Genomic DNA, 162,984 nt, shown 5'->3' with positions numbered 1-162,984 from the left:
GTATCGCTCGACGGACTGCCTCAGTCGTGCGGGCGCTCCCGTGTAGAACCTGACCCATAGCTCCTCCCGCCATGCGTGATGGTCAAACGTACCACCACACTGCGGGATCAAACACCTAGTCCCGCAGCACGAACGCGCCCTTCGCGCGGTCCTTCACGGTTTCCAGCGCCGGGAACACCGTGCCGTTCATCGTGATGTACACGCCCGGCGGCGCGACCTGGGCGCAGGCGAAGGCCATGCCGAGGTTGAACGGCGCGTCGCTCTCGGCAAAGCGCGCGGGGGCGAGCGCGCCGACCAGCACGATCGTCTTGCCGGGGATGGCGGCGAGCGCCCTGGCGGTCTCGGTCATCGTGTCGGTGCCGTGGGTGATGACGATCCGGCTCGGCTCCGCCGCCGCGACCCGTGCCGCGATCGTCGTGCGATCCGCGTCGTCGAGCTGGAGGCTGTCCTTGCGCAGCACCTCCGCGATCTCGAACGGCTGGGTGACGCGCGCGACTTCGAGCAGCCGCGCGATCACCGTGTCGCCGATCTGATACTCGCTCAGCGCGTCGAAATATTGCTTGTCGATCGTGCCCCCGGTGGTGAGCACGAGAATGGGGTCCTGGGCCATGCGCGCCGCTTTAGGCGCGTCGCGGCGCGGCGGGAACCCCGGTTCAGCCCGGCTCGGCCGGCATCTCGATGCAGAAGCTCGTGCCCGACGGAACCTCCTCGAGGATCAGCGTGCCGCCCGTCGTCGCGAGCAGCGAGCGCGCGATCGGCAGGCCCAGGCCGGTGCCTCCCTTCTCGCGGTTGCCGGTGAAGAAGGGCTCGAAGATCCGCTCGCGGTCGGCCCCGGCGATGCCGCTGCCGTCGTCGGCGACGCGCACCCAGACGGTCTCGACGTCGCTCGAGATCGAGATGCGCACCTGCTTCGCGCCGGCCTGGCGGCTGTTGCCGATCAGCGTGACGAGCACGGTCTCGATCGCCTCGGGCAGCACATGCGCCTCGCGCAGCCCCTCGGGCGCCTCGACATGGATGCTCATCGAGGCATCGGCGAGCTCGAGCGCCAGCGTCCGCGCGATCGCCTCGGGATCGGCATGGGCGTGCGCCTCGGCCTCGGCCATGTCGGCGCGCGCGAGGTCGAGCAGCCGCTGGACGAGGCGCGAGAGCCGGTCGGCATCGGCGGCGGCGTTGGCGAGGAAGCGGTGGCGCTCCTCGGGCGCCATCTCGGCGCCATGCTCGTCGAGCAGCTCGATCGCGCCGCGGATGCCGGTCAGCGGGGTCTTGAACTCGTGGCTGACCGCGGCGGCGAAGTCGCGGAGGTACCTCGCGCGCGCCTCGATCCGTTCGGCCATCCGGGCGAAGTTGACGAAGAGCTCGCGGATCTCGACCGCGGCGGTGACGGGCGGCTCGGGGATCTCGATGCGCCCGCGCGCGACGTTTTCGCTCGCGGCAGCGAGCGCGCGGATCGGGCGGGCGATGCCGCGCGAGAGGATCGCGGCGAGCAGCAGCAGCGTCATGAAGATCGCCGCGACGCCGAGCGCGATCTTGTAGCGATCCTGCCAGATGCCGAGGAACAGCCCGCGCGGGGATCGTGCGACCATCACCATGCCCACCACCTTGCCGTCGACGATCACCGGTCGGACGTGATGGACGCGGATGCCCGCGGCGCCGCTGAGCGCGTGGATGAGGCCGTAGGGATTGTCGACCTCGCGGCGGCGCAGCACCGTGGCGCTATGGCCCTGGAGCGCGCGGCGCACCTCGGGCAAGTCGCGATAGCTGAACCCCAGGTCGTAATGCCCCGCCACCACGATCCCCTGGCGATCGAGCAGCTTGGTGTCCGAAAGCGTGACCGCCACCGCATCGTCGACGATCGGGGAGATCGCGCGCGCCACCTTCGCGGCCTGCGGGTCGCTCGGCCCGGCGCCTTCGGGCAGCGGTACCGGCGGAAGCACCGGATTGCTCTGCAGGTCGATGCTCGGCGGCTCGGGCGCGGGCTCGCGCACCGCGGGCGGCGCCCCCCATGCCATGCGATAGGCCGAGGCGAGCACCGCGCTCTGCGCGATCAGCTCGGCTTCGGTCTGCTGGACGAGCGTGTTCTCGTAGACGCGCAGCCCCAGCGCGGCGACGCCGGGCAGCGCGGCGACGAACAGCAGCGTGCCGAACAGGATGGTGCGCAGGCTGATCGCCGGCCAGTAGCGCTTGAGCCACGCCTTGAGGGCGCGGATCAGTCGCACGCGCCGATGCGATAGCCGACACCGGCGCGCGTCTCGACGAGATCGGTGCAGCCCGCCGCGGCGAACTTGGCGCGCAGGTTGCGGACATGGCTGTCGATCGTCCGGTCGGTCACCGCGAAGCCGGGGCCGCGGAGGCGATCGATGATCTGGTCGCGAGTGAACACCTTGGTCGGGCTCGCCGCGAGGATCGCCAGCAGCTGGAACTCGGTCGCGGTGGTCGCGACGGTGGCGCCGCCGAAGCGCGCTTCCCAGGCATCGCGATCGAGGCTGAGCCGGCCATGGACCACCGGCGCGCCATTGTCCGCCGGCGCCGCGCCGCCGCCGCGCTTGAGGATCGCGCCGACCCGCGCGACCACCTCGCGCGGCGAGAAGGGCTTCACGACATAATCGTCCGCGCCGATCTCGATCCCCACGATCCGGTCGATCTCGTCGTCGCGCGAGGAGAGGAAGAGGATCGGCAGGTTCGCCTCGGGCCCGCCGCCGGCGCGCAGCCGCTTGCAGAGCTCGAGCCCGTCGAGCGTGGGCATGTTGATGTCGAGCACCATCAAATCGGGCGGGCTCGCCTGGATCGCGGCGAGCGCAGCCTCGCCGTCGCCGGCCTGCTCGGCGGTCATGCCCGCCTTGCCCAGCGCGAAGGCGAGCAGGTCGCGGATGTGCGGGTCGTCGTCGACCACGAGGATGCGGCGGCTCATCGGCTGCATGGGTTTCACTGGTTTCGCTCCGAGGTCAACCGACGGGTTCGACAGTGGTGGCGGCGAGCCAGGGCCCCCGGCTGCTTCCGAGCAACGCGGGCCAATACCACGCCGAGGCGTCGGCGAAGCTCCGCCCATCGGCGCCGCGGATGCGCTCGCAGACGAGCAGCGTCCCGCCGTCGCGCCGGGCGGTGAAGCAGGAGGCGGGCCCCTCGGCGGTCACCCGCATCGGCGCCGGCTCGATCGCATAGCCGAGCGCGCGGAAACAGTCGCCGGGCGGATGGAGCTGGCGCGTGGCGTGGCTCACCTGGCGCAGCACGACCTGGCGCTTGCCGTCGCTGAACCGCGCGATCGCGCCGGGGAAGCCGGCGGCGAGCCGGGCATCCTCGGGCGCAGGCGCGATCGGGCGGAGCGCGCGCCCCTCATACTCCGCCGGCCAGCCCGGAATCGCGGCCGGCGGAGCCTCGTGCCGCGGAAGCAGCGGCACGAGCGCCGCGGCGAGCGCGGCGATGAGGAGGGCGGGGGGGAGGGCGAAGCGGATCATGCGAAGGCCTTTCGCGGCAGGCGGATCGCAGCGAGCGTCGCGGCGGCGAGCAGCGCGAAGGCGACGAGGCCGATCGCCTCATGCGCCCAGGGCTGAGCGAGCTGCGGCACGAAGCCGTTCTCGAGGTAGAAGAGGCTGGCGGCACGGAGCGCATTGCCCGCCACGGCGATGGCGGTCGCGAGGCTGAGCGCGCGAAGGTAGCGCCACGGACCGAAGCCGCCCGCCAGCGCGAGGATGCTCGCGAGCAGCAGCGCCGCCCACAGCATCCGCACCCCGCTGCACGGCGCATCGAACAGCAGCAGCTTGCCGTGCCAGTCCAGCGCGACGCCCTCGAGCCCGAGCTCGACGCCGTTCATGCGGAGCAATCCGACGCTCAGCATCGCCGAGACGCGGCGCAGCGGCCAGGTGAGCAGGAAGTCGAGCGTCGGCAGCACCGGCAGCGCGAGCAGCGCGAGGCCGGTGAGCGGCGCCAGCGGCACGCGTCGTCCGCTCGCGCGCCGGCTCGCCCAGACCATCGCCGCCACCGCCACGCCGATCTGGAGCAAAGCCGGGCCGGTATAGCCCGCGAGCGCCGAAGCGAGCAGCGCGACGAGCAGGACGGGGGCAGGCAGCTCCGCCTCGCGCGGCGTGCGGTGCCAGGCCCAGGCGAAGGCGCCGAGCAGCACCGCGGCGAGCAGCTGCGCGATCAGGTCCTCGGCGCGCCCGACGAGCAGCCACCACGCATCCCAGTTCGCTGCGGCGAGCAGCGGTAGCGCGATCCGCCCGCGCATCAGCCGAGCCTCGCGAGGCGGAGCTTAGGCAGGCGCCCCCGGAAGACCCAGCCGAGCATCGCCGCCAGTACGACGAGCAGCGCCCATTCGTGCGGCTCGGGCACGGTGGGGACATTCTCCGCCGAGGGCACCGGCAAGTCGTTGGCCTGCGTGTCCTTGTCGCTCTCGAGCACCACCGCGCCCGAGAGCGGGGTGATCAGGTTGAGCCGTCCCGCCAGCGCCACCGCCGCCTTCCGCTTGTCGCCGCGCTCGCTCTCGGCAGCGGCGACCTGGTCCGCGCCCCAGAGGCGGACGATGTGCGCGGACCTGGGCTCGGCTGCCTCCGCCACCTCATGCCGCTCGGTCGTCCAGCGCGGGCCGTTGCCCAGCTCGGCGAAGATCATGCGCAGGTCGCGGACGGTGTCGCCGCTCGGGGTCGCTTCGCGCGCGGTGTCGAACCAGCGCGCACCTTCGATCGTGAAGGCGCGGCCCGCCTCGGGCTGGTAGCGGACCAGCCGCGGCAGTGCGCTCGATCGTTCGAGCATCTGCTCGACGCGCGCGCCGGTCCGTTCGAACGCCACCGGCTGGGGCCCGTGGATCCACAGGATCGTGCCGCGCCCGTCGAGCATCCCGCCCAGCGCATCGCCGAGCGCCGGGATATTGTCCTGACCGCCGACGAAGCGCGTGCCGGCGATCGCCCGGTCGAACCGCGCCTTCTGCGCCGGCGACCAGGGTGCCACGGCCACGCTCGCCGGCGTCTCGGCCGCGATCCGCAGGCTCACCGGCATGCCGTTCGGCAGCGATCCCAGAGCCTCGCGCAGCGCCGCGCCGGCCTTGGCGCCGCTCAGCGAACCGTCGAGCACGATCGTCAGCGGCTGGGCCGCGCTGGCCGGCACGGGGGCGACGGTCTGCTCCACTGCGATTCCCGGCGCCTTGTCGAGCGCCGCCACGCTGCCCGTCGCGACCAGCGGCGCGCTGAGCTTCGAGGCAAGGATGCGCGGGCGGTGCGCGAGGAGATAATCGTCGCTTGGCTCGCCATGGAGCCCATTGCCCGCGCCGCCGGGCTGGAGTGACGAATCGCCCGAGGCGAGCATCGCATCGCCTTCGATCCACACCGAATGGCGCAGGTCGCCGCCGACATCGAAGTTGCGCTCGACGATCGCGGGGAGCGCAAGGCTGCGCGTCCCGTCCGCGGCGACCTGGAAGGGCGCGCTATAGCCGATCCGCAGCTTGAGCGTGCCGCGCGATTCGACCGGGAAGGCCTGGACGAGCAGCCGCTGCGCGCCGTCGGTGGTGACGAGCAACGGGTCGCGCTGCGCCCGCACCACTCGCTGATAGGCCGCGCGCGTCTCGCCGCGCCCGGCGACGCTCGCTTCGCGCGGCTCGCCGTTGACCCAGAGCGTCGCCCGGCTCGCCACGGCGCCTTCGGGCAGCGCGATCGTCATCCGCGCTTCGTGCTGGAGCTCGTCGTCGTTCGAGACCTCGAGCGTCCATTCGAAATAGCCCAGGTTGTCGGCACTCGCGACCGAGCCGTCGATCCGCGAGGTCGCGAGCATCAGCCCGGCGACGCGGCGTCCGATCTCGCTGCCGCCCTGGTCCTGGTCCCAGGCCATGAACCAGCGGCGGCGGTCGTCGAGCCCGTGCGTCGGCGCCGCCACGGCGTTGAAGGGCGTGCCGGTGACGCGGTAATAGAGCTCGCGCGCGTCGCCGCTATAGTCCTCGCGCAGCCGGCCATCGAGCCCGCGGCCCCAGCTGGTGATCAGGAAGCTCACCAGCCCCGTCGCCCGGCCGGTATCGCCATAGGCGAGGCGGAGCAGCACGTCGCGGTCGCCGAGGTTGCGCATCAGCCACACGCTGTTGGTCTGCGCCTTGGGATCGCCGCGATAGCCGTCGATCGCAAGGAAGGTCGCGGTGGCGGGCAGGTCGGCGAGCGCGAGCAGCAGCAGGCCGAGCGCTGCGCCGCCAAGCAGGCGGGCCGCCAGCCGCGTCCCCTGCCCGACGAACTGGGCCAGGAAGTGGACCGTTGCGATCGTCGCGACCAGCGGCGCATAGGGCAGCAGCCCGATCCCGAAGAAGACGATCGCGATCACGGCGATCGGCAGCACCGGGAGCAGCAGCAGCGTGTAGGACGTGCCGATCGCCACCGCGCCGCCCGCCGCGACGATCAGCCAGCCCGGCGGATCGAGCTCGCGCTGGACCCGCCGCCAGAGCAGCAGGTTGACCAGCGGCACCGAGGCGACGAGCAGCAGGTGCCAGGGCGTCGGCATCGGGTCGAACAGCGCGTTGGCGCACATGCCCGTCGCGAGCTCGAAGGCGATGACGCCCGCGGGGAAGATCACCCCGAAGAACAGCGCCAGGCCACCGCTGGGCAGGATCGAGGCACGATAGGGCATGGGCTGGCTCCCTGTTTTGCAGCGGGAGCGGGATGGCGGGCCGAGATCGAGCGCTGATCCGGGCAGCGAGGAGCCTGTGCGGCTTTGTTAAGCAGAAACGGTGCAGACCGCCCCTCAAGGCATTGAACGCCGGGCCGATCCGGCTAGGGTCGAGCGTGCCTAGCCTTGGGGGACGGGCCATCATCTTCTCGACTCGCTTGCTCCGGATGATCGAACGGCTCGGCGGGATCGCCTCGGCCGATCGCGTGCGCGCCCGGCTCGCGCCTCGTACCGAGGACGTGCCCAACCGATTCCGGGTGGCGCGCGAGGCGAGCGGCGAGGGGATCGCCGGCTGGTGGGCCGCGCGGGGTAAGGACGGCGGGGCGCTCGCGCGGGTCGCGGAGCCCGAGGCCTATGGCGCCAACATCGAGAACATGATCGGCGCGGTGACGTTGCCGGTCGGCGTGGCGGGGCCGCTCAGGGTCAACGGGCTCAACGCCCAGGGCGATTACTGGGTGCCGCTCGCCACCAGCGAAGCGGCGCTGGTCGCTTCCTATGCGCGCGGGGCCGACGTGATCACCCGTTCGGGCGGCGCCGCGGCGGCGATGACCGCGGAGGGTGTGCTGCGCTCGCCGGCGTTCGTGTTCGTCGACATGGTCGAGGCCGGCGTGTTCATCGGCTGGGCGGCGGCGCATGTCGAAGCGCTCAGGGCCGCGGCCGAGAGCACCACGCGCCACGGCAAGCTCGAGGCGATCGATCCCTTCCTCGACAACGACACCGTCTTCCTCGTCTGCCGCTACTCGACGGGCGACGCGGCGGGGCAGAATATGGTAACGATCGCCACCGAGGCGCTGTGCCGCGCCGTGCTCGAAGCCTGCCCCGTCCAGCCGCGCTGCTGGTTCGTCGAAGGCAATTTCTCGGGCGACAAGAAGGCGAGCTACCTCGGGCTGATCACCGGGCGCGGGCGCAAGGTCTCCGCCAGCGTGCTCATCCCCGACGCGCTGGTGAAGCGCTGCCTCCACGTCACGCCCGAACGGATGCTCGACTATGCGCGGGTGGCGCAATTGGGGGCGCTGCTCTCGGGCCAGGTCGGCGCGCAGGGGCATTATGCCAACGGCTTGGCCGCCTTCTACATCGCCACCGGCCAGGATGCGGCGTGCGTGGCGGAATCGGCCGTCGGCTTCACGAGGATGGAGCGGCGCGAGGGCGGGCTGTGGATGTCGGTCACCTTGCCGAACCTGCTCGTCGGCTCGGTGGGCGGCGGGACGGGGTTGCCGGCGCAGCGGGCGGCGCTCGAGCTCATGGGGCTGGCGGGAAGCGGCAAGGCGCCCGCGCTCGCCGAGGTCGCCGCGAGCATCTGCCTGGCGGGCGAGATCTCGATCATGGCGGCGATCGCGGCGGGCGACTTCACGCGCGCGCACCACCGCCTCGCGCGGACGCGGGCATGACGCTGCTCGAGCGGCTATGGATCTATCAGCGCGAGCGCTTCCCGCTCGGCCGCACCGCCACGCTGGTGCTGATCTTCTCCGCCGCGAGCGTGAGCGTCTCGGCGCATCTGGCGGGGAGGGCGCCTCCCGGCTGGCACGCCTATGCCGCGGCGTTCCTGGTGACCTTGCTCTTCTTCTTCCAGCTCCGCGTGCTCGACGAGATCAAGGACGGCGAGGACGACGCCCGCTACCGCCCCGAACGCCCCATCCCGCGCGGGCTCGTCTCGCTGCGGCTGATCGTCGGGCTCGGGATCGCGACGGTGCCGGTGCAGACGCTGGCCTGTGCGCTGGTCGACCTTAGGCTGCTGGTGCTGCTCGCGCTGGTCTGGGGATGGATGGCGCTGATGGGGGTCGAGTTCTTCGTGCCCGAGTGGCTCAAGGCGCGGCCCTTCGCCTATCTCGTCTCGCACATGCTGGTGATGCCGGGGATCGATCTGATCCTCACCGGCTTCGAATGGGTGCCGCACGGCCGCGCGCCGCATGCGCTGCTGCTGTTCCTGGCGCTCAGCTTCACCAACGGCTGCGTGTTGGAGATCGGCCGCAAGCTCTGGGCGCCCGCCAACGAGCGCGAGGGAGTGGAGACCTATTCGGCGCTGCTCGGCCCGGCGCAGGCGGGGGCGCTGTGGATGATGTTCGTCACGATCGCGCTGGCGCTGCTGATCGGCGTGGGGCTTGCGACCGGCGCGCCGCTCGCCACCGGCGCAATCGGCGTGGCTGCGGCCGGTTTCGCGATGCGGAAGGGCGCGCGCTACCGCCGCGACCCGACGCCCGAGGCGCAGAAGGCGATGGACACGACCGCCGGCCTCTGGGTCTTCGCCTGCTACGCCGGCGCGGGATTCGCGCCGTTCGTGCGGATGCTCGCGCCATGATCGTCCCCGCCAGCGAAGTGGCGAGCGCGCCGCGCGTCGGCGGCAAGGCGGCGGCGCTCGGGCGGCTGGTCGCGGCCGGATTCGACGTGCCCGACTTCTTCGCCATCCCAGCCGGCGAGAAGCCGGCCAAGGCGGCGCTCGCAAAGGCCCTCAAGGTGCTGGGCGAGGGGCCGTTCGCGGTGCGCTCCTCCGGCCTGCAGGAGGATGGCGCGGCCGACAGCCATGCGGGACAGTTCGAATCGATCCTCAATGTCGCGCCTGACGCCGTCGCCGAAGCGGTCGCCCGCGTCGCCGCGTCGGGCGAGGCCGAGGGGATCGTCGCCTATCGCGCCGAGCGCGGGCTCGACGGCTCCGATCGCCCCGCCGTAATCGTCCAGCGCATGGTGGCCGCGACCCACGCCGGCGTCGCCTTCTCCGCCGATCCCGTCGCCGGGCGCCGCGACCGGATCGTGATCTCCGCTACCGAGGGGCTGGGCGACCGTCTCGTCGCCGGCGAGGTCGACGGCACGAGCTGGTGGCTCGACCGTGAGGGCCGCACGGTCGAAACCCATGGCGATCCGATCCTGACGGCCGAGCAACTCGCCCGGGTCGCCGACCTCGTCCGTCGCGTCGAAGCCGCGTTCGGCGCCCCTCAGGACATCGAATGGGCCTTCGAGGGGACGCGCCTCCACCTGCTCCAGGCCCGCCCCATCACGTCGCCGCTCCGCGACGCGCCCGTGCCCGACCCCGGCATCGCAGTGTTCGACAATTCGAACATCGTCGAGAGCTATCCGGGCGTCGTTTCGCCGCTCACCTTCTCCTTCGCCAGCTATGCCTATGCGCGCGTCTACATGGCGTTCGTGGCACTTCTCGGCGTGCGGTCGGAAGCGATCCGCACGCATCGCACCGTCTTCGAGAACATGCTCGTCCGCGTGAACGGCCGCGTCTATTACAACCTCGGCAACTGGTACCGCGCGCTCGCGCTGCTCCCCGGCTACCGGCTCAACCGCCGCTACATGGAAACGATGATGGGGGTCGGCGCGCCGCTCCCCGACCAGATTCTCGCCGGGATCGAGAGCGTGCCGGCGAAGGGTCTGGCCAGGCTCGGCGAATATTGGCGCATCGCGTCGGTCGCGCTCGGCCTTGTCCGCGAAGGCTTCCGCCTGAAGCGCACCGCGTGCGACTTCCGCCGCCGGCTCGACCGGGCGCTCGCCGCCACGGCGCCCGACAAGCTCCAGGCGATGCCGCTCACCGAGCTCGCCGCCGAATACCGCCGGATCGAGAGCGACCTGCTCGACCGCTGGGATGCGCCGATCGTCAACGACTTCCTCTGCATGATCGCCTTCGGTGCCTCGCGGCGGCTGCTCGAGACGTGGATCGGGCCCAAGGGACTCGAGATCCAGAACGACGTGCTGATCGGCCAGGGCGACATCATCTCGGCGCGCCCTGCGCAGCTGATCCGCGCGATGGGTACCGAGGCCGCGAAGGCGCCCGCGCTCGTCGCCGCGCTCGAGGCCGACAATCGCGCGGTGATCGGGGTGAGCCCGCTCCAGCCCGCGATCGCCGCGTACATCGCCGAGTTCGGCGACCGCTGCACCGAGGAATTGAAGCTCGAAAGCGTCACGCTCGACGAGGATCCGCGCACGCTCCACGCCGCGATCGCCGCCGCCGCGCGTACGGGGGCAACCCCGCCGCTGCGCGCGCACGATCCGTTCGCGCGACTTGCCCAGGCGATGCGCGGCAAGCCGCTCAAGCACTTCGCGGCCAAGGCGATGCTCCGCTGGGCGAAGGCGCGTGTCCGCGACCGCGAGAACCTTCGCTACGAGCGCACGCGCATCTTCGGCCGCGCGCGCCGGCTGTTCCTCGCCGCCGGCCGCCAGCTTCATGCGCACGGTCGAATCGAGGACCCGCGCGACGTCTTCCTGCTGACGGTCCACGACCTGCTCGGATCGATCGAAGGCTTCGCGACCAGCGGCGACCTCGCCGGCCTCGTCGCAGTCCGTCGTGCCGAGATGGAAGCGGCGCATGCGAGCGCCGACCCGCCCGAGCGCCTCATCGTCCACGGTCCCGCCTTCACCGCGAGCACTGCCGCCGTCGCCCCGCCTCGCCAGGACGGTACCGAGCGCAAGGGCACCGGCTGCTCGGCCGGCCGCGTCACCGCCATCGCGCGCGTCGTCCGCGATCCGCGCGGGGAACGCATCGCCGCGGGCGAGATCCTCGTCGCCCGCCACACCGATCCGGGCTGGATCGCGCTCTTCGCCAGCGCCTCGGCGATCGTGGTCGAGCGCGGCAGCCTGCTCTCGCACTCCGCCATCGTCGCGCGCGAGCTCGGCATCCCCTGCGTCGTCGGCCTCGCCGGCGCGACCGACTGGATCGCGGACGGCGAGACGATCGAAGTCGACGGCGCCACCGGCATCGTGAGAAGGCTGGGCGAATGAGCACCGAAATTGCCGCCAAGGCCGGGTTCGAAGCGATCCGCTATGCCCAGCTCTGGGAGGATGCCGACGTCCTCGTCGAGGCGCTGGGCCCGCGGCCCGGCGGCACGCTCGTCTCGATCGGCTCGGCGGGGGACAATGCGCTGGCGATGCTGCTGTGCGATCCGGCCGAAGTGGTGACGGTCGACCTCTCCGCCGCGCAGGTCGCCTGCATCCGGCTGCGCGTCGCGGCCTGGCCGGTGCTGAGCCACGGCGAGCTGCTCGAACTGCTCGGCTTCGCGCCGTCGCAGCGCCGCGGCGAATTGCTCGACCGTGCGCTCGCGGATGTCGATGCCGATACAGCGGCTTTCTGGCAGACGCTCCGCACGCAGGTGATCGCCGAGGGTGCGGGCGCGCTCGGCAAGTTCGAGCGCTATTTCGGCGTCTTCCGCCGCTGGCTGCTCCCGCTCACCCATTCGCGCCGCACCGTCGAGGCGATCTTCGAGCCGCGCAGCCAGGCCGAGCGCGCGGCGTTCCTGAAGCGCTGGAACAACCTGCGCTGGCGGAGCCTCCTGAAGCTGTTCTTCTCGCGCGCCGCGATGGGCGCCTTCGGCCGCGATCCGGCCTTCTTCGACCATGTCGAGGGCAGCGTCTCCGATCATGTCGCACGGCGGATCGAGCACGCCTTCGTCGCCAACGACCCGGTCGAGAACCCCTATCTCCGCTGGATCATGACCGGCACCCATGGCCCCACGCTGCCGCTCCCCTTCCGCCCCGAGCATCACGCGACGATCGCGGCGCGGCTCGATCGGCTGCGCATCGTCCACGGCACGATCGAGGATGCCGCGGCCGGCGGGCTCAAGGCCGACGGCTGGAACCTCTCGGACATCTTCGAATATATGTCCCCGCCCGCCTTCGCCGCGGCATACGAAGGCATCTTGAACGCCTCCAACCCCGGCGCTCGGCTTGTCTACTGGAACATGATGGTCCCGCGCTCGGTGCCCGAGACACTGTCGGACCGCGTGCAGCCGCGCCCGGACGTCGCCGGCCCGCTGGCGGCGCGCGACAAGGCCTTCTTCTATCGCGCGCTGCTGGTCGAGGACGCGCGTTGAGCATCGCGGTCCCGCTCGCGATCCTCGCGATCTCGGTCGTGCTGCTGCTCGGCGCGATCGCGCTCGTCCGCCACCTCGGCCAGCGCTTCGGCTGGACGGCCGAGGTGCAGCGCAAGAGCGTCCATATCTCGATCGGCCTCTATGCGCTGCTGCTGCCCTTGCTCTTCCAGCAGCGATGGCCGGTCGTCCTCCTCATCCTGCTCGCGCTCGCGCTGATGCTGCTGCTCCGCACCCCCGCCTCGCGCACCGCAGGCCTGGGCGCCGCGATCCATTCGGTCGAGCGCAAGTCCTGGGGCGATGTGCTCCTCGCAGTGGCGATCGGCTTCGTCTTCCTGCGCGCGAACGGCAACTACATCCTCTACGCGCTGCCGATCGCCGTCATCGCGATCTCGGACGCCGCCGCGGCGCTCGCGGGCAGCAGCTATGGCCGCCGCCGCTTCCACGTCGAGGAGGGGATGAAGAGCTACGAGGGGGTGGCGGTGTTCTTCTTCGTCACCTGGATCGTGGCGATGGTGATGCTGCTCCTGCTCACCGACATCCCGCGGCCCAATGTCGTGGTGCTGGCGATGACGATCGCGGTGTTCGGCGCGCTGGTCGAAGCGGTGTCGTGGCGCGGGCTCGACAATCTGTTCGTGCCGGTCACCATCCACTTCTTCCTCGCCGGCTATCTGAACGCCCCGCCGGTGACGCTGGCGCTGCTCGGCATCGGCTTCACCGTCGCGGTGCTCGCAGTGGCGCTGCTCACCCCCCGGCTGGGCCTCAGCGTCCACGCCAGCCGCGCGCTGGTGATCGCGATCTTCTTCTTCCTCGGCGTCGGCGGGGCGCACGGCAGCGTCTTGCCCGTGCTCGCGATCGCCGCGCATCTCGTCGCGCGCGTGCGGATGCCCGCGGAGGACGCGCACCCCGACCTCGACTTCATCGCGACGCTCTGTGCGGTCGGGCTCATCTGGTATTTCGTCGGCGAGACCACCGGCCCGAACGCGATCAACCTCTACAATATGAGCCTCGCCGGCATGCTGCTCGCGCTGGTCATGCTCGCGGTCCGGATGGACTGGCGGCTGCTGGTGCCCGTCTATATCGCTGTGCTGGCGCTCTATCTCTGGCTGGTCGACCTCTCGCCCGGCTATTCGCGCTGGGCGCACGGACTGACCTGGCTCGCGGGCGGGTCGCTGGGCGCGGTCGCGGCGATGTGCTTGGGCTGGCCCGGCTGGTACCAGCACCATCGTGCGTTCCGGATCGCGGGGATTTCGAGCTTCGTGCCAGCGTTGGCCTATTTCACGCAGGCGGTGATCGCATGAGCGACTATGAGTTCAGCATCGACGGGGCAAGCTGCCGGATCTGGCCCGACGGCCCCGCCTGGGAGGGCGCGCCTGCTGCGGCGATCGGGCAGCTTCGGATCGAGAACCCGCAAGCCGGCGCCGACTTGCTCCGCCGTGCCGTCGTCGAGCTGGAAGGGCGGGGAAGGGCCCGCATCCTCGCGCCGATGGACGGCGACACCTGGCATGCCTATCGCGCCGTCACTCAGAGCGACGGTTCGCCGCCCTATCTGCTCGAGCCGGTGTCGGGCCCGCATGATGTCGCCGCGCTCAAGGCCGCAGGGTTCCCGCCGGTCACCGGCTATGTCTCCAGCCGCGCCCCGGTGCCGCCCCCGGGCAGCCCCGCGCCTGACGTCCCCGGCATCACCGTGCAGGCCTGGGACGGCCAGGGCGCCGAGACGCTGCTCGACCGCCTCTTCGCGCTCGCCGGGGCGAGCTTCGCCGACAAGCTGTTCTTCAAGCCGATCGACCGCGCCGGCTTCCTCGCGCTCTACCAGCCGCTGCTCGCGCGGATCGACCCGCGGCTCGTGCTCTTCGCTTTCGACGCGAGCGGTGACCTCGCCGGCTTCCTCTTCGGTTTGCCCAACTGGCGCGAAGGGCCAAGTCCCGAGACGGCGATCCTAAAGACCTATGCCAGCCGCCGCGCCGGCGTCGGCCACCTGCTCGCGCACGAATTCCACGAACGCGCGCGCGAACAGGGCTATGCGCAGGTGATCCACGCGCTGATGCACGTCGACAATGTATCGCTCGCCCGCAGCGCGCTCCACGGCGGCGAAGTGTTCCGCCGCTACACGCTGTTCGGGCGCCGGTGAACATCCTCCAGGCCTTCGCCGACCGGGTCGCCGCGCACCCCGAGCGCATCGCGATCGTCGATGGCAAGGGTCGCGCCACCACCTACGCCCAGCTCGACGCCCGCGGCGCGGCGCTCGCCGCGCGCTGGCACGCGCAGGGCTTGCGCGAAGGAGACCGCGTCCTCCTCGCGCTGCCGCTGAACGCGGGCCTCTACGCCGCGCTCGCCGCGCTGTGGCGGATCGGCGCAGCGGCGGTGCTGCCCGAGCCCGCGCTCGGCCTGTTCGGGCTGCGCCATGCTGTCGCCGCGACGCGTCCCAAGGCGCTGCTCGCCTCGGGTCTCTACCGCCTGCTCCCGCTGCTCGGCGACATCCGCGCGATCCCGCTGCGCCTGTCGATGCACGAAGGCGAGGGCAGCCATCCGGTCGGCGACTTCGCGCTCGACACGCCCGCGCTGATCTCCTTCACCAGCGGCTCCTCGGGCGCGCCCAAGGCGATCGTGCGCAGCCACGCCTTCCTCGCTGCGCAGGACCGCGCGGTGGCGCCGCTGATCGCCACCCACGGCAAGCCCGAGACCGACCTCGTCGCCTTCCCGGTCTTCGTCGTTGCGAACCTGGGGCAGGGGATCACCTCGGTGCTGCCCAACTGGCCCGTCCGCCGTCCGGCCAGGGCAAAGGGTGCCGCGATCCGCGCGCATGCCGAGCGCCACGGCGTCACTCGGCTGCTGCTCAGTCCCGCCATCGCCGAGACGCTCGCCGATCACTTGCCGCGCGACGCCCACAGCCTGTTCACCGGTGGCGGCCCGGTGTTCCCCGACCTGATCGCCACGCTGCTCGCGGCCAAGCCGGGCCTGCGCGTGGTCGCGGTCTATGGCTCGACCGAGGCCGAGCCGATCGCCGAGATCGACGCCGACGCCATCGCCGACGCCGACTGGCAGGCGATGCGCGAAGGCGCCGGGCTGCTCGCCGGTCATCCCGCGGGGGTGCGCGTGCGGATCGAGGCGGACGAGATCCAGGTCGCCGGCGACCATGTCGTCCAGGGCTATCTCGACTCCGCGCACGACGCCTCGACCAAGGTGCGCGACGGCGACGGCACGGTGTGGCACCGCACCGGCGACGGCGGTTGCTTCGACGAACAGGGCCGGCTCTGGCTGCGCGGCCGGGTGAGCGCGCGGATCGGCGCGCATTGGCCATTCGAAGTCGAGGCGCCCGCGCGCTTCTGGCCGGGTGTCCGCCGCGCGGCGCTGGGGCGGGGGCGCGACGGTCCGGTGCTCGCGATCGAGGGCGATGCCCGGCATCTGGCCGAGTGGCGGGCCGCGGCGAGACTGCCGGTCGTCCACCTGCCGCGCATTCCCGTCGACCGGCGCCATGGTTCCAAGGTCGACCAGGCGGCGTTGGAGGCGATGCTAGGCAAACGATAACCGTCATCCCCGCCAAAGCCGGGACACAGGGTCAAGTAGGATGTCGCTCGTGGCCCTGGGTCCCGGCTTCCGCCGGGATGACGACCGTGACGCTAGACCACCTCGACCCGCTGGCGGATCTCCCCCGCCAGCTTCTGCGCCACTTCGGCCAGGTGATCGAACCGCGCCTCGAACCGCGCCATGCCCTGGCTCAGCGACCGGAGCTCTGCCTCGAGCCCCTGCAGCTCGCTCTCGGGCAGCAGCAGCTCGATCGTGTCCCAGCGCGACCAGCCCGGCGTCGGCGCGAAACCGAGCAGCTGCCCGCGCCGGCTGGCGACGGCAGAGGTGATCCGCGACGTCGCGCTCCCCGGCGACTGGATCGTCACATGCGCGATCGGCTCGAGCATATAGGGCGCCGCATTGGCCATCGCCTCGGCCATCGCGATCCGCCCCGCGGTGCGGAACGCCAGCTCGGACGAGTCGACGCTGTGGAACGAGCCGTCGGTCAGCGTCACCGCGACGTCGACCACCGGGAAGCCCAGCGGCCCCTTCTCCATCGCGTCGCGCACCCCGGCCTCGACTGCGGGGATATATTGCCTGGGGATCGCCCCGCCGGTGATCTTCTCCTCGAAGACGAACCCCGATCCGCGCTCGATCGGCCTGATCTCGATCACGCAGTCGCCGTACTGGCCGTGCCCGCCGGACTGTTTCTTGTGCCGCCCGCGCTGGCTCGCCGGCTTGCGCACCGACTCCTTGTAGGCGACGCGCGGTGGCTGGACGTTGACGCCCACGCCGTAGCGCCGCTTGAGCCGGTCGATCGCGACGGTCAGATGCTCGTCGTTCACCCCATGGAGCAGCGTCGAGCCCGAGGCCTCGTCGGCGCCCCAATGGAGCCCGGGGTCCTCCTCGGTCATCTTGCCGAGCGCCGTCGAAAGCCGGACGTCGTCCTTATGGTCCATCGCCGAGATCGCGACGGCGCAATTGCTCACCGGCACCTGGCGCTTGAGCCCTTCGCCGCACGCCGCGGCGCCTAGCGCGACGAGCTCGCCCGCGCGCACCGTATCGGCCTTGGCGATGCCGACGATCTCGCCCGGCTCGGCCCGCGCGACCTTCACCGTGTTCGCGCCCTGGATGGTGAACAGCGCGCCCGACCGCGCCTTGCCGCCGATCCCCGAGAGCTCCGCGCCTTCGCTCAGCGCCCCGCCGTACACGCGCGCGAGCGCCAGCCGGCCCACGGTGGAGCCGTGGAGCACCTTGAAGGTCTGCGCGGCCGGGGCCTTGATTCCCAGCCGCTCCGCCGTGGCCGCCGCGCTCGGGGTGTCGTGGCGCAGCATCTTGAGCAGCCGCCGGATGCCGAAGCCGTTGACGGCCGAGCCGAACAGCACGGGCACCACCAGCCCCGCGCGCGTCTCGCTCGCAAGGTCGCCGAACACCGTGTCGAGGCTCGGCGTCTCGTCCGAGATCAGTTGCTCAAGCAGCGCATCGTCATGGTCGGCGAGCTGCTCGAGCATGTGGAAGCGCGCCGCCTTCTCCTCGTCGCGCATCGCGTCGGCGATCGAGATTTGCTCGCTGGGCTTGCCGGGCTGGTAGAGATAGGCGCGCTCGAGCGCGAGATCGACATAGCCGGTGACCTGCTCGCCCTTGCGGATCGGGATCTGGCGGGCGACCAAAGGCGCTGCGCTCATCGGCTGAAGCGCTTCCAATAGCTCCTCGATCGTGCCGCGCGCCTGGTCGATCTTGTTGACGAACAGCGCGTGAGGCATGCCGCGGGCCTCGAGCCATCGCAGCACGGGTTCGGCGAGGGGCGCGCGCGCGGGATCGGCGTCGATCACCACGAGCGCGAGGTCGGCGGCGAGCACTGCCAGGTTCGCATCGGCGGCGAAGCCGGGCGATCCGGGCGAGTCGATCAGCGTGAAGCCGTCGCCGAGCCATTCGAAGCGCATCAGATTGAGTTCGGTCGAGCCGCCGCGGGCGCGGCTTTCCGGGCTGGCATCGCCCACGCTGGTGCCCGCCGCGACCGCGCCGAGGCGCTGGATCGCGCCGCTGGCGAAGAGGATCGCTTCGGCCAGACTCGTCTTGCCGGCGCCCGCGGGTCCCACGAGCGCAACGGCCCTGGGGCCGTTCTGATTTCCTTTCATCGTCTCTCTCCTCCTGTGCTCGCCTGCCTGGGGCGTGCCAGAGGCAGACTCGCTTCCGGAACCTCGGAGGGTCTGCCTCTTCGTGCAGGAAGGCAAGGGGGTCGGCGCGGAGGGACAGGACAGTTCATCGCATTCCAACCGTCATCCCGGCGAAAGCCGGGACCCAGGGCAGCGAGCGACGTCCTGCTTGACGCTGGGGGGGCCGGCTTTTGCCGGGATGACGGCGTTGGGTTAGGGTCAAACCGTCAGCACGATCCGTCCAGCGCGATCATCGGCCGCCCAGGCCTCGGCGACGTCGGCGAGCGGCATCGCCTGGACGGGCAGCGCGAGCCCCGGCACGTCGAACACCCGCGCGATCGCGCCGATCAGCCCTTCGAGCGACACGCTGCCCAGCCCGCTGCCCATCATCTCGATCGAGGAGGAGCGCAGCACCGCCGCGGGCAGCCCGATCTCGCCGCCCGACGCCGAGCCGATCTGGACGAAGCGCATCGGCACGCCGTCCTCGCCCGCGCGCGCGGCCGCGATCAGCGCCGCCCGCGCGCTCGGACCCCAGAGATAGTCGAGCACGACATCCACCCCGCCTTCGAACTGCGCCTCCAGCGCCGCGTCGAGCACGCGCTCGTCGCCGCCGAGCTGGACCGTCGCATCGGCGCCCAGCGCTTCGAGCGCGGTCGCGTCACGCCCGGTCGCGATCACCCTGGCCGCGCCGAGGTGCCGCGCGATCTTCACCGCGAGCGACCCCGAGGCGCCCGTCGCGCCGTTGATGAGCACCGTCTCGCCGTGCTTCAGCCGCGCGCGCTCGACCAGCGCCGCCATCGAGGACATGCCGGGGTTGGCGATCGCCGCGGCGGTCACCAGGTCGAGTCCGTCGGGAAGCGGCAGGATCCGGGCGATGTCGACCACGGTCTCCTCCGCCATCCCGCCGAACGGTGCGCGGGGCAGCACGAAATAGACGCGGCGCCCGTCGTCGAGAACGCCCGTGCCGTCCACCCCCGCGACGAAGGGAAAGCCGCCGCTCGAGCTGTAGTGCGTCCCTGAGGCGCGGCCGCGCGTGAGATGGCTGAGCGCCGAGGCAGCGACGCGCACGCGTGCTTCGCCGGGGGCAGCGAGGGGCTCGGCGAAATCGGCATGGACGGGGGTTTCCCCCGTCGCGCGAACGACAGCGGCTTTCATCGGCTTTTCCTTTCGACTCGCGTTATTGTGTGTATAATGCACATATATCGAGGAGCCGCGGATGCCGTCAAACGAAAATGTGCAAAATACACATATAAGCGCGGAGTTGCGCGAACTGCACGGTGCGGTGCTCGACATCGTCGCGGCGATGATCGGCTCGCAACGCGACGAGATGCTGATCGCGGCGGCGGGAATCCGGCTCGACCGCGCGTTGTTCCCGCTGCTGGTGCTGATCGAGCGGCTGGGTCCGATCGGCGTGGTGAGCCTCGCCGACCGGGTGGGGCGCGACTATACCACGGTGAGCCGTCAGGTCGCGAAGCTCGAGGAACTCGGCCTGGTCGAGCGCCGCGCGAGCGAAGTCGACCGCCGCGTCCGCGAAGCGGTGGTCGCGCCCGCGGGCAAGGCGATGACCGACGCGATCGATGTCGCGCGAGAACGGTTGATGCGCGCCGCCTTCGCCGATTGGGAGGCGCAGGACGTCCGCGATCTCGTCCGCCTGGTCCGGCGCTTCGCCGAGACGATGCGGGGCGGGGCAGGGGAGACGGTGACGTGACGATGCGCAGGGTCTTCGCGGCGGGCCTCCGGAGTCAGCGCATCTTGGCCGAGATCGCCGTGGCCCATCTGGTCGGCGCCGGTGAGGCCGAAGCATATTTCGGGCGGACTCCCTGCAATTTCCGCCGGAGGGGCGGCGCGCCGGTGAAGGCCGTGGCCTGAGGCGCGCCGTCGACCATGCCCGGATTTGCAATGTGGGAATTGAGCTGCGAGCGTTGGCCGCGCTCTTTCTCATCGTGACGCGTGCCGGGCGACGCTTTGGTCGATCGCGGCGGCCGAGGCTTTTTGCGATGACTGGTGTCAACCGTGTCAACCTACAACACAGTCGTCATCCCGGCGAAAGCCGGGACCCAGGGTAACGGAGTACATCGCTTTGCTGCCCTGGGTCCCGGCTTTCGCCGGGATGACGACTGAATTTAGGCTTGATCCGCCTTGGGCTTCGACCGGGGCTTCTTTGCAGGCGCCGGAGCGGGAGCGTCCGCCACGGCCTTCGCCGGTGCCTTGGCGCGGGCCGGCTTGGCGGTGGGGGCGGGGGTTTCGCCCGCAGGCTTCTTCGCCGGAGCCTTGCGCGCAGGCGCGGGCTTGGCGGCAGGCGCTTCGGCGACCGTCTCGACCGGAGCATCCGCCTTCTTCGCGGCGGGCTTGCGCGCCGGCTTTGGCGCGGGGGCTTCGGCCGCCGCCTCCACCGGCGCGGCCTTCTTCGCTGCCGGCTTGCGCGCGGGCTTGGGTGCCGAGGCCTCGGCTACCGGCGCGGCGGGCTCGGGCTTCACCGCCTTGGGCGCCGCGATCTTCTTCACCGGCGTCTTCACCGGGGCCGAGGGCGGAGCGAGCTTGGCAGTCTTCTTCGCGGGCCTGGCAGGCGCGGGCTCGGGGGCCGGTGCGACGACTTCCGCCTTTGGCGCAGCGGCTTTCTTGGCGGCCGGCGCGGGCTTGGCCGGCTTAGGGGCGGCTGCCTCAGCCTTCGGGGCTGCGACTTTCTTCGGCTCGGCCGCCTTGGCAGCGACCACTTCGGGTTCGGCCTTGGGCTCGATCGGCTTCTTCGCCGCCTTGGGTTTGGGCTTAGGCTTAGGTGCAGCGGCCACCGCGGCGACGGGCGCCGACGCCGGTCCGGGCTTCTTCACTTCGGTCCCCTCGCGCTCGGCGACGATCCGGTTCGCCAGCTCCCAGTCGACCATCCGATCGACGTCGATCGGCCCTTCCGCGAAGGGCATCACCACCGGCGCGGTCTTCACCTTGAGCACGCCCGAGAGGAAGCGCAGGAAGGTGTTCAGCTTGGTCAGCCGGCTCTTGTAGACGAGGAAGGCGACCAGCCCGAAGGCGCCGATCAGCCGCTTGGGCTTCTTGCCGAACTGCCCGCCTGAATTGAACACCTTCGCCGCCTCGAACCCGTGCGGGGTGAGCAGCGCATAGAGGTTGCAGCTCGAGAACTGCCCATCGGCGAAGCGGTGGAAGGCGCGGTTCCCCTCGGGATATTTCTCGAGCACGTAGCGCGCCGGCGTGAGCCCCAGCCCGGCGTCGACCTTGAGGTCGTCGAGGTGGTCGCAGAAATATTTGAACATCTCAGCCGTATGCAGCGCATTGTCGCCCGTGGTGATCACCAAAGGCAGCGCGTCGGGGAAGGTTTCCGCTACCGCGCCCACGCTCGTGCCGATGCTGCTGCCTGAGGGCGTGTAGACGGTGATCGCCTCGAGCCCCAGCGGCGCGAGGATCGCCTTGGCTTCCTCGGTGCTCTCGGGCTCGATCTGGACGATGATCCGCTTCACTCGGCCGCTGTCGGCCACTGCCTTCACCACGCGGCGCAGCATCGGCTCGCCGGCGATGTCGATGAAGCATTTGTGGCTCACCCCGCCGGCCTGGGCGAGCGGATCCTGGTTGCCGCGGCTCGCGGCGAGGACGAGGGCAGTGTAGCGCTTGTCGGTCATTGGCGATCCTGTTGTTGGGCGAAGGGTCCCCGCAGCGCGGCCGTGAGGGTGGAAACACTGGCGAGCCCGGGCAGTGCCTTCAGCGCCTGGCGGAGCTCTGCCGCTTGCGCCGTCGACACCATGCTCGTCACGCAGGCGTCATATTTGCCCCACATCTGCGCGGGCGTGAAGGGGGCGGCGAGGCTGCCGGCGGGCATGCTGACCGCGGTCATTATTTTGCGGCCGTCGTCCAGCAGCACTTCGACCTCGGTCGGGAACTCGCCTTCGGACTTGTCCACGGGCACGCGGTGGATGAGGGGGTAGAGCGCGCGGATCGCGGGGTCTTCCCAGCCGCGGTTCTCGAAATCGGCGAGCCCGCAATTGCCCGTGCGCAGGATCACCGCGAGCGCATATTCGATCGAGAACTTGGCCTGCGCCGCGTCCTGCGGATCGGTGTACATCAGGTTGTTGAGGTGCGTGACCGGCGCGCGGACCTGGATATCCACGACATCATCCACACCAAAGCCGTGCTCGGCGATCAGGGTGAGCAGCGCGTCCATCGCGCGGTGTGCGCTCGCGCAATTGGGGAAGCGCTTCACCTTGAGCCCGCTCGACAGGATCAGCAGCGGGTCGCCGACATGGCTTGTCTCGAAGCGCATGGTCTGGCCATGCTCGGGATCGATGATCGCGTCGCGCAGCGCTTCATAGTCGGGGCCGACCATCAGCCGGTTCAAGCCGGTTCGCCCGTCGAAGGTGCCGACGCCCGCAGTCACGCCTGCCTGCGCGAGGCTGGCGGCCATCACGCCGGCCTTGGCGGCGAGGCCCGCATGGAGCGGCTTGGTCATGGTACCGAACTGCGACATGAAGCCGCTCGCCATGCTCGTCGAGATCGACAGCGCATAGGCCGATTGCTGCGCGTCGAGCCGCAGCAATCGCGCACAAGCTGCCGCCGCGCCGATCGCGCCCATCGTCGCGGTGGCGTGCCAGCCGCGGTTGCGGTGCGCGGGGTTCACGCCCTGGCCGGCGCGGCCGAGGATCTGGAGCCCGGCGATGTACGCATCGATGCACGCCGCGCCGCTCGCGCCCTGCTGCTCGGCAAGCGCGAGGATCGCGGGGACAAGCACTGCGGTGGCATGCGCCTTGGCGGGGTCGAAATTGTCGTCGAAGTCGAGCGCGTGCGCCGCGGTGCCGTTGACCAGCGCCGCCCAGGGCGCCGCCATCCTGGTGTCCAGCCCGAAGACGGTCGCCGGCCCGTCGCCCCAGGCCTTCACTGCGGCGAAGACGTTGCGCGTGGCGGGGTCGAGCGTACCGGGGACGATCACCGAGATCACGTCGACGAAGGCATTGTGCGCGGCCGCGCGTGCCGCGTCGGGCCATTGATCGGGCGTGTCGGCCAGCCACGCGCCGAAGGCCAGGACGGGATTGGACTCCATCGCCAACCGATAAGCCTTTGGCCGGCGGAAGCAAACTCAGATCAGCTTGAGCCGCCGCGCGAATCCGCCGAGGCCTTCGCGGTCGGCGCGAGTGAGGCCGTTGCGCATCGCCAGCCAGCTCGTGCCCCACCAGATCGCGACCAGCACTACGAAGCGCAGCGGCCCGCCGAGCGCCTGCACCGCGAGCCCCATCGCGGCGACGCCGATCAGCGCGATGCCGAGCCCGACCACCAGCCGCGAATCGAACGGCGAGGCGCCGTCGCTGATCCAAAGCTCGATCGTCGCCACCCAGGCGGGCGCGACGACCCCCGCCGCGACGGCGATCGCCATCCCCAGCGCGCCCATTGACGGCACGAGCAGCGCCGCGAGCACGATCCACAGCGCCACCGAGATCAGGCTGTTGAGCAGGGGCAGCCCGCGGTGCCCGATCATCTCGACGATCGCGCTCGCCGGACCGACGATTGCCTCGAACGCGCGCGCGGCGGAGAGGATCGTCAGGATCGCAAGCGCGGGCAGCGCCTCGCGCCGGTAGACGCTCAGCAGGTCGCGCCCGGCGAAGACCATGAAGCCCGCGAGCGGCACCACCAGCACAGTCGAGACGCGGCTGGCGAAATGATAGAGCGCCGCGATTGCCTGCCGGTCGACGCGCGCCTGCGCCGAGGAGAGCGGCGCGAGGACGTACTGGAAGGCCTGGCGGACGATATAGGGGACGGTCGAGAGCTTGCGCCCGACTTCGAACAGCCCCGCCGCTGCGGCGCCGGCGCCGCCGGGGATGGCGAGGTTGAGCACCACCGGCGGCGCGTCGATCAGCGCGCGGGTCGATAGCGCCGAGGGGAGGAGGGCGAGGCCGGTGACGGCGACGTTGCGGGCGAGCGCGCGGTCGATCGGCGCTCGCCAGAGCAGGCCGAGATCGTAGTAGCGCCCGAGCAATCGGAGCGAGAGCGCGGCGGTCAGCGCGAGGCTGGCGAGGTGCGCAACGACAAGGCCGATGTGATGGAGCCCGATCGCGAAGGTGAGCCCGGCGAAGACGATCCGGACGATCTGCTCCCAGAACAGCCGGAGGCGAATCTCGGGCCCGAAGGCGCGCCTCGCCCGCGCCGCGGACGTCGCGACTTCGACGAAGGTCCACAGCGGCAGCGCCCAGGCGAAGATCGCAATCGCCAGCGGCAGCTGCGCTGCATCTTCGGGCGCGGCCGAGATCGTCGAAGCGATCGGTCCGGCGAAGAGCGTGATCGCCAGCGCCGCGAGCGCGGTCATCCCCAGCGAGAGCGCGAGCGCGAACTTGACCGCGCCATGCGCTCTTGTGTCGTCGCCCTGCTGGGGCACGACGCGCTGGAGCGCGCTGGTCATCGACAGGTCGAGCAGGTTGGAGAGGAAATTCACCCCGCCCCACAGCACGACGTAGACGCCGTATCCGCCCAGCCCGAACAGCCAGATGTACCAGGGCTGCGCGAGCGCCTCGATCGCCACGCTGATCCGCGCCAGCCCGGCAAGGCCTGCCCCGCGCGCGACGTCGCTTCGGGTTACCTGGTTCACGCGGGCAAGCTCAACGCACCGCCCCCTGGCGGAGCAGGCGGGGCAGCAGCACCAGCGCGCCGACCAGCGGCCAGCGGCGCTGCCAGGGCTTTACTTCGATCTTGGTGCCAGCGTGGCGGTTGATCTTCCACGCGAGGTAGTCGACGCCGCCCGAGAAGGTGGTCAGTGCCTTGGTGAGCCGCAGCACGCTCAGCCGCTTGCCGCGGCGGCGGAAGCGATCCCAGCCTGCCGCGGCATCGACGGGCAGGGCGGGGAGCACTGCCACCTTGGCGAAGGCGCGGTAGCGTTCGGGGTCCTGCGCGACGATCTTCGCCGCGCGGTCGCCGCGCTCCGCGCGCAGCTCGCACGAATAGGTAAGCTCGAACCCGCGCCGCCACACGCCCAGTGCATCTTCGCCCGCAGCCATCGGCATCGCCCAGGCAAGCAACGTCGGCGCCGCGCCGCTCACGCTCGCGACCATGCTCTCGCGCGCCGCCTCGTCCACCGCCCAGGCAATCCGGCTCGGCTGGGCGAAGCGCGCCCAGACCGACACGTCGCCCGCGCCGATCCCGCAGCGCTCACGGAAGTCGGCTTCGCTCAGCACGGCGTATTTCGCGCTGAGCCCGTCGTGGACGAAGGGAAAGACGTTCGGCGGCAGCACGCGGTTCGCGAACGCCAGCCAGCCACCGCCATAAGCGGCGCGATAGTCCGAGACGATCAGGTAGAAATCGAGCATCAGCCCGTCGAGCTGGCTCTCGCGCAAGCACGATCCGTAGAAGAGCACTGCGCGCGCCGCATCGCCCACCGTCGCCGCGATCGCCGCCGCCATCGCCGCCGCGCGCGGGTCGACCGGCGCGGCCAGCTCGCCGCGGACGAGATCAGAAAGAGCGGCAGGATCGCGCATCGTTCGGCCGTAGAGCATGATGGGGTTTGATTGAACCTCAACCGTCATCTCGGCGAAGGCCGGGAGCCAGGGTCACGAGCGAAGCCGTGTGCTGCCCTGCGTCCCGGCTTTCGCCGGGATGACGAAGGAAGGAAAGGTCAGCGCGGTTCGGGGATCAGCAGCGCGCTCGCCGCCTGCGAGCCCGCGCCGGCGCCCTGCGGCATCAGCGAGACATCGCCCGGCAACGCTGCGCCCTGCGCATGCGAATGGCCGAGGTTGACGAAGCGCACCTGGCGCGACGGGCGCAGGATCAGCGGCTTGCCCTGGGTGGCGCGGAAATGCTCGCCGTCCATGATCACGTCGGTCGGACCTTCCTCGAAGCGGATATCCTCGCCGCTGACGAGGTGGACGCCCGGCACCGGCGTGAGACCCAGCCGGCCGGTGAGTCCCGCGATCACCGCGCGCAGCACGGTCGAGCCGCGCCGCTCGATCGCGAGCAGCTGCAGCGTGCCTTCGCGCTCGGCGGGGATGGTGCCGGTCAGCACCAGCGCGCGCAGCGTCGAGACCATCAGCACCTGGTAGCGGCCCTTGAGCCGCTCGCGGCGGCCGATGCCGATCGCCATCTCCGAAGCGCGCGGGGGCAGGAAGCGCGACGACCAGTCGGTCGCCGCCGAGATCATCCCCGCCACCACGGTGATCGCATGTGCGAGCCAGTTCGGGATGCCGAGCGGGTAGAGCTTGTGCCGGCAATAGAGCAGCACGTCCGCCAGCGCGCCTGCGGCGAGGAACATGCCCAACGCGGGGCGACGCTCGTCGCCGGTGTCCACACTGATCAGCTGGCGCCCGACGACATGCGGTTCCACGCCCTGCTGCGCGATCGCGACGATGCGCTCGAGCGCTTCGATCGGGTCGCCGGTGGCGCCGAGGTCCTTGGCGATGAGGTTGGTCTTGCCGTTGGGCAGCACCGCGATCGGCGGCAGCGGGCGATCGGGCGCCCCTTCGCCATAGAGCTCGGTGAGCGCCGCCTGCACTGTCCCGTCGCCGCCGTTGAGCACGAGCACCTGCGGCTTGGCGAAGGCGATCTTGGTGAGCACGTCGGCGATGTCGTTCGACCGGCTCTCGATGTGGAGGATGTCCGGGCGCGCGGCGCAGAACGCCCGCACGCGGTCCAGTCGCGTCTTGTTTCCGTCCGAAGACGGATTGGAAAGGACCGCAACCAAGGCCATCGACGAACCGGAACCCCTTTCTGCAACAACCCCCCTTCGGGGCTCACACCGGGTACGCAACAGTGACGCCAACCCTGGCCACGACGCGCTAATCGCCGCGGAACGAGGCATTATTACGACCGCATCAGTACCGAAGTCGTGCCCGCCGCCCGACGTTTGCCGCCGTCACGCCCCGCCCTTCCACCATACCTATCGGTACAGATAGCCTTTGTTCAAGCTGAAACAAGGAGGTGAAAGGCGCAAGATCGCCTTTTGTTGGGTCGTGCCATACCCGAACGGGTATCCCGACTAGACGAAGGGATGGTCCGAGGCCTTTCAGACCTCCGGAAGCCGTCATCCCCGTGAAAGCCGGGACGACGACGCGAGCGCTGGGAATCCGACTTAGTGCTGCGCCGGCTGCGTCCCATTGTCCTCGGGCAGCTTCGAGGTCATGCCGGTCGCCGCCGCATCGTCATAGGTCTGCGATTCCGAACTGAACTCGGACGTGGTGGTGTTGCCCGTCGTGGCCGCCGTCGGAGTCGCGCTCGGCGTCGCCACCGGCTCGACCAGGTTCATGTCCATCGCGTTCGACGTTTCGACGAACTCGCCGGCATTGGCCGCCTCGTTGACCGGCGCGTCCTTGGGGCCGCCGCAGCCCGCGAGCAGCGCGGCGCTGCCCAGCGCCGCCGCGATCGCCACCTGGCGAAGGTTGATCCGCATCATCGTCAATCTCCCTGAGTTATTCGCCGGCTGGGTTACTTGCCGGCCGCTGCGGCCTTCGACGCCGACCGCGCCTCGATCTTCGCCGCCAGCGTCTTGTCCCAGCCATAGGGATCGCCGCGGAAGTTCATGATGCCGTCCTGGCCCTGGAACGCGGTCCAGTAGAGCAGGAATACCGCCACCTGGTTCTCGGGCGAGAGCGGCACGCGCACCGTATCGCCCTTGTCGACCGCGGCCTGCAGTGTCTCGGGCGGCCAGGCCGCTTCGTTGCGGAGCAGCAGCCGCGCGAGCGGCGCGGGCTTCTCGAGCCGCACGCAGCCATGGCTCGCGAGCCGGTCGAAGCTGTTGAACGTCGCCTGACTCGGCGTGTCGTGGAGGTAGACGGCGTAGGGGTTCGCGAAGTCGAACTTGTAGCGGCCGAGCGCGCTCTTGCCCGGCACCTGCTGCAGCCGCTTGTTCGGGCCCTCGCCGATCACCTTGAAGCCGTGCGATGCCAGATAGGCCGGCCCCTTGGGGAACAGTTCCTTGGCGGCGATGCCCGGGGGCACGTTCCAAGGTGGGTTGAGCACGATCGAATGGATCTTCGACTGGAGCATCGGCGTCTCGCGCCCGCCCGGTGCGCCGGTGACGGCTTTCATCGAGGCGATCGGCGCATCGCCGTCGAACACGGTGAGCACCGCCGCGGCGATGTTCACCTGGATGCGGTTCTTGGGCAGGTCACCCGGAAGCCAGCGCCAGCGCTCCATGTTAGCCATGATCTGGCGGACGCGGTCGGCGGCGGGCACGTTGAGCGCCGCGCGAGTCTGCGCCGCGACCGCGCCGGTGGGGTTGAGGCCATAGCGCCGCTGCGCGCGCTTCACGGCCTCGGCGAGGTCGGCGTCGTAGGTGTCGCTCGTCGTCGCGACCTGGGCATCCTCGATCGCCAGCCGCTTGCGCAGCGCGATCACCCGCGCGCCGGTGGTGCCGATCGTCAGGTCGGGCCCGGCGGCGAGTGCGGACCAGCCGCCCGCGGCGTCGATGCGACGATAGGTGTCGAGGCCCTTCCGCAGCCCGTCGTAGCCCGCGTAGCGCGGCCAGAGCGACTCGATCCAGCGCGCCAGGTCGTTGCGCTTCACCGCGTCGGCGAAGGCGGGGAGGGGGTCATAAGGCGCGGGGCGCAGGCCCCAGTTCGGGTCGAAGTCGCCCGTGTCGAGCCGGCCCGAATGCACCGCATGCGCATAGTCGAGCGCGGCGCGGACCAGCGCGTCATTGTCGGTCCCCGCGAGTTCGTCCGCGGGCGCCGTGCGCACCAGCCCGTGCGAGAAACGGCCTTCGCTCAGCAGCGTCGCTAGCTGAAACGCCTGGGTGGAGGTGAGCACCGGCAGCGGCGCGGGGGCGGCCTGCTGCACCGGCACCATCGGCGCGGTCTGGGGCGTCGGCGGCGTGCCCGTCTGCTGGGCAAGGCCTGTCCCGGCCAGAAGACCCAGTACCGCCAGCAAGGACCCTGCCTTCGCCATCGTCTTGCCCCGCCCAAGAATAGTCACTCGCTTCGTCGCTCCTGATACACGTTTCGTCGACACTTATCCATAGCAGAGCGATGTTTCGTCAGTGCGTCAACACGACTTCGGAAACCCGCCGCTTGCCGCCCGTGCGGCTCAGCTGCACGAACACGTCGACCGTGGACCGCACATAGTGGCGCACGTCGTCGCGGCCAAGCTGCGTTCCTCCCTGAAGCACCAGTAGAACGATCTGCTCGATCGCGCGCTCGGCCGAGTCGGCATGGACCGTGGTCATCGAGCCCGGATGCCCGGTGTTGATCGCGCGGAGGAAGGCATAGGCCTCGGGTCCGCGCAGCTCGCCGAGGATGATCCGGTCGGGACGCAAGCGCAGCGAGGCGGCGAGCAGGTCGTTCGCGGTCACGCGCGCCTCGCCGAGTTCGCTGCGCGCCGCGAGCAGCCCCAGCGCATTGGCGTGGTGCTGGTGGATCTCGGGGGTGTCCTCGATGAAGATGAGCCGTTCCTCGGGTGCGATCTCGCGGATCAGGGCATTGAGGAACGTGGTCTTCCCCGTCGAGGTTCCACCCGAGACGAGGATGTTCTTGCGCGCGCGCACCGCGGCCGAGAGCATGCCGGCAATGTCGCCGTCCTCGAGCAGCGCGGCAAGCGCGGTGTCGACGTCCGAGCGCTCGGTGCGCTTGCGCCGGATCGTCGCGTCGAACGCGCCCGAGGCGGCATAGTCGTCGAGCGTGAGGTCGGAGGCGAGGTGCTTGCGGATCGCCAGCGCCATGCCGTCGCGCGTCGCGGGCGGGGCGACCATCTGGACGCGCGCGCCGTCGGGCAAGGTCGCTGAGAGCAGGGGATGCTCGCGGCTGATCCCCTGGTGGGTCAGCGCCGCGATCTGCCGCGCGAGCCGGCCGAGCGTCGCTTCGTCGAGCCGCGGCACGTCGTGGCGCTCGATCGCGCCGCCCAGCGTCTCGACCCAGACTTCGCCGGCGCGGTTGACGTAGATGTCGGTCACGTCGTCGCGCGCGAGCATCGGCTCGAGTGGGGCCAAGTAGCTGCGCAGATAGACGCGGCCGTCGTCCGTGCCTTCTGCCGGCTTGGTCGTCATGGCTTGTTGTCGGCCCCGGAGAAATCGAGATCGCGGGCGACGAACACGGTGATGCTCGTCCCCGGGCTCACCTTGAGCGTGGGGGTGACCTGCTGGGTCTGCTGGGTGAGCGGCTGCGTCGTCTGTTGCACGGTGCCGGGCAGCGCGACGATCACCGGCGAATTGGCCGAGCGCGAGGCGAGGTTCACGCCGATGTCGAGCGCCGACTGGAGGATCGCGCCGGTGAAGCGCGCGAAGAAGTGATTGTCGACCTTGGCCTTCATGCCGCCACGGCCGACGGGATCGCTCACCGGCGAGCCGATCGCGATCGTCGCGCCGTCGGGGCGGATCAGGCGGATCCAGTTGACCAGCGCGCGCTTCTGCCCGGGCGAGGCTTCGGCCTGATACTCGCCGATCAGCCGGCTGCCGCGCGGGATCAGGATGCGCGTGCCGTCGAACCCGCGGACGTCCTTGGTCACCATCGCGCGGGCGAGGCCGGGGCGAGTCGAATCGAGCCCGGTCTCGAGCACCGCGGGGATCAGCGTGCCTTGCGGCACCGTGCTCGAGCGATTGGCGAACTGCGCGACCCGGACGCGACCCCCGGCGATGCCGGGGCTGCGCGTGCTGCTGTCGGGCCCCCCGGCGGCGGCGTTGGGCGGCACGGCGCCGGTCGCGCCGGGGCCGCCGGCGGGCGCCTCGCCGCTCGTCGTGTCGATCACCAGCGCGGGATCGCCGGCCACGCGGGGCGGCTGCTGGGGCGCGGCCTGCTGCTGCGGGGGCGCGGGCTGGGGGACGTAGATGATCTGCGGCTGCGGTGGGGGCAGCGCGGGGGCCGGTGCGGGCTGGACCTGCTGCACCGGCGGCTCGACGGGCGCGGACGGCGGGGGCGGCGGCACGTAGAGCGGCGGCGCCTCGGCCCCGGGCGAAGTGCGATCGAGCGCGCCGGGCTTCACCGCGGGCGCGTTGAGCGACTGGCGCCGCGCGTCGAGCACCGTGAACAGCAGCACGCCGAGCACGGCCATGAAAATGGCGATCATCGCCCACGAAAGGCCTTGCCGCGGCAGCGCGACGATGGGGGCGACGCCCTGCGGCGGGGTTGTTGGATTCGGCGGCTGAGGCTCGAGCCGGGGATCGCCGGGCGGGACGGTCGCCATCAGTCGGTCCCTCCGCCGGACGCCTTGGCGGACCCGGCGTCGGCGACCACGCCGACCCTGGTCGCGCGCGCGACCTGCTTGTCGAGCCGGAACACCAGTCGCGCCATCACGCTGTCGATCACATAGATGCCGTCGCGCATGTTGCCGTTGACCAGCGCCTCGCGCCCGGCGTCGTCGATCGAATAGACCGCGGGCAGCGGCTTGTCGGCGGGCCATTCGATATAGGTCCTGGCGCCGTCGTCATCGATGCCCGCCGGGCGGATCGCCCGCGCGCCGCTCACCTTGTAGCGGCCGCGCGAGCCGGCCGGGATCGCCGTCGTCGTCGCGTTCGCGCCGCCGGCCGGCTGCGCACCGGGCGCGGGCGGCGGCGCCGGATAACGGAAACGAACCGTATAGGCCATGTCAGGCTGCGGGCCGAACAGCGGTTGCAGGTCGAAGGCGTAGGTGCGCACGTCGGTGATGACGGTCATGTTGGTCGCCACGCCCGCCTGGATCGGCTTGATGAACAGCCGGTCGCCGCTCTTGCTGGCGGTGACCTGCCAGGCACCGCTGTCGCCCACCGCGACATTCTCGATATGCTCGTCGCCGCCGAGCTCGACCGTGAGCTGATAGCCCGGCGCGCCGCGCAGCTGCACGACCTGCTCCGCGCTATAGTCGACCGACTGGACGCGCGGATCGCCGTTGCCCGGCATCGGGCGCACCTGCGCCGCGGCGGGAAGCGGCAGCAGTGCCGCGACGAGGAGCAGCGCCAGCCTCAAAGCGTCACCTCGACGCCGCCCTTGCGGGCGGGCGGGGTGGGGGCGGGCGTCGGCCGGTTGAGTGCCGGCGCGAGCGGGTTGGGCGCCTCGGTCCCCGCCGCGCCGCGCGTCGCCTGGACCTGCGGCGCGACGTCGCCCGGCTGCGCCGGCTGGAGCGCCTCGGCGCTGCGCTGGTAGCGCGTCACCTGGAAGCCGAGCGGGTTCACGAACCGGTCCTCGGCGCTCATCGGCTCGTTCGAATAGCGATACTGGATCATCGCCACCCAGGCCTGGGGCGGCGAGACGTTGCCGCCGCCGTCGCGCCGGATCGTGTCGAAGCGCACCATCGCATTATTGCCCGCCATCGGCGTCACGCTCTTCACGCGCGTCTCGAGGATCGAGCTGCGCGGCATGCGCGCGAGCAGGCTGTCGGGGTTCGAGGCCTGCGAGCCTGCGACATAGTCCTGCCGCGCCTGGCCGAACGACCAGAGTGCCACCTTGCGGTAATTGGCCTGGATCGCATTGATGTCGAAGCTCTCACGCCCGATGACATATTGGACGAGGAAGCTCTGCGTCAGCGCGGTGTTGCCTGCGATCTGCGAGGCCTCGAGCGGCTTGAGCGCCTGGACATAGCCGGTCTGCTTGTCGACGAGCAGCGTGTAGGGCTCGACCGTCTTGAGCGGCGCGAGCTGCCACAGCGCGAACGCTTCGATCAGCGCGATCAGCCCGAATACCGCCGCGACGATCCACGCCACGCGCCGCGAACCGGCGAGCGCCGCCTGCTGGTCCTTCCCCCAGCTTTCGGCCTGCTCGTAATAGGCGTCGAGCTGCTCGCGAGCCTTCATCTTCATCATCGTCGATCCCGTCGGCCGGCGCTGCCGGTGGCGCGGTTGCGCGCGCGGCGGCCCTGGCTCTGCCCCAGGGGCACATTAGTGTGTGTCGGCACGTCGCGCGAGAGCCCGGTCGCGGCAGGCAGGCGCGATGGCGATCCGCTGCCGCCGGCCGCCGCGACGCGCACCTCGCGCCGCTGCGCCGCTGCGACGGCCTCGGCGACCGCGACGGCGCGCGACCGTTCCGCGGCGGGCGTCTCGCGGCCGCCTCCGCCGGTGCGCGCTTGCGCCGTCTCACCACGCAGCGCCGACGCGACCTGCTCCGAGGCGGTTCGCCAGAGCTTCGGCAGCCGGAACCCGGCGGCAACCTTCGCCGTCGCGAAGATCGCGCCCGCGAGCACCAGCGCGAACACCAGCATCACCACGAAGATCTCGACCGGCGCGCCGGTGATCCCCAGGTCGGCCTGGCGCATCGCGAGCAGATAGGCGAGCCAGGGCTCGACCAGCGCAAGCTCGGCGCCGAGCACCAGCGTCACCGCCAGCGCGCCCAGCGAGGCGCCCGCCAGCGCGCGCACCCAGCCTTCGAACAGCCCCCGCGTCCCCTCGAACAGCAGGAAGGCGATGAACAAGGGCCCGAGCGCGAGCAGCAGCCCGCTCACCAGCCGCACCGCTGCGAGCGCGCCGATCGTGCCGACCAGGAAGAAGATGCGGGACCAGCCGAGCGCCGAGACTTCGAACAGATCGGGCGGCGCCCCCACCGGCTCGACGACGAGCTGGGGCTTGCCGTTCACGACTTTCTCGCGCGTGACCGTCTGGCCCTTGTTGGCCTTGCCGACTCCATATTCGTTGAGCAGGATCAGCGCCGCGTCGACGCCCTGGAGCCTGCCGACCAGCCCGCCCTGGCTCCCGGGCAGGCCCGTGCTGCCGCCGATCTCGCCGGCGACCTGGGCAGGCCCGCGCAGCGCCACGTCGTAGGCGAGCGTGCGATAGGCCGACCAGCTCGTCGCCAGCGCGAGCACCACGCCGATCTTGACCAAAGTGATCACCCCGTCGCGCGCGCTGGGCGTATGGCCGAGCAGCATGCGATAGCCGTAGAGCGCGATCACGATCGTCAGCATCGCGGTCAGCGCGATCGATACGCCCGATCCCGGCGCCGCGAGCGCGTGATAGCCGCCTTCGCCGATGTTCTGCGCCTGGCAGTCGACGAAATCGAGCATCCCGCGCACGAAGCCGTCGCCATAGGAGAGCGGACGGCAGATCATGCGACTTCCAGCAGGCGCGGGATCCACAGCGCGGGATCGTCGCCCTCGACCGCGCGAATCTCGTCGAGCAGCCGCACGGTGCGCTCGCGGCCCGAGAGGATCGTCAGCAGGTCGCGCTCGCCGGTGAGGTTGAGCCGCGCCACCACGCTCTCCGCGCCGTGCTTGATCAGGAAGCAATGCGCATTGTCGGGCAGCGACTTGACCAGCTCATATTCGTGGCTGGTGAGCCCGAAGCCCTCGATGTAATCCGCGGCGCGCGCCTTGGGGTTGGCCATGAAGATCTGCGTCGCGGCCTGCTCGATGATCGCGCTCGCGATGCGGCTCTCGAGCGCGTCCTGCGCGCTTTGCGTCGCGAAGCCGACGATGCCGTTCCTCTTGCGGATCGTCTTTTCCCAATCCTTGATCCGCCGGACGAAGATGTCGTCGTCGAGCGCCTTCCAGCCTTCGTCGACGACGATGATCGACGGGCTGCCGTCCAGCCGCTCCTCGACGCGGTGGAAGAGGTACATCATCGCGGGCGTGCGCATCGCCGGATCGTCGAGGATCTGGGTCATGTCGAAGCCCACCGCGCTGACGGTGAGGTCGGTGCGATCGACCGGATTGTCGAACAGCCAGGCGCGTTCGCCGTCGCCCCACCAGGGGCGGAGCCGCGCCCAGAGGTCGGCGCCGTGCGGGCGGTGGCTGCCGCGGAACAGCTCGGCGAGGTGGCGCAGGCGCCGATGCTCGAACGGCTGCTCGAAGTTGGCGTCGATCGCGTCCTTGATCCGCGCGGTCTCGTCGAAGTCGGCGCCGCCCGCGAGCAGCGCGATCCAGTCGATCAGGAACTGGCGGTTCGCCGGCGTGTCGGGGAGCTGGAGCGGGTTGAGCCCCGATTCGACGCCGGGACGAAGCTGGTCGTAGCGCCCGCCGATCGCGCGGATGAACAGTTCGGCGCCGCGGTCCTTGTCGAAGAAGACGATGTTGGGCGCGAACTTGCGCGCCTGGGCGAGCAGGAAGTTGAGCACCACCGTCTTGCCCGAGCCCGAGGGCCCGATCACGGTGAAGTTGCCGAGGTCGCCCTGGTGGAAGTTGAAATAATAGGGGCCCGCCGCGGTCGTCTCGAGCAGCGTGACCGCGTCGCCCCAATGGTTGCCGCTCGCTTCGCCCTGCGGGAAGTTGTGCCCGCTCGCCAGCCCCGCGAAATTGCCGGTCGAGACCAGCCCGCGCCTTGCGATATATTTGAAGTTGCCCGGGAACTGCGCCCAGAACGCGGGCTCGAGCGCAATCTCCTCCCGCACCGCGAGGATGCCGAGGTCGGCGAGCGCGGCCTGGACTTCGGCCACGCCCTCGTCGACCTCCGCCGGGCTCGCGCCCTTCACGGCGATCGACATGTGATGCTCGCCGAACCCCGCGCGGCCCGCGGCGACTTCGTCCTTGGCATTGGCGAGGTCGGCGCGCAGGCTCACCGCTTCGTCCTCGGCCGACTTCATCCGGCGGAGCGCGAGGTTCATCCGCCCCAGCGCGGCCTGGCGCTCGACGAAGCCGAAGCTCTGCGAGACGCTGAGCTCGAAGGGGAGGCGGAGCAGCTCGTCGAACATGCCCGGCGCGGTCTGGCCGGGGTAATCCTTGATCGAGACGATCGCCTGGAAACTCCGCGGCGTCGCGCCCGTCGGCCCGAGCTCGATCGTCTCCTGACCGAAGCTCACCCGGCGATAGGGGAGGTAGAGCCCGAGGTCCTGCATCGGCAGCAGCACCGGGCGCATCTCGCCGTGATAGAGGCCCGAGAGGAATTCGAGCGGCTCGGAGCAGGGGCCCTGCTGGGTCTGGTAGACGCCGAGCAGCCGCGGGCCATAGGCGGCGAGGGCCGCCATCAGCGCGTCGCGCGCGACGTCGAGCTGGCGCAGCTCATAGGCGCTGCCCGCCTCGTCGCCCCCGACCACCGGCTTGCCCAGCCACTCGCGGACCCGGTCGATCATGCCGACGCGGCCCTGCATCGGGCGACGGATCAAGGTCAGGAACAGGTCGTTGACGTAGAGCTGCTTGGTCGAGAGCCGCGCCTGCCAGGCGGCATCGAGCTGCGCCGAGAAGGCATCGGGGAACTCCGCCGCCAGCTCGGGACCGACGCGGCGGCGCAGGATGTGGTGGTAGACCGCGAAGCGCGACGAGCCGATCGCCTGCAGCATCGCGTCGCGCAGCCGCTTGCGGTAGTTGAGCTCCTCGGTGTCCGCGGTCTCGAAGAGCAGCCCGCGCAGGTGGATCACCTGCATCAGCATGCCGTCGCGCGTCTCGATGGTGAAGTCGTCGACATGCCGCGCGTACGGCAGGTGCCGCCCGGCCGGGGCCTCGCGTTCGGCGGCGCGGCTGTCGCGCGTCAGGGGCGGTAGGAGTTGCATCGCCAGATCGCGTAGTTCTTCACGCGCGGGCAGCGGCTCTGCCTGGTGAGCCACAGGTCGAGGAAACGCGGCTCGCGCACGCACAGCACCACGCCGATGCCGTGGATCACCAGCGCGGCGAGCAGCACCCAGACCGACTTGAAGATCAGGAACAGCTCGGTCGCGATCACGGCGTTCAGGATGAAATAGCTGTAGGTCACGCCCGCGAACATCTGCGGCCGCGTGAGCGCCACGAACAGCGTGTCGCGCTCGAGCCCGTTCACGTCACTGCCCCATCTGCGCGGTGGACTGGATGCCGGCGACGATGCTGGCCGCGCCGAACAGGATGAAGCAGCCGAGGATCACCGTCGCGCCGTAGCGCCAGTTGATTCGGCCGGTGAGCATCAAGAGGCCGACGGTCGCCACCGCGATCACCGCTACCACCGTCGCCACCGTGCCGAGCAGCGTGCCTTCGAGCCAGCGCACCGCCGAGACGATCACGCCCGAGCCCTGCGGGTCCTCGAGCGACTGCGCCTGTGCCACGCCGGCACCTGCCGCCGCCCACAGTCCGGCCACCCAGGCCGCCGCCTTCTTCGCCCGGTCGAAAGCCACGCCTACCCTCACCATGATTCGTCCCCCAAAACCGCGCGATACTGCGCCGCCCCGCGTCCAAAGCCAAGTGAATAGCCAATTGTTCGCGATATCCGGGGATCGGGTTGAATAGTGCGGCCCGCTGTGCTGCATGCGAAGCATGCGGGGTAAAGAAGCCGAGCAGATGATCGTGCGGCGCGGCGCCGGGCTGATCGAGGCCGAGGTCGACGGTGAGATGGTCGCGCTCCACGTCGACAACGGTACCTGCTATTCGTTCAACGGAACCGCGACGCGCATCTGGCAGCTGATCGCCGAGCCGCGCTCGCTCGCGACGATCTGCGCGGCGCTGGTCGAGGAATATGAAGTCGACCCCGCCGAGTGCGAGGCGGACGTGCGCGTGATGCTCGACGACCTCGCGACCGACGGCATCGTCGAGTTCGGCTAGCCTTCGATCGCGTCGAGCCGGCCAAGCACATGGTCGACGATCGCTTCGATCCCGGCTGGATCCCAGGGGCGGCGGAGCTCGAATACCGGGACCTCGCGCGCGATCGCCACGCAGCTCCCGAAGTGCCGCTCCGAATCCCCGACCAGCGGGACGTAGACCCCGCGATAGGTGTTGGCGACCAGCGCCTGGATCGCTTCGCCCGCGGGAAGCCGACGGAGCGAGATGCCCGCTTCGCCGGCGTCCGCGAGCACGAAGATCGCGCGCAGCGGCAGCGCCTCGGGTGACCGACCCGCGCCGACGGGAACGACATATTTGTCCATGCCCTCGAACGCCGCGTCGAGATCCCCGGTGTCGCGACCGCTGCGCTCGACGGCGTCGCGCCACAGCCGGATGCGCGGCACCCCGGGCTGGACCTGGTGGCCCCGGGGAGTGCGGGTGATCGCCGAGACGTCGTCGGCGAGCAGCCGGTGCCCGCGATCGAGGAAGGCCGCGGCGAGGGTGGATTTGCCTGCGCCCGACTTGCCCGAGAAGAGGATCGCGCCGCGATCCGTCTCGATGGCATTGGCATGGAGCGGCAGCGTTCCGCGCTGGTGGAGCAACGCCGCCATCGCCGAACCGAGCAGGAACAGGCGGATGTTCTGCGCCGGCGTGCCGGCTTCCGCGTCGACGGTGATTCGGCTGCCGTTCTCGACCCGGTAGCGCACCCCCGGCGCCTCGAGAAAGCCGATCCCGGCGGCGGCGCGCAGCCCGAGCATGCGCTCCGCCCCGGGCGGGTCGAGGACCTCGCCGAGCGCGATCCGCACCTCGGCCGTGGCCCCCTCGGGTGCGGCGGGCAGTTCCGGAAGCGCGATCGACGAAGCGAGGGTGAGGCCGAATAACCGATAATGGTGCAACGCTGCCCCTTTCGCTGGCCCCGGGGGTGCCGGCTGGACCAAGTCAAATGCCTCCGAATGCGATGCCTTCGCGCGATCCAGCAAATTGTGCCCAATTGACAACAATCTACATTAGGAATCTGCGACGGCGTCGGCTTCGACGGAACCAACACGGAATGTTAGTGCTTGAAGCGAGTATAGTGAATGCGATATGCGAAGTAAGAACAAAGGGGACAGGGTGCATGACCAACACGCAGGAAAAGTCCAACGCCGTCGTCAAGCTCGCCGTGCGCTCGAATTGGCAGCGTCCTCAGGTTCGCCGCGTGCGCGCGGGTGAAGCGGAGATCACGAGCGCCGACGTCAACGCGGACGACATTTTCTCCTGAGTTGCGGCGTCCGCTGCCCGCGGGCTGCTGATAAGGACTCCAAGTGTCGGCCGTCGCGGGGTTTTGGCGGATTGCAGGTGATTTCGATTCCGGCGCCGAGTGCCGGCGGATGCTTGCATCTCAACGAATTTACGGGCCTCATGCTTCCGATTTGCGGGAGGATGGGGCCCTTGCCATTGGCCGTTGTCTTCATCGGCTTCTTCCTGAGGACCTCCACGATCGCCAGCCACTGACCGGTGGCGACGGGCGTTTTCTGCTGGTCGCCGATGTGCGGCTCGACGATCGCGACGACCTTGCCCGTGCCTTGGGGCTGGAATCGCATGCCCGGATGAGCGACGCCGCGCTGCTGCTCGCCGCCTGGGAACGCTGGCAGTATCGCGCCTTCGATCATCTGTACGGCGACTATGCCTTCGCGATCTGGGATGCTGGCGAGCAGCAATTGATCCTGGCGCGCGATGCGCTGGGCGCGCGGCCGCTTCACTATCACATCGCCGGCGATTTCGTGGCCTTCGCGTCCATGCCCAAGGGCCTGCATGCGCTCGCCGAAATCCCCTACGCCGCCGATGAGCAGCGCTCGCTCGAGTTCCTGGCGCTGCTGCCGGAGACCGGACCGCGGAGCTTCTTCGAAGGCGTCAACCGCGTCGAGCTCGGCCAGGTCGTGACGATCGATCGCGGCGGGATCACGATGCGCCAGCATTGGCAGCCGAGCGACCGGCGGCTTCGCTTCGCCTCGCCGGACGATTATATCGAGGCGGCTCGCGAGCAGCTGGATCGAGCGGTGGCAACGCGGCTGCGTGGCGCCGGCGACAATGTGGGAGCACAGCTGAGCGGCGGGCTCGACAGTTCGGGCGTGGCGGCGACGGCAGCTCGGCTGATGGCTGGGCGCGGCGGACGCGTCACGGCCTTCACTGCAATACCGCGGCCGGGCTACGACCATCCGATGCCGGTCAACGCCTATGGCGACGAGAGCGATCTCGCTGCCGCGACTGCCGCGCTGTATCCCAATATCGAGCATGTCCTGGTCCAGCCCGACGGAAATACCGTGCTGGACCAGCTCGACCGCGACTTTCACTTGTTCGAGCGCCCGCTGGTCAACGCGCACGTCTGGCATTTCAAGCGCGGGATCAACGCGGAGGCCGCGCGTCGCGACATCCATGTGATGCTCAGCGGCACCATGGGCAACATCACGCTCAGCTATTTCGGCAGCGAGCTGTTCGCCGAGCTTGCCGCGCAGTGGCGGCTATGGCGGCTGTATCGAGAGGGCCGCGCGATGGTGCGCGATCGGCGCGCGCGCTGGGTGGGGGTGCTCGGCTCGGCCTATGGGCGGCATCTGCCCGGCACGCTCTGGAGCGGCCTGCATCGCTGGCGCCGCGACGTGGGCCGCAGCCTGGAGGAGATCACGGCGGTTCATCCCGATCGGCTGGCCGAGCTCGAAGCGGCAGCGCCGGCGATGGATGCCGATTTCCATTATCGCCCGCGCGCGCGCGCGTTCGACGTGCGGCTGTGGGGAATGCGCCGCGTCGACATGGGCAATTACCGCAAGGGTATCCTTGCCGGCTGGGGGGTGGATCTGCGCGACCCGACGGCCGACCGGCGGCTCGTCGAATTCTGCCTGTCGGTGCCGACCGAACATTATCTCTCGAATGGACTGCCGCGCGCGCTGGCGCGGAAGGCGCTTGCCGACCGGCTTCCGGCCCGTGTGCTGGCCGAGCGCCGCCGCGGTGCGCAGGCCGTCGACTGGCACGAGGGAATGACTGCGGATCGCGAGCGGCTGCGCGAGGAGATCGAGCGGCTCGAGCAGGTGCCCGCGGCGGCCGCGTCGCTCGATCTCGAGCGGATGCGCGCGCTGATCGATGCCTGGCCCGATCAGGGTTGGCATACCAAGCCGGTCGAGGTCGCCTATTGCTTCACGCTGCTGCGTGGCGTGGTGAGCGGCCATTTCCTGCGCAAGGCTTCGCGCAGCAACGCCTGACCGGCGGAGCCTCGACCCCGGAGTTTGATCCATTCGGGCGGGTTGGTGCCGCCTCGATTCAGCGCGGCTGAATCCGACTCTGGAACGAGATGACGCCAAGTTGGCTGTGGCTCGACGCAATTCGTCGCGCTCCAAAGGGTCGCGAGTCCGCAAGAGGGGCGCCCAAAAGCAAAGGGCGCGGCAATCGCTTGCCGCGCCCCTTTTCGATCGGCTTTCGCCGGCTTATTGGTACGGGTCGGTGCCGGTGAAGGTGCCGTCGGCCGTGTTGCCCGAGAGCGCATTGCTCGCCGGCGAGAAGCTGCGGACACCCAGGCTGGCGCCAGGCGCGTTCGCGAACACGCCCGAGGTCGAATTGCCCGCGATCACGCTGCGGCCGATGCGGATCACCGCCGTGCCGCCGTTGGTCGAGGCGCCGCGCGCGTTGTTCGACATCGATGAATCGAGCACCGTCACCGTGGCGCCCGTCGTGCTCGCCGGCGTGACGACCGCAACACCCGAGGCCGAATTGCCGTCGAAATTGCTGCCGGTCACCGTGACGAGGTTGCCCGGGCCGGTGTTGCCCGTCGTGTTCACGAGCAGACCGTTGTTGGTGTTGCTGATCGAGCGCGTGTTGACGATCGATGCCTTGGCCGAGCCGGTGCCGGTCGGCTGGATCACGATGCCGCCGCCGACGCCGGTATTGCCGTTGCCGGACAGCGTGACGTTGTCGACCACCAGCTTGGCGGCCCCGCTCGGCGAGAAGGTGATGCCCGAGCCGTTGGACGTGTCACGGAAGTTGCGGATGATCGAGTTGCGGACGGTCAGCGCCGCACCCGAGATGAACCACACCCCACGGATGCCCGAGCCACCGGTCGAATAGCCGATACCCTCGATATCGATGCCGCTGATCGTCACCACCGCGGTGCCGGCGCCGCCGTCGTTGATGATGAAGCCGTTGGTGCCCGAAACGAGCACGCCCGCGCCGACCTCATCGCAGATGATCGTCATCGACTTGGTGATCGTCACGGCGCCGAAGCCGCCCGGATCGATGCAGTTGATCTCGCCGCCCGCGGCGGTCTTCGAAATTGCGCCCGCGAACGTCTTGCACGGCGCGGTGCGGCTGCACGGATTGACATCGTCGCCGACGCCCGAAACCCAGGTCCGCGTCGCCTGGGCCGAAGCCTCGGACGTGAGGAAGGTGGTTCCGCCGAGGATGAACGCCCCCGCCAGAAGAAGTCGTGCACTCTCCCTAATCATGATGCCCTCCGATTTATGGTTTTCCCCAAAGGCTCCGTGATTCTACAGTAGCGCCGCGCGAGTACAAGCAGGGTCGGGAAATAAATCGGCAACCATGTTTTTTGATCCAAATCAGTCATTTGGATCAACTATTGAAGAAAGCCGAAAGAGCCGCGTCAGTCGATCGACTTGAGCGCGGCGATCAGCCGGTCGACCTCCTCTGCCGTGTTGTAATGGCAGAGTCCGACGCGGACGAGCCCGCCATCTTTCGCGAGTCCAAGTCTTTCAATGACTTCGACCGCATAGAAATGGCCCGACCAGGCATAGATGTCGGCCGCGCCGAGGTGCTCGGCGATCGCATCGGGATGATGGCCCCCGATCGTGAAGGCGAAGGTGGGCACGCGCCCGTCCATCGTCGGCGGGCCCCAGAGCTTGAGCCGCGGCACGCTCGTCAGGCCCGCGAGCAGCCGCTCGCCGAGCGCCCGCTCGTAATCGCCGGCGGCATCCATCGCGGCGACCAGCGCGGCACGCCGGCTGTTCGCGCTCGGATCGATCTCGCGGCCGAGCCATTCGAGATAGTCGATCGTGCCGAGCACGCCGCCCTGGCCTTCGAACGACGGCGTGCCGCTCTCGAAGCGATGCGCGCCTTCGTCGCCCGCGGGGCGGACCTTGTAGGCCGGCACGGTCCCGACCACTTCACCGCGCGCCCAGAGCACGCCCTGGTGCGGGCCGAAGAACTTGTAGGGCGAGCAGGCGAGGAAATCGGCGCCGAGCGTCGCGACGTCGACCGCGAGATGCGGCACGGCCTGGACTGCATCGACGTAGACCAGCGCGGGCGAGCGCGCGCGGACGTGCGCGATCGCTTCGGCGACGGGGTTGATCGTGCCGAGCGCGTTGCTCGCGAAGCCGAGCGCGACGAGCCGGGTGCGCGGGCCGAGCAGGGGGAGGATCGCATCGGCCTCCCAGCGGCCGGTCTCGGGGTCGAAGTCGATCCAGCGCACCGTCGCGCCGCGGTCGCGCGCGGCGAGCAGCCAGGGGGCGACATTGGCGTCATGGTCGAGCCGGGTGAGGATGATCTCGTCGCCCGCTTCCCAACTCGCCGAGAGTGCGCGCGAGACGGCGAGGGTGAGCGAGGTCATGTTCGGGCCGAAGGCGATCTCGTGCGGCTGGCCGCCGAGCAGGTCGGCCATTGCGGCGTGCGCCGAATCGCTCAGCGCATCGGTCTCGACCGAGGTCTGGAAGGCGCCGCCCGAATTGGCGGTGCCGCTCTCGAGGTGGGCGACCATGCGGGCGATCGCCGGCGCGCAGGCCTGGGTGCCGCCGGGCGCGTCGAAATAGACGCGAGGCCCCAAGCGGCCGGGTTGATGGAGCGCCTTGAATTGCGCGCGGACCGCGTCGATGGGGAAGGTCATGGCCCCGCATAGGGGCGAGGCAAGGGACAAGGCAATGATCCGCACCGGAGTGATCGGCTATGGGCTGGGCGGGATGGCGTTCCATGCGCCGCTGGTGGCGGCGGTGCCGGCGCTCGAGCTCGCTGCGGTGGCGACTTCGCGCGCCGGACAGGTGCACGAGCGCTATCCGGAGGTAGCGGTCACCGATGCGGACTCGCTGATCGCCGATCCGTCGATCGAACTCGTGGTGATCTCGACGCCCAACGACAGCCATTTCCCGCTCGGCAAGGCAGCGCTCGAGGCGGGGAAGCATGTCGTGATCGACAAGCCCTTCACCAACACGGCTGCAGAGACCGAGGCGCTGATCGCGCTGGCCAGGGCCAAGGGTCTGGTGCTCAGCGCCTTCCACAACCGTCGCTGGGACGGCGATTTCCTGACGGTGCGCGACCTGATCGCCTCGGGGCGGCTGGGCGACGTGATGCTGTTCGAGGGGCGCTGGGATCGCTACCGCCCCGAAGTCACCAGCGGCTGGCGCGACGTGCCCGACGTCGGCTCGGGAATGCTCGCCGACCTTGGGCCGCACCTGATCGACCAGGCGCTGATGCTGTTCGGCGCGCCGGAAGCGCTGAGCGCCGACATCGCGCTCCAGCGGGACGGGGCGCGGACCAACGACTATTTCGAGCTGACGTTCTTCTACGGCGCGCGGCGCGTGATCCTCTCGGCCTCGCGGCTGGTGGCGAACCCGCGGCCGCGCTTCGCGGTGCACGGCAAGCTGGGCAATTTCGTGAAGTACGGGCTCGATCCGCAGGAACCCTGGATGAAGGCGGGCGGCAGCGCAACGGCGGAGGCGTTCGGAGTCGAGGATGCGGCGAACCACGGCCTGCTGACGCTGGGCGACGGGACGCGCGAGACGGTCGCGACCGAGCGGGGGGATTACAAGCGCTTCTACGCCGGCGTGGCGCGGGCGATCGCCGACGGCGGCGAAGCGCCGGTCACCGCGGACGACGCGCTCACCGGGCAACGGATCATGGAGCTGGCGTGGCAGAGCTCGAACGAGGGGCGGCGGGTGGCGTTCGGCTGAGGCTATTTCTGGAACCGGTCGGACCTTCACCTGGATCGTCATCCCGGCGAAAGCCGGGATCCAGGGCAGCGAGCGACGTCCTCTGTAACCCTGGGTCCCGGCTTTCGCCGGGATGACGATTTAAGTTGCTCAGATTCCAGGCTGGTAATTAAGGCCGCCACCCCGCCTTCAGGCTCCGCGCCGGCAGCGTCACCGGCACCGTCGCCCTGATATCGCGCGAGGAAGCGCCGAGCATCACCTGGTAGGTGCCCGCGGCGATCTTCCAGCCGTGGCTCTTCTGGTCCCAGACGGCGAGCAGCCGCGGGTCGATGTCCAGCGTCACGCTCTGCGCTTCGCCCGGCTTCAGCTCGAGCTTGCGATAGCCGCCCAGCCGCTTGGGCGCTTCCCAGCCGTGCCCCGCGACATAGACCTGCGCGACGTCCATCCCCGCGACGCCGCCCGTGTTGGCGACGGTGAACGACACCCGGATGGTCCCCGCAGCGGCCTTCGCCGCCAGCCCCGAATAGGCGAAGCTCGTGTAGCTCAGCCCGTGGCCGAACGGGAACGCCGGCTCGAGGCCCTTCGCGTCGTACCATTTGTACCCGACCGTCGCGCCTTCGCTGTAGACGGTGTCGCCCTTGTTGGGCGCCGAGGGCTTGGGCAGCTGCTCCAGCGACGCGGGGAAGGTTGCGGGCAGATGGCCCGAGGGATTCACCTTGCCGAACAGCACGTTCGCAATGGCCTTCCCGCCCTGCGTCCCCGGGTACCAGGCCGCTAGGATGCCCTGCACCTTGTCGCGCCACGGCGTCAGCACCGGCCCGCCGGTCTCTAGCACCACCACCGTCCTGGGATTGGCGGCGACCGCGGTGGCGATCATCTCGTCCTGCTTGTCGGCGAGCGTCAGCGACACGTCGAACGCCTCGCCGGCCCATTGGGTGGCGAAGACGATCACGACATCGGCCTGTTTCGCGGCGATCTCGGTCGCCTTGGGATCGACGCCGTCGGCATAGACGACCGTCGCATTGGGGGCGAGCGCGTGGATCGCCTCGAGCGGCGAGTCGGGATAATACATCACCGGCCCCGGCCAGCTCGTCGGCGCGACGCCGGGCGCGGCATTGCCGCCGACCGGATAGACCAAGGACGAGCCGCTCCCCGCGAGCACGCCCGCATCGGCATGGCCGCCGATGACTGCGATCGTCTTCACCGAGGGCGAGAGCGGCAGCACGCCGCCCGCGTTCTTCAGCAGCACGATGCCTTCCTCGGCATCGGCGCGGGTCACCCGGGCGTGCTCGGCGAGCATCGCGGGGGCGAGGTCCATCGGCGCATCGGCGATCGGATTGTCGACCACGCCGTGGCGGAACAGCGCGTAGAGGATGCGCTTCGCCATCAGGTCGAGCTGCGCCTTGCTGACCTCGCCCTCCGCCACCGCTTCCTTGAGCGGCGCGCCGAAATAGCCCTGCGAGCTCAGCCCAAAGCCCGAATCCTGGTCGAGCCCGGCGTTGGCGGCGGGCGCGGTCGAATGCGTCGCGCCCCAATCGGCCATCACATAGCCCTTGAACCCCCAGTCGCCGCGCAGCACCTTGGTGAGCAGCCAGGGATGCTCGCAGGCGTGCGTGCCGTTGACCTTGTTGTACGAGCACATGATCGAGCCCGGCTCGCCCGCCTCGATCGCGAACTGGAAGGCGAGCAGGTCGGACATTCGTGCGGCCTTCTCGTCGATCACCGAATTGCCCGCGCCGCGGTCGGTCTCCTGGTCGTTCACGGCATAGTGCTTGATCGTCGAGACGATGTCGTTCGACTGGATGCCCTTCACCTGCGCGCCGACCATCGTGCCCGCGAGCCAGGGGTCCTCGCCGCCGTATTCGAAGTTCCGCCCGTTGCGCGGCTCGCGCATCAGGTCGACGCCGCCGGCGAGCATCACGTTGAAGCCCGAGGCGCGCGCCTCCGCGCCGATCATCGCGCCGCCCTTCCAGGCGAGCTCGGGGTTCCAGGTCGCCGCGGTGGCGAGGCCCGAGGGGAGGGCGGTGCGCAGCCGCTTCTGCGCTGCCGCGCCCTGAGTCGCGACGCCGATCCCTGCGTCGGTCTCCCATTGCGGCGGGATGCCGAGCCGGGGGATGCCGGGAATATAGCCCGCGCTGCCCGGTCGCGCCTCGGCCGGCGCCTTGAACGCCGCGCCGTGATCGGTGCCGAAATAGCCGAAGACGAGGCTGAGCTTCTCATCCTCGGTCATCGCCGCGACCGCGAGCTCGGCGCGCTTCTCGGGCGGCAGCGCGGGGTTGAGCCAGGGATGCGCAGGCGCCGCGGCGGCGGGCGGCGCGCCGGGATCCGATTGCGAGCAGGCCGGTCCGGCAGCGAGCACCAGCACGAGTGCGCCCAGCGGCGCGGCCAGCGTGTGGCGGCGGAAATTCGTCATGGTCCCCTCCGGTGTGACTTGTCAGCGTTGTCACTCAGTCATTTATGCGCCAAGGATAGGATCGGCGCCAGTCCATCGGCTGGCGAAGAAGCTAGGCGCGGGAAGCGGCTTTTGCCAAGCTGTTCCGAAAAGGCGCCGGCACGCAGGAGAGGGAGAGGGGTTTTGGCAACACGACAAGCATCCGGGAGCACGGGCGCGGCCTTCGCCGCGGTGACGGTGCTGTTCTTCGCCTGGGGGTTCATCACCTCGCTGGTCGACCCGCTGGTCGCCTCGGTGAAAGGCATCTTCACACTCAGCACCTTCCAGGCGCAGGCGGCCGCCTTCGCCTTCTTCATCGCCTATGGCGTCGCGTCCTTCCCCGCGGCGGTGATGCTGTCGCGGCTCAAGTCCATCCCGACGATCCTCGTCGCGCTGTGCACGATGATCGCGGGCTGCCTGGTGATGCTGGCCGCGGCGAATCTCTCGAACTTCTGGCTGGTGCTCGTCGGCCTGTTCATCCTCGCCAGCGGCATCACCGTGCTCCAAGTGGCGGCGAACCCGCTCGCCGCCGCGCTCGGCGATCCCAAGGGAAGCCATTTGCGGCTCACGCTCAGCCAGACCTTCAACTCGCTTGGCACCTTCATCGGGCCGCTGCTCGGCGCGCACCTGTTCCTCAAGGGCGTTGAAGTGAAGGAAGGCATGGTGGTGACCGAAGCGGTGCGCGCGAACGCGCTCGCCGGCATCGACATGGCCTATCTCTGGATCTCGGGGCTGATCGCCGCGCTCGCGGTGTTCTTCTGGCTCAGCCGCCGGGTGGTGACCGCCGCCGCGCCGCCGCCCTCGGCCAGCGCCAACGTGCTCGAGGCGTTCCGCTCGCCCTGGGCGCTGTTCGGCGGTCTCGCGATCTTCCTCTACGTCGGCGCCGAAGTCTCGATCGGCACGCAGATGGCGCTGTTCCTCAACAGTGACGGCATCTGGGGCCAGTCGGACGCGCCGTTCGGCGTGCCGTTGCTCGGGCTCGCGATGGGCAGCGACGGCGTCCATGGCGTCTCGCTGCAGGAGGCCGGCAAGGCCGTCGCCTTCTATTGGGGCGGCGCGATGGTGGGCCGTGCGATCGGCTCGGTGCTGCTCGGCATGGTCCGCGCGCACCGGCTGCTCGCGCTGTTCACGGCGATCGCCGCGGCGATGTGCGTCTATGTCTTCGCGGTCGGCGGGGTTACCGCGGGCTTCGTCGCGCTGTGCATCGGGCTGTTCAACTCGATCATGTTCCCGGTGATCTTCACGCTCACCCTCGAGCGCTCGAGCGCGAGCGAGGAAGCGACCTCAGGGCTGCTGTGCTTCTCGATCATCGGCGGCGCGTTCATCCCGCTCGCGGTGGGCAAGCTCTCGGACGTGATGCACAGCTTCACCACACCGCTGATCATTCCCGCCGCCTGCTATGCGGTGCTCTGCCTGTTCGCGATCGCTGCGGGCGGAGCGAGGGTGGTGCGCGGCGAGGACGAGCCGTCGATCGCGTCGATCCACTGAGCGCCATCGAATGACGGCACCGGCCGCCCAGGGACCGGGCGGCCGGCGCCGATACGACCGGGGAGGAACGATGCGCAACGCTGCCCTTGGGCTGCTGGCCCTGCTTGCCTGTGCGACGTCGCCCGCCGCCGCGCAGGTGCCGGAGAACGGCGGGCGGTACAACGCGCGTTTCCTCCAGGGCGGCGTCGGCATCGAGCGTGACCTCAGGGATGCCGATGCGCTGGTCCGCGCAGGGGCGGCCTGTTCGATCTCCAGCTGGGTCTGGCCTGATTCGGTGCGGGACGGACATGCGATGCTCATCGCGATCGACGATCCGACCACGCCCAATTGCTGCGCGTGATGAGCCTCGACAATCGCCAGCTCCATGCGAAATCGACCGGGCTCGATGCGCTCGCCAACCGCGCGACGGCGCTCGCCGCGGTGCCGCTCGAGACGATCTTCGCCAAGGATCCGATGGTGCGGGTGTCGCGGCGCCTCACCGACGGCACGGGCGCGCTCGTCTCGGACAATTTCTACTGGCGCGGCGGGACGCTCGCCGACTACCGTGCGCTGGATGGCCTGCCCAAGGTCGCGATAACCCTGGCCGCCAGCGAAGTGGCGGTCGCCGGCGGCCAGGAAAGGGTGGTGCGCGTGGAATTGGCGAACCGGAGTCCGACGCCCGCGCTCAACGTCAAGCTCATGCTGGTGAACGGCAGCGGCGTGCGAATCTTGCCGGCTTTTTATTCGGACAATGATGTCACGCTGCTCCCCGGCGAGACGCGGACGATCGAGGTCCGCTATCCGGCTTCGGCGAGGGAAGCGCATTTCGAGCTCGATGGCTGGAACGTCGCACCATGAGCTTGGTCGCCGGCCTCGCGCTGCTCGCCGCCATGCCGCAGGTGGCGGTGACCGGCGGCACCGTCGCGGGGAGCGAAGCGGCCGGCGGCGGCGCGGTGATCTTCCGCGGCATCCCCTATGCCGGATCGCCGGCGGGAGCGAACCGCTGGCGCGCGCCGCGGCCGGTGGCGGCGTGGAAGGGTGTTCGCAAGGACGATCCCAATGCGCCCGCCTGCCCGCAGAACGACGCCGGCTGGAACCATGATTCCGCCGCCACCGCGAGCGAGGACTGCCTGACGCTCGACGTGCGCACGCCGGGGCTCGCGGGCAAGCGGCCGGTGATGGTGTGGATCCATGGCGGCAGCAACTTCGCCGGATCGGCGCGCGGCACGGTGCAGTCGCGAATCACCGATCAGGGCGTGGTGCTCGTCGCGGTCCAGTATCGGCTCGGCATGCTCGGCTGGCTGGCGCCGCGCGGCGCCGCGGCCGAGGCGGATGGGCACGCCGGCAACTACGGCCTGATGGACCAGATCGCGGCGCTGCGCTGGATCAGGGCAAACATCGCGAGGTTCGGGGGCGATCCCGCGGCGGTGACGGTCTTCGGCGAATCCGCAGGGAGCCAGGACGTGTCGCTGTTGCTCGCCGCACCCGCCGCGCGCGGGCTGTTCGCGCGGGCGATCATGGAGAGCGGCACGCCGGGCTTCGGCATGCCGCCGCGATCGCTCGCCTCGGCGTTCGCGCTCGGCGACCAGGCGGCGGCGCTGCTCGGCGGGTCGCTCGCCGAGATGCGGCGGCGGCCGGTTGCCGAGCTGCTCGCCGCAGACAGGAAGCTGCGCGATCCGAGCTCGATCGGCGACGATTTCCGCTGGCTGCGCAGCCTGGTCGACGGCGCAGCGCTCCCGAAGGCGCCCCGCGACCTGCTCGCGTCCGCGCCGCGCCGGCCGGTGATCATCGGCTCGAACCGGGCCGAGTTCGGGCCCAAGGCGGGTGAGGTGGATTGGGAGAAGGACCTGCCGCGGGCCTTCGGTGCGCAAGCGGCGGTCGCGCGCGACTTCTACCGGACGAGCGACGAGCGGCTCGGCATCCCCGAGATGCAATATTGGACCGACTGGATCTTCCGCTGCCCCAGCGGCCGGCTCGCCGATCTGCTGTCGTCGCGCGGCGCGCCGGTGTGGCGCTACGAGTTCGACCTCGCGCGGGGCGGGGGCATGACCTCGCACAATGCCGAGCTCGCCTATGTCTTCGATCGCCTGCGCTTCGGCGATCCGGCGGTATCGCTGCAGGACTATTGGATCAACTTCGTGCGCACCGGCGATCCCAACGGCGCGGGCCTGCCCGGCTGGCCGCGCTACGATGCCGCGGCGAAGCGACACATCTTGTTCGACAAGCGCGGCGTGACGCAGGACGCCAGGCTGCGCACCACCATCTGCACCTATCTGGAGGCGCTATGACTCGTTTCGCTCGCCGTTCGCTGCTGATCGCGGGGCTCGCCGCCCCGCTCGCCGCCGCCGCCCAGACGGTACCCGCGCCCAAGGAGGAGACGTGGGAGGAGAAATGGAACCGGATGCTCCGCGAGGACTGGCCGGGGCTGGGCCGCTATGCCGAGGCGAACGAGGCGCTGATCGCGAGCGGGCAGAAGGTCGACGTCGTCTTCATGGGCGATTCGATCACCGAGGGCTGGCCGCAGAAGCGCCCGGGCTTCTTCACCCCGGGCCGGATCGGCCGCGGGATCGGCGGCGAGACGACGCCGCAGATGGTGTTGCGGATGATGGCCGACGTCGTCCATCTCAAGCCGCGCCTCGTCCACATCATGGCGGCGACCAACGACATCGCGGGCAACACCGGCAAGATCACGCTCGACCAGAGCTTCGACAATTTCCGGATGATGGTCACGCTGGCGAAGGCGAACGGCATCCATGTGCTGCTCGCCTCGACCCCGCCGGCGGACCATTTCCCCTGGCGCCCCGGGCTCGAGACGGTCGCGCCGATCCGCGCGATCAACGCCTGGCTGAAGGGCCATGCAAAGGAGGCTGGCTGCACCTGGGTGGACTATACGCCGGTGCTCGCCACGCCCGAGGGCGCGATGAAGCCGGGCCTGGCGTCGGATGGCGTCCATCCCACCGAAGCGGGCTATGACGCGATGGCGAGCGTGCTCGGCCCGATCCTCGCGGCGCATAAGGCGTGAAGTCGGCATGAGGCTGCTCCTCGGCGCGCTCGCGCTGCTGCTGCTTTCCTTCCCTGCCGCGGCGGACCCGCTCAAGGTCGTCTCGCCCGACGGGACCAACAGCGTGACGATCGGCGCCAACGCCTCGGGCAACCCGCTCTACAGCGTCGCGCGGAACGGCACGACGGTGATCGCGCCGTCGCCGATCCTCCTCGACCTCGACGACTACACGCTCGGCTGGAACATGGCCGTCACCGGATCGGAGACCGCGAGCGCCGACACGCACTATGCGATCGTCGCCGGCAAGGCCGCCGAGGGGCGCGACCAGTACAACCAGCTCACCGTCCACTATCAGGAGAAGGCCGGCGCGAAGCGGCGGATGGACGTGCTCGTGCGCGCCTATGACAGCGGGGTCGCCTTCCGCACGGTGATCCCGATCCAGCCGACGACGGCCGCGGCGGTGGTCCGCTACGACCGCACGGGCTTCTATTTCCCGAGCGACTTCGCCCAGTCGTGGAAATGCTGGGGGTTCAACGTCGGCAAGTTCGGCTCGAGCCACGAGGGCGAGTTCGATCCCGTCGACATCACGCGGCTACGCGATCACAATCTCTTCGACCTGCCCTTCGTCTGCGACACGGGCAAGGCCGCCTTCGCGCTCGCCGAGGCCGATCTGCTCGACTTCGCGGGCATGTATCTGACCGGCCGCGGCGATGGCGGGCCGGGGTTGCAGCTGAAGCTCTCGCCCTCGCTCGACGACTTCCGCATCGCGGTGCACACGCGGATCGGCAGCCCGATCGTCACGCCGTGGCGCGTGGTGATGCTGGGGGACAAGCCCGGCAGCCTCATCGATTCGACGCTGATCACCGATCTCTCCACCCCGAGCCGCGTCGAGGACACGAGCTGGATCAAGCCCGGCCTCACCAGCTGGGACTGGTGGAACGGGCCGGTGATCTCGAAATACCCCGGCAAGCGCACCAGCACCGAAGTCGCCGAGGCGCTGATCGACTTCTCCGCCGGGAACGGCCTGCCCTATGCGATGATCGACGAGGGCTGGTATGCTGGCGCAGGCGGGGGCGGGGTGCGCCGCCCGGGAGTCGACATCACCCGCTGGAACGATCCGATCGATATCGAGAAAGTCGCTGCCTATGCGGCGTCCAAGGGGGTGAAGCTCTGGCTCTGGGCGCATTGGCTCGCGATCGACGACCAGATGGAAGAGGCGCTGACGCTTTACGAGAAGCTCGGCATCGCGGGCATCAAGGTCGACTTCATGGACCGCGACGACCAGTGGATGGTGAACTGGTATACCAAGCTGCTCGCCGCCGCGGCACGCCATAAGATCATGGTCGACCTCCACGGCGCCTATCCGCCGCGTGGCCTCGCGCGGACCTATCCGAACCTCGTCACCCAGGAAGGCGTGATGGGCGCCGAGTACAACAAGTGGAGCCGGCGGGTGACCGCCACGCACAACGTCATGCTGGCCTATACCCGCGGGCTGCTCGGCGCGATGGACTATACGCCGGGCGGCTTCCGCAACCGCACGCCTGCGGATTTCCAGATCCGCAACGACCTGCCCTTCGTCCAGACGACGCGCGCGCAGGGGCTGGCGATGTACGTGGTGTTCTTCAGTCCGCTGGGGAGCGTCGCGGACAGCCCGGATATCTATGCCGAGAGCCCGGCGGGGTTCGAGTTCGTCAAGGCGATCCCCGCGAGCTGGGACGAGACGCGCTGGATCGGCGGCGAGATCGGCGAATCGGTCGCAGTGGCGCGGCGCAAGGGGAAGACCTGGTACGTCGGCGCGATGAACACCGAGAGCCCGCGCAGCCTGGCGTTGCCGCTGGGGTTCCTGGGCAAGGGCAGGTTCGAGGCGACGCTCTGGGCAGACGGCGACAAGGCCGATGCGGTGGTGAAGACCGTGCGGACCGTGGCGGCGGGGGACACGGTCACGGTGCAGATGGCCGGGTCGGGTGGGGCTGCGATGGTGATCCGACCGGTGAAATGATATTCTCTCAGCCGTCATCCCGGCGAAAGCCGGGACCCAGGGTTATAGAGGAAGTCGCTCGCGGCCCTGGGTCCCGGCTTTCGCCGGGATGACGATTGAAGATTACTGCCCGAACCCCGCCTCGCCCGCCTGGGCGATCGCCTCGCGCGCCGCCGCGAGCAAGGCCCGCGCCTTGGCCTCGCATTCGCGCTGCTCATAGGCCGCGTCCGAATCCGCGACGATGCCGGCGCCCGCCTGGACGTGCATCACGCCGTCCTTCACCAGCGCGGTCCTGAGCACGATGCACGAATCCATCGATCCGTCGGGCGAGAAATAGCCCACGCCGCCGGCATAGGGCCCGCGCGTCTCGGCCTCCAATTCGGCAATGATCTCGCACGCGCGGACCTTGGGGGCGCCGCTCACCGTGCCCGCCGGGAAGCCCGCGAACAGCGCGTCGAGCGAGTCCGCGCCGGGCCGCAGCCGGCCGACAACATTCGAGACGATGTGCATCACATGGCTGTAGAATTCGATCGTGTAGCTGTCGGTCACGCGCACGCTGCCCGCTTCCGCGACGCGGCCGACGTCGTTGCGGCCGAGGTCGAGCAGCATGAGATGCTCGGCGCATTCCTTGGGATCGGCGAGCAGCGAGGCGCGGTTGGCTTCGTCCTCCGCCGCGGTCTTGCCGCGCGGGCGGGTGCCGGCGATCGGGCGGATGGTGACTTCGCCGTCGCGCGCCCGGACGAGAATCTCGGGGCTCGAGCCGCTGAGCGAGAAGCCCGGCAGGTCGAGGTGATAGAGGAAGGGCGAGGGGTTGACCCGCCTGAGCGCGCGATAGAGCTCGAACGGCGGCAGCGTGAAGGGCGCGGTGAAGCGCTGGGCGAGCACGACCTGGAAGATGTCGCCGGCGCCGATGTATTCCTTCGCCGCGGCGACCATCTCGGCATAGCGGCCCTCCGGGAGCACCGGCTGGAGGTCGATCTGGACCGGCTCGGCGCGTACCGGCGCGGGCAGCGTCGCGGTGGCGAGCCGCGCGGCGACCGCATCGATCCGCTCGGAGGCGAGCTCGACGTCCCCGCCCGGCCACACCGGCGAGACGAGGAACAGCGTGTCGGCCAGCCGGTCGAAGATCAGCACCACCGTGGGGCGGACGAAGATCATGTCGGGCACGCCGATCGGATTGGGCACGGCGCGCGGCAGCTTCTCGACCAGCCCGATCGTCTCATAGCCGAAATAGCCGACGAGACAGGCGAGCGCGCGCGGCAGCTCGGCGGGCACCGCCATCCGGCAGCTCGCGACCAGCGACCGGAACGCCGCGAGCGTCGGCTCCGGGCAGGGAGCGAAGGCCTCGCGGTCGGTCAGCCAGTGCGGATTGACTTCGGCCGCCTCGCCGGTCGCGCGGAAGACGAGGTCCGGCGCCAGCCCGATCAGGCTGTGCCGCCCGCGCACCGATCCGCCCTCGACCGATTCGAGCAGGAAGTCGCCGCGCCCCGGCTCGATCAGCTTGAGCGCAGCGGCGACCGGCGTCTCGGTGTCCGCGACCATGCGCCGCCAGAGCAGCGCCGGCCGGCCATCGGCGAGCGCCGCCCGCGCGGCATCGGCGCCCTCGATCATCGCGATCAGCGCGCGGCGTCGCGCTGCAGCGCGGCCTTGAGCGCGGCGATCGCCTTTTCGTTGCGCACGATCTTGAGGTCGCGGCGGATCGCATCGCCCAGCTCGGCGAGCTGCTCGTTGCCCGACAGCTGGAGCAGGCGGGCGCGGACCTGGCCCATCAGCTCCTGGTTGCCCTTGGCGTCATGCTCCTCGACGCCTTCGGTGTAGATCACCAGATAACCGCTGCCGCTCTCGTTGGGCAGCGCTGCCGCCTTCTTGAGCGGAACCTGGAGCGAGGCGATCGTCTCGGGCGTCGGCTTCCCGCTCTTGCCGATCTCCCCGACGACATAGTCGAAGCCCTTCATTCCCGCCGGCGGCACGCCAGCATCGGCAAAGGCCTTTTCGAAGGCGACGCCTGCGTTGAGCTTGGCGACGATCTCCTTCGCCTTGGCCTGCGCGCGCTTCATGCCCGCGTCGATGCGGATCGCCTTGATCACGTCCTCGCGGACGTCGGCGACCGGCTTGGGCTTGGCTACGATCACGCGATCGGGAATCGCCACTGCGAAGCTGCCGTCCTCGGCGGTCGGCACCACCTTGGGATCGTCGCCCGGCTGGCTGGTGAAGCCGGCGCGGATGATCGCGGCCATCGCCGGATCGGGCTTCGCGGCGGGATCGGCGGGGTTGGTGCCGTCGGCCGCGACCGGGCCCAGCGTCTGCGCGGTCAGCTTGAGCTGGCCGAGCAGCTGGTTGAAGTTCGAGCCGTCGCCGATCGCATCATCGGCAGCCTGGCGGAGATTGACGAGCGTGGTGGTCGTCTTCTTCTCGGTCAGCTCCTTGACGAGGTCGTCATGCGCGTCGGCGAGCGACTTGGCTGCGACATTCTCCACCTTCTCGATCTTGAGCACCGCCCAGCCGAAGGGCGTGCGCACGGGACCCACGACGTCGCCCTGCTTGGCGGCGAAGGCCGCGTCGGCCACCGCAGCGGTGGACTGTTTGGCGAGGTCGGGCTTCTCGACGGCTTCGAAATTACCGGCCTCGAGGCCGAGCGATTTGGCCTCGTCGGCGATCGCCTTGCCGCCTTTCACTTCGCCGAAGATGCGGTTCGCCGTCGCCTGGTCGGAGAGCACGAGCTGGCGGACGGTTCGCTTGTCCTTGGCAGCGAAGCGGTCCGCCGCCTTCTTATAGGCGTCGGCGACCTCGGCATCGGTCGGCGCCGACTTGGCCTTGATCGCGTCGAACGTCGCGGCGGCGTAGCGGATCACGCGCTGCTCGGGGACCATGTAGGTCGCCTTGTGCGCGTTGTACCAGGCGGCGATCGCCTTGTCGTCGGGCGTGGTCGCGGTGTCGATCACCGTCGGCACCACCGCCGCCTTGCCGAAGCGGCGGACCAGCTGGAGGCCGGCATAGGAGGCGACGAGATTGTCGGGAACCGCGCCCTTGCCGAGCAGCGGCATCAGCATCCAGTCCTGGTAGATGCTGTCGGAGATGTCCGAACGGACCTGCTGCGCGGTGAAGCGCTGGCGGCGGAGGAACTCGTCGAACGCCTTCTGGTCGAACTTGCCGTCCGGGCCCTGGAAGGAGGGGATCGAGGTGATCTGCGAATCGATGAGCCGCTTGCTCACCTCCATCCCGTTCTTCTCCTGGAACGCCACCGTCGCGCGCGCCGAGATGAGCTGCTGCAGCGCCGCCTCGAAACCGCCCTGCGCCAGGAATTCGTTCATGCTGAACGCCTGGCCGCGCTGCTGCATCCCGCGCTGGATCAGGTCGATCTGCTGGCGCACGTCGCTCTCGGTGATCTCCTTGTCGCCGACCTTGGCGAGCACGACCCGGCCGCCGGCGCCTGCGCCGATCGTATCCAGGCCCGGGACGCCGGGCGTAAGCATGAACGCGACCGCGATGATGCCGAGCACCACGAACACGGTGATCAGGCCGATGGGCGACTTGATGAAGTTGCGGAAGAAGCTGAGCATGGATCCCGATCGATCTGAGAATGTCGCGGTGCTTTAGGGCGCCGAGACGCAGCCTTCAAGCTTGTGCTCGCCTTCCGGATCGCTATCCGCGGGGCGAGGCAGGGAGGAAGATATGCGTCGCAAGCTGGTCGCCGGCAATTGGAAGATGTTCGGGCTGAACGCGGACCTGCCCCAGGTCGAGGCGATCGCCGCGGCCGCAGCGGCCAATCCGGGCGTCGACGTCGCGCTCTGCCTGCCGTTCACGCTGATCGAGAAGGCCGCGAAGGTCGCGGGCGCGCTGCCCATCGGCGCGCAGGACGTGCACGAGGCGGACAAGGGGGCGCACACCGGCTGCATCGCGGCGCCGATGCTGGTGGAAGCGGGCGCGAGCCTGGTGATCGTCGGCCACAGCGAGCGCCGCTCGGACCAGCATGAGACCAGCCACGACGCCTGGGCCAAGGCCGCGGCGGCGCGGCGGCACGGGCTCAAGGTGATCCTCTGCTGCGGCGAGACCGACGCCGAGCGCGACGCGGGCCGTGCCGAGCGTATCGTCCAGTCGCAGATCGAGAAGTCGCTCCCCGACGGCGCGGGCGGCGACTGGCTGACGCTCGCCTATGAGCCGCGCTGGGCGATCGGCACGGGCAAGACCCCGACCCCCGACGAGATCGGCTCGATCCACGCGATCGCGCGCGCCAAGCTGCGCACGATGGTGGGCGATGCGGCGGACGGCATCAGCATCCTCTACGGCGGCTCGGTGACCGGCGCGAACGCCGCCGCGATCCTCGCGACCGACAATGTCGACGGCGCGCTGGTCGGCGGCGCGAGCCTGACCGCGGAGAAGTTCGTGCCGATCATCGAAGCCGCGGCCTCGGTTTAGGCAAGGGTCTGGCAAACAACGATTTAGGGGAGGGCGACTAGCTCTCGGACGCCTTTCGGGGCAGCGTCAGCCAGGCTGCGGCGCCCGATACCCAGGCCATCGCCGCGCCGACCAGCGCCGCCACATGGAAGGTCGCGACCAGCGCCGCGCCGGCCGAGGCGATCACCGCGCCGGTCACTGCGGTCGCGATCAGTCCGCCGGTGCGCGCGATCGCGCTGTTGAAGCCCGAGGCAGTGCCGGTGTGCCTCGAATCGACCGAGGCGAGCACCGCGGTGGTGAGCGGCGCCGCAGTCGCGGCCATGCCGAGCGAGATCACCAGCATCGCGGGCAGCGTACTCGTCCAATAGCTCGCCTGCGGCTCGATCCGCACCATCAGCGCGAAGCCGATCCCGGTCACCACCGGTCCGAAGGTCAGCGGCAGCCGCGCGCCGAGCCGGCCCGCAAGCCGCCCCATGAAGCGCGAGGCGAGGCTCACCGCGAGCGGGAAGGGCAGCAGCGCGAATCCCGCGTTCAGCGCCGAATAGCCGCCCGCCTCGATCAGCACGAAGGGGAGCAGCACCAGCAGCCCGCCGAGCGCGCCGTAGACGAGGAAGGTGAGCAGGCTCAGCCCCGCGAAGGCGCGGCTGCCGAACAGCGCGAGCGGCATCATCGCATGGTCGCCGAGGTGCTTCTGGTGGAGCACGAACCCCGCGGTCAGCGCGATGCCGAGCGCGAGCGACACGCCCGCCGCCATGCTGAACCCGTGCATGCTCGACCAGATCGTCAGCCCCCAGGCGATCTCGCCCAGCGCCAGCGTCGCGAGCACGCCGCCCAGCCAGTCGAGCTTCTCGCCGCGCTCGCTGCTCTCGGGCGCGTAGCGCAGCGCGAGCAGGATCGCGAAGGCGGCAACGGGCACGTTGACGTAGAAGATCGAGCGCCAGCCGACGGTGTCGACCAGCCAGCCGCCGATCGGCGGGCCCACCGCGCCGGCGATCGCGCTGGTCGCCGCCCAGGTGCCGATCGCGCGCCCGCGCGCCTCGCCTTCGAAGCTGCTGCCGAGGATCGCGAGGCTGTTGGGCAGCACGATCGCCGCGCCGACGCCCTGCACCGCGCGCGCCGTGAGCAGCAGCGCCAGCCCCGGCGCGAGCGCGCAGGCGACCGAGGCGAGCGCGAACACCAGCACCCCGCCGACGAGCAGCTTGCGTCGTCCGAAATGGTCCCCCGCCGCGCCGCCGAGCAGCAGCAGCGCCGACAGCGGGAGGAGATAGGCGTTGACCGTCCATTGCAGGTCGGCGGCGGTCGCGTGGAGGTCGGTGCCGATCGCGGGGAGCGCGACATTGGTCACCGAACCGTCGATGAAGGCAAGGCTCGACGAAAGGATGCAGGCGACGAGCACCCAGGTCGGGTGCGCAGCCTTGCCGCCGGGTCCGGCCTGGGCCTGGGCCGAATCGCAGGAGGGCGGCGTGGTGCTCACGCCCTCCCGATTAAGCCACCTGCGCCATGATCGCCAGCGGGCGTCCCTCGGGATCGGCGAAGAAGGCCATCCACTCCTCGGTGCCGTCGTCGTGGAGGTGAATCATGTGCGGCGCCTGGCTGAACGCGACGCCGCGCGCCGAGAGCCGGGCATGCGCGGCGCGGATGTCGGCGACGCGGAAATAGAGGATCGATTCGGGCGGCGGATCGTCGCTGGCCGGGGCACTCTGGGAGAGGAACAGCCGCGTGCCGCCGCAATCGAAGAAGGCGAGGGTACCGAAGGAATAGAGGTGAGGCAAACCCAGCACCTCGCCATACCAATGCCGGGCCGCTTCGATGTCGCGGACGTGGCGCGAGATCTGGCCGATCGGGCCCAGGGTGACGGGTTGGTCCATGTCGATCTCCGTGGCGAACAGGCGGCTGTCGCGCCGGACGCCGTCCCAGCGGCGCAGCTCGGCGCGGCTCGCGAACCCCAGCTTCGCGAGCGCGTTGGCGATATGGTATTTGACCGCGTCGACGCCGATCGAATGGCGCCGGGCGATCTGGGGATTGGTGAGGCCGTGACGGACGGACTCGACCACGCGCCACTCGGCCGGGGTCAGCTGGTCGGGATGAGGCGGGCGACCGCGCGGCATGAGCGGGGTATTAGCGCGGCTAGGGGGGAATTTCCCTACCCGGCGAACAGGGTGCCAAACGTCCATCCTTGAATCGTCATCCCGGCTTTCGCCGGAATGACGGCTAGGTGGCGGCGTAGGCCTTGTGCTCCTTCACCGTCCATCTGGCGACGCGCTCGATCGCGTCGGCGAGCCAGCGGTGGCCGCGGCGATGCTTCAGGTCGGCGCGGACAGCGGCTTGCGCTTCCGCCTCGCAGGCATGGATCGAAGCGAGGTCGGTGCCCATCGCGCGGACCAGCTTCCCCGCCAGCGCGCGACCGATCTCGGCGAAGGTGAGCTTGCGGCTGTTGGGCGCGAGCCTCCGCACCACGAAGCGCGCGCCGTAACGGCAGGAGAAGTCGGGCGAACGATGGCGGCCGCGCAGCATCGTATCGGCGAGGCCGGGCTCGCGGCCGGCCTGCCAGCACGACGGCAGCATCGCCTTGACTTCGATCGCCAGCGGCCCGCCGCGATGCTCGCACCAGGCGACGAAGCGCCCGCGGCCGAGGCTGCCCGCACCCGCCTCGCGCTTCGAGAAGACCGGCTCCAGCCCAGGCTCGGGCAGCGCCGCGACCAGCGCGTCGCGCAGCTCGGGCGGGACGACCCTCGCCGGCTCGGCCTGCTGGAGCTCGGCCCAGAAGCCTTCGCGCTGGGCGTCGTTCGCCGCGAAGGCGTCGCGCAGCCAGAGATGGTCGCGCTCGAGCACCCAGGGCCCAGGCGCCGCCGCGCCTTCGCGATAGCCGTCGAGGATCGCATCGGCGATCGCATCCGCCTTCCAGTCGGGCACCGCGAGCGAGATGCTGGCGCCGAGCCGCACCAGGTCGAGCGGCCACGGCAGCCGCGCCGCTTCGTCGAAGTCGTTGACGCCCCACACCAGCCGCGCGCCGGCATCGCGCCACAGCCCGAAATTGCCGGCGTGCGCATCGCCGACCGAGGGCGCGCGTGGCGCATCCATCAGCTCGGGGCAGATCAGCGGCGCGGCCTCCGCCCAGCGCCAGCAGGTCGCGCGCAGGAACAGGAAGGGATGCTCGCGCATCCTTTTGTGCTTGCGCTCGAGCCCCTCGGCGTCGAACCGGTCGCCCAGCTCGGCGCGCATCCGGGACTCATAGGCAGCGATCGAGTCGGCGAGCTCGGACAGGCCGGGCTCGCCGGCGCTCATCCGGCGTAGCGGTCCTTGAGCATCTTCCACACGGCGCGGAGACCTGCCGCCTCGCCGCCCTTGGGGCGGCCCGGCTTGGCGCTGCCGTTCCAGCAGAAGATGTCGAGATGGGCCCATTGCGCGCCCTCGGGCACGAAGCGCTTGAGGAACAGCGCAGCGGTCAGCGCGCCGCCCCAGGGGCCCTCGGCGGCGTTGACCATGTCGGCGACGTCGGACTTCAGCTGGTCCTCGTACGGCGCGTAGAGCGGCAGGCGCCACATCGGATCGGCCTCGGTCTCGGCCGCGGCGAGCAGGTCGGCGGCGAGCGTGTCGTCGTTGGCGAACAGCGCCTGGAGATCGGTGCCCAGCGCCACGCGGGCGGCGCCGGTGAGCGTCGCGAAGTCGATCACCAGCTCAGGCGATTCCTCGGCCGCCTTGGTGAGCGCGTCACCGAGGATCAACCGGCCCTCGGCGTCGGTGTTCGAATTCTCGACGGTCACGCCCTTGCGCGAGACCATCACGTCGCCCGGGCGCGTCGCTTCGCCCGAGATCGAATTCTCGACCGTGGGGACGAGCATGTGGAGCCGCACCGGCAGGCGCGCGCCCATGATCAGCTCGGCGAGCGCAAGCGCATGCGCCGCGCCGCCCATGTCCTTCTTCATCAGCCGCATGCCCGCGGCGGGCTTGATGTCGAGCCCGCCCGAATCGAAGCACACGCCCTTGCCGACGATCGCGACCTTGGGATGCGCGGGGTTGCCCCAGTGGATCTCGACGAGGCGCGGCTCGCGGCCCTTGCCCGCGGCCTTGCCGACCGCCCAGAGCATGCCATAGCCCTTCTCGATGTCGGCGCCCTTGACCACGCTGAACTCGGCGCCGTGCGCCTTGGCGATCTCGGCGCCCGCAGCCTCGACGTCGCCGGGGCCGAAGTCGTTGGCGCCGAGGTTCACCCAGTCGCGGATCTTGCAGGCGGCGGTGGCGAGGCGGACGGTCTCGTCCAGCCGCGCGGGATCGGAACTGAGCAGCACGCGCGGACCCTGGCCCTTGTCGTCCTTGCGATAGCGGTCGAACCTGTACTGCGCGGTGAGCCAGCCGTAGAGCGCCTGGCCGGGCTCCGCGCCGGTCACGCGATAGCTGCCTTCGGGCAGGCTCTCGGCGAGCTTGGCGAGGCACCAGGGCGAGAGCTTGGCGGCATTGGCGGCGACCGTCACCACCGACCAGTCCTCGGGCGCGTCGCCGGGGAGGATCGCGCTCGAATAGGCGGTGGGTGCGAGCTTCTGCGCGGCGGCGGCGGCACGGTGGCGCGGCGGACTCGCGGCGAGCCAGGCGTCGTAGCTGGCGGCATCGATGACGTGGATGGTGCGCGCGGCCTGGCCGCGATCGGGCTGAATCAGCTGGGAGAAGTCGGGCATGCGGGTGATCTAGGCGTGCAGGTCGCAATTCGCCAGCATGAAGAAGCGATTTGTGTGATCGGGAGAGAGAGGGAGGATGCCCGCACCTCAACCGCAACGCCCCGCGAAGCATGTCCCGAGCTGATGAAAATCCGAAGCTAGCGGACGATGATCTTCACGATCCCGAAGGGTCGCAACGTTTGTTCGTACCAGTGGCAGAGCAACGATCCTTCGTAGACGTTTTTCTGATCGGTGATGGTGCCATCGGCGGTGCATTTGACCCGGGTACCGCGTTTGTTGCTCCAGTAAGTCTGATCATAGCCGAAATCGAAATGAATGGCTTGATCGGTGAGCGTACCCTCATAGGCATAGGAAGTTTCAGCTCCGGTATCGAAAACGGCAGTAAAGTTGGAACCCGAACAGTTCTTCATCTGGATGTCGAGATTGCTCTCAACCTGATTGAAGGCTCCGTCAGCATTCGAACTGCGCGAGAAGATCAGGACGACCCTTGAGTAGGGAGTACAGGATCGGTCTGCCGCCTGACCGTTTCCGGGCACGATTTTCGGGGGAGTCGGTGTCGGAGAGGGTGACGGTGTGGGCGCGGGAGTGGGGGTAGGTGTCGAAGAAGCCGACGTGGCTGGCGTGTCCTGAACCTCACCCATCGCGTTTCGATCGTGGTCGTTTGCCGGTGCTCGACTCTCGTTATCGGGCGGCGAGGCGATATTGGAGGATGATTCCGGCTGCGTTGCGGGCGCATCGCTCCCCCAACCAATGCTGTGGAAGAACCGCGTTATGGGTCCCTGAAAAATCGGAACGGCAAGCGCCGCAAAAACGACGCCGATGACCGCGACGACAAGCGCGATAATCTCCCCCTTGCGCACCCTCCAGCCCCCTTTGCATGATCCGACTGGATATTACTACGCAGGTGCAGAGCAACAAGCGTTACTTGGGGAGCGTTTGCAGACGCATCGAAGATCAACCGCGTAATTGATCTCGAAGATCGTTCATGGCAACAAGAGTACGCACTAATTCGCGGGCATCACGATGAACTGCTCGAACTTGCCCGCGATGCCCGGCTCGGCATAGGTCACCGCGGTCAGCTTCCGCCCCGCATAGGTGATCGAATAGTTGCGGTTGACGAAGCCGCCGCGCAGCCGCGGGCCGCGCGTCGCGGTGAAGCTCTGCGGGTCGCCGAGCGCCGACAGGCTGTCGCGATAGTCGGCGGTCGCCGTCGCGTCGAAATAATAGTTGGCGTCCTCGGTGAGCAGGCTGCGGTCGAGCGTTCCGGCGCGGAGCTGGTCGAAGACCTTGCGCGCGAGCGCGTCGCGGACCTGGTCCTCGCTCTCGGCCACCGGTGGCGCCTGCACCGGGTAGAAGAGATCGATGATCCCGTCGGCGATCGTGCCCTGCGCGTCGCCGAAATCGGCGTTGACGATCGCCACCACCGCAAAGCGCTTGTCGCGCAGCACGATGTTGTCCGAGAGGAAGCCCACGGCCTCGCCGCCATGCTCGATCGCCGGAATGCCGTTCTCCGACGCGACCGCCACGCCCAGGCCGTAGCGCGTACCGTGGCCGTCGCTGAGCTTCACTTCGGTCTCCTGCGTCGCCCAGTCGGCGGGGGCGAGGATCGTGCGGTCGATGCGCGCGATGTCCCATTTGGCGAGGTCGCTCGCGCTCATCGCCAGCTCGCCCGCCGCCCAGAGCCAGCCGTTCGCCGCCGGCGTGGCCGGGCGCACCGGGCCAAGCGCGAAGCGGTGCGTCGGCTGGGGATAGCCCTTGCCGATCGCGAGGTCCTGGTCGACCGGCTTCATGCCGAGCGGCTTGAACACCTTTTTCTCGAGATACTTCAGCAGCGTCGTGCCCGACGCCTTCTCGACGATCATCCCCGCGACGACATAGCCGGTGTTCGAATATTGCCACTGGGTGCCGGGCTCGAAGTCGAGCGGCTTCTTCGCCCAGCGGTCGACGATGCCCTGCGGCGTCGTCGGCTTTTCCATCGCGACGAAGCTGTAATCCTGCGGCCAGTAATCCTGCAGGCCGGCGGTGTGGCTGAGCAGCTGGCGGACACTGATCTCGTCGCCGCGGGTGATGCCCGGGATCCACTTCGAGACCTTGTCGTCGAGGCTGAGCTTGCCTTCCTGGGCGAGCATCAGGATCGCCGCGGCGGTGAACTGCTTCGAGATCGAGGCGATCGGATATTTGGCGTCGGCGCTCGCCGGGCCGGCGACGCCCGGGCCCTGGTCGCCATAGGCCCTGGCGAAGACGATCTTGCCGTCGCGCACGATCGCGACCGAGGCCGAGGGCACGCCGGTGCTGGCCAGCGCATCGGCGACGATCTTGTCGACTTGCCCGCTCTCGTCGGGCGTGAGCGGCTGGGCGAGCGCGGGCGTGGCGACGAGCGCGGGCGTGGCGACGAGCGCGAGCAGCGCGACGAGCAGGGGGCGGAGGATCATCCGCGTGTCATAGCCGCCCGTGTCGGGCGATCAAGCGATCGGCGCGCCGTAGAGATCGTGCTCGTCGGCGTCCTCGATCGTCACCCGGACGATGTCGCCGGGGGCATAATGCCCCGCGTCGCGCAGGAAGACCTGGCCGTCGATCTCGGGCGCGTCGGCCTTGGAACGACCCGTCGCGCCGCCGTCGGGATCGACGTCGTCGACGATCACGTCGAGCACGCGGCCGACCTTGGCCTGGAGCTTGGCCGCGCTGATCGCCGCGGTCTTCGCCATCACCCGGGCGTAGCGCTCCTCCTTGACGTCCTCGGGCACCGGATCGGGCAGCGCGTTCGCCGAAGCACCTTCGACCGGCTCGAAGCGGAAGGCGCCGACGCGGTCGAGCTGCGCTTCCTCGAGCCATTCGAGGAGATATTCGAAGTCCGCGTCGGTCTCGCCGGGGAAGCCGACGACGAAGGTCGAGCGGATCGCGATGTCGGGGCAGATCGCGCGCCACTCGCGCAGCCGCTCGAGCACCTTGGCTTCGTTGGCGGGGCGGCGCATCCGGCGGAGCACGCTCGGCGCGGCATGCTGGAAGGGGATGTCGAGATAGGGGAGCACCAGCCCCTCGGCCATCAGCGGGATGACCTGGTCGACATGGGGGTAGGGGTAGACATAGTGGAGGCGGACCCACGCCCCCAACTGGCCCAGCTCGCGCGCGAGGTCGGTCATGTGGGGGACGACTTCGTGCCCCTTCCACTGCCGCGGCTCCTTGCGGATGTCGACCCCGTACGCCGAGGTGTCCTGGCTGATGACCAGCAGCTCCTTGGTCCCCGCCTCGACCAGCTTCTCGGCCTCGCGCAGGATCGCGTCGGGGCGGCGGCTGACGAGGTCGCCGCGCAGGCTCGGGATGATGCAGAAGGCGCAGCGGTGGTTGCAGCCCTCCGAGATCTTCAGATAGCTGTAGTGCCTGGGCGTGAGCTTGAGCCCGCTCTCGGGCACCAGGTTCAGGAAGGCGTTGGGCGGCATCGGCGCCGCATCGTGCACCGCGCCGACGACCTGCTCATATTGGTGCGCGCCCGTCACCGCGAGGACATTGGGGAAGCGCTCGCGGATCAGCTCGGCTTCCTTGCCCATGCAGCCGGTGACGATCACCCGGCCGTTCTCGGCGATCGCTTCGCCGATCGCCTCGAGGCTCTCTTCCTTGGCGCTGTCGAGGAAGCCGCAGGTGTTGACCAGCACCACATCGGCGCCGGCATAGTCCGGCGACATGGCATAGCCTTCCGAGCGCAGCTTGGTGAGGATGCGCTCGGAGTCGACGAGGTTCTTGGGACAGCCCAAGGACACCATGCCCACGCGGGGCGGTTCGGGAAGCTTCGTTGCCATGATCGGCGCGCGACATAGGCCTTTGTGCAGAAATTGCCAGCCGGGGCCGCTACGGGGTATCGTTCGCCGCCCGAAACGGGACGCGCTTCATGGCGATTGGGGAGAGGGGAAATGCAGATCCATTGGCTGGCCGTGCTCGTCGCATCGGTGGCTGGGTTCTTGGTGGGCGGCCTGTGGTACGGGCCGATCTTCGGCAAGGCGTGGATGAAGGAGCGCGGCTTCACGCCCGAGAGCGCGAAGCAGGGCGCGAACCTGCCGCTCACCTTCGGGCTGACCTTCCTGCTCAACCTCTTCTCGGCGCTCGCGCTCGACCATCTGTTCAACAGCTATGACGCGCCGATGGATTTCCACCATTCGATGATCATCGTCGCGCTCGTCGCGATCGGCTTCGTGATCCCCGCGTTCGGGGTAAACTATCTCTTCTCGCGGATGAGCCGGGCGCTGTTCCTGATCGACGCGGGCTATTGGCTGGCGATCTACCTCACGATCGGCGCGGTGTTCGGCGTGCTGCGCTGATCGGAAGCGTTCTATCGCCACGCCGATAACCGTCACCTGAACGCGTTTCAGCATCCAACCATCCTCTGGGCCGTATCGCTCTTGGAGAATTGGATGCTGAAACAGGGGCGTGTCATCAATTGTGTGCTTTCGAAGGTTGCGAGGGAGGGATGCGCGCGCCCTTAAGTCGTCATCCCGGCGAAAGCCGGGACCCAGGGTTACGGAGGACATCGCTCGCGGCCCTGGCTCCCGGCTTTCGCCGGGATGACGGTCGAGGGGCGCGCAAATCCATCTCGCAATTGATGACACGCCCAAGTTCAGAGTGACAACGTCATTTAGTCTCAGTGGATTATCCCGCCGGCGCGCGGAAGACGAACCAGGCGCCGGCGGCGATCAGCGCGAAGCCGATGGCGTGGTTCCAGCTGAGCTTCTGCCCGAGATAGAGGATCGAGAAGCCCGCAAAGACGGTCAGCGTGATCACTTCCTGGATCGCCTTGAGCTGCGCGGCCGAATAGACGTTGCTCCCCCAACGGTTGGCGGGCACCGCGAGGCAATATTCGATCAGCGCGATCCCCCAGCTGGTGAGGATCACGAACGCCAAGGGGGCCTGCTTGTACTTGAGGTGGCCGTACCAGGCGACGGTCATGAACAGGTTCGAGCCGATCAGCAGCAGGATCGGCAGCAAGCGCTCCATCATCTGGCCATCACCGCCGCGCCAGCCGCTGCTCGGGATCGACCGGCGTCCGGCCCTGGCGCATCTCGAAATGGACCTCGGGCCGGTCGGCGAAGCCCGAATTGCCCGAGAGCGCGATCGCCTGGCCCTTCTTCACCGATTGTCCGCGCTGGACGAGTAGCTGGCCGGCGTGGCCGTAGACCGTCGTCCAGCCGTCGCCGTGGCGCAGGATCACCAGCCCGCCCAGCGCGGCGATGTCGCTGCCGGCATAGGCCACGACGCCGTCTGCCGAGGCGAGCACCGGCGTGCCCATCGGCACCGCGATCTTGATCCCGTCGTTGCGTTCTCCGGATGCGCCGGGCCCGAAATGCTTGATCACCGATCCGCGCACCGGCCAGGCGAAGCCGCTGTTCAACCTCGCCGGCACCGCCACCGCAGCGGTCGCGGGCAGGGGCTTGCGCGGCGAGGGGCTGGGCTTCACCGGCGCGGCGCCCGCGGCGAGCGCGGGCTGGCCGCCGGTCACGATGTCGTCGACGTCGAGATCGAGGTGGAAGCGCGCGGCGCGCTGCTCGATCGTCTCGTTCTCGGGGATCAGCAGCCGCATGCCCGCGCGCAGGACATAGGGCTCGTCGAGGTCGTTCGCGGCGATCAGCTTCGACCAGTCGGTGCGATAGGCCTGGGCGATCGCGATTCCCGTCTCGCCTTCGCGGACGAGGTGGTAGCGCCCGCCGGGGATGACCAAAGTCTGGCCCGGCTGGAGCGTATAGGGTGCGTTGAGATCGTTGGCGCGCGCGATCGCCTCGGAGCCTGCGCCCGTGCGCACCGCGATCAGCCGCAGCGTGTCGCCGCTGCGCACCGTATAACGCGTCGGCGCGACGCGCTGGGCGTCGGGCGTGACCGTGCGGAGCTTCCAAACCGGCGGCGCCGGGTTGGTGATGCGCACGTCATAGCCCGGATCGGCGGTCGGATCGGGTACGGACTGGCCCGACTCGACGGGCTCGCGCGGCGCCTCGGCGGCATAGCTCACGGGCTGCGGCGGCAGCTCGCTCGAATAGCCGGGCCCGGCGGTCTGCGGGATGCAGCCGCACAACAAGAACAGCGCGCTCAGCGCCATGAATCCTCGCATCTTGCCCCTCCCCCGAGCAGCCCCGTGCGCAATGTCAGGCGGGCTCGAACCGATTGAGCCCGCGCAGATACGGCTGCAGCGCCTCGGGCACTGCCACCGAACCGTCTTCCTGCTGGTAATTCTCGAGCACCGCGACGAGCGTGCGCCCCACCGCCAGCCCCGAGCCGTTGAGCGTGTGGACGAAGCGCGTCCCCTTCTCGCCCTCGGGCCGGTAGCGCGCGTTCATCCGCCGCGCCTGGAAATCGGTGCAGGTCGAGCAGCTCGAGATCTCGCGGTAGCGCGCCTGGCCGGGCAGCCACACTTCGAGGTCGTAGGTGCGCGCCGCGGTGAACCCCATGTCGCCGCTGCACAGCTTCATCCGGCGGAACGACAGGCCGAGCCGCGTGAGGATGTCCTCGGCGCAAGCCGTCATCCGCTCGTGCTCGGCTTCGGACATCTCGGGCGTGGTGATCGAGACCATCTCGACCTTCTCGAACTGGTGCTGGCGGATGAAGCCGCGCGTGTCGCGCCCCGCCGCGCCGGCCTCGGAGCGGAAACAGGGGGTGAGCGCGGTCATCCGGATCGGCAGCGCTTCCTCGGACAGGATCTGCTCGCGCACCGCATTGGTGAGGCTCACCTCAGAAGTCGGGATCAGCCAGCGGCCGTCGGTGGTCTGGAAGCTGTCCTCGGCGAACTTGGGCAGCTGGCCGGTGCCGAACATCGTCTCGCTGCGCACCAGCACGGGCGGCACGCACTGCTGATAGCCATGATCCTCGCACAGCACGTCGAGCATGAACTGGCCGAGCGCGCGGTGGAGCTTCGCCGCATGCCCCTTGAGGAAGGTAAAGCGCGCGCCCGAGAGCAACGCCCCGGTCTCGAAGTCGAGGCCGAGCGCGGGGCCGATCGCGTCATGCTCCTTCGGCTCGAAGGCGAAGGCCGGCTGCTCGCCGCGGACGTGGACGAGCGCATTGTCGTCCTCGTCCTTGCCGGGGGGCACGTCGTCGAGCGGGATGTTGGGGATCGACGCGAGGCGCGCGTTGAGCGTCTCGGTGAGCTCGCGCTCCTCGCCCTCGAGCGCGGGCAGCCGCTCCTTGAGCGCCGAGACCTCGGCCATCAGCGACGCGGCGAGCGCTTCGTCCTTCTGCGCCTTGGCCGCGCCGATCGCCTTCGAGGCTTCGTTGCGGCGCGCTTGCCCCGCCTGGAGCTCGGTGACGACCGCGCGGCGGCGCTCGTCGAGCGCGATCAGGTCGGCGGCGGCGGGCTCGACGCCGCGGCGCGCGAGGCCGCGGTCGAACTGCTCGGGATGGTCCCGGATGGTGCGGATGTCGTGCATCGGCCACGCCTATGGCGGGAGGGTGTTAACCGTGCAACCCGGGAGGATTGCAGTAATTCGTTGCGCAACCGTGGCGGGGCGTGCGCGTTGGTGTTGGTTGACCGCCAGCACAGGAGTTCGGCCCATGCAGCTTCCGCACAACGCGCTCGTCGTCGTCGCCGACGGGCGAAAGTCGCTGTTCTTCCGCAACGAGGGTGATGCCGAATTCCCCAACCTGATCGTCGAGCAGCGGCTCGATGCGCCGCGCAACCCCGACGACCATGACAGCGCCACCGATCTCGCCGGGCGGATGCAGTCGACTCGCGCCGACGGCCAGGGCTGGTCGGCGGACGGCAATGTCGACAACACCGACTTCCACCAGCAGGCCGAGGACCGCTTCGCTGCCGAGACTGCCCAGTTGCTCAAGGAGCGCGCGTTGCGGCACGAGTTCGAGGCGCTGATCGTCGTCGCGCCGCCGAAGACGCTGGGCGAGCTGCGGAAGCATTATCATTCGGAAGTGAGCAGCCGGATCGCGGGGGAGATCGACAAGGCCCTCGTGGGCCACACCGTCCCGCAGATCGAGGAAGCGCTGTCGAAGGCTTGAAACCCTAAATCGTCATCCCGGCGAAAGCCGGGATCCAGGGCAGCAAGCCGTGTCGCCCGTGGCCCTGGGTCCCGGCTTTCGCGGGGATGACGGGTTTGGGAGCGCGTGTGGGTGTTACCCCTCCGCCTTGTCGCCCTTCCGCGCCAGCCGCTTGCGCGCGACCAGCGCCGCCGCCGCGCCGCCGAACAGCAGGACCATCGGCGGGGCCGGCACCGGATGCGGGCCGCCCGAGGACGAACTGGTGCTCGAGCCGTGATGGCCGCTGCTCGTCCAGCCGCTCGAATTGCTCCAGCCGCTCGAGTTGCTCCACCCCGACGAGCCGTGGTGCGGCTTGCCCGAGGAGCCGCTCGACGAGCTCGATGAGGACGACGACGAACTGGTGCTGCTCGTGCTGCCGGTCGACGTCGACGAACTGGTGCTCGTGCTGCCGCTGGTGGTCGAGGACTGGTTCTGATTCTGGTCCTGATTCTGGTTCTGGCTCTGCTCGTTCGAATTCTGGATGTTGATGTTGATCCCGCTCGACCCCGAGCTGCTGCCCGAGCTGCCGAAGAAGCCGCCCGCGAAGAAGCCGCCGACGAAGCCGCCGCCGCTCGATCCGCCGGTCACCGCTGCCGCGCTGCTCGCCGCCCCCGCGGCGCTCACCGCCTGGGTGCCATAGTCAATGGGCGGGGGCAGGGGGATCGGCATCGGCTGGTTCTGCACGGTGACGACCTGAGGCGGACATTGCTGCTGGGTCTGCGTCACCACGCGGCGCACGACGCGCTTGGTGGTCGCGGCGCGCGTCACCGTGGCGCGGCGGACGACCTTTTTCTTCGACACCTGGACGGTTGCCGGGCGCGGCGGGTGCTCCGCCACATAGACGGAACCGCCACCGATCAGCGCGCCCCCGCAAGTGCAGGCGCAGAGCTTCGCCAAGGCCATGCGAACCGACATGATGTCCCACTCTTCCTCTGCCGGCGTGCGCTCCCCGACGGAACGTCAGCAGCCTTCACGCCTTCAATGCGGCAAGAGTGCAAAACAAACTATTAAGCGCAAGTTCGTTAACCACTGTTTACCGTTTCAATCGAGGATTTTTGCGATGAACGGCAAAGGCTCTTTGGTTAATGTGTCGACGCGGTACGATTTCGTGAGCGTTTCGATTAATTATTGATAACGACTGTGGTTAATAGTTGCTTGATTTCGCAGGCGTCACCAGCCGGTCGGTTCAGCCTAGCGCAATTTCCCCGCAATTATGGGACATTGCCGTGCAACATGATTTGATTCATCGGCTTGTGAACTGCCCTTTGCGCAAGTATAGGGCCCTCGGGCAAAGGGCGGTCTCTGGCGGCTTTCGCTACCGGACGACCGGTGTGGAGAGTGGGGATGGCTTCGGTTTTTGATCGAGTCGGAGACCCGGACAAAGGGTTCCCTCCGGCGGCGAATGACGGGGACGATGGCTACCGCCCGAGTGCGGACGAGCCGTTCATGAACCCGCGTCAGCTGCAATATTTCCGTGAGAAGCTGCTCGCCTGGAAGGATGCGATCCATCGCGAGGCTGCCGGCACGCTGACTCAGCTGCAGAGCGAGTCGCTGCGCGAGGCCGACCTGACCGACCGGGCGTCGAGCGAGACAGACTGGTCGATCGAGCTGCGCACGCGCGATCGCCAGCGCAAGCTGATCTCGAAGATCGACTCGGCGCTGCGCCGGATCGAGGAAGGCGAGTACGGCTATTGCGAAGTGACCGGCGAGCCGATCAGCCTCGGCCGGCTCGAGGCGCGGCCGATCGCGACGATGACGGTCGAGGCGCAGGAGCGCCACGAGCGTCAGGAAAAGGTCTCGCGCGACGAGTGAGAAGGCGGGTGCCGGCTAGGGGGAATCCCTGTGGCCGGTTAACGCTTTCGATAGGTTGCGGGGCTAATGCTCGGGCCATGCCCTCATGCGTCCGAGCAGTTTGATGGACCAGTTTCCGCAAGACCCTCTCAATGCGCTTTCCGCCGCCGATTTCTCCGGCCAGCGTACCAACTCGCGCGACAGCCTGATGCTGACCGCGCAGTTTCGCATGGCGGACAAGCCCGAGCTCCAGGTGCGCGTGCGCAACCTGTCGGCGGGCGGGCTAATGGCCGAAGTGCCGCAGCCGATCGAGCAGGACACGCCGGTCGAGATCGAAGTGCGCGGCGTGGGCTGGGTCTCCGGGCGGATCGCCTGGTGCGCCGAGGGCCGCGTCGGCGTCGCCTTCGACCGCGCGATCGACCCGATGCTCGCGCGCAAGCCGGTGGGCAAGGGCCAGCACACCCCGAGCTTCGTCAAGCCGATCTTCACGCGCCGCTGAGGGGGGCCAACCCCACAATCGTCATCCCGGCGGAAGCCGGGACCCAGGGCCGCGAGCGACGTCCTGCTTGGCCCCTGGGTCCCGGCTTCCGCCAGGATGAGGGTGGTTGGAGCGTATCGAAAGCCAAACCCGCGCCATTCGGCCTGAGCGCCTGAGCTTGCAACCCATCATCGCGGCCGTCGAAAGGCGACCCAGCTTTGGCTTGCCTCATCCCAGGGCCCGGAGTCGGCTCCAGGTCGGTCGGAGGCCGGAGGGGCGCGAGATACGCGCGCGCCCCGAGGATCAACCCGGTGCGCGGTCTAGCCGAGCACCATCGCTTCTTTCACGCGCAGCTTTTGCTTCTTCAGTTCGGCAAGCAGGATCTGGTCCGGATGCGGGCGCTGCGACTCGGCGTTGATCCGCTGGTCGAGCACGGCATGCTTGGCCGAAAGTGCCGACATATGCGCGTCTTGCATGGAAGCGTACCTCCTTTGGGCTCGCTGGGGGGAGCAAGTAGAACACCATTCGCGGCCTTTGTCGCCTGCTTCCTTCGCCCCATTCGGCGGGCCGTCAAAAAGCCGCGATGGCCCGTTGAGCCTGCGCCCGGGTTGGTGCAGAAACGGTATATGGGCGGCGAGGCGGACTGATGGATGACAGCGAGATCCAGCGGCGCCTCGAGCTGTTGCGCACCGAGCACCGCGACCTCGACGCCGCGATCATGGCACTGCTCTCCACCGGCGTAGCCGACCAGCTCCAGGCCGCGCGGCTCAAGAAGCGCAAGCTCAAGCTGCGCGACGAGATTTCGCTGCTCGAGGACCAGCTGATCCCCGACATCATCGCCTGAATCCGCCCAAGAGGGTTAACGCGCGCGCCAGCCGATCCGAAACGGGACGGATCGCGCCCGATTATTGCCATTCCGCCGCCCAAGCCGCTGTGACATCGTGACGAAGTCATGTGGGAACCAGCAACCGCCCGGATCCATCGGAGGCTCGTCGACTCGCTCTATGTCGAGGCGATGCTGCTGGCCGACGAGGCGCGCGCCTATTTCGACGAGCTGGGCCGCGAGGAGCGGGATTCGCTGGGGGCGCTCCACCGCGTCACTTTCTCGTGCGAGTCGCTCAAGGTGACGACGCGGCTGATGCACATCATCGCCTGGCTGCTTACCCAGCGCGCGGTCGATGCCGGCGAGCTCAGTTACGGCGAGGCATTGCGCCCGTCGCGCCGGCTGGGCGAGGCGCCCGAGACCGAGGACGAGGTCTTCGCCTCGCTCCCCTCGCAGGCTGCGGCGATCATGCGCTCGAGCGTCGAGCTCTATCGCCGCGTGTCGCGCCTCGACACTTCGCTCGACGGCCCCGTGGCGATCAGCCCCGCGCGCAACATGTTCGACCGGCTGGCGGCGTCGCTCTAGCGCGGATCGACATTTGGCGATTTGTCGAGCGGATGCCCCAAATCAGGCCGCCAGGGGTTTCGGCACGCCTACAGTCGTCATCCCGGCGAAAGCCGGGACCCAGGGCTACAGAGGACATCGCTTGTGGCCCTGGGTACCGGCTTTCGCCGGGATGACGATTTAAGAGAGGCGGCGTCCCCCTCCCAACCTGCTTCAAGGGGCGCGATCGATGACACGCGCAAGTTCAGAGTGACGAATCTTCACGGTCAAGGCGACCCCAAACCCAATGTCGACACGGCGTGGCCATTCCCTTGCAATGTAGGATTGCGCCTGCTCCCCTTGGCGACACGGGATCGCCCGGCCGCTCTTTGAATGCGTCGGCATCCAGACGCCCAAATCGCCGCGACGGGTCGTGACTCTTGTGACTTTTCGGGTCCCGACTCGGCTCGAACGCCGGAGGGAGGAATCGGCCTAAAGTGCCCGCATCGCCGCCTTGGCCGCGGCATATTCCTCCGCGAGCCGCGCGACATAGTCTCCCGCCGCCTGCACCTCGGTCACCGCGCCGATGCCCTGGCCCGATCCCCAGATGTCCTTCCACGCCTTGGCGCCGCCGAAGTTCATCGCGCTGGGATCGCTCTCGGGGAGGTTGTCGGGGTCGAGCCCGGCGTTGACGATCGACTGGCGCAGGTAGTTGCCGTGCACGCCGGTGAAGAGGCTCGAATAGACGATGTCCGCCGCGCGCCCCTCGACGATGCCCTGCTTGTAGGCGTCGACCGCATTGGCCTCGGCGGTCGCGATGAAGGGCGAGCCGATATAGGCGAGGTCGGCACCGAGCACCTGCGCCGCGAGGACCGCGCGGCCGGTGGCGATCGCGCCCGAGAGGATCAGCGGCCCGTCGAACCAGCCGCGGACTTCCTGCACAAAGGGGATCGGGTTGAGCCGCCCGGCATGTCCGCCCGCGCCCGTGGCGACGAGGATCAGCCCGTCGGCGCCCTTCTCGACGGCCTTGTGCGCGAAGCGGTCGTCGATCACGTCGTGGAGCGTGATCCCGCCCCAGCCGTGCACCGCGTCGTTGAGCTCGGGCCGGGCGCCGAGCGAGGTGATGACGATCGGCACCTTCCACTTGCCGCAGACCTGGACGTCATGCTCGAGCCGCACGTTCGAGCGGTGGACGATCTGGTTGACCGCGAACGGTGCCGAGGGCGTGTCGGGATGGTCGCGGTCCCAGGCGGCGAGCTCCTCGGTCACGCGGTGGAGCCATTCGTCGAGCATCGTGTCGGGCCGCGCGTTGAGCGCCGGGAAGGAGCCGACGATCCCCGCCTTGCACTGCGCGATGACGAGGTCGGGCACCGAGATGATGAACAGCGGCGAGCCGATGACGGGAAGCCGCAGGCGATCGAAGAGCGGAGGCAGGGCCATGGACGCGTTTCTTAGCGCCACGGGGTTGGCTGTCCAGTTGACGCAACGTCACCCTGCCGGGGCTCGGATCACCCAATAGGAATAGCCGAAGTTGGCGACCGCGAAGAGCAGCGCGAGCCCGGCATAGTGGAGGGCAGGGCGCCGCCAGATCGCCAGCGCGAGCGTCGCGCCGATCGCGAGGGTATAGATGAAGGCGAAGAAGCCCAGGCGCTCCCAGTTCGCCGGCACCATCAGCGTCCGCGCGACGTCGCCGATGAAGGCGAGCGCGAGCAGCGTGTAGAGGTAGCGGTGGTTGGCGAAATAGAAGTCGTGGAGATCGACGTCGCCCGCCGGGACGTCGTCGGGCAGCACCGCTAGCGCGGCGATCGCGATCAGCGTCGGACAGACCAGCAGGCCGATCAGGCCATAGAAGCTGATCGCCGTGATCGCCGAATCGCGCCACAGCGTGAAGAATTCGGAGAGCAGGCTCATGAACACGAACAGCACTGCGGCGAGCGGCAGGAGATGCCAGCGCACCCGATCGCGCGCGCGGAGCAGCCGGTGCAGGCTCTGGATCATGTCGCCGAGCGCCAGCGCGAGCACGATCGTGATGAACGCGCTCAGATATTGGAACAGGTCCGCATCATGCGTCATGCTGCTCTCCCCCGTGCGGCAGGAGAGCTTGCGCGGGGGGCCGAGTCAAACGAGTTTTCGGTCAGCCGACGCGCGTCAGCCCCACGGAATATTCCCGCTGCTTCGCCGCGTAGAGCGCCGCGCTCGCCTTGAGCATCGCCTTGGCAGCGTCGTCGAGCGGGCGGACGGCGCGGGCTGGGGCGCCGACGATGAGGTGGCCGGCGGGGAATTGCTTGCCCTCGGTCACCAGCGCACCGGCGCCGACCAGGCAATCCTCGCCGATCACCGCGCGGTTGAGGATCGTCGCGCCCATGCCGATCAGCGTGCGGCTGCCGATCGTGCAGCCGTGGAGGATCGCTTGGTGTCCCACGGTCACGTCCTCGCCGATCGTCAGCGGCGCGCCGGGGTCCGAGTGGAGCATCGCGCCTTCCTGGATGTTGGTGCGCGCGCCGATGAGGATCGGGGTGTTGTCCGCGCGGATCACGGCGCCGAACCAGACGCTGGCGAGCGCAGCGAGATGCGCGTCGCCAATCACGTCGGCACTCGGCGCGATCCAGACGTCAGGAGCGATGGTCGGCGATTGTCCGCCGATGGCGTAGAGCGGCATAGGCCGCTCACTAGCCTTACACCGGCGGCAGGGCCAGCCCGGCGTTGGCGAGGTTGAAGCCCAGCCCCAACGCAATCGCGACGCCGGCGAGCAGCACCGCGAGCGTGGTCGACAGCGAGAACAGCCCCCAGCCGGCCATTGTCAGCATCTCGCTGCTCGGACGGCCAAGCTGGCGGTTGCGGTGCAGCGAGAGCGTCACGAAGCTCGCGAGCATGGCGTAAAGGAACACGATCACGTTGGTCATCGAAAATCACCCACCCCGGTGGTTCGCGCCGAAGCTAGCGGGGACGGGTTAACGCTTCAATTCCGCAACGCACCATAGTTCCCCGTATTTTGCGTCGGTTCACCGCATCCAGCGCGCGGTTCAGCTTGCCGGCCTGGGCGGATCGGCCGCGGATGGCGGCGCCGCGAGCGGCACCAGCGCGACCGGCTGCGTGGTCGAGGCGCCCGGGATCACATGCACGCCCGGGATCGCATGCGCTGTCCCGCACTGGCAGCCGCAGCTGCAGCCGCGCGAGCAATGGCAGGGCGAGGGCGCCGGGCAGCAGAGCGCGACATAGGTCGGAGTCGCCGGAGCAGGCGACGGCTTGGGCGCAGGGGCAGGTGCGGGCGGTGCCGGGGGCACGTTTACCGTTGCGAAGGGATCGCGCGGCGTGCGCACGTGCCGATCCGAGCGGCGGCAGCAGGGGCAATCGGCATGGTCATGCTCGTCCCCATCCTCGTCGTCGCCCAGGCCGAAGCCCTTGCGCCGCTTCTTCCTCGCGAGCATCTTCTTGGCCGCGTCGCAGATGTCGAAGGCATAGCCGTGGATCGTGTCGACGCGGCGGTCGAGGAAGACGCGGTCGATCAGGAACTGGTGGACGATCAACTCGTCGCGGCGCTTGTCGGCCGGATCGCGGACGAGCGGAGAGGCGGCCATCTGGTACATGTCGGCCAGCTGCGTCGCAGTCGCGGCGATCTGGCTCGCCCAGTTGGTGAAGGCAGTGAACAGCGGATAGCGGTGCCAGCGGTCGGGCGTGTGGCTGCGCATCTGCTCGACGAAGTGGAGCGGCGCGCTCAGATCCTCGCGCAGCAGGCGGATCAGCACGCGGAGGTTCTCGACGTCGGCCGGCGGGTTGCGCAGCCGCTGCGCGAAGACGTTGGTGAGCGTGTCGGTGTGGCGCCACACCTGCTCGCACACCATCCGCGCGAATTCCTTCTCGTCGCGCTCTTCGGGCTTGGGGAAGTGCTCCTTGAGCTCGACGAGGGTGTTGGCGATCCAGGCGAGCACGGCAATGCCGCCGATCGCAGCGACCACGCCGATCACGACCTGGAGCCACTCGGGCAGCGACGCGGGTGCAAGCCCCGGACCGCTTGGGTTCACAGCGGCGCCGGACGCGCCGTTCACGGCTGCTGCGAGCAACACCCCGATCATGCTGCGGTCCCCCCGAATCGCCCCTTGGGAGAATATGGTTAACAGACCCGCGTCCCCGGCCCAATCCCCGACACCGCCGCAATCGACCCACAAGGTTGCTATGAATCCCTCGCAGGCTCATGAGGTCTGCCATGCCCCGGCATGGCCCAAACAGTGCGGGGCGCCGTTTACCTGATGCGGGGTTGGATGGGAGCTGTCCGGCGAGCACAGGCATCGGTCTCGGTGAGACCCACATGCTCCACTCGAACCTCTCCCTGAAGGGGAGAGGCTTAGGAGAAGGCCTCAGAGCGTTACTCCGCGCTTCCAGATCGCGATCTCGCGCTCACCGTTGCGTTCCGCTGCGGTTTCCTCGCCCGATGCCACCGCGCAGACCTTCGCCAGCAGCGCGTCGGCGGTCTCCTCCATGCCCTGGTCGAGCACCTGGCCGGCGTCGAAGTCGATCCAGCCGGGCTTGCGCGCGGCAAGGTCGCTGTTCGAGGCGATCTTGATCGTCGGCACCGGAAAGCCCAGCGGCGTGCCGCGGCCGGTGGTAAAGAGGATCGCCGTCGCCCCCGCCGCCGCCAGCGCGGTCGAGGAGACCGCGTCGTTCCCCGGCGCCTCGAGCAGCGCCAGTCCGCGCGTCCGCACGCGATCGCCGTAACGGAGCACATCGGTCACCATCGCATGGCCGGCCTTCTGCACCGCGCCGAGCGATTTCTCCTCGAGCGTGGTGATCCCGCCGGCGATGTTGCCGGGCGAGGGGTTCTCCGACACCGGCTCGCCGTGGCGGGTGAAATAGGCCTTGAAGCCGTTCACCAGCGCGACGATCCTCTCGAACACGCCTTCGTCGCTCGCGCGCTCCATGAGCAGCTGCTCGGCGCCGAAGATCTCGGGGATCTCGGTGAGGATCGCAGTGCCGCCCGCTTCCGTCACCCGGTCGCTCATCCGCCCGACCAGCGGGTTGGCAGTGAGCCCCGAGAAGCCGTCCGACCCGCCGCACTTCACCCCGAGCACCAGCTCGGAGAGCGGCACCGCCTCGCGCTTCGCCCGCGCCGCGGCCTCGACGAGCTCGTCGATCAGCGCCAGGCCTTCCTCGATCTCGTCGCCCGCCATCTGCGCGCCGAGCGTGCGGATGTTGGCGGACGGGTCGACATCGGGCAGCAGCTTGCTCGTCTGGTTGGACTCGCAGCCGAGGCCGAGGATCAGCACGCCGCCGGCATTGGGATGGCTCGCCAGCGCGGCGATGATCCGGCGTGTGCCGTCGAGGTCTTCGGAGAGCTGCGAGCAGCCGAAGGGATGGGGGAAGGCATGGACGCCGTCGATCTTTCCGGCATGCTTCAGCGCCGCCTTCTCGGCGAGCTTCTGCGCGGTGCGCGCAACGCAGCCGACGGTGGGTAGGATCCAGATCTCGTTGCGCGTCCCCACCCGGCCGTCGGAGCGGCGATAGCCCTCGAAGGTCGCCGCGCTTTCGGCGTGCGCGGGCAGGGGAATGGGGGTGTAGGCATAGGCGCCGCTGGTCTCTAGCGCGGTCGAGACATTGTGCGTGTGGACATGCTCGCCGGGCGTGATCGGCTGCGTGGCGCGGCCGATCGGGAAGCCGAACTTGAGCACCGGATCGCCGGGCTGGAGCGTGACCAGCGCCACCTTGTGCCCCTTGGGCACCGGCTGGGCGAGCGTCACGCCGAGCGCGGACTCACCGGCCTCGAGGTCGCGGAGCGCAGTCGCGACGGCGTCGCGCGGATCGATGCGGAAAAGGGGAGGCACGGTCACGATATGGGTCAGCCCGGCACATCCGCCAGTGCGGCGCGGTCGATCTCGGCGATGCGCGTGCAGCCGGTGAGCGCCATCGCGACGCGCATCTCGGCTTCGATCAGCTTGAGCATGTGCGCCACGCCCGCTTCCCCACGCGCCGCCAGCGCATAGGCCCAGGCGCGGCCGAGCAGCACGCCGTCCGCCCCGAGCGCGAGCATGCGCAGCACGTCGAGCCCCGAGCGCACGCCGCCATCGGCGAGGATCGTCAGCTCGCCCGCCACCGCATCGGCGATACGCGGCAGCGCGCGCGCCGAAGAGAGCACGCCGTCGAGCTGGCGCCCGCCATGGTTCGAGACGACGATGCCGTCGACCCCCGCCCTGGCTGCCTCGCGCGCGTCGTCTTCGTCGAGGATGCCCTTGATCACGAACTTGCCCGGCCATTCGGCGCGGATCCAGTCGAGGTCCTTCCAGGTCAGCGTCGCGTCGAAATTGCCGCCCATCCAGGCAAGAAAGTCGAGCATCGACGCGCCCGCGCCGAGCAGCGGGGCGACGTTGCCGAGGTTGTGCGGCCGTCCGTTGATCCCGACGTCCCACGCCCAGTCGGGCCGCGTCGCGCCCTGGACGAAGCGGCGGAGCTGGCCGCGCAGGCCCGGCGCGCCGGCGAGCCCCGAATGGACGTCGCGGTAGCGCGAGCCGGGCAGCGGCAGGTCGACGGTGAAGAACAGGATCGGGCAGAGGAGTTCGCGCGCGATCGCCATCATCTCGCGCATGAAGCCGCGATCCTTGACGATGTAGAGCTGGAACCAGATCGGCTTGCCGGCGCCCTTCGAGACTTCCTGGAGCGAGCAGCAGCCGACCGTCGACAGGGTGAACTGCACTCCCGCGGCCTGCGCCGCACGCGCCGCCTGCACTTCGCCGCGCCGCGCGTACATGCCCGAGAGGCCGACCGGGCCGAGGCTCACCGGCATCGCGAGCCGCTGGCCGAGGATCTCGGTGGACAGGTCGATCTTCGAGACGTCGCGCAGCACGCGCTGGCGCAGCACCACCGCCTCGAGGTCAGCGATGTTCCGCTTGAGCGTCACTTCGGCATAGGAGCCGCCGTCGATATATTCGAACAGGAACTTCGGCAGCCGCCGCCGCGCCAGCTCGCGATAGTCGATGACCGATGCGGCCTTCCTCATGCCCAGCCCCTATCGTTACCCCGGCTAAAGCCGGGGCTCAGGGCCACGATCGACGTCGCCTGGAACTCCTGGGTCCCGGCTTTCGCCGGGATGACGGCTATGGCGGAAGGGCTCATTGCAGATTCACATAGGCGCCGCCGTCGACCAGCAGCGAAGCGCCGGTGACGTAGCGCGCCTGATCGGAGGCGAGGAAGACGATGGGGCCGGCGAGATCCTCTGGCTCGCCCAGCCGGCCCAGCGGGATGCGCGCGGCCATGCGCGCGCGCTTCTCGGGGTCGGCGAGGTCGTCCTTGTTGATGTCGGTGAGGATCGTGCCGGGCATCACCGAATTGCACCGGATGCCGTGCCGCCCGAGCGCGATCGCGGCCGACTGCATCAGCGAATGCACCCCGGCCTTGGTGGGCGTGTAATGCGTCTGGTACTCGCCGCCGACCAGCGCCGAGATCGACGAGACCGCGATGATCGCGCCGCCGTCGCCCTGCTTCACCATCTGGTTCGCCGCGGCCTGGACCATCCAGTAGGCGCCGTGGAGGTTGACCCGCATCGTCCGCTCGAAGGTCTTGACCGGCATGTCGAGGAAGGCGTGGAAGGGGCAGATGCCGGCGTTCGAGACGAAGACGTCGACGCGGCCGAGCCTGGTCACGGCTTCAGCGATGAAGCTGCTCGCGGTCTCCGGCAGCGCGACGTCGCCCTTGAACGCGAAGCCCTTGCGGCCGGCGGCCTCGACCTCGGCGATGCAACTTTCCGCCGGAGCATCGTCGCCGACATAGTTGATCCCCACGTTCGCGCCCGCCCGTGCCGCAGCGATCGCGGCGGCGCGGCCGATGCCCGCCGAGCCGCCGGTGATCAGGAAAACCTTGTCCTGGAGTAAGCCGCTCATCGTATTCCCTTGACCGTCATCCCGGCGAAAGCCGGGACCCAGGGCCGCGAGCGACGTCTTCCGTAACCCTGGGTCCCGGCTTTCGCCGGGATGACGGAAGAAGGAGCGCGGTGTCTCACCGCCGCCCCCGCCCGAGCCGCGCCTGGCGTGCAGTCTCGGCGGACCAGCCCATGTCCGCGCTGATCGCCCGTGCCGTATGCAGCACGTCGGCGGTCAGCGTCTCCATCCGCTCGTCGGCCATGTACTGCGCCGCGCTCGACACGCTCATCGCGGCGACGATCGCGCCCGAGGCGTTGCGGATCGGCGCCGCGACGCAGCGGATCAGATCCTCATTCTCCTCCAGGTCGTAGGTCCGGCCCGCAGTCACATAGCCGCGCATCCGATTGACCCATTGGTCATAGTCCGCCGGCGGCGAGCCCGAGGCGTGGTCCTTCTGGAACAGCCGCTTCCACTGGTCCGCCTCGGCGTCGAGCAGGAGCGCCTTGCCGAGCCCGGTGGCGGTCAGCGGATGCCGGTCGCCGATCCGGCTATTGATCTCGACGCGCCGCCGTCCGGCGATCTTGTCGAGATACAGCGCGCGGTCGTGATCGAGGATGCCGAGGTGCACCGTATCCTCGGTGCTCGCCGCCAGCGCCTCGAGGTGCGGGCGCGCGATCTGGACGACGTCGGTCTGCTGCTGCGCGAGGAAGCCCAGCTCGAGCAGCTTCGGCCCGAACTGATAGCCGAGCCGCGGCACGAAGGTGAGGTAGCGCCGCTCGACCAGCGCGGTCGCCAGCCGGTGCGTCGTCGACCGCGTAAGGTCGAGTCGCGCGGCCAGCTCGGCGAGGGCGACTGGCCCGTCGACCATCGCCTCGATCACGTCGAGCCCGCGCAACAGGGTCTGGCTCCCGGCCTGGGCACGGCCCTCCGAAGCTCTCTCCTCCCGCTTTTGAGTCAAATCAGCGTTTGACGGCATGTGTCTCATCTCGTAATACTGCGTCCCATAATATGGAATATCGTGCCAGACAATGGGGCAGGAGGGGGAAATCATAGTCGCCAAACGCCTTGGCCCGCGCGGCGCGCTGTTCGTACCACATGATGGTACGCGATGGACAGGCTTGCGCCGTGCGGCGGCTTCCTCTCCAACGCTGTCACCGTCGAGCCGGGATTTCCGATGAGCCTGCCCAAGATCCGCGCGGTCCGCGCCTTTGTCGTCCGCGGCGGCGGCGCCGATTACCATGACCAAGGCGGTGGCCATTGGATCGACGACCACATCGCCACGCCGATGGCCAGATACCCCGAATATCGCGCCTCGCGGCGGAGCTTCGGGATCAATGTGCTCGGCACGCTGGTGGTCGAGATCGAGGCCGAGGACGGTACGATCGGCTTTGCGGTGACCACCGGCGGCGAGCCCGCCTGCTACATCGTCGAGAAGCACCTCGCGCGCTTCCTCGAGGGGCGCTCGCCCACGGATTACGAGAAGATCTGGGACCAGATGTACTTCTCGACCCAATATTATGGCCGCAAGGGGCTGGTGGTGAACGCCATCTCGGGTGTCGACCTCGCGCTTTGGGACCTGCTCGGCAAGCTCAGGCAGGAGCCGGTCTATCACCTGCTCGGCGGCGCGGTGCGCGACGAACTGCAATTCTACGCCACCGGCGCGCGGCCCGACGTCGCCAAGGAACTCGGCTTCATCGGCGGCAAGCTGCCGCTCCACCACGGGCCCGCCGAGGGGCTGGAGGGGCTCCACAAGAACGTCGCGCTGCTCGCCGACATGCGGGCGAAGTGCGGCGACGACTTCTGGCTGATGTACGACTGCTGGATGGCGCTCGACGTCGACTATGCGACACGCCTCGCGCTCGCCTGCCACGAGCATGGCCTCAAATGGATCGAGGAAGCGATCAGCCCCGACGATTACTGGGGCTATGCCGAGCTGAAGCGCAACGTCCCCAAGGGCATGCTCGTCACCACCGGCGAGCATGAAGCGACGCGCTGGGGCTTCCGCATGCTGCTCGAGATGGACTGCTGCGACATCATCCAGCCCGACGTCGGCTGGTGCGGCGGGGTGACCGAGCTGCTCAAGATCTCGGCACTGGCCGATGCGCGCGGCAAGCTGGTCGTTCCGCACGGCTCGTCGGTCTACAGCTATCATTTCGTGATCACGCGCCACAATTCGCCCTTCGCCGAGTTCCTGATGATGCATCCGGGGCCGACCGAAGTGGTGCCGATGTTCGCGCCGCAGTTGCTCGGCGAGCCGGTGCCCGAGAAGGGCCGCCTGCGCGCGAGTGCGCTCGACAAGCCCGGCTTCGGCGTCGAGCTCAACCGCGACATTCCCCTCCACCGACCCTACACACACTGAGGACCTCCCCATGAAGCTGCTGCGATACGGCGCAAGCGGACAGGAAAAGCCCGGCCTTCTCGATGCGGAGGGCCGCATCCGCGACCTCTCCGGCGTAGTCCCCGACATCGGCGCCGCCGAGATCTCGCCCCAGGGCCTGGCGAAGCTCGCTGCGATCGACCCGGCGACGCTGCCCTTGGTCGAGGGTACGCCCCGCTACGGCACTCCCGTCGCGGGCAGCCGCAAGTTCATCGCGATCGGGCTCAACTATGCCGATCACGCGGCCGAATCGAACCTGCCGATCCCGCCCGAGCCGGTGGTGTTCAACAAATGGATCTCGTGCCTCCAGGGTCCCAACGACCCCGTCACGATCCCGCGCGATTCCAGGAAGACCGATTGGGAAGTGGAGCTGGGCGTGATCATCGGCAGCACCGCGAGCTATGTCGACGAAGCCGATGCGCTCCGCCATGTCGCCGGCTATTGCGTGGTCAACGACGTCTCCGAGCGCCACTGGCAGATCGAGCGCGGCCTCACCTGGGACAAGGGCAAGGGCTTCCCGACGTTCGGCCCCGTCGGCCCCTGGCTGGTGACCGCGGACGAGGTCGGCGACCCCCAGAACCTGTCGATGTGGCTCGAAGTCAACGGCAAGCGCGTCCAGGATGGCAGCACCAGGACGATGATCTTCCCGGTCGCCGAGATCGTCGCCTATTGCTCGCAGATCATGACGCTCGAGCCGGGCGACATCATCACCACCGGCACCCCGCCGGGCGTCGGCATGGGGCAGAAGCCCGAGCCCTGGTACCTCAAGCCCGGCGACACGATGGCGCTCGGCATCGAAAAGCTCGGCGAGCAGCGCCAGACCTGCGTCGCCTGGAGCCCCAAGAGCACAGGCGGGAGCGTGGCATGAGCTTCGCGGGGCGTTTCGACGGCCGCGTCGCGGTCGTCACCGGCGGCGCCTCGGGGCTCGGCCGAGAGACGGCGCGACGGATCGTCGCCGAGGGCGGGCAGGTCGTGCTGTGGGACATCGATCCCGAGTGGCTGGCCGAAGCAGGCGCCGACGTCGGCGCGGCGCACACCATCGCTTTTGACGTGCGCGAACCTGGTGCCGTGGCGCGCGCGACCGAGGAGACGCTGGCGAAGCTGGGCCGGATCGACGTTCTGGTGAACTCGGCCGGCATCACGGGAGCGACGGCGCCGGTCCATGAATACCCGATCGACTCCTGGCTCCAGGTGATCGACGTCAACCTGAACGGCCTCTTTTATTGCTGCCGCGCCGTGGTGCCGGGGATGATCGCCGCCGGGTATGGGCGGATCGTCAACGTCGCCTCGGTGGCGGGCAAGGAAGGCAATCCCAACGCCTCGGCCTATTCGGCGTCCAAGGCGGCGGTGGTCGGCTTCACCAAGTCGCTCGGCAAGGAACTCGCGACCAAGTGCGTGATCGCCAACGCCATCACCCCGGCGACCTTCGAGAGCCCGATCCTCGCGCAGCTGCCGCAGAGCCAGGTCGACTATATGCTCTCGAAGATTCCGATGGGCCGGTTGGGCGACATCCGCGAGACCGTGGCAATGGTGTGCTTCATGGCTTCGGAGGAATGCAGCTTCACTACCGCTTCGACCTTCGACACGTCGGGCGGGAGGACGACCTTCTAGGGCGGCTGGAGCAGGAGAGGGGAGGGCCATGACCGCGCTGCCGTTCGTCGACGCGCATGTGCATCTGTGGAAGCTGGACGGCGCGATCCGCTATGCCTGGCTCACGCCGCCGTTCGCCGACGACGGGCCCAACGGCAGCGTCGAGCCGATCGCCTCGAGCTACGGCATCGACGACTATCGCCGCGAGGCGGCGGCATGGAACCCGGTGGGATGCGTCCACATCGACGCCGGCGCCGAAGCTGCCGACGCGCTCGCCGAGACCGACTGGCTCCAGGGCATCGCCGATGCCGAAGGGATGCCGAGCGGCATCGTCGCCTTCGCTGCGCTCGACGATCCCAATGTCGATACGCTGCTCCACGACCATGCCCGCCGGCGCAACGTCCGCGGCATCCGGCACATCGTCAACTGGCATGCAGATCCGAAGCGCACCTACACGCCGCGCGACGTCACGCTCGATCCCGAATGGGAAGCGGGTTTCGCGCTGCTCGGCAAGCACGGCCTGTCCTTCGACCTCCAGGCCTATCCCGGCCAGTTCGCGCATCTCGCCGCGATCATCGAGCGCCATCCCGAGGTCCAGGTAATCGTCAACCATGGCGGCATGGGCGTCGACGGCGAGGACGAATGGCGCGCGAGCATGAAGCGGCTCGCGGTGCTGCCCAATGTCGCGGTCAAGCTCTCGGGCATGGGCTTCGTCTTCCGCCCGCTCTCGACCGACGCTGTGCGGGCGCGGACGCTCGCGACGATCGAGCTGTTCGGCGCGGGCCGTTGCATGATCGCGAGCGACTTCCCGACCGACCGGCTGTTCGGCAGCTTCGACGCAACCTTGTCGATGCTCGCCGACGCGGTCGCCGACTTCACCGAGAGCGAGCGCCGCGCGCTGTTCGGTCGCAACGCCAATCGCATCTACCGGCTCGGGCTGGAGGTGTGAGGATGACCATCCAGCACCTCCAGCCGTCTTCCCCGCGAACGCGGGGATCCCGCTCTTCCACCGCAGAAGAAGAAGCGGTGTCCCCGCTTTCGCGGGGGTGACGGCTGATATTTTGAGACAAGAAGAAACCCAGGAGAGGATCCCATGACCCCAAACCCGCTGATCGGCGTGTTCTTCCACTGGCTGGGAGGCCTCTCCTCCGCGAGCTTCTATGTGCCCTATCGCGCGGTGAAGCGCTGGTCGTGGGAGATCTACTGGCTCACCGGCGGGCTGTTCTCCTGGCTGCTTGCGCCGTGGTTCTTCGCGTCGATCCAGACGCATGACCTGCTCGGCGTGCTCGGCCGCGCCGAGGGCTCGACGATCCTCTGGCCGATCGTGTTCGGGATGCTCTGGGGCTTCGGCGGGCTCACCTACGGCCTCACCATGCGTTACCTCGGGCTGTCGCTCGGCATGGGCGTGGTGCTCGGGCTGTGCACGGTGTTCGGCACGCTGATCCCGCCGATCTTCCGCGGCGAGTTCGCCGAGAAGCTGCTCGGCAACCAGACCGGCCACTACAACCTCGTCGGCATCCTGATCACCATCCTCGGGATCGTCGTCGTCGCCTTCGCCGGCGCGCGCAAGGACGCCTCGCTCAGCCCCGAGCAGAAGGCCGCCGCGGTCGCCGAGTTCGACTTCCGCAAGGGGATCTGGGTGGCGATCTTCTCGGGCATCATGTCGTCGTGCTTCTCCTTCGGCCTCGCGGCGGGCGAGCCGATCAAGGCGCTCTCCGCCGCCGCGGGCACCGGCCCCTTGTGGACCGGGCTGCCGGTGCTGTGCCTGGTGATGTTCGGCGGGCTGCTCACCAATGCGGTGTGGTGCGCGATCCTGATCGTGCGCAACCGCAGCGCGGGGCAATGGCTCGGCAAGGGCGAGGCGGTCGGCGCGCCGCTGGGGCTCAACCTGCTGCTCTGCGCGATCGCGGGGACGGCCTGGTATTTCCAGTTCTTCTTCTACACCATGGGGGAGAGCCAGATGGGCAAGTACGGCTTCTCGAGCTGGACGCTGCACATGGCCTCGATCATCATCTTCGGGACGATCTGGGGCTTTGCCTTCCGCGAGTGGAAGGACGCCGCGCCGGGAGTGAAGCTCACCGTGTGGAGCGGCGTCGGCCTGCTCGTGCTGGCGACGGTCGTGATCGGCTACGGCAATTCGCTGGGGGTCTAGGAAGCGCCCAATTCGAGGCCCGAACCCAGCCGCGTCCGAAGAGCGGCTGGAATCCTCCAGCCGCCCCGGCCAAGCAGCCGAACTCCTACATCGCAAGTCCGGCTGCGTGAGCTTCCTTCATTCGTAGCGTAGCGCATTCACCGGATTGGCCCGCGCCACGCGCCAGGCGTGTGCGCTGATCGTGCCCACCGCGATCCCCAGCGCGAGCAGCGAGGCGAGCAGGAAGGGCACCGGCGTCAGCGTGATCCGCGCGTCATAGGTGTTGAGCCAGTCGCGCATCACCCACCAGGCCACCGGCCAGGCGATCAAATTGGCGATCACCACCGGCTTGGAGAATTGCCAGACGAGCAGCCGGACGATGTCGAGCGTGCGCGCGCCGAGCACCTTGCGGATGCCGATCTCCTTGGTCCGCCGCTCGGCCGTGAATGCCGCGAGCCCGAACAGCCCGAGGCAGGCGATGATCACCGCAAGCCCTGCGAACAGCGCGAACATCTGCGCGCGCGCGTCGATCCGCTCGTAGCTGCGCTGGATCACGGCGTCGCCCAAGTCGGCGTCGAAGGGCAGGTCGGGGGCGAAGCGGCGCCAAACCTTCTCGATGCCCGCCTGCACGGTCTTGGGATCGCCGATGTAGCGCGCGAGCATCCAGTTCACGTTGTGGCGGTCGAGCTGGAACATGATCGGCTCGATCGGCGACGAGACGGTGCGGAAGCGCGAATCGCCGACCACGCCGATGATCGTCAGGTTCATCAGTCCGCCCATCTCCTCGGGCACGCCGGTCTTGATCACCTTGCCCACCGCGTCCTGCGGGCTGGCGAAGCCGAGCCGCTTGGCGCCGGCCTCGTTGATCACGACATAGCCGCCGCGCTGGACCATCGCCTTCTCCGCCGCATTGTCGCGCGGCAGCGGCGTGGTCATGTCGTCCATGGGCCGCTTCTCGTCGAAGAGGCGGCCGGCGACGAGCGGGATCTCCATCGTGCGGAAGAAGCCCGCGTCGACGCCGTAGACGCCGATATCGGTCGAATTGTCGCTGTCGGGCGGGATCACGCTGGTGGTCGAGGTGTTGCCGGTGACGATGCCGACGCCGGTGCGGCCGACCGACTGGACGCCCGGGACCTTGCCGACCGCGTCGGTAAGCGCTTCGGCCTGGTTGACCAGCGCGTCGGTGCCGATGCCGTTGAGCTGGATCAGTCCCTCGCGCTTGAAGCCGGGATCGATCGAGCGGGCGTAGACGCCCTGGGCATAGACCACCGCAGTGCAGACGATCAGCCCGATCGAGACCGCGAACTGGATCACCACCAGCGCGCTGCGCAACCGCCCCGTGCCTTCGGCGTCCGAGGCGGACTTGTTCGCCTTGAGCACCTGCGCGGGCTGGAAACGCGAGAGGTGGAAGGCCGGATAGAGCCCGCCCGCCGCGCCGACGAGCAGCACCAGCCCGAGGATCGGCAGGATCAGTCCGTCCTTGCCGAAGTATCGGAGGGTCAATTCGGCATCGAGGAAGTGGGCGAACCAGGGCAGCGCCAGCTCGGTGACCGCCAGTGCGAGCACCATGGAAACTGCGGCGATCAGCACCGATTCGCTCAGGAACTGGACGACCAGCTGGCCGCGCGTCGCGCCGAGCACCTTGCGCAGCGCCACTTCGCGGGCACGCTGGCTGGCGCGGGCGGTGGCGAGGTTGGTGAAGTTGATGCACGCCATCGCGAGGATCAGCAGCGCGATGATCGCGAAGGTGGCGATCGACTTGGCGTCGCCGGCCGCGGTCATCGCCGAGCCCTGCGCCTTGCCGAGGTGGATGTCGGGTGCGGCAACCAGCTTGAAGGTGCGCGATTCGCCCATGTTGCTGCGCTGGCCGTTGAAGAAGTCGTCGGGGATGTTGCGCTTCTTCCACGCGTTGAACTGCGAATTGATCGCGTTGACGTCGGCGCCGGGCTTGAGCCGGGCGTAGACCCAGCCCGAGGTCCAGCCCCATTGGGTGAGGAAGCCGCTCTCGGCACCGAACATCGCGGGGAAGTCGACGCGGACGATCATGTCGGCGTCGAGGTGCGAATGCTTGGGGATGTCGCGGAGCACGCCGGTGACGCGGTAATCGGCCTTCTTGCCGTTGATCAGCAGCGTCACCGTCCGGCCGACCACCTCGGTCGTGCCGAACAGCGCCGTCGCCTTGTGCTCGGTGAACACCACCGTGCCCGGCCGCGACAGCGCCTGCCGGGCGTCGCCGCGCGCGAGCGGCAGTGCGATCGTGTCGAAGAAGGGCCCGTCGACGACACGGGCGTCGCCACCCGAGACCGCGCCGCCGTCCTTGACCACCGATACGTCCATGCTGCCCATGTAGACGGCGTGCTCGATCTGGGGGAAATCCTTCACCAGCGCGGCCTTCGAGACATAGGGGGCGCCCTGGTTGTCGAAGGAGTCGGAGGTGGTCTTGCTCTGGTAATAGACCTGGAGCTGATAGGTGCGCTGCGCTTCGGGCAGCCAGTCGTCGTAGCTGCGCTCATATTGGACGTAGAGCAGGATCAGCAGGCATGCGGCCAGGCCGATCGCCAGCCCGACGATGTTGATGAAGGCATAGGTCCGGCTCTTGGCGAGCGCGCGGACCGCGACGGTGAGATAGTTGCGCCACATGGATCTGCTTCCCTTCGCTCAGGCCGCCTGGCGCCGTTCCTGGAGGATCCGCCCGTCGAGCATGTTGACGATGCGGGTCGCGTAATCGGCATGCGCCGGCGAGTGGGTGACCATCACGATCGTCGATCCCTCGGCGTTGAGCTGCTGGAGCATCCGCATCACTTCCTCGCCGTGCTGGGTGTCGAGGTTGCCGGTGGGCTCGTCGGCGAGGATCAGCTTGGGCTCGGCGACGAGCGCGCGGGCGACCGCGACGCGCTGCTGCTGCCCGCCCGAGAGCTGGCTCGGCCGATGCTTCGCACGATGCGCGATGCCGACGCGGTCCATCACTGCGTCCGCGCGGCGGCGGCGCTCGGATGCCGAAACGGCGTGATAGAGCAACGCGAGCTCGATGTTCTCGCGCACCGAGAGTTCGTCGACCAGGTTGAAGCTCTGGAAGATGAAGCCGATGTTGGCCTTGCGCGTCGCCGAGAGCTTGCTCTCGCTGAGCCCTGCGACTTCCTGGCCGTTGAACCGGTAGGAGCCGCTCGACGGGCTGTCGAGCATGCCGATCAGGTTGAGCAGGGTCGACTTGCCGCAGCCCGAAGGCCCCATGATCGCCACGAACTCGCCCTGGGCGATGTCCAGGTCGATCGCGTCGATCGCGGTCGTCTCGACCGTCTCGGTGCGATAGACACGGGAGAGGTTGCGCATCTCGAGCATCGTCATGTCCTTCTGTTCGGGGCTCATGGATTGGCGAGGACCAGCCGGTCCTTGTCCGCGAAGCCGGTGTAGGGAGAGGTGATCACGCGCTCGCCGGGGTCGAGCCCGTCGAGCACTTCGATGAAATTCTCGTTGCGGCGGCCGAGCCGGACCTGGCGCTTGACCGCGCTGCGCCCGTCGGGAGCGACGACGAAGATCCAGGCGCCGCCAGTCTCGTTGTAGAAGGCGCCGTTGGGGATCAGCCGCGCAGGGCTCGGGTCGCCGAGGGTGAGGCGGACCTGCAAGGTCTGGCCGCGCTGCACGCCCTGCGGCTCCGCGCCGATGAACTGCAGATCGATCTGGAACTGGCCGTTCTGGACCTGCGGGTAGATCTTGGTGACTTGCGCGCGATAGCGCTGCCCACCGGTCTCGAGCTCTGCCTTCTGCCCCACCGCGACGCGGCCGAGGTAGAATTCGTCGACGCCGGCGATGAGCTTGTTGTGCCCGGGCGAGTCGATCTGCCCGATCCGCTCGCCGCGCTGGAGCGACTGGCCGACCTGGACATTGAACCCCGAGAGCTGCCCCGCCACCGGCGCGCGCAGGTTGAGCGCGTCGAGGTTGGCGTGCGCGATCGCGAGGCTCGACTGGAGCGAGCTGGCCGAGGCGCGGAGCTGGTCGAGCTGGCTCGACTGCATCTTCTCGTCGTTCGCCTGCGTGCGCTGCGCGACTTCGAGCCGCTTGCGCTCATAGTCGAACTGGTCGCTGGTGTCGGCGAAGGTCTTGGTGGGGACGAAGCCCTTGGCGGCGAGCGGCTTCTCGCGGTCGTACTGGCGGCGAGCCTTTTCGAGCGCGAGCCGTGACTCGAGCACCGCGCGCTCGTTGGCGAGGCGAGTCTGCGAGAGCGCGAGCTCCTGGCTGCGCATGCTATTGATCTGCTGCTCGACCTCGGCCTGGTCGCGCAGCGTCGAGAGCTGGAGGTCGGGGTTCGACAGCATCGCGATCAGCTGGTCCTTGGCGACGGTCGCGCCGTCCTCGACGAGCATCTTCTCGACCCGCCCGCCCTCGACCGCGTCGATGTAGACGGTGAGCAGCGGGGTGACGCGGGCGCGGAGCGGCACGAAATCGTCGAAGGTGCCGCGCGTGACTTCGGAGACAGCGAGCCGCGAGGCGTCGATCGTCTGGCTGTCGCCGCGCGGGGCGAACCAGAAGAAGCCGAGTGCTGCGAACAGCAGCACCGCGCCGCCGATCGCGGCCTTCCAGGCGAGGGGCAGGCGACGGCGGACGATCTCGCGATCCATCGCGCCACCATGGTTGGCGTTCGCTTCGTCGGCCGCGCCGCGGCGGATGCGGACGATGCTCACGAAAAGGCCTTTCGCCGACTGTCCGATTCCGGACGCGACTGTCCGATATCGAACGCCAGATTGACCGCCGCCGAGCGCAGCGTGAACGAGATGCGCTGGGTGTCGACCGAGAATTCCAGCCCGGCCGGGCCGCTGCGCGGCAGGGTGCAGAGCATCAGCGTCACCGCGATCAGCGTCGCGATCCGCATGGCCTGCCTCAGTGTCGGTCTGTCTCGCATCGTCCCTGCTCCATTCGCCTTTGCGGCTTGCCGGACACTAAGCAGGAGCCGTGCCAATTGCGGTTTGCGAGAGGGGCGGGCCTTGTCGCCGGACTGGCACGCAAATTGATTGTCCGATTTCGCACAGTCACTGTACGGAAGCGGGGCAATGGGCGGACCGGACTTCGATCTCTGCGTGGTCATCGACGATGACGACGACATCCTCCTCGCCGCGCGGCTGCTGCTCCGCTCGCTCTTCGCCGAGGTCCTGGTCGCGCGCGCGCCCGAGGAAGCGCTGGGCGCGCTCGGCTCGCGCAAGCCCGACGTCGTGCTGCTCGATGCCAATTTCGCGCGCGGCGCGACCGACGCACGTGAGGGGCTGGCCTGGCTCGGCCGGCTGCTCGCGATCGATCCGGACATGGTGGTGGTGATGATCACTGCGCATGCCGGCGTGCAGGTCGCGGTCGAAGCGATGAAGCACGGCGCGACCGACTTCGTCTCCAAGCCCTGGGAGAATGAGCGGCTGCTCGCGACGGTGCGGACCGCTGCGGCGCTGCGGCGCTCGCGGGCAGCGGTGTCGACCGAGCGCGCCAAGGTGACGGTGGCAAGCAGCGCGGGCGGCGAGGGGAGCCCGCTGCTCGGCCGCTCGCCGGCGATGGCGCGCGTCCATTCGCTGATCGAGCGCGCGGCGCCGACCAACGCCAATGTACTGGTGCTCGGCGAGAACGGGACGGGCAAGGAACTCGTCGCCCGCGCGCTGCATCGCCTGTCGCTGCGTGCCGACCGGCCGATGCTCACGATCGACTTGGGCGCAGTCGCCGAGGATCTGATCGACTCCGAGCTGTTTGGCCATGTGAAGGGCGCCTTCACCGATGCCCGCGCTGATCGCATCGGGCGGATCCAGGCGGCGGATGGGGGCACGCTGTTCCTCGATGAGGTCGGCAATCTGCCGCTCCACCTGCAGCCCAAGCTGCTCACCGCGCTCGAGCAGCGCAAGGTGACGCCGGTTGGGGGGAACAGGCCGGTGCCGGTCGACATCCGCGTGATCGCCGCGACCAACCTCGCCTTCGACCGGCTCCACGACGAGCGGCAGTTCCGCCAGGATTTGCTGTTCCGGCTCAACACCGTCGAGATATTGCTGCCGCCCCTGCGGGAGCGCCGCGAGGACATTCCCGAGCTCGCCGAGCATTTCCTCGACCTCTATGCCCGCCGCTACGACCGGCCGGTGCCGCGCCTGTCCGGCGCCGCGCTCGACGCGCTGGTGCGGCACGACTGGCCGGGCAATGTCCGGGCGCTGCGCCACGCGGTCGAACGCGCGGTGATCCTGGCGCGGGGCGAGGTGCTCGAGGCGGAGGACTTCACGCTCGGCTCAGCCGCGCCGAGGGTGGCGCGCGAAGCGGTGGTCGAGCCCGAGCGCGACGACATGAACCTCGACCGGGTCGAGAAAAGGCTGGTCGAGGCGGCGCTGAAGAAGCATGGCTACAACATCTCGCTCGCCGCGAACGAGCTGGGGCTGTCGCGCGCCGCGCTCTATCGGCGCATGGAAAAACATGGGCTTTGACCGCAACTTCACGCTCGGGCTGGTCCTGCGGCTGGCGCTGCTGCAGGGCATGCTGGCGCTGCTCGGCTGGTCGGTGGTGACGCCGGGGCTGGTCGCGCCGCGGATCGTCGCAGGGGCGGGGGCCTTCTGGGCGGGCTGGCTGCTCTGGGCGCACATCAACCGCACCAACCTCGAAGTCGCGCGTTTCGTCGAGGCGCTGCGGCACGGCGACCTGTCGGTGCATTTCGACCGCGGCGAAGGCTCGGGCTTCGCGGCGATGGGCAAGGCATTCGACGCCGCGATCCGGCGGCTGCGCGACGAGCGGCGCGAAGCGAACGACGAGCTCGGCTTCCTCCAGATGCTCGTCAACGACGTGCCGGTGCCGATGCTCACCGTCCACGGCGACGGGCGGATCGAGCTGGCGAACAAGGCGGGGCGGCGCTTCTTCGCCGAGCACCAGGGCGTTCGGCCCGAGGATTTCCTGGTCTATGGCGCGACCTTCGCCAACCGGCTCGAGCTCGACGCGCCGGCGCGCGAGGAAGTGCTGATCTTGACGCTCCAGGGCCGTGCCCGGCGCGCGATCGTGCGATCGGCGGCGCTGGCACGGCTCGGCGGGCGGGCGCGGGTGGTGATCGTCCAGCCGGTGCAGGAGACGCTCAACGCGGTCGAGATGGCGGCGCAGACCGACCTGGTGCGCGTGCTCACGCATGAGATCCTCAACTCGTTGACGCCCGTGACGTCGCTTGCCGCCACCGCCTCGACCTTGCTGCGCCAGGGCGAGGCGATCGACGATGCGCGGATCGCGGTGGAGACGCTCGAGCGGCGCGCCGAGGGGCTGCGGCGGTTCGTCCACAGCTATCGCCGGGTGGCGCACGAGCCCGAGGTGCGGCGCGGGCGCTTCGATGCGGCGCCGTTCGCGGCGGAGATGGCGCGGCTGTTCGAAGCGGAATGGCCGGCGATCCCGCTCGACGTCGCGCTGCCCGAAATGCCGTTGACGATCGAGGCCGATGCGGACCTCGCCGCCCAGGCGGTGATCAACCTGCTCCGCAACGCGGCCGAGGCCGCGAGCGCGCACCGCAGCGATCCGCGCGTGACGCTGGGCTTTGCGCGGCTGAGAGGCGGCGAAGTCTCGATCGCGGTGTCGGACAACGGCCCCGGCGTGCCCGAGGAACTCGAGCGCGACATCTTCCTGCCCTTCTTCACCACGCGTCGCGAAGGGACGGGGGTGGGGCTGAACCTGGTCCGCCAGATCGCGGTTGCGCACGGCGGTAGCGTCGAGGTGCACGCGGCCGAAGGCGGCGGGGCGCGGTTCGAGATGCTGCTCTAACGGTCCGCTACCCATCTCTCCGGTTCAATCTCCCACGTAGCGGCTCCACCGCCGCGCCACTTCGACGCGATCGAAGACGTGGCGCCCCAGCGTTGCGAGCAAGGTTCCCCCGCTCGCCGAGAGGAAGGTCGCGGCGGCGAGGAAATAGGCCAGGCCGTCGCGCTCGGCGGGGACTGCGAGGACACGGGCCCGCAAGGTGACTGCGGTCAGCCACGCCAACACGAGCAGCGCGACGCCGGCCAGACGGAGGAACAAGCCATGACAGCGGGACATGCCCCCAGCTACGGCGTCCGGCATAGGCATTCGAGAGCGGTGACCCGGCCCCCGCATTGGATTCGCATAGGCTCGCGGCCGGCTGCCTCAGGTTCCCATCAGCCGATAGCCCACGCCCAGTTCGTTGACGACGATCCGCGGCTGCGCGGGGTCCTCCTCGAGCTTCTGGCGGATGTTGCGGATCACCACGCGCAGATATTCGATGTGGCGCTCGTAATCGTTCGCCCAGACTGCGGCGAGCAGCTGCTGGTGGGTGATCACCCGGCCGGGGAAGCGCGCCAGCTCGGCGATCACCGCGAACTCCTTGGGGGTGAGGTGGATCTCCTCGTCGCCCCGCATCACCCGCCGGTCGAGCAGGTCGAAGGTGATGCCGCCCGCGGTGATGCTCGCCTTGCCGCCCTCGGCGCCGATCCGGCCGCGCAGCGCGGCGCGGACGCGGGCGAGCAGCTCGTCGGTGTCGAAGGGCTTGGTGACATAGTCGACCGCGCCAAGATCGAGCGCGGTCACCTTCTGCTCGGTCGCCTCGCGCGCGGAGACGATCAGCACCGCCGCCCTGGATTGCTTGCGGATCGCCGGGATCAGCTCGAGCCCGTCGCGATCGGGCAGGCCGAGGTCGAGCAGCACGACGTCGGGCTGCACGTCAGCCAGCGCCTCGATCGCCTGACGCCCAGAGCCGGCCTCGGCGATGCGATAGCCGGCGCGGGTGAGCGTGCCCTGGAGCAGGCGGCGGATCTGCGGCTCGTCGTCGACGATCAGGACCGTGGCGGCGTTGGTCATCTTGGGGTCATTCGATGGCTTCTTCGGACTCGCGGATCAGCAGTTGCTCGGGGAAATGGAGGGTGAAGCGCGCGCCGCGCGGCTCGCCGCGGTTCGAGGCCTCGACCGAAAGCCCCATCGCCTCGGCAAAGCCCTTGACGATCGCGAGGCCCAGGCCGGTACCCGCCTTGGAGCGGTCCGAGCCTTCGAGGCGGCGGAAGGTCTCGAACACCTCGCGCTCGCGGCCGTGCGGCAGGCCGGGCCCCTGGTCGAGGATCGACAGATCGAGCGCCCCGGGGATGCGGTCGGCGCGGATCGCGATCGGCGTGTCGGGGTCCGCATAGCGGCCCGCATTGTCGAGCAGGTTGATCAGGCAGTGATGGAAGAGCTGCGGGTCGACGCGGACCAGCGGCAGGCCGGGCGAGACCTGGAGGTCGATCGGATGGTCGGCGAGCGTGGCGCGCGTGTCGTGGACCGCGGCGGAGACGGCGTCGGTGAGATCGACCGGCTCGACGTTGAGCTTGAGCGCACCGGCCTCGACGCGCGCCATGTCGAGCAGGTTCGCGACGAAGCGCTTGAGTCGCTGCGCCTCGGTCTCGATCGTCTCGACGAGCGGGCCGTCGTCGCGGTGCTTCAGCTCGGCGACCGAGCCGAGGATCGCGGTGAGCGGCGTGCGCAGGTCGTGGCTCACCGAGGAGAGCAGTGCCGCGCGGAGGCGATCGCGTTCCTTCAACTCCGCGACGTCGCGCATCTCCTCGCCCAGGCGCATCCGCTCAAGCGCGAGCGTCGCCTGGTCGAGCAGGCTCATCAGCAGCGGGATCTGATCCGACCGGACCGTCTCGCGCGAATCATCGCGGGCGAGGCCGAGCGCGGCGAGCACGCGCTCCTCGATCCCGAGCGGGTAGAAGAGCCAGTCCGAAGCGGTCAGCGTATCCGAGCCGCGGCCGGCGGGGACACCGCGCTCGAGCGTCCATTGCGCGGCGGCGAGCGCGATGGTGTCGAGCGCGTCCTCGGGCGGGATGGCAGCACGGATCTGCGGGCCGTCGGGCGAGGCGACGAGCATCACTGCCTGGACGTCGAGCAGCCGCGCGATCTCGGCGCAGACCGCCTGCATCAGCTCCGCCTCGGTCGCTGCGTCGCTGAGCTGGCGAAGGAAGCCGGCGAGCGCGGCGTTCTGGCGCGCGCTTCCGGCGGCGAGCACGGCCTGCGCCCGGACGCGCGCCGAGAGCGAGCTGGTGAGGAAGGCGACGCCGAGCAGCACGATGATCGTGATGACGTTCTCGGGGTTGCTGACGGTCAGCGTGCCGGTGGGGGGCAGGAAGAAGAAGTTGTAGGCGAGCGAGGAAAGGATCCCGGCGAACAGCGCCGGCCAGCGCCCGAACAGGCTCGCCGCGGCCATCACCGGCAACAGGTAGAGCAGCGCGACATTGGCGAAGTTGAGAATGTGGAACAGCCCGCTGCCGAGCGCGGTGATCCCCGCGACCATCGCGGTGGTCCAGCCGTAGCCGGAGGGGGTGCCATAGTCGCGCGCGGGCCGGACCGAGGGCGCGGGCGGCGCGCCGGCGATCGGCATGACGTGCACCGCGACCCCCGGCGTCTCGCGCACCAGCCGGTCGACCACCGAGCCGTGGCGGAGCTCGAACAGCCGCGAGCGCGCCGACTTGCCGACGATCAAGTGCGTCGCGCGAGCCTCGGCGATGTAGGACTTGATCCCCTCGATCGCCGAATCCGCCGGCACCGACACCACGGCGGCGCCGAGCTGGCTCGCGAGGTTGAGCGCGGCGGCGAGGCGGCGGCGTTCCTCCTCGCCGAAATGCTGGTCGCGCGGGGTCTCGACATGGAGCGCGGTCCAGGGCGCGCGGAAGGTGTCGGCAGTGCGCTTGGCGGCGCGGACCAGTTCCTCTGAGCTCGGCAGCTCGCTGACCGCGACGACGACGCGCTCGCCCACCGCCCAGTTTCCGGCGAGCGCATGGCTGCGGACATAGTCGAGCATCTGCGCGTCGACCGCCTGGGCGGCGCGGCGCAACGCGAGCTCGCGGAGCGCCGAGAGGTTGGACTTGGTGAAGAAGTGATTGAGCGCGCGCGAAGCTTCTTCGGGGACATAGACCTTGCCGTCCTTCAGCCGCTCGATCAGCTCGTCGGGCGGGATGTCGACGACTTCGATCTCGGCGGCCTCGAGCACGCGGTCGGGCACGGTCTCGCGGACGCGGACATGGGTGAAGGAGGCGACGACGTCGTTAAGGCTCTCGATATGCTGGATGTTGACGGTCGAGAAGACGTCGATGCCGGCGTCGAGCAACTCCTCGACGTCCTGGTATCGTTTGGGATGCCGGCAACCTGGCGCGTTGGTGTGTGCGAGCTCGTCGACGAGGACGAGCTGGGGGCGGCGCGCGAGGATCGCGTCGAGGTCCATCTCGCCGATGGCGCGGCCGTGGTAGGGGACCATCTGTCGAGGCACCGCATCGAGCCCTTGGACGAGCGCTTCGGTCTCGGCGCGGCCGTGGGTCTCGACCACGCCGATGACGACGTCGACCCCGGCGTCGCGGCGCGCGGCGCCTTCGCGGAGCATCTCATAGGTCTTGCCGACGCCGGGGGCGGCGCCGAGGAAGACCTTGAGACGGCCGCGGCCCTCCTGCGCGGCGGCGCGCAGCAGGGCCTCGGGATCGGGGCGGTCGGCGTTCACGAAGCGGCTTTAGCGCTTCCCGCCGCGGCCTGTCGATCAAGCGCAAGGTTTAGCTCGAGCACGTTGACGCGGTTCTCGCCGAGGAAGCCGAACAGCGGATGGTGCGTGGAGAGCTCGACGAGCTGGCGGACTCGGTCTTTGGGCAAGCCGCGCGCATGGGCGACGCGGGCGACCTGGAACAAGGCCGCCTCGGGGCTGATATGGGGGTCGAGCCCCGAGGCGGAGGCCGTCACCAGATCGGCGGGAACCGATTGTCCTGGTGGAACCCCGTTGGCGGCGAGATCGGCCTTGACCCGGTCGGCGAGCGCCTGGCTCGCGGGGCCGAGGTTCGATCCCGCCGAAGCGAGCGCATCATAGCCCTTGCCGGCGGCGGAGGGGCGCGGGTGGAAATAGCGGTCCGAGGCAAAGCCCTGGGCGAGCAGGCTGGAGCCGATGATGGTGCCCTTGGCGTCGCGGATGAGGCTGCCGTTGGCCTGGGCGGGGAACAGCGCCTGGCCGGCGCCGGTGAGCGCGAGCGGGTAGAGGATGCCCAGCAGCAGTGCGAACAGGATCGTCAGCACGATCGCCGGGCGGAGCGAGGTCTTGAGGTCTTGGTACATTGCCTTCTTCCTTCTTGAGCCCCTCCCCTTCAGGGGAGGGGTTGGGGGTGGGGCCTGTCCACGGGCGATGGGCTCGGTGAGACTCACAGGCCCCACCCCAACCCCTCCCCTGAAGGGGAGGGGCTTTTATTGGCTCACGCCAAACCGATGGCGTTCACCGCGACGTCGATCGCCTTGATCCCGATGAACGGCACGATCACGCCGCCCAGCCCGTAGATCGCGAGGTTCCTCGCCAGCAGTGGTCCGGCGCCGATCGGGCGGTAGGTCACCCCCTTGAGCGCCAGCGGCACCAGGCACGGGATGATCAGCGCGTTGAAGATGATCGCCGAGAGGATCGCCGACTGCGGCGTCGCGAGGCCCATCACGTTGAGCACCGCCAGCCCGGGGTAGAGTGCCGCGAACATCGCCGGGATGATCGCGAAATACTTCGCGATGTCGTTCGCCACCGAGAAGGTGGTGAGCGAGCCGCGCGTCATCAGCAGCTGCTTGCCGAGGCCCACGACTTCGATGAGCTTGGTCGGGTCGCTGTCGAGGTCGACCATGTTGCCCGCCTCGCGCGCGGCCTGGGTGCCGGTGTTCATCGCCACGCCGACATCGGCCTGGGCGAGGGCAGGGGCGTCGTTGGTGCCGTCGCCGCACATCGCGACGAGCTTGCCGCCGGCCTGTTCCTTGCGGATGAGCGCGAGCTTGTCCTCGGGGGTGGCCTGGGCGAGGAAGTCGTCGACCCCCGCCTCGGCGGCGATTGCGGCGGCGGTGAGCGGGTTGTCACCGGTGATCATCACGGTGCGGATGCCCATGCGGCGAAGCTCGCCGAACCGCTCGCGGATGCCGGCCTTGATCACGTCCTTGAGTGCGATCGCACCGAGGATGCGGGCGTCCTTGACCACGGCGAGCGGCGTCATGCCCGCACGCGCGATCTCGTCGGTCGCGCGCCGCAGCTCGGCGGCGGCGGGGGTGTCGCCGGCGCCGGGATTGGCGCGGAGCACCGAGTCGACCGCGCCCTTCTGGATCAGCATGGGGCCGATCTGGACGCCCGAGATGCGCGTCTGCGCGGTGAAGGGGATCACTTGCGCGTCAGGGGGCAGCGCGGTGCGGCTGACCGCGAACCTGTCTCGCGCGAGGGTGACGATCGAGCGGCCCTCGGGCGTCTCGTCGGCGAGGCTGGCGAGCAGCGCGGCCTCGGCCAGCTCGGAGACATGGACTCCGGTGACCGCGCGGAACTCGCTCGCCTGGCGGTCGCCGACGGTGATCGTCCCGGTCTTGTCGAGCAGCAGCGTGTCGATGTCGCCGGCGGCCTCCACTGCACGGCCCGACTTGGCGAGCACGTTGAAGCGCACCAGCCGGTCCATCCCCGCGATGCCGATCGCCGAGAGCAGCGCGGCGATGGTCGTCGGGATCAGCGTGATGAGCAGCGCGGCGAGGATCGCAACCGGGATCGCGCCGCCGGCATAGCTGGCGAAGGCGGGGATCGTCGCGACCGCGATCAGGAAGATGATCGTCAGGCCGACGAGCAGGATGGTGAGCGCGATCTCGTTGGGGGTCTTCTGCCGTTCCGCGCCCTCGACGAGCGCGATCATCCGGTCGAGGAAACCCTGGCCGGGATCGGCGGTGACCTGGACCTTGACCCAGTCCGAGATCACGCGCGTGCCCGCCGTGACGGCCGAGCGGTCGCCGCCCGCTTCGCGGATCACGGGCGCGCTCTCGCCGGTGATCGCGGCTTCGTTGACGCTGGCGACGCCTTCGATCACTTCGCCGTCGGCGGGGATGAGGTCGCCCGTCTCGACGAGGACGACGTCCCCCTTGCGAAGCTCGCTGGCGCCGACCTGTTCGGTGCGGCCATTGCGGAGGCGCTTGGCGGTGAGCTCGGCCTTGGTGGCGCGCAGCGACGCCGCCTGCGCCTTGCCGCGGCCCTCGGCGAGGGCTTCGGCGAAGGTCCCGAAGAGCACGGTGAGCCACAGCCAGATCACCAGCTGGAGCTTGAAGCCGAAGCCCAGCCCGTCCTGCCCGAGGCCGAGGAGCACCGTGAGGAGCAGCGCGACGCAGGCGGTGACGAACAGGATCGGGTTGCGGATCAACTGGCGCGGATCGAGCTTGAGGAAGGCGTCGCGGATCGCGGGCGCGATCAGCTCGGCGGTGAACAGGGACTTGGTTGCGGTTCTGGCCATGGTGGCGGTTCCGATCAGGAGAGCGTGCCGCGGATCATCGCGAGATGATCGGCGATGGGGCCGAGCGCGAGGCTGGGCAGGAAGGTGAGGCCGCCGAGGATCAGCACAGTGCCGACGAGCAGGCCGATCCACAGCCCGCCGGTGGTCGGGAAGGAGCCCGCGGTCTCGGGGGTGTATTTCTTCGCCGCGAGGCTTCCGGCGATGGCGAGCATCGGCACGATGATGAAGAAGCGACCCACCCACATGCAGATGCCGAGCAGCAGGTTGTAGAAGGGCGTGCCCGCGGTGAGCCCCGCGAAGGCCGAGCCGTTGTTCCCGACTGCGCTGGTGAAGGCGTAGAGGATCTCCGAGAAGCCGTGCGGGCCCTTGTTGAGCGGCCCGGCGAGGCCTGCGGGCAGCACCGAGGCGATCGCGGTGCCGCCGAGGATCGCGAGCGGGAGGACGGCGATGGCGAGCACCGCCAGCTTGACTTCGCGGCTCTCGATCTTCTTGCCGACATATTCGGGCGTGCGGCCGACCATCAGCCCGGCGACGAACACCGCGAGGATCGCGAAGAGCAGGAAGCCGTAGATCCCCGCGCCGACGCCGCCGACCACGACTTCGCCGAGCTGGATGTTGAACAGCGGGATCAGCCCGCCGAGCGCGGTGAAGCTGTCGTGCATCGCATTGACGGCGCCGCACGACGCGGCGGTGGTGACCGTGGCGAACAGCGAGGAGGCGGCGATGCCGAAGCGGACTTCCTTGCCCTCCATATTGCCCCCGGCGACGCCGAGATGCTGGAGCACGGGGTTGCCCGAAGCCTCGGCCCAGTAGCAGACGCTGGTTCCGGCGAGGAACAGGATCACCATCGCCGCGAGGATCGCCCAGCCCTGGCGGGTGTTGCCCACCGCCTTGCCGAAGGTCCAGGTGAGGCCGAAGCCGATCACGAAGATCGAGAGCATCTGGATCAGGTTGGTGAGCGCGTCGGGGTTCTCGAAGGGGTGCGCGCTGTTGCCATTGAAGAAGCCGCCGCCGTTGGTGCCGAGCATCTTGATCGCTTCCTGCGATGCGACGGGCCCGAGCGCGATGACCTGGCGTGCGCCTTCGATCGTGGTGGCGGTGACTTGCTGGGTCAGCGTCTGCGGGACGCCCGCGGCGATCAGGTAGAGCGCATAGACGATCGAGATCGGGAGCAGCAGGTAGAGCGTCACGCGCGTGCAGTCGGCCCAGAAATTGCCGAGCGTCGTCGCCTGGCGCCGCGCGAAGCCGCGGAACAGCGCGAAGGCGAGCGCGATGCCGGTCGCGGCCGAGAGGAAGTTGTGGATCGTCAGCGCGAGCATCTGGCTGAGGTTCGACATCGCCGCCTCGCCCGAATACCATTGCCAGTTGGTGTTGGTGGTGAAGCTCACCGCGGTGTTGAACGCGCCGTCGGGCGTGATGTTCGCCATCCCCGGATCGTTGAGCGGCAGCCATAACTGGGTGCGCAGGATCGCATAGGTGAAAAGCGCCAGCACGGTGTTGAAGATCAGCATGTGCACTGCATAGCGGCGCCAGCCCATCTCGGCGGTGGGGTCGATGCCCGCGAGCTTGTAGAAGCCGCGCTCGACGGGGCCGAGCACGCGGTGCAGCGGGGTGCGGCGGCCCTCGTAGAGCGCGAACAGCCACATACCCATCGGCTTGGTGAGCGCGATGAGGATCGCAGTGAAGACGGCGATCAGGGTCCATCCTTGCCAAGTCATCGGGGCCTCCTCAGAACCGTTCGGGACGCAGCAGCACTGCGACCAGATAGATGAGGAGCGCGAGCGCGACGGCGCCCGCGAGCATGAGGTCGAAGGTCATGGGATCAGGCCTCCTCGCACAGCCGGGCATAGCCGAGCGTCAGCGCCAGCAGCCCAAGGACGAGGCCGATCCAGAGAAGGTCTTGCACGGGACATCTCCGTAAATCCGGGAGATGCGCGATTAGGGGCTCCGTTCATTTGGAAGCGAGAGCGGCAAGAAGGGCCGCGCATATGGATTGCATATGGAGCGGCTTAAACCTGTGGATGATAGGCGCTGCCACGCCGTTCGGGATATTGCCGGCCCTCGATGTAACGGAGGCGTGCGTGGCGAACGAATTCACTTGGCTCAGCGACCGGGAACGCAGCGCTTTCCTGGGCATGGCGGTGCCCGCGAGCACGAGCCCCTTCGCACCCAAGGTCGCGCCCGCGCCGGACCAGCGCCGGTGACCAGCCGCCCCGCGCCGCTCGCCGAACCGGGGCGTCGCGACTTCCTCGGACTGGCGGCGCTCGCCGGTGTCGTTCCGCTCGCGCTCCCCACGCGCGCCGGGGCCGCACCGACTGCGCTGCCGCCGATCCCCTGGGGACCGCTCAAGCAGGTCGACGCCGGCGACCTCAGCGTCGCCTATGTCGACGAAGGCCCCCGCGACGGGGTGCCGGTGATCCTGCTCCACGGCTGGCCCTATGACATCCACGCCTTCGTCGAGGTCGTGCCGCTGCTCGTCGCGGCGGGGCATCGTGTGATCGTGCCCTATCTGCGCGGCTATGGCGCCACGCGCATCCGCTCGGCCGGGGCGGTGCGCAACGGCCAGCCGGCCGCGCTCGCCAGCGACGCGGTGGCGCTGATGGACGCGCTGAAGGTCGATCGCACCGTGCTTGCCGGGTTCGACTGGGGTGCGCGCACCGCGGGGATCGTCGCGGCGCTCTGGCCCGAGCGGGTCCGCGCGCTCGTCTCGGTCAGCGGCTATCTGATCGGGAGCCAGGCGGGGGGCAGGAAACCGCTGCCGCCGCGCGCCGAGCTGCAATGGTGGTATCAATTCTACTTCGCCACCGATCGGGGCCAGGCGGGGTATGAGGCCAACCGCGCGGCCTTCGCGCGGCTGATCTGGGAGCTCGCCTCGCCGCAGTGGCGCTTCGGCGACTCGGTGTTCGCGCGAAGCGCCGAGTCGTTCGAAAATCCCGATCACGTGGCCGTCGTCGTTAACAATTACCGGTGGCGGCTGGGGCTGGTCGACGGCGAGGCACGGTTCGACGCGATCGAAGCAAAGCTCGCAACCGGCCCCGCGATCGCGATTCCGACGATTACGATCGAAGGCGACGCCAATGGTGCACCGCACCCCGAACCCGAGGCCTATCGTCCCAAATTCACCGGCCGATACGAGCATCGGCTGCTTCGCGGCGGTATCGGCCACAATCCGCCGCAGGAAGCGCCGCGCGAATTTGCGGATGCAATACTCGCGGTTGCAGGCTGGTCTTGAGCAATCAAGCAGAGCGAAAGTCGAGTACAATAAAGAGACCAGTGATCGACCCCGTAACGATCGTGTCTGTTGCAATCGCGAAGCGTCCAGTGATAGACAACGTTATCATTCAAAACCGACTGAATTGAGAGGATTTTCCTCCATTTAGAGTGGTTTACTGAACCTTTCCGCCAACTACGTAGACTCCACATGGGTAACGTACGCTACTCGCGTTAGCGTGGTTGGAAATCATGGCTCCCTAATAGCTGGCCCTAGATGTTTCCGAACATGTGGGGTGTACGGTGTCGAATATTGGAGGTGGCCGGGTTTCCGCGCAGTGTAGGGGTGTCGCCCTTGCGCTGATCGCGGGCGGTTGCTTCCTCGATACTTCGGCCGCCTTCGCGCAGACCCGCGCCGGCACCACCATCGACAATGTCGCGCACGCGAGCGCGGACCTGACCGCGGGCAGCGCGCAGATCGATTCCAATCCGGTCAGCACGCGCGTCGCCGAGCTGCTCGACGTCCGGCTTTCCGCGCCCGCCACGGCGCTGCCCTTCATGCCCGGCCAGCGCACCGCGGTTGCCTTCACGCTGACCAATGCGGGCAACGGCGCGGAGTCCTTCCGTCTCGCCGCGAGCGTGCCCGGCTGCACCGTCGAGGGCTTCGCCGCCGATGCGAACGGCGACGGCGCCTATGACGTCGCCACCGACGCGATCTTCGCTCCCCCGGTCACCCCTGCGCTCCAGCCCGGCCAGTCGGTCGCGTTGTTCGCGCTGCTGCGCTGCGACGGCAATGCGAGCGTCGCGCTTGGCGTCTCCGCGACCGCGGTCACCGGCTCGGGCAAGCCCGGCACGCTGTTCCCCGGCGCCGGCGACAGCGGCGCCGACGCCGTCGTCGGCATGACTTCGGCCAGCGCGGGGCTGACCTTCACGCTCTCGCCCGGCGCATCCGCCGGCCCGACGCTCGAGAAGAGCCAGGCCGTCACCAATCGCCGCCAGGGCACCGCACCCTATCGCGGCGCGACGATCACCTACACGCTGGTCGCGCGCTTCCCGGGTGCCGCCTGGGCCGCGAGCGTGTCCGACCCGATCCCGGCGGGCACCACCTATACCCCCGGCAGCCTTTCGGTCGACGGCGTCGCGCTCAGCGACGCGGCCGACGGCGACGCCGGCAGCTTCGACGGCAGTGCGATCCATGTCGCGCTGGGCGACGTCTTCGCGCCGGTCGCGCGCACCATTCAGTTCAAAGTGACGATCCAATGAGGAGGAAGTCCATGCGTCATACCCTGTTGCTCGGCAGCCTGCTGCTCGCGCCCGCCATGGCCGCCCAGGCCGCGGCGCCGGCGGTCAGCCCGGTGCGGATCACCACGACGGTGCTCGCCGAAGCGCGCGAGGCCGGCCCGAACGGCACCACGCGCATCAAGCTGGTGCCCGCCAAGCGGGTCGTGCCCGGCGACCATGTCGTCTATCAGCTTTCGGTCACCAACAGCGGCAGCCAGCCTGCCGCCGGCGTGGTGATCGCCAATCCCGTGCCCGCCAACATGCAATATGTCGGCGTCGCCGGAAATTCGCCCGCGCCCGAAGTGTCGGTCGACGGGAAGAGCTTCAGTCAGCTCGCCACGCTCAAGGTCTCCGCTGCCGGCCGGGTTCGCCCGGCGGTCGCCGCCGACGTGCGCGTGGTTCGCTGGCGGTTGGCGCAGCCGGTGGCTCCCGGCGGCGCGGTTCAGGTCGCGTTTCGCGCCCTGCTGAAGTGAGCCCTCGTAAATCATCGTAATGGGGACAATTCGTCATGAGTATCAGTAAGTTGCGCAAGACGATGGTCTGCGGTGGCTCGCTCGCCGCACTCCTCGCCACGCCGGCTTTCGCCCAGTCGCAGACTGCGGCGGGCACCAGCGTGAACAACCAGGCCAGCGTCAGCTACGACGTCGGCGGCTCGACCCAGACCGTCTCGTCGAACGTCGCGACCTTCGTGGTCGACAAGAAGATCAACCTCGCCGTCGCCGAAGTCGGCGGCGCCGTCACCCAGACTGCGCTGGGCGCGACCAACCAGGTCACGACCTTCACGGTCACCAACCTCAGCAACTCGGTGCAGGACTTCCGCTTGGATCCCGATCAGCAGACGATCTCGATCCCGCTGCTCGGCACCGACAATTTCGACGTGACCAACATGCGCGCGTTCGTCGATTCGAACGGCAACGGCGTCTATGACGCGGGTGTCGACACGGCGACGTACATCGACGAGCTGGCGCCCGATGCCACCGTGACGGTATTCATCGTCGCCAACATCCCGAACACCCCGGGTGCCGACACCGCGATCGTCTCGCTCAACGCAGTCGCGGCGACTGGCGGCAGCACCGGCGTGCTCGGCGCCGACGTCGTGGCGACGTCGATCCTCACCGCGGACTCGAGCAGCACGGTGGAAATCGTGTTCGCCGACGGCAGCGGCCCGCTCGACCTCGCCCGCAACGGCCAGGGTCGCGCGTTCGACGCCTATCACATCTCTACTGCGGTGGTGACGCTCTCCAAGGCGTCACATGTCGTCAGCGATCCGGTGAACCTGCTTCTGAATCCGCATGCGATTCCGGGCGCAACCATCGAATATTGCATGACGATCGCCAATGCCGGCCCCGGCATCGCGACCAATGTGGCGGTGGCGGACAACGTGCCCGCGAACACCACCTTCGTCCCGGGATCGATCTCGGTCGGCACCGCCGGCCTGGGCTGCATCCTGCTCGGCACCACCGAAGACGACAACAACACGGGCAGCGACGAGTCGGACCCCTTCGGCGGTTCGTTCGACGGCACGACCGTTCGTGCCACGCTGCCGTCGGTCGCTCCGCTCACTTCGTATGCGGTCTCGTTCCGCGTCACGGTGAACTGAGCCTCCGCACTGGACTGAACCCAGCCTCCGGCGCGCGCCTTCACCGGCGCGCGCCGGATCGGGAACTTATATGCTGCGAACGTCGCATCTCTCGCGCCTGTGCAAGGGCGCCCTGGCGCTAGCCGCCGTCACCGCCTCCATCGGGAGCGCGGGGGCTCAGACGACGATTCGCAACACCGCCAGCCTTTCATGGACTTCCCCGTCCGGCCCCCAGTCGATCGCGTCCAACGAAGTGACGCTTGATCCTGTGAAGCGGCCGACGCAGATCAAATTCCGCCAGCTTCCGCCGGGCTATCAGTTCAGCCCTGCCAAATGCGCCACCGATCCGCGGCCGATCGCAACGCTCAGCCCGGTCGATGCCGCCCAGCTCGCCGCGACCGCGCCGCTCGAATCGCTCGACATCCAATATGCCCATGTGCTCGAGCTCGACGCGGAGGCGGAGAACTACGATCCGCTGGTGCGCGAGGACGCAACCGTGGTCGCGAGTGCCGGCGGCCGCACGACTTGGGTCGTTCTCCACGAGACCGGCCCCAATACCGGCGTGTTCGCCGCCGCCGTCCCTGCAACGCGGACCACGGGAACGCCCAGCCCGTGCGAGATCCGTCTGGCAGGCGTCAGCCACCTCACCGTGTCGTTCGAAGGGGACGAGGACAGCACGTCGTCGGTCGGCAACCTGCTGATCGATCCCGAAGGCTATGTGTTCGACTCGCGCACCGGCGACGTGGTGGACGGCGCGACGGTGACGCTCATCGACAATGCCACCGGCCAGCCCGCGGCCGTGGTCTTTGGCGATGACGGGGTCAGCCTCTACCCTTCGACCGTGGTCAGCGGTGGCACCGTCACCGATGCGAGCGGTCATGTCTATCAGTTCGACCATGGCAATTTCCGCTTCCCGCTCGCCCAGCCGGGAACCTATCGCCTCAAGATCACGCCTCCCGCGGGCTTCACCGCGCCCTCGGTCTATACGGCGGACGAACTGGCCGGCCTCAGCGGCCCGCCCGGACAATATCGCATCAGCGACGCCTCCTATGGCGGGACATTCACCCTGGCTTCGCCCGAGCCGGTGCATGTCGATGTCCCCGTTGACGACAAGCTGCGGCTCAACCGGCTGATCACCCAGATCAGCATCGAGAAGACCGCCTCGGTCCGCGACGCCTCGCCCGGCGACATGGTCCAGTACCAGCTCCAGATCCATTACAGCGGCCTGACGGCGACCCAGCCTGTCACGGTGGTCGATACGCTGCCCAAGGGCATGCGCTACCGCCCCGGATCCGTGCGCGGCGCGGCCGAGCCGACCATCGACGGCGACGGACGGACGATGCGCTTCGCGCTCGGCCCGCTGAAGGGCACCGGCACGCGCCAGGTCACCTATGTCGTGCAGGTCACGCCAGAAGCCCCGATGGGCGAGGCGGTCAACCATGCCCATGCCGAGATGCTCGGGCTCAGGACCGAAGACAGCAGTGCCTCGGTGCGGATTCATGCGCTGCTGTTCACCGATGCGCTGACGCTGATCGGCCGCGTCACCGAGGGCGGCTGCGGCGATCCCTCCAAGGGCCGCAAGGGCGTCCAGGGCGTACGTCTCGTGCTCGAGGACGGAAGCTTCACGATCACTGACAAGGACGGCCTCTATCACTTTGAAGGTGTTCGTCCCGGCACGCATGTCGTGCATCTCGACACCGGTGCGCTGCCCCCGGGCTACGCGCCCCAGGCGTGCGACCGCGACACGCGCAGCAACCGCGACGGCACCTCCCGCTTCGTCGAGGGCCAGGGCGGCAGCCTGCAGCGCGCCGACTTCCAGCTCCAGCGCGTAACGCTGCCGGCCAATGCTCAGACTCAGTCTGAAGTTCAGCCGGCCGACGACGCCACCGCCGCGGGCGGCAGCACCGACTGGGCTGCTGCTGCCACCCCAGGCAAGATCGACTGGCTGTTCCCCGATGCGACGCACAACCCGCGCTCGCCGGCAGTGCGCGCGGTCGTCCAGCACGCCATCGGCCAGGTCGTCGCGCTGACGCTCAACGGCAAGCCGGTCGACCCGCTGTCGTTCGACGGCACCGACGAGGATGCCGCCCGCGGCGTCGCAGTGTCGAAGTGGAGCGGCCTGCCGCTCGTCGACGGCGACAACCGCCTGCAGGCGCGCGTGCTCGGCCCGGACGGTGCCACGGTCGCCACGCTCGAGCGGATCGTCCACTACGCCAACACGCCGGCGCAGGCGACCTATGTCGCCGAACGTTCGAAGCTCGTTGCAGATGGTCTCAACAAGCCTTTGATTGCAGTGCGTATTGTCGACAAGGACGGCAAACCCGTCCGCGCCGGCACGCCCGTCGCCTTCCGCGTCGACCAGCCGTACACCGCGGCGATCGCCGATGCGGCCGAGCAGACGCGCCAGCTCGCCGGCCTCGACCGGACCGAGGCGACGGAGCGCGTGATCGGCGACGACGGCATCGCGCTGATCGCGCTCCAGCCGACCACGCAAGCGGGCAGCGCACACATCACCGTCCTCATGCCGGGCATGGATCACAACCAGCCGCGCACCTTCGAGATCAAGCCTTGGCTGGCCGCGCCGGCGCGCGACTGGATGATCGTCGGCTTCGGCAAGGGTACCATCGGCTACACCACGCTCGCGCGCCACAGCGTCGCGACGCGCAGCCACGACGTCGTCACCGACGGCCAGCTCGCGGTCTATGCCAAGGGCCGGATCAAGGGCAGCTGGCTGCTGACCATGGCCTATGACAGCGACAGGCGCTTCGACCGCGACCGTGGGCTGCTCGGCCGGATCGACCCGGACCGCTATTACACCGTCTACGGCGACGGCACGATCCAGGGCCAGGACGCGGCGACGCGCGGCAAGCTGTACCTCCGCCTCGAACGCCGCGATTTCTATGCCTTGTTCGGGGACTTCGAGACCGGCTTCACGGACACGCGCCTCGCCCGCTACAGCCGCACGCTGAGCGGCGGCAAGGCCGAGTTCGCCAGCGGCAACGGCCACATCACGATCTTCGCCGCGAAGGTCGACGAGCGCTACGGCCGCGACGAGATCCAGGGCAACGGCCTCTCGGGTCCCTATCGCCTGTCGGTCCAGGACATCGTGCCGAACAGCGACAAGATCCGGCTCGAGACGCGCAACCGCTATCGCTCCGAGCAGGTGCTCGACAGCAAGCAGCTGACGCGCCACATCGATTACGACATCGATCCGGTGGCGGGCACGATCCGCTTCAAGGAACCGATCCTGAGCCGCGACAATGCGCTCAATCCGGTCTTCATCGTCGTCGACTACGAGACCTATGGCCCGGGCAAGAAGCTGGCGGCGGGCGGCCGCGCTTCGCTCAAGCTCGCCGAGGGCAAGGTGGAGGTCGGTGCGACGCTGCTGCACGACGAGACGGTGGGCAACGCCACGGTCGCCGGCGTCGACATCAAGGTCCGGCCGACCGCCAACACCGAGATCCGCGCTGAAGCCGCCACCGGCGGGCAGGGCGGGCTGGGCACGGGTCGTGCGGTCTCGGTCGAGGTCGAGCATCACGGGCCGGCGGCCGACGTGCTCGCCTATGCGCGGCGCCAGGACCCGGGCTTCGGGCTGGGCCAGCAGAACCAGGCCGAGAGCGGCACGCAGAAGATCGGCGTCGACGGGCGGCTTCGCCTCGGCAAGCGGCTCAATATCGCAGGCTCGGCGTGGATGCAGGACGATCTGGTGAGCGATGCCAGCCGGATCGCGGTCGATGCACGCATCGAATATCAGCGCGAACACGGGAGCGTCTATGTCGGCGGGCAGTTCGCATCCGATCGGGGAATCGACGGCAAGAAGCGGGAATCGCAGCTTTTTACCGTTGGAGCCACGCAGCGTTTCTTCGGCGACAAGGTCGAGCTCAGCGGGCAGGGGCAACTCGCGATCGGCGGCCGCGACGAGAGCACCGACTTCCCGGCGCGCCAGCAGATCGGCCTCAGCTGGAAGGTCGCCAAGGACATCCGCCTGATCGGCGGCTATGAGATCGCCAAGGGCGATAGCTACACCGCGCATGCCGCGCGCGTCGGCTTCGATGTGTCCCCCTGGGCAGGGGCGCGGATCATGTCGACGCTCAACCAGCAGGCGATCGGCGAGAACGGCCAGCGCACCTTCGCGCAATATGGCCTCAGCCAGTCGCTGCCGGTGGGCAAGCGCTGGACGATCGACGCGACCGTCGACGCCAGCGGGACGATCTCGGGTCACGTCGACCCGGGCAGCGTCGTCAATCCCTTCCAGCCGCGCGCCACGGGCGGCGTGCTCGGCCAGGACGCGCGTGACGGCGACTTCGTGGCGGTCACGCTGGGGGCGACCTATCGCGCCGACCGCTGGAGCTGGACCGGCCGGGCCGAATATCGGACTTCGGACCTCAACCAGCGGATCGGCTTCACGAGCAGCCTGCTGCGCACCCTGGGCGAGGGTCGCACGCTGGCCTCGAGCGTGAACGCCTATCGCATCACCGACAAGGGCGGCGCGAAGACGTCGTTCGCGACGGGTGATCTGGCGCTGGCGATCCGTCCGCCAGACAGCCATTGGGCGGTGCTCGAGCGCTTTCAGCTGCGCCACGAGCAGGCCGATGCGGGTGCCTCGTCGAGCAATGCGCTGGCGGTGCCGACCTTCGCGATCGGCGACCAGTCGACGCTGCGCGCGGTCAACAACATCGCGCTCAGCTACCGCACCGGCGCCGAGGGCGATGCGCACGGGCTCGAGGTGAGCGCGTACTATGGGGCCAAGTTCGTCCGCGGGCGCTATTCGGACGAGCAATATGACGGCTTCATCGATGTGATCGGGCTGGAGATCCGCAAGGACGTCCGCCACAACTTCGACGTGGGCGTGTCGGCGAGCATGCAGCACAGCTGGACGAGCGGCACCAAGACCTTCGCGATCGGCCCGTCGGTGGGCTTCTCGCCGGGCGGCAACGCCTGGGTGAGCGCGGGCTACAACTTCACCGGCTATCGCGACCGCGACTTCGAGGACACGCGCTACACGCGTCAGGGCGCCTATCTCACGCTGCGTGTCCGCCTCGACAAGGACTTGCTCGGGATGGGCCGGCTGCTGGATGGAGATCGGAAATGACGAAGCGCCTCCGGCTCCTGCCGTTGCTGCTCCTGCTGCTCGCGGCGAGCCCGCTGACCATCACCAAGACCTCGTCGGTGGTCTCGGACCCGACGGGCCAGCTCTTCCCCAAGGCGATCCCCGGGGCAGTCGTCGATTATACGATCACCGTGGCCAATCCGGTGGCGAACTCGCTTTCGACGATCAAGACCGTGGAGATCAAGGACGCGATTCCGGCACGCACGACGCTCAGGGTCGCCGATCTGGGGGTGGCCAATTCGGGACCGGTCGCCTTCAGCGAGAGTCTGATCCCCTCGAGCGGGCTGACCTACAGCTTCCAGGGCATGTCGAGCACGATCGACAGCCTCTCCTTCTCGTCGGACGGCGGCACCACCTGGACCTACACGCCGACCGCCGATGCCAACGGCTATGATTCGAACGTGACGAACATCCGCGTGCGTCTGTCGGGCAACCAGACCGCGGGGAGCAATTTCTCTCTGAGGTTCAGAGTGAAAGTGAAATAGTGCCTTCAAGGCACGGGTAGACGAGTGGAAGCTCGTCGAGGGCCTTGGGCGGGTCTGCGACGGTCTCGATCATCACATGCGCGCCGGCGTCGAGCAGACGCTTGCGCGCCGCCTCGACGCGCGATCGGCTGGGTCGAGCGCTGCGAGCGCCTCGCGCGACCGGCCGACGGCATTGCCGCTGATCCTCCACATGCCGGTGCCCCGGCTGGTCCGCGGGCGTCTCGCCGGCGGCCGCCGTGTCGATGGCTTCGCCGGAACTCAAGGGTCTTGATTGGAGCTCCCGCCACGACGGGGGTAGCGCCGCCACGGCCGCAGGGGCGAGGGCACTGGCACGCCCAACTCACCGGCACGGCCGCGAATGGCGTCCTGTCGCCGACCCATCGCGCGCGCGATGATGACCGGTGGCTCGCGGGCCTCGATCCGGCGGAGCAACTCCGCGTCATCTTCCTCGGTCCAAACGCGCGGCGATCGGCCTTTATCCACCTCACGCATGGAGATGCTCGCCGCCGTCGCACGGCTCGCTCGCGCCTTCGGTCTGGATCGTGACATGCTCGATCGCGAACCGCCGGCCCATCACGTCTGCGACCGCCTTGCGCACCACGTCCGGATCGGCGTCTTCGGCCAGCGTCACGTGCATCGTGCAGCTGACGTCGTCGTTCGCCATCGACCAGACGTGGAGGTCGTGGAGCCCGTCGACACCCTCCACCGCGGCGATCGCGGAGCGGACTTCGGTCAGCGTCAGGCGCGCAGGGACGCCTTCGAGTAGGACGTTGGTGGTGTCGCGGAGCAGGATCCAGGTGCGCGGCAGCACCCACAGGCCGATCCCCACCGCCACCACCGGATCGACCCAGGTCCAGCCCGTGAAGCGGATCGCCAGCGCGCCGAGGATCACCCCGACCGAGCCGACCATGTCGGCCCAGACCTCGAGATAGGCGCCCTTGACGTTGAAGCTGGCGTCCTTGCCCGCGGTGAGCAGGCGCATCGAGGCGAGGTTCACGACGAGGCCGATCGATGCGACGGCCAGCATCCCCCAGGACTGCACCGGCTCGGGATCGGCGAAGCGCCGGATCGCCTCGACGAGCACATAGACGGCGATCGCGAAGAGCAGCACGGCGTTGAAGGCAGCAGCGAGGATCTCCAATCTGCGATAGCCGAAGGTACGGCGCTCGTCGGCGGCGCGTCGGCCGAGCCGGATCGCCATCAGCGCGATCACCAGTGCCGCGACATCGGTGAGCATGTGCGCCGCGTCGGAAAGCAGGGCGAGGCTGTTGAACCAGAAGCCGCCCACCACTTCGGCGACGAGATAGGTCGCGGTGAGCGCCAGCGCCCAGCCGAGCATCCCGGCATTGGCACCGGCGGTGTGGCCGTGGGCATGCCCGGCGCCCGCAGGGTCATCCGCCATGGTGGTTTTCTCCGTGATGTTGCGAAAGCCCTGGTTCGGCGAAGTCGTTCCCGTCGTGCGGCGGGCGTCGGCGCTCGGCCACCGCCAGCACGACCCTGGCGATGGCCGGCAACACCAGCAGCGTGAGGATCGTCGCGGCGACGAGGCCGCCGATCACCGTGGTGGCGAGCGGCTTTTGCACCTCGGCGCCGGTGCCGTGCGCGAGCGCCATCGGCACGAAGCCGATCGCGGGCACGAAGCCGGTCATGACCACCGCGCGCATCTTTTCGGCCATGCCCTCGCGGATCGCCTGCGTGAGTGCGAGCCCGGCTTCGAGCCGCTCGCGGATCGCCGTCATCACGACGAGCCCGTTTAGCACCGCGACGCCGGCGAGGCAGATGAACCCCACTGCCGCCGAGACCGAGAAGGCGATGCCGGTCAGCGCGAGCGTGAACACGCCGCCGGCAAGTCCCAGGGGCACGGCGAGAAACACCGCTGCCGCGCGACCCAGGCTGCCGAGCGCTACGTGGAGCAGCCCGAAGATCGCCGCGAAGCAGATCGGCACGACGATCGAGAGCCGCTGCGAGGCCGCCTGGAGGTTCTGGAACTGGCCGCCCCATTCCAGATAATAGCCCGCCGGCAGCTTGACTCGGCCGACCTTGGTCATCGCTTCCTCGACGAACGAGCCGGCGTCGCGCCCCTGGAGGGTCGCCTGGATCACGACGCGGCGCTTGCCGTTCTCGCGGGTGACCTGGTTGAGCCCGTCGGTGAAGCGGATCTGCGCGACCCGGGCGAGCGGCACCGAGCGGCGCGGCTTTCCCTCCTGCTGGGGGAGCAGCACCGGCAACGCGAGCACTTCGTCGAGGTTGGCGCGCGTCGCCTCGGGCACGCGCACCGCGATCTCGAAGCGCCGGTCGCCTTCGAAGAGCAGGCCCGACTCCCGCCCGCCCATCGCCGAGGCCACCGTATCGGCGACTTCCCTGACGGTGAGTCCGTAGCGCGCGATCGCCGCGCGGTCGAAGCGGACGTCGAGCGTCGGCGCGCCGCCGGTCTGGTCGGCCTTGACGCTCGCGGCGCCCTTGATGCCCTGGAGCACGCGGACGATCTCGTTCGCGGACGCCGACATCCTGTCGAGGTCGTCGCCGTAGAGCTTGATCGCCACGTCGCCGCGCACCCCCGCGATCAGCTCGTTGAAGCGAAGCTGGATCGGCTGGCTCATTTCGTAGAGGTTGCCGAGCTGGCCGGCGGCCGCCTTGCCGATGCGGGCGATCACATCGGCCTTGGTCCTGACGCCGGCAGGCCATTGCTCCTGCGGTTTCAGGATGACGAAGCCGTCCGAGATATTGGGCGGCATCGGGTCGGTCGCGACTTCGGCGGTGCCGGTCTTGGAGAACATCAGCTCGACTTCGGGGAGCTTCGCGATGGCCGCCTCGACCTTGCGCTGCATCGCCAGCGACTGATCGAGATTGACCGAGGGCACGCGGGTCGAGGCGAGCGCGATGTTCTTCTCGTCGAGCTGCGGGATGAACTCCGAGCCGAGCAGGCCGAACGCCGGGATCGCCGCGAGGAAGAAGGCGAGTCCGCCGAGGATGAACGGCCAAGGCTTCGCGATCGCCTTGTCGAGCAGCGGCAGGTAGCGCGCCTTCGCCTTGCGGATCAGCCACACCTCCTTCTCGGCGACGCGCCGGCGGATCAGCAGCGCGACCAGCGCCGGGACCAGGGTGAGTGCCAGGATGAAGGCGGCGACGAGCGCGAGCATGATGGTGATGGCCATCGGCGAGAAGGTCTTGCCCTCCACCCCGGTGAACATCAGTAGCGGCGCGAAGGCCAGCAGGATGATCGCCTGGCCGAACACCGTCGGCTTGATCATCGCCTGTGCGGCCCGCCTCGTCTCCTCGAGGCGTTCGGGAAGCGTCAGCAGCCGCCCCTCATGCGCCTGGCGATGCGCGAGGCGGGCCAGGCAGTTCTCGATGATGATCACCGCGCCGTCGACGATCAGGCCGAAGTCGAGCGCGCCGAGGCTCATCAGGTTTCCGGGCACGCGGAACGCGTTCATGCCGCAGGCCATCATCAGGAACGAGAAGGGGATCACGAGCACCGCGATGATCGCCGCGCGCCAGTTGCCGAGCAGCAGGAACAACGCGGCAGCGACGAGCAGCGCGCCTTCGGCGAGGTTGCGCTCGACGGTGGAGACGGTGGCATTGACCAGCTTGGCGCGGTCGAGCACGACCCGGACCTCGATGCCGGGTGGAAGCGTCTTGGCGACCAAGTCGAGCTTGTCGTTGACCGCCTGCGCCACGACGCGGCTGTTCTCGCCGATCAGCATCAGCGCGGTGCCGACCACCGCCTCGCTGCCGTTCATGCTCGCGGCGCCCGTGCGCAGGTCCCCGCCGACCTTCACCGTGGCGATCTGCCCGACCGTCACCGCAACCCCGCCGCGCGTCGCCGCGACGGCGTTGCGGATCTCGTCGACCGAGCGGATGCGCGCATCGGCACGCACCTGATAGGCTTCGCCGCCCCTGTTGAAGAAGTTGGCTCCGACCGCGAGGTTGGCATTCTCGAGCGCTTCGCCGAGCTCACTGTAAGAGATGCCGTAGGTCGAGAGCTTCACCGGATCGGGCTCGACCACGAAGGTCTTGGCGTAGCCGCCGATCGAATCCACGCCGGCCACGCCCGCAACGGTGCGGAGTTGCGGCCGGATGATCCAGTCCTGGACGGTGCGGAGGTAGCCGGCCTTGGCGACCTCGTCGGTTAGCCGCTCGCCCTCGGGGGTGAGGTAGCTTCCGTCGGTCTGCCAGCCGGGCTGGCCATCGACTTTCCCGGCGCCCTTGCCATCCGCATCGGCATAGCCGACCGTGTACATGACGACTTCGCCTAGACCCGTGGTGACCGGGCCGACTTGCGGCTGGACGCCGGCCGGCAGGCTCTCCTGCGCCTGGACGAGCCGCTCGCCCACCTGCTGGCGCGCGAAATAGAGGTCGGTCGAGTCCGAGAAGATCGCGGTCACTTGGCTGAATCCGTTGCGCGACAGCGAGCGCGTGGATTCGAGGCCGGGGATGCCCGCGAGCGAGGTCTCGACGGGCAAGGTGACGAGCTTCTCCATCTCGATCGGGGAAAGTCCGCGGTCGACGACATTGATCTGCACCTGCTTGTTGGTGATGTCGGGGACGGCGTCTATCGGCAGCCTGGTCAGCTGCCAGGCCCCGATCGCGGCCACCGCCAGGAACAGGAACAACACCGCCCAGCGGGCGCGCACGGAGAGCGCGATGAGATTGGCGATCATCGCTCAGTCCTCCTCGCCCGCGCCCTTGCCGAGCTCGGCCTTGAGCAGGAATGCGTTGCGCGTCGCGATGCTCCGGCCGGACCGGAGGCCGGAGAGAATCTCGACGCGGCCGGCGCTGCGCTGGCCGATCGTGACGGGCACCGCGCGGAATCCCTGCGCCGTGCGCACGAACACCGCGTCGCGACCGTCGACGGTCTGGACCGCATCCTCGGGCACCACGATCGCCCTCGAGAAATTGCCGCGGCTCGGCACCAGGCGGACGCGCACGCCCAGCCCGGGCTGGAGTCCGCCGGGCACGTCGAGCACTGCGGTGGCCGATCGGGTCTCGCCGCTCAGCGTCGGGGTCACCGCGCGCACGCTTGCCTCAACGGTCGTGCCGTCGGGCAACTCGACGACCGCGCGATCACCGGGGGCGATGCGCTGTGCCTCGGCCGGGCCGACCGCCGCCTCGATCTGGATCTTGGCCGGATCCGTAACCCGGAACAACTCGGTTTCGGGCTGGACGAAGGCGCCAAGGGTACTCGTCGAGCCCGTGACGCGACCCGAGATCGGGCTGGCGACGATCACCCCGCGCCCGTCGCCGGTGACATTGGCGGCGCTGGCGGCCACCTGCGCACGCCGCGCTTCCGCCGCCGCGGCTTCGGCTTCGGCCTGCGCCTTTTCGAGATCGACCCGCGCCGAGACGCGCTGCTCGTAGAGATATTGCTCGCGCGCCAGCGCCCTGCTGGCGAGCGCCGCCCTGGCGTTGGCCGAGGTGCGCTCGGCCGTGATCTGGGCGGCATCGCGGCTCTCGACGATCGCCAGCGTCTCGCCCGCGCGGACCGGATCGCCGAGCCGCTTGTAGAGGCGCGTGACGGCGCCGCCCGCGCGCGCGGTGACGATCGCCTCGCCGTTGGGCGAGGCCGTGACCACGGCCTGCGACACGATCTCGGCACCCAGGCCGCCGGCATTCACGGCCTCGACGCCGATACCGGCACTTCGGACTGCGCCTTCGGCCATGACGACCGTGTCGGCCGGTGCTTCGGCCTTGCCGGGCTCGGTCGCAGCTTCTTCGGCGGGTGGCGTGGCGGTGCAGCGGGCAAGGGCGAAACCGCCGACGGCCGCGAGCAGGACGGCGCCCGCGGCGCCTCCCAGGAGGCGCTTGTCGTGATAGTTCATCGATTGTCTCCGGAAAGCTGGGGCGCGGGCGCGGTCAGGCGCGCTAGCCGGGCCTCGGCATCGTGATAGGCAGCGAGCGCGTCGATCTGCGCAGCGCGGGTCTCGGCGAGGGTGCGTTCGGCATCGATCAGGACGATCTGGTCGAACTTGCCCTGGCCATAGCCGATCCGCGCGATGCGGGCGGCTTCCTCGGCGGCGGCGATTGCCGGCTCCGAGGCGCGAACCGAGGCTGCGGCATTGTCGCGGTCGGCGATCGCCGCCGAGATCTGCTGGTCGACCTCGATCCGCGCTACGCGGACGCGAGCGTCGGCCTGGTCCCGCTCGGCACGCGCCTGCGAGAGTGTCGCGCGGCCGTTATTGAAAAGGGGCAGCGGTATCGAGATCCCGAACACCATCGCCTGGTCGTTGGTCGCTTCGATCCGCCGCGTGCCCGCGCTCAATGTGAGGTCGGGCACGCGCTGTGAGCGCGCGAGCCGCACGTTCGCGTCGGCGATCCCGAGATCGGCCCGCGCCGCCGCGAATGCGAGCGTGTCTTCCACGGGCATCGGCGCATCGGGGCCCGAGGCGGGCAGCGTCGTGCGATCGAACCAGGCGGTGTCGAGCGGGCCGGCGATCGGCTTGCCGACGAGACGCTCGAGGGTTGCACGCGCTAGCATCATCGCTCGCTCGGCGCGTTCGACTCCGGTCCGGGCGTTGATCTGTTGGACCTGCGCGCGCTGCCGGTCGATCGGCGATGCATAGCCGACGTCGACCCGATCGGTGGCGACGCCCAGCGCGTCGCTGGCGATCCGCAGCTGGTCGCGCGCCACCGCCAGCCGCCGCTCGCTCGCGACGGCTTCGATATAGGCTTGGGTGACGTACAACCTGAGGTCGCCGAGCGCGATCGCGGCCTCGAGCCTCGCCCGGCTAAGTCGCGCATCGGCGACGCCCACCCGGGCGCCACGCTTGCCGCCGAGTTCGAGCGGCAACGAGAAGCCGACCGTCGTCTCTGACTCGCCGATCCCGCGATAGGGACCAGTGCCGGCGACATTCTCGGTCTCGAACGAGATCGAGGGATTGGGCCTGAGTCCGGCGATGTCGCGCCCGGCCTCGGCGGCGCGGATCCCGGCGCCGGCGGCTTCGGTGGAAGGCGACGCCGCGCCGGCTTGCGCCAGCGCCTCGTCGAGCGTGGTGACGTCTCCCGCACCGATCGGTGGGGACATCTGCGCCTGCGCGATACCCGCGCAGGACGCCGCGGCGAGCAACGCCGCGAAGACAATTCTCATGAATGGAAACTCCTGACCAACACGGCGGAACCCGCGCGGCACGGCGGCCACGCGGGAGCGTGAAGGTCAGGCTTGCGGCGGCCTCAGCGCGGGATCGGCGGTGGCGAAGGCAAGGCCGCGGATTCGCGCGGGGACCGGCTGCTCGCGGACGTCGTCGTGCCAGAGCGGACTGCCGCTGTCAGTCTCGGCCGCGACGTGGTGGCCGTGGCAGACGCCATGGTGGTGCGGATAGCCCTTGTCGGCGTCGGCGGGGACTTCATCCTTGTCGCCGTCGAAATGTCCGGCCTCGACCGCGCTCGCCGCATCGACGCACCCCAATTGCTCGACCGCATGCGACGCAGAAGCCGCGAACAGCGACAGGCAAAGCGCGAGAGCGAGGAAGAGGGCCGTGAGGCGACGCATCGCAGCGGCCATAGCATCGACCGGCGGGCGATCCAACCGGCATGGGTCGAGCGGGCGTGTGGGAGGAGAATGGTGGACGCACTAGGGCTCGAACCTAGGACCCGCTGATTAAGAGTTTGGGAATCGGGTGCCGGTGCTAGATTGCGACAGCTTATTCTAGCTTGTTAGACCATTGATAATCAGTGACTTAAGCCGTTGCTATTTTGTGGTGGATTGTCGTAGCTATTCCTTGGTTGCTAGAAATACGCTAAATTCTAGCTCTGGAGGATAGCATGGCGAAGATCACGAAGACCTTCGTGGACAAGGTTCAGCCGCCCGCCTCGGGCTATGACGTGCATTGGGATGACACGGTGAAGGGCTACGGTCTGCGCGTCTCCGCCCAGGGGAAGCGCGTGTTCATCGCGATGGGCAGGGTGCTCGGCAAGCCGATCCAGTTCACTATCGGACCCTATGGCGTGCTTACCGAGGACAAGGCGAGGAAGCGCGCCCAAGCGGTTCTTCAGGACATGCGCGAGGGTATCGACCCGCGCGACGCCAAGAAGGCCGACGAGGCGATGAAGGTGACGCTGGGCGACGTTTGCACCGCCTATGTCTCCCGCCCCGGTAAGCTCAAGGTGAGCACGAAGGACGAATACCAGCGCCACGTCGATAAAGTGTTCGCTTCGTGGAAGGACAAGCCCATCGTCGCGATCACCGAGGACGATGTACGCAAGCGCCACCGCGAGATTGTCGAGCAGGGGCTTGAGGGCAAGAAGGGTGCCCCGGCCAGCGCCAACGCCGCCATGGTCACGCTGCGCATCCTCATCAACTTCGCCGGTCGCCAGTACCGCCGCGCTGACGGAACGCCGTTGGTGCGGCACAACCCGGTGGACGTGCTGAAAGATCACTGGGCGCCGCTGGGATCGCGCACCGAGCGCTATATTGATCGCCGCAAGATCGGCGAGGTTTGGAACAAGCTGCACGAAGCCCGCGCGAACCCGAAGAACCGCGACGCGCTTGCCGGTATCGACCTGACCCTGTTCCTGCTCCTGACCGGCGCTCGCCGCGACGAGGGCGCGACGCTCACGTGGGAGAAGGTCAACATTGATGACCACGACCCGTCCAACTGCTGGTGGCACATCGACGACCGCAAGCGGGGCGACCCGATCTGGCTGCCGCTCTCGTCCCAAGCCGTCGCGCTGCTCAAGAAGCGCCGGGCGGCAGTCGATGAGGACATCGCCGAGGGCAAGACCGTCAGCCCGTTCGTATTCCCGAGCTGGTCGAAGGCTGGCCACATCCGTGATGCTCGCGCGCCGATGGAGACGATCAGTGGCATTGTCGGGAAGCACTTGTCGCTCCACGACCTTCGTAGGTCGTTCACGAATTACGCCATGCGCGAGTGCCTGATCGAGAAGTTCCGCACCGATCTGCTCACGGGCCACAAGCCCGCGCAGGAGGACATCACCGCTCGGAACTACCTCGACCTGGCGCACCTCGACTGGCTCCAACCCGAAGTGCAGCGCATCGCGGATTGGATCGAGCAACAGGCCGTGGTCGCCGCCAGCAAGAACGTTGTCCAACTGCCCGTCGCTGGCGCTGCCGCGTAGCCTCGCGTACAGCGCTGACGGTCGCGCGCCGCCGGTGTAGGGGCGGCAAGCCCCCGATCGCGCCCCACGCCGCCCGGTAGCGGCCCGGCTGCGCCGCAGCCCCGACTAGCTGTCCCACCGCGAGCCGCATTTTCTCAAGTACAGCCACCCCGCAGCGTGCTATAAGCTGGGGCAAGCACGCTCCATCCAGCGCGGAGCGCGCTCATATCGGGTTCGGCTTCCGAACCGTTCACCCCATTTCCGCTCTGGGTCACCCGCGGTCCACGCTGGATTGTACGGGTGATTTGCCGTGAGTGACATGACCTTCGACCAGCTCTGCGAGCTGTTCGCCTACGCGCCCAAGGGGCGCCCCCTCGACACCAAGGAGGTTGCGGAGATTCTCCGCATCCATCCGAACACGCTCGACCAGTATCGGTTTCGCGGCGAAGGGCCCCGCTTCTTCAGCCCGCCCGGCACGCGCCGGGTCTGGTACGCCGAGCTCGACGTGCTGCGGTGGCTCGCCTCGGGGGCGAAGCAGAGCACGAGTGAGGCGGCGTGATGCCGACACTTCCGAAGAGCAGGCAAATGTTCTGCGCGCGCGCAAAACGCGCCGGATGCGAGAGGGCCGGGGACAAATCCCCTCATCCCCGACCCTCCACCAGCAGCATCAGCCATCGGCCCGCAACCGACCAAGATTGAGGTAGAGATGACCGACAACACCATAGGGCGGGCCGCTGAAGGTCCGCAAACACCCGCGCCGCTGTCACCCAATGCCCCGGAGTGGATGCGAGAAGCGCAGCAGCGGGCAGAGCTGGGGCAGTCCGCTCCCACGATCCTCACGCCGGAAGCAGACCGGCAGCGATCCGCGGAGATGATGGAGAATTACCGCAAGGGTGAGGAAGCGGCTCAGAAGCGAGAGGAGACCGCGCTCAAACGCGAAATGGTGAAACGCGGCATGTCTCCCGACGCGAGTACCGGACCGCGCCAGCTTGTCGGGCGCGAGCTTGGTAGCGTGCAGATGCACGCAATCGAGTGGCTTTGGACCGGCTGGATTCCGAAAGGATACATCACGATCTTCGCTGGCGAGACCGGCGCGAGTAAGTCCACCCTCCTTGCCGACATCACGGGCCGCGTAACGACCGGCGCTCCGTGGCCGGGTGAGTTCGATTGCCCGAATGCACGGCGGGCACCCGAGCGAGTGTTGTGGCTCGGCAGTGAGGACAGCATGGAGGAAATGACGATCCCACGCCTCGTTGCTTGTGGCGCCAACCGCAGCAACGTGGTCGAGATTCAGGGCGTCATGCAGCAAGGGAAGCGCAACACCTTCTCCCTGCAGGACGACCTTGAACAAGTGGCGGATTGGCTAGCGAGAGCGAAGGCAGAAGGCCTCCCATTCGCGATGCTCGTGATCGACCCGGTGACAAGCTACCTTCCCGGTCAGAAGCTGCGGAGGGTGGATCTCAACGACGCTGGGCAGCTCCGCACCGTGTTGGAGCCGTGGCTGATCCTCGCCCAGACGCACAACGTCGCTATCGTCTGTGTGACGCACTTCGCGAAGGACACGAACCGCGCCATGCTGCATCGTGTCCTCGGTTCCGCCGCGTTCGCGCAGACCTGCCGCAGCCTGTGCGCGGTGATTGAGCAGCCGACGCGTGAGGACGAGGAGCCGGACCCGCACGCCAAGGTGCTGATGCAGGTGAAGGTGAACCTGCCCGAACATCCTGGGGGTGCATGGAAGTTCCATACCGAGCGGGTCGAGGTCGGCACTGATCACAGGAACGGCAAGCCCGTGTATGCGACGCGCCCCGTTTGGGATGAACTGGACAGCGCCCTGACGCCGAACAGCATGGTCGGCAAATCGCGCGGACCCAAGAGCCGATACGAGCTGACCTTCTCGCTATGGCTGCAGGCGTTCATGCTGACCCGCCCGACCGAGCAGTGGCTTCCGGTCAGTCTCGTGAAGCAGGTCGCGCTCGATCAAGGGGCTGCATCCGAAAGTTGGTGGAACAAGCACAGCAGTGACCACATGCAGAAGGAGAACATCAACGGCGTGTGGATGTGCCGACCCAAGGCTAGCCCGGCATAGAGACTGGTAGGGTGGGGAAAGTGGGGGCAGTGCAGTAAGGTGGGGAAACTGGGTGAAGTGCTAGCAAGTCCTCACTTTGCACCACTGCCCCCACTTCACCACTTCACCCACCCTACCGGATTTCCTTGCGCGCCCCCGCGGGCCTTGCCAGTGGTCAAATCCTTCAGTCGGTCATATGTCTGGGCGATGAGCCGCCCCGATCCCTTCACAATTCCGGAATGGAAAGCGTTGCACCGCGAAGCGTCGCTGGTCAGCCAGATAATTGGTTCTGGCGCTACCGCGCTGGGGAGGGCCAGCTATGGCAGCGGATTCGGTGAATACTATACCGCGTTCTTTGGACTTTCGATTGGGATCGAGCGGCTCGCGAAGCTGATCTTGGTAGCGGACTACGCTCTGGACAACGCGGGTGCGCTGCCCGGTCAGTCTGTCGTGCGGAAGTACGGGCACAAACTGAAAGACCTAATTGCCAAGGTCGACGAGATCGCGACAAAGCGCGGTATATCGGTGCCACACCTACTGCCGACAGACCCGATTTGCGCCGCCGTCATAAACTGCCTTGATGCGTTCTCCGATGCCTCAAAGGGGCGCTACGCCAACTTCGAGGCGATCGGCAATCCCACCTTCGATCCGGCCAATGAGCCGGTCAACAAGTGGTGGACCGAAGTTGTCGAACCGATTCTAGACAAGCACTATCGCGGGAAGCGTGCTGAGGAGGGGGTGAGGCAACGAGCAGCGGTAATCAATGCTATGATCGGCGGAGTTGCTTCCGTTCTCCATACAAACGAGACCGGAGCCGTCATGTCGGACGTAGCGACAGCTTCGGAACGCACCGGTCAGACAAAATGGGCGCAGAAATATGGTCGCTTCTATACGTTGGCGGTCGTCCGATGGCTTGCCTATATTTTTGATGAGATGACCCACACGGCTGGATACCAGCCGGGACTGGATAGCCTGTTTGGGCACTACGAGTTCTTCACCACGTACACCGTTGATGATGATTTCTTACTGACTCGCAAGGTGTGGCCGCTGCACTGAGCAGCCGGGGTGCTAGCCGGCTCGCTATGCGCCGCGCTGGGGCACGTTTGCCCCCCGCTCGCCCCTGCGGTGGCGGCAGCTGGCGTCAGCGCTGTAATCGCCCCGTAGAGGCTGGCGAAATTGTCGTGAAATTATTCGACCCACAAATACCCTGTTTGCAGCGGAACTGACCTAAGCAATTGTTTTGCTTGCATGAATTATGCGCAACTCCCTACGCTCTAGCGCAGTACTAGCCGCATCAAGCCAAGTGGGGAGTAACATGGCCGAGAATATCGACACCCGCGTCAGCATCGATCTTCATCCCGTCAACGTGAAACATCTTGTCGGGGCCGATGACGATACTGCCGTCTATATCGCGCCGACCGAAACCGCGTTCAGCACCGCCTACGAGGGGCTGCGCCAGCTTCACGACGCGCGAGCAGCGGCGGAGAAGAACCAAGCATGGACCGAGGCCCACCGCCTCATCATGGTCGATGACTTCGGCCAGAAGGTGTTCACCCGCGCCGCCAGCGCGTTCGACAGCGCGCTCGGCAATCTCAGGAAGAGCATCGCGTCGCTCGAAACCGAAATGAGCGCGCCGGTGACCGTCAAGGCGGCGCACCATGTCGCATCCGAAATTCGGGCGCACGCCAAGGGCCTCGACAACGGCGAGCGCATGGCGCTGGTGCGTGCCGCCATCGAGGAGGGCGACGACATCACCTCCGGGGCGATCCTCGGCGCTCCATCGTACCTGTCCGGGTTCGACGCGAACATGCAGGCGCACTTCACGCGGATGTATCACGAGAAGGTGAACCCGGCGAAGGCGAAGCAGCTCAAGGTGATGAAGGCCGCCGCCGATCACATCGTCAGCCGCAGCGGCCTCCTCCATCGAGAGTTGGAAAAGGCCATCGGCGCGCCGAGGCACAAGATCGCTCAGCTTCGCAAAGCCAAGGACACCGCCCAGCAGGCGCTCGTTCTCAAGGATGCTTGATCGAGCGCTGATCCGATCAATTGGAGGCGTGGCAAGTGAGTGAGGCTCAGCCCGAGACCCCCGACTGGCTCGCGAATTGGCAGAAGCAGCCGCCGCCCCCGAAAGCGCAAAAAACACGCGGCGTCGGGAATCCAAGCTGGCGGCCCGGTATGCCGTCGCCCAATCCTGCCGGTCGTCCCAAGGGCATCGTGGACCGCCGGATGCAGGTAGCCCAGCGCCTGTTCGAGGATGCCGAGGGCATTGTCGATGCGATGGTCGCCAAGGCGCTCGAGGGCGACACCGGCGCTGCCGGGCTGATCCTGAGCCGCGTCCTGCCTTCGCTGCGGGCGCAGTCCGAGAAGGTCCAGTTCGAGTTCGACGCCAGCGCGCCGATCAGCCGGCAAGCCGAAATGATCCTCGAAGCCATCGCGTCGGGAGCGCTCGCGCCCGATGTCGGCAAGCAGATTCTTGAAGCCGTCAACAGCCTCGCCACCATCCGCGCCGTCGAGGACATCGAAGCGCGGATCGTCATCCTCGAACAGAAGCAGATGTAGCTATGCCGGTCATTCACACCGCGACGAACATGGTGACCACGCTCCCGCCGATGGAGGGCGACTGCTGGGTGCAGGTCTGGCTCGGCGGCAAGCCTCGCATGACGCTGCCGATCGACCAGTATCAAGAGGCCGTCGATTGGGCGGTCGCGATGAGCGACCAATTTGCCACCGCCGTCCAAATCGTGCCGATCAGCCCGGCCGACCTCACGAAATTCCTCGGTCCCCGACTTGAGAACGGGCTGGCGAGCATGTCGGACGAGGAGCGGTGGAAGCTCCGGCAGGACGTGGTCACAGCCTGCGCGCTCGCGATGCGCGACTGTCCCGACCCCCAGGTACGCGCAGAAGCGCATTCAGTCCTCGTGACAATGAAGGTGATACGCCCATGAGAGAGTTACCCGTACAGCGTGGCGCTGCCGACGCGTCCCTCGCGCACCGCCGCGCGGCTGAGGCTGCCAAGGAGCAGGAGCTTCGCGACGGCCTCGTCCGCCGTCACTTCGCGGTGATGGGGGACCGGCAGCTGCTCGACCGTCTGCACTTCGAGCACGCGCTCTCACAGGCACCGGTGCTCCGCGCCATCGCGCAGCGGGACCAGCGGGGCTGAATCTTGGTCGCCATCCGCGCCATGCAAGCTCGCGTGGCGCGCCTCAGCCGGAGGCGCGAATCCATCATCGAGAAGGCGTGCGGCTCGTGGGAAGCGTTCCACGACATGATGATGGAGGCGGTCGCCAAGGGCGAGATAGAGCCAGATGACGCTGAGACCATCTACTTCGCGGCGAAGGGGTGGCACGATGGCTCCCAGCTTTTCGTATGACCACGCCCACCGACTCTCCGCCCGCCTGGCTGGTGGCATGGAAGGCGGAGCGGAGTCAGGACGGTCCTCGCCGCCGCGAGAATGGCTTAGCGTCGCTTGGCTTCTTCGACCCGGAACCGTGGGACGCGGACGGTGGCGTTCGCCGCGAGCCGGTGTTGGACACGGACTGCGACCCGCCGCGCGTGGTCAGGTATGTCGGCTGGCGCGTCTGCATGAATTGCCGGAGGCAGTTCTGGTCGGAGGACGTGCGCGCCATTCGAATGTGCGGGAGGTGCAAGGCTCCCGATCAGTGAAAACCGGCACGCCGATAGGAGATCCGGGCAGGCGTGTCGGTGCGCGGGGGATTGTCCCGACCCGCGACGAGGCAAAGCGGTTCGTTCCTCGTTAAATCCAACAGCCGCAGCAGCGGGGCGGAAACTCCTTCGCGTCTGACGCTGCCAGCGCCTCGTGCCCTCGGGTGCGGGGCGCTGCTATGATGCCGGATTTGATGGAACGCCGCACCCTGCGAGGCTAAGATTGACCTGATCGGAGCAGAGCGGTGAATTATCTCAGCGTTGTTGGATTGGTACTCGATGTTGCCGGCGTCTTGATGCTCGGTATCGACTTGGTGCGAGTGCAGCGAAAGCTGAAAGGAGACGCAGAGGAACGTCTGTCCACCTTGAACGAAGTGGCAGAATCGGCGGGAGGCATCGACCGCTTCCTCAAGAGCATTTCGGGCGACTGGCGCGAGTATGATCGGGAGGACGGTGGATATGTGCCGCGCCACGGCACCTTCGACCATCGAGCGGCCGAAATGAGCCTTGATGAGTTGAAAGACGGCATCAACGGGCTTGCGGATAACCTCCAAACCGTAGCGACGATGATGGTCGCTACTGTCGAGAGTGACCGCAAGACAGCGAGCATGTCGCTTTGGGTGACCTACGGCGGGCTGACCTTGATCGTCGTGGGATTCGCGCTGCAAGCGGTAGCTTACTTCTAGCAGCGAGCGGCTAGAAATACGCTAGAACCCCTACGGTGCACTGCTGAGGGCTCGCGCGGACCTCTTGCTAAGCATTTGTATTTGCCAGGAAAATATGGTGGACGCACTAGGGCTCGAACCTAGGACCCGCTGATTAAGAGCGATAATCAGCGGGTCTTAAGTGATCTCATGAAATCCCATAATCATTGATTCTCAAGTGGATAGGTGCCACATTTCCCCAATGGATATCGGGGTATTTCGCGTTACCTGTTACCTAAGGTAACGCCCTGATCGGTACTGTTGGGAGGCGTCGATGGCGTCGAAATCTGTCGGTTTGACCGACGCGAAGATCAAAGGCCTAAAGCCGCCGGCCGCTGGCCAGGTCGAGATTAAGGACGCGGTCGTACCGGGTTTGCGGTTGCGATTGGGAGCTTCCGGAACTCGCACATTCCTGCTGCGCAAGCGCGTGGGCGGAGTAGTCCGCAACATCACCATCGGCCGGTATTCGGATCGGTTCAGTCTCGCTGAGGCGCGGAAGAAGGCGAGGATCGTGCTTTCCGACATCGAGGCTGGCGGCGATCCATACGAGCACGCGCCCAAGCCCATAAGGGGCGCTGCTGCAGGGACGGTTCGCGGCATGTGGCCGGACTACAAGGCCGCCAAAGCGGATCGGCGCTCGGTCGCGGAGATCGAGCGCGTCTTCACGCGCCATATTCTTCCACAATTCGGAGATCGGCTGCCGGAGACGATTACGCGAGCCGAAATCACTCGGTTCATTGATGGCATCGCTGCGCAAACGCCGGTGATGGCACGCAACGTCCTCGCTCAGTTCTCGTCCTTCTATGGCTGGGCGATGCCGCGGCTGGAACGGCTCCAGGCCAACCCCTGTCGAGACGCTGGACGCCCGCCCCCACCAAAGCCGCGCGAACGGGTCCTGGGACCGCAGGAAATCGGACTCCTTTGGAATATTCTCAACGAGGAGGGGCCGCCGTTTGGCGCGGCCATCAAGCTACTGCTACTGACAGGCCAACGTCGCAATGAGGTATTCAGTGCGAGCCGAGCGGAGTTTGACCTGGGCGCTAGGCTATGGATCGTACCCGCCGAGCGAGCAAAGAACGGCGTTGCGCACTTGGTCCCGCTGACGTCCGAAACGCTGGATATCTTGGGTGGCCTTCGAGTGGATGAGGCCAGCGCCAAGCTGTTTGCCTCGCGCGGCAACGATGAGTCAGGCCCGAGCGGCTTCAGCAAGGCTATGATCCGGATCCGCGCTGCATTGGACGCGCAATTCGACTCTCCAGCGCAGCATTGGACTCTTCACGACCTCCGGCGGACCGTGGCGACCGGTTTGCAGCGACTCGGAGTCAGGCTGGAGGTCACCGAAGCGGTGCTCAATCATGTTTCGGGATCGCGGGCGGGTATCGTGGGAGTCTACCAGCGACACAACTATCTCGATGAGAAGAGAGCGGCGCTAGAGGATTGGGCGCAAGAGGTGAAGCGACTCGCGGCTAGCCAACCGATCAAGTCTGCCTCGATGCCAGTCAGATTGCGCCGAAGCTCAGATACGATGTACGCCCTAGGAAAAGCTCGGGGTAAGCGTCAAAATTCCGCAAGAAATTCGTGAAAATAAAAATCAGTCTGCATTGATATACTTGATATATTCTGTAACAATTGTGTCCGTTAAATCGAGCATATTAAATAATGTTCTTATGTTAACAATTCAATTCCTCGAATACACCGGTACGAGCATTCTTCTGACAATTGTTCGGGGAAAAGACGCGCCCATGCATAAACAGATATACGCCATGATTCAATATTCTCGATACACCAATTGCGCCGCCGAGATTGGCGGACGCCTCCGTCTCGCTATAGAGAAATGGACAGAGAGCCCCAGTTAATACCACTGTTCGGTCAACGATCTTGTCACTAAGAAATATTCCCGTTTCAACGAGCCGACTGGTGCCGTGTACCACAACAAATCTACTGCGCTTGTCGTCCAATATGCACTTCGCCAAGGTTTTGCGGTGCGAGTCGGTCATATCTAGACTGTCGAGTCGCATGACGTCATTGAACGAACAACCTCGGAGGTGAGCCTCTTTCAATATTCTGGGCAAGCTTGAAGGCTCTCCGAAGGCCAGGCGCTCTCGTACCGCGTCGTACGATTTGTCAAACGTGCCGCCTGTCCCGATAATCAAGACATCGTTCGCCGAGCTCACATCTCATTCCTCAACAAGAGAAAATCCAAATACGCCCTAGCCCGTCGACCGACAGGTGCAGCAGCTTCAAGAGTGCCCAAATCCCGCCTAGCGGCCTTCTTTGGGGTGTTCGCGCCGGTTTCCTTGGGGAGCGTCCCCTTTGACAAGCCAGCTGGCCCAGCCAGGCCGAGCGCAAATCCCCGCGTAAGCGGGCCTAGGATCTGGTCCGGGGGAGCCGAGAGAAAATTCCAATGCACCACAACATCCAGATTGATCGCCACAGCGAGAACGCCAGCAGCTAGGTATACTACCCCATGTACCGCCATGCCGAGCCTTGACGTAAAAGTAATTATCAGCGCCCCTGTGGCGTCGTAGATTTTCCGGACTCGATAGGCATCAAATACCAAAAACCCGAGGATGCCCGCGATAAATACAAATATCATTATGACGTATGGCGCATGTGCACCGCTCCAGTTACAAGATTAACTTGAAATTCCAACCCAAGATCATCTCCTAGACTTCGACCAAGCAGACCCGTCCTGAACGCGCAGCGACTGCCAGACGACATTCCTGGCGTCCTACAATCTAATCCGCAGCTTGCACTAATTCTGTATTTATCCCAATTTAGCACTGCAAAAGCAGTCAAGCGGCCGAGTAAGGTTGCCTCGCCGCTATCGGTGAATACTACACCATCCGTAACAATATTCCTTCCAAGCAGTACAAGCTCTCCGGCGAAATGAGTGTCAAACCTCATGCCGGTCTCAAACCAGCCATTGGCTGTATAGTGCTCATAGCTTAGCAATGTTAGCGGGTTTCCAGTATCAAGATGAACCTTTTCCTGTATAGCCCCCTTACTGATTCGAAGGACGGGGTACCCTCGCATGCCCGTTCGTTGGGAGCATCGCTCGGAAAGGTCGTCGACGGCCCCACCTGCGGAAAACGAGAACGGCGCAAAACCGGAAGACCTCGCAAGCGAGAGTAGTTCCTCCTCTTTCATAAACTCCGAAAGGTCATCCTTAGCTACTAAGGGATTATCCCAATTTCCGCAGAACACTAGATAGGTCTTTCCCTCACTAAACGCTTTTTCACGCGCCTTCTGCGTCCATTCAAGTACGCGAGAATGAAGCTCTAGCTTTCCGTTGACATCCAATTGGGAGTAATCGTCCCACTTGATGGGAGGCTGCATAGCAGCACCGGCGAGTTTCTCTGCCTTTTCCTCAGCGATTGCTTCTGGCTTGGGGCCATCCGAAAATACTTCGGTCAAAAAACGTCGAATTGCTGAAATATCGTCGGTCAGAGGCAGACTCGTCTTGTCGATTCGGCCCACGTTTAAGCGCAGTTCGCCGTTACTTCTATGGTACGCTTCGAGAACGTCGTCCAAATAGAAATACGCCGAGCAAACGTAGAGTTGAGCCTCCGGCGCGCTCGTTGCGAGCCGACCGAGAAAATCCGATCCCCTCTCGCCAGGCATGATCTCGTCCACGAATATGGCGTCGTAGCCGGTCGTCTGCAGAGCGGACAGTGCCTCAATGGGATCTGGAAATACGTCGACCTCGATACCCTGCTCCGAAAAGCGTCGGACCCAAGGATCGAACTTCTGGATCTGGTCATCGATCCATAGGAGTCGGTTCCCGACAAAGGTGACTTGATCGTTCATCCTTCCCCCTCAGTACCAATCTCGCGAAAGGTCATAATCGCTTTGAAGTCTTTTCCCCAGATACTGGTCAACTCAAGTGTACCTCCATGCCCTTGGCAAGCCCCCTGCATGATCGGCACTCCCAGCCCCATACCCCCGCGGTGCGATACATATCGCTCACGTACCGAGGAAAGCAAATCTGGCGAAACGCCGGGTCCGTTATCGACGACTTCCACAGTCATCAACCGCCCACGAATTTCACCTCCGGCACGCACGTTAGGGGACTCCAAACCAAAGCGGACGGTAATGCGAATTTCTCTTCGAACATGCGTTCTAGTTCTCAGCTGTTCAATCGAGTTCTTGATGGCATTATCGATCGCCCTTCGAATGTATATTTCTATTCCCTGGAATACTGGCTCACGAGGGCAGGTATATTCTAATGAAATTTTATGGTTGTGGAGATGTCCGCGATATTTATATTTTAGCTCTTCAAGCAAAGTTTTCATATTGATCTTGTCTGTACTTATATCCTCTTCCAACAGTCTTATATCATTACGGTAATTTCTGCGCTTAAAAAACAATTTTAGATGCTTTGTTGCCGTAATTAGATTGTCTAATATTGATTTGGACGTCTCAAGTGTATCTATTTCACTTTGAATTCGCGGATTTAGCATGCCTAGGTGCCCGCGCGCCGTCGTTATATCTTCCGCGGCATCGTGTAGAACATCCACCATGAGAAGAAGTTCGCGAACCTGTTTTAATATCTCGCCAGACTGCTGGAACTGACTCTCTATCTCTTGGTTTCGATACCAAAGGCGATAGTAGTCAGACAAAAGCTCAGCCATATTTTTTACTATATTGAGCTCAATGAATGACACTGCGTTTTCACGCTTAAATAGACAGACGATCAAACAATAGCATCGTTGCCGATCATATACCGGTACAATCATACCGGACTGGAAACCATGGTGGCGGGAATAGGATTCCAATCCCGTTGGAACGGCAGAGTTTCCTGCATCAAAATCCGGCGCGCCAAATATGTTGATTCGTAAATTGTCATGAGCATCAGTCAGGCTATTATTCCCTCTGGGAGAATGGTGCGGCCGAAATGAGGTAGAATCCTGACCTGATATATACGTGGTACTGAAAGTGCCCTCCTTTTCTTGGACATATATCATGGTTTGGTGCGGGTGAATCGCGCCATGGACAATATGTCCAATCGCACGATCCAGAAGTTCTCGCTTTTGCTCATCGAGTCGGAAGAATCTCCGGTGATATCCAAGAGCGTTGGCTTCTTTGCGAAAGGCAACTATTGACTCGAATATTCGTAGCCAATAGCGGATTAATCTATGAGAATTTGTCTGCTCAGTTACAAAGAATACGATTCCGAGATTTATGTCATATGTTGAGGAGATTTCCGAAGAGACGACAATAAGGTTATCGAAGGAGGCCGAATGTGGGTTCAATTTGTGTCGTGATCCAAAATCGAACCCGTCGACTTTCTCAAGAATGTGCTCTTTGACTGCATGCGGTAGCGCCGCGAAGCCAGCGGTTAATGGAACCCTCTCCCCTTGTTGCGGGCCGACTTGGGGAATAAATTCCGCGTGATAGGCACACGCGTGGGTGTAATTTGCGATTACCTTCAAGATGATGCGTAGGATTTGCTCATCTGAGAGCGCGTCCGCGCTAGAGAGCCCGATAAACGGGGACGTCAGATCTCCCTGTGGATCATCTGTTTGGAGAGAACCCGCCTCAGCCGCCATTGCAGACTTCATCCGACAATCAAGCGGCGCACAGTGTGGATGCAAAATCTGATGATGGCAATGTCCGCTAGAGAGGACAATGCAAACCGATCTCTTTTATTGTGTGCGCAGTCTTGGCTGAGGGCAGTCGCTCCTTCGATTTCCGGAGTCCGCAGGGCCGGGTTGAGTGGCGCGAGGCGTAGGACGATCTGGCGGTCGGTAGAACCAAGGCTAGTATGTGTCACATTGCAAAGAGCCAGGTCGTGCTTAACCCTACCTATCGTACTGCGTTCACTTAGATCGCATTGGATCAGCGAGTTTAGGCCTCGGGCTCGGTGTCGTAGAACATTGGGTTCTTCATCCATTCGGCTACGGCGGATTCCCGCCAGCCGGCGCAGCGTGTGCTGATCTTGATGCTCCGCGGAAACGTGCCGCTGCCCATCTTTCGATATAGGGTCGATCGGCTGAGGCCAGTTCGAGCAAGGACGGTTTTGATGCGAAGGATGCGGTCGGGGGTGTCGGTCTGCATTGGTATCACCTTGAACTGAGTACGCTTGGGTGATGCTCCCTCGGCAAAGGTGAGACCGAAGTCGGCGAGTGAAAAGACCCTCTCCGGGGCACATAGGGGCATTGGCGGTGTTAGGCGCGATAAGGGTACCCCAGCGTAGGTTGCTGTAATCAAGCGCGAAGTCCCATGGCGTCTCACGCTGCGCGTGACCGCGCTCTCACGCCGCGTATCGCGGCGCCGAGTCGCTCTTCGGCGTCTCGTCCGATGCCGGTTTCGATCACATGACGCGTTAGCCGGCTGGCACCGGCCAGCGGAACGCGGGGACCATTTGAGCGCACACTGGCGGGATCTTGCGAACCCGCCAGAGGTCGCGGTGCCTTTGTTTTCCGCGTGGCACACTCGATCCGGCCGGAGGGCACGGCGGCCGCTGGCCCACAGTTGCGCGCGCACGCCGCCACGACGGCCGGCCGGATTCGAGAGTGCGTGTTCGTTGGGCTTTGCGAGCCCGGCAGCGCTGCGCGCTGAGTGGCTGCGGTCACCGCGCCTGGGCGCGGTGGCGTTGGCCTCCGGCTTCGATCTGGCGGGGTGGGCGTCGCTACCCTCTAGTCCCGCCGCGGCGTGCCGCAACCTGGGCTTCGCCCAGGTCCTCCTCTTCGTTTCGGCCCTTCGGGTGCGGCCCGCCTCTGCCGGCGGGACTTCCGATCCGCTCCTGCCGCCCACCCCGCCATTCCGGCGCCGGTTGCGGTGGTTTTGAAGGAGTAGAAGCATGGAACTCAAGCACATCGACATCGCCAACCTGACCGTCTCCGCTGCCAACATGCGGGCGAAGGGCGCGGCGGACATTGCCAATATCCTGCCGTCGATCCGGGCGCGGGGGGTGCTGGTGCCGCTGATCGTGCGGCCTGCGGAAGCCGAGGACCGGTTCGAGATCGTGGCGGGCAAGCGGCGCTATCATGCTGCGCTGGCCATTGCGGAGGAAGGCGGCGGGGAGGACTCGCTCCCCTGCGCGATCATGGCAGCGGGCGACGACGCGGCGGCGCTCGAAGCCTCGCTGATCGAGAACGTCGCGCGGCTGGACCCTGACGAAGTCACCCTTTGGGAGACGTTCACGCGGCTGGTCCGCGAAGGACGGTCGCCCGAGGACATCGCGCTGACCTTCGGGCTTACCGAGCTGCAGGTGAAGCGGACGCTGGCGCTGGGCAATCTGCTGCCCCGCATCCGGGGCCTGTACAGAAAGGGTGACATCGATGTCGCGACCGTGCGGCATCTGACCCTCGCCTCCAAGGCACGGCAGCGCGAATGGCTGGCGTTGCTGGACGATCCGGAAGTGTATTGCCCGACCGGCCATCAGCTCAAGGCATGGCTGTTCGGCGGCGCGTCGATCCCGGTCAGCGCGGCGCTGTTCGACCTTGCCAACTACGAGGGCGAGATCGTCTCCGACCTGTTCGGCGAGGAACGGTATTTCGCGGACAGCGCGACCTTCTGGGCTGCGCAGACGGCTGCCATCGAGGCGAAGGCCGAGAGCTGTCGCGAGGCGGGATGGCCCGAGGTCGTGGTGTTCCCGACCGGCGAGGCGTTCCACCGCTGGGAGCATGAGCGGTGCCCCAAGCGCAAGGGCGGCAAGGTGTTCATCAGCGTCGGAACGCGCGGCGACGTGGCGATCCATGAGGGCTATGTCTCGCTCAAGGAGGCGCGGAAGTGTGGGCGGGGCGAAGCGGTTGAGAAGCCGGTTCGGCCCGAGGTCAGCAACCCGATCCAGAACTATGTCGACCTGCACCGGCACGCGGCGGTGCGGGCGGACCTTGCGGGCAGCCCGGCGCTCACGCTGCGGCTGATGGTGGCGCACGCCATCGCGGGTTCGTCGTTGTGGAATGTGCGGATCGAGGCACAGCGTGCCGCTAGTGATGCGATTGCCGAGAGCGTCGAGGGCAGCACGTCCGAAGCCGTGTTCGACGAGAAGCGGCGGGCGGCGCTGGCAGTGCTCGGGTTCGATCCCGAGGCCCCCACGGTGACCGGCGGCTATGACGGTGAGCACGGCGTGGCGGGGCTATTCGTCCGGCTGCTCCCACTCAGCGACGCGCAGGTGCTGGAGGTGGCGGCGGTCGTGATCGGCGAGACGCTCGAGGCGGGCAGCACGCTGATCGAACTGCTGGGGCCGATGCTCGGCACCGACATGGCAAAGGTCTGGCAGGGCGACGACGCGTTGCTCGACATGATCCGCGACCGCGAGGTGCTGCACCATGTGCTGGCGGACGTGGCGGGCGAGAGTGTCGCCGAGGCGAACGAGGCGGCGACCGGCAAGGTCAAGCGCAAGATCGTGCGCGATTGCCTCACCGGCGAAAACGGACGCGCCAAGGTGACAAGCTGGGTGCCCAAGTGGATGGCGTTCCCGCCAGCCGCTTACACCGAGCGCGGCGGTGTCGCGACCGTGAGCCGGGCGGCGACCATCGCCGAACTGGCCGCCTTTCCCGAGCCCGAACCGCTGCGTCACGCGGCCTGATCCCATGCCGGCGGCGGTTCTCCGCCGCCGGCCCATCGGGAGAATTCCTATGACCGACTTTGATCCCAAGGAGCTGCGTCGCGCGGCACGTGCGATCCGCAAGCTCCGGCGCATCCAGCGCGAGGTTCTGTTGATGAGTTCACAGGAAGGGCTCGACTATCATCAGATCGGCGAGCGGCTCGACCTGACCGTCGCTCAGGTCGAGCGGCACCTGGCCGATGCGCTCTACAACATGAACCGCATCATGACGCGGCGCCGCTGGTGGCGCCGCTGACCCTGACCTCGCCGGACTTCGGCCCGGCGAGGATTTGCGCTTGTCCCCGCGCCGGTTAGGAGTGGCATCATGAAGACCGACCTCGACCATCTGCCGTCATCGAAGCAGCACGAATTGCAGCACGTCGTGCGCGCGTTGTTCGAGGAGTTCGAGCGCGAGATCGGCCTCGCGACGCAACCATGGAAGAAGCGCGGGCGCATCCTCAAGGTCATCCTCTACGGCAGCTATGCGCGTGGCGATTGGGTGGACGATCCGATCGGTGGCTACAAATCCGACTACGATATCCTCGTTGTCGTCAACGACGCCAAGCTCACCGACCCGGTCGAATATTGGGGCAAGGCCGACGACCGGTTGATGCGCGATGCCACCATCAACGACGCGCTCAGCGCGCCGGTCAATTTCATCGTCCACGACTATTCGGACGTGAACGACCAACTCACGAATGGGCGGCCATTCTTCGTTGATATCGCCCGACAAGGGATCGCGTTGTACGAAGCCGAGGGATTCGAGCTGGCAACACCGCGTGTGCTGCCGCCCGCAGAAGCGCTCGCGGAGGCGCAAAAACACTTTGATCAGTGGTTTGCGAGCGCGGCAGGCTTTCTGGACACGGCGCAATACGCCGCTTCACAGGAACGATCGAAAGAGGCGGCATTTCAGCTTCATCAGGCCGCCGAGCGCTTCTATCACTGCGCTCTCTTGGTGCTTAAGCTATACAGCCCGAAGTCTCACAAGCTGAACTTCCTTCGCTCGCACGCCGAAGAGGTTGCACCTGAACTGATCGCGGCGTGGCCGCGCGCCGATAAGTTCAGTCGACGCCGCTTCGAGTTGCTGAGGCAAGCTTATGTCAATGCGAGATACTCCCCGCATTATGAAATCAGCGATGAGGAGCTGCGCTGGCTGGGCGAGCGCGTCGCCGAGCTTCAGGCGCTGGTGAAATCCGTCTGCGATCGGCGGCTTACCGAAACCTGACCGTTTCCATGCTGGCTGGTCTCGACCCAATCAACGCCGTTTATGACCGACCGGTGGCCGCCTGGAAGCCGCCATTGCAACAGAATCGGCAATTTTGTTGCACGCTAAACCATGCAACTTCAATAGTTTATGCGTCATTGGCCTTGATATCTAACTCGATCCTAATCCCTTAGCGAAAGGGCTCATACTTCAGGAATCTCAAAATCAGGATCATTAGAGAGTTTCAGGAACCTATCCTCGCCTGCCCATGCGATTACCCACCCATATTGCTCTTCATAATCGCCTTCCTTCATAGAAGGAACCAAGTGCCAAAGTGTTTGCAGTCCCTGCTTATCGGGATCCTCGGGCAAGGGTAGAATCTGGCCCGCCCAAGCCGTCATGGAATGATTGTCGTCATCATCTCCGCCTGGCTCAACGTACCGAAAACTTGCAGAGAAGACGATTTGATCGTCAGTTACGTAACCCGAAACCGGAAATTTCTCCTTCTGGGGAACAGACCCCTTCGCCGTTTGGTAGGTACCAGTCACGCGAAAGTGCGGAGTTCCAGAACCTCCCCCGATAACCTCCTGAACTATATCCTTTATCCTCAGAACGGACTTACGCGAGTTCTGCCATGTACCCTTCCAACGCTTTTTCTCGTCAGCTAAAGTGCCCATGATCGCTTCCCCGTAAAATTCACTGACGCCATTACCATGCAATTGCTACGGCCTCAATTGCGATTGGGAGATACAGCCAATGTTTGACCTTCGATCCTTCTCGTTGGAACATTGGGAGGAAATCGACTCTACCAATAGTGAGGCATTGCGAAAGATAGCTCGCGGTGAGGTTGATCGCCCTCTCGCAATCTCTGCCACGAGTCAAACCAATGGGCGCGGATCGCGTGAACGGGTTTGGGCGTCCCATAGTGGCAACGTCCACGTGACGTACTTGCTCCCGGTGCTGGATGCACGACGAGAGGCTTTCCTAGTCGTCTATCCTTTAGCTTTGGCTACAAGTAGGACAATTCGTGAAATGACGGGGCTAGGAAGCCGGGTTACGTTGAAGTGGCCTAATGATGTGCTGATAGACGGAAAGAAGGTCTCAGGCGCACTTCACGAAGTTGGTTGGCTAAATGGAAGAGCCATTCTCGCGGCTGGAATCGGAGTCAACGTTGGATGGTCACCGAGGTTGGCGGACGCCGTGTTCCCACCGACAGCACTTTCTGAGGTAGTGCACGAGTTACCTGATTGCCGCGAAATTGTCACCCAACTCGGCGCGGCGATCCTTTCTGAGATCGCCTCATGGCTTGAAAAGGGCTTTGAGAGCGTGCGAGAACGCTATCATGCCGAATCTTATCTATTAAATAGCCGCATCTCTATAGTTGATCGCGTGCCGGGAACGACGCCTGTCGAAGGTGTCTATCGCGGGATTGATCCTGAGGGTGCGCTGCAATTGGAAACAGAATCCGGGATTAGCAAGCACTATTCAGTGGACGTTTTCCCGTCCCTCGCCACGCTCTCGTAATCATATAGGGGTGTAGCCGGCCCCGGCGGAACGAGAAAGTCGCGCAACCCTATTGCCGATAATGTTGCAGCCTCACCTGTGTCCGCTTTCATGGCGGCGCCGACGCAAAGCGGTCGGACGGCAAAGTCCCAATAGCGGACAAGCGCCGCGCGACTGTTCGCGCGGCGCTCGCAGTCTCAGGCAGCTTTGGCGCGGCGCCGCGGCGCGGCGATCTCGGTCACCACGACTTTCGCCTTGGCGGCGCGGCCCTTTTGTCCGAGCCCGATCTTCTTCGCCATCTCACGGCGCGCCGCCGAGTAATTTTCGGCGACCATCGGATAGTGGGGCTTGAGATTGTAGCGCTCGCGATATTGCTCGGCGGTGAGGCCTTGCCCCGACAAGTGCCGGCGCAGCATCTTGTACGGCTTGCCGTCGATCATCGAGATGATGTGGTCCTTCGACGCGAGCGACTTGCGCACCGTCACTGCGGGAACGAATTCCTGCTCGCTCGCCGGCTCGTCGGCGGCTTCCGCAGGCGCCGACGTGTTGCCCGCCAATTCGGAGATCGTGGCGTGCATCGTGCGCAGGAACGCTGGCACATCTTCGGCGGCGACGCGGTTGTTCTGATTGCCGAGCCAGGCGATCGTTAGTTCTGTCGCCAGCTCGACAGGGTTCAAAGTGTTTTCATCAGACATGGGGAGCTCCGGTTGGAATTGTTGGCAGCGTCTATGACGCCAAACCTCGACTATCCCCCCGTTGATTTGGGCATGTCGCGCGCGCGTTAGAAAATCAACCGGAGAGATAGGTTAATCCCCGGAAGATTGTTCGAACGCGCGATGTCCGCGCCGTCGCCACAACATGAGCGCTCGCTCGCGATCCTCACCGCGCAAAGTTGCTGCGGCTTCGACCAGCAGTCCAAGGATCACCGCGCGATCGTCGCCGGTGAGTTCGACGAGTTCCGCCTTGGCGATCAGGCCGCCGAGTTCGATCAACTGGCGGGTTCGCTCGCGGCGCTTCACGACCCATGCTCGTTTGTCGTCACGCGCGATCCTGGCTTGAAGGCGATGCCGCGCCGCGATCGTTCGCGTCAGCGCCGCGCGTGTCGCGACGATCGCCGCCAGCAGCGTTTCGTGCCGCGCCCTGAAAGAAGGTCGCGCCGCGCTTGCGCCAGCCCTCCTTGGTCGCCCGGTCTTTCGTATCGGTTGCGGCGAGCAGCGCGCCCGCGAGTTGCTCGGGCGGGAGCGCGTCGGCGCCGGTCGCGATGACCAGTTCGCCGAGTTGGTGAAGCTTTCGCGCCTTCAGCTGCTGCGCCTTGTCGCCGAGCGCCTTCAGTTCCGAATCATAGTCGCGAGGTTTACGCATGACACTGTCCTCAATTAAGTGTTGAGGACACCTCAGTTAGTAACTCAGTCGATCAGCGTAAATACAGTGAAACATGCTGGGACAAAGCCGTCCCGAGAAAGATGAATTCTTTCGAGGGCGCGCTTATACGTCGTGCCGACGTAGCTTGTGTGGTGTAGATGAATTGCCGTCATGGCGATCTATCATTTTTCCGCCAAAGTGATTTCCCGTGCCGCCGGTTCCAGTGCGGTTGCGTCGGCGGCGTATCGCTCGGCCTCACGGTTGCACGACCAGCGGCTCGATCGCCATCACGACTTCTCGAATAAGGCCGGCGTCATCCACTCCGAGATGATGCTGCCGGACGGCGCGCCCGAGCATCTCTCCGATCGCGAGAAATTGTGGAACGAGGTCGAGGCGGCCGAGAAGCGGATCGACGCGCAGCTGGCCCGCGAGATCGAATTCGCGATCCCGCGCGAGATGACCAAGGAACAGGGTATCGCGCTCGCGCGCGACTTCGTGCGGCATGAGTTCGTCGACCGGGGCATGATCGCCGATCTCAATGTTCATTGGGATATCGGTGCCGATGGTGTGGCGAAGCCACACGCGCACGTGATGTTGACGATGCGGGAGGTGGCCGAGGACGGGTTCGGCAAGAAGAACCGCGACTGGAACCGCACTGACCTGCTGGAAAAGTGGCGCGAGCGCTGGAGCGAGCATGTCAACGAACGGCTCGCCCAATTGGATATCGATGCGCGGATCGATCACCGGTCACTGGAGGCGCAAGGGATCGACCTTGAGCCCCAGCACAAGATCGGCCCGGCCGCGTCGCGGATGGCGGCGCAGGGGCTCGAGTCCGAGCGCATCGACGAGCACCGTGAGATTGCGCGGTCGAATGGCGACAAGATCATCGCCAATCCGGGCTTGGCGCTCGACGCAATCACGCGAACCCAGGCGACGTTCACGACGCGCGACCTTGCCATGTTCGCGCACCGGCACAGCGACGGGAAAGATCAGTTCGAACAGGTGATGGGGGCGGTGCGTGCGTCGTCCGAACTGGTCGCGCTCGGCAAGGATGGACGTGGCGAAGACCGCTTCACCAGCCGGGACATGATCGAGACCGAGCAGCGTCTCGCGCGCGGGACGCGGGCGCTCGCCGAGCGCGAATACCATCGCGTCTCGGAGCGTGATCGAGAGCGCGCTGTTGCCAGCGCCGAACGGCGCGGCCTGGTGCTTTCGGCCGAGCAGCGATCGGCGTTCGAGCATGTCACCGACGCCAAGGATCTCGGCGTAGTGATAGGATACGCCGGCACTGGCAAATCAGCCATGCTCGGCGTTGCGTGCGAGGCTTGGGAGAGCGCCGGCTATCAGGTACAGGGCCTCGCGCTGTCCGGCATCGCCGCAGAGAATTTGGAGAGCGGCTCGGGTATCACCTCACGCACGATCGCGAGCCTCGAACATCAATGGTCGCAGGGGAGGGAGCTGCTCACCTCTAACCATGTGCTGGTGATCGACGAGGCCGGCATGATCGGCTCGCGCCAGATGGAACGCGTGATCGCCGAAGCCGAGAAGCGCGGCGCCAAGGTCGTGCTGGTCGGCGATCCGGAGCAGCTCCAGGCGATCGAGGCCGGCGCCGCATTCCGCTCTATCGCCGAGCGGCACGGCAGCACCGAGATCACCGAGGTCCGCCGCCAGCGCGAAGACTGGCAGCGCGATGCCACCCGCCAGCTCGCCACCGGCCGCACCGCCGAGGCGCTGAGCGCCTATCGCGATGCTGGAATGGTCATCGAGTCGGAGACCCGGGCGGCGGCTCGGGAGGCGCTGATCAACCGCTGGGACCGCGACCGGACCGACGATCCGGCGCGCTCGCGCATCATACTGACGCACACCAACGAAGAATGCGACGAACTGAATGGGCTGGCCCGGGATCGGATGAAGCAACACGGGACATTAGTCACTGATATTGCTGTCAAAACGACGCGCGGTGAGCGCTTGTTTGCGGCCGAAGACCGCATCATGTTCCTTCGCAATGAACGCGAATTGGGCGTCAAGAATGGCTCACTCGGCACCGTCGAACAGATTGATCGCGCCCGCATGGCAGTGCGGCTCGACGATGGCCGGCGCGTCGCGTTCGACGTCAAAGACTATGCCGACGTCACCCACGGCTACGCCGCCACGATCCACAAGGCGCAGGGCCTTACCGTCGACCGTGTGCATGTGCTGGCGACGCCCGGTCTCGATCGGCACGCCGCCTATGTCGCGCTGTCCCGGCACCGCGACGAAGTGCATCTCCACTATGGCCGTGACGACTTCGCCGACGAGCCGCGGCTGGCGCGCACGCTGTCGCGCGACCGGCCGAAGGACAGCGCGCTCGACTATGACGAGAGCGCGACCCGCTTCGCCGAGCGGCGCGGGTTCGATCGGTCGCGAATCTTCGACACGCTTGCGCGCGAGCAGCTTGTCGATCGGAGTCACACTGCGTCCGAACAACCGCGGCGCGGCAGGTTCGACGGATTGCGGCTGCGAACCCCGGATGCCACACGGGCTCTCAAGCGCAGCCGGTTCGACGGACTCAAGCTCTCGACGCCAGCAGAGCGAGCGCCGGTCGAGCGGCAATCCGCGCTCGGCAGTGCGGTGCAGCGCTATGCGCGCATCGTGCAGGACATTGGCCGCATGACCGAGCAAGGCTTGCCCGCGCTGGAATATCAGAAGGCCGCGAAGGTGCAGGCTGCGCAGGCGCTCGACGCCATGCACCAGCATGGCGCGCACGATCTCGATGCCGCATTCGCGCGCGAGCCCGGCATGGTGGGCGAGGCTGCCAGTGGCCGCACCGCCAACGCCATCCGCCAGATGCAGCTGGAAACCGAGCTGCGCACCAATCCCGAGCTTCGCGCCGATCGGTTCGTTCAAACCTGGCAGCAGCTCCGCGCGCAGCGCGACAAGCTCAGCGGCTGGCAGAATGAGAATGCGCGGGGCGCGGTCGAGAGCCGCATGCACGCCATGGCGAAGAGCCTCGAAAAGGACCCGGCGCTCGGCGCTGCCCTCAGTCGGCGCGGCAGCGAGTTGCTCGGTCGCCAATGGTCGCCTGAATGGACGCCGGGCAGTCGCGACGGCGGCATCGGCGCCGCGATCAGCGATCAGGCGCGCACGCGATCGGTCATCCAGCAACTGACGTTCTCGATCGACCGAGGGCGCAATCTTGGAATCGGACTATGAATGCTGAAACTTCCGTCCAGCCCGCCAGCGACATCGACGATCCGGAGGTCGCGTTCGAGGCGATGAGCCGTCGGCTGGCGGGTCTGACGGCGGCGGTCGAGGGGTTCGCGGCGCGCCAGCAGGAGCTGCATGCTCGTGACTACGGGCCGGACCTCGTGAAGATCCAGGAGCAGTGGGCGGAGATCGTCCGCGCATTCAAAGCCCTGAAGGAGAAGCCGGCGATCGCGCTGACGCCGGAGACCCTTGCGCCGCAGATCGTGGAAGCAGGCGCGCGCGTGCGCGCCGCCGACCATCAGGCTTGGGGCAACGCCAACCGGGAGCTTGGTGGAGCGATACAGTCGCTCAACGGCGTGGTTGCGTCGGCGATGAAGGCGGAAACGCAGAAGCACTGGATTATCGGCACCGCAACGGCGGCGGTAATCGTGGGATTTGCGCTTGGGACGGTCGTTCCGACGAGGATCGCTCAGTCGGCGCCCGAGAGCTGGCATTGGCCCGAGCGGAGGGCGGCAGACGTGCTCCTGCGCGGCGAATGGGACGCAGGGATACGGTTGTTGCAGGTTGCTGATCCGGCGCGGCTGCGCGCGCTGGACGACGCAGCGCTGCTCGTGAGGGACAATGCCGAGGCGCTGGCGGATTGTCGTGCCCGAGCGGCGAAATCTGAAGCCGCCGTGAAATGCCATATTGAAGTGTCTGCTCCCGCGGCTGTACGAATCAGTCGCGATCCCGATTCAAACCTTGCAGAGAAAAAGAGCATGTTATGAGAGTAGGACTTGCGGGGGAGAGTCACGTGCATTGCTCTATTCTATGGGCCGGCCCTCTCGCCAACGCCAGCCGTGCCCGCTGACATGAAGTCATTCCCCGTCTTCCAACAGCTCGACGTCAATGGATATGGACTTTACCCTGGCCCCACGGATGGACCGGCAGGATTGCACATCGAATGCCGGCCCGGTCTGACGCTGGTTGTCGGCGCCAACGGGTTAGGCAAGACGACGCTCATCACCCTTCTTTTTCGATTGCTCACCGGCCCATCCGACATTCCGCAGCTCGGCGTCGGCGACGAGCTGGGCTTCCGCCGCCTGGCGGCATCGCCTATCCCGCCCTTTCAACGCGGCATATTTGCGAGCCGCGTGTCCAATCGAGCGGTCGGGGCCACGGCCCGCATCCAATTCATGCTCGGCGCCACAACGATCACGGTCGAGCGTCGGCTCGACACCTTGGCGCTTGTCGCTGCCAAGGTGGGCGACATCGAGCCGCAGGAAGAAGCTGCGTTTCAGGCGGAGGTCGCCAAAGCGGCCGGCCTCGGCTCGTTCGGCGATTTCATTCTAATGCTGCGCTATCTCGTCTTCTATTTCGAGGACCGGCGCGCGCTCGTCTGGGACCCTTCTGCGCAGCGGCAACTGTTGCGCATGCTGTTCCTGCCACCGGATCTGGCACAGCGCTGGACCGAGCTGGAGCGATCGATCCTCCAGAACGACAGCCGCATGCGCAACTTTCAGGCTGTCGTCGGCAAGGAAGAAAAGCTGCTGACAAAGGGTCTCGCCAAGATCACCGACGGCGTCGCCCTTCGCGCCGAGCTTCAGGCGCTGGAAACGCTGCAGGAGACCTCTCGCGAGCGCCTTGAGGACCTCGAGGGCTACACGGACGAGCTCGATAAACAGCGCCAGGACGCGCGCCTCAGCAGCCTGCGCGCCAAGCAGGACCGCGAGGCGCGGTTCCGTGCCCTTGAACATGCCAAGCTATTGGCGATTGAAGCGCGCTTTCCGGGTCGCTTGGAAACTGGCCGGTACATGGTCGCCCACCTCATGAGCGAGCTGGATTGTCTCGTCTGCGGAACCCATGCGCCGGAAGCGGCGCAGATGTATGCGGATCGCCTTTCCTCCGGAAAGTGCGTCGTCTGCGACAGCGATCTCGCAAAATCGGAGCAGATCGTCGAGGCTCGCGAAGTCGCCGACGAACGCGTCGCCAAGACCGCGCATCAGATGGAACAGGCGGATCGGGAGCTGGCGACGACTACCCGCGAACGCGAGATGGCCGAGGCGCAGTTCGACGCGCATACCGCCGAAATGACGCAATTGCGCGCCGAGATCGCGACGCGATCCGCTCGCCTGGCGCAAATTGTCGAAATGCTGCCGCCCGACGAGGCGGCGCTGCGGCAGCAACGCACGGAGCTTGCCGCGATCCGTAGCCGGCTTGAGACAATGAAGGCCGAACTCGCCGAGGAACGGGCCACATTCCGCAAATTCGTGGAAGAATGCACCGAGGCGCTGCTCTCCTCCTCGGCCGAGATTGTCGCCACATTCGAGCAATTCGCGGGCAAGTTCTTGTCCGAACGCGTGTCGCTGACCTGGACCTCGCGCCCCGCAGCCGTCGGCCAGGGCGGCGAGGCCATCCCTTTCCCGGCGTTTGAGCTCAACATGACCGGTAGCGATTTCTCGGACACGGTCCGCCGCGCTGGACCGGACGACGTGTCGGAAAGCCAACGCGAATTTATCGACCTCGCCTTCAGAATGGCCTTGATGCGCACGGCTGGCCAGGGGGCCGCAGGCCTCGTGATCGACACGCCTGAGTCTTCGCTCGATGCTGTCTTCGCCAAGCGGGCTGGCGACGTGTTGCTGCGCTTTGGCGCCGAACCGGGCAACACGGTCCTGGTCACCTCGAATCTGGTCGAGGGAAGCTTGCTGCCCACGCTGATCAGCGGGATTGCGACGACCCCCGAGAAAGCCGCGCGACTGGTGGATCTCTTCGAGATCGCAAGGCCGACCGCGGCCGTCACGGCCGACCGAGACGAATATGATGAGCTTCGCGCGAAATTGTTCGAGCCATTGCGATGAGCGATGCCTCGACCGATCCATTGGACGACTTCGCCGGCTCGATTCGTCGCCGCGTTCGTTTGGTCGCGCTGCTCGAGGCGAGCCGCGAGGCTGGCATTGAGCCGCTGCCGACCCTGCGCCTTCACCTGATCGCCTATCTTGCCAACGTGCTGTCGCCAGTCTGGGATATGCCGAGCGTCGATGGCAGCGTGCTGAAGCGTAGCGGGGGCCCCTTCTATCCCGATCTGCAGAACGACCTCGATCGCCTGGTTGGGCTGGGCGTCGTGCGGGTCGAGAAGCTTCGGCATCAACGCATCGATGATGATCGGTATCGGCTCGATGGGAGCTATCGTGTCAACCCGGAACTGGCGGAACCCATTCTGAGCTATCTCAGCACCATGCCGGAAGAAGCCGCGGCGACGCGCTTCGTGCGTGAGTTGGTGCTGGCCCTATCCGCCCTCACCGACGAGGAAATCGATCGTGCGATCACCGAGGACGCCACCTATGCTAATCCCAAGGTCGGCAACGATAATGTGATCGACTTTGGGGAGTGGCTGAGCGCCAACTACTCGGCTGCGGCGGCGGAGAAGGTCGGCGATTTGGTGCCCGCGGGAGCGGTCGTCGGCGCCAGCGAAAAAGTCCATCTCTATGTCCGTCACCTGCGCAGAAGGCTCCAGGGTGGCCGATAACGAGCCGGAAACTGGGCTGGGTCCATGGACAGGCGCCGATTTGCGCGGAACCGCCGCGCAGTTTGCCGGCGATGGCGCCGACGACGACATCGATCCCATTCATCGGTTCGGCCGCAATGTCGCCAGGCTCGCCTTGCGGCGCATGCGCCAGCATCTCGGCAACATGCGCCGCGACGCAATCGCCGTCTTCCTCTTCCATCCCAGCGGCCCTCCGGGAACGGAGACGGTGCGTCAGCCGATGTTGGGCGATGGCGGCGTCGAAATATGCGGTAAGATCTGGTTTGTCTCCATGACCGCGCAATCGGGCCGTGAGCTGGCACCGCCGTCCGAAGATGCCGGAAGCATGTTCGACCATGTTGAAAGCCTGGGCCTCGGTGGCATCCCTGCAGCCGTCTTTAATCCGACGGTCGCGATTCCGACCGTCCGGGTCTATCCCGAAGGCCTCAGCGCGGAGACCGAGTTCGACACAGTGGAGGTGGCCGATCGCGAGATGACTCTCGACGACATCAAGCGTGCGATCGACGAGATGCACGAGGAACATCTTTGCACGCCAGATGCGCAGATCTCCGGCAATTCGATGTGGAGCGATGCGCAGAAGCTTCATGCCAATAGCAATGCCGAAGCCATTGCCCAAACCCATGTCAAACTTGCCTTGTCGCTCAGGCTCTTCAATTGCGATGTGCGTCCCGAGCAGCCCATGAAGGCGGGGCGGGTCGATCTGGAGGTCGTGCAGCGGCTTGCCGACGGCGCCACCATCATTCCCGCCGAGATCGAGATCAAGGTGCTGCGCGAACGCAATCGCCGGGGGAAAAAATGGTCCGACGCGTTCAATGAGAAATGGATGCGGCGCGGCGTCCGCCAGGCTGCCGCCTATCGCGATGTCCGCAAGGCTAAGGCTGGCCTGCTCTGCTGTTTCGACATGCGGGATGGCGATCGGGGCGAAGTCGCCACCTTCTCCAGCGTGAAGCCCTATGCCGACAGCATCAGCGTCGCTCTCCACCGCAATTTTCTCTACAATGACGCAGAGGCCTGGCGGCAAGCCCGCTACGGCGCCTAGTCGCAGCGCAAGACCAGCAAGCTTTCCGCGAGTTGGGCCTGGCCGCCTTGCTGGGCCGAGGTGCGCATTTCGCGCAGTGTCTCGTTGCGCTCGACCTGCAGCCCGGATGCCACGGCGAGTTCCGCGAGGATATCGGCAACGTTCACGGCCACACCGGCATAGCGACTGTCGCCGACCACAGCCCAGATCGAGGCGCCGGGCCTGAGCGCCGCGCCGAGCGATTCCACGATCCCTGACATTTCCGCGAAATAGGCGCCGAGCATCGCCGGGATGTGAGGATTCCAAAGCTTGTCCCGTTGCTCGCTCAGCAATTCCAGCGTCTCGGCGAGCTTCTCCGATCCCACGGGGGCCGGCATATAGTCGCGATGTATTTGGACATGGGACGCCAATGTGCTCTGGCGAAGCGCACGATTTGCATTGGGGGCGCGGAGATAGCCCAGCATCCACAGCTCTATGTTATAAACATCTGTATAATCGAAGGAATTTGGGTAAGGAGGGGAAAACACCGCCAGATCGAAAGGACCAAGGCCTTCGATCGCACGGCGGCTGTCTCCGCGCACCACCGTATAGGCGGGAACGGCGCGGCGACCAAACCGGCCGATTTCGCCGATCGCGGCCGAAACTGCTGAAGCAAAGGCCATGTCGACTTCGCCGGCGCCCCTGCGCCGTTTCTCCCAGCCGCGGCGATAGCGCCGACCCTTGCCGTTCACGACGGCATTGCTGAGCTCCACCAGCACGCCGCCTAGCAGCACTTTGAACAGCCGGCGATGAGCAGTTATGTCCAGCCCTTCGATCGCCTCCACGATCGTCAGAATGCGACCGGCCACCTCGGCGTCGAACAGCCATCGCGAATCTAGGCCAGGCTCAACAAATGTCGCTGGCAAACGCTGCAGTCGCTCTTTTGCATCGCATCGCCCGGCGGCGCGCAGCACCGTTCCCAAGTCGGAAACGAGCCGCTCCGCATCATAGGCCGTAAGCTTGGCCTCGATGAGGTCGGCAAGGTAAGGATTGACCTCGATTGTAGTCGGTTCGACGCCAAGGAACTGACAGGCGAGCGCACTCGTTCCTGACCCCCCAAAGGGATCCAGGCACGTTTCCACGCGGACAGCACTCGACTGCACCGCTTCATACACGATCTCCGGGGCGAACGCTTCCTTGAAGTGACGCCAACGCTGGAAGGGAAGCGTCGCCGATCCGGAATTTGTACCGAAGGTCGCCAGTTCGCGTCTGCCAGTCCATTGTTCAAAGCTAGCGTACAAGTCCCGGCCCTCTCAACAACATTGCAAATTGTCTATTGAAGCTTATGATAATTTGCAATGGCTAAACGATACGAACACGCTTCGACCCTCTCCAAGGCGATCAGTGCGCGCCGCCTTGAGCGCGACTTAAGCTTTGAAAATCTTGGAGTTTTGGCCGGGGTGGATGGCGCCCAGGCATTCCGAATCTGCCGCGGCGAGTTCAAGACGCTCAATCCCAGCGTCTTGAAAATCTGCAACGCCCTTGGGATTCAACCTGAAGCGGACGGCATGGCGCTGCAGCCAAGGGGAGACAATGAAATGGAAGCGATGTTGTCGGCCGAAGTGCTGACCGCCTGGGACCGGACCGAAGCCGGTGCCATGCTCCTCAAACGCGTGCTGCGAGCCTTGCATCGCGACGCCTAGCGGCCTTCCAGCATCCCTTAGGCCGCCAACGGCAGCGCGTAGCCCGACAGCTTGGAAAGCTCGACCGCGACCTGGCTCGCCTTGGCCGCATCAACGCCCATGTCGGCGATGAACTGCTTCTGCGCGGAAAGAGAGACTTCGGAGAAGAAGGAGAACACCGGTGCGACGAAGTCGCTCGCGCTTTTCGGGTCAGCGATCATCGCGGCGAGCTGATGAGCGGAGAGGTTCGCCCCATAGGGGGCGTTGACCGTCGCCAGCACCTGGGCCGCCACATTCGTCATCATCTGTCTCTCACGGGCTCTGGCCCGGATAAGCTGCACCTTACGTAGCCCTGCGACCCTACCAAAACGAGAATGGCGGTCCCGGCTCGAACTGCTGTTCGAAAAGGGCGTGTCCATTCGAATCCCATGTGTCGAGGCAGGAAGAACGCCCCTGACATCTCCCGGGAGCGAAAAAAAATCTTACGGCCAACTGTTACCTAGGGTGTTACCTAGCCCAATTGACGGACCGGCCCGGCTATCCGGACATCACGCTAAGTTGTTGAAATTGCTAGGAAATTTGGTGGACGCACTAGGGCTCGAACCTAGGACCCGCTGATTAAGAGTCAGCTGCTCTACCAACTGAGCTATGCGTCCATTCCGGGCGGAAGAGGCGCTGTTGGAAGGGCGCCGCCGCGATTGGAGGGGCGCCGTTAGCACCCGGTTCCGGCTTTGCAAACCCCAAAATTGCGAAAATCGCACCCAGCCACGCAATCGTCCGGATCGCGCCGCGGCCGCACCCCGCGACCGCCGCCTACCAGCGCACCACCTTGCGGTTGGCACGGTCGATCGACATCAGGATGCCGAGGCAGATCAGGATCGTCATCTGTGCCGTCCCGCCGAAGCTGATCAAGGGCAGCGGTACGCCCACCACCGGCGCCAGCCCCATCACCATCGCCATGTTGATCGCGACATAATAGAAGATCGTCGCCGACAGCCCCGCCGCGGTCAGCCGGGCGAAACGGCTCTGCGCCTTGATCCCGACGTTGACTCCCCAGCGCACCAGGATGCCGAAGGCGAGGATCAGGAAGAAGCCGCCCATCAGGCCCCATTCCTCCATCATCGTCGCCAGCGCGAAATCGGTCTGGCCTTCGGGGAGATAGTCGAGGTGGCTTTGGGTGCCTTTCAGGAAGCCCTTGCCGAACACGCCGCCCGAGCCGATCGCGATCTTCGACTGGCTGATGTGATAGCCGGTGCCGAGCGGATCGCTCTCGGGGTCGAGGAAGATCAGCACGCGGTTGCGCTGATAGTCATGCAGCACGAAGTTCACGGCAAGCGGCGCCGCCACCGCCATCAGCAGCGCGCCGCCGATGAACAGGCGCAGCGGGATGCCGGCAAGGAACATCACCGTCACCCCGCCGATCGAGATCATCAGCGCCGTCCCCAGATCGGGCTGGAGTATCACCAGCAGCGCCGGGATGCCGATCAGCACGCACGCCGGCCAGATCGCGCCGAAGCGGCGAATCTCGCCCGCGGGCAGGATCTCGTAGAAACGCGCCAGCGTCAGCACGATCGCGGGCTTCATCAGCTCCGACGGCTGGAGGCGGATCAGCCCCAGGTCGAGCCAGCGCTGGCTGCCGCCCGCAACGGCGCCGAGCAACTCGACCCCGATCAACATCAGCACCAGCAGGCCGTAGATCGGAAAGGACGCGAAGGCCCAGAAGCTCTCGGGCACGCGGCTGAGCGCGATCGCCATGGCGAGGAAGGCGAAAAAGCGGACTCCCTGCGGAAAGGCCCAGGGATAGATGCTGCCGCTCGCCGCCGAATAGAGCACCACCAGCCCGAACACGCCGATCGAGGTGACCAGCAGGATGATTCCCCAGGGCAGCTGCGCGAGCGGGGCGGGGACGACGCCGGGCCCGAGCCCGGTGCTGAGAGGTGCCTTGCTGCTCATTCGCCGGTGTCCGCGCTGCCGGTAGCGGCCGCGTCGCTGGAGGTTGCGTTGCTCGTGGTCGCGTCCGCCGCGGCGGCGGCGACGTTGCTCTGCGCGGCCTCGGCATCCTCGGGGGCCGGGGGCGCTACGACATTCTGCGCCTGGTCGAACGCCTTGGCATCCTCGGCCATGCGCGTGCGATAGTCGCCGCCCCAGGTGGGCTCGACTTCGGCGAGCGACTTCATCGCCAGATCGCGGTCGAACAGCCAGGTCATGATGTCGCGACCGATCATCGGCGTGTCGAGGTTGCGGACCGTGTGGCCGTTGTGCTCGAGCACGATCGCCGCGGCGTATTTGGGATTGTCCGCCGGCGCGAAGCAGACGAACAGCGCGTGGTCGCGCAGCTTGAAGGGCAAAGCGGCGTTCTTGAGCACGCCGCCAGCACGCTCGGCCATGGTGATGCGGCGCACCTGCGCGGTGCCGGTCTTGGCGGCGATCGCGACGTTGGGGAGCTGCATCCGCGCCGCGCCGCCGGTGCCGCCCTGGTTGACCACGCCGAACATCGCGTCGCGGATGATCGCGAGCTGCTCGGGCGTCGCGGCGAGCGCATTGGCGGGCTGGAGCGGCTCGCCGGCCAGCAGCCGCGGAGTCAGCGCGCGGCCCGAGGCGAGGCGGCTCGCCATCACTGCGAGCTGCATCGGATTGGCGAGCACATAGCCCTGGCCGATCGAAGCGTTGAGCGAGTCCGCCACCGTCCACGCATCCTTGTAGCGGCGGAGCTTCCACGCACTGTCGGGCACGGTGCCGTAGCGCTGGGTGCCGAACGGCAGCTCGAACTTCTGGCCGAGCCCCAGCGCGCGCGCGACCGGCGCGACCGCGTCATAGCCGACGCGGCGCACCATCTCGTAGAAATAGATGTCGCAGCTCTGCATGATCGCGTTCTTGAGATCGAGCGAACCATGGCCGCCGCGCTTGTGGCAGTGGAACACGCCATTGCCGACGCGCAACGCGCCCGAGCAGGACACGCGCGCATGGGGATCGACGCCTGCCTGCATCAGCGCCAGCCCGTTCATCGGCTTGACCGTCGAGCCCGGCGGATAGAGGCCCTGCAGCACCTTGTTCATCAAGGGAACGTGGTCGTTCTCCGCGAGCATCTTCCATTCGCTCTGGGTGATGCCGTCGGAGAAGGCGTTGGGATCGTAGGCGGGCATCGACACCATCGCGAGGATGTCGCCGTTGCTCACGTCGATGACGATCGCCGAGCCCGAGTTGGTGCCGAGGCGCCGCGCGGCATATTCCTGGAGGCCGGAATCGATGGTGAGCTTCACCGTCTTGCCGGGCCGGTCCTCGCGGGTGGCGAGCTCCTTGACCAGCTTGCCGTGCGCGGTGACTTCGACGCGCTTGGCGCCGGGCGTGCCGCGCAGCACGTCCTCGAGCGTCTTCTCGATCCCGTCCTTGCCGAGCTTGAAGCCGGGGGCGAGGAGAAGCGGGTCCTTCTCCTTCTTATACTGTTCGGCCGACGGCGCGCCGACATAGCCGGTGAGGTGGCCGACCGCGGCGCCGAGCGGATAGTTGCGGGCGAAGCCTTGGGTCGGCGCGACGCCGACCAGCTCGGGCAGGCGGACCGAGACGGCGGCGAACCGGTCCCAGTCGAGATTCTCGAGCACCTGGACGGGCTGGAAGCCGGCGGCGCGCTTCAGGTCGGTCTCGATCCGCGCGACATCCTCGGGCGTGAGGTTGAGGATCTCGGTGAGGAGCTTGAGGATCTTGGGCTTGTCCTCGATCCGGTCGGGGATGAGGTCGACGCGATAGTCGGTGCGGTTGTTGGCGATCGGCACGCCGTGGCGGTCGACGATCCAGCCGCGGCGCGGCGGCGTGAGCGTCAGGTTGACGCGGTTGCTCTCGGCCTTGAGCTGATATTGCTCGTTCTCGACCACCGCGAGCCAGCCCATCCGCGAGGCCAGCGCCAGCGCGACGCCGCCCTGCAGGAAGCCGAGACCCACCGCGCGGCGCGAGAAGCTGTACGCCTGGGTGGCCTCGGTGATGCGCATGTGCATCTCAGTTCGGCTCCCGATCGCGATCGAGCCGGACGACGAAGCGGAAGAACAAAGGGAAGAGCGCGGCGCTCGCGACGATCTGGAGCAGCAGTGCGGTGTCGACATGCGCCGCGAAGGGAGTCGCGACGAGCCGCCCGGCGATGAGGCAGAAGCCGACGGCGCCGGACGCGATCAACCAGTCCTGCCAGAAGTCACGCCACACAAGGCGCGTATCTAGCACATCGATCGCGATGAAGCACAGCGTCCAGAAGGTCATCGCGGCCCCGAGGTTCTGGCCGCTGAACAGATCGTCGACCAGCCCGAGCGGCACGGGCGCCCAGACCTTGAGCGTATCGGCACGGTGGAGCCGCCAGGCGAGCAGCATCAGCAGGCCGAAGGGCGGCAGGAAGGGGAAGGTGGCGATCATCGGGAAGATCACCGTCACCAGCGATCCCGCCACCACCGTCACCGGCGCGAGCCAGCGCGCGCGCGACCGCTCTTCGACACGCCGGAGCGGGAGATGGTCGGAACTCATCGCCTGCTCATTTGGGCGTCGCCTTGGGCGTGGGGGTGGGCGTCGGCGTGGGCGGCGGGGGCGGCAGGAAGCTCTGCAGCACCAGCGCGAAATCGAGCCCGTCCGGATTGGCCATCGGCTGGGCGACGCCGACGTCGCGAGAGGTGCGGATCACCTTGGCTACGGGCACGTTGGGCGGATAGATACCGCCGGTGCCCGAGGTGACGAAGGTGTCGCCCTGGCTGAACTGCCCGCTGGCGAGGCTCGCCGAGCGGATGTCGAGCAGCCCGTCGCCGCGGCCGGCGGCGATCGCGGGCATTCCGTCGCTCACCCGGCGCACCGGTACGATACTCTCGGCGTCGATGATGAGGAGCACGCGCGAGCTGTTCGGGCCGGTCTCGATCACCTGGCCGATCAATCCCCCCGGCTCGCGCACCGGCTGGCCCGCCTTCACCTTCTGCATCCAGCCCGCGTTGAGCGTGGCGTAGCGTCGCGTGCTCGAGGCCGAGCTGTTCACGAGCCGCGCCGCGACGACCGCGTCGGGCGCTGCATCGCGCAGCTGGAGCATCGCGCGCAGGCGCCGGTTCTCCTGGTTGAGCGTGCGTGCGCGGTTGATCAGCGTACGCTCGGTCTCGAGCTCCTTCTTGAGGCGGTCGTTCTCCGCCTTGACGTCCCAATGCTCGCCGATCGCCTGGGGCGTACCCGCGATCCCACGGCGTACCCAATCGAACGCCGAAGCGACCGGCGTCGTGAGCTCGGCGAAGAAGCTGCGCACCGCGGCATAGGCCGGGGGATTGAATGTCGACAGCAACAGCAGGATCGCGCCGATCAGCGCACCGCCGACCGCCGCGACATATCCGAGGAAGAGCCCGTATTGCGCCCGCCGCGAAAACCCCGGGCGCCGGTTTCTTGGCGGCGCCATAACCCCCTAGTCCCGACTCAAACCGCGAGAAGAACGCCGCGGAACACTGGATCTTCTAGCGCACGCCCGGTGCCGAGCGCCACGCAGGTAAGCGGGTCCTCGGCCACGGTGACCGGCAGACCCGTCTCATCGCGGAGCACTTCGTCGATTCCCTGGAGCAATGCGCCGCCGCCGGTGAGCACGATGCCCTGGTCGACGATGTCAGCAGCGAGTTCGGGCGCGGTGTTCTCGAGCGCGATGCGAACGCCCTCGACGATCGTGCCGACGGGCTCGCTCAGCGCCTCGGCGATCTGGCCCTGGTTGATCTGGATCTCCTTGGGCACGCCGTTGACGAGGTCGCGGCCCTTGATGTGGATCGTCTGGCCGATGCCGTCCGCGGGCGGCTTGGCGACGCCGACTTCCTGCTTGATCCGCTCGGCCGTGGCTTCGCCGATCAGCAGGTTGTGGTTGCGGCGGACGTAGCTGACGATCGCTTCGTCCATCTTGTCGCCGCCGACGCGCACGCTCGTGGAATAGGCGAGGCCGCGCAGCGAGAGCACTGCGACTTCGGTGGTGCCACCGCCGATGTCGACCACCATCGAGCCGATCGGCTCGGTCACCGGCATGTCGGCGCCGATCGCGGCCGCCATCGGCTCCTCGATCAGCCACACCTGCGAAGCGCCCGCGTTCGACGCGGCATCACGGATCGCGCGGCGCTCGACCGAGGTGGAGCCCGAGGGCACGCAGATCACGATCTGCGGCCAGCGCATGAAGCGCCGCTGGCCGTGCACCTTCTGGATGAAGTGCTTGATCATCTGCTCGGCGACATCGATGTCGGCGATCACGCCGTCGCGAAGCGGGCGAATCGCTTCGATCGAGCCGGGCGTCTTGCCCATCATCAGCTTCGCATCGTCACCGACGGCCTTGACCTTGCGGACGCCGTTGATGGTCTCGACCGCGACGACCGACGGCTCGTTCAGGACGACGCCGCGCCCGCGCAGGTACACGACCGTGTTCGCGGTGCCGAGGTCGATCGCCATGTCATGGGACATGAATTTGAAAATGCGGGAAAAAACCATCAATAAATTCCGTCCTGCCGCGGACGCGCCCGTGCGCGCGGCTGTTCGCACATAATCTAGTCCCTGACCCTCGCGGTCGGACGAATCCGGCCACGAAGCCATGCGGATACGGGTCGCGGGATGCCGCCCGTTGGGCTAGACGGACATGCATGTCAATACGCCGTCTGCCAGAGCATCTTGTCAACCGAATTGCTGCGGGAGAAGTCGTCGAAAGACCCGCCAGCGCGCTGAAGGAACTCGTCGAAAACGCGATCGACGCGGGTGCGGTACGAGTCGCCGTGCGGCTGGGCGACGGCGGCACCTCGCTGATCGAAGTAATCGACGACGGCTGCGGGATGCTGCCCGCCGAAATGAAGCTCGCGTTGGAGCGCCACGCGACCTCGAAGCTTCCGGACGACGCGATCGAAAACGTCGCGACGCTCGGTTTTCGCGGTGAAGCGCTGCCCTCGATCGCGAGCGTCGCGCGGCTGACGCTCGAGAGCCGGGTGCGGGGGCAGGAGGGCTGGGCGCTCACCGTCGACAATGGCGTGGTGGCGGCGGAGGGGCCCGCGGCGCTGCCGCCGGGCACGCGCGTACGGGTCGAGGCGCTGTTCGAGCGCGTGCCGGCGCGGCGCAAGTTCCTGCGCTCGGCGCGCGCGGAGTATGCTGCCTGCCTCGACGTGGTGAAGCGGCTGGCGATGGCGCGCGCGGACGTCGGCTTCTCGGTCGAGCATGACGGACGGCGCGTGCTTCAGGTCCAGCCCGGCGAGACGCGACCCGAGCGCGTCGCGGGGCTCACCGACCGGGCGCTGGCCGAGAACAGCGTCGCGATCGACCTCGAGCGCGAGGGGCATGTGCTCGGCGGGGTGGCGGGGATCCCGACCTTCAACCGCGGCGTGGCCGACCATCAGTATCTCTTCGTCAACGGACGGCCGGTGAAGGACCGGCTGCTGGTCGGCGCGGTGCGCGGCGCCTATGCCGAGATGCTCGCGCGCGATCGCCATCCGGTAGTGGCGCTGTTTCTCGAGGTGCCGGCGAGCGAAGTCGATGTGAACGTGCATCCGGCGAAGACCGAAGTGCGCTTCCGCGACCCGGCGCTGGTGCGCGGGCTGATCGTGAGCGGGTTGCGGCGGGCGCTGGACGAAGCCGGGCACCGCAGCGTGCAGCGGCCGCAGGAGGCGGCGCTGGGGATGTGGACGACAGAGCAGCTGGCAAGCCCCTTCCCTTCAGGGGAGGGGTTGGGGGTGGGGCCCGTCAACGAATACGCTGGTCTCGGTGAGACTTACACGCCCCACCCCAACCCCTCCCCTGAAGGGGAGGGGCTTTTTAGGCATTACTCGGGCGCCTCGCTCCACGACCGTCGCATCAGCTTCATCGCCCCGCCCCAGGCCCGCGCCGAGCCGGCCTATGCCCCGGTGCCTGAGACGGTGAGCTACCCCCTCGGCGTCGCTCGCGGGCAGGTGGCGCGGACCTATATTGTCGCCGAGGCCGAGGACGGGCTCGTTCTCGTCGACCAGCATGCCGCGCACGAGCGCCTCGTGCTCGAGCGGATGCGCCGCGCGATGGCGAACGGCGGCGTCGCGAGCCAGGCGCTGCTGCTCCCCGAGGTGGTCGAGCTCGACGAGCCCGGCTGCGACCGGCTCGAGGGGCGGATCGAGGAGCTGTCGGCGTTCGGGCTCGACCTCGAGCGCTTCGGCCCGCGTGCGATGCTGGTGCGCGCGATGCCCGCGGCCCTGGGCAAGGGGGATATCCACGGCCTCGTCACCGACCTCGCCGACGAACTCGCGAGCTTCGACGAAGCGCTGAGCCTCAAGGAACGGCTCGACCATGTCGCGGCGACGATGGCCTGCCACGGCTCGGTGCGTGCGGGGCGTGTCCTATCGGTCGCCGAGATGAACGCGCTGCTCCGCGAGATGGAAGCGACGCCGCACTCGGGCCAATGCAATCATGGCCGCCCGACCTGGGTGAAGCTGGCGCATGGCGACATCGAGAAGCTGTTCGGCAGAAAATAAATGCATTGAAGCCGTGTCGGTTCATCGGCGCGAGCCTGTAGGGTCATATCGGCGCGGCTGCTGCCCCTGCTTGCCGACACTGGCTCAAGGCATCGCTATAGAACATATAGCTTCCGAAACGAATCCGGTTTTCGGAAGATCGGCGATTCGGCCGCCAAGAGAGGAGTGCCATCAATGACCCAGGTGCCGCAGACGCCGTTGATTCCAAATAACTCCCTTATTACACCGACACCTGAGGAAGGACGAGCGTTGGCCATCATGCTTGCTCGCCACTCGATTCACGCAATTCAGGGCGAGTTGGAAACGCTGCAAGCGGGGCGTGTCCAATATGCGCATGATCCCGAAGCGTTGATCGCGGCAAGTCACGTTGTCGCCGTCGAGTTTGCTACCATCGCAGCAGCCAATAATTATTGGCGTCGACCGTCTTTGTAATATTTGCCGGCGCTTTGGAGTCTTGAGCTTCGGAAGGCCGGGCTGACGCTTTACGTGCCGGCTGGTTTCCTCAGCGCGCCGAGGCCACCGCGCCGCTGCCGCTTCTCGCCCCGCGCCACACGAAGGTCGAAGCGCCCTTCAGACTCGCCGGGAGCATTGGCGCTCCCGTCGCGGTGCCCGAATAGTCGACCACGCAGGTCACGCCATAGCGGGCGTGCGGGCCGCGGCCGACGCCGGCGAAGCGGTAGCCGGTCGAGAAGATCGCAGTGCGGTGGCCGCGCGCGGGTACGCCATCGTCGACGATGAAGCCGCGGACCACGGCGCTCGCGTCGCCAGCGCCATACGAGATCGTCTCGCCGACGAAGATGTCTCCGCCCATGCGGCGGACGCGGTCGCCGGGGTTGGCGCCGTCGGGCGAAACATGGCCGGTCGTCCCCGAAGCGCCGAGCTCGCCGGCGTGATAGCGCGCGGACTGGCCGAGGAGGTCGCCGGGCGCGAGCGGGGGAAGCGGCGCCTGCGCTTCAAGGAAGGCGATCGCTTCGTCGACCGCACGCACGCCTTCGCGGGTGTAGATGCCGTTCTCGTCGCCGGGGGCGCGGACCACATTGCCGTCGAACCGGTCGCGATAGGCGCGCAGCTCCTCGGCATAGTCATGCGGATGCTCGCGGGCGAAGTTGATCTCGGCGAGCACGCCCGTCTCGAAGTCGGGCGCCGTTTGCGCTGCCGCAGGCGTCGCACAGGCGAACGCGGCCGCCGCAGCCAAGGACAGTCTGAACGCCACCGGATATCCCCCAGGATCGCGGCCCGCCCCGCTGCGAGGCCGCATCACGGCAAGCTAACACACGGAAGTCATGCGGCAATCCCGGAGAATCCCGAATTCGTCGCCAAGGCTTCGTTCACCATCGTGCAACCCGAAACGCGCTCGCCCGTTGTCTATGCGAGGCCAATGAACGGGCCAAAGAACAGGGTAAACGCCATGCGTAACGTCGTTCCTCTGATGCTCGTGCTGATCCCGCTGGCCGCGGTGGTCGGTGCCTGCGTATCGTGTCCGTAGCGCGCGGTTCGGTGCTCCCAGCGCGCCACGGAGGGGCCGTGTCCGAATGCACGGCCCCTTTTCCGTTTCCGGTAGACCACCATCCAGACAACGTAGCCGTCATCCCGGCAAAGCCTTGACCCAGGGTTACCGGGGGGGGGGGGCGTCGCCCGCGGCCCTGGGTCCCGGCTTTCGCCGGAATGACGATCTATTTTTCGACGTAGAGGTCGCGTCAAACAAAAGGGCCGCCCCGGTATCCCGGAGCGGCCCTTTCGATTTGCCGTGAGGCGAGGGGATCAGCCCTCGCTGCTCTCCGCCTGCACTTCGGCAGTGGCGCCCGGCTCGGCGTTGGGATCGTAATCCTCGGTGAAGCCGGCCTCGTCCTTCTCGAACATCGCCGCCATCACATCGACGCCCTGCGACTGCATCTCGGCCTCTTCCGGCGAGCGAGCGACGTTGACCTTGACGGTCACCGACACCTCGGGGTGCAGCGCCACGCGGACCTCGTACAGGCCGATCGACTTGATCGGCTTGTCGAGCACCACCTGGGCCTTGTTGACCTTGTGGCTGTCGGCGACGAGCGCGTCGACGATGTCGCGCACCGCGACCGAGCCGTAGAGCTGGCCGGTGTTCGAGGCCTGACGGATCAGCGTGACCGACACGCCCTCGAGGCCCTTCGACTCCTTCTCGGCGTCGGTGCGCTTCGAGGCGTTCTCGGCCTCGAGACGCTCGCGATTGGCCTCGAAGACCTTGCGGTTGGCGTCGTTGGCGCGGAGCGCCTTCTTGTTCGGCAGCAAATAGTTGCGCGCGAAGCCGTCCTTGACCTTGACGACGTCGCCGATGCGGCCGAGCTTTTCGACGCGCTCGAGCAGAATCACTTCCATGGGTCCGCTCTCCTTACTTCACGAGGTAGGGCAGCAGGCCCAGGTGACGAGCGCGCTTGATGGCCTGGGCCAGCTCGCGCTGCTTCTTCGCGCTCACCGAGGTGATGCGCGACGGGACGATCTTGCCGCGCTCGGACACGAAGCCCTGAAGCAGACGGACGTCCTTGTAATCGATGCGAGGCGCGTCCTTCGCGGAGAAGGGGCAGCTCTTGCGGCGGCGGAAAAAGGGTCGTGCCATGGTCTTGCTCCTTACTCGCCGCTGCCGCCGAAGCCGCTGTCGTCGCGGTCGCGACGGCGGCTGCGCTCGCGGTCACCCTTGCGCATCATCACCGAGGGACCCTGCTCATGCTCTTCGACCTTGACGGTCATGTAGCGGATCACGTCTTCGTTGATCTGCGTCTGGCGCTCGAGCTCGGCGACCACGCCCGCGGGCGCGTCGATCTCGAGCATGACGTAGTGCGCCTTGCGGTTCTTCGCGATGCGGTAGGCGAGGCTGCGAAGGCCCCAGGTCTCGGTCTTCACGACCTTGCCCTGATTGTCCTCGACGATCTTGGTGGCGGCTTCCGCCAGTGCGTCCACTTGCGCCTGTGCCAGATCCTGGCGCGCAAGGAACACATGCTCGTAAAGAGCCATGCGTCTTTCTCTCTCTTGGCCGATCGCTGACGCCGCCCCATGCGGCGCCCCTCCGGCTGTCGTCTCAAAATGGTACGGCGCGCGCGAGTCGCTTGGGACCCCCGTTCGTCGAGCGCGGGCCCTTAGCGACTCGGAGGCGGCTTGGCAAGCTCGGCGCGGCGAGCGGCTCGATCAGTCGTCGCGGCGGTTGTCGCCATCCCCCCGGTCGGGCCGGGCGCCCGAGGGGATCAGCGAATTGTTGCTCCAGCCGCCGTCCTGCGGCGGACGCGCGGGCGGCTCGGGCGGACGCTGCGGCGGGATGAACGGCCGGCAATCCTCCTCGCGCGGGCGCTCCCAGAAGATGATGCAGG

The 162,984-nt window shown here is 67.5% G+C and carries 151 protein-coding genes and 1 tRNA gene (1 of these 152 only partly in view); 62 read left to right on the top strand and 90 right to left on the bottom strand.

The genetic code is table 11. The features are described from left to right. Positions 1-115 precede the first annotated feature (115 nt). From J7495_RS05205 to J7495_RS05180, 6 genes are read right to left on the bottom strand one after another with little or no spacing between them, the layout of a single operon-like run. Positions 116-610, bottom strand: coding sequence for an asparaginase domain-containing protein (locus J7495_RS05205; RefSeq protein WP_294055055.1), 495 nt, complete (start codon positions 608-610; stop codon positions 116-118). Positions 611-653: 43 nt separating this feature from the next. Next, positions 654-2,216, bottom strand: a complete 1,563-nt coding sequence (locus J7495_RS05200) for a HAMP domain-containing sensor histidine kinase (RefSeq protein ID WP_294055053.1) — start codon at positions 2,214-2,216, stop codon at positions 654-656. Continuing rightward, positions 2,207-2,908, bottom strand: a complete 702-nt coding sequence (locus tag J7495_RS05195; RefSeq protein WP_294055051.1) for a response regulator transcription factor — start codon at positions 2,906-2,908, stop codon at positions 2,207-2,209. Before J7495_RS05195 ends, J7495_RS05200 begins: the two co-directional genes overlap by 10 nt. A 34-nt stretch (positions 2,909-2,942) precedes the next feature. Then, a complete protein-coding gene (locus tag J7495_RS05190) occupies positions 2,943-3,452 on the bottom strand; it encodes a hypothetical protein (RefSeq protein WP_294055049.1) in 510 nt (169 codons plus the stop codon). Continuing rightward, entirely contained in the window at positions 3,449-4,222 is a 774-nt protein-coding gene (locus J7495_RS05185) for an archaeosortase/exosortase family protein (RefSeq protein ID WP_294055048.1), read from the bottom strand. Before J7495_RS05185 ends, J7495_RS05190 begins: the two co-directional genes overlap by 4 nt. Beyond that, the gene (locus tag J7495_RS05180; RefSeq protein WP_294055046.1) at positions 4,222-6,594 is read right to left on the bottom strand and encodes a VIT domain-containing protein; all 2,373 of its coding nucleotides are present in this window, start codon (positions 6,592-6,594) and stop codon (positions 4,222-4,224) included. The genes J7495_RS05185 and J7495_RS05180 overlap by 1 nt, the downstream gene beginning before the upstream one ends. A gap of 206 nt (positions 6,595-6,800) precedes the next feature. On the opposite strand from J7495_RS05180, the gene J7495_RS05175 reads away from it, so the two are divergent. From J7495_RS05175 to J7495_RS05145, 7 genes are read left to right on the top strand one after another with little or no spacing between them, the layout of a single operon-like run. After that, complete coding sequence (locus tag J7495_RS05175) at positions 6,801-8,021, top strand: hydroxymethylglutaryl-CoA reductase (protein WP_294055074.1); 1,221 nt, start codon at positions 6,801-6,803, stop codon at positions 8,019-8,021. Further along, complete coding sequence (locus J7495_RS05170; protein WP_294055044.1) at positions 8,018-8,929, top strand: UbiA family prenyltransferase; 912 nt, start codon at positions 8,018-8,020, stop codon at positions 8,927-8,929. Before J7495_RS05175 ends, J7495_RS05170 begins: the two co-directional genes overlap by 4 nt. Further along, entirely contained in the window at positions 8,926-11,346 is a 2,421-nt protein-coding gene (locus tag J7495_RS05165; protein ID WP_294055042.1) for a PEP/pyruvate-binding domain-containing protein, read from the top strand. The genes J7495_RS05170 and J7495_RS05165 overlap by 4 nt, the downstream gene beginning before the upstream one ends. Further along, a complete protein-coding gene (locus J7495_RS05160; protein ID WP_294055040.1) occupies positions 11,343-12,434 on the top strand; it encodes a DUF3419 family protein in 1,092 nt (363 codons plus the stop codon). Before J7495_RS05165 ends, J7495_RS05160 begins: the two co-directional genes overlap by 4 nt. Then, a complete protein-coding gene (locus tag J7495_RS05155) occupies positions 12,431-13,732 on the top strand; it encodes a hypothetical protein (protein ID WP_294055038.1) in 1,302 nt (433 codons plus the stop codon). Before J7495_RS05160 ends, J7495_RS05155 begins: the two co-directional genes overlap by 4 nt. Next, positions 13,729-14,562 (top strand): hypothetical protein, encoded by an 834-nt coding sequence (locus J7495_RS05150; RefSeq protein WP_294055036.1) that lies wholly within the window; start codon positions 13,729-13,731, stop codon positions 14,560-14,562. Before J7495_RS05155 ends, J7495_RS05150 begins: the two co-directional genes overlap by 4 nt. Further along, positions 14,559-15,959, top strand: coding sequence for an AMP-binding protein (locus J7495_RS05145; RefSeq protein ID WP_294055034.1), 1,401 nt, complete (start codon positions 14,559-14,561; stop codon positions 15,957-15,959). The genes J7495_RS05150 and J7495_RS05145 overlap by 4 nt, the downstream gene beginning before the upstream one ends. 92 nt (positions 15,960-16,051) lie before the next feature. Here the strand turns inward: J7495_RS05145 and J7495_RS05140 are convergent, their stop codons facing one another. Together J7495_RS05140 and J7495_RS05135 are read right to left on the bottom strand one after the other, a co-directional pair. After that, a complete protein-coding gene (locus J7495_RS05140) occupies positions 16,052-18,076 on the bottom strand; it encodes an elongation factor G (protein ID WP_294055033.1) in 2,025 nt (674 codons plus the stop codon). 237 nt (positions 18,077-18,313) lie between these two features. Further along, complete coding sequence (locus tag J7495_RS05135; protein WP_294055031.1) at positions 18,314-19,249, bottom strand: zinc-binding alcohol dehydrogenase family protein; 936 nt, start codon at positions 19,247-19,249, stop codon at positions 18,314-18,316. A 106-nt stretch (positions 19,250-19,355) separates the two neighbouring features. On the opposite strand from J7495_RS05135, the gene J7495_RS05130 reads away from it, so the two are divergent. Together J7495_RS05130 and J7495_RS05125 are read left to right on the top strand one after the other, a co-directional pair. Further along, positions 19,356-19,802, top strand: coding sequence for a MarR family transcriptional regulator (locus J7495_RS05130; RefSeq protein ID WP_294055029.1), 447 nt, complete (start codon positions 19,356-19,358; stop codon positions 19,800-19,802). A gap of 2 nt (positions 19,803-19,804) precedes the next feature. After that, entirely contained in the window at positions 19,805-19,963 is a 159-nt protein-coding gene (locus J7495_RS05125) for a hypothetical protein (protein ID WP_294055027.1), read from the top strand. A 254-nt stretch (positions 19,964-20,217) separates the two neighbouring features. Here the strand turns inward: J7495_RS05125 and J7495_RS05120 are convergent, their stop codons facing one another. From J7495_RS05120 to J7495_RS05050, 15 genes are all read right to left on the bottom strand, one after another. After that, positions 20,218-21,723, bottom strand: coding sequence for an NTP transferase domain-containing protein (locus J7495_RS05120; RefSeq protein ID WP_294055026.1), 1,506 nt, complete (start codon positions 21,721-21,723; stop codon positions 20,218-20,220). After that, the gene (locus tag J7495_RS05115) at positions 21,720-23,135 is read right to left on the bottom strand and encodes an MmgE/PrpD family protein (protein ID WP_294055024.1); all 1,416 of its coding nucleotides are present in this window, start codon (positions 23,133-23,135) and stop codon (positions 21,720-21,722) included. Before J7495_RS05115 ends, J7495_RS05120 begins: the two co-directional genes overlap by 4 nt. 36 nt (positions 23,136-23,171) lie before the next feature. Beyond that, positions 23,172-24,671 (bottom strand): polysaccharide biosynthesis protein, encoded by a 1,500-nt coding sequence (locus J7495_RS05110; protein WP_294055022.1) that lies wholly within the window; start codon positions 24,669-24,671, stop codon positions 23,172-23,174. Between the two features lie 10 nt (positions 24,672-24,681). Beyond that, on the bottom strand, positions 24,682-25,572 hold the full coding sequence (locus tag J7495_RS05105) for a hypothetical protein (RefSeq protein ID WP_294055021.1): 891 nt from the start codon (positions 25,570-25,572) through the stop codon (positions 24,682-24,684). Positions 25,573-25,691: 119 nt separating this feature from the next. Beyond that, positions 25,692-26,759, bottom strand: a complete 1,068-nt coding sequence (locus J7495_RS05100) for a diacylglycerol kinase family protein (protein WP_294055019.1) — start codon at positions 26,757-26,759, stop codon at positions 25,692-25,694. Between the two features lie 381 nt (positions 26,760-27,140). Continuing rightward, the gene (locus tag J7495_RS05095; protein WP_294055017.1) at positions 27,141-27,461 is read right to left on the bottom strand and encodes a hypothetical protein; all 321 of its coding nucleotides are present in this window, start codon (positions 27,459-27,461) and stop codon (positions 27,141-27,143) included. 32 nt (positions 27,462-27,493) lie between these two features. Beyond that, positions 27,494-28,954, bottom strand: coding sequence for a L,D-transpeptidase family protein (locus J7495_RS05090; RefSeq protein ID WP_294055072.1), 1,461 nt, complete (start codon positions 28,952-28,954; stop codon positions 27,494-27,496). Between the two features lie 88 nt (positions 28,955-29,042). Then, positions 29,043-30,047 (bottom strand): P-type DNA transfer ATPase VirB11, encoded by a 1,005-nt coding sequence (virB11, locus tag J7495_RS05085; RefSeq protein WP_294055016.1) that lies wholly within the window; start codon positions 30,045-30,047, stop codon positions 29,043-29,045. Then, positions 30,044-31,063, bottom strand: coding sequence for a TrbI/VirB10 family protein (locus J7495_RS05080; protein ID WP_294055014.1), 1,020 nt, complete (start codon positions 31,061-31,063; stop codon positions 30,044-30,046). The genes virB11 and J7495_RS05080 overlap by 4 nt, the downstream gene beginning before the upstream one ends. Positions 31,064-31,179: 116 nt before the next feature. Next, on the bottom strand, positions 31,180-31,938 hold the full coding sequence (locus J7495_RS05075) for a TrbG/VirB9 family P-type conjugative transfer protein (RefSeq protein WP_294055012.1): 759 nt from the start codon (positions 31,936-31,938) through the stop codon (positions 31,180-31,182). Continuing rightward, the gene (locus J7495_RS05070) at positions 31,935-32,771 is read right to left on the bottom strand and encodes a virB8 family protein (RefSeq protein WP_294055011.1); all 837 of its coding nucleotides are present in this window, start codon (positions 32,769-32,771) and stop codon (positions 31,935-31,937) included. The genes J7495_RS05075 and J7495_RS05070 overlap by 4 nt, the downstream gene beginning before the upstream one ends. Then, a complete protein-coding gene (locus tag J7495_RS05065) occupies positions 32,768-34,009 on the bottom strand; it encodes a type IV secretion system protein (protein WP_294055009.1) in 1,242 nt (413 codons plus the stop codon). The genes J7495_RS05070 and J7495_RS05065 overlap by 4 nt, the downstream gene beginning before the upstream one ends. Then, positions 34,006-36,381, bottom strand: a complete 2,376-nt coding sequence (locus tag J7495_RS05060) for a VirB4 family type IV secretion system protein (protein WP_294055007.1) — start codon at positions 36,379-36,381, stop codon at positions 34,006-34,008. The genes J7495_RS05065 and J7495_RS05060 overlap by 4 nt, the downstream gene beginning before the upstream one ends. Continuing rightward, complete coding sequence (locus tag J7495_RS05055) at positions 36,360-36,644, bottom strand: type IV secretion system protein VirB3 (RefSeq protein ID WP_294055005.1); 285 nt, start codon at positions 36,642-36,644, stop codon at positions 36,360-36,362. Before J7495_RS05055 ends, J7495_RS05060 begins: the two co-directional genes overlap by 22 nt. Position 36,645: 1 nt before the next feature. Beyond that, positions 36,646-36,987 (bottom strand): TrbC/VirB2 family protein, encoded by a 342-nt coding sequence (locus tag J7495_RS05050; RefSeq protein ID WP_294055003.1) that lies wholly within the window; start codon positions 36,985-36,987, stop codon positions 36,646-36,648. 124 nt (positions 36,988-37,111) lie between these two features. Here J7495_RS05050 and J7495_RS05045 point away from each other — a divergent pair, with 124 nt between their 5' ends. Beyond that, on the top strand, positions 37,112-37,396 hold the full coding sequence (locus J7495_RS05045) for a PqqD family protein (RefSeq protein WP_294055001.1): 285 nt from the start codon (positions 37,112-37,114) through the stop codon (positions 37,394-37,396). Here the strand turns inward: J7495_RS05045 and J7495_RS05040 are convergent. After that, positions 37,393-38,289: a hypothetical protein gene (locus J7495_RS05040; protein ID WP_294054999.1), complete on the bottom strand. Its 897-nt coding sequence runs from the start codon at positions 38,287-38,289 to the stop codon at positions 37,393-37,395. The genes J7495_RS05045 and J7495_RS05040 overlap by 4 nt on opposite strands. Positions 38,290-38,510: 221 nt before the next feature. Between J7495_RS05040 and J7495_RS05035 the strand changes: the two genes are divergently transcribed. Together J7495_RS05035 and J7495_RS05030 are read left to right on the top strand one after the other, a co-directional pair. Further along, complete coding sequence (locus J7495_RS05035) at positions 38,511-38,654, top strand: hypothetical protein (protein ID WP_294054997.1); 144 nt, start codon at positions 38,511-38,513, stop codon at positions 38,652-38,654. 109 nt (positions 38,655-38,763) lie between these two features. Next, positions 38,764-40,626, top strand: coding sequence for an asparagine synthase-related protein (locus J7495_RS05030; protein ID WP_294054995.1), 1,863 nt, complete (start codon positions 38,764-38,766; stop codon positions 40,624-40,626). A 222-nt stretch (positions 40,627-40,848) separates the two neighbouring features. Here J7495_RS05030 and J7495_RS05025 read toward each other — a convergent pair whose 3' ends face one another. Together J7495_RS05025 and J7495_RS05020 are read right to left on the bottom strand one after the other, a co-directional pair. Continuing rightward, positions 40,849-41,862, bottom strand: coding sequence for a hypothetical protein (locus J7495_RS05025; RefSeq protein ID WP_294054993.1), 1,014 nt, complete (start codon positions 41,860-41,862; stop codon positions 40,849-40,851). A 155-nt stretch (positions 41,863-42,017) separates the two neighbouring features. After that, positions 42,018-43,253, bottom strand: coding sequence for a cysteine desulfurase-like protein (locus J7495_RS05020; RefSeq protein ID WP_294054991.1), 1,236 nt, complete (start codon positions 43,251-43,253; stop codon positions 42,018-42,020). A gap of 34 nt (positions 43,254-43,287) precedes the next feature. Between J7495_RS05020 and J7495_RS05015 the strand changes: the two genes are divergently transcribed. After that, positions 43,288-44,313, top strand: coding sequence for an oxidoreductase (locus J7495_RS05015; protein WP_294054989.1), 1,026 nt, complete (start codon positions 43,288-43,290; stop codon positions 44,311-44,313). A gap of 148 nt (positions 44,314-44,461) precedes the next feature. On the opposite strand, the gene J7495_RS05010 is transcribed toward J7495_RS05015, so the two are convergent. Further along, the gene (locus J7495_RS05010) at positions 44,462-46,705 is read right to left on the bottom strand and encodes a glycoside hydrolase family 3 C-terminal domain-containing protein (protein WP_294054987.1); all 2,244 of its coding nucleotides are present in this window, start codon (positions 46,703-46,705) and stop codon (positions 44,462-44,464) included. A gap of 162 nt (positions 46,706-46,867) precedes the next feature. Between J7495_RS05010 and J7495_RS05005 the strand changes: the two genes are divergently transcribed. The 6 genes from J7495_RS05005 to J7495_RS04980 all read left to right on the top strand — a co-directional run bounded on the left by J7495_RS05005 (position 46,868) and on the right by J7495_RS04980 (position 53,190). Then, entirely contained in the window at positions 46,868-48,211 is a 1,344-nt protein-coding gene (locus J7495_RS05005) for an MFS transporter (protein WP_294054985.1), read from the top strand. Positions 48,212-48,281: 70 nt separating this feature from the next. Continuing rightward, the gene (locus tag J7495_RS05000) at positions 48,282-48,551 is read left to right on the top strand and encodes a hypothetical protein (RefSeq protein ID WP_294054984.1); all 270 of its coding nucleotides are present in this window, start codon (positions 48,282-48,284) and stop codon (positions 48,549-48,551) included. Further along, positions 48,551-49,048, top strand: coding sequence for a glycoside hydrolase family 2 protein (locus J7495_RS04995; RefSeq protein WP_294054982.1), 498 nt, complete (start codon positions 48,551-48,553; stop codon positions 49,046-49,048). Before J7495_RS05000 ends, J7495_RS04995 begins: the two co-directional genes overlap by 1 nt. Further along, positions 49,045-50,478 carry a carboxylesterase family protein gene (locus J7495_RS04990; protein ID WP_294054980.1) on the top strand — a complete coding sequence of 478 codons (1,434 nt, stop codon included), beginning with the start codon at positions 49,045-49,047 and terminating at the stop codon, positions 50,476-50,478. Before J7495_RS04995 ends, J7495_RS04990 begins: the two co-directional genes overlap by 4 nt. Then, positions 50,475-51,212: a GDSL-type esterase/lipase family protein gene (locus tag J7495_RS04985; protein WP_294054978.1), complete on the top strand. Its 738-nt coding sequence runs from the start codon at positions 50,475-50,477 to the stop codon at positions 51,210-51,212. The genes J7495_RS04990 and J7495_RS04985 overlap by 4 nt, the downstream gene beginning before the upstream one ends. Before the next feature lie 7 nt (positions 51,213-51,219). Continuing rightward, on the top strand, positions 51,220-53,190 hold the full coding sequence (locus J7495_RS04980) for a glycoside hydrolase family 97 protein (protein WP_294054976.1): 1,971 nt from the start codon (positions 51,220-51,222) through the stop codon (positions 53,188-53,190). Positions 53,191-53,292: 102 nt separating this feature from the next. Here the strand turns inward: J7495_RS04980 and trpE are convergent, their stop codons facing one another. Then, positions 53,293-54,780 (bottom strand): anthranilate synthase component I, encoded by a 1,488-nt coding sequence (gene trpE, locus J7495_RS04975; protein WP_294054975.1) that lies wholly within the window; start codon positions 54,778-54,780, stop codon positions 53,293-53,295. Between the two features lie 5 nt (positions 54,781-54,785). Continuing rightward, complete coding sequence (locus tag J7495_RS04970) at positions 54,786-56,729, bottom strand: peptidylprolyl isomerase (protein WP_294054974.1); 1,944 nt, start codon at positions 56,727-56,729, stop codon at positions 54,786-54,788. Positions 56,730-56,841: 112 nt separating this feature from the next. Between J7495_RS04970 and tpiA the strand changes: the two genes are divergently transcribed. Beyond that, positions 56,842-57,585: a triose-phosphate isomerase gene (gene tpiA / locus J7495_RS04965; RefSeq protein WP_294054973.1), complete on the top strand. Its 744-nt coding sequence runs from the start codon at positions 56,842-56,844 to the stop codon at positions 57,583-57,585. A gap of 37 nt (positions 57,586-57,622) precedes the next feature. On the opposite strand, the gene J7495_RS04960 is transcribed toward tpiA, so the two are convergent. The 7 genes from J7495_RS04960 to rimO all read right to left on the bottom strand — a co-directional run bounded on the left by J7495_RS04960 (position 57,623) and on the right by rimO (position 66,031). Next, on the bottom strand, positions 57,623-59,038 hold the full coding sequence (locus tag J7495_RS04960; RefSeq protein ID WP_294054972.1) for an MFS transporter: 1,416 nt from the start codon (positions 59,036-59,038) through the stop codon (positions 57,623-57,625). Between the two features lie 10 nt (positions 59,039-59,048). After that, the gene (locus J7495_RS04955; RefSeq protein WP_294054971.1) at positions 59,049-59,672 is read right to left on the bottom strand and encodes a VOC family protein; all 624 of its coding nucleotides are present in this window, start codon (positions 59,670-59,672) and stop codon (positions 59,049-59,051) included. 103 nt (positions 59,673-59,775) lie between these two features. Continuing rightward, complete coding sequence (locus tag J7495_RS04950; RefSeq protein ID WP_294054970.1) at positions 59,776-60,849, bottom strand: DUF2252 family protein; 1,074 nt, start codon at positions 60,847-60,849, stop codon at positions 59,776-59,778. Continuing rightward, a complete protein-coding gene (locus tag J7495_RS04945) occupies positions 60,846-62,237 on the bottom strand; it encodes a M17 family metallopeptidase (RefSeq protein WP_294054969.1) in 1,392 nt (463 codons plus the stop codon). The genes J7495_RS04950 and J7495_RS04945 overlap by 4 nt, the downstream gene beginning before the upstream one ends. Positions 62,238-62,374: 137 nt before the next feature. Further along, on the bottom strand, positions 62,375-63,097 hold the full coding sequence (locus J7495_RS04940) for a hypothetical protein (RefSeq protein WP_294054968.1): 723 nt from the start codon (positions 63,095-63,097) through the stop codon (positions 62,375-62,377). Between the two features lie 144 nt (positions 63,098-63,241). Next, positions 63,242-64,669 (bottom strand): serine hydrolase domain-containing protein, encoded by a 1,428-nt coding sequence (locus J7495_RS04935; protein WP_294054967.1) that lies wholly within the window; start codon positions 64,667-64,669, stop codon positions 63,242-63,244. 30 nt (positions 64,670-64,699) lie between these two features. Beyond that, positions 64,700-66,031: a 30S ribosomal protein S12 methylthiotransferase RimO gene (gene rimO / locus J7495_RS04930; protein ID WP_294054966.1), complete on the bottom strand. Its 1,332-nt coding sequence runs from the start codon at positions 66,029-66,031 to the stop codon at positions 64,700-64,702. A gap of 111 nt (positions 66,032-66,142) precedes the next feature. Here rimO and J7495_RS04925 point away from each other — a divergent pair, with 111 nt between their 5' ends. Beyond that, complete coding sequence (locus tag J7495_RS04925) at positions 66,143-66,547, top strand: DUF1761 domain-containing protein (protein ID WP_294054965.1); 405 nt, start codon at positions 66,143-66,145, stop codon at positions 66,545-66,547. 328 nt (positions 66,548-66,875) lie between these two features. On the opposite strand, the gene J7495_RS04920 is transcribed toward J7495_RS04925, so the two are convergent. The 3 genes from J7495_RS04920 to serS are packed head-to-tail and all read right to left on the bottom strand — an operon-like array spanning position 66,876 to position 69,637. Continuing rightward, entirely contained in the window at positions 66,876-67,223 is a 348-nt protein-coding gene (locus J7495_RS04920) for a DMT family protein (RefSeq protein WP_294054964.1), read from the bottom strand. A 7-nt stretch (positions 67,224-67,230) separates the two neighbouring features. After that, a complete protein-coding gene (locus J7495_RS04915) occupies positions 67,231-68,325 on the bottom strand; it encodes a M23 family metallopeptidase (RefSeq protein WP_294054963.1) in 1,095 nt (364 codons plus the stop codon). Between the two features lie 34 nt (positions 68,326-68,359). Further along, the gene (gene serS / locus J7495_RS04910; protein ID WP_294054961.1) at positions 68,360-69,637 is read right to left on the bottom strand and encodes a serine--tRNA ligase; all 1,278 of its coding nucleotides are present in this window, start codon (positions 69,635-69,637) and stop codon (positions 68,360-68,362) included. 124 nt (positions 69,638-69,761) lie between these two features. On the opposite strand from serS, the gene J7495_RS04905 reads away from it, so the two are divergent. Next, entirely contained in the window at positions 69,762-70,220 is a 459-nt protein-coding gene (locus J7495_RS04905; RefSeq protein ID WP_294054960.1) for a host attachment family protein, read from the top strand. Positions 70,221-70,334: 114 nt separating this feature from the next. Here the strand turns inward: J7495_RS04905 and J7495_RS04900 are convergent, their stop codons facing one another. Beyond that, positions 70,335-71,153, bottom strand: a complete 819-nt coding sequence (locus tag J7495_RS04900; RefSeq protein ID WP_294054959.1) for a hypothetical protein — start codon at positions 71,151-71,153, stop codon at positions 70,335-70,337. A 429-nt stretch (positions 71,154-71,582) separates the two neighbouring features. On the opposite strand from J7495_RS04900, the gene dksA reads away from it, so the two are divergent. Next, positions 71,583-72,050 (top strand): RNA polymerase-binding protein DksA, encoded by a 468-nt coding sequence (gene dksA / locus J7495_RS04895; RefSeq protein WP_294054958.1) that lies wholly within the window; start codon positions 71,583-71,585, stop codon positions 72,048-72,050. Between the two features lie 103 nt (positions 72,051-72,153). Further along, entirely contained in the window at positions 72,154-72,528 is a 375-nt protein-coding gene (locus tag J7495_RS04890) for a PilZ domain-containing protein (protein ID WP_294054957.1), read from the top strand. Positions 72,529-72,827: 299 nt separating this feature from the next. On the opposite strand, the gene J7495_RS04885 is transcribed toward J7495_RS04890, so the two are convergent. Then, positions 72,828-72,983 (bottom strand): YdcH family protein, encoded by a 156-nt coding sequence (locus J7495_RS04885; protein ID WP_294054956.1) that lies wholly within the window; start codon positions 72,981-72,983, stop codon positions 72,828-72,830. Between the two features lie 170 nt (positions 72,984-73,153). On the opposite strand from J7495_RS04885, the gene J7495_RS04880 reads away from it, so the two are divergent. After that, a complete protein-coding gene (locus J7495_RS04880; protein WP_294054955.1) occupies positions 73,154-73,351 on the top strand; it encodes a DUF465 domain-containing protein in 198 nt (65 codons plus the stop codon). A gap of 108 nt (positions 73,352-73,459) precedes the next feature. Further along, positions 73,460-73,915 carry a DUF1465 family protein gene (locus J7495_RS04875; RefSeq protein WP_294054954.1) on the top strand — a complete coding sequence of 152 codons (456 nt, stop codon included), beginning with the start codon at positions 73,460-73,462 and terminating at the stop codon, positions 73,913-73,915. Between the two features lie 450 nt (positions 73,916-74,365). Here the strand turns inward: J7495_RS04875 and J7495_RS04870 are convergent, their stop codons facing one another. The 9 genes from J7495_RS04870 to J7495_RS04830 form a co-directional block, all read right to left on the bottom strand. Then, positions 74,366-75,313: a nitronate monooxygenase family protein gene (locus J7495_RS04870; RefSeq protein ID WP_294054953.1), complete on the bottom strand. Its 948-nt coding sequence runs from the start codon at positions 75,311-75,313 to the stop codon at positions 74,366-74,368. A gap of 48 nt (positions 75,314-75,361) precedes the next feature. Next, entirely contained in the window at positions 75,362-75,946 is a 585-nt protein-coding gene (locus tag J7495_RS04865) for a hypothetical protein (RefSeq protein WP_294054952.1), read from the bottom strand. Between the two features lie 61 nt (positions 75,947-76,007). Beyond that, positions 76,008-76,532 carry a gamma carbonic anhydrase family protein gene (locus tag J7495_RS04860; RefSeq protein WP_294054951.1) on the bottom strand — a complete coding sequence of 175 codons (525 nt, stop codon included), beginning with the start codon at positions 76,530-76,532 and terminating at the stop codon, positions 76,008-76,010. Positions 76,533-76,548: 16 nt separating this feature from the next. Then, the gene (locus J7495_RS04855) at positions 76,549-76,776 is read right to left on the bottom strand and encodes a hypothetical protein (protein WP_294054950.1); all 228 of its coding nucleotides are present in this window, start codon (positions 76,774-76,776) and stop codon (positions 76,549-76,551) included. 120 nt (positions 76,777-76,896) lie between these two features. Then, complete coding sequence (locus J7495_RS04850; protein WP_294054949.1) at positions 76,897-77,946, bottom strand: hypothetical protein; 1,050 nt, start codon at positions 77,944-77,946, stop codon at positions 76,897-76,899. A gap of 282 nt (positions 77,947-78,228) precedes the next feature. Further along, positions 78,229-79,695 carry a UxaA family hydrolase gene (locus tag J7495_RS04845; RefSeq protein ID WP_294054948.1) on the bottom strand — a complete coding sequence of 489 codons (1,467 nt, stop codon included), beginning with the start codon at positions 79,693-79,695 and terminating at the stop codon, positions 78,229-78,231. Between the two features lie 8 nt (positions 79,696-79,703). Beyond that, on the bottom strand, positions 79,704-80,858 hold the full coding sequence (gene lldD, locus J7495_RS04840; RefSeq protein ID WP_294054947.1) for an FMN-dependent L-lactate dehydrogenase LldD: 1,155 nt from the start codon (positions 80,856-80,858) through the stop codon (positions 79,704-79,706). A gap of 112 nt (positions 80,859-80,970) precedes the next feature. Then, positions 80,971-81,738 carry an SDR family NAD(P)-dependent oxidoreductase gene (locus J7495_RS04835; protein ID WP_294054946.1) on the bottom strand — a complete coding sequence of 256 codons (768 nt, stop codon included), beginning with the start codon at positions 81,736-81,738 and terminating at the stop codon, positions 80,971-80,973. Between the two features lie 115 nt (positions 81,739-81,853). After that, positions 81,854-82,702 (bottom strand): IclR family transcriptional regulator, encoded by an 849-nt coding sequence (locus J7495_RS04830; RefSeq protein ID WP_294054945.1) that lies wholly within the window; start codon positions 82,700-82,702, stop codon positions 81,854-81,856. A 189-nt stretch (positions 82,703-82,891) separates the two neighbouring features. On the opposite strand from J7495_RS04830, the gene rhmD reads away from it, so the two are divergent. From rhmD to rhaT, 5 genes are all read left to right on the top strand, one after another. Next, positions 82,892-84,076: an L-rhamnonate dehydratase gene (gene rhmD, locus J7495_RS04825; protein WP_294055071.1), complete on the top strand. Its 1,185-nt coding sequence runs from the start codon at positions 82,892-82,894 to the stop codon at positions 84,074-84,076. A gap of 10 nt (positions 84,077-84,086) precedes the next feature. Further along, the gene (locus J7495_RS04820) at positions 84,087-84,962 is read left to right on the top strand and encodes a fumarylacetoacetate hydrolase family protein (RefSeq protein WP_294054944.1); all 876 of its coding nucleotides are present in this window, start codon (positions 84,087-84,089) and stop codon (positions 84,960-84,962) included. Continuing rightward, positions 84,959-85,705 (top strand): SDR family NAD(P)-dependent oxidoreductase, encoded by a 747-nt coding sequence (locus tag J7495_RS04815; RefSeq protein WP_294054943.1) that lies wholly within the window; start codon positions 84,959-84,961, stop codon positions 85,703-85,705. The genes J7495_RS04820 and J7495_RS04815 overlap by 4 nt, the downstream gene beginning before the upstream one ends. Positions 85,706-85,733: 28 nt before the next feature. Then, positions 85,734-86,633, top strand: a complete 900-nt coding sequence (locus J7495_RS04810) for an amidohydrolase family protein (RefSeq protein ID WP_294054942.1) — start codon at positions 85,734-85,736, stop codon at positions 86,631-86,633. Between the two features lie 144 nt (positions 86,634-86,777). Further along, positions 86,778-87,836, top strand: coding sequence for an L-rhamnose/proton symporter RhaT (gene rhaT, locus J7495_RS04805; RefSeq protein WP_294054941.1), 1,059 nt, complete (start codon positions 86,778-86,780; stop codon positions 87,834-87,836). A 117-nt stretch (positions 87,837-87,953) separates the two neighbouring features. Here rhaT and J7495_RS04800 read toward each other — a convergent pair whose 3' ends face one another. Genes J7495_RS04800 through J7495_RS04785 form a run of 4 tightly spaced genes read right to left on the bottom strand, consistent with a single transcriptional unit; the run spans position 87,954 to position 92,712 of the window. Beyond that, positions 87,954-90,455: an ABC transporter permease gene (locus J7495_RS04800; RefSeq protein WP_294054940.1), complete on the bottom strand. Its 2,502-nt coding sequence runs from the start codon at positions 90,453-90,455 to the stop codon at positions 87,954-87,956. 18 nt (positions 90,456-90,473) lie between these two features. Next, positions 90,474-91,154, bottom strand: a complete 681-nt coding sequence (locus tag J7495_RS04795) for an ABC transporter ATP-binding protein (protein ID WP_294055069.1) — start codon at positions 91,152-91,154, stop codon at positions 90,474-90,476. A 23-nt stretch (positions 91,155-91,177) separates the two neighbouring features. After that, on the bottom strand, positions 91,178-92,494 hold the full coding sequence (locus J7495_RS04790; protein ID WP_294054939.1) for an efflux RND transporter periplasmic adaptor subunit: 1,317 nt from the start codon (positions 92,492-92,494) through the stop codon (positions 91,178-91,180). Next, positions 92,491-92,712 carry a hypothetical protein gene (locus J7495_RS04785; RefSeq protein ID WP_294054938.1) on the bottom strand — a complete coding sequence of 74 codons (222 nt, stop codon included), beginning with the start codon at positions 92,710-92,712 and terminating at the stop codon, positions 92,491-92,493. Before J7495_RS04785 ends, J7495_RS04790 begins: the two co-directional genes overlap by 4 nt. Positions 92,713-92,860: 148 nt before the next feature. Between J7495_RS04785 and J7495_RS04780 the strand changes: the two genes are divergently transcribed. Further along, positions 92,861-94,252 (top strand): sigma-54 dependent transcriptional regulator, encoded by a 1,392-nt coding sequence (locus J7495_RS04780; protein ID WP_294054937.1) that lies wholly within the window; start codon positions 92,861-92,863, stop codon positions 94,250-94,252. After that, positions 94,242-95,558: an ATP-binding protein gene (locus J7495_RS04775; RefSeq protein WP_294054936.1), complete on the top strand. Its 1,317-nt coding sequence runs from the start codon at positions 94,242-94,244 to the stop codon at positions 95,556-95,558. Before J7495_RS04780 ends, J7495_RS04775 begins: the two co-directional genes overlap by 11 nt. A gap of 24 nt (positions 95,559-95,582) precedes the next feature. On the opposite strand, the gene J7495_RS04770 is transcribed toward J7495_RS04775, so the two are convergent. The 7 genes from J7495_RS04770 to kdpF all read right to left on the bottom strand — a co-directional run bounded on the left by J7495_RS04770 (position 95,583) and on the right by kdpF (position 103,852). Beyond that, positions 95,583-95,813 carry a hypothetical protein gene (locus tag J7495_RS04770; protein WP_294054935.1) on the bottom strand — a complete coding sequence of 77 codons (231 nt, stop codon included), beginning with the start codon at positions 95,811-95,813 and terminating at the stop codon, positions 95,583-95,585. Between the two features lie 105 nt (positions 95,814-95,918). Next, a complete protein-coding gene (locus tag J7495_RS04765; protein WP_294054934.1) occupies positions 95,919-96,608 on the bottom strand; it encodes a response regulator transcription factor in 690 nt (229 codons plus the stop codon). A gap of 7 nt (positions 96,609-96,615) precedes the next feature. Further along, a complete protein-coding gene (locus J7495_RS04760) occupies positions 96,616-99,270 on the bottom strand; it encodes a sensor histidine kinase KdpD (RefSeq protein ID WP_294054933.1) in 2,655 nt (884 codons plus the stop codon). Beyond that, positions 99,267-99,869, bottom strand: a complete 603-nt coding sequence (gene kdpC / locus J7495_RS04755) for a potassium-transporting ATPase subunit KdpC (RefSeq protein WP_294054932.1) — start codon at positions 99,867-99,869, stop codon at positions 99,267-99,269. Before kdpC ends, J7495_RS04760 begins: the two co-directional genes overlap by 4 nt. A 134-nt stretch (positions 99,870-100,003) precedes the next feature. Continuing rightward, entirely contained in the window at positions 100,004-102,034 is a 2,031-nt protein-coding gene (kdpB, locus tag J7495_RS04750) for a potassium-transporting ATPase subunit KdpB (RefSeq protein WP_294054931.1), read from the bottom strand. A 14-nt stretch (positions 102,035-102,048) separates the two neighbouring features. Beyond that, positions 102,049-103,752 carry a potassium-transporting ATPase subunit KdpA gene (gene kdpA / locus J7495_RS04745; RefSeq protein ID WP_294054930.1) on the bottom strand — a complete coding sequence of 568 codons (1,704 nt, stop codon included), beginning with the start codon at positions 103,750-103,752 and terminating at the stop codon, positions 102,049-102,051. 10 nt (positions 103,753-103,762) lie between these two features. Further along, positions 103,763-103,852: a K(+)-transporting ATPase subunit F gene (gene kdpF / locus J7495_RS04740; RefSeq protein WP_294054929.1), complete on the bottom strand. Its 90-nt coding sequence runs from the start codon at positions 103,850-103,852 to the stop codon at positions 103,763-103,765. A 263-nt stretch (positions 103,853-104,115) separates the two neighbouring features. On the opposite strand from kdpF, the gene J7495_RS04735 reads away from it, so the two are divergent. From J7495_RS04735 to J7495_RS04705, 7 genes are all read left to right on the top strand, one after another. Next, positions 104,116-104,238, top strand: a complete 123-nt coding sequence (locus J7495_RS04735; RefSeq protein ID WP_294054928.1) for a hypothetical protein — start codon at positions 104,116-104,118, stop codon at positions 104,236-104,238. After that, positions 104,235-105,266: an alpha/beta fold hydrolase gene (locus J7495_RS04730; protein WP_294054927.1), complete on the top strand. Its 1,032-nt coding sequence runs from the start codon at positions 104,235-104,237 to the stop codon at positions 105,264-105,266. The genes J7495_RS04735 and J7495_RS04730 overlap by 4 nt, the downstream gene beginning before the upstream one ends. A gap of 281 nt (positions 105,267-105,547) precedes the next feature. Then, a complete protein-coding gene (locus tag J7495_RS04725; RefSeq protein ID WP_294054926.1) occupies positions 105,548-106,507 on the top strand; it encodes a hypothetical protein in 960 nt (319 codons plus the stop codon). 11 nt (positions 106,508-106,518) lie between these two features. After that, on the top strand, positions 106,519-106,998 hold the full coding sequence (locus tag J7495_RS04720; protein ID WP_294054925.1) for a hypothetical protein: 480 nt from the start codon (positions 106,519-106,521) through the stop codon (positions 106,996-106,998). 35 nt (positions 106,999-107,033) lie between these two features. Further along, on the top strand, positions 107,034-108,125 hold the full coding sequence (locus J7495_RS04715) for a hypothetical protein (protein WP_294054924.1): 1,092 nt from the start codon (positions 107,034-107,036) through the stop codon (positions 108,123-108,125). 232 nt (positions 108,126-108,357) lie between these two features. Then, on the top strand, positions 108,358-113,196 hold the full coding sequence (locus J7495_RS04710; RefSeq protein WP_294054923.1) for a hypothetical protein: 4,839 nt from the start codon (positions 108,358-108,360) through the stop codon (positions 113,194-113,196). Then, the gene (locus tag J7495_RS04705; protein WP_294054922.1) at positions 113,193-113,699 is read left to right on the top strand and encodes a hypothetical protein; all 507 of its coding nucleotides are present in this window, start codon (positions 113,193-113,195) and stop codon (positions 113,697-113,699) included. The genes J7495_RS04710 and J7495_RS04705 overlap by 4 nt, the downstream gene beginning before the upstream one ends. Here the strand turns inward: J7495_RS04705 and J7495_RS04700 are convergent. The 6 genes from J7495_RS04700 to J7495_RS04675 all read right to left on the bottom strand — a co-directional run bounded on the left by J7495_RS04700 (position 113,680) and on the right by J7495_RS04675 (position 121,188). Next, complete coding sequence (locus tag J7495_RS04700) at positions 113,680-113,961, bottom strand: hypothetical protein (protein WP_294054921.1); 282 nt, start codon at positions 113,959-113,961, stop codon at positions 113,680-113,682. The two genes, J7495_RS04705 and J7495_RS04700, sit on opposite strands and share 20 nt — an antisense overlap. A gap of 222 nt (positions 113,962-114,183) precedes the next feature. Then, positions 114,184-115,101, bottom strand: a complete 918-nt coding sequence (locus tag J7495_RS04695; protein WP_294054920.1) for a cation diffusion facilitator family transporter — start codon at positions 115,099-115,101, stop codon at positions 114,184-114,186. Next, on the bottom strand, positions 115,091-118,363 hold the full coding sequence (locus J7495_RS04690; RefSeq protein ID WP_294054919.1) for a CusA/CzcA family heavy metal efflux RND transporter: 3,273 nt from the start codon (positions 118,361-118,363) through the stop codon (positions 115,091-115,093). Before J7495_RS04690 ends, J7495_RS04695 begins: the two co-directional genes overlap by 11 nt. A 3-nt stretch (positions 118,364-118,366) precedes the next feature. After that, entirely contained in the window at positions 118,367-119,521 is a 1,155-nt protein-coding gene (locus tag J7495_RS04685) for an efflux RND transporter periplasmic adaptor subunit (protein WP_294054918.1), read from the bottom strand. After that, positions 119,518-120,786, bottom strand: coding sequence for a TolC family protein (locus J7495_RS04680; RefSeq protein ID WP_294054917.1), 1,269 nt, complete (start codon positions 120,784-120,786; stop codon positions 119,518-119,520). Before J7495_RS04680 ends, J7495_RS04685 begins: the two co-directional genes overlap by 4 nt. 66 nt (positions 120,787-120,852) lie before the next feature. Next, complete coding sequence (locus J7495_RS04675) at positions 120,853-121,188, bottom strand: hypothetical protein (protein ID WP_294054916.1); 336 nt, start codon at positions 121,186-121,188, stop codon at positions 120,853-120,855. Positions 121,189-121,460: 272 nt separating this feature from the next. Here J7495_RS04675 and J7495_RS04670 point away from each other — a divergent pair, with 272 nt between their 5' ends. From J7495_RS04670 to J7495_RS04640, 7 genes are all read left to right on the top strand, one after another. After that, the gene (locus J7495_RS04670) at positions 121,461-122,774 is read left to right on the top strand and encodes an integrase family protein (protein ID WP_294054915.1); all 1,314 of its coding nucleotides are present in this window, start codon (positions 121,461-121,463) and stop codon (positions 122,772-122,774) included. A gap of 298 nt (positions 122,775-123,072) precedes the next feature. Beyond that, positions 123,073-123,312, top strand: coding sequence for a helix-turn-helix domain-containing protein (locus tag J7495_RS04665; RefSeq protein WP_366810787.1), 240 nt, complete (start codon positions 123,073-123,075; stop codon positions 123,310-123,312). Positions 123,313-123,459: 147 nt separating this feature from the next. Next, complete coding sequence (locus J7495_RS04660; protein WP_294054913.1) at positions 123,460-124,839, top strand: AAA family ATPase; 1,380 nt, start codon at positions 123,460-123,462, stop codon at positions 124,837-124,839. Between the two features lie 186 nt (positions 124,840-125,025). After that, the gene (locus J7495_RS04655; protein WP_294054912.1) at positions 125,026-125,874 is read left to right on the top strand and encodes a hypothetical protein; all 849 of its coding nucleotides are present in this window, start codon (positions 125,026-125,028) and stop codon (positions 125,872-125,874) included. 259 nt (positions 125,875-126,133) lie between these two features. Continuing rightward, positions 126,134-126,844 carry a hypothetical protein gene (locus J7495_RS04650; RefSeq protein WP_294054911.1) on the top strand — a complete coding sequence of 237 codons (711 nt, stop codon included), beginning with the start codon at positions 126,134-126,136 and terminating at the stop codon, positions 126,842-126,844. A gap of 35 nt (positions 126,845-126,879) precedes the next feature. Continuing rightward, entirely contained in the window at positions 126,880-127,377 is a 498-nt protein-coding gene (locus tag J7495_RS04645; protein ID WP_294054910.1) for a DUF5681 domain-containing protein, read from the top strand. 29 nt (positions 127,378-127,406) lie between these two features. Then, positions 127,407-127,763, top strand: a complete 357-nt coding sequence (locus J7495_RS04640) for a hypothetical protein (protein ID WP_294054909.1) — start codon at positions 127,407-127,409, stop codon at positions 127,761-127,763. Positions 127,764-127,768: 5 nt separating this feature from the next. Here J7495_RS04640 and J7495_RS04635 read toward each other — a convergent pair whose 3' ends face one another. Beyond that, on the bottom strand, positions 127,769-127,921 hold the full coding sequence (locus tag J7495_RS04635; protein ID WP_294054908.1) for a hypothetical protein: 153 nt from the start codon (positions 127,919-127,921) through the stop codon (positions 127,769-127,771). Positions 127,922-127,981: 60 nt separating this feature from the next. Here J7495_RS04635 and J7495_RS04630 point away from each other — a divergent pair, with 60 nt between their 5' ends. The 3 genes from J7495_RS04630 (at position 127,982) to J7495_RS04620 (ending at position 130,767) form a co-directional block, all read left to right on the top strand. Next, positions 127,982-128,188 carry a hypothetical protein gene (locus J7495_RS04630; protein ID WP_294054907.1) on the top strand — a complete coding sequence of 69 codons (207 nt, stop codon included), beginning with the start codon at positions 127,982-127,984 and terminating at the stop codon, positions 128,186-128,188. 538 nt (positions 128,189-128,726) lie between these two features. Continuing rightward, positions 128,727-129,167: a hypothetical protein gene (locus tag J7495_RS04625; protein ID WP_294054906.1), complete on the top strand. Its 441-nt coding sequence runs from the start codon at positions 128,727-128,729 to the stop codon at positions 129,165-129,167. A gap of 292 nt (positions 129,168-129,459) precedes the next feature. Continuing rightward, positions 129,460-130,767, top strand: coding sequence for a site-specific integrase (locus J7495_RS04620; RefSeq protein WP_294054905.1), 1,308 nt, complete (start codon positions 129,460-129,462; stop codon positions 130,765-130,767). An 88-nt stretch (positions 130,768-130,855) separates the two neighbouring features. Here the strand turns inward: J7495_RS04620 and J7495_RS20210 are convergent, their stop codons facing one another. The 5 genes from J7495_RS20210 to J7495_RS04600 form a co-directional block, all read right to left on the bottom strand. Next, positions 130,856-131,359 (bottom strand): asparaginase domain-containing protein, encoded by a 504-nt coding sequence (locus J7495_RS20210; protein WP_366810763.1) that lies wholly within the window; start codon positions 131,357-131,359, stop codon positions 130,856-130,858. After that, positions 131,356-131,781, bottom strand: coding sequence for a hypothetical protein (locus J7495_RS04615; RefSeq protein ID WP_294054904.1), 426 nt, complete (start codon positions 131,779-131,781; stop codon positions 131,356-131,358). Before J7495_RS04615 ends, J7495_RS20210 begins: the two co-directional genes overlap by 4 nt. Continuing rightward, positions 131,781-132,995 carry a response regulator gene (locus J7495_RS04610; RefSeq protein WP_294054903.1) on the bottom strand — a complete coding sequence of 405 codons (1,215 nt, stop codon included), beginning with the start codon at positions 132,993-132,995 and terminating at the stop codon, positions 131,781-131,783. Before J7495_RS04610 ends, J7495_RS04615 begins: the two co-directional genes overlap by 1 nt. Next, positions 132,992-134,749, bottom strand: a complete 1,758-nt coding sequence (locus tag J7495_RS04605) for a sensor histidine kinase (RefSeq protein WP_294054902.1) — start codon at positions 134,747-134,749, stop codon at positions 132,992-132,994. The genes J7495_RS04610 and J7495_RS04605 overlap by 4 nt, the downstream gene beginning before the upstream one ends. Positions 134,750-135,035: 286 nt before the next feature. After that, complete coding sequence (locus J7495_RS04600) at positions 135,036-135,245, bottom strand: AlpA family phage regulatory protein (protein ID WP_294054901.1); 210 nt, start codon at positions 135,243-135,245, stop codon at positions 135,036-135,038. Between the two features lie 745 nt (positions 135,246-135,990). Here J7495_RS04600 and J7495_RS04595 point away from each other — a divergent pair. The 3 genes from J7495_RS04595 to J7495_RS04585 all read left to right on the top strand — a co-directional run bounded on the left by J7495_RS04595 (position 135,991) and on the right by J7495_RS04585 (position 138,967). Continuing rightward, on the top strand, positions 135,991-137,724 hold the full coding sequence (locus J7495_RS04595; protein WP_294054900.1) for a ParB N-terminal domain-containing protein: 1,734 nt from the start codon (positions 135,991-135,993) through the stop codon (positions 137,722-137,724). Between the two features lie 49 nt (positions 137,725-137,773). Then, the gene (locus tag J7495_RS04590; RefSeq protein WP_294054899.1) at positions 137,774-137,998 is read left to right on the top strand and encodes a sigma-70 region 4 domain-containing protein; all 225 of its coding nucleotides are present in this window, start codon (positions 137,774-137,776) and stop codon (positions 137,996-137,998) included. A 69-nt stretch (positions 137,999-138,067) separates the two neighbouring features. Beyond that, entirely contained in the window at positions 138,068-138,967 is a 900-nt protein-coding gene (locus J7495_RS04585) for a HEPN domain-containing protein (RefSeq protein WP_294054898.1), read from the top strand. Between the two features lie 182 nt (positions 138,968-139,149). Here J7495_RS04585 and J7495_RS04580 read toward each other — a convergent pair whose 3' ends face one another. Further along, entirely contained in the window at positions 139,150-139,623 is a 474-nt protein-coding gene (locus tag J7495_RS04580) for an avidin/streptavidin family protein (RefSeq protein ID WP_294054897.1), read from the bottom strand. 79 nt (positions 139,624-139,702) lie between these two features. On the opposite strand from J7495_RS04580, the gene J7495_RS04575 reads away from it, so the two are divergent. Then, positions 139,703-140,470 carry a biotin--[acetyl-CoA-carboxylase] ligase gene (locus tag J7495_RS04575; protein WP_294054896.1) on the top strand — a complete coding sequence of 256 codons (768 nt, stop codon included), beginning with the start codon at positions 139,703-139,705 and terminating at the stop codon, positions 140,468-140,470. A gap of 176 nt (positions 140,471-140,646) precedes the next feature. Here the strand turns inward: J7495_RS04575 and J7495_RS04570 are convergent, their stop codons facing one another. The 3 genes from J7495_RS04570 to J7495_RS04560 form a co-directional block, all read right to left on the bottom strand. Next, the gene (locus J7495_RS04570; RefSeq protein WP_294054895.1) at positions 140,647-141,144 is read right to left on the bottom strand and encodes a MucR family transcriptional regulator; all 498 of its coding nucleotides are present in this window, start codon (positions 141,142-141,144) and stop codon (positions 140,647-140,649) included. Positions 141,145-141,255: 111 nt separating this feature from the next. Then, complete coding sequence (locus J7495_RS04565; protein ID WP_294054894.1) at positions 141,256-141,468, bottom strand: conjugal transfer protein TraD; 213 nt, start codon at positions 141,466-141,468, stop codon at positions 141,256-141,258. A gap of 19 nt (positions 141,469-141,487) precedes the next feature. Continuing rightward, positions 141,488-141,811 carry a conjugal transfer protein TraD gene (locus tag J7495_RS04560; RefSeq protein WP_294054893.1) on the bottom strand — a complete coding sequence of 108 codons (324 nt, stop codon included), beginning with the start codon at positions 141,809-141,811 and terminating at the stop codon, positions 141,488-141,490. A 171-nt stretch (positions 141,812-141,982) separates the two neighbouring features. On the opposite strand from J7495_RS04560, the gene traA reads away from it, so the two are divergent. The 5 genes from traA (at position 141,983) to J7495_RS04535 (ending at position 149,559) form a co-directional block, all read left to right on the top strand. Then, positions 141,983-145,003, top strand: a complete 3,021-nt coding sequence (gene traA / locus J7495_RS04555) for a Ti-type conjugative transfer relaxase TraA (protein WP_294054892.1) — start codon at positions 141,983-141,985, stop codon at positions 145,001-145,003. Continuing rightward, positions 145,000-145,764: a DUF6118 family protein gene (locus J7495_RS04550; protein ID WP_294054891.1), complete on the top strand. Its 765-nt coding sequence runs from the start codon at positions 145,000-145,002 to the stop codon at positions 145,762-145,764. The genes traA and J7495_RS04550 overlap by 4 nt, the downstream gene beginning before the upstream one ends. 84 nt (positions 145,765-145,848) lie before the next feature. Beyond that, complete coding sequence (locus J7495_RS04545; RefSeq protein ID WP_294054890.1) at positions 145,849-147,834, top strand: AAA family ATPase; 1,986 nt, start codon at positions 145,849-145,851, stop codon at positions 147,832-147,834. Further along, positions 147,831-148,502 carry a hypothetical protein gene (locus tag J7495_RS04540; protein WP_294054889.1) on the top strand — a complete coding sequence of 224 codons (672 nt, stop codon included), beginning with the start codon at positions 147,831-147,833 and terminating at the stop codon, positions 148,500-148,502. Before J7495_RS04545 ends, J7495_RS04540 begins: the two co-directional genes overlap by 4 nt. Further along, a complete protein-coding gene (locus tag J7495_RS04535) occupies positions 148,492-149,559 on the top strand; it encodes a hypothetical protein (RefSeq protein WP_294054888.1) in 1,068 nt (355 codons plus the stop codon). Before J7495_RS04540 ends, J7495_RS04535 begins: the two co-directional genes overlap by 11 nt. Here J7495_RS04535 and J7495_RS04530 read toward each other — a convergent pair. Then, positions 149,556-150,818 (bottom strand): hypothetical protein, encoded by a 1,263-nt coding sequence (locus J7495_RS04530; RefSeq protein ID WP_294054887.1) that lies wholly within the window; start codon positions 150,816-150,818, stop codon positions 149,556-149,558. The genes J7495_RS04535 and J7495_RS04530 overlap by 4 nt on opposite strands. Before the next feature lie 57 nt (positions 150,819-150,875). Here J7495_RS04530 and J7495_RS04525 point away from each other — a divergent pair, with 57 nt between their 5' ends. After that, positions 150,876-151,220, top strand: coding sequence for a helix-turn-helix transcriptional regulator (locus J7495_RS04525; RefSeq protein WP_294054886.1), 345 nt, complete (start codon positions 150,876-150,878; stop codon positions 151,218-151,220). A gap of 17 nt (positions 151,221-151,237) precedes the next feature. On the opposite strand, the gene J7495_RS04520 is transcribed toward J7495_RS04525, so the two are convergent. The 7 genes from J7495_RS04520 to J7495_RS04490 all read right to left on the bottom strand — a co-directional run bounded on the left by J7495_RS04520 (position 151,238) and on the right by J7495_RS04490 (position 157,661). Next, positions 151,238-151,618, bottom strand: coding sequence for a hypothetical protein (locus J7495_RS04520; RefSeq protein WP_294054885.1), 381 nt, complete (start codon positions 151,616-151,618; stop codon positions 151,238-151,240). 161 nt (positions 151,619-151,779) lie between these two features. Next, positions 151,780-151,855, bottom strand: a tRNA-Lys gene (locus J7495_RS04515). Positions 151,856-152,012: 157 nt separating this feature from the next. After that, positions 152,013-153,152, bottom strand: a complete 1,140-nt coding sequence (gene rodA / locus J7495_RS04510; RefSeq protein WP_294054884.1) for a rod shape-determining protein RodA — start codon at positions 153,150-153,152, stop codon at positions 152,013-152,015. Further along, complete coding sequence (mrdA, locus tag J7495_RS04505; RefSeq protein WP_294054883.1) at positions 153,149-155,182, bottom strand: penicillin-binding protein 2; 2,034 nt, start codon at positions 155,180-155,182, stop codon at positions 153,149-153,151. The genes rodA and mrdA overlap by 4 nt, the downstream gene beginning before the upstream one ends. 7 nt (positions 155,183-155,189) lie before the next feature. Further along, a complete protein-coding gene (gene mreD, locus J7495_RS04500; protein ID WP_294054882.1) occupies positions 155,190-155,702 on the bottom strand; it encodes a rod shape-determining protein MreD in 513 nt (170 codons plus the stop codon). A gap of 7 nt (positions 155,703-155,709) precedes the next feature. After that, entirely contained in the window at positions 155,710-156,603 is an 894-nt protein-coding gene (gene mreC / locus J7495_RS04495; protein WP_294054881.1) for a rod shape-determining protein MreC, read from the bottom strand. Positions 156,604-156,620: 17 nt separating this feature from the next. Then, positions 156,621-157,661, bottom strand: a complete 1,041-nt coding sequence (locus J7495_RS04490) for a rod shape-determining protein (RefSeq protein WP_294054880.1) — start codon at positions 157,659-157,661, stop codon at positions 156,621-156,623. 149 nt (positions 157,662-157,810) lie between these two features. Between J7495_RS04490 and mutL the strand changes: the two genes are divergently transcribed. Both mutL and J7495_RS04480 read left to right on the top strand, forming a co-directional pair. Continuing rightward, positions 157,811-159,652: a DNA mismatch repair endonuclease MutL gene (gene mutL / locus J7495_RS04485; RefSeq protein ID WP_294054879.1), complete on the top strand. Its 1,842-nt coding sequence runs from the start codon at positions 157,811-157,813 to the stop codon at positions 159,650-159,652. Between the two features lie 174 nt (positions 159,653-159,826). Continuing rightward, complete coding sequence (locus J7495_RS04480) at positions 159,827-160,084, top strand: hexameric tyrosine-coordinated heme protein (RefSeq protein WP_294054878.1); 258 nt, start codon at positions 159,827-159,829, stop codon at positions 160,082-160,084. A gap of 70 nt (positions 160,085-160,154) precedes the next feature. Here J7495_RS04480 and J7495_RS04475 read toward each other — a convergent pair whose 3' ends face one another. The 5 genes from J7495_RS04475 to J7495_RS04455 form a co-directional block, all read right to left on the bottom strand. Next, positions 160,155-160,865, bottom strand: coding sequence for a CAP domain-containing protein (locus tag J7495_RS04475; protein WP_294054877.1), 711 nt, complete (start codon positions 160,863-160,865; stop codon positions 160,155-160,157). A 548-nt stretch (positions 160,866-161,413) separates the two neighbouring features. Then, positions 161,414-162,001, bottom strand: a complete 588-nt coding sequence (gene rplI, locus J7495_RS04470) for a 50S ribosomal protein L9 (protein WP_294054876.1) — start codon at positions 161,999-162,001, stop codon at positions 161,414-161,416. Positions 162,002-162,014: 13 nt separating this feature from the next. Beyond that, complete coding sequence (gene rpsR, locus J7495_RS04465; RefSeq protein ID WP_066583513.1) at positions 162,015-162,239, bottom strand: 30S ribosomal protein S18; 225 nt, start codon at positions 162,237-162,239, stop codon at positions 162,015-162,017. 11 nt (positions 162,240-162,250) lie between these two features. Further along, entirely contained in the window at positions 162,251-162,634 is a 384-nt protein-coding gene (gene rpsF, locus J7495_RS04460) for a 30S ribosomal protein S6 (protein ID WP_294054875.1), read from the bottom strand. A gap of 171 nt (positions 162,635-162,805) precedes the next feature. Further along, positions 162,806-162,984, bottom strand: partial view of a hypothetical protein gene (locus tag J7495_RS04455; protein ID WP_294054874.1) — the 3' portion only. 787 nt of this gene lie beyond the right edge of the window; only the last 179 of its 966 coding nucleotides appear in the window; its start codon lies off the right edge, out of view — the gene reads right to left on this strand; the stop codon is at positions 162,806-162,808.

The sequence above is a fragment of the Sphingomonas sp. genome (assembly GCF_017745215.1).
In the GTDB taxonomy this organism is placed as follows: domain Bacteria; phylum Pseudomonadota; class Alphaproteobacteria; order Sphingomonadales; family Sphingomonadaceae; genus Sphingomonas.
The sequence above is the reverse complement of the archived record's forward strand: the minus strand, read 5'-3'. Positions and strand labels throughout refer to the sequence as shown.

Excerpts from the sequence above, each read along its gene's own strand:
- J7495_RS05180 (WP_294055046.1), bottom strand. The coding sequence starts at position 6,594 with ATGCCCTATCGTGCCTCGATCCTGCCCAGCGGTGGCCTGGCGCTGTTC.
- J7495_RS04570 (WP_294054895.1), bottom strand. The coding sequence starts at position 141,144 with ATGTCTGATGAAAACACTTTGAACCCTGTCGAGCTGGCGACAGAACTA.
- J7495_RS04880 (WP_294054955.1), top strand. The coding sequence starts at position 73,154 with ATGGATGACAGCGAGATCCAGCGGCGCCTCGAGCTGTTGCGCACCGAG.
- J7495_RS05165 (WP_294055042.1), top strand. The coding sequence starts at position 8,926 with ATGATCGTCCCCGCCAGCGAAGTGGCGAGCGCGCCGCGCGTCGGCGGC.
- kdpF (WP_294054929.1), bottom strand. The coding sequence starts at position 103,852 with ATGACCTTCGACCTCATGCTCGCGGGCGCCGTCGCGCTCGCGCTCCTC.
- J7495_RS04780 (WP_294054937.1), top strand. The coding sequence starts at position 92,861 with ATGGGCGGACCGGACTTCGATCTCTGCGTGGTCATCGACGATGACGAC.
- rimO (WP_294054966.1), bottom strand. The coding sequence starts at position 66,031 with ATGGCAACGAAGCTTCCCGAACCGCCCCGCGTGGGCATGGTGTCCTTG.
- J7495_RS04970 (WP_294054974.1), bottom strand. The coding sequence starts at position 56,729 with ATGCTCAGCTTCTTCCGCAACTTCATCAAGTCGCCCATCGGCCTGATC.
- tpiA (WP_294054973.1), top strand. The coding sequence starts at position 56,842 with ATGCGTCGCAAGCTGGTCGCCGGCAATTGGAAGATGTTCGGGCTGAAC.
- J7495_RS05135 (WP_294055031.1), bottom strand. The coding sequence starts at position 19,249 with ATGAAAGCCGCTGTCGTTCGCGCGACGGGGGAAACCCCCGTCCATGCC.
- J7495_RS04525 (WP_294054886.1), top strand. The coding sequence starts at position 150,876 with ATGGCTAAACGATACGAACACGCTTCGACCCTCTCCAAGGCGATCAGT.
- J7495_RS04690 (WP_294054919.1), bottom strand. The coding sequence starts at position 118,363 with ATGATCGCCAATCTCATCGCGCTCTCCGTGCGCGCCCGCTGGGCGGTG.
- J7495_RS05010 (WP_294054987.1), bottom strand. The coding sequence starts at position 46,705 with ATGACGAATTTCCGCCGCCACACGCTGGCCGCGCCGCTGGGCGCACTC.
- J7495_RS04675 (WP_294054916.1), bottom strand. The coding sequence starts at position 121,188 with ATGCGTCGCCTCACGGCCCTCTTCCTCGCTCTCGCGCTTTGCCTGTCG.
- J7495_RS04775 (WP_294054936.1), top strand. The coding sequence starts at position 94,242 with ATGGGCTTTGACCGCAACTTCACGCTCGGGCTGGTCCTGCGGCTGGCG.
- J7495_RS04585 (WP_294054898.1), top strand. The coding sequence starts at position 138,068 with ATGAAGACCGACCTCGACCATCTGCCGTCATCGAAGCAGCACGAATTG.
- J7495_RS04900 (WP_294054959.1), bottom strand. The coding sequence starts at position 71,153 with ATGTCGGTTCGCATGGCCTTGGCGAAGCTCTGCGCCTGCACTTGCGGG.
- J7495_RS04875 (WP_294054954.1), top strand. The coding sequence starts at position 73,460 with ATGTGGGAACCAGCAACCGCCCGGATCCATCGGAGGCTCGTCGACTCG.
- J7495_RS04785 (WP_294054938.1), bottom strand. The coding sequence starts at position 92,712 with ATGCGAGACAGACCGACACTGAGGCAGGCCATGCGGATCGCGACGCTG.
- J7495_RS04610 (WP_294054903.1), bottom strand. The coding sequence starts at position 132,995 with ATGAACGATCAAGTCACCTTTGTCGGGAACCGACTCCTATGGATCGAT.
- J7495_RS05190 (WP_294055049.1), bottom strand. The coding sequence starts at position 3,452 with ATGATCCGCTTCGCCCTCCCCCCCGCCCTCCTCATCGCCGCGCTCGCC.
- J7495_RS04550 (WP_294054891.1), top strand. The coding sequence starts at position 145,000 with ATGAATGCTGAAACTTCCGTCCAGCCCGCCAGCGACATCGACGATCCG.
- J7495_RS05065 (WP_294055009.1), bottom strand. The coding sequence starts at position 34,009 with ATGATCTGCCGTCCGCTCTCCTATGGCGACGGCTTCGTGCGCGGGATG.
- rpsF (WP_294054875.1), bottom strand. The coding sequence starts at position 162,634 with ATGGCTCTTTACGAGCATGTGTTCCTTGCGCGCCAGGATCTGGCACAG.
- J7495_RS05035 (WP_294054997.1), top strand. The coding sequence starts at position 38,511 with ATGACCAACACGCAGGAAAAGTCCAACGCCGTCGTCAAGCTCGCCGTG.
- J7495_RS04830 (WP_294054945.1), bottom strand. The coding sequence starts at position 82,702 with ATGAGACACATGCCGTCAAACGCTGATTTGACTCAAAAGCGGGAGGAG.
- mreD (WP_294054882.1), bottom strand. The coding sequence starts at position 155,702 with ATGAGTTCCGACCATCTCCCGCTCCGGCGTGTCGAAGAGCGGTCGCGC.
- J7495_RS05025 (WP_294054993.1), bottom strand. The coding sequence starts at position 41,862 with ATGATTAGGGAGAGTGCACGACTTCTTCTGGCGGGGGCGTTCATCCTC.
- J7495_RS04765 (WP_294054934.1), bottom strand. The coding sequence starts at position 96,608 with ATGACCAACGCCGCCACGGTCCTGATCGTCGACGACGAGCCGCAGATC.
- J7495_RS04650 (WP_294054911.1), top strand. The coding sequence starts at position 126,134 with ATGGCCGAGAATATCGACACCCGCGTCAGCATCGATCTTCATCCCGTC.
- J7495_RS04835 (WP_294054946.1), bottom strand. The coding sequence starts at position 81,738 with ATGAGCGGCTTACTCCAGGACAAGGTTTTCCTGATCACCGGCGGCTCG.
- J7495_RS04850 (WP_294054949.1), bottom strand. The coding sequence starts at position 77,946 with ATGATCGGGGTGTTGCTCGCAGCAGCCGTGAACGGCGCGTCCGGCGCC.
- J7495_RS05185 (WP_294055048.1), bottom strand. The coding sequence starts at position 4,222 with ATGCGCGGGCGGATCGCGCTACCGCTGCTCGCCGCAGCGAACTGGGAT.
- mrdA (WP_294054883.1), bottom strand. The coding sequence starts at position 155,182 with ATGCGCATCACCGAGGCCACCCAGGCGTACAGCTTCTCGCGCCGCGCG.
- J7495_RS04800 (WP_294054940.1), bottom strand. The coding sequence starts at position 90,455 with ATGTGGCGCAACTATCTCACCGTCGCGGTCCGCGCGCTCGCCAAGAGC.
- rhaT (WP_294054941.1), top strand. The coding sequence starts at position 86,778 with ATGACCCCAAACCCGCTGATCGGCGTGTTCTTCCACTGGCTGGGAGGC.
- rodA (WP_294054884.1), bottom strand. The coding sequence starts at position 153,152 with ATGAGCAGCAAGGCACCTCTCAGCACCGGGCTCGGGCCCGGCGTCGTC.
- serS (WP_294054961.1), bottom strand. The coding sequence starts at position 69,637 with ATGCACGACATCCGCACCATCCGGGACCATCCCGAGCAGTTCGACCGC.
- J7495_RS04950 (WP_294054970.1), bottom strand. The coding sequence starts at position 60,849 with ATGAGCGCCGGCGAGCCCGGCCTGTCCGAGCTCGCCGACTCGATCGCT.
- J7495_RS04935 (WP_294054967.1), bottom strand. The coding sequence starts at position 64,669 with ATGATCCTCCGCCCCCTGCTCGTCGCGCTGCTCGCGCTCGTCGCCACG.
- J7495_RS04590 (WP_294054899.1), top strand. The coding sequence starts at position 137,774 with ATGACCGACTTTGATCCCAAGGAGCTGCGTCGCGCGGCACGTGCGATC.
- J7495_RS04660 (WP_294054913.1), top strand. The coding sequence starts at position 123,460 with ATGACCGACAACACCATAGGGCGGGCCGCTGAAGGTCCGCAAACACCC.
- J7495_RS05070 (WP_294055011.1), bottom strand. The coding sequence starts at position 32,771 with ATGATGAAGATGAAGGCTCGCGAGCAGCTCGACGCCTATTACGAGCAG.
- J7495_RS04540 (WP_294054889.1), top strand. The coding sequence starts at position 147,831 with ATGAGCGATGCCTCGACCGATCCATTGGACGACTTCGCCGGCTCGATT.
- J7495_RS04810 (WP_294054942.1), top strand. The coding sequence starts at position 85,734 with ATGACCGCGCTGCCGTTCGTCGACGCGCATGTGCATCTGTGGAAGCTG.
- lldD (WP_294054947.1), bottom strand. The coding sequence starts at position 80,858 with ATGAGGAAGGCCGCATCGGTCATCGACTATCGCGAGCTGGCGCGGCGG.
- J7495_RS04820 (WP_294054944.1), top strand. The coding sequence starts at position 84,087 with ATGAAGCTGCTGCGATACGGCGCAAGCGGACAGGAAAAGCCCGGCCTT.
- J7495_RS05120 (WP_294055026.1), bottom strand. The coding sequence starts at position 21,723 with ATGACCGACAAGCGCTACACTGCCCTCGTCCTCGCCGCGAGCCGCGGC.
- rpsR (WP_066583513.1), bottom strand. The coding sequence starts at position 162,239 with ATGGCACGACCCTTTTTCCGCCGCCGCAAGAGCTGCCCCTTCTCCGCG.
- mreC (WP_294054881.1), bottom strand. The coding sequence starts at position 156,603 with ATGGCGCCGCCAAGAAACCGGCGCCCGGGGTTTTCGCGGCGGGCGCAA.
- J7495_RS04655 (WP_294054912.1), top strand. The coding sequence starts at position 125,026 with ATGAGCCGCCCCGATCCCTTCACAATTCCGGAATGGAAAGCGTTGCAC.
- rplI (WP_294054876.1), bottom strand. The coding sequence starts at position 162,001 with ATGGAAGTGATTCTGCTCGAGCGCGTCGAAAAGCTCGGCCGCATCGGC.
- J7495_RS05150 (WP_294055036.1), top strand. The coding sequence starts at position 13,729 with ATGAGCGACTATGAGTTCAGCATCGACGGGGCAAGCTGCCGGATCTGG.
- J7495_RS05170 (WP_294055044.1), top strand. The coding sequence starts at position 8,018 with ATGACGCTGCTCGAGCGGCTATGGATCTATCAGCGCGAGCGCTTCCCG.
- J7495_RS04685 (WP_294054918.1), bottom strand. The coding sequence starts at position 119,521 with ATGAACTATCACGACAAGCGCCTCCTGGGAGGCGCCGCGGGCGCCGTC.
- J7495_RS04560 (WP_294054893.1), bottom strand. The coding sequence starts at position 141,811 with ATGCGTAAACCTCGCGACTATGATTCGGAACTGAAGGCGCTCGGCGAC.
- J7495_RS05105 (WP_294055021.1), bottom strand. The coding sequence starts at position 25,572 with ATGCTCTACGGCCGAACGATGCGCGATCCTGCCGCTCTTTCTGATCTC.
- rhmD (WP_294055071.1), top strand. The coding sequence starts at position 82,892 with ATGAGCCTGCCCAAGATCCGCGCGGTCCGCGCCTTTGTCGTCCGCGGC.
- J7495_RS04885 (WP_294054956.1), bottom strand. The coding sequence starts at position 72,983 with ATGCAAGACGCGCATATGTCGGCACTTTCGGCCAAGCATGCCGTGCTC.
- J7495_RS04490 (WP_294054880.1), bottom strand. The coding sequence starts at position 157,661 with ATGGTTTTTTCCCGCATTTTCAAATTCATGTCCCATGACATGGCGATC.
- J7495_RS04980 (WP_294054976.1), top strand. The coding sequence starts at position 51,220 with ATGAGGCTGCTCCTCGGCGCGCTCGCGCTGCTGCTGCTTTCCTTCCCT.
- J7495_RS05000 (WP_294054984.1), top strand. The coding sequence starts at position 48,282 with ATGCGCAACGCTGCCCTTGGGCTGCTGGCCCTGCTTGCCTGTGCGACG.
- traA (WP_294054892.1), top strand. The coding sequence starts at position 141,983 with ATGGCGATCTATCATTTTTCCGCCAAAGTGATTTCCCGTGCCGCCGGT.
- J7495_RS05175 (WP_294055074.1), top strand. The coding sequence starts at position 6,801 with ATGATCGAACGGCTCGGCGGGATCGCCTCGGCCGATCGCGTGCGCGCC.
- J7495_RS04905 (WP_294054960.1), top strand. The coding sequence starts at position 69,762 with ATGCAGCTTCCGCACAACGCGCTCGTCGTCGTCGCCGACGGGCGAAAG.
- J7495_RS04865 (WP_294054952.1), bottom strand. The coding sequence starts at position 75,946 with ATGACGCATGATGCGGACCTGTTCCAATATCTGAGCGCGTTCATCACG.
- J7495_RS04640 (WP_294054909.1), top strand. The coding sequence starts at position 127,407 with ATGGTGACCACGCTCCCGCCGATGGAGGGCGACTGCTGGGTGCAGGTC.
- J7495_RS05050 (WP_294055003.1), bottom strand. The coding sequence starts at position 36,987 with ATGGTGAGGGTAGGCGTGGCTTTCGACCGGGCGAAGAAGGCGGCGGCC.
- J7495_RS04615 (WP_294054904.1), bottom strand. The coding sequence starts at position 131,781 with ATGATATTTGTATTTATCGCGGGCATCCTCGGGTTTTTGGTATTTGAT.
- J7495_RS05160 (WP_294055040.1), top strand. The coding sequence starts at position 11,343 with ATGAGCACCGAAATTGCCGCCAAGGCCGGGTTCGAAGCGATCCGCTAT.
- J7495_RS04545 (WP_294054890.1), top strand. The coding sequence starts at position 145,849 with ATGAAGTCATTCCCCGTCTTCCAACAGCTCGACGTCAATGGATATGGA.
- J7495_RS05080 (WP_294055014.1), bottom strand. The coding sequence starts at position 31,063 with ATGATCGCCATTTTCATGGCCGTGCTCGGCGTGCTGCTGTTCACGGTG.
- J7495_RS05195 (WP_294055051.1), bottom strand. The coding sequence starts at position 2,908 with ATGAGCCGCCGCATCCTCGTGGTCGACGACGACCCGCACATCCGCGAC.
- J7495_RS04595 (WP_294054900.1), top strand. The coding sequence starts at position 135,991 with ATGGAACTCAAGCACATCGACATCGCCAACCTGACCGTCTCCGCTGCC.
- J7495_RS04715 (WP_294054924.1), top strand. The coding sequence starts at position 107,034 with ATGAGTATCAGTAAGTTGCGCAAGACGATGGTCTGCGGTGGCTCGCTC.
- J7495_RS04990 (WP_294054980.1), top strand. The coding sequence starts at position 49,045 with ATGAGCTTGGTCGCCGGCCTCGCGCTGCTCGCCGCCATGCCGCAGGTG.
- J7495_RS05060 (WP_294055007.1), bottom strand. The coding sequence starts at position 36,381 with ATGCAACTCCTACCGCCCCTGACGCGCGACAGCCGCGCCGCCGAACGC.
- J7495_RS04680 (WP_294054917.1), bottom strand. The coding sequence starts at position 120,786 with ATGAGAATTGTCTTCGCGGCGTTGCTCGCCGCGGCGTCCTGCGCGGGT.
- J7495_RS04605 (WP_294054902.1), bottom strand. The coding sequence starts at position 134,749 with ATGAAGTCTGCAATGGCGGCTGAGGCGGGTTCTCTCCAAACAGATGAT.
- J7495_RS04520 (WP_294054885.1), bottom strand. The coding sequence starts at position 151,618 with ATGGACACGCCCTTTTCGAACAGCAGTTCGAGCCGGGACCGCCATTCT.
- J7495_RS05115 (WP_294055024.1), bottom strand. The coding sequence starts at position 23,135 with ATGGAGTCCAATCCCGTCCTGGCCTTCGGCGCGTGGCTGGCCGACACG.
- J7495_RS05030 (WP_294054995.1), top strand. The coding sequence starts at position 38,764 with ATGCTTGCATCTCAACGAATTTACGGGCCTCATGCTTCCGATTTGCGG.
- J7495_RS04920 (WP_294054964.1), bottom strand. The coding sequence starts at position 67,223 with ATGATGGAGCGCTTGCTGCCGATCCTGCTGCTGATCGGCTCGAACCTG.
- J7495_RS04855 (WP_294054950.1), bottom strand. The coding sequence starts at position 76,776 with ATGACCAACGTGATCGTGTTCCTTTACGCCATGCTCGCGAGCTTCGTG.
- J7495_RS04665 (WP_366810787.1), top strand. The coding sequence starts at position 123,073 with ATGACCTTCGACCAGCTCTGCGAGCTGTTCGCCTACGCGCCCAAGGGG.
- kdpA (WP_294054930.1), bottom strand. The coding sequence starts at position 103,752 with ATGACTTGGCAAGGATGGACCCTGATCGCCGTCTTCACTGCGATCCTC.
- J7495_RS04945 (WP_294054969.1), bottom strand. The coding sequence starts at position 62,237 with ATGCCCGACTTCTCCCAGCTGATTCAGCCCGATCGCGGCCAGGCCGCG.
- J7495_RS04995 (WP_294054982.1), top strand. The coding sequence starts at position 48,551 with ATGAGCCTCGACAATCGCCAGCTCCATGCGAAATCGACCGGGCTCGAT.
- J7495_RS04705 (WP_294054922.1), top strand. The coding sequence starts at position 113,193 with ATGACGAAGCGCCTCCGGCTCCTGCCGTTGCTGCTCCTGCTGCTCGCG.
- mutL (WP_294054879.1), top strand. The coding sequence starts at position 157,811 with ATGTCAATACGCCGTCTGCCAGAGCATCTTGTCAACCGAATTGCTGCG.
- J7495_RS05140 (WP_294055033.1), bottom strand. The coding sequence starts at position 18,076 with ATGAAAGGAAATCAGAACGGCCCCAGGGCCGTTGCGCTCGTGGGACCC.
- J7495_RS04795 (WP_294055069.1), bottom strand. The coding sequence starts at position 91,154 with ATGCTCGAGATGCGCAACCTCTCCCGTGTCTATCGCACCGAGACGGTC.
- J7495_RS04860 (WP_294054951.1), bottom strand. The coding sequence starts at position 76,532 with ATGCCGCTCTACGCCATCGGCGGACAATCGCCGACCATCGCTCCTGAC.
- J7495_RS04925 (WP_294054965.1), top strand. The coding sequence starts at position 66,143 with ATGCAGATCCATTGGCTGGCCGTGCTCGTCGCATCGGTGGCTGGGTTC.
- kdpC (WP_294054932.1), bottom strand. The coding sequence starts at position 99,869 with ATGTACCAAGACCTCAAGACCTCGCTCCGCCCGGCGATCGTGCTGACG.
- J7495_RS04575 (WP_294054896.1), top strand. The coding sequence starts at position 139,703 with ATGTTTGACCTTCGATCCTTCTCGTTGGAACATTGGGAGGAAATCGAC.
- dksA (WP_294054958.1), top strand. The coding sequence starts at position 71,583 with ATGGCTTCGGTTTTTGATCGAGTCGGAGACCCGGACAAAGGGTTCCCT.
- J7495_RS04600 (WP_294054901.1), bottom strand. The coding sequence starts at position 135,245 with ATGCAGACCGACACCCCCGACCGCATCCTTCGCATCAAAACCGTCCTT.
- J7495_RS04890 (WP_294054957.1), top strand. The coding sequence starts at position 72,154 with ATGGACCAGTTTCCGCAAGACCCTCTCAATGCGCTTTCCGCCGCCGAT.
- J7495_RS04580 (WP_294054897.1), bottom strand. The coding sequence starts at position 139,623 with ATGGGCACTTTAGCTGACGAGAAAAAGCGTTGGAAGGGTACATGGCAG.
- J7495_RS04480 (WP_294054878.1), top strand. The coding sequence starts at position 159,827 with ATGACCCAGGTGCCGCAGACGCCGTTGATTCCAAATAACTCCCTTATT.
- J7495_RS04815 (WP_294054943.1), top strand. The coding sequence starts at position 84,959 with ATGAGCTTCGCGGGGCGTTTCGACGGCCGCGTCGCGGTCGTCACCGGC.
- J7495_RS04985 (WP_294054978.1), top strand. The coding sequence starts at position 50,475 with ATGACTCGTTTCGCTCGCCGTTCGCTGCTGATCGCGGGGCTCGCCGCC.
- J7495_RS05090 (WP_294055072.1), bottom strand. The coding sequence starts at position 28,954 with ATGGCGAAGGCAGGGTCCTTGCTGGCGGTACTGGGTCTTCTGGCCGGG.
- J7495_RS04870 (WP_294054953.1), bottom strand. The coding sequence starts at position 75,313 with ATGGCCCTGCCTCCGCTCTTCGATCGCCTGCGGCTTCCCGTCATCGGC.
- J7495_RS05045 (WP_294055001.1), top strand. The coding sequence starts at position 37,112 with ATGCGGGGTAAAGAAGCCGAGCAGATGATCGTGCGGCGCGGCGCCGGG.
- J7495_RS04915 (WP_294054963.1), bottom strand. The coding sequence starts at position 68,325 with ATGCGAGGATTCATGGCGCTGAGCGCGCTGTTCTTGTTGTGCGGCTGC.
- virB11 (WP_294055016.1), bottom strand. The coding sequence starts at position 30,047 with ATGACGACCAAGCCGGCAGAAGGCACGGACGACGGCCGCGTCTATCTG.
- trpE (WP_294054975.1), bottom strand. The coding sequence starts at position 54,780 with ATGATCGAGGGCGCCGATGCCGCGCGGGCGGCGCTCGCCGATGGCCGG.
- J7495_RS05020 (WP_294054991.1), bottom strand. The coding sequence starts at position 43,253 with ATGACCTTCCCCATCGACGCGGTCCGCGCGCAATTCAAGGCGCTCCAT.
- kdpB (WP_294054931.1), bottom strand. The coding sequence starts at position 102,034 with ATGGCCAGAACCGCAACCAAGTCCCTGTTCACCGCCGAGCTGATCGCG.
- J7495_RS04720 (WP_294054925.1), top strand. The coding sequence starts at position 106,519 with ATGCGTCATACCCTGTTGCTCGGCAGCCTGCTGCTCGCGCCCGCCATG.
- J7495_RS04695 (WP_294054920.1), bottom strand. The coding sequence starts at position 115,101 with ATGGCGGATGACCCTGCGGGCGCCGGGCATGCCCACGGCCACACCGCC.
- J7495_RS04670 (WP_294054915.1), top strand. The coding sequence starts at position 121,461 with ATGGCGAAGATCACGAAGACCTTCGTGGACAAGGTTCAGCCGCCCGCC.
- J7495_RS05015 (WP_294054989.1), top strand. The coding sequence starts at position 43,288 with ATGATCCGCACCGGAGTGATCGGCTATGGGCTGGGCGGGATGGCGTTC.
- J7495_RS05095 (WP_294055017.1), bottom strand. The coding sequence starts at position 27,461 with ATGATGCGGATCAACCTTCGCCAGGTGGCGATCGCGGCGGCGCTGGGC.
- J7495_RS05205 (WP_294055055.1), bottom strand. The coding sequence starts at position 610 with ATGGCCCAGGACCCCATTCTCGTGCTCACCACCGGGGGCACGATCGAC.
- J7495_RS05125 (WP_294055027.1), top strand. The coding sequence starts at position 19,805 with ATGCGCAGGGTCTTCGCGGCGGGCCTCCGGAGTCAGCGCATCTTGGCC.
- J7495_RS04955 (WP_294054971.1), bottom strand. The coding sequence starts at position 59,672 with ATGCCGCGCGGTCGCCCGCCTCATCCCGACCAGCTGACCCCGGCCGAG.
- J7495_RS05100 (WP_294055019.1), bottom strand. The coding sequence starts at position 26,759 with ATGGCCTTGGTTGCGGTCCTTTCCAATCCGTCTTCGGACGGAAACAAG.
- J7495_RS04620 (WP_294054905.1), top strand. The coding sequence starts at position 129,460 with ATGGCGTCGAAATCTGTCGGTTTGACCGACGCGAAGATCAAAGGCCTA.